Source organism: Haloplanus sp. GCM10025708 (assembly GCF_042663985.1).
Classification (GTDB): domain Archaea; phylum Halobacteriota; class Halobacteria; order Halobacteriales; family Haloferacaceae; genus Salinirarus; species Salinirarus marinus.
This window is the reverse complement of the sequence record NZ_JBHSZA010000011.1, coordinates 2,232,854-2,463,539: the sequence shown is the minus strand read 5'-3', so window position 1 is coordinate 2,463,539 and position 230,686 is coordinate 2,232,854. Positions and strand designations below refer to the sequence as shown.

Genomic DNA, 230,686 nt, shown 5'->3' with positions numbered 1-230,686 from the left:
GGGTGGGAAGATCCAGATTATATGAAAGAAGAGTATCTGGACCCCTACTTCGATGACGTTATCGAACGACACCTGGCCCAGAAAGGAGTGCTCGACATCGAGACTGACCATCAGTCTGACTTCGAAAAAGTACTCAGCAAGATGAACGAGCTGGAAAATCGAATTGATACTCTTGACCGAACCTTAGCAGCAGACACTATAGAGGTCGGATCTGAAGAGCTGGAGACGGAAGAAAGCGATGGGGACCACTCGTTGGAAGAGTTCCTCTGATTTCCTTTTCCTGAGTAACGTCACCGGGAATCTACTCCCAACAAAACCCCGACAGACTTGTCTCCGTAGATCAAACTCAGAATGACCGCACAGAAGTGGGAACAGAACGACCGGATCTTGTTACCAGGTTAGGAACTACTCAACACCGCGATCTGGCGTTAGAAACCGTGTGGGCGGAAGGTTTACCGCCGGTCCCGCAGGCCTCTAGAATGATGACTATACTGGAAGGAGCGACGCGCTGGGGCTCTGGCGAACCGACAACTGTTCAGGATGCTGCCGTCACCTGCTCAAACTGTGGCGAAACCGTCTTTGCGCAAACGGTCGGCGATGTGACGTGCGATGCCTGTGACGCCGCGTTCTATGCCACCGATCATCGTTCGGAAACGTGCTCAGCGGTAGAGTGTGCAGATTGCGGGGAAGTAATCTCGTTTATCCAAGAACATCGATGCACCATTGGCGAGTGGGACGCGTATCATTGCCACCACTGTACGAAAAACATCGCCATCGAAACCGACAACGGGCCACAGCCACCAGAGCAATTATTACAAACAGACTGGGTGTTGACTGGCCAGCTGCCGGATGATCCAGGAACAGATGTCACCGACGGGGTGTGGATGACGCGCCCCCGAACTGCACGAGAGGAATTTGCAACGAAAGTCCTGAATGCCGAAGCGAAGGCGAACGATTCCAGCTTTCACGCCTACGTCCCTGGGGAGACAAACGCACATTTGTGTTTCAATGGGGAATACTGTATCGGCTACATCACATGGAACTACGATAGCGACCAACCGGAACTCGGGCAGTTATACATCTTACCGGAGTTCCGTGGACAGGGTATCGGATCTGCATTCGTTGAAGCGTGGCTGGACGACATCGCCAATTCGGATGCACGGTTCAACGTCAATAATCCGAATGCCAATATGTTCCGGCTGCTACGAAGCATCGGCGCAATTGAGGTCACCGAGGAAGGAATGGAGTTCCATAGATGCGACATTACAGGCCACTGGTTTGATGTGCCTGATGAATGGAAAAATCTGCTCTGTTGAATCCGCAGAAGGCGGCGTGATTGCGTCGCTCTGAAGGCGGAAGCGAAGCGGAAGAGTCGAATGTGTCCAAACTCCTCTTCCGCTTCGTTAAGCAAGCCGCGTCGCTGGCTCAAAAGCGCTGTGCCGCCAGTCCAACGGCGGTGAGTGATCCGACTGGCCACGGATTTCCCGGCTGGAAGCATGTGATGCTCCACTTTTTGCGGGTTCACATGGACGCGACGTACCGCGAGATTGTGGATTGGGCGAGTGAGATGGATCGCGTTCGTGGTCTGTTACAGCTCGCTCGGACGGCATTTCCCGCACCCTCAACGCTGTACCGGTCGTTCGAGAGGGTGCCCATGTCGGTGTGGCGCGGCTTCCTTCGTGAGTCCGCGAACATCTGCGATCCGGGCTCGCACGGTGCCATCGATGCCACGTTCTTCGACCGCGAAACGGCATCGAGACACTACCAACACCGCTCGGATCGCCACATACGCACGCTCAAAACGACGGCGCTCGTTGATACAGACTCGTGTACCATCCTCGATATTCACTGCTCGGCACACTGGCCTCACGACACACAAACTGGCCGTCGAGTCGCCCTTCGCAACACCGGGAAAATAGAGAGTCTCGCCGGCGACAAAGGCTATGACGACCAATCTCTCCGGGACGCCCTCCGATCAAAGGGCGTCCGGCCCTTGCTGCGTCACCGGCTGTTTGCTGCGTACGATCATGCACACAACGCACGGTTGGACAGCGAGTTATACGGCCAACGCTGGATGGCCGAGACCGCCTTTTCGGCCATCAAGCGTCGGTTCGGTCCCGCTGTCCACCCTCGCGCGTGGTACCGCGAGTTCCGCGAGCTCGTGTTGACCGCCGCAGTCTACAACCTCGAACAAGCACTCAAACAGTGACCCCGACGCCGTCATCGGATTCAACAAAGCAGAAAAATCAGTCACCTAGTACAGACTGAACTATTGAACCCAAACCGTTGAAAGATCTCTATGGCACCCTCACCATCAGGCTGTCCAGTAGCAGAGAAAGTGGGTCATCATCAGGAACGCTCAGAGTTTAATACGAATGGATTAGCGGAAGTTAAAATAAGAATACATTAGGACATTCTGTCATATATTGCAACCGGCCGAATGACGTGTTTACGTGGTCACTCATAATATAGAGAAATGCAAAAACTGCCCGAAGAGGCCGACCCAAATCAGTTTTGTATTCTCCTATATTATCGAATTATAAACAACAATAGGGGCGCTATCTCCCAAATTATTCATTTTTCTCTCTTGTAGACAACACGGGATTAATCAAATAACCAATATATATTCGAAGAAGGGTTTTGTATAGTTTATTGGTCTAATGATAGGCCACCAGCAGATAGATTGAGTGCTGATTATCTATTCCGAATCGTCCAAAGCGCTACGGATTGCGCTGGATGGACGGCCGGTCAATTCCACAGTCGACCGGTGAAATAGTCATTCGTAAAGGGTGGGAGACACCGTTCAGTTCACACCAGTCATATGAACTTTGGAGTTTATTTATGGACTCCAAAGTTAAGGTGGTCGAGACGCATAACAGTATATAAAGAGGTGCTACCAGAATGAGTGAATCTGCAAACTCCAAAGTTCGGGCCAAAGTCTGGATGACACCAGACCAAGTCGAGACACTCCGCTCGGCATCCTATCGGACTGGAGCAGAATATCTACAGCAACGGAACGAGGCCATCATCGCGTTTATGTACGATACTGGGCTGCGGGTCGGGGAACTCGTTCAAGTCGACGTGAGCCTGCTACGGAACGGAAATAAGGAGCTCTATCTTCCTACGGAGATTCAGAAAGACTACCCGAACGAGAACTCGCCCCCACCAGTAACACTCACCCTCTCAAACGATACCACGAGACTCCTTTCAGCTTACCTCAATACCCGGTGGAAGGATTCACCGGGTCTCTTCCCGTCCCGTTCTGCGGATCGGATCTCCGAACAAGGCGTGCGGAATATGCTACACAAGGTTGCTGACGAGGCCGGTGTCCAACCCTACAAGGTCGATGGTAGTCGGGGCGACGCCAGTGACGTAACCCCACACGCTCTGCGACACAGCGTGGCATATCGAATGATGAACGACGAAAAGGGGAACACGCTCTATGATGTTCGGAACCGACTGCGCCACGGAAGCATTCAAACGACTGAGCGAATCTACGACCACCTACTGAAAGTCTGATTCACCTACGAAATCAACGTAGACATATGTGTACAGACGGGGAATACCAGGTTCGAGAAAACACCGGAAAGACATCGCATCCATCGATTGACGCAGTCATCGACCTCGCGGTCGAACGAGCTGCTGATCCACGGCCCCGCAACCATCCAGACGCTCATTTCGACCAGTACATCTCCAACGCCATCACCCAATTCGGAGAGGACGACGTGGCGAGCTGTATCCGGCATACCCTCGTCGACGGCTACACGCACCGCATGGCCGGGACGGCCGCCTTCGGTGAGGATGACTACGTCTGGGGGATCAACGTCGGTGTCGCCGCAATCGCCTATCTCAGAGAACTCCACCAAGAGAAAGGGTCATCTGACAATTCATAACGTCATTCGGTGAACGCATCTCGCTTGCCCGTATCAACAAAGCCTGAATCACTCTGCTCGACATACCCGTAGGCTTCGAGTTGATCCAACTGCTCGACGACGTGATCCAGATCGAGGCCACGTTCCTCTGCAATCGCCTCAACGGACATCGGCTCGTCTTCACTCAACACGAGTCTGACTTCTAACTCATCCATATACTGCGCGTAGTACTCATCAATGACCTCTTCAAGCGGTGTTTGAACCTCGTACTGGTCGTATAATTCATCCAGCGATTCACGGATATGGGTCGTAAATTGCTTCCCATTCAGCAACTCGATCTGTGCTGCGGTTTCATGCTCGATGGCGTCGAAGTCGAGATTCGTTTGTACCAGTGTATTCATGTCATCGATGTCGTCAGGGCGCTTTGCGACTGCTTTGAATAGGAAGATGTCTTCCAGCGCCGTTAACCGGACGGACAACTGCCCAGATGAGAGATGGTCCTCGCTCCGGTGTTGCATCCCATCGCTGAAGATGAGTTTGTTGGCAACCTGCCGATTGAACACATCTATCCGACACCCATCGTCGTTCTCGACACACAACCTCGCCCCCAACTGCTGGTACGTTTCGTCAAGGTCTGAGACTTCCTCGTATCCCTGGTTATCTAATGCGGCGAGTAATCGGTCGAACTCCACCTCGGTCGTGACGACCAAGTCGATGTCCTTGGTCGTGTCCTTCAGTCCTCGGAACGCCATCGCCCCGCCACCGATGAGAAAGGCTGTAACCTCGGTGTTCAGAGCCGCTCCAAGTTCCTGCAGTTCGGCCTCGATATACGCGGCATCGAACTGGGGGCGAGGCGTCATACAGATATGTCGTAATCAGCCGCGTTCGATTTGAACGTGTCCCATTCAGGAAGCTTCTCCCCAGCCACATCACCGCTGGTTTCGAGGTACGTACAGAGCGCCTGAACGGTTTCAGTGAGGTTGAGGTCGGATTCTCGATCGTACCGGGCTGCAGTCTCCGTGAGTGCCTCTGCACCAATCTCACTGGCTGTGATCAGTAATAGACAGTATGATCTGTACCGTGCGCCATCATCAATGAGGAGCAAGTGACAGACAAGGTCTTCCGGAGTGAGTTCGGTTCGATCCTCGGAGCGGAAATAGTACTGCTCTTCCCGCGTTAACAGCGGGATTCCGTATTGTTCGAGTGCATCCGGACCAGTCCGATGAAAGAGTGACGCAGTCACGTCCGTCCGGCAACTGAACAGGTACTCATCAACATCCATCCAGATGAGACGGACACCAGTAGCGTGGTCGCGTGCTTCCTGTCGATGCATATGGCGTACCAGCGACCGTGCAAACGCAGCCAATCCCTGGAACTGACTCGTCAGTGCAAATCGGCTATCGCGTTTCGTGACAATACCGACGTTTCGTAACTGTTTGAGTCGCCGGTAGACCGTTGCACGACTCACATCAGTCCAATCCGTGAGTTCCGCAGCCGTTCGTTCAGTATCCAAATGGTACAGGAGTTGGATGGTCGACCCAGCAATCAGGCCAGCGAAATCGACGTGCGGGAATTCACGTGCGAGGTCTGCAAACCGTTCAGCCGGTTCAGCGTTCGACAACGAAACGCGGTATCGACCGTGTTGCTGCTCTCTGGTAATCAGCCCGAGCTCGGCAAGGGTCGAGACCACGCGAGACGTGTGACTCGGATCCCACTCAAGCGCATCAGCTAACTCCCGCTGTACCACGCCATCCACTCCCTCGGTACTGAGGTATGAGAGGACGGTGAGTTCCGGTTCAGAGATCATCTTGTCTCAAATCACGAAACCTATATATAAATATCTTGCTTGTTTTGAGATACGGTCTATCCAGCGATGTCGTGAACCCAGCTAAAGCAGAAATAATTCAGCGTTCCATAGATATATATCGCCAGAGCAAGTAGCTACAGCAACGGACCCCCACACATGGATCTCACAGACATCCCCGGTGATGCATACGACGGCGAGGAGTCACCGCCTGATCTCGACGCATTAGAATCGCCTGACTCGCTTCTCAAAGGTGGATCAATCCGAGAGCGGCTCCTCGACGTTGTCATCGGACTGCGGACGCCGACGAAGGTCTCGACGATCGCCGATCGTGCCGATTGTGACACCGAGACAGCCCGGGACTACCTGAGTGGTTCGACGAGATGGGGATGGTACAGCGACACGACGGTCGTCCAGTCCGGTACGAACGCAACGACGCGTACTTCCAGTGGCGACGCATCGACCGGATCCGCGAGGAATACTCCGAGCAGGAGATCGTTGACGCCCTCGACGACACGCTCACCCAGATCGAAGACTACAGAGCGCAGTTCGATGCAACGCACCCGGACGATGTGTCCCTCGTCGACGCCACCCAGGAGCAGAATCTATCCACCGAAGCAGCTTGGGAAGCGCTCTCCGAGTGGGAGACACTCGAACAGCGAGCCGCGCTCCTCGACGAAGCACGCGGAAACAATCCAGTCGCCGGTAGCAAGCCCGGTCCAGTCGATGCCTGAGGACACGGCAGACCCACCCAGTCGCGGCCCCATCGATGCAGAAATCCTCGATCGGATTGCTGCCCACCTCGCCCGTAGTGATCGGTTCGACGACATCCAGACACGACCGGAATACGCGCCGAACGCAGTCGTCGCTGACTACGATCTCGGATACTTTCCAGGCGGCGTCACCCGTGCGTATCTACGAATCCGCTGGTTCGAGACCGACGACTTCAGCATCCATTATTCGGAGCAATACCAGACCGGTAACGAGTGGGAGTGCCGATGGGATCGGCACCCCAATGACCATAACACCCGCGAGCACTTCCATCAACCCCCAGATGCGTCGACACCCGGAGAGGATGCCGACTATCCCGACGACTGGCGAGATATACTCGCAACCGTTCTTACCGATCTCGATGACCGAATCAAAGCCTTCTGGGACGAGTGACGATCCGACGGGGGAAACGCCTACAGCGCATCAAGCACTCGGCGCTATTGACCCGTCTGCTTCTGGAAGACGCGTATAGCCAGGGTTCTCAAGCATCGATACATACGCCTGGTCAATATCCCGGCCAGACAGGTGTACATATCGTCCTGGGACTCGGGAGCCTGGAACCCATCCGAACCACGCGCACATCTGCGCTTCAGTGAGGTAATTCGCCAGGTACGTCGCTCGGCTATGTCTGAAGTGATGCGGATTCACCGGTTTCTGAATCCCGGCTTGTTCGCTGCACGATCTAAAATCCGCAAACGAATGTACTGGTAACTGATTGTCTCATCTGGAGACCCTTGCTTCGTGTCGATTTTACACCAGAGTGGCGCGTCAGGGCGTTGGTTCGGGTGTGCTGTTAGCCATGACTCAAGATACGATTCAGATTCGAGGAGCAAGAGTCGGCGCGACCCGGTTTTCCCCGAGACAACCATCTGTTTTCCGAGTCCCGTCTGTTCGATATGCCCAACTTCAGGTCGATGAGTTCTCCGATCCGCGCTCCGGTTTCCCATAAGACGGCTACAAATGCACGATCACGGTCGTTATGACACGCTTCCAATAGGGCTTGAACATCTGCTGGAGTGAGCAGACTCTGGGGCAAAATCCGTTTTTGTTCTACGGGGCCCCGTCGAATCCACTTCGTCTCCTCAGGGTCTTCTCCATCATTCAACCACTTCCAGAACTGCTTGATCGCTTGCTTGTAATCAACGACAGTAGAGGAAGACGTTCCACGTGTGTACAACCACGCGACTAAATCAACGATCGCCTCTTTGTCCAGATCCACGAACCGTGTTTGCCCCACGTGATCTGTGATGATCTTGAAATGGGCAAGCACCTTCTGCTGTTGCGCCGAACTAATATCTGCAAGAACCATATCCCGGTGATACTCGGCTATGAGCTGCTTATTTTCGGGGTGGATGTGGGTGGCCGACTCGATATACGCTAATGTTCGATTCACCGCTGCCTCATAATCCATCGTAGGCATACCGCTCGTGAAGGTATCTATGGAGATAACGCGCGCGGTGAATACCTTTCTCGTGTTCGACAGTTCAGGGCGCTACAATCGAATTCTTCCCCAGATATAGGCGAAACTGATTCTCAACGTCGACCTACAGCGATAACCGTCTCAAAGAGGGAGCAATCCGTCATTGTAGGAGTATCAGCTGAACAATCCTCGGACGCGGCCAATCACCCCGCCACTACTCTCTGACTCACTTGTTTCCGCTCCTGTTCCTTCACTCACCCGTCCATCCAATTCAGCGCCAGCTGGCGGCTCTCCCAACCAGTCGAGGAACTCGGCAGGTGATTTGATCAGCAGATCGCGTCCACGGCGTTCAACACGCGCAACGGTGGGCGGATCCCGCGCATACGTGTAGGTATCCGTCGACATCTCTTCAGGGAACGATACACGAAGCCGATCGCCTTGGTCTTCCGTCGTAATATCCTCTCGCTTGAGCAGATCGAACCAGCGGTCACGACCCGCATCATGCTCTTGTTCGGCGGGGCGTCGTGGGAACCACTCCGGTACGTCACGACCAGCATACTCGTAGAACTCCAGCATCACGGCACGTGCCGTCCGTAACGCATCGTCATCATTCGAAAGCGTCAGCTCTCGGGTCAGCATTTCGTGGGTGAACCAGAGGAACAGCGGATTATCCTGCTCGATCAGCCGGTTGACCTCGGCCTCACCCTTGTAGCTCGTGTCGAAATTCACGTTGAAATGCAAAATCTTCGAGCGATTTCGGAACCACTCATCCGGCCGTTTGTCGTTACTAATGAATGCGAACAGCGGGAAGCTCGCTTCCGGCGTCCAGTTCCCCCAGTAGTTTCGGAACGTATCCAACCGGTTCACGGTATCTTTCGTGATGTCGTCGACGACGACAGGGAACGCAGTATTCGCAGACCGCATTCCCCGTACTTTCCGCTTCCCGACCTCGTCGGCATCAACCGGATTCACGACTCGCCCCCGCTAATCATCGACAGCACGAACTGTGCGAATGTTCCTTTCCCGGCGTCCGACTCACCGTAGATGTAGAGGTTCGGAAGCGCCTTGTCAAGGTCAATCCCGTACTGATCGTAGAATGCTGCATCACGGTTCGCAAACGGTGCCCAAAACATCCACAGCAACGCCTCGGTCATGTGCGCTTTCACGGCGTCTTCATCGTTGCAATTCCCGTACTTGTCGACCGTCTCAAAATACCCCTCTAAATCGGACAGGGCGGTATCAACGACATCTGGATCGTCAGGCAGCGGCTGTCCTACCCGGTAGACCCGCCCATCAGTATGGAAGCTCAGTGCACGCCCGAATTCAACCGGAGCATTATCACCTGTTTGTGCACGCTGGACACGCATTGTCGGCACCTCATAGACATCGCGCTTGTACTGCTGGACCGCCTGTGGCGTCGTCGTCAGTGAATCACCGGAGAGAGACGCGTCGTAATCAGTCATTCGAGACAACGCCTCAATCGCATCCTCGCTATGCCCCAGCAATGAGAGGTTGATTCGCGTCTCACTCTCGTCACCCGGATCTAAATCCTCTGCTGATCCCTCACTCTCACCGTCATCTGACTCGTGTTGCTGCTCGTCGACTTTCTCTTCAGCACCCTCACTCAGCTCCGTCTCATCGCCCAGTACCAGATCGACTTCATCCACCTCTGACTCAATCCGCTCATCAAGCCGTCCGTGAAGCTCGCCTACTTCATCACGGGTCTTCACCTTCCCCTCAGTGTACAGCGAGACCACCTCTGCCCGGTCATCAGATGTCCGTTCCAACCGCTCCGTAAGATCATCGAGAAACGGGCCGTCGTTATTGTAGGACCGGTGCTCTTCATAGAAATCGACGAGCTCGCCCCACAGCGATGTGTCCGTCGCCGTTTCGAATACGACCCCGGTATTCGCCTGCCGCGTCCACGCGTTACTCGACAAGTTCGGGGACCCAACGATCGCCGTCGCTGGCCGCACCGTCTCTGTCTCCGCAGCATCCTCTGACTCGTCTATATCAGTTCCACCGCCACTTGCAGTCGAGTCCGAATCGGTCCACTCGAAAGTTTGCTGGGATGCATCAGTCTCGTCACTCCCGTCCGAGTCGTCACTTTCAGCGCTGTATTCGATCAGGTAGAGTTTGCTGTGTACTTCTTTCGTCTCGCAAAGATAGATCACTAACTTATCGTCTCGTTTGAGCTGTTCAAGCCGATCTGCAAGTTCTGGTTTATCGATGAGTCGCTCCCGATAATCCGCAACGTCACCCGCGACTACTTCCAATTGTTCAAGCGACTCAACGCGGTCAAACAGTTCAAGGATGAACTCCGGTGAATCACAGTACGTGACGACACGCATCCGGACAGCGTCCTCAAAGTACGTTTCGAACCGCCCGTAGCTCCTGAAGAGTTCAACGTGTCCCGTTGTCTTAGACCTGCCGCCCAGCGGGAGATCAAACTGCTCCGCCATAATGTTCGTTACCACTTACACAACTTGGTCTGATAACCGTTCACCTCAGAGTGGAACAAATGATCGGAGCCAAAACACTCTCAATCCAGGAAGCCGGGTTCCGTGAACTACTCGGTATCCGCCTCTACCTGTACGAAGACGACTGGCGAAGGCATCGTTCCGCTCGATATTTCAGAGTCTCGCGGGCATAGTACGCGCCATCCCGCTCGCTTTCCGCAACTCGCTCAAACAATTGCCGCGAAATCTGCTTCGTGACGATCTCACCATCCTTAACCATCCAAGCGAACGGTTCGTTCGGATCAAGGCCCCACCGTCGGAGTATCTCCCCGTCGACCCGCAACGATTGGACAAGCTCGTCACCATACTCACTGGCTTTCTCTCGGCTCAAAACCAAGGTATCGAGAACCCCATCATCGTGCGGCTTCGGCGTCGCCCACTCAACGGTCCATTCCGAGTCAAGGTCGTTCATCACTTTATCAGACATCTGATCTACAAAACGAGCGGGCCACAGTACATATAACCCGATTGCTCTCCTCACGGCTCGTATGCCAGCAACACAAACAATCGACGTGTTTGACGGGTTAGAATTTTATGTCGAACCCGCCGAAGCACCGGACCCGGTCTACTATACGAGCGACAAACCCGAATTCGACGTACACATCCGGAACAAGGACGCAAAATACGATTTCAGTGAAGAAAGCGCGTTCACATGGACAATTGAAACGAACCCGATGCAAGTAGTGCATACCAACGAAGTCGAGTTCGGCCCCTTGGACCGTGGAGAGGAAACGACGGTTACTGTCGGTGGGAAAGTTCTAGCGTACGAAGGCCACGGGGTTTTCGGTATTGCTACCGGTGGGGCGTCAGGAAAGAGTGGTTCCGACCGCCGAGAATTAAAATCCGGACGTGCAAAATCAGCTGACCCAGCGTACAGTTTCCACGTGTGGGACAATTCGCATTACGACGCGTCGATCCGGCAGCCGAAGCGGCTGCAGTTAGCTATGTTCGGCACTTCGGTGCTGCTAATCTTATTCGCGGTTGTTCAGGTGCTACTAGCCATAGGGATCGTGGGGTAGACGCCGGTTGGAACGCGACGGTCAGCGTCGTTCGAATTTCCCGAGTTCGAGATCCACGTGCTGATGTACTCCGTACGGATCGATGAATTCCATTTTCCTGGTGTCGATGAACCGACTTACTTCGCCGTGCCAGGTCCCCAGTGAGCGACATCAATCCCGAGCTCTGATTCGAGCACTACTCCCCCGACGAAGTTCACTGTCCCTGCGACGAGCAACGCGAGCCACCAATCCGTTGGTGCCGCGAGGATAACGACCGCGACCGGGAGCGACGCGTACATCGTGAACGCCGGTACACGGTACAGCTTCCCGATCTCAGCATTTACAAGATACGCAAGCATCCCGTACACTCCAAGAATCAATCCGAGGTCACCGTACCAAACGAGGAATCTTGGTGCTGTCTCTAAGCCCAGAAACGACATATTCAACGCGAGAACGTTCGTGAATGTCGTTACTCTGGACACGTAGTATTTCTCGACCACGATCCCAACGAACAGCAAGGCGAATATCGGAAGATTAGCCCCGAACACCCTAGTAAGCGCGTCAATCAGCATATTTGCTGATCTCTCTCATAGATGCATTATTGTTGGGCAGTGATGATAGAGTGAGATTGGCAGCTCACGCCGATGTTGGCTGTGCTGGATATATCCTTGTATTTCCCACGCCACCTCTATCCGTTCGTGGGGCTTTCAACAGAGCCGAATATAGCTCACTAATAGACGCGGGTTGAGGATCAAGACGCTCTACATCAAATAGTAATCCCACATAGAGACGGGTGTCCGGTTCTACAGAACGAAGTCTAACCGAAGTCGCCTCGTGTCAGGGAAACTGATTACTGTCGTCCCAGTATACCTCGTCCCGATGCCCCAGATATTCGAGTTCCATTGTACGAACCCGGACTGTGAGTTCGAGATGCCGTCCGGCTGGGGATACTATATGTACGCAATCGCTGACGACGGCGAACGCATCCATTGTCCACACCCTGGAGAGATGGGACGAGCGCGAGACGTGATCGGCGAGGACGCGTCCCAGGAAGAGATCGACCGTCGCACCGGGTTCAATACCTACTGCTTCTGTATCCACTGCGAAGCGCAGGTGGATTTAGATCTCGACCGGGATGAGAAGGCGTGTCCGGAGTGTCGATCAAACGCGGTCAAGACCATCGATGAACTTGTTGACGAACAATGCCCCGTCTGCGGGGAAGGGACATTCGTCGCTGAGGATACCGGTGCAATAGCGTAGTTGCGCCAGTAGGATATTATAAACGAGTGCCCGTTTCCATATGAAGTTTAACTGGATAGCGAAACGGAGAGTTCTCTATGGAAAGTGAATCGAACACCCGGGTATTTCGGCGCAGGATATGAGAATACAGAAGGGCCGATAGCAGAGTCACATTCGGGCAGCCAGACTCACAGCACGCCTGTATCATACATATCCCGGGAATATCAGGCGTATTCACTAAGTGAGTGATTGTGGCGCGTTTGTGGACGGCCTCGTACCAACAGCTCATATTCCCCCATCGGCACTGGCAGTGCCCCCGTCCCAGATAGCTGAGAGAGTTTCACGGCGGTGAGCGGTTCTTGGGCCAGTGCGTACCCTGTTGCCATACTCACCGGTGCGACAGCGACGATCGCCTCGTCAGGCGTTGCCTCAATCAGTTCTTCAGCATTCGCATTACGGACAACTGCATCGGTCGGGAGTGAAGAGACGGGAAACAGATCGGATGCCTCGTCGTATGGAATACTATCATATACGAGGTATGGATGCTTGTTACGCATCTATACAGTCCTATTAATTTTTGAAAGTAATAAATCTAACGTCGGTATTACAGCACTCCCCTCACACGACAAACCATGACCAACGGTTGCACCGCGGACAATATTGCTACCGCAAACCCAGAAATATGCCCGGCTGACGACGTTCCGACGGCAGCAGACTGGCTTTCAGAACGCGACTACGACTCGGCACCGGTGTTCGAGGATGGCCGCCCAATTGGCTACGTGACACGAGACGCCGCAGAGACAGCCTCGCCAGACACGTCACTCGCAGAGATTACAGAACCGCTCACAGTCGATGTCCTCATCGCCAGCGACTCCCCACTCGACACAGTTCTCGAAGCACTCTATGACCGCCCGTTCTACTATCTCGCGGACCGAAACCAAGTCACGGGTATACTCACCCGTGCAGACCTCAACACCGAGCCAGTCTACCAACACCTCTACACCAAACTCTCACAACTTGAACAAGCCTTCCGAAAGACAATCCAGAAACACGTGCCAGATTGGCGCGAAACCACGCCGCTTCACCCAGACATATTGGACGCCATCGACGAACGCCTCGCTGATGCGAAAGACGCCGGCGTCGCACTTGACCCGATTCACTACGCCCAATTCTCAACACTCGTGACTATCATCGGAAACAGCGACGCTGCATCACAAGCACTCGACTTCGATGCCGGGCATCAAGCAAGCAGCCAACTCGACCCAATCACGGATCTCCGGAACGATGTCGCCCATTCAACACCGGTCATACAGAACACAGACCGCGGCCTCACAGAATCCGGGCGAACAATAACCCATCTCCTCGACCAGTACCAACTTATTGAGGAACTACTTGCCACCCACAACGAATGACACGGCGAGAGTCATACGCGGCCCGCGTCGGAGACTACGTCGACGAGAAACCATTTGTTCGATGGCTTCGCCTGGCTCTAAGAAGAGGCGGCCCCTGCGTACGACTGTGCGAAATAATTGTTCGACCGGCAAATCTGTGAGTGAAAGAATGGTCCTGAAAGACATCCCAACCGTTGATGAACTGGTCGAAACGACTGGCCAGTCCAAAGAGCAGCTTCTCAAGGATCGTGAGGCTGCGGCGAAGATGTCGGGCGACTCTGCCGACGAGTAGCGGTATCCCTGATAGGCGAAGTTGGTTCTACGAACACGATCGGTTACTAGAATCAATGAGAGAATTCGAAAGCATCGGAGAAATGCTCGCGGCAGAGGATGGAACTGTTTACATTAGTGGTAATAGTCTAAGTGAGACGGCCTGTGTTAATGTTAAGTATAATTTATTTCTCACTGCGGGGGACTTCGCAGACGAAATAGAATATCGAAAGCGGAAGCAGTCCACCGTGGATTATCCCCTTTCCCCAAGGGTATTTAAGTCACGATCCGATAGTTACTATTGTTTCAGAGCTCCCTTTGGCGATGGAAGCCCGCGGTAACCCTGCGTAGCTAATAGACTACCACTTGTAGGTAGTCGTGAGACTGTCTGGATACGCACACGTTTCAGTACACCCACAGGGCACCCCTCGCACGTTGCTAACAAGACAACAACCCAACAGCTATGACGCTAACAACAACCATCGAAACAAACGGCACAGAAATCGAAGTCGACCTTGATGAACTCGATAAATATGGCTACTACTACCTTGATGAGGCTCGAAACCTCATCATTAGAGCGATCGTGTATACTCACGGCACGAAAGACAGCCGCTGGGTAGAAACATCAGAGATTGGGACAGACTACACGATCAGTGAAGTTGAGGTTGATATTGACGAACTCAAGAGATTCGTCAACGCAGAACTCAACCTCACGCTCACAGACGAAGAAGCTGAGCACATCGCTACATACTACCAAGAACAAGGCCACGAAGTAGTCAGCCACTGGATGGATGATTTTAGCGGAGACCGAATCCTATCCAAAGCCGATTACAAGATCATCTCTACAGATGTGGAAGAACCACTTCTCGGCTGGGAGTTTGAATTCGAAGACCTAATCACCCGTATCGCCGCAATAACAGAACTTCCTGATCGAGAAATACAGGGGAAACTCTTCAACGCTGCCCGAAGCGCATCACCTGGAGACTTCGAGTACAGCGCTAAAGTCGAACTCACCGGAACACCACTCTAACCGGAATTCGCACTCCCAGTGGAACCTGTTTCAGCGAACTCAAGATTGGATTCAAATCCCAGGGTGATAGAAACAGCGTTGAAAACAGGAATTTGACCGCGTATCGTCCGTTCTTAGACGACTACAGCTCTGCGTTGATCCGCTGTAGCGCCGCAATAGCTGTCTGTAACTGCTCGCGGACCATTACGTTTCCCTCGTCCGGTGTCGACTCATCCCTATCTTCTTGATCGCCCTGAACGGACTCTCCAGTCCTGTAGGGTCAGACGGAGTACTGTCTCCGACACCGTGGCCAACGGAATCCAGCCGTTGTTGCTCATCGGAACTACTCGAATTTACGTCTGCCTCGTCGGCTGTCTCACTCGTGGTGTCACCACCTGGATGCTGCCCACCGCGACCACCGCGGCGAAACGCATCCAGGGGGAAATCATACGCACACGCTCGCTTCTCTTTGTGGAAAGTCGTCCGCCAGAAATGTCAAGCACGTCCATAACCGTCTGCCGGTTACAACCGCGTTCTAAGGCTTGCCGGACCTGCTCGTCTTCAACCCGCTGAATCAACGCTTGCGGATCCGACGGGATGTGACCACGCGCAGAATGCTCGATTTGGCCTGTCAAGCCCCACGCACCCGTCTGGACATCCTGATCAACGATCTGCCGGTCACGCGTCTCGACCTGGTTGTCAAGCCCCATCAGGACTGCAAGGCGTTCACGGACCGTCGTTGGCGACAACTCCGCCGTTAACGAGTCCGCGATCTTACCAGTCTGCGCTGGCCCCTCGTCAGCCAAGTACCGTAAGATCTCGATGTCCTGCGGAAGCAGCACACTGAGATCGGCTTCTGTGAGTGTTACTGGAGCGTCTGCACGCGTCGATTGCTGGTGAATCCAACTGTGGCAGGACCGGCACAGCGTCGTCAGATTCTCCAAGTCGTTTTCAGCGACTCCGACGGGGTCACGCTCGATATGGTGAACGTGTAACGTCGCCAGACCACCTCGCTCTGGACCTTCTCGCCCGCAGACTTGACACCGATGACTGTCTCGTGCCAACACGTCAGAGCGTGTCTCGGGAGTTACCGATGCGTTCTCGCGGTTCTGCTCATAGTCGTGGCTCGCCGCTGAGTCAGACGTACGCGTCTCCGCGCCGTCTGGCTCACTCGTCGTCGTTTGTTCGTTCGATTCGTTGCTGAACTCGTGGTGTCCGTCAGCTCGTGTCATCAGTTTCTGTTAGCTTCGGTCGCTTGCTCGATTGGTTCGCGCGGTTCCGGCCAGCATATGGATGATCGCTTCAATCAGATCGACCGCTTCCATCGCTCCCCGTCAGACTCGGTGTTGCACAGTTACGCGAGCATCACCTCTGCACCGTCGGTGACAGTGACTTCACCGAGAACTCTGATTTCGAGCAATACCACTGAGCAAGCCGTCCGAGATCACGGGTCCGCAACACATCCGCAACGTTATGAGACACAGGTCAGCGAACCGTCCCTCATTGAACGCTGTGACTGCTTCACCACTCTCGACGAACGGATCCACGTCGCTGTACCGGCCATCACACAGCACGTCATAGACGCCTGCTAAGTCACTCTGATCATCAGATACGACATCACCGTCACCACCATCACAGGATGTGACGGTCGTATTGAATCGCCGCGTTAAGACCGGCAGAAGATCCGCGTACGGGAGCTCACGGAACGGCCACTCAATCTCCAACCGTGCCAAGCGCGTCCGAAGGAACGGGAGATCGAACCCGCCCTTCCATCGTTCTCCGTTGAACGCCACCAGCAACACGTCATCATCCTGGAGCCGGTCCGCAGTGAACGATCCCACTGCTTCAAACAGCGCTCGCTCCGTCGGATGCGTCGTTACCTGCACGTGTACAGGCACGCGATCACTAACACGTCTCTCCACACCGTCGGCATCCCGACTACCAGTCTGGACGAACACGCGGACGCCCATCGGCACCGCGAATCCGATTACAGTAACCTCGTCGTCGACACCGAACCCAGTCGTCTCAATATCGAACGCGACCAGTTCCAGCACCACTACGCTTCACCCCCTGAGACATCTGCCTTCTCAACGTCGTGTATCAGCTCGGCACGATCCGGGATGCGATCATCGCTCGCCGGGCGGACTCGAAGCTCACCGAATCCGAACCGCGAATGCGTTCCAACCCGGGATACCCCGTTCTTCGCCGTCTTAACCGGGTCCGATCCGTCGTACCCGACAATCTGTCCGTGGTCAATCGTCGCTAGGTCATACACGTCTCCATCGTCGACGAGCCGTTCCGTCCGTCGCCGTAGCCCGGATCCTCTCGCTTCACTCACCTCACCCTCATTGTTACGGTCACAGTCAGCCGCACTCGACGGCGCAGCTGGGCGGGACACATCCCACCACCACGGCACCGACTGATCATCAGCACCGGGGTAGTCGGTCGCTATGACGAACGGCGACACCAACTCAATGGAGTGCTCATCAGCTGCTGCGATCCGGTCGTAGTCCAACGCCTCAAGATCGATCAGTTGTGAATCGACGATCGACAACTGACCGAACCCGTAGTTCCGCGCGCCGCCGACCTGCAGGCCATCCAGCGTCTCGTCTGCGACGGGAAGCACCGACTTCGAGTGCGAACCAGTCGTAGACAGGTAACACTGGACGAACCACCGAACCGATCGTTTCGAAGTCTGCATCTCTGGCGGGCGACCAAACCACGCGACCGAATCGAACGCAAGCCGCCCACCGTGCGACTGGACAGGATGGGCGTTATGCGCGTCTCGTGGCCACGACGACTTTAGCCAACGCTGCGCCGAATCCCGCAGCAGGAACAGATCATCATACGCCTCGACCGGCGGTAGCGACAATCCAACCTTCCCTAACGATTCCTGAGAGTACCACGATGGCGGCGTCCCGTACGCCTTCGGCAGGAACACACCGTTGCTGACACACAGCCCTCGCCGCATCGACTCATCGACACGCTGTGCTAGTGCCTGATAGAGCGCGTTCCCTGTCACGAAGTACGGGTGCCCCAGATACCCCGTCTCCAGCTCGAACAGTACCTGCTGAATTCGTGTCACGCTGACTCACCCCCTGCGTTTCCACTCCAGATCCCGAGTAATCTCCGAGACTGAAGCGCCACGGACTGCGGTCCAGACACACCCTGTTTCCAGTGCCACGAGCCGTACAGCGCCGCTACCGGCGCAATACAGGGGTCAACGGGGACACCTATCGTCCGCCAATCTCGAAGCGGCACCGCATCTCGCAGCAGTGATGCCGCCCCTCTGTCTCGACAACTACACACCCCGTTTCCAGTGTCTTCACAGGAACACCTACACCACGAGGCACACACCCCATTTCCAGTGCCCCGGGCAGGAGACCCGTCTATACCGTCGTATTCCGGCATCGACACAACCCTGCGACGAAGAGATTCGAAGCGTCTCATCGTCACGGCCACCCCCGATTTACATCGGCAGCACCAGCATCAGGCATACCACGCCACGCAACGAACTCCTCAATGTACTGCAACGCCGTCGGCCACGACCGCAGCCGGCGAAGCTGCGAATCCAACACCATCAACGCCCGCGACCCGTCAGTGTCGAACGGTTGGTCCGACAGGCGTGACCAGCCATCCGCAAACGACCGCGCCGGCTCCGGCCCGAGCCTCGCCGCCGGCCGATCACCCGGATCACTCGTCACAGCCAGCGTCACCAGCGGTGACCATAGAACGGTTCGATGCGGCGACACCACACCACTCTCTAATGCCGCTTCGACACCGGCATCAGCGGCCGTTGCCTCACCCGGTCGCACCGTCAAGAACAACTCGTCGAAACTGTGTCCTGCACGGTACTCCGACAACAACGCCGCTGCCAGCAGCACGTGGTACTTCAACGACGTGTACGGATAGTACACTGACTCGTTGAACGCCGCTGCCACATCGCTCGTCAACCACGTCGCGTGCAGTCGAGACGCATCATCAGATACCACCAACGACCGGAACCCGCCATCCGCTGCCGCCTCAATCCGGCCAGGTTCAGTCGCGGACTCGCCCGTCAGCAACGACAACCGGTACGGTGACGAGTGGTTCGCCACCGTCTGTTCCGGCTCACCTGACGGTCGGCTCAGTAACGCCGCATCACCATCCGCACCCCGCGGGACAGCCTCATTCACCGGCACACCGTGATACTCGTCAGCACCCGAACCGTGCCGCCGATTCCGGAGTTTGTGGACATCGTGGCGATACACCGCCACCATCGGATCAGCAACCGTCTTACCGACTGCATCAGCATCCACAAAGTCACGAGCATCACTCATCAGAGATCACCTCGCTCTCCCTCGACGACACTGTCCTGACGATCGATCGCCGCACTCAGCTCGCCGTCAGCATCGCTCACACGCGCCTGCAACGCTCGCGTGAACTCTTCACGGCACGTCTTCCGCCACTCATCGTCTTTCTCCTGCATCGCCTTCGTGGCGTTCTGCGCCCGATTGTACACGCGACGGATCTCTCGCTTGGTGTACAGCGGATTCACCACACCCACATCAGCAATCCCCGCACCGAAATTCCGCGCACCACCGAGCTGGAACTCAAACGTATCACTCTTCGAATTGAGCAACGAAACCGCTTCAGCAACAACCCGACGAACTCGGGCTTCAGTGTCCGTAGCGTCAACAACCACGTTCCCTCGACGTTCCCGACCACGTCCCGAGTCGCGTGCCGCAACGGCTGCCCACCGTCCTCATCGTTCCGCGACCGAACCTGCGTGTGCAGTTGCCGGTAATGCGCCTCGGCCTCACCACGGAGAACATCGACCTGGGAGCGAACCGGCGAGAACCGAATCGGCCGACGCAACAACTCGCCCGGTTTGTCACCGAATCCACCGAACAACTCGTAGACAACACAGCCAGCGTCGGTATCGCCTGTCTCAACGCAGGCTCCTTTCTCGTGGTACCCCTGGCTCAGGTCACGATCATACACGTCCGCACGCATATAATCCGCATTCGGCTCACCCGGATGGCACGCCGACATCCCAGCAATCTGCAACACGCGTTCACACCCGTGCCGTAACCAGCCCGACAACGTGAACGGGGAGATCTGCCCGCGAATCTGATTCATCGCATCATCCGCCTCGTACCGATCCGCAGAAGCGTGATGCCGATCAGTCACGACGCCGTCACCCGGCGCAAGCAAATCCACCCCAAGGTCAAGGTACAGATCCGGGAACGTCGACTCATCGACAGGTGGAAGCTCGAACTCACCGTCAAGGTGCCACACCGAGAATGACGGGGACTCCGATCCCCCGTCATTGCGAACCACCACTGTCACACCACGACGACGGCTGCTCACGGCCAGATGACTCCGTCACCACACCCGAATGAGTCACATCAACACGGGCATCCTCACCATCGGCACCCGAGTCCGGATCAGCATCATCCAGCGTGTATGCCTCAGCGTGTTCCGCGGACTGAAGACAACCAATTCAGGTTCCAGTAAAACCAGCCACGCCGACTGCGTCGCCGCGTCTGACACCGTACCGACCCGCCCTTGGACAACCAGCTCCCGGAGCGATCGATCCCACGAGCGATTATACTCATCTCCATGCCCCCGACAAAACACATCCTCAATCTTAAATTTCGGATCAGACTTCGATCGAAAAGCGGACACAGTAATGCGTCCGCCTTCCCAAATTCGAGAGTCACAGACTTGACAGATAACGGCCCCTTCCGCCAAATCTGACAGTTTCAGTTTGTTTATGTCTTCAATAAGCTCGCTGTCGATACTTTCTTGATTTGGTGGTGTTGATTTCGTCATGGGTTCGAGATTGGTTATTCTGAACCCAGCCTGGGTGCTACCACACCCGGGCGTTTCCTGATTAACGCCCGATGGCTGAGCTTCCATCCAATAGTCATACCGCTAATGGCATAAGCCTTTGGACGTTCGACTAATGGATGCCGTCCCAGCACTCATTAGTGAACCGGGGTCAATATCGGAGATATGGGCGATCGGAAGCGTGACGAAAACAGTGGTCGGTTTAGCGAGGAGTATCCTCGGGATGATTTTCTCCGGGTCCTTGAGGAACTCGGTGCAGTCGGGACGACCGACGTTGCTGAACACGTGGGGTGCGACCGAAGAACTGCTTATCTGAAGCTCCAAAGTCTCGAAGAGGAAGGCGATGTCGAGAGTCGAAAGGTCGGAAACGCTCTGCTGTGGGAATTAGTGGACGAATCTTAGGGAGTATGAATCACTCTAGTTCAATCGCCTTACTAGCCGCATCAAGGGGATTAGTGTAGAACACGAGTTGGAGCTGGTCGAGGAGTTCGTCGGGGATTTTCGGCAAGTCTTCTTTGTTCTTCGCTGGAAGGAGCACCGTTTTGGCTCCAGAATCCGCAGACAGCTGGAGTTTATCGATCAACGAACTCACGGAGACTAATTCGCCCATCAAACTCATCGATCCCAGTACAACCGTTTGTGGCCGAACTGGCCGGTCAAGAATTCCCGAAACAATACCTACGAGTAGCCCGACGCTCGTTTCACCACCCTCATTTGCATCAGAGGGGTTGAGAACCTGGACATTGATGTCGTATTCATCTAGGGTCTCTTCACGACTGAGTTCCCGCATATTCGCCTGGAGATAGTCACAGGCGGTTTCGAACGACTCTTTCATCCGCTTTCCGGGCGTGCCCGAAATGTTCGTCTTGCCCGACCCGGGGAGTGTCTGAGTCTCGATTCGGAAGGGTGCGTGGCGTCCTTCGCTCTCACCTATTGTGTAGACCGTTCCTGCCTGCTGTGTTCCTGGGGGAATGAGTGACTCGTCTGCTTCTTCGGGTACTGAGACATAGATCTCCTCTTTCGTCTCCAGGTCAAGGTAGGAGAATTCGACGGCGCGATATTCCATACCGCCAATCCGCTTCAATTGCTCCTTGACTCGACGACGACCTTCCATAGCGAATTCGAGATACTCTCGGAGCTCTTCTTTCGTGTAGTGGCCATGTGGGTGAAGTAGCTTGAGTAGACCAGAGACTGTCTTTCGTACTGCCTTTTCGTCTCGTTGGTTCAGATGGTCACCAAACGCGAACTCCTCGTTAATCGCGTCACCGTACGACTCCTTGCGAAGTTCGCGGACGAATTCAGCGAAGTAGTCGACGATGAATCCAAACTGGTCGCCAAAGAACTCGGACCGCATCTTCGGGACTTCCCACCCTGGAAGGTAGTAGTGGAATCGGTCGATGAGCGCGAGATCCTGCATATCCTCGGGGAACGGTTCAAAGAGGTGTGAACTCTTGAGAACGCCTTCAACGTCGAGGTCAATGTTTCCGACGTAGACCATCGAGGCTTGGGCGGTGAGCTCTTCAGTCCCACGAGAGAAGCTTCCGGACTCCATGTAGTCTTTGAGCATCTGGACGGCTTCCGAATCGCTGAACTGGAGTCCCCCGACCTCGTCGAATGCAACGACATCCCAGCGACCGACGAGGCCGATTCGTCCTGTATTCAGGTTCAAGAAGAGCTTTGCTACGGTGGTTTTACCGCCGGAGATGAGGATCGAGTGGGGACTGATTTCACGGTAGAGATAGCTCTTTCCCGTCCCACGTGGCCCCAATTCGACGTAGTTGTAATTCGACTCGACGAGCGGGATACATCGAGCTAAGAAGAGGAGTTTCTCGCGGTCGCTAAACGAAGAGGGGTCGTAGCCGACGGTCTGAAGGAGAAGGTCCATCCATTCATCGCGCGTGAAATCGTTACGTCGATCTTTCAGTTGGTCAAGGTCAAGATTCGATACCTGTATGGGTTTGAACGAGTCGATGCCGAAGAGGCTCTTTGGACTGTTCGCATTATCAGGGAGATATTCCAAGTCGATGATAGCCCAGACGCCACCACCGAGGAGCTTTGGATGCTTGCTGACGAGATGTTCGTTGATCTCGACATCGCTCAAACCGAGGTTGACAAACGAACCGATGTAGGCGTCCTGTTGTTCATCGAGCCTGACGGTGACCTTGTCAATGACGCGATAGCGTCCCCGCTCTCGAACCTCGCTCTTGACGAATTCGGCCTCGTCAGGACGAACGTAGTGCTTTGACAGAATCTCTTTGACCTTTTCGAGGCCCTCTTCCAGAGATTCCTCGTCATCAGTCGCACAGTACTGTCCAATCAGATATTCGAGAACGTAGGTAGGGACGTTTACCCCGGATTTGATGTCCTGAACAAGGTCTTTCCGGACGACGCGCCCGGAGAAGACATCCAGGGCTTTCCGATCTACGTCCTCAGTCGTCATTATATAACGGCAATGTTGCCGGGGGCATATTGGTGTCGGTCATCAGGAGTGAGAACTCAAGATAGTGAATGAATCCTGCTCGGATTCGACTACGACAGCCCGTTGTTGTAGCCGAGATCACTCACACGTCAAATCCCATATCGTCATCTCCGAATAGTAAATCTAGGCTCACAGTCTGTCTCGTGATCGTCTCTCTGGTGTCAGTATCGACGACTTCGAATTGGACCGTATCTTCACCCGAGATGGCTCCCTGCTTGAGCCGAACACGGGTGCTATTGTCGCCAGGGAGATCTCCATTGTAACAGGATCTGCGACCGGCTCATCATTGATGGTTGCACGAACCTCTAATGTTGGTGCAGGGTCGAAGGCGACTTGCCCACTCTTAGCCTCAATCTCCACGGTGAGTATAGAGTTTGTAATCGGATCGGGGATCGAGACATCGTAGCTGATCGACGCGCTCTCTTCGATTTCGCCCGTGGTCACAGTGAGACACGGGACTAGGAGTTCTTGAAGCGAAATCCCACCGTGGAAGTAGCGCATATTCCCACCTCGTGACTTGAAGCACGCGACACTACGGGGAAATAGCAACTTGATCTCGGGGCCATCAATGCCGAGTTTCGACAGTGCCTCGTGATCGATCTCGACGAACTCATCAGTATCGACGAGTGGCGTTTCACGGTCGGCAGCAGCGAACCGGCGTTTGACGACCGGAGCAAGGTCAGGAGCCTCGACTTTGTGATCGTCATTCAGCCGGTCCGTATACAGGAACCCGTGATCGCTGGTGATCACGAAGCGAGTATAGCCGGCCTGTTTGAGACGCTGGACAGTCCGTTCGACATCGTCGACGTGAGACGCAACCTGGCTGAATGCAGCATCGTCGTCAAGACTCTCGCCGAGTTTGTCTATCGTGCCGGAGTAGACGACACGCGGAACGGGGTCGGACTCGGTCAGCTCTTCCAGCGAAATGTCGCCAACCTCGTCCATATCGACGACCTCGAAGCCCGCAGCACTGAGTCGTTCAACACGGTCCGCTTTTCCAGCCATTTGCTCACCGCCGCTGGTGACGACGAGTTCGTCGTCGTCGAGTGAAAGTCCGAGTTCACCCAGTAGGTGTGCAGCCATCCCAACCTCGGTGATCGACGGAAGTGCAGCACTCACTGCGGAGAGATCCTGTTCGAAGTCGGTTCTTCGTCCAAGATTTTCGCGGATGGCTTCAGCAAGTTCGTAGCGGAGCCCGTCACAGATAATGATCGCCGTTCCGTTTTCGACCTCAGCGAATTCCTCGTAGAACGAGGTCTGTGGCGTTCCGAGTGTCGGATCGTCGCTCAAAATCTCTGCCAGAGGCCGGTTGACACCCTGAAGGAAGGCCATGTAGTGATTAGTGACCTGACGTTTCACCGTGGCTTCCTTTGGGTACGGGAATGTGGCCTGCTGGGTCGCGTTGATGTAGCGTCGATAGGCTGCATCAACCTGCCACCAGCCGTCATCGGTCGTGTACTGTCCCGCAAGCTCTCTCGAACCCATCGCTTTCGCGTCGTCGACATCGACGGTACCGATCTGACGAAGCGTCTCAACCGCCAAAGCAGGCACCGACCAATCAACGAGATCCTCGTTGCTCCAGAAGCTGTCCCGGCGTTTCGTGACTGTCCGATTGAGTTCCGCCGCGATCTCCGGAAGATCAGCATACGTTCCCTCAGCAAGTCGATCCATCACGAGCCGAATCAGGCCAGTGTCGATACCTTTGAACGCAGTAGCGTTCCATCGGGTTTGATCGGATTCGATCACGGCCTCTGTGAGGTCGTAGTCGGCTTCGATCTCCCGTGAATATCGAGTGAAATCGGCAGGAGTGTACTGTTGCCAGTCGTCGCAAAACTCCGCCGCAGCTTGAGCATCGTCTGCAGCGAGGTTGTCGTACTGTGCCGTCGGCGCACGACTCGTCACCTCTCCGAAGAGGAGTTGGGTCGCCAGTTCCTTTGGGTCCAGTCCGGCATTAATGCCGTACTCCTCGCGGAGCTGTGCATCCCAGGCATCAGCCATCGCGTTATCTTCGATGTCTTCGCGGTAGTCCTCGGGGTCAGAAAGATAGTCACGAACCCACTCGTCGATTGCTGGGCCTACAGTCTCGAAGAGCACACAAAAGAACGCCAGACGCTGGTATTCGCGGTTCTGTCCCCAGTCCTCGTACGCGTCCGGAATCTCTTCGTCGTGTTCGACGAGGAACTGCGTCACCGGAGTGTCGTCGATGTCCTGGCCGACGCGGTACTGTCGGCCGAGCGCGTGAACATCGCGGAACCACTCGGCGTCGTTCCGGGACTCAGGGATGTAGAACAGCCAGTTCTGCTCGTAGTTCGGATCCTCATCACGGAGTCGGCGCTTCAGTTCGAAGTAACTGCCATCGTAGCGAGCGAGTGTGACATCATCGAGATCAGCTTCGACCTCGTTGAGGACACCCTTGTATTTCTCCTGAGCGTCGTACCACACCCAGACTGGGTGGCGATCGAACTTCTGCCGGAGTTCCGTGATAATGCTATCCGCGAGATCTCCCATTGTATTCTCCTTTCAATTGGGGGCTGTTTGGTGTTTCGGGGATGGTTTGACGGTTATGATCGACTTGGTAGAACCTCAGACTGGGCTATGTGGTGTCCGTTCTTATCTTCTGAATGAATTCGTTCACAGAGTTGTATTCTTCCCTAAGATGCTCCATTCGGCTTTCCGTTACCCGAATGAACCTGACCGGATAGTAGTTGCCATAATCGAGTAGGTCAGCCAATTTATGGCCAGAGATCGATACTGAAACTGGGTTTTCTAATACCAGTAGGAAGTCCCAATCCCGGTCGCCGTTACCTTTCACATTTAATAGATCAGTGCGAATTGCATCACCGAGGGGCGGGTTATGTTCTTTTTCAGCTACTTTCGCAGCATACTCATATTGGTCCGAATCGGTATAGAATAAAATCCAGTCTCCCCTATGTACGTTCTGCCACGAGGATTCAAAAGACGACGTGAGCCCCCATATGCTGGCATAGTCTCCCCAGTTGCTGTCTGAGTAATTGGAATAGGTTGCTCGTTCTATGCCATTGAGGACCGTTCTGTGAAAGATTTCAAACGCGTCATCCCTTCTGGATGCTGGGGCCAAGAATAATTCCGTCATTACTTTGTTATTTTTATTTAGGCTTGTCGTCCGTTTATCTTGTGTAGCTGGATTTCAGCTTGGGCAGTCCAGTTTCGAGAACTTCGTACTGATCCCATTTCTTGATGTTCTCCCAAATGCCATCTTCCACATCGACGGTAACGCCATCGTCAATCATCTCGTCGATGATATTGCGGAATTCTCTGATGTCATCAAGCTCATTTTGGACATCTTCCTTTCTTTTCAGAAGCTCTTTATCCGGATTCTCACCGCTAGTTTGAGCGTTAAGTGTTTCGAGCTCGTTTTCGAGTACGTCAATCCGTGGATCGAGATACTGGCCACGGAGCTTCGCAAGGGTGTTCGCGTCTATATCGTGGTAATAGATGAAGCAACTAAATCCGCCATTGGGACTTTCGAGTTGCCAGTAGATAGGGCTCCGCTCACCTCGCGGTTTGTACTCATCGACATGATGATACCGGAAGAAATTCTCTCGAAGCCAATTAACGGGGTGATCTCCCAAAGCGGATTCAAGTGTGCGTTCTGCCTGCGCTGAATCCTGAAATAGTTCGTTGAGAGCCTTCGAGAACAGGTTTGTGACTGAGGTAGTCGAGTGGTCAAAAGCGAGTATCTCATCATCGAGTGTAGGAATATCGGTGCCAGATTCCCAACGGCCAAACAACGACCCCACGATTAGTGAAACCACTCGACCTGCGGCCCTTGATTGCTCATCGTCAGTATAGAGGTCGTAGTCGTATCGAAGTTGAGCCACAGTTAACGGGGAGAGCTCAGTTGCTTCTGCTGCTTCGCGGAGCGTTACATCGTCCAATGATCGGAGAGTCTCGATTGCTGAATCAAGCTTTTTGTCTTCCAGGTCAACTACTTCCAGATACTGGTTCAAGAACTCTGGATACTCAACGTGAACATTACGGTCCACAGGGTATTCAGACGTGTTCTTTGGGAGATTGGCGTACATCTGCTCTTGCGTCCCAGAGGAGATCTCATATTCATCGAAGAGGAGAGTGTCAGAAATCCCATGGACAGTAAGGATGCGAGCCTTGCTAACCTCTTCAGCATACTGTAGATCGGTTGAACTCGATTCAAGCAGCGTTATGAGTTCCTCACCGTCGAAGTCTGCGCTAGTCTCTGTCAATTGAGAGAGCTCTTCTCGCTCTTGGATGCCAGTAGAAACCAGCTCCTCTATGTCTGACTGATAGTCGTAATCCGTTTTCACCGGGAATCGCTTTGCGTCGCCTACCTCGAAGCTCAAGCCAGGATTGAGTCCGTTCCCAATGAACCTGTGCAGAGTCGAATTGAGATTTGCTAAGAGAAGTTTATCTGAGAGTTCATCTGAGAAGACTGCGTGGGACTTGTGCGAGAAGATAGAATCTGCTGGTTGTTTGCGCCCGACGAAATGATTCCCGAATGCTCTGAAGGTGACACCTTCCTCAAAATAGAAGTCTTCGTTTCGAAGGTTCGCTCCCGCATCACGCAGATCTTTCCCTGAGTCTCCCCAGTCTACGTAGTCTTCAGCGTAATCGTAGTACTCGGAGTCTGTTCCACTCTTCTGGAACCGCTTGTATCGATCACCAATCTCTTCTATTGGCACCTCCCACCACTTCCGAACGAATTGATCATCGTCGCCGGTAGAGAGCCCTTGTTTCACTTCGCCAATATCATCGACACTTGGATATTCAGAAAACAAACTCAGCGTCTCTTCGCCGAACCAATACAGGAATGGCCGCCTACCAATATCATCGATTCTGCTTTGAGAGAAGACATACACGTCGTTATGTTCCTCTCCAGAGCGAAGGGATTCAGCGATCTCCCGCAAGCCTGCAATTTTACGCTCGTAGTTCTTGTAGTGCTCTTGCTCATGTGTCATCCTATAGAACCGAGACGACTCTCCTTCTGAGGGAACTGATCCTCTAAGCACGAAGGGAATGGTGTATGCGTCTTTCTGTTGTTCGAAACCGTATCTGGAAAGGTGAGCAGCCTCTATGAAGTAACTCTCATTTAGAAGCTTCTTTCGCAGTCCACGGAAGTAGTAGAGGAACATAAAATTCTCTGGAGTAACCATACTAACGTGGCCATCCTCGGACGAGAAGGAAAGACAGCGCTCGATGAAAGCACCATAGACATCATATTTCCCCACGTAATGATCTCTGATGTAGTCCTTGAGCGTCTCGCCCATCTTTTTACTCTGTAGATACGGCGGATTGCTGACGACCGTATCGTATTCTCCCATCAGAACATCGAGTAGTTCTACTGTTTTCCCAACCTCGGCAGCAAACATCTCCTCAATTGGGTCATTATGTTCGAGCGCTTCACTAGCGAGGTTCTGTACGCTCTGCATTAGCCGGGACTTGATTTCGTCCCAAGACTCTTCCTCACCGCCTGCAACGAATGTCGATTGAGAGGTCAGCCCACCACCGCTCGTGAATTGTGCTTGGCCGGTTGCCTCGAATTCTTCTCGGTATTCGTCGAGAACCTCATCAATGCGGTCTTCGACCTGAACCAAACTGCCTAACTCACGGATGTCACCGAAGCTATTCCAGATCTGCTCTAAGATTTCCCTCTCCAATTCCGACCCCGAGCGTTCAAGTATCTCTTTTTTCCGTTCGCCGTTAATTAACACTGCATCTGCTGAAACGATGTTCAACTGTGGAATCTCGACATCCGGCGATTGATCTTTTGCCTTTAGATAGAGGGATAGGGCAGCGATTTGCGCAGCTCCCGAATCAATATCGACACCATAGAGATTGTTCCGGAGAATCTCACGTGGGATGTACTTCTCCGCGATTTCACTCTCTTCTAGATACATCTGGTAGAGAACGTCGAAAGCATAGAACAGCATATGACCACTTCCGCAAGCCGGGTCAAGTACGGTGATCTCTTTGACCGATTTCGTCTCGCGGTCAGTCAGCGAGTCTTCAAGCGGAGCAAGATAGAAGCACTTGTCCTCATCGTTAATACTAGTTCTCTCGCCTTGCATTTCGAGCCACAGCCGTCCAAGCGAATTGTCGACCATCCACTCAACGATATAGCGCGGTGTGAACAGCTGGGTCTTCGTGGCGATGTCTGTTCCTGCAATCTTGTAGTTCTCTTCATCGACACGCTCGTCGATCTCCTCGCGTTCTTCTTCTCCGAAGTATTGGTAGACCCAACCTAAAGCCTCGTCACTCTCCCAAGCCTCGTTTTCGATGGCATCCAGTTTGTCGAGAACTTCTTCACGCACCTGTGGATCGAGGTCGATGACGGTGTGTTCGGATTCCTCGAAAATCATCCGAATCTCTGCGCCGATTTCTTGGTACGCAAGTTCGAGTGCGGTACCGAAGCCATCGTCAGGTGCGTTGGTTAGCTCGCCTGCGATTTCGGCGACCGTGTGGTGTATGTACGACCGGTTGCCGTACTCCGGTCGCTCGGTGATGGTTTCCTCAATGATACCGCGAACCTCGATGGTTTTCAGCGCAACAAATCGATTGAGGTAGGTCTTCGTCGCTTCCCGGACGTAGTTGGTGATTGACCGCTTTAGGTCGCCTTCGGTGGATTCGAGTTCGCGTTCGATTGCTGCATTCAGTGTTCGTCGAGTTTCGATCTCTTCAACGGAGAGGTGTGTCAGGTTCTCCAGCGGGAGTCTCTTGTCTTCGTAGATGCCGTATTTTTCGAGTTGGCGGCGAAGTTCGTCTTCAAGTGCGTGGCGTGTACTGAGGATCGTGCTTCGGATTGTTGATCGTTGATCCGACGAGAGACCGGGTTGACCGTGGGTTGTGGACATGGATATTAGAGGATGGCACGCCGCTGTGAAACGGATGGGGTGACGGCGTGCGGTGTCGTGATTCCCACCCGCGGTGACATACCACGGAAAAGCAGTCGGCGTCTCTTATAATTGTGGGAGTGCCGATTTCAGAGGTTCCAACTGGGATCCAAATCAGTCTGAAAATCTCGAATACCGGTGTATGAGCTATCGGAAGCGGATCTCTACGTCGTCATCCTGATCGAGTAGTTCCTCGACTTCTGCCCGGAGCTCGGAGATTGGTTGGTCGATGTCGTCCGGATCAGTGACGACGATAGATCCGAAGATGGAGTCGATGTCTACACTCTCTCGAACCGTGCCGTCTTCTTCATCGTCTTCTAAGTCGTCGATCTGGGTTTTCGCAGCGTCCTCGTACGCATCGACGGTTTGGATATGCTCAATGAGTCGTGGGAGTGACGGCGTCGGGTTGATGTGCTCTTCATCGGTAATGTCCAGGTCTACTGTTCCTTCTCCCTGCCGTTCCGTCAGATCGGATAGAGCGGCGTTGAGATCGGTTTCTTCGATGTCGGACCCAGCATATGCCCGGACAGTTTCGATGGACTCTGTGTATGTCTCGTGGCGTTTCTCGTACAGGGATTCGTACGTGGTCGTGAAGGCTTCGGCGGCAGTTCGGTAGTCAGTCTTGACATTGTTCCACTGGCTGATGACACCTTCCGTGTCTAACGTATCAGCAACACGTCGAGCAGCTTCACGCGCTTCGTCGCTGATGTCGACGAGCCCAGCGTGGTCATCGGCCTCGTCGACGAGAGACTCCCACTCAGTCGTGATGAATCGCTGGATAGTTTCGTAGGTCTCCAGCCGGTTCTGGCCGCCGGTCTCACCGCAGAATTCGGCCACATCCTTCGCGGTTTTCGTGAGGTCTTCGAGTTCGTCTTCGAAATCGACGAACTGTTTGATGCGCTTGGCCGACGTGGGCTGTTGCAGCAGGTTGTTTAATCGTGTCTGGAATTGCTCTATGTCGTCTGCCAGCGGGAAGTCGACCCGCTGGAGTTGCGAGAGGAGTGTGCTCGTGGTTGAAACCCACTCGTTGGCTGCCTCTCTAATTCCTTCGTCGACGGCCTGGTCGGTCGATTTGACCTTCCGGTCGAAGAGCCGGTCAAGGAGCTGCTTCGCATCAGTTCGCGTTTCGACATCGACGGTCTCCCGCTCGTCGAACGACGTGGACTTGAACTTCGTGACCTGCGTGAACAGCTCCTGTGCTCCGTCCTCAGAATATGTCTCGTACGTTCGCTCCTTGTGCGTCGGAATGACGGATCCGTTTCTAAAGAGCACGGCAGCGGCGAGGCGAACGACTTCCCGGCTCCACCCGTACGGCGGTTCGGCAAAGTGGTCGATCAGATCGCTTCCAGAGCGGGACTCTCCGGCCTTCTCGCGTCGCTGGATTTCATCTTCGACTTCGGAAGCGATGCGGGCCTCTGCGATGAGATCGCCGTCCTGGACGACGCCGAGGTCCGAGAACACGGATGGGTTCGACGAGCCTTGGAGATCACCGAATATCTTCTCAATGTGGCGGTCTTTGACGGTCGCTGATCCGTGTTTGAAGCTGGAGAAGACTTTCGGGATGGCGTTGTTCGTCTTCCGCGACACGAGCGAGCTAAGTGAAGTGCTTGTCGTGTCGAATTCCTCGGTGTCTCCGTTGTAGATGAGTGTGCCGCGCTGGAAGCTCCGTTTGAACTCGCGTTCGACCTCGTTCCGGAGACGTTGGAGATCTTCCTGTTTCTGCCCGAGGGCTTCCTGTTCCTCTTGGCTGAGTTCGTTCCCTCGTTTTGACTTGACGACGGTGTTGATCTGGTAGATCGATTTCAGCTTCTCGTAGATGCTGTGTTGCTTCTCGTCGTCGGCAATCCAGTACAGCGTATCGTCTTCACTGAAACTCTGTGTCTTCAGCCCATCCGGGTCGAGATCTTCGTACCGCTGGTGGATCGGTGAATAGGTTTTGAGATCGACGTGTCCGTTCGACGTGATGGTTTCTCCGTCGATGCTCAGATTCAGCTGGAACGTTTTCCCTTGGTAGTTGACGCGTGATGTTTCGTCGAGGATGTCGTTCAGGAAGCGTTTCGAGGAGCGACGGATGTCGCCGGGGCCGACCTCGATGCTTTTGATTTCGTTTTCGAGTTCGCGCTCGGTCTCCCGAAGGAACCGGTATCCCTCTTCGCTTCGCCCGACGAGCCCGGCTTCGACGAGTGCATCGAGCGTGTCGTGTACGTCGCTTTCTAACTGCTTCGTGGGGCCGAGCTCCGTCTGGAGAGAGGTTGCAATGTTGTCGGCGGTGTTCGGGATCCAGGGGAGTTGTTGGAGTAGATAGAGTGACTTGAGAACGCGGCTGGCGATTTCTGGATCGGCGTTCTTTGGTGTGGCTTCCCGGATGGATTTGACATCGTTGCTCGGGATGTCGTTGCTGATCTCGTCGAAGATCATATCGAGCGTGACGAGTGCCCCGAGCTCGTCGTCGTAGAGATGGGCCTCGTCTTTCAGCACACTCTGTGTGACATCGATGAGCGTTCGCTCGCTGCCCGCGAGTTGGTCATCCGAGCCTTTACCCAGCGCTTTGAACATTTCCGGGAGTATGTCGAGCTGGTACGGAAGGAACGGGTAGCAATCGATGAAGTTCTCTCTCGTGATCGGTTTTAGACTCTGACCGGAATCGAGCTTGTACCTGGCGGAAAGGATGCCTTCGTGCTGATCGTACAAACTCCCGATGGCTTCCCTGGCGTCGCCTTTCTTGCTGAGAACACGGTCACGGACGACCTTGTCGAGGTTTTCGGACGTGAGGTCGAACCGGTGCGGGAATCGATCGATGACTTTCGATTCTTCGGCCTCTTTTTCGAGCACACCGGGGATGAGCTGCTGGAGCTGTTCTTGGGATGTGACTCCGAGGTACACCTTCCCCTTGCCTTTCTGGCCGAACTCCTCGACGATACTCTGGAGTTCTAAGAGGAGCTGTCCGTCATCCCCGATGAACTGGGAGATTTCGTCGATGAAGACGAAGTATCGGGAGTTGTTCCCCGTTTCGCGTTCCTGCTGTTCGACGTACTCGACGATGTCTTCCGCGAGAGTCGAAGCGTTGATCAGAACGTTGTTCTGAACGTCATCGATCGCACGGGCTGCGTCGTCTTCGTCGTCAAACTCATCCGTCGCCTCTACCAGCGCGGTCTCCATATCCGACCGCACAAACATCGCATCCTTCCGAGCCTCTGTCCAGTCTTTCCCGGTGTTTGACTCGATGGTAGCGACGAAGTCATCGTACACGCCTCGTGATTCGAGTTCCTGTTCCATCTGGGCGACCCAGGGCATAGAAGCGTACCCGCGGGACGTGTTGAATTCACGGTGAATGATCTCGGTGATGGATTCGCTTCCAGATGCATCGGCCTTCGCGCCGATCTGGAACATCAACACCTCGGAATCGAATTTGTTCGTGACCGATGAGACGGCTCCGTCGAGCATCTCGTTGCCCTCGATCCGATCGCGGAACATCTCCGCGGCATAGGTATCCCCGAACTCCCGGTTTTCCAGGACGTGACCGAGGATCTTCATGAAGTGGCTTTTGCCGGATCCGAAGAACCCGGAAACCCACATCCCAACGTCCTCTGTTTGGGCGTGTTCCGTGTCGATGACGGCCTCAGGGCGTCCGAGAAGTGCCGTTCGAGTTGCGGTGTGAGGATGTACTCTTCGAGTTCTTTCTTGACGACGCTCGGGTCATCGTTATCGACTTTGACGACCCGGTCGATCTTCCGATTAATCGGCCGGTAGAAGATCTCGTTGATTTGGTAGGTAGAAGTAGTGTCACTCATGTCCGATCACCTTCGCGCGGTAATATGTTCCCTCAGATTCATCGAGGAATCTTAAACTCTTGTCATCAACGGTCGCCGGATAGCAAAACACGATCGGGGTCTCATCCGGTGTGTTCGTCTCCAACTGCCCCATCAGAGTCGAGGCACTGCGAACGGGTACAGGATACCCATTCGATACACGATAACGGTGTCTGCGTCTTCAGCCTGCGTGGCAATAGCCGATGCCAGTTGTCCCATTTCGCCGTCGTCGAGTAGTGAGGATTTCAATCCGCTGAGCAGCTGTTCACGATCTCGCCGTTCAAGGTCGATTACGTTGTCGAGGATGCCTCGCTCTTCAAGCACGCTGAAGACGAGGTCACGCATATCGATTGCGGCAACCGTTTGGTCGTGGTACTCCAGCTTCTCGATGAGACTCCGAATTTCCTCATCGACTTCGATTTCATCGGCGGGGTCGTACGTGAACACGATGAATGGAACTCCCGCTCGCTTTCCGACGTCCTCTCTATCCTCTCGAACGAGCCGTTCGACTTCTTCGAGTCGTGTCTGAAAGTCAGAAAGCATCGATCAACTTGTCTACCGTCTCGTATTTCATTCTCAATCGTTCTGTCGATCCGCGTTTCTCATAGTTAATGTACTGTGGCGAAATATCGCGGATTCGGCGCTGGACTTCGGATTCATCCATCAAGAATAGTTTCCAGTCATCGTGTTCGATCACGTCCGATGCGGATGCAGCCTCGTCGTCGAAGAGACGATACACGACGTACGCGATCGTTTCGTCAGGAATGTAGGTGACTGCGAATTCCTTTCGCTGTCTACCTTCTAACAGGCCAAAGTTTCTGAGTGAAGTGAGATACTTCGTTGCTGCCTCATTGATCGTCGAGTCGGACCGGTCACGAAGGTCAGCATAGTCGTCCTTGATGGATTTGATGAACGTGACGATGTCTTCGGCCTGGATAGAGAGAGTGCCGCGCTGGAACTCGGGATAGAGGAATTCGATCGTGATGAGGCGGATGAATGGGTCTTGGGCGAACTCGTAGTAGAGACACCATTCGGCTACATCACTCCGAACGTCAGCTGAAAGTACCCGCATTAGCGGGGTCTCGGTGTAGTCTTCTTTACTCGGGATGTGTCTACGGGTTACTTCGCGGAGAATGTTCGTTCGGTACTCGTCGGTGTTTTTGTTCAGGATGTTGTCTTCGACTACCATCCGCTCCAGTTCATCGTACGATTCACAGTCGGTGTATGCCTGTAGGATTCGCTTGGTCTCGTCGATGTAGGTGCTGTGATGGGCGATTTTTGGGTCAAGACTCGTGGCTTGATCGTCGTTGTCTTCGTCTTCAGGTTCCAGGTGCTCGTTGCTCATAGGGACTCCTCACGCGCTTTCCGATTTAAGTTCCGAGTTGAGTGGGTAATACGGGACGTGTAGCCGTTCCGTATTTTGGCCGTAGCCACGCAGTAGAGTGGCCAGCAGTCGCCATTTCTCTGCCTCAATCTCGGACTGGTCGTATCCCTCTTCGCTGATGCGATAAGAACCACTTCCTGGATCCTGGAGTGAGATGGAAGAGACGGAGATATTCGATGCCATCTGTTCAATAATCGGGTCCGCCCAACCGGTCTCTAGAGACTGGACAGAGAGACCCTCAAGGTCAGTCAATAACGGCTCATCGGAAGCTTTGAGGTCTTCGATGGCAGCTCCGAGTTGTGCTTCGAGCTTTGGACCGAACGAAAACAGCGAGATAGAATCCGCAGGGAGCACATCCGATTCTGCTTTCCGACCGACCTTCATTGCAAGGTTGATCTGAGACTGCAGCCGGGTTTTAGGAGTCACTTCTTCCAGTCTTGCTCGGCCAGTTTCTGAGAGGACGCGTGAGTCCCACCATCCTCGATTATTCGATTCACCAACGCGTTCGATCAATAACCGGGACCCGATAAGATCTAGAAAGAAGTCATCTTCCAGTTCCGCCTCGCGGAGATTCTGCCGTGTTGAGGTAAACACCTCGACGAGATCGTGTGAGGTCATATGTACATCCTCAAGTCGGGATGGCTTAGAACCAGCGCCTCAACTCTTGGAGCACGTAGTAGTATCAGACTCGGTACGGAACAAATATCACCGCACGGCAGGGAGTTGTCGAGTACGATGGGTGCTGAGAACGAGTTGGTGGAGTTGTATGACGGTCTTTCGGTTCTCTATAGCTCGCTGCCTGAGGAGACGGAGTTGGAGTGGAAGCGAGCGGTGAAATCAGTCTTGTACGATGGAGAGCTGTTGGCTGAAGAAGCATCGTGTTATGGGGAACAGCAGAATAAGCGGAACCATAAGAAGCGGAAAGAGTACGTCCGCCGATATGGTGACGGGTCACGGATTACGGAATTTTCAGCCATCACGGTGGCGGAGCCACGGCCACAAGATCGACAGTATGTTCCGTCCGGTGCGGTGATCCCGGTTGCACCGGAGTCTGGAGAGGTGCTCCCGGTACACGTCTCGACGAACGAAGTCGATCGAGCGATTTCATTATTGGCGGAGTTTCCGGCTGAGCCGGCGGCAGATCGGCCAGGTGATGGCGTTGACGTGCTATTAGACCCGGATCGGGTTCGTCGTGCTCGAAAGAATGCGGGGAAAGGAATTGAAGATGACAAGGTAACGGTGCTGTTTGTGAGTGATACGCACCTTGGGTATGAGAATCGGGCGGTGACGGGACGCGGCAAGACGGTGTCGTGGATCAGTGAGGTGTCGAGTACCGAGGCGTTCACACGAATCGTAACGATTGCGATTGAGCAGGATGTTGATGCGGTTATTCATACGGGCGATATTGTCGATCACGAGGTTGACCAGGAAACTCTCGACAGCGCTGCGGCGAGGTTGGAGCTATTATCCAAGGTAGGGATCCCGGTCTACTGTATCATTGGCTCGCACGACCGAGATTCATATGCACCGCAACACACGAATTCGGTGAATGGGATCGCGTGGTTACAACAGCAGATTAGAAAGGGTACTCTCGTGGAACTCTCGACGAGTCCGACGCCGGTTGCTGGCGGGCCGCTTGACGCGTATGGGATTCCAGCTGGAAATACGGGGATCGACGACGTTGCGAAGTTCAAGCCTCTCGGATGGGAGCCATTCGATATGCAGTTCGGGTCGTCGTCACCCGGGCCGAACGTACTCTGTCTCCATGACGGCGTCACACCGTACCGAGATCGATCGACTGCTGATATTGATCTGGATCAGTTGCTCACCCGGTCCGGAGTCTCGTTCGATTGTGTAATGATCGGGGATGAGCATCGACCGAAAGACGATGACTTCGATAACGGGTATTCATTCAAAACGAGAGACGGAACACCGGTACTCTACACCGGACCAGCTATACGGATTAGTGAGCCATACCGTGATCACGAATCATTCGTGACAAAACTGACGTTCGCTGCTGATGGTGTCAGTACGACTCAACACTCAGTATGAGTGTGTAACCGTCCCTCACAGCGATGCTGTTCTAGTCAGAGGCTTCAACGAACTGTGCGACCGTGAGAATGAGACGCACCATCACACATATATGACACCGTCCAAGACTATTCGTAGTGCGACGATTTGGGGATCCTGAGTACTGGTCATTTACCGCATACCGCGATGAGTTCCTTGCAGACCGCCCCACTATTGAGCAGCTGGCGATACTTGATGAAGAAATTGTCAATAAGGCGCTTCTGTCACGGTACCAAGGCCCGATCGGCCCGAACGAGTGGTCCTTTCTTGGGGGTACTATGGTGAACTCTTCGGGAACTTCGTATCTGAGCGTGTTGCAGGGCTTATCGATACGACACCGATTGAAACCCGGGAAGATCAGTTCCACGCGTTCAGGAAGGCGATCATCAGTTTGAATCAGCAGTTGTCGTCAGGTGGGTCTCCGGACGGCACGACGATTTCACGTCCAGCGGAACGCGTGCTCCTAAAACGGCTACGACAGGAGCGGTACGATCCGTCTGATCTGGACGTGTCTCATATTAGTCGTGGCAGCGGGCTGTATTTGCTTGAGTTGTTCGCAACGGCAGCCCAGCAGTCAGTGACGACCGAGACGGACCTGCTCGAAACGTTGCTGGCTCAGACTACTGCGTTCAAGGAGCTTGACAAAGCGGACGCCCGTGCGTTACTGACCCGACCTGTGCTGATGGTGTCTCTCTGGGAGAATCAGCGGGAAGGGCTTGACCACTGGCTTGCGAGCGACGGCGAGGGCATCCTTGAGATGGCGACGGCGACGGGGAAGACGGTTGCTGGCATCGCAGCGATCGCTAACCTGTGCGGTGACGTGCCGGAGAACCCTGAGCAGACCCCGCAGACTGACGATGCGGAGATTATGATCGTCGCGCATTCGAACGCGATCCTCAGTCAGTGGGAGCGAGAAATCCGAGACAGGCTTGGATTGACGACTCGGGCAGGCAGCGGTAGCGGACGCCCGGACAGGTTGTCGTTTTCGACGGCGACAGTGGAGTTTTACACCGCTCAGTCGCTGCTCCCGCGCTACGACCGTGATTTGGCCGATCAATACGATCTCGTGATTTATGATGAGGTACATCACTATTCGAATCTTGACGGTGGGTACGGCGAGGCGATACGCCGGCCGAATTACGACCGTGCGATGGGGTTATCGGCGACGATCGGGGAGCAAACAGACCCGAAGCGGGACCGGCTTGAAGAGATCCTCGCGCCAGTGGTCTATACGTATGATCTGCAGGACGCTCAACGTGATGGAGTGATCCCGGATTTCGAGTGGACTGTTCATCCGATTGGGTTGGATCCGTATGAGCGCGAGGAGTGGGAACAGGCGACTGAGTCCATCACGAATCAGTTCCGAGCACTCAAACACGACGACACGACAACGAAACTGCTCCGCCAGCTGAGTGTGCCGTTCACCCAGCTTGAGGACCTCGGTGATTTCATCCGCGCACACCGGGCGGCAGAACTCGAACTCAACGACGTGCCGGACTCATGGGGGCAGCTCCAAGCGGCGATTCAGAGTCGCAACTGGATCCGGCACCGGTCACAGCCGAAAATAGAAGGTGCAGTAACGCTGGCTCGTGAGTACCTCACCGGCGTCGATGACGGAGTCAAGTTGGTGATGTTCGCTATGGACATCGAAACCGCAGAGCAACTTGGTGAGGAGTTGGCCGACGCGACAGAGAACGTGTTCGTGGTACACAGCAAAATCGCCGCCTCTAGTAACAAGAAGGACCGGATGGTTAATCGCCGGATCGAGCAGTTCTCAGCGGCTGATCACGGTGTCCTCATCGCGCCAAAACTTCTCGACGAAGGGATTGACGTTCCGGATGCAGAAGTCGGGATTAACGTCTCGGGAACCAAGACGAAACTGCAACTCGTTCAGCGGATGGGTCGAGTACTCCGCCGCCACGGCGATCAGGAGCCACACTTCCATCACTTCGTCGCTGTGCCCGAAGGCGACGATCACCTCGCAGGGTTAGACGACAAGCAGTACGTCCAGCAGCGGCACTGGGTGCGTGAACTCGGTGAAAAGATCGGGCAACAGCCGACGATCGACGAGGCGAACGTCGACGAGGCGTTGCTCGCTCGTGCTGAGGCCCGCGGAAACGAACTGTGGGCGCAGGATCTACTTGATGATCTTGAAATCGAAACCGTTCAAGGGTCGGTTCGGATGGATGAGATCGTCGAGGGGCTAACGTCATCAGCGGTGCAAACACTACTCGATACCGTTGATTTCGACCACGATACTGTCGTTGAATCTGACTGGGAAACAGCAATGACACTACTCCGCACGAATGAGTCCCTCACACCAAAGGCACTGCAACGGACATGGTGGCTGTTCCCGGTCTACCGTAACCGACCGGACGAACTCCAAGAACTGCTCCGTAAGGTAGCTCAATACCGTACTGCGTCTGATGCAGCTGACGACTCCAGTACACCAACAGAAACGACGAGCGAGACGAGCACGCACCGGGGCAGCGAAACGTCCCAGGAAGGCTCAGAGAACACAGACGAGACAGAGGAGCCGTCAAGCAGAGGTGATACCCAGACATCTGACTCGCCAGCGCCGGATAAAAAGAGGACTTCCGTCGAGGCCAATAAACAGGATGCTGATGATTCTGGAGAGCAATCCGATGACGGAAGTGTCGTTAGTCGAATCAAGCGTCTTTTTTCGTAGTTACAACGAATAGAAGTGCCCTAGAACTATTCGAAAGGAGCCTACTCACACCGGCAAACATGGGTCACCCATCAGAACGCGCTTGCCTATCGGTCGTCAGGAGTAGGGGTGAAAGCACTGAACTGACGGCCGGATATTGCGGTCGGTTCTAAGCGGTAGTAGTCCATTGTGAATTCATCTGGGGTCGTTTCGGTGTAAACATTCAGAGTTGGAATAGAAGCATTTTCTGCGATTGCTGTGTCGGCCTTGGTTTCGTCCTCTCCAGGGACAGGTTCAATCGAACCCTGAACAAGGACGCTTCTTGTAGGGTTTTCGTCGTAGACCGTCAACGTCGCTGTCTCTGTCGTTTCGAGGAATCTCATCTTCTTGCTATTAGCGGTATAGACAAACTGAAAATACACTTTCTCACCGTCGTAGCCGAACGATTCTGGAATCGAATACGCTTCTGTACCGTCAGTAAGTGCGAGTACACCAACTCCAGACTCGTAAAGTAGTGTGTTAATCTCTTCCTGCGATAATTTATCAGTCATACTAACACGTAGTCGTCATCTAACGGAATATGTTTTGCTTATAGCTTGAACTGCGAGTGGTAGCTCATCTCAATTAGCAGAGAGAAGGTCAGATCGGTCTCTGTCAGAGTACTTGACCAACAGTTATTGATAGCTAGAGAATGTCTTTTATGAGAATGATAGACCCACTTCTTCTCGGTCATCTCATCATTTTCGCGCTGTCTGCGATTGCCTGTGTGGCTGCGATTCCTCAAGCACGGAAGATCCAGCATCCGGGGACACGGGAAGGGTTCGTTGTTTTCCTCGGTTCAGTCGCCCTGTGGTCTGGGGGATACATCGGCTACCTCATCGCACCGACACGGTCGGGAAAAGTTGCGTTCTATATTCTTGGGTTTGTGTTCGCATTCGTCGCTGTCGCGGCCTGGCTCTACTTTTGTGCTGCCTATACTGGCCGCCCACCGCGACACGCCCCGTTCCGGAATCTTATCCTCGGGACGTTCCTCTTTTTCATCGCGCTCAAAGTCACGAATCCACTCCACAATCTCTATTTTACGACCGAATGGGTCACTGAGCCGTTTCCACATCTCGTTATTCACCATGAACTGCTCTACTGGATCGTCTTAGGACTGTCATATGCCGCCATCACTGTCGGATTTTTCGTCCTTATGGAGCGATTCTATCATACTGGCAGTGACAGCCGTCCGCTCGTCGTGCTCGTTGGACTTTCAGGGCTCCCAGCTGGTGCAACGATCATTGGCGGCCAGATTGACTGGCTGCTCCCATTAATGTATGAGCCGCCTGGCGTCGCGCTCTTCGCCGTCGGAACGCTGTTTTTCTATAGACAGCGGTTTGAGGGGATCCGCCTCACTGGCGAATCAGACGAACCGGCGATCTTCCTCGATCAGGATACCTGTGTCCGGGATTACAACCAAGCAGCCCGTAGACTCTTTCCGGGGCTTGAGGAATCGTTTGGCAAACCTCTAACTGCTGTGAATACAGCACTTGCGGATCATCTCACGAAGCAAGACGTGCTGGCGATTACGCAGAATGACGAGACACGATATTATGATGTGTCAAGCACGCCGTTCTTAGCTGGTGAGGTGACGACGGGCCAGTTGGTGACAGTTACCGACGTGACCGAACGTGAGTCGTATCGGAAACGGCTTGAAGAGAAAACCGAACAGCTTGAAGCCTTGAATCGCGTGGTTCGGCATGACATCCGGAACGATATGGCGGTGATTCTGGGCTGGGCCGAAATCCTGGAAGACCATATCGATGAAGATGGAGAAGAAGCCTTAGAGCGAGTCTTACAGAAGTCCCGGCACGTGATTCAGTTCACTGAGGTTGCTCGTGACTTCGTTGAGTCACTCTCAGAGGATGCGGATGCTGAATTGGAACCAATCAAACTACAGCCGCTTCTGGATGCGGAACTCGCCGCAGTACGTGATTCGTTCCCGGATGCTCACTTTCAGGTATCGGGTGAACTCTGCGACGTATCAGTACTGGCAAACGAGATGCTCTCCTCGGTCTTCCGGAATATCCTCGAAAATGCGGTTCGACACAACGACAAAGAGACTCCTGAAGTCACGATTAGTTGCGAAGAGGATTCAGACACAGTTCGTGTTCGGATTGCAGATAATGGGCCTGGTATCCCCGATAACCAGAAAGACCAGATCTTCGGGAAGGGAGAAAAGGATTAGACAGCCCCGGATCTGGGATTGGTCTGTATCTCGTTCATCTCTTAACCAATCAATTCGGTGGTGAGGTGTGGGTCGAAGACAAAGATCCCAATGGTTCGGTCTTCGTCGTCGAGCTACCGATCCATACACCGTTGAATAAGAGATGATTATTTGCAGGGTCTCCACCAGACACGTCCGGATCCGACTTTCTTAGTGCGGAGTTCACCTATGGATTCGAGGTCTTGTAAATAATTCCGAGCGGTATTGCGGTGTATATCGGTCTGAAGTTGTTTTGCGATTTGCGGAGCGGTGAATGGTTCGCACTTGTCGGAGTTGTCTTCGAAGATTGCTAATACGTCGTCTGTTGATGTGCTTGGAGTCCTTCCCGGCATAATGTCGCCTTGCACAATACAGAGAATGGCAACTCGCACTCCGGAGATCTGTATGTGCGCATCGACAAAAATTAGATTCAGGTCCCAAGGAGCCGGATATCGGGTTTTATGGCAAACGAACACATATCTACGGGCAGATGCGTAACGATGAGTGAATACGGAACTCCTACGGAACCGTCACCAAGTACGAAAGTCGTTGAGGCCGTCGCTGATGAATTGGATGTCGACCCGACTGAACTGGAGACTCCGCTTGCAGAAGCGATTGATACGGATGCGTTAGATAATCTCTTCAAAGGCCCGGGAGACTCTGTTGTGATTAGCTTCACTTACTATGGTTACCGAGTCGCCGTCGACGAAGATGGCAACGTTACTCTGACTGAAGACAGCTAACAGCAGAGGATGTCATAGAACGATTCCCAAGGTGTTGTTTACACCCGTAATTAGGAGAGTTAGTCGTTAGAAAGAACCTGTATATTTAGCGGCGGCCCCCATAGATCGTTAGCCTTCCCTCATCAGGTGACGGAGATTCTGCTGAGTGTTCATATCCTCGTTGAATTCAAAGTCGGTTGCTTCGGAGATTCTCCGCATCGCATTTCTCGTATGTCCTACACAGATTTCGAGTTCTGCGATTGAACGAGTGTCTTCGCTTGCTTGTTTCTTGAATACGCGGCCGCTGTCATCCTCGAACTGGATTACAAGGTAGTGGCCGCCTTTATCGTCGCTAAATTCTTTGAACGAGTCTAACTTCTCCACAAAATCGTTCGCGTCACTTGGCATACCAGAGCCATATCTACTCTAACAACTTAGTGAATGTCATACAAAGACTCGCATACCGCTATTGGACTACGGATGAATCGATAGTTTCAGAGGCTGGACTGAGCGATTCTTATTTAATGTGGGAAGTCTTCTGTGACCCTCTCAACAGCTTAATCTAACTCTGAGGGGGAACGATAGGCCATTCGTTGCGGTGGGGTCGCGTCGGCGTCGTCGGTGAGCAACCAGAACTCATTCTCGGGTGCAGTTGCAGTATACATCGCTGCGAGGGCATCAAGTACGTCATCGACCTCGATCCCGGCAGCATCGTCGATATTGTCTTTGACTGCAGTGAGTGTCGCGCCAACGAGTACTGCTGCGTTGTCAACGACCGTGTCGAGGGCTTCGATACGTTCAGCGGCACCGTGGGCAGTCGTCTTGCTATACTGCGGTGGTGATCTGGAGAACACGGTGAAGCACAGTTCTGGGTGAACTTCGTAGAGTTTGTCCGTGGTATCCTGTGCACAGTCGTCGATGAAGTTGTTCACTTCGAGGATCTGGTTGCGGATGGCGTAGGCAGGTGGTTGGACGCCGACACCGTCTGTTTCTTCGGTTTGCGTAGCGGCACGACTTTTCTGGTTTACTTCCTCAGGAGTGTCAGCTTCGAGGGCTTCACGAACGGGGACACGAAAGACGGTTGAAGTACGGTCAAGATGCGATCGGCAATCCTTGTCGACGGCACGTTCGTTCGGGCCGGTTGGTAACCCGATCGGGATGTCGATACAAAGACGGTCAATATCGTGTCCATCATCGTAGTCTTCCCACACGTCTTTGATTGAGTCGTACGTCTCTGGATGTGGTGCAGCAGAGTTGGGTCGGTGTTCGAGGCAAAGCCAGTGGTCACCGGCCCAGTCGACCCCGAGCGAGGCGCTCATAAGTTGTACTATTACACAGTATTCGTATCAATCTGTCCGGCGATCATCCTATCCCCACAAGACATATAAATGAGCTTCCGTTTTTCACGAATGTAAGCACACCACCGGACACCTAACCCCAACTAATCTCAGGATGCAGAATCCCCGCATCCATAGTAATTTTCGGGAGCAGTCCGGATCCCACCCCCACCCCTGAGTACGGCTGCCGCTTCCAAGCGGAGTCAATACCAGCGGACGGGCAATCATACGCGTCCGAACAGCAGAAGGGCCGATACTCATACAGACCGGCAGATGAACAATCGAGAATCACAACAACAAACTATGACAACAGAAGAACACAATTCAACGACCGGGACTACGACTGATGCGCATCGATCGAGTGACGATAGTGATCTTGCTCGGAAGATGTCAGAAATAAGGTATGAAATAAACGGTCGCGCTGCGGCCGCCGATGCTAAGCAAGAAGAAGAGCTTTACCGAATATTTTATCATCGCCTTACCAAAACCGAACGACATCTTGAGGCGATGCGAGTCGCCCAGGACCCGCAGTCCGAATTCTCGTTCGAACAGATACTCGATGAACTTGATGAGGAACTCGTGCCAGCCGGTAATGGTGCGACGTTAGAAACCTCTGACGAGTCGTAAAGGGGAACCATCCGTGTAGCGACTAGAGCTAACTGGTTCGACGAGATGTGATTGTTGGGAGACTCTCCTGATATGAGATGTTTCAATACCCATTATATCTCGACCTCAGTCGACTTACGGCTTGATTGTAGGGCTATCAGGAAATGAATCAGCAGCGAACGAACGGAACAAATCAACATCGTCGGTGAGTAACTCGCTCCCGTTCAGGTGAATGAGCTCGTCAGCAGTACCGGCTGTTGAATACCCGTTCGTGATGAGGAGACTAGTGACCGGTAGATCTGGATTGTCAATGAGGTAGTCGTCGTGGTACGCAAACCGTCGGTAGGTAGCCAACTCCTCTAGTCCCTGCCGGAATGTTTGAGCTGCGGATGAGTACTTGACTTCGCCGAGAAGCACGGCGACGAGGTCGTCGTCTGGGGAACTCGTGTCGTAGATTTCGATAACGATGTCGGGGCGACCTCGATACAGAACAGGATCTTGATCGCTCCCAGTCAACCCGCGAAGTGCGTTGGTATAGTCGACGAGCGCGTCTTGGTAGCGTTTGAACGTCGGGTGGGCGGGTACAACGTCTGGGTCAAGGGTTTCGTGGAAGTCGATCGCGCCGTTCTGGTCGTGGAAAATATCGATGCGTCGGTCATCGGTTTCGAGTTGTGCCAAGGCGGTACTTTCACCGGCGATTGGATGAAGTCGTACACCGGGAGTTTCGTCGTTGAGATACCGGAGAATCCGGAAGATGCAGAAGAGTTCGAAGAGCGTTGGCGTGGATGCTGGAATGATGAGCGTCTCGGTCAGGAGCTTGGTGATGTCCGGATCGAATCGATTCGATTGTAATCGTTGGTACCGGTCGAGGAGTTCGTAGGCTTCCGTGTACAGGTCGAGGCGGGAGCGGCGGGCGGCCGTGAGGTCTTGGTCGGTGACGGAGATTTGCTGTCCGGGAGCGATACGGTTCAGGTGGACGTTCTGCTTGTAGAGCCGGTCAAAGTGGTCGATCTGGTCGTCGGTCCAATATTGGCGACGCCAGTCATACTCGACACCGCGGAGATCGGTCGTGACGGTACGATGAACCTGCCAGAGTAGACGTTTCAGAACACGGTTTTCAGCGATGTCGTACTCGGTATAGGGCGTATCGCAGACGAATCGGCTCTTATCGGCGTAGCCGCTGTCTGACCACGTCCGTAACGTCCCACTCCAATTGATAGAACCACGAACCTCACCTTGGGTGTCGACGTGTTCGCGTTGATTTTCGGTTTTGATCCGGCGGACTCGTTCTGGGAGCTTGCTAATGAAGTTGTGAACATCCTCACTCAGACAGAAATGGATGCGTTTGATTCGATCCCAGTCGTCAATGTCGAGGCCTTCGTAATCGAGTGACCGCGTGAGCACCCGCGGGTTGATCGCACCGCTCCGAAGATACGTGGCCAGTTCTTCAGTTGTGGCGTCGACGAGCGCGTCGGCAGTCAGGCTACGCGTCATCGTCGAAATTGATACCGAAGAAGTCAGCAGCTTTCTCCTTCAGTCGTTCTCCATCCAAGTCGAGATTGATGTCGCCATTTTCGGTGGGTACGTCGGTGTCTGTGAGCGAGCGAATCAGTTGTTTTTGATCCTCAGGTCGCATCCCTTCGAGCTGCGGGTACACGAGCGAGACAACGGCTGATGAGAGCGCTTCACTCTGGGTCCCGCCGGCGTGCTCAAAGGAGTCAAGGTACCGAATGATGTCGTAGACGATGGACGGTCCGATGACGCGGTGTTTGTTGATGCGCTGCCACAGCACAGTAATTACTGGGTACGACGCCTCAAGCACGGGGCGCAGTCCGGGGTTGTCAGCGAGCCATGCGGTCGAGTAATTATCGTCGGCATCTGGATCCAAGAGTGACGTGCGGACTGCGCCGTCGTCAGTGGTGAGTGGCGGGACACCGACGTGGATGAAATTGAAGCGGCGCATAAACGCGTAGGACATCTCATACAGCGAGGTTTTGTCATACGTGTTCATCGTAGCGATGAGACGCCACGACGGCGTCACGGGAAACGCATCCGGGTTCGCAATGATCTCAGCAAGCTCACCATCACTGGCGTGGTCACTCACAGAAAGCAGTTCGACGGTGCGCTCGCGTTCATACGGAAGTTCCGTGGAGTCACCGGAGAGAACGGAGAACAGTTGACCGAATGCTTTGTCGATGTCAGACCGGTTGATTTCGTCGATAATGAGCCACTCATTAACGATTCGGTCCTGCCGGAAGCATTTCAAGAACAGGCGAGGCTCAAACAACAGTTCCTGACCACCATCATTCGTGGACGGGACGTATCCACCGATCGTGTCGAAGGCGGTCCATTCTGAGGTGGCTGTCGTGAATCGGTACCCATCGACTTGCTCGTGGGCCGTTGCTCCGTCAGAAACCGCCTTGGCGAGTTTGGTTTTCCCGGTTCCTGGCGGCCCGGTGAAGATGATGTGTTTGCCAGAACGAAGCGACGCTTCGATTTCGCGTTGCAGTCGAGCGTCGTCTTCGAAGTAGAGCGTCTCTGGAATCTGCGCGTCGATCTGCGGTGGGGAGAGTTTCTGTTCGAACCTGTCCAATGCCTCTTGACTAACGCCATCTACTGCAGGCTCTTCCAGTGCGAGGATTGTCTCGTACTCATCTTTCGTCAGTGGGAACAAGCTACCCTGAGCCCCATTCGTAATCGGGGTCGCATCTTCGAGTTCCGGAATCGCATTCAAATCGCCCCACGTGATGCTCTCAATACGCCGATCAAACTGGATTCGAACACCAACATCAGATGTCGTCTCTTGGTCACTATCGGTGGTTTCCGGTTGTTCATCTGTCGTTGTGCCCCCTTGATGATCTCGCTCTGGCGGGATTACCTCGCTTACCGTACCTTCGGCCACGATTGCTTTGACCGGGGTAGACTCGTAGAACAGGACACGGTCACCGGGAGCAGCTGATCTGAATGCGTCGAACAGCCGTTTCTTGTTCCCCTTCTCGTTGTAGGCGTTATAGAAGATCTCGCTCCCGTCAGCAATATCGTCGACGGACCAGATAGAGGGATTGGCTGTCGCCCAAAAGTAGTTCGTCGCCTCGGATGGTGATGCTACCAAGTTGGACGTGTTGATACCCGCTGTCTCAAGCAGGTATCGGCCCGCTTCGGGCGTGAGGTGGCAAAGATACGCTTGAATAACATTCCCGTTCTTGTCGAGTGGATACCGCTCTTGCTCTTGTCGTACTTCGGAGTTCTGTAGTTCCTCTCGGAGTTCCACTAGTGGGAGCGGTTCGTCAAGACGGGTTGTATCGACATCGACGCGATAATACTCGCCGCCTTCCATCTCGGTGAGTCGTGCTTCGGTCGTGACGACGGAGCACGCACGAACTGCCTGGTTAGTGTAGTGGAAGATGATGTCGCCTGTTTCGAGGACCGTCAGATCGCGTTGCCACTTCTTATCTTGTGAGCGGAGAAATTCATCATTGAATTCGACCTCGCGGTTCTGGTTCACCCAGTAAAACGAAACATCGTCAATATCGAGGTCATCAACTGACTGTTCAGCTTCCGATTCACCCTCTAGCTCGGCTTCGTCTCCCTCTAGCTCGGCTTCGTCTAGTTCGGCAAGATCCTGCTGTTCGATCCAATTGAAGAAGCTATCTAAGTGACGGAAATCCTCATTGAATGGGTAGGAATCCCGCACCGTTCGGAATTTGTTTGCGTCTTCGATATACTGACGCAACTGTCTGGACATCCCGTAGCCGAAATATTTCTCCATACCAGTGCGAGACCGATCGTTACTGATCGGATATTTTGTTGGATGAACAAAATACAGAATAGGGGAAATGATACCGGCTTGAACTCCACCAATATCCAATGCGGCGAACTCTTCGACTGCCTCGTCGATTGTTTCTCTATCATCGGATTCGATCACCGTTTTGAGAAATTCGTAGGTCTCCTCTTCGTAGCCTTCTATCGGCACCGAGTACGTCCCCTTTCCGACGATTCCTGTCCCTTGTTCAATGCAGTCGTTGATTTCTGTCTTCGAGGCTGAGTCAATCGCAAGATCGTCGATCCGTTCTTTCTTCATTTCCAGACTCAGCGCATTGTCGTTCTGACACAGGTTGTACACCGTTCGCATCGCATACTCATCGATCGATCCGGTGTCAACGATCGCACGGACAAGTGTCTGTACGGCCTCGGATGTGTTCCTGACGTGTGCTTTGTCTTGTTCCCAGTCTTTGTTGGAGACGTACTCCTGTACGAGAGCGTCAATATCAAGCGACGAGTCAGCCTCGCTCATTACTCGCCTACTGACACGAGGGAGTCATAAATGCGTGCCTGTGAATCCACGATGCTATAGTAGCTGGCCCCGCCTAATGGAGATGATGGCGAGGTTCGCTGAGGGGGATCGTGTCCGAGTTGACATTCCTGATGAGACGGATCCAGAGCACAGCAGGTTCCACGGCGACCACGGAGAGGTTGTGAAGGTTCTCACCGACGATGCGGGGGTAGTGACTACGGACGAACGGGATTCACAGCTTTACCGTGTTGCCCTCGAAACCGATGAGACGGTTGACTTCCGCTGGCGGGATTTACGGCCACCGATAGACGACACATCGGAATCAGAAAACTGAGCGAGGTTACACCTTGATCACCAATCGTCAATCTGGACTAAGTGCGTATCTAAATTAGAACCCGTCAACAACATTAGTCACCCGCAAATACGCGTCATTTTGCCAAAAGTTTATGAGCCAGTCTTCTCTTGATTCGGTATGTCAGATATTACCACTGTTGAGGATGAATACGAGTATCCTGGGTGGTTAGTGTTTAACGGATTCTTCAAAACGACTGTTCATGGGGACGACGGCATGTCGCCACAGAAAATCGTAGACGCATTTGATGAGTACACGGAAGGAACCCCTAATGAACCAGACGAAGGGTTCAAACAAATTGACACCCCCGAGAAGCTCCAAATGATGACGGAGTTGAGTGAAAAGACGGAGAAATTCGCCCGGGGTCTCTATGCACTAGAGTACGTTGACGAGGACTGGGTAGAGACGTGGGGATACGATGAGAACGCTAACGAACAGATGTATTTCCACCCCAATCACGACAAGATCCGCATCTATTGGGATTACGTAAACGGCGTAATGATGTTCAAGGGACAAAAACGGTTGCTTGAACAAAAGCAGACTGACCTTTTGGGTGCGCTTTCTGGGGATATGAAGATGGACTCGGTTTCATTCGACTTTGATTTCTTTTTATGGATTCTCTACAAGCAGTACGCAGGCGAACCCCTGTCCTCTGATCTTCGTGTCCGGAAAATAAAACGCGCGTCAACCGTAGCCGATGTCGAAGGTTCTAGCGATAATATGGGTGTTGGACAGGTGAAAGACTCGCAGAACGTACTGCGGTCTGTACTGTTAATAGCACCCATTCTTTCAGGTAAACAGATTGACGGTATACAAGGGGATTTCATACTTGATGAGCATCAAGTAACAGCACTAATCGAGTTTGGTGGGAAGGTCCACGTCAAAGTTAGTGACAACCCGTTAAGTACTTTGAGCGACCTGCGGCGAATGGGTGTTTCTCTTCGGTTCCTCTCCGAACTGATTAATCTGTTCGACGACTGGGAACACCTCGATCCCGAAGATCGTTATCCACCACCGTCATTCTTCGATGCAATGGCGGATAACGCTGAAGAGGAAGGCTGGCCCCCTCGATTCGACGCAGAGGATGTGAAAGCCCGTTATGAACGTAAGCGCCAAGGGGTTATGGACGAAAGTACAAAATCAGTGCCCGCCGAAGACGTGTCATAACGAAAGGATACAGAAGCGAAATTCACGACATTATGTCCACAAGCAGGCTCGGTCGATCAGAGGGACTTGAAAAATACTGGTCCGAGCACCTTGGTGACCGGCCTGAGACTGATGTGGCTATCAAGTCTATCGACCGTGAACACGTGGAATCCTTTCCCGAAGTTGCGGACTATCCCTTCGATGGGCAAATAAAACTGACCGGGACCTTCGCGTTCGAGATCCCAAGCCGGAACAACGGTTCATTCACACAAACAGGGGAATACGAATACCGGACCGCATCAGAACTATTCCTTGTAGAGACCCCCACGGATCTAGTTGACGCAGAGGATGTGTTTACAGACCTGAATCAGCAACTTGCGTCCACTGCCGAGATACAGCGCGCATTGTCGCTCCCACGTGATTCCTTCTGGCGATTTATCGAAGAGGCAGATACTATTGAAACATTGATTCTCCGCGGCCGAGGGGGAACGTATGATGCAGCCAAACTTCTCTCTGTTCTCCAATACGATGATCCAGTCGAAACCTTACGTACGAATCCAGAGTTCAGTGACCTTCGATCCATAGAGGACATAGAAGACATCATTTCAGCTGTCGATACTCCGTCAGAGGTCGACGGCATACAGGACCTCAATATCGACATCTACAGCACTATTATCGATGAGGTGAAGGGAACGTACTGGTTCTGTGACCGAGCCGCAGATGTCTGGTACAAACGGGGAGTACTGCAGTTGGATGCCGAAGATGTTGACGCCCGTGAGTACGTGATTCAGCTTTTTGAGCGTGACGTGATCCACGGCGGAGTGTAGGGAGTATCGATGGCAACGGTGGCTAGGTGTTTGAACGAGATTCTGAATCCTCAAACTATTGAGGTTCTGGAAGTTATTTTTATCTACCTAATACTGGTCGGTGCCGCTGTCGGCATTCTCTTAATCGTCGAACCTATCTCAAATTTCAAGGAGTTAAGATACGAATTAACGGAGTTCGTACACTATTACAAGAATACTGCTTGGTGGTGGCTGACAACATTTCTAATTTCCGTTATCTCACTAACAATTGGCGCTGGTCAAAGTGTATTTGTAGATCTCACACTCCTTAGCCTGTTTACAGCGCCTGCGATCGCCTACTATCATCAAAACTCCCCGTTCTCAATCAAAGTCGAATACCGCGCTCGTACATCAAACGGAAGGACAGCGATAGGTGAAGAAATCGAAAACATCGCCACATTAGATAACGACCAGTATATTTAGAGTTTCCTATTACAACTGGCTCCAATATCGATGAGTTCGAGATCGATCTTGCGGTTCCGGACGGCGTCGAGGTATGGAACTATTCTGCAATAACGGGAGTGGATCTATCTGACAATAAAACGAGTATCGAAGGGCATGCACCGGCAGGACGAGATTCGTTCGTGTTCGAACTTATTCTTAAGAAGACTGCTGGGGTCAAACAGGGGGCGAATCTAGTGGTTCTGTCTGATTCAAGTAGCGGCAGAGAGTTAGTGTCCGTTCGGTTAATGCCGTAGTTGGTAGTGTGAATTCTGACCGGGGACTACACTGGTCTGATAACATTTCCCGGAACAACAGGTTGTTCTGGTTGAATAGAATGTAGATGATGAGATACAGTTCAAATTGGAGCCGAACCACCGATTGCGGAGCTACAGAACCCTGACTTGTGAAAAACACCTCTCCTTGGGAGTCAGAGATCGATTGATTCGTCGCTATCCTGAACGTAGATGACTAATCCGTCGTGGCCATAGCCTTGGTTCCGGAAGCTATTGACTAATTCAGGGAGTCCGTCAAGCTCCCTGGTCAGGTCCACAGCTTGTCGTCCGGATTGAACACCTAACAGCCGCCACGAGCCCTGATACAGGGTTTGCTCTGTATCGTCGGTCTCAGATGAGTGCAAGACTTTGCGATAGACCCGGAGCTGGTTTTGGGTCAAATGTACCTTGTAAGGACCTTCATCGCCCAAGCTCTTGATTTCGTATCGAACGGGCTCGATCTCGCCACCGGTGCGTTCCAGCCCGAGCATATCGTACCCTGCACCATCCCACACGCTTGAGATGTGGAGACCGGATTCGAGGGCTTCATCGCTACCTGTTTCGTGCCATTCTCGAAGGCCGCGTTCCAGATTTTCTGCAGTCCGGCCCGAGGATGGAATCACCGATAGAAGGCTCTCCAGAGCCTCATCAAACTCTCCTCGTGCCTTCGCATCTTCGAGAAGTTCTACAGTCTGCTTGGTAATCCACGATGCGGCCGCTCGCTCGGCATCGTCACCAACTGCTTTCGTATTCTTCCATTCAGATTCGAGGTCTTCGATCTCTACGATTCCGTTTTCAGTTTCGTTCGGATCACCTTCGGACAACCTTGGTCGACCCCAGCCGAGATCCTCTGTGGTTGCCACGTTCTCGACGGGTTCGTACCGCGGTGAGAACTCAATTAGCCGATCTTCGAGTTCTTCGTAAGCTGGTATCGCCGCTTCAGGGAGTGATCCGCCGAATGGATTCCCTCGTAGCCATTCGATGACGGCCCGTGTGGGGTCGAAGGCGACTCGTCGAGACGCATCTTCAGTGATGTATTCCTGCAAGCGAGCTTCGAGTTCATCGTCAGAGAACGCTACCTCGATGTGCTCCTCTATGAGGTGCTCCAAGAACGGAATAAGTTGTTCCCACTTCGTGAACCACGCGTCCCATTTCGCTCGGTGTGTCTGTTCACAGGAGAACTGTGGCCGGAACGGCTCCTGAGCGTCTGTCAAGTCTATCGATCGTAACGCAGCATTCACATCAGCAGCGGTAAAGGACCATGAAACCGCGGTCACATCCACATCATCAGGGTCGACATGAGAGAGTCGGTTCCACGAGTCACGAACCCGAATATCGAGTTCAGATAGCGCCGTCCGCACCCGGCGACGTAGCTCCTCGTGTTCTTCATCATCGAGTTGGCGGAGATGTCGCTCGTAGGCATCAACCAAGGAGATTGCGTCGCGTTTCTCCAAGAGTCGTTCGACACGGCTGACATCATCTGACTCGTAGCCGCTGAGGGCCTGACCGAAGAGTGGGCCGACGCCAGTAGCGGAATCCTCAAGCAGCAGTTTAGCTAACGGCTCACCGAATTCATCAAGCGGTGGTGAACCTGTGGTTCCGTCTGGCGTATCAAAGATAATCGTCGGTGGGTCCGGTTGCAGATAGAGCGCGTGATTGTGAGTGTTCTTGTACCGCGTTGCAGTCAGTGACTCTTCCCCGCCGAGAGTTGCTTGGAATTCGATCCATGCGTTCTCAACGTAGCGAATCGTGCTGCTTCGCCATCGATCAGCCGCCGTCGCCGGGTCAATATCAACTTGGTTTGTCGTACTGGCGAGGGCAAGCAGATGTGCGATGATTGGTCGAAGTTGCTCTTCGAGGTTCTGAACGACTTCCACTTCTTCGCTGCCCCGGTGGGCTGGGTACACCTGACGTGAAATATCAATCTCGCGTGCGGCCAGTGGCTCATATCCTCGAAGAGTCTCAGTCCCGATCGTCGCTGCAGCCAGCGGCACCGCTGGGAAGAACCGGCGCATTTGATCTCGGGTGGTGTTTGTCGTTGGAATCCACACATCTTCGTCCGGTTCATACCACACTAATCCTCGTTCAGCGAGCGCTCGTGGTTCGTCGACGGGTCGATACCCGAGGATGGGGATCTCTCGGTCGTCCGCTTCAGGATCGTGTTCCCGACTGATCGTGTTGAGAAGACGGTCAAATAACCGAGTCAAGGCCTGCCGTGCACGTGGATTCTCTTCGATCTCGTCTAACCGATCCGCTGTTAGTGAATGTACCTGAGTCAGTAGTCTGAAAGCTGGTTCTGCAGCGTCTCGTCCGAGACTATCCATATCGGTCCCGCTGACCGAATCAAGGGCGATCAACAACTCCTGTGAGAGTGGAGCTTCCTTCGACACACTCCAGAGTACGGACGGGAACTGGCGCTGTTGTCGGGAGACAAGCGTGAGCTCTGCCGGTGCAATCCGATCTGGTGGGTCTTCAACGAGGAGCGGTGGTTCTGCTTCCCCTTCAGCGTCACCGACTGGGAACCAGGCTTGATTCCGAAGTGCCGGAAGGATCTCGATTGGCCGTCGCCCTTGCTTTTCTTCGTCTAATTCGTTCCGTTCAGCTTCAATGATGTCTGCAAGCCACGAGTCCCAAGCTGCATCAAGCGATGGTAGCCACGCAGCCGGATCAACCGAGTCTGAAGTCGCAGGTTCTGTTCCGAGACGGAGTGGGTTCCACTCCGTCCCTGCTGCAACTAACACCGGGGGTGCGTCGCGGGGCGCAACCGTTCCGTCCTCACCCCCTTCGACTAACGTGAGTCGAACCCCATCGTCTGGATCGGGCGGTTCCGGCGTTACTCCAATGAACGCGAGGAATGAATCCAGATCCGCATTTTCGGGGAGTGAGGGGAGTTTTTCGACGGCAACCCGATCTCGTGTGAGTTGACGTGCTGGTTCCCACTGTCCATCTAGTGTCGGGAGAAACAGTGTTGCGATCGCACGACCGGCGGACCGCGCATTATCGCTATAGACATCGTCTCTAATTGCGCGCCAACCAGGACCGTATTTCTCCGTTTCTGCTGGGGGAGCAGCACTACCCTGCGAGCTTAGTGCGAAGAGATCCATCGCAAACTGAATCAGTTCAGATTGTAGTCGGTCAGCCCGATCTACGTCGCTATCTAGGGCTTATACTCCCAACTGGAGAGATCGTTTGGGAGTTGCCGAAGCTCACCGAGGACATCCCAGCGGTTGAACTGATTCGCTCCGAGAGGGTGCGGCGGCTCACGATCGAAGCCAGACGCGAACTCATACGAAGTCACGGCACGCCCTGACTCGCGGAGCGCAAGCGGGAGATCCAATTGCGTCGTCTCCGATCGGCGGATAAAAAGACGATGCGTATGTCGTTCAGTCTGTATCTGTCCACCTGCTGTTCCTCGCTGAGGAAGCTGAACAGCAGCGGTTCTACCTGACTGGTCTTCATCCCTTGTTGCAGTGATGGGTGCAACCCGGGTCTCAATATCCCGGATTGCATCACACATTGCAGTGGCACGTCGTCGCCATGTATCCGAATTTCGACGGGATTTACACGTCCGATTAATCCAGTTCCCAGCTGCTTCCCAGAACTCGTCGTACGTCGAGAGCGGCCACTGATCCTGCTGCTCGAAAAACGCATCAGCGAGTTCAGCCCACTTGCGATAGCGATCCGGATCCTTGACGCCAGCATCCGAAAACAGAAGATCTTCCAGGTGGTCAACGACGATATTAGCGGCTGATGAGTTCGTTGACCCTGGATCTAGCAACTGCCAAAGGTCGTCTCGGGGTGTTTCATTCGATACCGTCTCTGGGACTGTCCTGACCTCGTCGGGATTAATCCACTCGTATTCGAGATCTTCATCAGAGATACCGAGGTGGTCAAAGAGTGCGTGGAGATGTAGCTCTGCAGCCGCTCTAAGCAGGGCTCGATTGTAACGACCGATCGTCTCATCATTAAGATGAATCGCTGTTCTGTCCGTTCGTAAGTGGAAGTCACCTTGTAAATCGATACCAAACGGGCTTTTAATTCGCGTGGGGAGATACCCATACAGTCCTGGTTTCAATTCGTCAGAGCGGGTTTTTGACCGAGGCCAGGCGATGGCTGCCCCAGGGGTGGAAACGTCGTGCTCAGCCTCGTCGGCAAGTGGTTGTAATTCGGATGATTCCCAGAATACGAGCGATCGTTTCGCATCCTCTGGCGTCGCTGATGGCCAGGTGGATTTCTGAAATTGCTCCCCCATACATCAAACGAGACATCTAGGTTTTGACGGTCCTCGAATAGTCCGATGAAATTGAGATGTCGTTGCTGGAATGTCTCAACGGAGTCGCGCAGTTCATCCTCTTTTCCGGGGTCAATTGGAACGACTACAACCGTACTAAAATCTGAAGCGTCGTCAAGAGTTGGTGGTGCTGGTGCACGTAACGGAAGTGGAAAATGGAAGCTGCCCGTTGCTCACCTTCACCTAATGGACACGTGGTCGAGTCAAGAAACTCAGAGTGACCCTTCTGTACTTCTCGATAGTCGAGCCGTTGCTGCCAGGTGTCTTGATCCAGTGGCAGGTGCATCTCCATTCCCCACCATTCGGGAGATTCAGAAAATCGACTCCATACGCGCGCGAAATCGTTTAGCCAGAATACAGACCGGAAACCGACCCCTTTGTTCCCGACGCTCTCCTCAGGGCGCTTATTCGATACGTGTAGCGTACAGAGTGCGTTGAAATCCGGTCGACGCTCCTCTCCGAACTTCCGGTGAGTCGAATAGTCATACTCCGGATCAACTCGGATCGGCACACCATCGTTAGCAACAACAAGCGCCTGTTCAGCGGAACCCCAGTCAACGTCCCGGATTTCGACCGCGACCTTTGATTCAGCCCGGTCAAGTGCGTTTTGCAACAGTTCGAAAAGAACACGAGCCGTGTACTGCCGACGAATCGATTCTTCGGTCTGCAGGTCCCTATATGCATCATCGCCACTCATCGCAGCCGCGTTCTCGTAATGCCGCTGGAAGACCGCTCGAAGATCGTCCGGTTCAGGGACAAACCCAGGCACTTGGTGAGTAGCGTGCTGTTCACTCATCTGTCATAGCACCTTTACGGGCGAGAGGAGACTGACTGCCATAACAACTAACTTCGAGGGTGACAGTATGAAAGTTCGTCTGATTGTTATACTGTGACAGGTCAGACCATCGTAAACGGCGAATCGTATAGATATACAAGGTAAATAGCTGAATATGCGCCTCAAGTAGTTTAATGAAACCAGCCGTTCAACGGCCGGTTATGGTAGAAAAACGCGCGATGCTTTTTATCGACGCTCAGAACCTAATAAACGGGGCGAAGCTATGGGGAAGATGGATTAAATTATGATGTAGACAAATTGGTTGAGGAGTTGACCGGGGAGTATGATCTAATACGGGGTTACTGGTTCGACTCTCACAAACCCGGTGAAAGGGATAGCAAACAAGGATTTTACACCTTCCTTCAAACAAACGGATTTCGTGTTGAGTCTGTCAGATTAAGTGGCTCAGAAGGGAGTTATAAAGAAAAGGAAGCAGACATCCGGTTAGCAACAGAGCTGATTGCTCGCGGATTTAATGACTCGTACGATGTGGCCATCGTCATTACGGGTGACAAAGATTTCCTCAGAGCAGTGAGATATGTTCAAGATCAAGGGAAAGTTGTGAAAATAGCTGCTTTTGAACACACGATGTCTGGAGATTTGCGAAGAACCGCCGATGAATATATCTGCCTTGACGATATTTCGAGCGAAATCGAGCAGTGATGTATCTATTAGGAATTAATTTGGCAGGTGACCAGGTTGAAACCTGCAGAATGGGGCTTATGCCCGCCACCTGCGAGAATTGCTTTACAAGACATCGTACAGCGTCGGGGGTAAAAGCCTTTTTGGATAACGTCTGGACCGATGTTCACGGGAATAAGGTCCCGTTTGAAGCCGATAGCCGTTTCTAGGATTGGATCGATGAGTTTGAATTTCGAACACAGATACGCTCAGGGAGAAAGGCCACTACAGACAATAGCTGTGGCATATTCTGGGCACCACAATTTGTATGAAGAGATCGAATATGACAGCTAACTCATCTCCGCGAGAGTTTGACGGCACTCTGGTTTCCACGCCGTTCGGAGCTGAAAACGTCCGACAAACGACACAGGATGAATACAAGAAACTCCTCGACAAATACGACTCCGAAGACGTACTCGTTCTCACAGGTGCGCCGACGAGTACAGACTCGTTCCGTGATACGTTGGACGAGGTGCTTCCTGGTGCGGCGACCCCGTACGTGACATCGCCTGTCGTGCACGCGACGGATGTCCTTAATCAGACGGACGATCGTGTGATTCTTTCGGACGCGTTGCGGCGTGAACTCCTACATCGATTCCTCGCCGGTTACGAATGGGAGACAGAATACCTACGGCGGGCGTCGAACCAATCCTCGTTCATCGAAGACGTAGATCGAGTGATGGGAACGATTTCGTGGCAGGATATTTCTCCCAGTGAGACGCCAGAACTCCGGGAAATTACCACGGCACTTGAAGGGTTCCACAATTGGCTTGCTGAACACGATCACATAGAGCGGGGGCAACTCATATCGGAAGCTCTCGCTGTCCTCACGGGCGAGGACTACGACGACATCGTCGATATTGACGCGGTGCTAGCAGTCGAATTTGAGGAATTCTTTCCGCTTGACCGGGCGTATCTCGACGCGCTCACGGCAGACTGTGAGCTTGTTTGTATCGCCGAGGATGACGCAAGTGTCCGCAGAACGTGGGTGGAGACAGGTCCAGTCACGGACTATGTCACGTTCAGTGAATCTCAGCGCGCGTCCGGTGTCCAGCCATCAACTCGCCCGGCCGCCACGGCTGCGTACTTCGCGGAAGAAACTGTCGTGAACGACCCGGATGCCGGATCAGTCTCCGTGCTCGCTGCGGATTCCGGTGGCGACCAACTTGCTGCGATTGCGAACGAGATTGAAGAGCTCGTCGAGCAAGAGGGCTGGAACTACGCCGACATCGCGGTCGCTACCAAACAAAGCGGGAGTACCGTTACAGACACCATCGAATCGTTCGAACGTAGTGGAATCCCAACAGAGTCGGCTACTACTACTGGATTTGGCGACGATCCCGCGATTAGGGAGCTGCTTGCTGTTACTCGCCACTTGGCCGCTGACGAGGACGATGACGTACCTGATCACGGACCAGCACTCGATACGGATCGCTTAGCTCGTGTTGGCGAGATGGATCAGTTGGAAGACGCGGTACGGTGGTGGGCAACTGATTCCGGGCTGAAAGAACGAATCGCGGAGCAGGCGACACCACTCGATGCGCGGTCACAGTTCGGAAACGTTCGCCGTGCGTTTCGAATGGCTGCGTTCCTGGATGATACTGCGTTTCTCGATGCGACGTGGGAGTCCTTCGAAGAAATGTTGGAACGGGCCCACGAGTACGCGTCCCAACAGAATCAGACCAGCGCAACTGACCTCGATGGCGGTGTCAGAGTCGATCACTTGCAAGCGATCAAGAACACCTCGTTCAAGGCGGTGTTCCTGATTAATCTCACAGACAGCGAGTACCCCGGTGAGCCTTTCCTCACACGGCTGTTTCCACACGAACGCGTTGCGTCGATGCCGGACTATCCAGGCGTAACGGATCTCAGCGACACGGGTGTTAACCAAACTTTCCCGACGGACTCGACAGCGTCAAGCCGGCCGTTCGTACGGTATCACGCGGAGCACGCACGGCGACGCTTGGCAATCGGTGCTGGAGCGGCAACAGAGCGCTTGTACTGTTGTCTTTACGAATACGAGGATACCGCTCTCGAAGAGCGTGCGCAGGCGTCGCGGTTCCTGACCGCGGCGTATGCAGATCTGCCGTGGGTGACGGACGATGCTGATCCGCAGATCACGAGCGAGCAAGCAGCTGAAGAGTTCCTGCTTTCACGGGTGGATAACGCACTCGCGGATGTTCGTCGCGCGAACAGCCAGGACGTGACGATTTCACTTGATGAGGTTGAAGCGGAGCTCGGTGAGATTCAAGACCTGCTCGACAAGAGCGGAACCCGAGGCGAAGAGCTTCGGAAAGCGCTACGGGCGCGCGTCGAGTTCGCTAATGGAGAGGTGCGGCGATGAGCGACGATTCGCTTTCCCCGTCTCGCTTGGCGACGTATGCAGCGTGTCCGCGACAATACGAGTACAGCTACCCGCAGGACATCAACACGCCAGTTCGAACTGAGCTTTATCTCAACCAGGGAAAGATCTACCACGAAACTATCGAGGCCGTGTGTGATGCGACCGAGCGTGATGATGACCCCGAGATGATTCACGCCCGGGCAATGCGTATCTTCGACGAGAAGTGGGACGAACACAGTAACCCGGACGATTACGAATCAGTTGCGCATTGCGAGTACCAGCGAGTCGAGAACCAGGCTGCTATCGATGCGTTCTTCGAGCCGGATGGTGGCGATGGGATAGACCACGCACGTCGCTCAGTCGCAACGGAGTGCTGGGTTGAGTGTGAACGCGATGGGAGAGGGCTTCACGGGAAGGCTGATAACGTCATTCGAACCGATGATGGTCTCCACATCATCGATTACAAGCGAAATACACGGGGGTGATCTCCTCAGGAACAGCAGAGTATTTGGCTGACCATCTTGACGGCGACGCACACGAACCGAAGCGTGTTCGGAACGCCTTCCAGACGGCGACGTACATTGAGGGCGTGAAGAACGAACCGTTCTACGAGGACGGGATGGAAGTGCGGTTCAGTTTCTACGGGCTACTCAACAGAACATCCTTCGAGAGCACCGCCTCAGGATACAGCGTGTCCGTGCGGGGGTATCCGCGCGAAACAACCGAAATCTACGAGGAACACTACGACACGATCTGGGCACTCATCCGGGCTGCACACGACGGCATCACGAGCGAGACGTACGACCCGGAACCGTTCGCCATCATCAGCGAGGAAGCGTGCCCGGATTGCGAGTACCGGGAAATGTGTCCTGACCGGCTCGCCACAGAGGTGAAACGATGAGCGGCGACGAGACCGAGTACCCGTCGTGGTTCCCGGTCCCGGAAGACGAGTTGTCTCCGGAACCACAGCAGGGAGAGATCATTGACGCAGATGAGTATCCGATACGGGTGCTTGCCGGGGCAGGGACGGGAAAGACGTTCACGATGGTTCGGAAGATCGAGCATCTCATCGACGAAGAGGATGTGTCGCCGGACCGGATTCTTGCGTTGACATTCACCAATAACGCGGCAGATTCGATGCGGGAGAAGCTCAACGCGAAGCTCGGCACAGCAGGGTACGACATCGACGCGTACACGTATCACTCGATCTGTAACGAGATTCTCTCCGATTACGCATACACTGCAGGGCTTGACCCGGACTTTGACATCGCTACCGACCCCGAAAAGTACGCCATCGTCCTGGATGTCCTCGACGAGATCGAGTACCGATCTGTCAAGCCTAATGTGTACGGTGGCGACGGATATGCATCGGGCGCTGCCTCGAAACTTCTCAACTTCATCGGATCGATGAAGCGCAGCGGCATCACGCCCGAGGACATCGACGCGTTCCTCGGCCCGGCCGACCGCGTATACGATCTTGCTGACCTACCAGACCGAATCGAGAACATCGCCAGTGACCACCTTGGTGGTCGCTCTGTCTCAAGCGTCTTGGGTGGGATTCCAGAGACACGTGAAGAACTCGTTGAGGAACGGGATGCGTTAGGGACGGCCGGCATCGAAGCCAGCACACGCGACTTCCTTGATCGTCTTATTGAGCTCTGCGACGCGCTTGAAGACGCGTTCGAAGCATATGAGGCGGGTGAACGAGACCTTCCAGATAACGCGTACAAACTGCCGAAATACCTACTCGGTGGATACAGTAGCGCACCGAAAGGCATCCCGAACGATCTTGATCTTGAACTCACAGACCATCTCGACTCGTTTGTCTCAGATTGCCTTACGGCCCGTGACCTGGCTGCAGGCTATGCCGCGTACGAGCGTGAGCTCGACGAGCGAAACCTCATCGACTTCGATGGGTTAGTCGTAAAGACTGCGGAGTTAATGGACTCGCCAGTCGGTGACGAGATTGCCGCCCGGTGGGACTACGTGTTCTGCGACGAGTTCCAAGACACGGATCGCCTTCAGTTCGATCTCGTCACGTCACTGGTCACTGACGACAACCTGTTCGTCGTCGGTGACGACGATCAAGCGATATACGAATGGCGGGGCGCACACGTCGCCAACATCACAGAGGAACTTGACAACGCGTTTGCGGCACTCACAGACAAACCCCTGAGGAGAACTTTCGCTCACGACAGCCGATCCTCGATTTGGCGAATGAAGCCATCACGAAGCTGGACCACCGTGAACAGCATAAGACGCTCACTCGTGTCGACGAACCGGAGTACGACGGTGACACTGTCGCTACCGTTGAGTTACCCGACGAAGACGACGACAGGGATGGAGCACCCCAGCTTCGAACCGTCGTCCAGAATCTGTTGACTGGCGCGGCAGATAATCTCGACAAGGCATACGGTCCAGGAGACATTGCACTCCTTGTTCGGAAAAACGACCACGCTACCCCCGTTATAGAAGAGTTCGAAGACGCTGGGATTCCATACCAGGTCGCCGGTGATCTTGCCACAGAATCAATTGGCGTCGGCACGGTGACGGCCTACCTCAAGGCTCTCGCTCGACCCGAAGACGAGGTGAGCTGGAATCGCGTCCTGCTGATGCGGTACCGACTCTGCGATGCGGATCTCCGCACACTCAACGAGGGCGACACGCCACTCGTCGACGCTCTCCGTGAAACCCCGCCCGGTGAGTTTGAGGAGCCAGACCGCGTTGCAGAAGCCCGCGAGCACGTCAACAAGCTCCTCGACATCAAAGAATCTGCATCCCTAAGCCACCTGTACCGTGAACTGAAGAGCTGTACGAATATCGAATGGTACCTCAGCGAGCAGGAACGACGCGACCTCTCACAACTCGACGATGTCATCGAACAGTACGGCGACAGCGCCGTCCAACCCCCACTCACACCTGAGTTTATCGAGTCGCTCGAACACTATGACTCGCTGTTCGATGAGAGTGGATCCACGCCGACAAGCCAGCCAGACATTGCCGATGATGCGGTCAACGTGATGACCATCCACAAGAGCAAAGGACTCGATTTCCCAGTCGTTCTCATCCCGCAGGTCACCGCCGATGAGTGGGCTCCGAGTTCACGCGCGTACGATGCTCTCGAAACAGGGCTATCGGACGGCCCGACTACAGTGTTTGCTGAAGATTACGTCGCACGCGATGCCCGAGAAACCAGGCGCGTGTTCCACGTCGGAATCACACGCGCTGAAGATATTCTCGTTTTGCAAGGTGGCGACGAAGCAGGTGATGATGCTGGCGACGACACCCATCCGATTCCGAGCGTGGTTGACGAGATATTGCCACCACGGATCCCGTGGCAACCACAACGTGGGCAGCTTCCCATCTGGAGTGATGCACGGGAATGCTTACCAGATGGGTCAGCGGACTGGACCGACACGCTCGCGCAGGAGACCGTCGGTGAGGTCGGCGGGACCATTGTCCACGACGGTGACACGCTCGCAGTAGAGACCGCACGCAGCCGGGTGCTGGAACTCGCAACAGCATCGCTCAACAGTTACCTTACAACAGAGGGAGAACACTCACGGCTTCAGATCGAGTCACTGGCCGGGCCATCTACCCCGTCTCCGTCACTGACTCACAGCTATACATCCTTGGCAGCCTATGAGGAATGTCCACGCAGTCACTACCTCGACTACGTCGTCAACGCATTCCAGGACTATCGAGAATCGACGAGTAGTAGCGGGGGTGGTGTGTCCCAGCGCGCGATCGGATTGCTCTTCCACGACACGGCGGAGCAGGCAGCCAACAAGGAAATACAACGCCGTGAGGAGTGGTATGAAATCTGCGAACGGCTCGCCAGTCAACGTCGAGACGAAGATGCCCTTCCAGTTGCGAAAGAGTGTATTGACCGGTACTTCGAGTTAGATCTCTCCGAGTACGAGGTCGTCGATGCAGAGCAAGAGTTCGAACTCAGTATCGACGGGCACGAACTCACCGGGTTTATCGATGCAGTCTATCGGACGCCGGATGACGAGCTGATCGTCATCGATTACAAGGCCACCGAACGCCACCGAGACCTCCAGGATGACAAGCAGCTCCCCATCTATTTATTAGCCTGTCGAGATCTCTATGAAGAACCAATCAGACGCGCTGGATACGCGTATGTGGGGGGATCGGACCGAAAGTCGAGTCACGAGCGTTCAGTGAGGACGAGCTGGAAGGTGTCGAAGACGACGTGGTAGAAGCAATGAATCAGATCACAGAGTTTTCGTTCACCAAGTATATCGCTGATGACCACTGCCAATGGTGTCAGCATAATCAGCTTCCCTGTGCTTCGGACTCGTTCACTGTCGGCCCTGGATTCGAAGAGTAAGATTCGAATCACCGCACTACCGCCCTTTAGAACGACGAACTCCTGCTTAACCTCGACTAACGGTAGAGTATAGCTGAGGGTTGATTAGTGAGGACTGCCAAAATCCACCTATGGCTAAACGGTTCGTGCGCGCTCGTCCGGGGAATCGTCTGGCAGAACTCCGCAAACGGCTCGACAGTGGCGAGATTCAAGCAATGAATCCGTTCGGTCGCGCGATGACGCGCGCGCTGGAGAAAGCTCGATTCGACCCAGAGACGGGGGAAGCCGTCTGGATTGAAGAGGACTACTGCTCTCCCCGCTTGCAATGGAACGCGCGGAAGTACTCGACGACTACTTTGAGGAGATCACCGTCGTCGAGGAAGACGTAGACGAGACCGTCGGCTGGCAGCGGATCGATAATCTGCCCGGGCTCTGGGAGCAGGTACTCGACGAAGCCTAGCTAAACACCCCGCTCCGACAAAGCCCCGGGTTTAGTGCCCGTTGACGATTGTCCTGATGTTACCGATGAAGTTTATCAGATACTATAGAGGTACTGGTGAAAAATCCAGATCGCCCAAGGGATAGTCGTCTTGGGCTTTAGGGTTTAGTGTTAGAGCCAAGGGCCGGATTTGAACCGGCGGTGGGCGGCTCTGCAGGCCGCTGCGTTAGGCCGAACTCTGCCACCTTGGCGCGCCCGACACAGCGGTGTCCGGCGCTTAAGCCTAGCGGTCCGGGTGTGGGTCGAGTGTTGCCACTGTGTGTGTGTTGAGTGTGGGTCGACGAGCGGTCCGCTCGTCGAAAGAGAGTATGAGTGGTGAGGCGGCGAATCAGTGTTCCCAGAGGGTCGCCCACTCCAGTACTTGCTGATACGCTGGCACGCTTAACTTCCGTGTTCGGGATGGGTACGGGTGTGGCCGTGCCGCTCTGGCCGCCTCTATGCCGATCCGTGGAATCGAACCACGATGCGCCAGTATCGGTCTGTCTGTGTGTGTGTTCGTGCAATCCAGTTTACGCCTGGACCCGACTCGAACGAGTCGGATCAGTACAATGCGTATGACTGTGGCTTGGCCTGTTAGTGCTCGCGGGCTGAACGTCTCGTTGCCTTGACGCGTACACCCCGAGTCTATCGAACTCGTCTTCTACGAGTGGCCTCGGTGGTCCCTCTTTTCCAGGTGGGTTTCGAGCTTAGATGCGTTCAGCTCTTACCCCGTGGTGCGTGGCTGCCCGGCAACTGCCTTCTCAGACAACCGGTACACCAGTGGCACCCATCCGTAGTTCCTCTCGTACTATACGGACGTTCCTGTCAGGAACCGTAACACCCCCAATAGATAGCAGCCGACCTGTCTCACGACGGTCTAAACCCAGCTCACGACCTCCTTTAATAGGCGAACAACCTCACCCTTGCCTGCTTCTGCACAGGCAGGATGGAGGGAACCGACATCGAGGTAGCAAGCCACCGGGTCGATATGTGCTCTTGCCGGTGACGACTCTGTTATCCCTAAGGTAGCTTTTCTGTCATCTACGCGGCCCATTGAGGACCGTCGTAGGTTCGCTAGACCACGCTTTCGCGTCAGCGACACTCGTTGGGAATGTCACTGTCAGGCCATCTTTTGCTCTTGCGCTCTTCCTCGAGTTCCCGACTCGAGTGAGATGACCATAGGGCGCGCTCGATATCTTTTCGAGCGCGTACCGCCCCAGTCAAACTGCCCGGCTACCGGTGTCCTCCTCCCGGAGTGAGGGTCGCAGTCACTGACGGGTAGTGTTTCATGTGTGTCTGGGCGACGCGCTGGCGCGCGCACCTCTGTAACGACTCCTACCTACTCTGCACATCAGCGACCACGTCCCAGCGACAGCCTGCAGTAAAGCTCTATAGGGTCTTCGCTTCCCCTTGGGGGTCTCCAGACTCCGCACTGGAACGTACAGTTCACCGGGCCCAGCGTTGGGACAGTGGCGCTCTCGTTGATCCATTCATGCAAGCCGCTACTGAAGCGGCAAGGTACTACGCTACCTTAAGAGGGTCATAGTTACCCCCGCCGTTGACGGGTCCTTCGTCCGCTTGTACGCGGTGTTCAGATACCCGCACTGGGCAGGATTCAGTGACCGTACGAGTCCTTGCGGATTTGCGGTCACCTATGTTGTTACTAGACAGTCGGAGCGCCCGAGTCACTGCGACCTGCCCCATTCCGGGGCAGGCATCCCTTATTGCGAACGTACGGGACTAACTTGCCGAATTCCCTAACGCCGGTTGCTCCCGACGGGCCTTGGCTTTCGCTGCCTGAGCACCTGTGTCGGATCTCGGTACGAATATCATACTCGTCTTTTCACGGGCTCCGGGTACCATCGAGTTTCCCTGTCCCGAGTTTCACACGCTTCCTGCCGTTACGGCTTCCACGCGTTTCCTCGGTTCGACCGGGCGAAGGCCCGGCTCGATGTTTCCTGAAGCGTCGACTTTCAACGTATGATAGCACTGGAATATTAACCAGTTTCCCGTTCGACCTACTCGACTGACGGTAGGCCTTAGGATCGGCTAACCCTCGGCTGATTGGCAGTGCCGAGGAACCCTTGCTCTTGAGGCCGTCGGGGTTCACACCCGACTTTCGCTGCTACTATGACCAGGATTTTCGTTACCGGTCGGTCCATACGAACTCTCGTCCGTACTTCCACCCGACCGGAATGCCAGCCTACGGAATCACTCTTTGACGAGTGTCGTCAGGTCTCGGAAGTGGACTTGAGCCCCGATCATTTTCGGCGCCCCGAACCTCGGCCGGTAAGCTGTTACGCTTTTCTTAGAGGGTAGCTGCTTCTAAGCTCACCTCCCGGCTGTCTGGGGCTCGGGACCACCTTCGATCGCACTTAGTCCACATTTTGGGTCCTTAACCTCACTCTGGGTTGTCTCCCTCACGGTACACAGGCTTACCCCGCATACCGGACTCCCTGCTTCCACGGCGTCCGTAGGTTCGGAGTTCGACAGGATGGCCGACTCCTCTCGGAGGCGGGTCATCCAATCGGTAGCTCTACCCCACGGACTACCTCTGCAGAGGTCATGCTTCGACATGTTTCGGCTGGAACCAGCTGTTGCCGGGTTCGATGGGCCTTTCACCCCTACGCATAGGTCACGGGAGGGTATTGTAGGACACCATCCCTAACAGGCCTCCACGTGGCTTTCGCCACGCTTCACCTTGCCCACGCGTAGATCACCCGGTTTCGGGTCGTACTCGGTTGGCTCCCCGCCCTTGAAGACGGCGGCCCTGGTCTGTGAAGACTGCGGCCATGTCGGTTTCCCTGTGCCTCCCCCGATTCGCGGGTTAGACTTGCCAAACAAGTACACTCCCTGGTTCGTTTTTCAAAACGTACGACGGAACACCGGCTTCCCACGATTCCTACTGGGCGATCGCTCGCCGGTCGTTTCTCGTGGGACCTTGTATGCCCCGTCGCTCTATCGCCAACTGATTTCAAGCCCTATTGCACTGCCCTTCTCGGGGTGCTTTTCAGCGTTCGCTCACGCTACTTGTTCGCTATCGGTCTCGAGGAGTATTTAGTCTTAGCAGTCGATGCCTGCTGTGTTCACGAGGAATATCCGGTCCTCGCTACTCTGGTACTGACGCACACTCTACTGGGTCTCGGTACGGGGCTGTCACCCTGTGTCGCGCTCCGTTTCAGGAGACTTCGCGAGACTGGTCGAGTGATGAGTGTCAGTCCGAACACCACATTGCCCGAAGGCTTCGGTTTGGACTGTGTCGCGTTCACTCGCCGTTACTGACGACATCGCTGTTGCGTTCTGTTCCTGCTCTTACTGAGATGTTTCAATTCAGAGCGTTCCCCATTGCGCGAAGCAATTGCGGTGGGGATTCCCATTCGGAGATCCTCAGTTCTTTCCCTCCATGCGGGTCCCTGAGGCTTATCGCAGCTTGGCACGTCCGTCGTCGGCTCTCGAGCCGAGCTATTCACCAGCTGGCAAAGTAGCCAGTTGTTGTTGGATTGCGTTGCACTGACCCGGTTCGACTATAAGTCGGTGACTCTTGCGAGTCGGGTCCAGTGGACGCCTGGATTGCACGTACACACAGTTTCATCACGCACGCCGGGTGGTAAGCGGTCGTGCGTTCGACCCTTCCCACTCGCGGTTGCCCGGAGTGGTGCATCGGTTAGTGCCATCACATCGTCGCGCCGTCGTGCACTTAAGGCGTGCGGTTCGGGCGGTCGGTGGGATGGGCTTGCATGGACCCGCTGGGATTTGAACCCAGGGCTTCCTCCTTGCAAAGGAGGTGCTCTGCCGCTGAGCTACGGGCCCACCCCTTGGATGGGGGGCGAGAGTGTGAGCCTTGATAGTTCTTGGGTGCTCGGGCGTGTCCGGGTGGGTCGGGTGGACCTTTATGAGTGGTGTGGGCCTCCCTGGTGGGAGGTCCCGGTCTGTAGGAGGTGATCCAGCCGCAGATTCCCCTACGGCTACCTTGTTACGACTTAAGCCCCCTTGCGGAGCCCAGATTCGACCTGCTGAGCAGGCCTCATCCGGACCCCACTCGGGTGCTTTGACGGGCGGTGTGTGCAAGGAGCAGGGACGTATTCACCGCGCTTTGTTGAAACGCGATTACTACCGAATCCAGCTTCATGAGGGCGGGTTTCAGCCCTCAATCCGAACTACGATCGAGTTTACGAGATTACCGTCCTCTTTCGAGGTAGGAACCCATTGTCTCGACCATTGTAGCCCGCGTGTAGCCCAGCACATTCGGGGCATACTGACCTACCGTTGCCCGTTCCTTCCTCCGTGTTGGCCACGGCAGTCCTCCTAATGTACCCAACCACGCGAACGTGTTGCTGGCAATTAGGGGTGCGGGTCTCGCTCGTTGCCTGACTTAACAGGACGCCTCACGGTACGAGCTGACGGCGGCCATGCACCTCCTCTCAGTGGGTCTGCTAAGCTCATCACACTGAGCTTCATTCCCACTGTCGGTGCTGGTGAGATGTCCGGCGTTGAGTCCAATTAAACCGCAGGCTCCTCCGGTTGTAGTGCTCCCCCGCCAATTCCTTTAAGTTTCATCCTTGCGGACGTACTTCCCAGGCGGTCTGCTTAGCGGCTTCCCTACGGCACAACACCCACTCGTAGTGGGAGTCACACCTAGCAGACATCGTTTACGGCTCGGACTACCCGGGTATCTAATCCGGTTCGAGACCCGAGCTTTCGTCCCTCACCGTCGGATCCGTCTTCTCGAGGTGCTTTCGCCATCGGCGGTCCGTCCAGGATTACGGGATTTCACTCCTACCCTGGACGTACCCTCGAGTCTTCCGGTCCCAAGCCAGGCAGTTTCCGCCGGACGCCCACCAGTTGGGCTGGTGGATTTCCCGACGGACTTGCGTGGCCGGCTACGGACGCTTTAGGCCCAATAATATCGGTCATCACTCGTGCTGCCGGTATTACCGCGGCGGCTGGCACCGGTCTTGCCCAGCACTTATTCCTGTACCACCTTACGGTACAGAAAAGCGAGGACTGTATGCCCTCGCACTTGGGGTCCCCTTATCGCACTTGCGTGCAGTGTAAAGGTTTCGCGCCTGCTGCGCCCGTAGGGCCTGGATTCTTGTCTCAGAATCCATCTCCGGGCTCTTGCTCTCACAACCCGTACCGATTATCGGCACGGTGGGCCGTTACCCCACCGTCTACCTAATCGGCCGCAGCCACATCCTACGGCGCCGGAGCGTTTGGTGTACTCGGCGTTCCAGCGTGAGTACGGTGTGGAGTATTAGCCTCAGTTTCCCGAGGTTATCCTCCTCCGTAGGGTAGTTTGGCCACGTGTTACGGAGCTATTTGCTGCGAGGCTGAACTCGCACAACAGCATGGCTAAATCGGACCCCAATAGCAATGACCTCCGGCAGGATCAACCGGAGTGTCCCCTCCAAAGGAGGGGGTATGGCGGGATGCTCTGTGAAGAGCACCTCCATCAATCTAAGGTCCAGAGTTCGACGCCACCGGGACACACCCGAGTGACACCGAACTATCAAGGCTCACATCAGATTCCCTCTGTACGGCGGACCGCAGGGGTGGAATCCTCACGTTTTCGTTCGGATTTCAACCAACGCGAGGGACGAGTATAAACCCGTTGATTCCCTCGGACTGGCGTCCGAACCCGCGAGACGGAATCGCCCCGCCTCGCCCGCTTCTTCGCATCCATACCGAACGCCCTGTTACACTTAAGGGCGTCGAATGCGACTCGTCGCCGGCAGTCGATTACCGACGACGCGAACGTGTTCTTCGGTCCGTCCCGCTCGTCGATCGAGACGGGCGGACGAGATTACCGCCGAGACGGGGTAACCTCCGTCGCCGGTCGCCCGGCGACCTGCGTACTTCATCGTGAGGGGAGTACCCCACATAAGCGCGTCGAAGAGACCCCGCTTCGTCAGTCGATTTCATGGGCGAGCGTCCCGTGGGCCGAGCACCCGTACAGCGGGGGACACGAGCGAGAGCCGGCGACGGGCGCGCCTACGCACGTGAGAAATGTCGCGCGGTAGGAGGCCGGTCGGTCATCCCCCGCTTGTACGGACGGTTCGACCGGGTGATAGCCGCGCGTGAGAAACTACGTCGTGCGACGCAAAGGACTATCGATCGGCGTCACTCGCACCGGGCGAGAGACGCCTCAACGGCGAGTCGACTGGCACACGTCGGTGTCCTCGCCTCCGACGAGGACGGCAGCAGCTATCCACGGGATGGACCCGTGCGTGGAACGCTCACTCCTCCAGGTGTTCGATGCCTTTCTTCGAGACGTTCCCTTTGGTGATTTCGCTACCCATCCAGTCCGGTTTGTCCGACGGGGCTTCCGTCTCCCACGCCCACGCGTCGAAGATGTGTACCTTGTCGGTGCCTTTCTCTCGCAGGCGGATCTCGGTCGCGTCGTCTTTCGCCTCCTCTTCCGAGCTGGCGGGGTCCAGTCGGCGGGCCGCTTTCAGTGCCGCCTGTCGCGGCATACTTCCAGAGAAGACGCTCGACTCCGTCCCGTCCTCTTTGCGCAGTACGAAATTCCGCTTACCGTCCTCGCGTACCATGATTTCTACCCTCCATGGCAACCGAACACATGCCACGACATAAATATATCGGCGGAGTGAACCCTCGAACCGAAAAGATGTTCGTATCTGGGCCCACGGTCGCGGCGACTGGGACGCCACGCCGACCGGGAAATTTCGCACGCTCACGGCGTCGGACGGGGAGACAACACTTATGTATGTCCTGTGGCGAAAACCCCTGACAACCCCGATGGTCCGGAAAAAGAAGCTCAGCCCAAGCGGTGCAAAAGACGAAAACGGGGAGTACCACAACGTTCACGTGAACCTCCACGAGGACGAACTCGCCGTCGCGGGCATGGATATCGGCGACGAAGTGTTCGTCCGCGTTCGCGACGGGAAGATCATCATCCAGAAGGCCGATCCGGACGACGTGGAACACGACTTCTAACGACGACATGACCGAACCGCCTCTCGACGCGGAGCGAGGGCGACCGGGCGTCGGGGGAATCTACGACCTCGTCAAACCGGCCCTGTTCGCGCTCCCGCCGGAGACCGCCCACGGACTCGTCCATCGCGCCCTCGACAGCGTCCAGCACACGCCGATCGAAGCCGCCGTCCGCCGGCGCTATCGCGTCCAGGACGACCGACTCGCCGTCGACGCGTTCGGGTGCTCCTTCGAGAACCCCGTCGGCGTCGCCGCGGGGTTCGACAAGAACGCCGAGATTCCGTCGATGCTGACGGCGCTCGGCTTCGGCCACGTCGAGGTCGGCGGCGTCACCGCGGAACGCCAACCGGGAAACCCCCGTCCCCGCCTCTTTCGCCTCCGCGAGGACGAAGCGCTGGTGAACCGAATGGGGTTCAACAACGAGGGAGCCGACCGGATCGGTGCTCGACTCGACGCCCGACCCCTGCCCGACGCCCCCGTCGGCGTCAACATCGGCAAGTCGAAGTCGACGCCGCTCTCGGAGGCGGCCGACGACTACTGTTACACCTACGATCGAGTCGCCGACGCCGGCGACTACTTCGTCGTCAACGTCTCCAGTCCGAACACGCCCGGCCTTCGCGAACTCCAGAACCGCGAGTCGCTGGAGACCATCCTCGGCGCGCTCGGAGACGCCGGCGCATCCCCACTGCTGGTGAAGCTCTCGCCCGACCTCGCCGAGTCGGCCATCGAAGACGCACTCGCCGTCGTCGACGACTTGGACTTGGACGGCGTCATCGCCACCAACACCTCCGTCGGCCGCCCCGAGAGCCTCGAAAGCCCGAACCGGGTCGAACGCGGCGGTCTCTCGGGAAAACCCATCGAGGGGACGGCGACGAACGCGATTCGATTCATCGCCGAGCGCACCGACGTCCCCGTCGTCGGCGTCGGCGGCATCTCGGACGCCGAAGGCGCGTACAGAAAGATTCGCGCGGGCGCACACGTCGTCCAACTCTACACCGGCCTCGTCTACGAGGGCCCCGCCCTCGCGCGCGACATCAATCGCGGGCTGCTCGAACTGCTCGACCGGGACGGCTTTTCCTCCGTCGAGGACGCGGTCGGCGCGGACCTCTAATTCCGGACGATGACGACCGTGTCGTCGGCTTCGACCATCACTCCCTCGCCCGCGTAACGCCGCTCCTCCTCGATTTCGAACATCTCAGCGTCGAGTTCGACGCCCGCGACGTGGAGTTCGCCGTCGACGACGTCGTACTCGCCGTCCTCGATAGCGGCCTCGATGTCGGAGACCTGACTCCCGTATTCGGGGCCGACGACGGAGTAATCGAGGTCGACGCCGGTGACGACTGATTCGACTGGCGGTTCCTCCGAACTCGTTTCGAGCGTCTCGACGTGCATCACGCGCCGGACGTCGTCCTCGAATCCCTCGACGTCGCCGTAGACCAGCACCGTATCGAGGTCCGCGTTCAGCGGCAGTTGGTGGTCGGTCTTGTACTTGCGGAGCGCGCCGACGACGGCCATCGCCGTCTCGCCCGCCTCCAGGTCGGCTTCGAGGCCGAGCGGTTCGGGCCAGTCGGTCCGGTGGACGCTCCCGCCCTCGTACATGTCGTTCCACAGTTCCTCGGTGATGTGCGCGAGGTAGGGCGCGAACAGTTTGACGAACCGCCGGTGGGCGGTCTGGAGCGCGTACGCCGCCGACGGGTCGTCCTCGTCGCGGAGGCGCTGTTTGGCGATTTCGAGGTAGTCGTCACAGAAGGTGTGCCAGAAGAAACTCCGGAGGTCGTCCCGGGCCTTCGAGAACGCGCGGTTCTCGAACTGCTCGGTGACGTACTCGACGTGGGCGTCGAGTTCGGCCAGCAGCCAGCGGTCGATCTCGCGCAGTTCGGGGCGTTCCAGGCGCTCCTCGGGCGTGAGCGAGTCGACGAGTTTCGAGGCGTTCCAGAGCTTCCGCATCAGGCGTTCGCCGGCGCGCAGGCCCGTCACTTTGTACGGCAGGTCGTCGCCGACGGCGCTCCCGGCCGCCCAGTAGCGCGCGGCGTCGACGGGGAACTGGTCGAGCACCTCGTCGGGCGAAACGACGTTCCCCTTGGATTTGGACATCTTCTCGCGGTTCTCGTCGAGCACCATCCCGTTTATCATCACCTGGTCGAACGGCACCTCGCCGGTGTGTTCGTAACATTTGACGACGGTGTGAAAGAGCCAGAAGGAGATGATGTCGTGGCCCTGCGGGCGCAGGTCCATCGGGTAGAGCTCTTCGCGGCCGACGACCATCTCCTCGGCCTCCGGGTCCCAGTCCCAGTCGGTGTTGACGAGCGGGGTCAGAGAGGAGGTGGCCCACGTGTCGAAGACGTCGTCCTCGGGGACGAACTCGTCGTGCCCGCAGTCGGGGCAGGAATCGACCGGCGGGTCGTCCGAGAGGGGGTCGACCGGGAGTTGCTCCCGGTCGGCGACGAGTTCGGTGTCACAGCCGTCGCAGTACCAGACGGGGAACGGAATGCCCGAAGAGCGCTGACGCGAGATAGACCAGCCCCACTGGAGCCCCTCGATCCAGTTTTTGTACCGCGTGAACATCTTCTCGGGATACCAGTCCATCTCTCGGCCGGCCCGGAGATACTCCTCTTTCTTGTCGAGCAGTTTGATGTACCACTGCTCGGTGACGAGGAATTCGATGCCGGTGCCACAGCGTTCGTGGACCTGTACGACGTGTGAGATTTCCCAGCGGTCAAGCAAGTAGCCCCCGTCGTCCAGGTCCTCGACGATGGCCTCGCGGGCCTCCTCCGCCGACAGGCCCTCGTACTCGCCGGCCACCTCGGTCATCGTCCCGGACTCGTCGATGGCGAGCCGGAGGTCCAGGCCGTGGGCCTGGTACCACTCGATGTCGGTCTGGTCGCCGAAGGTACAGCACATGACGATGCCCGACCCCGTCTCCATGTCGACGCGTTCGTCCTCGATGATGGGCACCCGCTGACCGAACAGCGGGATTTCGGCCTCTTCGCCGACGAGGTGCCGGTTCGCGTCGTCGTCGGGGTGGACGAAGACGGCGACACACGCCGGCAGGAGTTCCGGGCGCGTCGTCGAGATGGTGAACGTCTCGTCGCCGTCGACGACGGCGAATTCGATGTCGTGGAAATGCGACCCGCGTTCGTCGTCCTCGGTTTCGACCTGCGAGATGGCGGTCTGACACTCCGGACACCAGATGGTCGGAGCGCGCTTGCGGTACTCCCGGCCCTGTTCGTAGAGGTCGATGAAAGAGAGTTGGGAGATGCGCTGGACTCGCGGCGCGATGGTCCGGTAGGTCTGGTCCCAGTCGATGGAGATGCCCAGGTTCTGCATCTTCTCCGTGAAGTCGGCCTCGTACTCCTGGCAGACGTCGCGACACATCTCCTGGAACTCGTGGCGTTCGTACTCCTGGTGGCGAACGCCGAGTTCCGACTCGGTCAGGCGCTCCGAGGCGATACCGTTGTCGTCGTAGCCGAAGGGGAAGAAGACGTCTTTCCCGCGCATCCGATTGAACCGGGCGACGAAATCCTGGAGCGTGAAGCCGTAGACGTGACCCCAGTGGAGACTCCCGGACACCGTCGGCGGCGGCGAGTCGATGGCGAAGACGGTGTTCGGGTCTACGGCTCCACCCTCGTAGTCGTAGGTGTCGTCCGCGACCCACCTGTCCTGCCACTTCTGCTCGACGGTTTCCGGGTCGTATTCTCCGCTGGGCATTCTCGAACGATTCTACCGCTTGGTTCGCTGTTAAATGACTCGATTCCACCTTTTTGCGGGGGCTCGCTTTGCTCGCCCCCGCAAAAATCTGGACCAAAAAACCGCAGAGATGGCGGCGAAACTCCACCGACGAACCGAAATCTGCGTCGACGGCGAACGGAAACGGCGACGAACCTCCAACGCCAAACCAAATCTGTGTCGATAGCGAACGGCGACGGCGAAACTTCGTCAGTCGATCGAACTGGGAGTCGTGGCGGACGGGGGCGAAGATTCGGCGTCGCGAACCGCCTCGGTCCGTCTATTTCAGCGCGTCCAGCCGGAGTTCGAACGCCGCGACGGGCAGTTCGAGGTCGTGTTCGACCAGCACCTCGGGGTGGAGTTCACCGACGACGCCGACGGCGTCGCCGTCGACGACGACCTCGGCGACGCGGCCGCCGATGAACGCCGGGTGGTCGGTCCGCGGCGTCCGCAGGTCGGCGTCGAAGTCGGCACAGAGGGCGGCCAGGCGCGCCTTGGCATCCTCGTAGGTGGCGTCGTGGCGCGCGAGGACGGCCGCGACGGTCCGGTGTTCGGCGACGCGGGTGTTCTCGTCGTCGTCGCGTTCGGCCGCGAGGCCGATCTCCGCGAGGTCCTGCGGGTACGCCCGGTGGGTGTTGTTCTCAAGCACCATCATGAGCGAGGGGAGCGCCCACGTCCGCAGCATGGTGTAGTCCTCGCTGTAGGGTTCGGTGATAGTCACCGGGTCGCCGCCGCCCACCGCGTCCGTTCCGGGTTCGACTCGCATCCGGTCGTAGTTCTCTTCCTCGCTAATCATGTGGAAGTTCAGCAGGTCCTCGAAGCCGAGCCCCACCAGCGACCGCCTGGCGGCGTCTTCGAGTTTCGAGCGGTCGTGTCGGCCGCCGACCGTCGCCACGTCCGGATACCGGGGGTCGAGTTCGTTGAAGCCGTAGGCCCGCCCCACGTCGTCGACGAGGTCGTAGGGATGGAGGACGTCGACGCGATACGGCGGAATCGACACCTCGTAGGCGGGGGCGTCGTCGACGGCTTCGCCGTCTTTCCGAGGCGTCTCCGACGCCTCACTCTCGGCGTCGAGCCCCGAGCGCTCGAACAGGTCGACGGCCGTCTCCGGATCGAGGTCGACGCCGAGCATCCGCTCGATCTGCGCGTGGTCGACGGTCTTCTCCTCGACGTCGAAGTCGGGGCGCGAGAGCGTTCCGTCGGGGTAGTCGACGTCGACCCGCTCGATCGTCGCGCCGCGCGCGTCGAGGGCGTAGCAGACGATGTTACACATCCGGTCGATGGTCCACTGGTCGGTGCCGGTGAGTTCGACGAACAGTTCCCGAGAGCCCGTCGACACCTCCGTTCGGCGACCGTTGATGACCGGCGGGAACGAGAACAGGCCGATCTCGTCGTAGATGGCGGGGTAGCGGTCGTACTCCTCGACGAGGGAGGCGTAGGTGCGCCCGGTCGGGTGGTCCTCCAGAACGTCCGCGGGCGTCATCTCGGCGTCGGCGTCGAGGGGACGAACCGGTCGCCGTCGGGGGCGACGCCGCGGTACGTGATAGTGGGGCCGCCCTCTCCGCCCGGCACCTCGCCTTTCAGCATCGTGAGGTCGTGGATACCGATCGCGCCCTTCGCCCGCTTGCGACCCATCGTCGCGTGGAGTTTCTCCTGCAGCTGGATGAGCGAATCGAGGGCGTCGTCGTCCAGGTCGACGCCGCGGACGACCGCGCCCGTGACGTAGGGGCGTTCGTCCGGCACCGATTCGTCGACTGCGATGGTCCAGCCGGCGTCGTTCGTGTCGGGGACGTACACCCCTCGGTCGTCGCCGTACTGGTAGCGAAGCGACCGGGCGACGCCCTCGACGGAGAGGCGGTCGAGTCGGTCGGGGCCGAACTCCAGTTGCATCTCTCCCGCTTCGGTCTCGCCTTCGTATTCGAGACCGAGGGCGAACAGGTCCTCCTTCAGCTCGTCGTCGTCTTTCTCCTCGTGGCCGGTGAGTCGGCGCAGTTCGTCGGGATCGACGTCGACGACGGGCATCAGTGGAGCACCTCCGTTTCCCGCAGGAGTTCGAGGTCACACAACGTCCCGTGGACGTCGCGGATGTCCTCGAAGCCGTAGATGAGCATCAGCAGTCGTTCGAGGGCGAGTCCCCACGCCATCACGTCGCAGTCGACGCCGAGGGGGCGAAGCACCTCCTCGCGGAACATCCCGCTGTTGCCGATTTCGATGAGTTCGCCCGTCTCGGGGTGGTGGCCGAACAGTTCGAACGACGGCTCCGTGTAGGGGTTGTAGTGGGGTTTGAACTGCAGGTCGGTGATGCCGAACTGGTTGTAGAACTCCTCGAAGGTGCCCATCAGGTCACGCACCGAGAGGTCCTCGGCCATCACCCAGCCCTCGATCTGGAAGAACTCCAGTAGATGCGTCGGGTCGAGGGTGTCGTTGCGGTACACCTTCTCGACGCTGAAAAAGCGCTGTGGCGGATCGAGCTCTCCCTGTGCGAACCCGGAGAGATAGCGCATCGACAGCGAGGTGGTGTGGCCCCGCAGGTCGATTTCGCGGGCCACTTCCTCGGTCCACGGCGAGCGGTAGCCGTCGCCGTCCGCGCCGACGCCGTTGCGGTGGGCGTCCGCGACGCGTTCGAGGAGTTCGTCGGGGATGTCCTCCATCGGCGGCACGTCGAGGGCGAACTGGTCCCAGTGGGTCCGCGCGGGTGGTCCTGGGGCATGAACAGGCAGTCGTTGATCCAGAACTCCGCGTCGGCGTGTGGACCCTCCATCTCCTCGAAGCCCATGCCGACGAGGACGTCCTTGACCCTGTCCGCCGTCTGCCGGAGGATATGCGTCCGACCGCCCCGGATCTCGGGGGCGTCGGCCTCGACGTTGTACTCGGTGAACTCGACGTCGCGCCACTCGCCCGACGTGAGCAGCTCGGGCGTGAGGCGGTCGACCGTCTCGGCGACTTCGACGCCCTCCATCAGCGCCGTCACGCCGGCGTCGGTGAGCGTCACCGACCGGACCGTGTGTTCGTCGCGGACGACCAGCCCACGGCTCTCGAGTCGGTCGAGCGTGGCCGGCTCTACGTCGACGTCGTCGCCCGCCGCGATCGCCTCGAGCGCGCGGGCCTCCGCGTCCGCCTCGGGGTCGGCGTCCGCGTCGGCGACCACCTCGCCGTCGTCGATGGAGCCGTACCCCTTGCGAGCGAAGTTCGAGAGGGCGATGTCCACCCGTGGCCCCTCCAGCCCCGACGCGCCGACGACCTGTCCCATCGGGACGGCCGCCTCGTCGGCCCCGAGTTCGACGGCGGCGTCGTAGAGTCGCAGTTCGGGCAGCGCGTCGTCGGCGTACAGTTCGCCCTCCTCCGTGAGTTCGACCGTCTCCTCGACCCGCTCTTCGACGGCCAGCAAGCCGTCGTCGCGCAGGTCGAAGACCGCACCCGTCACCGTCTCCGGTTCGAGGTCCGTCACCTCCGCGAGTCTTTCGATCGTCTGTTCCTCCGTCGCGCTCGCGGCGTTCAACACCGCGACCTGTGATTCCGGGAGTTGCATTCTGGTTGTGTCGTCAACCGATTGCCGGTCAGTTAGCAGTTCCGAAGGCTCACGGACGCACTCGACGGGGTCGATTTCGTCCGCCCGCCGCGGGCGGAGTCCGCCGACCTCAGCGGGCGAAGAAAAAACCGAATCCCGGCGCGGAGAGCAGTCGAGCGCACGGCGCGTTGACGGCGGGTTCGGTCGCCATGTGGGAGAGGTGACCACACCGGAGCAAAAACGTTGCGAACGTCGGCGGTCGGGAGCGTCCGAACGGCCGTCAGTGTTCGTCGCCCGGGACGCCCCGGCGCTCGGAGTCGAGGTCGATATCGAGCGACTCCAGCAGTTCGTTCGCCTCCTCGCGTTTCTCCTGGTGGTCTTCGAGGAACTCCCGCATCAACTCCGCGGCCTGTTCCTTACAGCCGCCACAGAGGCGTTCCCCGCCGACGCACTCCTCGTACACTTCCCGGGCGAACGCGTCGTCGTCGCCGGAGAGGAGGTACGCGTACAGTTCGTAGACGGGACACTCGTCAGCCTCGCCGCCGAGTTCGCGCTGGAGTTCGGCCGTCTCGCGGCCGCCCGTCGTCGCCGACTTGACCTTGTCGTAGCCGTCCTCGGGGTCGTCCAGCAGCGAGATGTGGGAGGCTGGGACCGACGACGACATCTTGCCGCCGGTGAGGCCGGTCATGAACCGGTGGTAGAGAGACGACGGCGGGACGAAGCCGAAGCCGCCGTGGTCGACCTCGATCTCGCGCGCGAGTTCCTCCGCGCGCTCTACGTCCATCTCGAAGGCGTCGGCGTGTTCCTCGTAGCGGCGTTTCTCGCCGTCGATGGCCGCCACGAGCGCGTCGAACGCCTCGTCGGTGGCGTTGCGGTCGAGGAATCGGACGCGCGGGCGGAGGGGTTCCTTCCCGGCGGCGCGGAGCTTCTCGACGGCCCGATCACGGTCCGCGTCGGGTGCCATCTCGGCTTCGAGCCAGTCGGCCGCGTCCACACAGCGGACCGTCTCCCCGTCGTCGTCGAGCGCGGCGTAGGCGGCGGCGAGATGTTCGCGCTCGGCGTCGTCGGCTTCGAAACTCGCGTACGCCTCGGTCACCTTGAAGTAGCGCATCCGCGTCGCCACGTCGCGGGCGAGGCGCATGTGCGGGTCCTGGTCCGGTCCGACCGGAACGACCGTCGGTTTGGGCTCGTCCAACTGCGGATAGAGGATGTCGGCCATCTGGGTGACGACCGACTGCATGTGCGACACCGAGGTTTCGCCGTCGAAGCCGTAGATGGCCTGCAGCTCGGCGAACCGGGCCTTGCTCCCGAGTTCGAACGCCAGATCCTGCACCTCACGGTTGGTCGACTGCCGGTAGAGTTCGCCGTCTTCGGGGTCGAAGCCGAGGGCGACGAGGCTCAGCAGGTAGTCGCGGGCGTGTTCGTCGATCTCGTCCCACGAGAGGCCGCGCGCGCTGTGGGCCTCCAGGTCGGCGATGAGCGAGTAGGCGTCCGCGCCCTGCTCCTGATGCCAGATGATCTCGTCGAAGACGAGTTTGTGGCCGATATGCGGGTCGCCGGTCGGCATGAACCCCGAGAGGACGGCGAAGTCCTCGCCCTCGCGCATGGCGCGGGCGACGGGGCGGTAGTCGCGATGGCCGAAGATGACCCCCGGCGCATCAGGTAATGCGGGTCGGGCACCGCCTCGAGGAGCTCGTCGAACTCCTCGATGCCGAACTCGGCGAAGAGGTTTCGGTAGTCCTCGACGGTCGAGGACCCCCACGGGTCGAGTGCGACGTCGTCTGCTCCGGGCGCTGTCCCTCCGTCGGCGGCGACGGGGCGGTCGTCGTCCCGTGGGCGGATGTCTCGTGTCATGGTGTCAGACGGGAGACCGAGAGCCAGTCTATCCCCTCGTTCACGTCGGTCAGCGCAAAAACCATTCGTTTCCGAACCCCGCCGGCGAGGCGGACGTCGAGCGAGAGGTCGCGCGGCAAAAACTCGTGGTCGGGGCTGACGACCCGCACCAGGTCGTCCGAGTGGCCCATCTCGTCGACGCTCTCGAACGCGTCGTACGTCCGGAAGTCGGCCCCGAACTTGAAGCCGCTCTTGGGGACACAGCCGGCCGCCCGGAGCGACGCGTAGGCGCGCAGTCGCCGGTCGAAGCGCGCCCCTTCGACGTCGCGTCCGCAGGCCACCACCTCGGCCGCGGAAGTCGACAGGGCGTCCCGCTGGGCGAGATGCGCGGCCTCGACCAGCGACAGCTGGAGCGGACCGCCGTCAGCGTCCCGCCCCGCCAGTCGCTGACCGTAGAACCCCTCGCGATAGAGGCTCTCGGGGGCGTCCCAGACGAACACTCGGTCTTCGAGCAGCGTCGCGTCGAGGCCGGACGGCGGGTCGTAGGCGGCTGTCCCGCCCATCTCCGGGCGCGACGTCTCCAGATAGGTGAGTTCGCCGTCCTCGTCGACGATGGCCAACACCAGATCGCCGAGGGCAGCGGCCGCTACCGTCTTGCGTTCGCTGATGGCGCGAACGCGATACGCCGCGACGCCGTCCTCGGGGCCTTTGCCGCGCGGGTAAACCACAAAATCCGCTCCCTCGGGGTCGTCGACCCAGCCCGAACGCGCGGGCGAGAGGTAGAACCCGCGCTCCCGGAGGTCCTTGTAGACGACGAACGCGAGGGCGACGCCCGTCTCCTCGACGAACGCGCGGAAGTCGAGTTCCCGCCCGCCGGCTTCCCCGGGCGTCTCCGACGCCTCGCGCTCGACGGCGTCGAGGTCGCCCCGAAAGAGGAGGTGGGCGGCCTCGACGGGCGCGAGTTCGATGGCGTTGCCGTCGAGCGGTCGGCCGTAGCCCCGCGCGTCGTAGAACCGCTGGCGGGCGTTGCCGCCGACGCGGACGACCTCGCCCCGGAGGGTTCCGTTCATGGGCTAGTCGCGGGGTGGCGGAGATATAGGGCCTGTGGTCACTCCGCCCACCGGTCGCAGGTGCCGTCGAGACACCGTCGTCCCGTCGCCGTCTCGAAGACGGGGAGGCCGCAGTCGCAGTCGCCGACGGCGACGCCCGCCGGAAGAGTGACGGCCGTCTCGCAGTCGGGATAGGCGTCACAACCGAGGAGCAGGCGACCCCGGCGGCGGATGACCCGGAGGTCGGAGCCACAGTCGGGACAGGCCCACTCGCGGTCGAACCGTTCCGTCACCGCGTCGTCGAGTGGGTCGCACGCCCGATCGATACACACCTCGAAGACGTCGCCGCGTTCGACGCGCATCGTCGGGAGGCCACACTGCGGACACGTCTCGTCCAGTACGGACGCCCCGCTCACGAGCGGATACTCGTCGTCCGATTCCAGATCGACGACGGATCCTCGGGTCCGGACGAGCGTCCCGCCGGTTTCGGGGTGGCGACCGACGGGGACGCCCGCCTCGGAGACGGGGTAGGTCGCCCGGCCGGCCAGCGAGTGCGAGACGACGCGGAGCGTTCGCTCGGTCGTGCGGGCGGTCAGGCCGAAGCCGGCGTCGTCGGCCTCGACCGTCAGCGAATCGGGGCGGGTGAGCCACGCCACCGGCTGGTAGCCGTCGGCGTCGTGGACGAGGACGGTTCGGTCGGGTTTGACGAGGACGACGACGTGGCCCCGCTGGATGCGGTCCTCGAAGGTAGTCGTACACTCACCGGCGAACACGCGCATCGCGTCGGACATGGGGCGGAATGGTCCCATCACCGGCTATCAACCCTCGGCCTCGGCCGACGTCGCTCCCGCGGCGCATGGGAGCCGAGGCGGTCCCGTTCGACGCGGACGGTGTCGTCGACGCCGAGAAACGGTGTTGCGGAGAGGGGACGGGGTCAGTCGACGCGAACGACCCGCGACGCCGTCGCCGGCAACAGCGGCAGGTCGGGAAACGTCACCTCGACGCGGTAGTCGAGTTCGTCGTCGGTGGCTCCGAAGACGCCGACCGGAACGGTCGTGCGGTCGGCGAGATAGGTCGTCTTCTCGTGCATCTCGACGCCGTTGACGGTGACGCGGACGCCGACGCGCGCGCCGCCGCCGCGGTTGTGGACCGTCACCTCGCGCATCGCGTTGTCGCCGCGGGCGATCGAGTCGGGGAACGACCCCCAGTCGACGTCGATCGCGGGCAGTTCGCCGGCGCTCTCGACGACGCGCTCGGCGACGCCGGCCGAGAGACCCGCCGCCGTCAACCCCTCTACGCCCGCGTCCACGACGTCGCGCGGGCGAGTGAGCCCGCCCGTAGCGAGGTTGCTCGCGCGGCCCGCGCCGACGCCGTCGACGGCGGTCAGGCCGACTGCGTCCCGCGAGACGCCGTGTTCGACGCGCGCCTCGATCCGGCGCGCGAGGTTCGCGGCCCGAGGGCCGGCGAACTCGCCCAGAAACTCCCGGAGGGCGGCGAGCATTCGGAGGGCGTTCTGCCGGATGACCCAGGCGTCGCTCCTGAGGTCCGCCGGCGTCGCGCTGGCCATGCTGGATTCGAGGATGGCCAGCACCTTCCGCTGGCCGTCTTCGAGGTCCGTCTCGCGCGAGAGGACGGAGTCGACGGCGTCGGCCTCCGACTGCCGAGCGGAGACGTCGTCGAACTCCGCAGCGCCGGCCACCGTCTCCAGCACCGCGTCGACGGTGACGGTCTCCCGGTCGGCGAGGTCGCGGAACCGCCGCGCGGTCTCCAGTCGGAGGTAGTACTTCGAGGCGAGGCGGCCGAGCGGCGTCGCCTCGACGTCGAGGTCGTCGGTGGCGACGAACCCCCGGTCGACCAGCGATTCGAGCGTCTCGCGCAGGCGAGCCCGGAGGTCGCCGGCGTAGGCGTCGGGGGCCGACTGCGCTCGGACGTAGTAGAAAGTCGTCTGGAGCCACGAGAGGGCGTCGTCGAGGTCCGCGATCGTCCCCATGGCGATCTCGGCGTTGAGATGCGAGTCGAGGTCCGCGTCCAGGCGCGATTCGATCTCCTTGCCCTCGCGGAGGAGTCGCCGGTAGCGGTCGGCGTCCGAGCGGTCACAGACGACCCAGCCGTACCCCACGTCGTCGTAGCCGGGCCGGCCCGCGCGCCCGAGCATCTGGAGGATGTCGAGCGGGCTCATGTCGACGTCGCCCTCCAGCGGGTCGTGATATTTGGTGTCGCGGATGACCACGCACCTGGCGGGGAGGTTGACGCCCCACGCGAGCGTGGAGGTCGAAAAGAGGAGCTGGATCTTCCCCTCGCGGAACCACCGCTCGATGCGGTCTCTGTCCCCTCGTCCGAGGCCGGCGTGGTGGAAGGCGACGCCGTCGAGGACGCCCTTCCGGAGTTCGTCGTTGCCGAGTTCCTTCGCCTCGGTGTGGAAGTCGTAGTCGCCGCGCGCACCCATCGGCACGTCGCGTTCGGCGAGTTCGTCGCGCGCCTTGGCGGCCGCGCGGACGGCGTCCTGTCGCGAGGAGACGAACACGAGCGCCTGGCCCTCGTCGCGGACGTGCGGTTCGGCCAGGTCCAGGGCGCGATAGAGGCGGCGGTACTTGTCGGCGAAGGAGTTCTCGCCGTGGCTGTACGTCTTCACGCCGGCGTGCAGGTCGACCGGGCGGTAGTCGTCGCCGAACTCGAAGGTACACGCCGGCGGGGCGTCCAGCCAATCGGCCACGTCCTCGACGTTCTGCATCGTCGCCGAGAGGGCGACGAAGCGGGGGTCACAGAGGCGTCGCAGTCGGGAGACCGTCACTTCGAGGACGCCACCGCGACGGTCCGAGTCGAGGAGATGCACCTCGTCGACGATACAGCAGTCGACGTCGGTGACGAACGAGTACCGGGACGAGTCGTGTTTCCGGGTGGCCGAATCGGCCTTCTCGGGCGTCATCACGAGGATGTCGGCGTGGCGAGCGCGGCGCGGGTTCAGGTCGCGTTCGCCGGTGACGACGTAGACGGAGTAGCCGAGTTCCTCGAAGCGCTCCCACTCGCTCTCTTTCTCGTTGGTCAGCGCGCGCATCGGGGCGATAAAGAGGGCCGTCCCGCCGTCGCGGAGGGTTCGGCAGATGGCGAGTTCCGCGAGGGCGGTCTTCCCGCTGGCGGTCGGCGCTGAGGCGACGACGTTGCCGTCGCGTTCGAGCAGCGCGGGGAGGGCCTCGCGTTGCATCGCGTTGAACTCCTCGAAGCCGAACGCCTCGGCGAAGTCGGGGATAGCCTCGGTTACCTTCACGTCGACACCACCCCGCGTGCGCGGCGGGACGCGAGGGAAGTGACAGGCGAGAACGGGACGAGCGACATGGACGAAGAGGGGGACGCCGACGGCAAAGGCGTTTCCGTCGCGGCACCGCGGCCGGCGGCGCTCCCCGCCCGCGGTGGCACCCTCCACGGCGACGCGGCGCTCAGTCCCCGGGGACGGCCGCCGATTGCGAGAACAAGCCGGCGCGGACGGCGTAGCGGTAGTAGACGCCGAGTCCGACGGCGGCGAGGACGTTCGAGCCGGTGACGGCCCAGAAGATGGCCGCCATACCGAACCCGAGGCCGGGCGAGAGGGTGACGCCGAGGAGAGACACCGAGAACGCCGTCGGCAGCGAGAGCGCCGCTGCCGGCAGTCGCACGCCCCAGTACTTCAGCAGGTCGACGACGAAACTCGTCCGGGTGCGTCGCGCGCCGTCGAAGCCGGCGACGAGGAGGTCCGCGGCCCCGATGGCCGGATAGCCGTACGCGAGTATCGTGAGGTAGGCGACGGTGAGCGCGCGCCCGGTTCCGGAGAGGCCCGGGACGAACAGGTGCGCCAGCGTCTCCGGCACGGCCCACTGGACGACGCCGAGGAGCGCGAGCGCGCCGACGGCGAGGGCGACGCCGACGCGAGTCGCGTGGCCGGCGCGGGACCGGTTGCCGGCCCCGAGGTTCTGTCCGACCACGCTCTGGGTCGCCTGCTGGAGGCCGACCGACGGGAGGACGGCGACGCTGGCGACGCGCGACCCGACGGTGTAGGCCGTCAGCCCCGCCGCCCCGCCGGTGACGGCGACGACGCCGACGACGAGCACCCGGACGGTCTGGCGGACGACCTGGCGACCGGTGACCGGCAGCCCCACGGCGAGGAGTTCGCGGAGTTCGGCGGCGGAGAGCGACGGCGACGACGGCAGCAGCGACGGCCGCCCGCGGCCGACCGAGAGCCAGACGGCGAGACAGAAGCCGGCGACGTAGCCGGCGACCGTCGCCAGCGCGGCCCCGCGGACGCCCATCCCCGGTACGGGGCCGACGCCGAAGATGAACACCGGGTCGAGCGCGACGTTCGTGAGGACGGTCGCGACGTTGACGTACAGCGAGGCGCGGGAGTCGCCCCAGCCGACGAAGCCGCCTTCGAGCGCGTCGCTCATCCCAGCGACGGGCAGACCCAAGACGACCGTCGCGAGATACGTCGCCGCCAGCGGCGTCACCGCGGGATCGCCGACGAGCGAGACGAGTCGCTCGGCACCGACCGTGACCGTCCCCCGACGACGACGCCGCCGGCGCAGGCGAGCAAGAGGCCGTGAAACACCAGCCGTCGTGCGCCGGCTTCGTCGTCGGCACCGACCCGCCGGGAGACGAGGAGCTGCGTCCCGACGAACGGCGTGACGAGGACGGCGAACGCCAGCGCCACCACGGGGACGGAGAGGCCGACGGCGGCGACGGCGTCCTCGCCGAGGCGACCGACCCAGACGGTGTCGACGATCTGCTGGACGACGCGGACGACGTTCTGGGCGACGAGGGGCACCGCGAGGACGAGCAGTGTCCGCGGCACCGAGCCAGTGACGGCGTCGCGCCCGCCGCTCGTCATCGTGGCAGTGGTATGCGAACTCGTCGCATATTCGTATCGGTCCGGGCCGGATGCGGCGTCGACCCCACACGTTTTTGCCCGGTGGACCGAACGGGCGTGTATGAGCAGCAGGCGGAAGCCCGACTGGCTGAAGATGCGGCCGCCGTCGGGTCAGCGGTTCACGGACATCAAATCCTCGCTCCGGGACCGTAACCTCCACACCGTGTGCGAGGAGGCCAACTGTCCCAACATGGGCGAGTGCTGGAGCGGCCGCGACGGCCCCGGGACGGCGACGTTCATGCTGATGGGCGACCGGTGCTCGCGGGGCTGTAACTTCTGTGACGTCCAGACGGGGGATGGAGCCGCTCGACCCCGACGAACCCGCCAACGTGGCGGCGGCGGTCGCCGAAATCGGCCTCGACTACGTCGTCCTCACGTCCGTCGACCGGGACGACCTCCCCGACCAGGGCGCGGGACATTTCGCCGAGACCATCCGCGAGATCAAGGCCCGCCACCCCGGCGTTCTGGTCGAAGTCCTCATCCCCGACTTCCAGGGCGAAGAGCGCCTCGTCCGGAAGATCATCGACGCCGAACCGGACGTCATCGCCCACAACGTCGAGACGGTCGAGCGCCTCCAGTGGCCCGTTCGCGACCGCCGTGCCGGCTACGAGCAGTCGCTCTCGGTCCTCGAACAGGTCGCCGACGAATCGGACATCTACACCAAGACCAGCCTCATGCTCGGTGTCGGCGAGTACGACCACGAGATCTACCAGACGCTCTCGGACCTCCGTGAAGCGGGGATCGACGTCGTCACCCTCGGTCAGTATCTCCAGCCCTCGCGCTCGCATCTCGACGTCTTCGACTACGTCCACCCCGACGCCTTCGAGACGTGGCGGCGGGTGGCGGAGGAGGAATTCGGCTTTCTCTACTGCGCCAGCGGCCCGATGGTCCGGTCGTCGTACCGCGCCGGCGAGCTGTTCGTCGACGCCGTGTTGCGCGAGGACAAGAGCGTCGAGGACGCCCGGCGTGAGGCGCGAGCGTCGGACTGAGCGCACCGGTGACGTCGAACGCCGCGGGCGCTCGGAGACGCTCGGACGTCGACGCCGGCGTTACAACTCGCCTTTCGTGCTCGGCGTTCCCGACCGACGGTCGTCGATTCTCGTGGCGTCGTCGAGCGTCCGCGCCAGCGCCTTGAACAGCGCCTCCACCTCGTGGTGGGCGTTCTCCCCCGGACCTCGGCGTGGAGCGTCAGGCCGGCGTTCACCGCCAGCGTGCGGGCGAAGTGGCGAGCCATCGCGCTGGTGAACTCCCCGACCCGTTCCTGCGAGAACTCGCCGTCGAAGCGAAACAGGGGCGGCCGCTCACGTCGACGACGACGCTCGCGACGGCCTCGTCCAGCGGGACCGACCGGTCGGCGAAGCGGACGATGCCGCGCTTGTCGCCGAGGGCGTCGGCGAACGCCTCGCCGACGACGATGGCCACGTCCTCGACGGTGTGGTGGTCGTCGACGGCGAGGTCGCCGTCGCACTCGACGGTGAGGTCGAACAGACCGTGTTTCGCGAACGCGGTGAGCATGTGGTCGAAAAAGCCGATGCCCGTCTCGGCGCGGACGTCCCCCTCGCCGTCCACGTCGAGCGTGCAGTCGATGGCCGTCTCGGCGGTCTCCCGCGAGACGGCGGCAGTCCGGTCCATGATCGCATCTCGCCCGCCGAACGTATGACCGTTGCGCCCTACACCCGCATCGCGGCTTCGAGGGAGAACCGGCCCTCGTAGAGCGCGGTGCCGACGACGACGGCCGCCGCGCCCGCCTCCTTCAGCGCCCGCACGTCGTCGAGGGTGGCGACGCCGCCGCTGGCGACGACGGGGATGGAGACGGCCTCCACGACGCGGCGGACCCGGTCGGTCTGGACGCCTTCGAGTCGCCCCTCGACGTCGACGTCGGTGAAGAGGATCGCGCCGGCACCGAGGTCCTCGTACCGGCCGGCGGCCGCGGCGGGGTCGAGACCGGTGCCTTCGGTCCACCCCGAGACGACCACCTCGCCGCCTTTGGCGTCGAGGCTGACCATCACGGATCCCGGACGTTCGTCGCTGATCGCGGCGACGATTTCGGGGGTCTCGACGGCGGCCGTCCCGAGGATGACGCGGTCGACGCCCCGTTCGAGGAGCGACGTGGCGTCCTCGGCGGTGCGGATGCCGCCGCCGAGTTGAATCTCCACGTCGACGGCGTCGACGATGGTGTCGACGGCGGCGACGTTCGCGCGTTCGCCCTCGAACGCGCCGTCCAGGTCGACGAGGTGGAGGGTCTCCGCGCCGGCGTCGACCCACCGCCGAGCCGCCTCGACCGGATCGCCGTAGCGTTTCTCCGTGCCGCGCTCACCCTGTACGAGCTGGACGACTTCGCCGTCCTGCATGTCGACGGCGGGGACGACTTCGAACGACGGAAAGTGGCGCATGGCGGGGGTCGGGCGGGCGGTGGCCTAAGACTGTCGACTGTGCGCCGTGATCCGCTGGCTCCGGAACGGCTTTGGGGCCGGCCTCCCGACCACCTCCCGATGCAACTGTTCGGGTCGAGCGGAGCGCGGGGCGTCGTCGGGGAGACGTTCACTCCCGAGTTCGCCACGCAGGTCGCACAGGCGGCCGGGACCGTCTGGGACGCCGACCGGGTCGTCGTCGCGCGGGACACGCGCACCAGCGGCGACCTGTTCGCGAACGCCGTCGCGAGCGGCCTGGCGAGCGTCGGTTCCGACGTCGACCGAATCGGCGTCGTCCCGACGCCGGGGTCGCCTACTACTGCGAGCGCGAGGGGCTGCCGGCGGTCCACGTCACGGCGTCGCACAACCCGCCGGCGTACAACGGGATCAAACTCGTCTCCGACGAGGGCGTGGAGTTGACCGTCGGCGAGTACGAACGCGTCGAGCAGCGCGTTCTCGCCGAGGAGTTCGAACTCGCACCGTGGGACGGCGTCGGCGACGCCCGTCGCGTCGAGGAGTGAACCGCGACTACGCGGCCGACGCGCTCGCGGCCGTCGACCGCGAGGCGATCGCCGACGCCGACCTGCGCGTGGCCGTCGACCCGGGCCACGGCGCGGGCGCGCTCGTCAGCCCCGACTTCTTCCGCGAACTCGGCTGCGAGGTGGTGACCGTCAACGCCAACCCGGACGGTCACTTCCCGGGGCGCGACCCCGAACCCGTCCCGGAGAACCTGGGCGACCTCTGCCGACTCGTCCGCGCCGCCGACGCCGACGTGGGCATCGCCCACGACGGCGACGCCGACCGGGCCATCTTCGTCGACGAGCGCGGCGACGTCGTCGACGGCGAGACGTCGCTGGCGGCGCTGGCGGCGGCGGCGCTCGACCCCGGTGACGCCACCGTCGCCGCGGCGAACGTCTCCCAGCGCCTCGTCGACGTCGTCGACGAGGCGGGCGCGTCGCTCGAACTGACGCCCGTGGGGTCGATGAACATCATCACTCGCATCCGCGAACTCCGCCACGAGGGCGTCGACGTCCCCATCGCCGGCGAGGGCAACGGCGGCGTCTTCTTCCCCGACTACCGACTCGGGCGGGACGGCGCGTACGTCGGCGCGAAGTTCCTCGAACTCCTCGCGGACCAGGGCGCGCCCGTGAGCGACGTGGTCGCGCCGTACGCCGCCTACGAGACGGTCAGAGAGAGCCTGTCGTACGACGACGAGGCGGAGCTGGACGCGATGCTCGGGGCCGCGGAACAGTTCGCCCGCGAGGCCGACGCAGAGCTCGACACGACCGACGGCTTCCGCCTCGACTACGGCGACGCCTGGGTGCTCGTCCGGCCGAGCGGGACGGAACCGAAAGTCCGCGTCTACGCCGAAGCGCGCGAGCGCTCGCGCGCCGACTCGCTCGCGACGGCCGTCGTCGACGCCGTCGCGGCGGCGCGCGACGCCGCTCAGAACGCGTAGTCGGCCAGCGCCGCTTCGAGGGCGTCCCGCTCCGCCCGCGCCGCGTCGAGGTCCTCGGCGACCTCGCCGCTGGCGAGTCGCTCGCGTTCCGCCTCGTCGAGTTCGGCCGTCGCCTGCGCGGCCTCGCGGAGGCGCTCGTAGTCGGTCTCGTCGGGCAGGTCGCGGACGGTCCGCGCCTTCGCCACGACCGAATCGGGGGCGAACCGGGCGACGACGGAGACGAGTTCCCCGGCGCGGTAGCGCAGCGACGACGACTCCGGCGGCGGCCACGACACCGTCAGCGGGTCGGCGTCGAGGCGTTCGAGATACGTCCGGTGGACGGCGACGCGGGTTTTGAGCGCGCCGGCGTCCTCGACGTAGTGGTCGAGTTTCGACGTCGAGTAGTCGGCGTACTCCAGGAGCGTCGTGATCGACTCCTCGCCCGCCGGCCGCGTCTCGACGTACTCCCGGAGTTCGGTCGGGGGCTGGCGGAATTCGACGAGCGGATACGACTCCGTGGCGGCGACGAAGTCGAACACCTCGCGCGCGCTGGCGTCCGAGCGGAAGTCGTCGAACGCGTCGCGAACCGCGTCGTTGTACGCCTCGATGGGGTCGCGCAGGCGGGAGACGGGCGCGTCGAGGTCGGCGTCGCCGAGTCGCTGGAGCCGCTCCAGTTCGGCGACCCGCGCGTCGAGTTCGTGCACCCGGCGTTCGACGTCGCGTTCGGCCTCCCGGTATCGCTCTCGCGCCTCCGTGCGGTCTTCGAGCAGCGCCACGAGGTCCGCCGCCGGTTCGAGCAGGTCGCGCGCGTGGTCGAAGTCGTCCTCGCTCAGTCGGCGCTGGTCGAGGTGGTCGTTGGCGCGTTCGAACGCCTCGCGGGCCGGCAGGTCCGAATCGAGGCTTTCGGTGAGGTCGACGAACTTCTCCTGAAACTCGACGTAGGCGGCGAAGTCGCCGGTGCCGGTGGCGCGGCCCTCGTAGCGTTCGAGGAGGTTCATCGCCTGTCGGTACGCGGATTCGACCTCGCGGAGGACGTCCTCGCCGTGTTCGTCGACGGCGTCCTCGGCGCGTTCGCGTTCGGCGTACGCGTCCGCGAGGTCGGTCACGAGGTCGGTCATCCGTCGTCGTAAACCTCGTCGGGGTCGAAGACGCGCTCGCCGACGGTCTCTCCTCGACGGTGCGGTAGAAACACGAGCGGTGTCCGGTGTGACACGCCCCGCCCTCCTGGTCGACCAGATAGAGGAGCGTGTCGGCGTCGCAGTCGACCCGGATCTCCCGGACGTGCTGGACGTGGCCGCTGGTCGCGCCTTTCTCCCAGAGTTCGTCCCGGCTCCGGGAGTAGTAGTGCGCCCGCCCCGTCTCGCGGGTCCGGTCGAGCGCGTCCGGAGAGACGTACGCGAGCATCAACACCTCGCCGGAGTCGGCGTCCTGGGCGATGGCGGGCACGAGGCCGTCCTCGCCGAACGCCACGTCGACGGTCATAGGCGAATCCACGCCCCTCCGCCCGATAGGTTTTGTGTTGCTACGCCACGCCCGCCGCCCGAAGGAGAGCGAAGAAGACGTCGCCGTAGGTCAACGCGACGAGGAGGCCGCCGAACATCGGCACGAGAAACGGGATGCCGGGCGAGAGCCACACCGCGTCGCGCGAGGCGACGAGTTCGAGTCCCTCGCGGAGTTTCTCGGGGGTCGTCCCGTAGGCCGATCCCTCGATTTCGTCGAGGAACCGCTCGGCCCCCACGGGTCGTCGTAGCCGCTTGGGTCGTCGACAGCGCCGTCGTTGGGGGCGTCGACAGCGCGACCCGCCTCGGGGACTGCTCCGCCGTCGACCGCGGACTCGCCGACCGGCGGTCCGTCGTCGACCGCGCCGTCGCCGGGGGCGTGCGTCTCGCCGATGCCGGCCGGGTCGCGGTGGGCGTCGGGGTGGGCCCGCAGGTCGGCGAGCGTGGTCCCCCGCCAGCGGAGATACATCCGCAGGGCGTCGACGTCGAGGCCGTGGCGGGTGAACCCCGCCCGCGTCTCGAACAGGCGGCCGTGCTCGGTGGCGAGCGACGGCACGTCGACGCGCCGGCCGACGAACATGACGGGCGAGAACTCGCGGCCGAGAGCGTTGCGCACGCCGAGGACGAGCGGATACGCCAGGCCGACGAGGACCGTGTTCGTGAGGACGGTCATCGAGAAGACGCCGAGGGTCGTCGGCACGAGCGGAACGGCGTCCCAGGGCAGATAGTAGACGGGGTAGGCGGGGAAGACGACGGCCAGCACCATCAACGCCTTGGCGTCGGCCCCGCCGAATCCGCCGATTCGCCAGAGGAGATACCCGAAGGGGACGAGAAAGCCGAGACTGAGGCCGACCCGGAGCAGAAACAGTCGGTCGTCGACGCCGGACAGCGGCAGGCGGGTCAGCAGGTCCCACGCGAGAGCGACGACGCCGACGGCGACGAGCGGATACCACACCCCGTTCGGGACGCGGCGGGTGCGGACGTCGCGCCACGCCGCCCATCCGAACGCGGGGACGACGAGGAGGCGTAGCAGATCGGGCGTCGTGCCGAGCATACCGGGAGAGCGGACGGCAGGGAATTAGGGGTTCCGGAACGAGCGCCGTCGCAGGACGTCCGGGAAAAATACGAGGTTCGGAAGCGGCGGCTCAGATGACGCGGTTCTGCAGGTAGTCGAGGTGCTTCGCGTTGTAGACGATCCTCACTTCGTCGGTGCTGGGTGACCCGATGCAGGTGAGACGGACGTTTTTATCCTCGACCTCCTCGTCGGAGAGGATCTGCTGCATGTCCATCTCGATTTCGCCCTCTCTGACGATGGCGGCGCAGTTCGCACAGGCACCCGCACGGCAGGAGAACGGCCAGTCGTAGCCCTGTGCCTCGGCGGCCTCGAGGATGTATTCGCCCTGGTTCACTTCGAGCGTGCCGTAATCTTCGTCGCCGAGGTCGGCGTCGGCCGCCTTCTCGAAGAGGTCGGCGTCGTCCATATCCCAGCCGTGATCGTCCAACACTTCGTAATTGAGGTATTCTACCGTGGGCATCAAGACGTGGGTTGCTCGGCCACCCCATTAGACTTTGCTGTTCGAAACCGCTTACATCGGGGGTGTCCGGGTCCGAAACGTAATCATTTCCGTCATATCGGGGTCGAGACGAACAGGAGGTAGGAGGCGATGGCCGAGAGCGACGGCGTCAGCAGCCAGAAAAACACCACGCGACCGGTCGTCGACGGGTCGAACAGGTCGCGAGCGTCGAGCGGCGTCTCCTCCTGTCCGACCGGGGAGACGCCGTCGGACTCCGGTTCGGCCGCCAGGACGTCCACCGACACCGCCGGGCTCTCGCCGCGAACCGCGTCGCCGAGGGTGACAGTCCGGGTGGCTCGTCCCCACCCCAGGCCGACGATGCACATCGTCGCGCTGACGGCGAGACTCGCGGGGATGCCGAGGTGAGAGAGCAGCGTGATGAGGCTCGCGCTCACGACTTCGACGATGAGCGCCGCCAGCAGGGGAGGTCCGTGAGGTCGTTGCCGACGGTGTCGAGCGTCCGGCGAGCGATGGTGAACGCGCCGAGGCCGATGGCGGCCCCCGCGACGAGGACGCCCTGCCCGGGGTCGATCGCGCCGTTTCCGACCAGCGGAGCCACCGCGTTCGCGGTGTTCGACGCTCCCGCCGAGAACGCCATGTAACACGCGATGGCACCCACGAGAACCGTACTCCCGAGTTCGCGCCGGGTCGTCCCCGGGCCGAGCCGAGGGGCCGGGAGGGGACCGGTACGATCGAGGCAAACGAGGGGGCCCTCGCTCTGTTCGATGACGACTCGCGCGGCGAGATACGGATAGACGTACCGGCCGACGACCGCACAGACCCAGAACGCGAGGACGGGCGCGACGACCCACCACGAGATGATCTCGAGCATCACCGCTTCGTTCAGCGTTCCGGTGGCGACGCCGAGACCGGCGATGGCCCCGACGGCCGTCATCGACGTGGAGGCAGGCACGCCGAACGTGTTGGAGACCAGCAGCGCGATGCCGACGAAAAAGAGGACGGCAACGCTCGCCTCGATGGAGAACTGCGACCGGGGGACGATGTCGCCGCCCATCGTCTGGATGACGTTTCGGCCGACGGTCCAGCCGCCGAGGAGGGCGAAGGCGGTCATCAGCGACGCGGCGGCGAACTTGCCGACGACGCGACTGCCGACGGCGGGGCCGAACGCGACGCCTGTAGACGAGCCGCCGATGTTGAAGCCGACGAAGACGGCGACGCCGAGGCCGACGAGTAGCAGGAGTTCGACCACGATACTGGCTCCTCGTCGGAGGCCTTAGTTCGTACCGATCCGCGTCATCGGTTCAGCGTGTGGATCGCCTCGCCCATCGCGTTCTCGGCCGCCTCCATCACGGCCTCCGCCAGCGTCGGGTGCGTGTGGATCGTGGACGCGACGTCCGAGAGCGTCGCCCCCATCTCGATCGCCAGCGCGAGTTCGGCGACGAGTTCGGACGCCTCGGGGCCGACGATCTGTCCGCCGAGGACGAAGCCGGACTCCTCGTCGGCGACGACGCGGACGAAGCCGTCGGTGTGGCCGGTGGTCAGCGCCCGGCCGGAGGCGTTGAACGGCATCTGCCCGACGGCGGGCGTGAACCCCTCCTCCTCGGCCTCCGCCTGCGTTAGCCCGACGGTCGCGATCTCGGGATCGGTGAAGACGGCCGCCGGGATGGCCTGGTGGTCCAGAGCGGCGGGTTCGCCCGCAGCGACCTCCGCGGCGACGATTCCCTCCGCCGACGCCTTGTGTGCGAGCATCGGCTCGCCCGCCACGTCGCCGACGGCGTGAATGTGGTCTCGCTCCGTCCGGGTCCGGTCGTCCGTCTCCAGAAAGCCGTCCTCGTTCGGTTCGAGGCCGGCGTTTTCGAGATCCAGGGTGTCCGTGACCGGGCGGCGGCCGACGGCGACCAGCACCGCGTCGGCGGCGTAGGAGGACTCCTCGCCGTCCTCGGTTTCGGTGGTGACGACGATGCCGCCGTCGGCGCTGTCGCGCCACCCGCTGGCCCCTTCGCCGAAGTTGAAGCCGACGCCGAGGTTCTCGGCCTTCGTGCGCACCACGCGGGCGACGTCGTCTTCGTAGCCCGGGAGGACGTCCGAGAGCATCTCGACGACGGTGACGTCGGTGCCGAGTTTGGCGAAGACGGTGGAGAGTTCCATCCCGATGTAGCCCGCGCCGACGACGACGAGGCGGTCCGGGACGGTGTCCAGATCGAGGGCGTCGGCCGAACTCAACACGGGATCGTCGGCGAAGTCGAAGCCCGGCAACTGGATCGGACGACTCCCCGTCGAGACGATGCAGCGTTCGAACTCGACGGTCTCCGAGCCCTGGCCCTCGCCGCCGTGTTCGACGCGGACGGTGTTCTCGCCGGTGAAGCGGGCCGTCCCCTCGACGAGGTCGACGCCGTTGGCCTTGCAGAGTTTCTCGACGCCCCCGGTGAGTCGGTCGACGACGCCGTCTTTCCAGTCGCGCATTGCGGCCATGTCGACGGCGGGATCGGCGTGAATGCCCATCTCCTCGGCGGTGGCCGCCTCGTGGGCGACGTCGGTGGCGGTGATGTACGCCTTCGAGGGGATACAGCCCCGATTGAGGCAGACGCCGCCGTAGGCGTCGCGTTCGACGAGCGTCGTGTCCAGTCCCCTCTGTGCCGCCCGGATGGCGGCGACGTAGCCCCCGGCCCCGCGCCGATGACCAGTACCTCCGTGCCTGTCGTGACGTCTCCGACGACCATGATACTGTACGTCGGGACGCGAGACGATATAAAAACTGGCAGGAACGACCGGGAAAGACGGCTCCGGACCGCGCCACCGCGGACGGCCGCAGGGTCGACGCCGGCGGACCAGTCGTCCAGCGCGTGCCACGAGAGACGCGGATTCCGGGCGGCCGTCACCTGGTCGATCCGCCGAGCAGTCGTCCGGTTCGGCGCGCTCGCGAGGGCGTCTTCGTCCTCGCTCGCGACGGCGTTGAACGCGGCCGCCAGATCGTCGAGTCGGGATTTAGTCTCCGTCTCCGTCGGTTCGGTCATCAGCGCCTCGTCGACGATCTCGGGCCACTTCGTCGTCGGCGGGTGGACGCCGTAGTCGAGCATCCGCTTGGCCACGTCGGCGGCGTCGGCGTCCGCGCTGGCGACGAACTCGTGGTGGAACGGACCGTACGGCACCTCGTACTCGATCTGCGAGGCGACGTAGTTGGCGTTCAGGACGGCCATCTCGCTGACGTTCTCTAACCCCTCGTCGCCGTGGCGCAGGATGTACGCGTAGGCCTTCACAAGCACCAGCCAGTTGCCGAGGAACTCGTGGACCCGGCCGATGTTCCGGTCGGGGGCGTAGCGCTCGTAGGTGCCGTCCGCACGCTCTCGGATCTGCGGGTTCGGCAGGAACTCCGCCAGCTCCGAGACGACGCCGATGGGGCCCTGTCCCGGGCCGCCGCCGCCGTGTGGCGTCGCGAACGTCTTGTGGAGGTTGAAGTGCATGATGTCGAACCCCATGTCGCCCGGACGGGCCTTCCCGAGCAGGGAGTTGAGGTTCGCGCCGTCGTAGTAGAGGAGGCCGCCCGCGTCGTGGACGACGTCGGCGATGTCGGTGATGTCGCGTTCGAACAGGCCGAGCGTGTTCGGGTTCGTCAGCATCAACAGCGCCGTCTCGTCGCTCACGGCGGCCTCCAGCGCCTCCAACTCAACGCGGCCGTCGTCGTCGGAGGGGAGTTCGACCACGTCGTAGCCCGCCATCGCCGCGCTCGCGAAGTTCGTCCCGTGGGCCGTGTCGGGGACGATGACCTCGCTCCGGTCGTCGTCGTTGGCCTCGTGGTAGGCGCGGGCGACGAGGATGCCCGTGAACTCGCCGGCCGCGCCCGCGGGCGGCTGGAGCGTCACCGCGTCCATCCCGCCGATGCTGGCGAGGGCGTCCTGCAGTTCGGAGAGCAGTTCGAGGACCCCTGCTGGTCGGCGTCGGCCCGGAGCGGGTGGATCTGCGCGCCGGGGTGTGCCGCCACGTCCTCCGTGAACTTGGGGTTGTACTTCATCGTACACGACCCCAGCGGGAAGGGGCCGGACTCGATGCCGTAGTTCATCTGCGAGAGGCGGGTGTAGTGGCGAGCCACCTCCGGTTCGGGGAGGGCGGGGAGTTCGAGTTCGTCGCGCGTCAGATCGTCCGGAAGCGACGACGACACCGCGACGGTCGTGTCGTCTTTCTCACTCAACAGCGGTTCGTACGTGCCGTCGTCGTGCCAGCGCGCCTGCTCGTACGGCGCGGGAGCCGACTCGTCCGCGCGCTCGTCGCTCATCGGCTCCCTCCGTAGGCCGCCACGGCGTCCACGAGGTCGTCGATCCGGTCGCGGTTCGTGTCGGTCACACAGACGGCGAGATACTCGTCGCCGCCGTCAGCGACCGTTCGGAGCGCGAAGCCCTCCTCGCGGAGGTGATCGGCCACGTCCGCCGCGGGAGCGTCGGTGGCGACGAGCGCCTCGCGGAAGTGGTGGCCGTCGTAGACGGGAGCCGACACCCCGTCAGCTCGTCCAGGCGAGCACAGAGGTCGGCCACGCCCGTCACGCACTCCTCGGCGAGGTCGACCAATCCGTCGGGACCGAGCCACGCGGCGTGGATCGCCGTCCGGAGGGCGACCCACGCCTGGTTCGTGCAGATGTTCGAGGTGGCGCGCTCGCGGCGGATGTGTTGCTCGCGCGTCTGGAGCGTCAGCGTGTACGCCCGGTTGCCGGCGGCGTCCTCGCTCGCGCCGACGAGTCGACCGGGCACCTGCCGGAGGAACTCCTCGCGGCAGGCGAAGATGCCCAGTCCCATGCCGTAGCTGGTCGGCATCCCGAGGACGCTCGCGTCGCCGACGACCACGTCGGCACCGTAGGCGGCGGGCGCTTCCAGCAGCGAGAGGGCGACGACGTCCGAACCGACGCAGAACAGCGCGTCGTTGTCGTGGGCGACGTCGGCGACGGCGTCGAGGTCGGGTTCGAGCAGGCCGCGAGCGTTCGGCGTCGCGGCGTAGACCAGCAGCGTGTCGTCGTCGACCGCCGCACGGAGCCCCTCGACGTCGACGGTGCCGCCCGAGGTGGGGTAGGTGTCGACGGCGATGCCGGGGCCGTCGGTGTAGTTCTCGAGCACCGATCGGATGCGATCGGGGAGGCTGTCGGGGACGAGGACGGTGTTGCCGCTCGTCTCGCGGACGCGGCTCGAAAGCAGTGCGGCCTCGCCGAGCGCCGTCGCGCGGTCGTACATCGAGGCGTTGGCGATCCCGAGCCCGCTGAGTTCGACGACGAACGACTGGAACTCGAACAGCGCCTGCAGGAACCCCTGGGCGATTTCGGGCTGGTACTGGGTGTAGCTGGTGAGAAACTCCGAGCGAAGCGAGAGGTGGTCGACGACGGAGGGGACGTAGTGGTCGTAGTGGCCGCCGCCGAGAAACTCCACGAGGTCGGTCGAGCCGTCGAGGACGCCCTCGACGGCCGCACGCGCCTCGCGTTCGGAGTGGGCGTCGATGCCGTAGTCGCCGTCGAAGCGCACCTCGTCGGGGATGTCGAACAGGTCGTCCGGGTCGGCGACGCCGACGGCGGACAGCATCGCGTCGAGGTCCTCGGGAGGGTGGGTCGCGTACGGCATCACCGCCCTCCCGTCGATCCGTCTCCGCACATCATTCGGTCTGTGCCTCGTAGGCGTCGGCGTCGAGGAGGCCGTCGAGTTCGTCCGCGTCGACGTCGGTCAGTTCGAGCATCCACCCCTCGCCGTAGGGGTCGTCGTTGACCAGTTCCGGCGCGTCGAACAGGGCTTCGTTGACGGCCGCGACCGTCCCCGAGACGGGTGCGTAGATGTCGGACACCGCCTTGATGCTCTCGACGACGCCGAACTCGTCGCCCGCCGCGAGTTCCTCGCCCTCGTCGGGCAGTTCGACGAAGACGATGTCGCCCAGTTCGTCCTGTGCGAAGTCGGTGATGCCGACGCGGTAGCCGTCGTCGGTTTCGGCGACCCACTCGTGCGATTCGGTGTATCGAAACTCGTCCGGGACTTCGAATGTCATGGTTTGTGTCGTGGTGCGTCGTTCCCCACGTTCGCCGTCGCGCGCCGAACGTGGGGGCACACCGGATCCAGTCGTCTCATAGGACCGGACCTATATTGGCCCGGCGATTGCGGCGCGCTATTCGAGCAGGAGTCGCTCGGGCGTCGACAGCGACGACTTCAGGTGGTTCGTGAACTCAGCCGCCACCGCGCCGTCGACGACGCGGTGGTCGATCGCGAGCGACAGCGGCAGGGTGTGGCGCGCAACGACGTCGTCGTCGACGACCGTCGGCCGTTTCTCGATGGCTCCCATCGCGAGAATCCCCACCTCGGGGTGGTTGACGATGGGCGAGGCGTACTCGCCGCCGACGACGCCGACGTTCGTGACCGTGAACGTCCCGCCCTGCATCTCCTCGCGGCCGATGGTCCGCTCGCGCGTCCGCTCGACCTTGTCGTTCAACTCCGCGGCGATTTCGACGAGGCCCTTCTCGTCGACGTCGCGGACGACGGGCACCATCAGGCCCGCGTCCGTCGCCGTCGCCACGCCGACGTTGTACTCGTCGTGCAGGACGATCTCCTCGGCGTCCTCGTCGAGCGAGGCGTTCATGTACGGATGCTCGCGCAGCGCCGACGCGACGGCCTTCAGCACGAACGGCATGTAGGTGAGTTTCACGCCGCGGTTCGCCGCGATGGGGCGGAGGCGCTCGCGGAGGCGCACGAGGTCCGTCACGTCCACGCCGTCGTAGTGGACGGCGTGGGGAATCTCCGCCTTCGAGCGCTGCATGTGCTCGCCGATGGAGCGACGCACGCCGCGGTACGGGACGCGATCGCCGGGCACGGGGCCGGACTCGCCCCCGGTCGCTTCGACCGTCTCTTCGGGAGCGAGCGTCTCGGCGGGCGCTTCGGCCGCCCTCGCCTCGGACACCGAACCCACCTCGGCCTCCACCTCCGTCGCCGTCTCCGCCGCGGCACGCTGGCTCTCGGCGTAGTCGTGGACCATCGCCGCGGTGACGAACGGTTCCCCCTCGCGGGTCTTCTCGGTCGGCACGTCGTCGATGTCGACGTCGAGTTCCTCCGCGACGCGGCGCGTCGCCGGCGTGGCGAGCGTCCGCTCGCGGCCCGCCGCCCGCGACGACGCGCGTTCCTCCGCGACGCGTTCGACGGCCCGTGCCGTTCGGTCGCCCGCCTCCCGCCGCGAGACGGTCGGTTCGTCGGGTTCGCGTCGCGAGACGGTCGGTTCGTCGGGTTCGCGTCGCGAGACGGCCGGCGTCCCGCTTCCGAACGTCACCGACCGGGGTTCGGGCGACTCGGCCGTCCGGCGCTCCGTCCCCGCTTCGGCGGCGGCCCGCACGTCGGCGTCGGTGACGCGGCCGCCCGGTCCCGACCCCGCGACCGACTGCAGGTCGACGTCGAGCTCGCGGGCGAGACGGCGCGTGCTCGGCGGCGCGAAGACGCGCTCGCCGGGCGTGGTCGTCTCCGCTTCGGTCGCCTCCGCCTCGGTCGCCTCCGATTCCGTCGCTTCCGCCTCGGTCGCTTCTTCCGCTTCGGATTCCCCGGCCGCTTCCGGCTCTTCCGCTTCCTCCGCCACCTCGAAGGTGATGATGACGTCGCCGACCGGGACCATCTCGCCTTCCTCGGCGCGGAGTTCCTTCACGGTGCCGTCGTAGGAGGAGGATCTCCACGAGCGCCTTGTCCGTCTCCACCTCGGCGACGGGCTGGTCTTCCGAAACCGCGTCGCCGGGTTCGACCAACCACTGGACGAGTTCGCCTTCGGCGACCCCTTCGCCGACGTCCGGGAGTTTGAACTCTCGTATCGTCATGGTCAGTACTCCACCACGTTGCGGATACCGTCTTCGATGCGGGCAACCGACGGGAGGTAGTAGTCCTCCAGCGCGTAGAGGGGGTACGGCGTGTCGAAGCCCGTGATGCGCTCGACGGGCGCTTCCTGGTAGAGGAGCGCCTCCTCCTGAACGATGGCCGTCAGTTCGCCGGCGAGGCCGCCCGTCTTGGGCGCTTCGTGGACGACTGCCGCCCGGCCGGTCTTCCGGAACGACTCGACGACGGCGTCGCGGTCCAGCGGCGAGAGCGTCCGCAGATCGACCACCTCGCAGTCGACGCCCTCCGCGGCGAGGTTCTCGGCCGCCTCCATCGTCACGCGGGTCATCGCTCCCCACGTGAACACGGAGACGTCGCCCCCTCGCGTCGGACCGCCGCCTCGCCGAGCGGGACGGTGTACTCCTCGTCGGGCACCTCCTCGCGGAACGCCCGGTAGATGAGTTTGGGTTCGAGGAAGACGACCGGGTCCGGGTCGCGGACGGCCGAGATGAGCAGGCCCTTCGTGTCGTAGGGCGTACTCGGGATGACCACCTTCAGGCCGGGTTCGTGGACGAAGAAGGCCTCCTTCGATTCGGAGTGGTGTTCCGGCGCGCGGATGCCGCCGCCGTAGGGCGCGCGCACGACCATCGGACAGGTGAACCGGCCGCGACTGCGAGTCCGGAGCCGGGCGGCGTGGCTGATTATCTGGTCGAACGCCGGGTAGATGAAGCCCATGAACTGGATTTCGGGCACCGGGCGCAGGCCGTAGGCGGCCATGCCGATGGAGGTGCCGACGATGCCCGCCTCCGCGAGGGGCGTGTCGACGACCCTGTCGCCGCCGAACTCGTCGTAGAGGCCCTCGGTCGCGCGGAAGACGCCGCCGTTCTTGCCGACGTCCTCTCCGAGGACGATCACGTCCTCGTCGTTTTGCATTTCGGTGTGGAGTCCGTCCCGTACTGCCTGCACGAGCGTGAGGTTCTGTGCGCTCATTCTTTCAGGAATCTCTCGTCGCCGTAGCGGTCACGGAGTCGTTCGAGGTCTTCGAGTTGCTCCCGGAGGCGGTCGGGCAGGTCGGCGAACACCTGCGAGAACATCTCCTCGGGATGCGGTCGGCGCTCGCCCTCGGCCGTGTCGACGGCCGCCGACACCTCCTCCTCTATCGACGCTTGGATGGCGTCGACTCTCTCGTCGTCGAGTCGCCCCGTCTCGCGGAGATACGTCTCCAGTCGCGGGATGGGGTCTTTCCCCCGCCACTCCTCGACTTCCTCCTGGGACCGGTAGACGCTGGGGTCGTCCGCTGTCGTGTGTGCGCCGAAGCGGTACTGCACCGCCTCGACGAGCGTCGGCCGCGACTCGTCGGCGTCGGGGTCCCTGGCTTTCGCCACCGCTTCGCGGGTCACCCGATACACCGCGAGCGGGTCCATGCCGTCCACCTGTACGCCGTCGAAGCCGTACGCCTCCGCCTTCTGTGCTATCGTCTCGGACGCCGTCTGGCGCTCCCGCGGCACCGAGATGGCCCACTGGTTGTTGTTACAGAAGAAGACGGTCGGCGTGTCGAAGACGCCCGCGAAGTTCAACCCCTCGTGGAAGTCGCCCTCGCTCGTCGCGCCGTCGCCGAAGTAACAGAGGAAGGCGTGCCGGTCGCCGCGGAGGGTGGCCGCCCACGCCGCGCCCGTCGCGTGGGGGATCTGCGTGGCGATGGGGACGGCGATGGTGAAGACGTTCGCCTCGTCGGGCATCCGGTTGCCCGACTCGTGTCCCATCCAGTAGAGCAGCGTCCGTTCGAGCGGGACGCCGTGGACGTGCGTCGCGGCGTGTTCGCGATAGCTCGGGAAGAGCCAGTCCGCCTCGTCGAGGGCGAAGGCGCTCCCGACCTGCGCCGCCTCCTGGCCGGACATCGGGGGATAGGTACCCATCCGCCCCTGCCGCTGGAGGCTCACCGCCCGGGCGTCGAAGTGGCGCGCGAGCTTCATCTCGCGGTAGATCGCGACGAGTTCGTCGTCGCTCAGCGACGGCGGATCGCCGACTAGCTCACCCGCCTCGTCGAGGACCTGAATCTGCTCTCGCGGGCCCCGGTCCAGAACGCTCACAGTCGACCCCTCCTGTCCATGACGTGAACGTCACCCGCCGGGGTATTAGGATTTGCCGCGAAATCGAGCACCCACCACCTCACTGCATCCCGCTCTCACCCTCTGATTCGCCATAACTGTAACTTTCCAATCATAATGTTTAATAATTATTATACCCAATTCTCGTGGGGTGTCTCCCATGCCAGCGGAATCGGATTCGACAGCGAGCGATGAATCGGCGGACGAACCACCCGACGTGAATCGGCGACCACTCCTGAAGGCCCTCGGTGTCGGTGCGGCGCTGGCGTTCGGCAGTCGGAGGGTACGGGCCGAACACTCGCCGTCGCACCCGGCGGAAATCGATCCGAACTACGGATACGCGACACCCGACGCGGGGACGATTTCGAGCCTCCCGGGCGACCTCCAACCGAACTACACCGTCGAATTGCACGTCCGACAGGGCGTGCCGTACGAACCCGGTCCGCCGAAGGAGACGGAACACGGACCACTCTTTCACTTCGACCCAGCGGGACTGGCACTCGACGTAGGGGACGTGGTCGAGTTCCGCTACACGACGCCGGACCACACGATCACAGCCTACCACAACGCGCACGGCTTCCAGCACCGAGTGCCACCGAACGTGCCACCCTTCTCGTCGCCAGTCGTCAACGCCGGCGGAGCGTGGCTCTACGAATTCACCGAACCAGGACTGTACGACGTGTACTGCGGCCCACACCACATCCTCGGGATGGTGATGCGACTCGTCGTCGGCGACCCCGAGAACTGGGCTGGCGGCGTCCCCGACTACGAAGACACGTTCGAGGGATCCGCAGGACCGCCACCGATTCTGGCACCGTTCGGCAAGGAGTTCCTGGAGGACGAACTCAACACGTTCAGTGAACCTCACGAGAACAAGAACCCGGAGTGGGTATGGTTGACGCCACAGGAAGTCCTCGACGCGGACGCTCTCGATCCGGAGAACGTCTGGGCGAACGAGAGCGTCTCCATCGACGGCGTGTTGGCCGACATCGACCGTATCCAGACGACGTAGGTGGAGGGTAATCCGTACGGCGTCGGAGCGGTCCGTTCTCCAGGGTTCACGGCGGCGGCATCGGTCCACGACTCTCGGACCCGCAGGATTATGGCCCGCCACCGACTAAGCGAACTAACGAATGTTCGACGAGATCATGGGCAAATTCGAGGGGAGCCCGAGCCAACAGGAGGTGATTCGTCTCCTCCTCGAACGCGGCTTCTCCGTCAACGACGAGGGACGGGTCGTCTCCGGCGGCATCGAGATCCCGAACACGGGCATCGCACGCGAGATCGGCGTCGACCGCCGCGTCGTCGATTCGACGACGGACGCTATCCTGGAGGACCCCGAACTGCGGCGCATCTTCCAGAACATCTCCTCGATCCCGAGCCTGATGGATCTCGCGCCCGTCCTCGATCTGGCGGTCCTGACCGTCTGGGTCGAAGACGAGACGGAACCCGGCATCGTCGCCGACGTGACGTCGGCCATCGCGGACCGAGACATCTCCATTCGACAGATAATCAGCGAGGACCCCGAGTTCACGGACGATCCCAAATGCTACGTCGTCACGGACGGACCGCTCCCCGGGGAGTTGCTGGTGACGATTCGCGAACTGCCGTACGTGCGGAAAGTCGAGTTCTGATGGCCGAGCCCGTCCGTACCGTCGCCGGCCCCGGCGAGGCCCGATTCGAGGTGAACGGGTCGACGTTCGTGGGCCTCGCCGGGGCCGCCCGCACCGTCGCCGAGGCGGAGGCGTTCGTCGAGGAAGTGAACGCGGAGTATCCCGACGCGCGCCACGTCGTCCCCGCCTACCGCGTCCCGGCGGACGAGGGGCGATCCGGGGCGGACGAGGCGATGCTCCGCGAGTGGTGTAGCGACGACGGCGAACCCTCGGGGTCGTCGGGCAAGCCCGCGCTGAACGTCCTCGTCCAGCAGGAGATCCGGAACGTCGTCGTCGCCGTCGTCCGCTACAAGAGCGGGCCGAACCTCGGCGTCGGCGGCCTCGCGCGCGCTTACTCGCGGGCCGTGAAGGAAGCCGTCGAGGACGCGGGCGTCGTCGAGAAACTCCCCGCGAACGGTTCGCGGCCGCCGTCGAATACGGCGACTCCGGTACCGTCCGCGCCGTCTTAGAGAGCGAGGACGTCGAGTTCGACGCCGACTACGCCGAGGACGTCCGCTTCGAAATCCGGGTGCCGGTCGACGAGGCGTCCGCCCTCCGCGACCGGCTGCAAAGCGCCACCAGCGGACGCGTCGACCTCTCCTGAAACCTCCCGAACGCTATAGAGATCCCCCGAGGGCGGGATTCAGTGGAGATTATTCGCCGGCGATTCGGCTACAGTCTGTCGGATTTCGACTCGAAGAAGGGGGTTCGACTCCTCGTCACGTACGACGAGGGGAACACCCACCGGTCGTCGTACGCCGTGGGCGTCGCCCTCCGACAGCGACGCTCGCCACCGGTGGCGACGTTCGACCGCGTGCTCGGCGACACGCCCATTGGAGTCCGACCCGTACCGTCGCTCGTGACTGAATCCGACTGTACCTACTGCGGGTGCGACGTGACGGCGCACTCCCCGTCGTCGTCGAGGAAGGGTGGGGCGACCGCGACCGCGCGGGGCAGTTCTGTAACTACGGCTGTCTCGCGGCCCACGTCGAGCGCGAGGGGTTGGCGACGGGAACGAGTTGTCGGGTCGATTTGTGACGACGCCGTCGGAGTGCATCGCGCGATCGTAGCGCGCAAGCCGGTCGGCGACGCGGTCGTGGCGGCGTTTCCGGCCCGTCGACCGACGGACGGGAGCGCCGGTCACTTGGTCCGGAACGCCCGGTCGCCGGCGTCGCCGAGGCCGGGAACGATGTAGCCGTTCCCGTCGAGTTCGTCGTCGATGGCGACAGTGAGGAGATCGGCGTCGGGAAACCGATCGGCGACGTGCAGGAGTCCGGCGGGGGCGGAAACCGCCGAGAGGACGAAGAGGTTCTCCGGGGCGGGCTGGTCGTCGAGAACGTACTCCAGCACCGCACACATCGTGCTTCCGGTGGCGAGCATCGGATCGGCGACGATGACGGTGTCATCCTCCGAGATGTCGGGCAGTTTCACGTAGTCGATGGTGATGGGGAACTCGCCGGCCTCGTTCATGCCAGCCTCCTCGTCGCGGCCGGCGCTGATGACGCCCTGTTTGGCGCGCGGGAACGCCTTCAGGAGTCCCTCGACGAACGGCGTCGCCGCCCGGAGGACGTTGATGATGACCACGTCGTCGAGGCCTCTGACGCGTTCGCCCGTCGTCTCCGCCAGCGGCGTCTCGATGGAGACGTACTCGGTGTCCATCGCGCCGTCGATGATCTCGTAGCCACAGATGCGGCCGAGTTTCACCAGACCCTTGCGGAACGCCACCTGTTCCGTCTCGACGTCGCGGATCTTCGAGAGCGTGTCTTTCGCGAGCGCGTGCGTGATGAGGTACGCGTCGTCGCGGTCCTCGATCGTCATACCCGAAATCGGGGCGTGAACCGACATAAACCCGGCCATCGGCGGCAGCGATGTCCGGTGACGACCACCCACACGCCTATGGTGGTCGCTCGAGACAGCGTCTCCTATGCCGTTCCACCCGGGCCGCGTCGAGACGATCACCGTCGACTCCTACGGCACCCTCGTCGATCCGAGCGCGTCCGAGGACGCCGTCGCCGAACACACCGACGACCCGGCAGCCGTCCTCGCGGCGTGGCGGTCGAACTACCTGTCGTACGTGATGATCGCCAACGACGTCGACGACTACCGCCCGTTCGACGAACTCATCGAAGCGGGGTTAGAGCAGGCGCTCGAAGCCCACGGCGTCACGACGACGCGGGCCGAGCGCGCGGAGATACTCGCGACGTTCGACGAACTCGACCCGTTCGACGACGTCGCGGACGGACTCGCTCGTCTGGCAGACGCCTACGACGTGTACGTCCTCTCGATGGGCACCCCGGAGATGCTCGATACGCTGCTCGCACACGCGGATCTCGACGGCGTCGTCGAGGACGCGATTAGCGTCCACGAGATTCGGACGTTCAAACCCGAGGCCGCGGTGTATCGCCACGGTGCCGCTCGGACCGGGACGCCGATCGAGAACGTCGCACACGTCGCCGGTCCCGCGTTCGACGTCCGCGGCGCGATGCACGCCGGAATGCAGGGCGTCTGGATAGACCGCACGGGCGATCCGTGGGAACCGTGGTTCCCCGACCCGGATTACGCGATATCGACGTTTCACGAACTCGCGGACGCGCTCGACGCCTGACTCCCCGACGTCGGCGAGGTGCGTGAGGAGGACCAGCACCGCGACGAAGCCGAGACACCGGACCGCGACGGTGGCGAAAGTCGACGCCGGCGCGGCGTTCGTGACCAGCGACACGCGCGGGTCGTCCTCGGCCGCCGTACCGGCGCGTCGGCGTCGACTTATTGGCAGTCAGCCGGATCAGCGGCGGTCACGGTTCGTAGGCGTGGACGTCGTCGTCCGCCGGCGGGGCACCGACGGCGACGACTTCCACCGCCGCGTCGGCGTCTTCGGGGTTGTACGCTCGCTGTGGGCTCCCGGGGTCGACGACGAAGAGGCTCCCCTCGTCGACGACGTACGTCTCCTCGGGCGTCTCGACGCTGAGGGTCCCGGAGACGACGTAGAAGGCCTCCTCCTGTTCGTCGTGGTAGTGATACGCCAGCGGCAGTTGCTCGCCGGGGTCGGCGCGGAAGAGGTTGATAGCCATCCGCGAGAGCCCCGCCGGATCCGAGAGCCGGCGACATTCGCAGGGCCGATCGGTTTCGGGGGCGACTTCGTCCGTATCGACGACGCGGTATCCCATACGTGTGCACACTCCACTCGGCGGTAAAAGCTCACGGATCGCCACGACAAGGTTTAACCGCGTGGTAGACATATCTGCGAACCGAGAACTATGGACAGCGAGCGAACCGAGGCCCGCGGTCGACGCGCGACGAGATCCGCCGTCGACGTCGCGGCGGCCGACGGGAACGCCGCGGGGCGCGACCCGTTCGGCGACGCCCGCGTCGGCGTCGGCGACGACCGATTGCGGCCGGCGTCGCCGGCGTGGCGCGCCGGCGTCCGGCGCACGCTCGACGAGGTGGCGACGCGTCTCACCGGCGGTCGATGACGCCGAAAGACAGTTTATTCCGAATCACCGAGTAAACAACAGATGGAAGAGAGCGTATCCGGGTTCAAAATCCGGGGATCGTGGGGTGACGTCGTCGAACACGGCGAGCGCGTCACCCGCGCGCTCCGCGACGCCGGCGTCGACGGCGAGGCCTTCGAGGAGTGGGACGAGTGGCGGCCCAAATCCCACGAACGCCTCGGCGAGGACGTCAGCGAGAAGACGGCCAAACAGGCGAGCGTCGGCGAGGGCGAAGGCGAGAAAGCCGGGAAGGAACCGGACGAGGACCTTCGCACGGCCGGCGAGAAACTGAGCGAGTCCTACGAGAAAGTGGAGGCGGGCGACAGCACCGGCGCGGTCGAACACTGGCAGGACTCGATCAACTACGTCGCCCGCGCGGCGGACTCGGCGGGCCGACGGGCGCTCCGCGCGCTCGAGGGGACCGTCTACGAGAAGGTGATGACACAGCTCGCGCCGTACTACTTCGACAACGAACTGGTGAGCGCGAACGTCCAGAAGACGGCCCGCGGCGGCGACGAGGAGGAGTTCATCTTCGAGGTGAACGTCAACGACGACGAACTCAAATCGGAGGTGAGCGCCCGCCTCGCCGAATACGCGGACAGGGTCGACCGCTGGCACGTCGACACGGAAAAGCAGACCGAGAGCGTCGAAGCCGCGGAGGGCGTCGAGGCCCCCGGAAAGAAGACGAGTCGAAATCGACGACAACGTGAAGGGGACGCCGACCCTCAGGCACGGAAGATGACCGACCCGTTGCGCGTGGCGGCCGGCGAACTCACGGTCGACGAGATTCTGGACGCGCTGAACGACGGCCGGCGCGTGGTCGTCCGCACGGAGATGCTCGGCGGCGAACACGAGGTGACCCTCCGCCACGACGGCACCACCTACTACTGCGATACGCCGACGACGCTCCACAAACACGACGAGGAGTCGGCGATGCGGACCTGTATCGAACGCATGGGCTACGCGAAAACGGCGTGACGGTCGCCGCAAAAGCGGGATTTAACCCCGTTCGAGGGAATGCCGTCGTATGTCCGACGCACCCGACGTCGAGGGACTGGTGAGCGTGGAGGATCCGAGCTTCCAGCACGTCCTCTCCTGTGTGTTCGGCATCCAGAACCACGAGAGTCGGACGTATCTCGTCTTGCTCGACAACCCGGGCAGCACCGTCGCGGAACTCGCAGACCGGCTGGACCGCGACCGGAGCAACGTCAACCGCTCGTTGACGACGCTGCTGGAGAAGGGCCTCGCCGAACGGGAGCGCCGACTGCTCGACCCGGGAGGATACGTCTACCAGTACACGGCGACGCCGCTGCCCGAGGCCAAAGAACGGATGCACGAGACGCTCGACGAGTGGGTCGAACGAGTCCACGAACGCATCGACGAGTTCGGAGACGAATAGGGGAGACCGGCCGCCTTTTTACCCGTGGGCCCGATGTTCGGGCCAATGAGTCTGGAGTTGACGGCCCCCGCGCCGGAGGAGCCAGCCGTCGCCGACGACGGGGTCTGGCTGGAGTGCATCGAGTGTGGCGAGACGTTCGCCCCCTTCTCGGAGATCCGCTACACCTGCGACGACTGCGACGGGTTGCTGGAGGTGCGGTACGACGACCTGCCGACGTTCGACGACTTCTCCGGGTCGGGCGTCTGGCGCTACGACGCCGCCCTCCCTTTCGAGGAAGGCGTCACGCTCCCCGAGGGAAACACCCCGCTCCACCGCGTCCCGCGACTCGAAGACGAGGTGGGCGTCGACGCCCTCCGAATCAAACACGAGGGGATGAATCCGACGGGGAGTTTCAAAGACCGGGGGATGACCGTCGGCGTCCGCGTGGCACAGGAACTCGGCGTCGACCGCCTCGCCTGCGCCTCGACGGGCAACACCAGCGCCGCCCTCGCCGCCTACGGCGCTCGCGCGGGGATGGAGACGCTCGTCCTCCTGCCGGCGGGGAAAGTGGCGGCCGGCAAAATCGCGCAGGCGTCGCTCCACGGCGCGCGCATCCTCGAAGTCGACGGCAACTTCGACGCCTGTCTCGACATCGTCCAGAACCTCGCCGGTCGGGGCGAAGTCTATCTGCTCAATTCGCTCAACCCCTTCCGTCTGGAGGGCCAGAAGACCATCGGCCTCGAAATCCTGGAGGCGTTCCACGCCGACTACGGGGCCTATCCGGACCGCATCGTCCTCCCCGTCGGCAACGCGGGCAACACCGCGGCGCTGTACAAGTGCTTTCGCGAACTCGTCCAGAGCGGCGCGCTGGACCCCGCGGACGTGCCGAAACTCACGGGCGTCCAGGCGGAGGGGGCGGCCCCGTTCGTCGAGGCGATCGAGAGCGACGCCGACGAGGTGCGCCGCTGGGAGGACGTCGAAACCATCGCCACGGCCATCCGCATCGGCAACCCCGTCAACGCGCCGAAGGCGCTCCCGGGCGTCCGCGAGACGGGCGGGACGGCCGTCAGCGTCACCGACGAGGCGATCACGGACGCCCAGCGCACGCTGGCGGGCGAGGGCGTCGGCGTCGAACCGGCCTCCGCGGCCTCCGTCGCGGGGCTTCGAAAACTCCGCGACCGGGGCGTCGTCGGCGATGACGAGCAGGTGGTCTGCCTGACGACCGGGCACCTGTTGAAAGACCCCGACGCGGCCTACGAGGCGGGGCGGGAACCCGAACCCGTCCCCGACGACACCGACGCGGTGTTGGCCCACCTCGCGGAGTGACGGCCCGGGTAATCCGGCGTCTGACGCGAGTCTGACTGGGCTTTTGCGTCCGTGGGACATGCTCTCACACATGGCCCCGAGCGGCCTCCCGACCGGAACCGTCAGCAGCGACCGCGAGCGCGTAGAGACGTTCCCGAAAGACGACGCCAGCGTCGACGACCTCGAACACGAGAACGCCGTCCTGCGGGCCGCCCTCGAGAAGGAACGCCAGGAGCGACAGGAACTCATCGACCACTACGAACGGCTGCTCGAACAGGAACGGACCGGGGCGACGGAGTCGACTCCGGCCGACGAACGGCCGGACGAACGAGCCGACGACGCGGGGCTCCTGTCCCGCCTCACCGACGCCCTCGGTCGGTGAGTCACTCCCCGTTGAGGGTGATCTGTCGGACCGAGATGATGCGGTCGTCCGCGAGCAGCGTCTCAAGGACATCCTCGGGCACTTCCTCGTCGAGGTTGTACACCGTCAGCGCCTCGCCGCCGATGGTCTCGCGGGCGTTGAACATCCCCGCGATGTTGACGTCGTTGTCGCCGAGGACGGTGCCGATGAAGCCGATGACGCCCGGCTTGTCGTAGTTGCGGGCGACGAGCATCTTCCCGCCGGGGATGGCGTCGACACGGTAGCCGTCGATGCGGACGATGCGGGGGTCGTCGCCCGCGAAGAGCGTCCCGCAGACGGTCAGTTCCTCGCCGCCGCCGCGGACGGTCACCGAGACGAGGCTCTGGAAGTCCTCGGCCTGTATCGTCTTGGACTCGGTGACCTCGATGCCGCGGTCCTCCGCGATCTGGGGGGCGTTGACGGCGTTCACCTGCCACTCCAGCGGCTCGAAGACGCCTTTCAGCGCGCTCGCGGTGACCAGGTCGACGTCCTCGTCGGCGATGTCGCCCTCGTAGCTGACTTCGACGCCCGAGATGCGGCCGTCGAACACCTGCGCGGCCACCTTGCCGGCCGTCTCCGCGATCTCGATGTACGGGCGGATGCGCGGGAAGGCGCTCTCGTCGACGGAGGGCGCGTTCAGCGCGTTCACCACGGGTTCGTCCGCGAAGGCGGCGATGATCTGGTCGGCGATGCTCGTCGCGACGTTCTCCTGTGCCGCCTCGGTGGACGCGCCGAGGTGAGGCGTGACGACGACGTCCTCGACGGCCAGCAGGGGGTTGTCGGGCGAGACGGGTTCCTCCGCGAAGACGTCGATGGCCGCGCCGTCCAGGGTGCCGTCCTCGACGGCGGCGGCGAGGGCGTCCTCGTCGACGACGCCGCCCCGGGCGCAGTTGACGAGGTAGCCGCCGCCCATCAGTTCGAGTTCGTCGGTCGAGACGAGGTCCTCCGTCTCCGGCGTCAGCGGCGTGTGGACGGTGAGGAAGTCGGCCCGGTCGAGACACGTCTCGAACTCGACGAGTTGGGCACCGAGTCGCTCGGCGCGATCCTCGCCGATGTAGGGGTCGTAGGCGACGAGGTCCATCCCGAGGGCGTCGAGTCGCTTGGCGACTTCCTGCCCGACGCGCCCGAGGCCGACGATGCCCAGCGTCTTGCCGTTGAGTTCCGTCCCGAGGTAGTCGCCTTTCGCCCACTCGCCGCCCTTCAGACGGGCGTGGGCCTGCGGGATAGAGCGCGCAGCGGCGAACGCCATCGCGACGGTGTGTTCGGCGGCGGCGCGGACGTTCCCCTCCGGCGCGTTGGCGACGATGACGCCGTGGTCGGTGGCGGCGTCGATGTCGATGTTGTCGACGCCGATGCCGGCGCGGCCGACCATGACCAGGTCGGGTGCCGCCTCGAACACCTCGCGGGTCACCTCGGTGCCGGAGCGGACCACCAGCGCGTTGGCGTCCGCGACGGCTTCGAGCAGTGCGTCGCCCTCGACGTCGTAGGCGAGTTCGACCTCGTGACCCGACTCCACGAGCCGGTCGACACCGGCGTCGTCGATGGGGTCAGTGATGAGGACTTTCATGTTCGTATCGACCTGTGGGGCGTGGTTAAGGGTTTCCAAACCGCCCACGTCCGCGAGCGATTCAGTAGGTTTCAAACGGTCAGGCGGCGAGGGAGAGATATGAGACTCGTCGCGTTCGACTTCGACGGCACGCTTTCGGATTCGGAGATGACGGTGTTGCTGGGCGAACAGATGGGCGTCGCAGATCGGATGGCCGACATCACCGAACGGGCCATGAACGACGAACTCAGCTACGCCGAGAGTCTGCGCGAGCGGGCGTCGCTCCTCGACGGCCTCGAACGGGAGCGAGCGGAAGCGGCGTTCGGGCAGGTGCGCCTGCGCGAGGGGGCGGCCGAACTCGTCGACCGCCTCAACGAACACGGCCACCACACCGCCATCCTCACCGGCGGGTTCGAACGCGGCGTCGAACGCGCCCTCGAACGCGAGGGCGTCCAGGTCGACACCATCGTCGCCAACCGCCTGCCGATGAAGGGCGGCCGCCTCACCGGCGGCGTCGAGGGGCCCCTCGTCGAGGGGACGAAAGACGAAGCGCTGGAATCGCTGGCGGCGGATCTCGACGTCCCGATGGACCGGACGCTCGCCGTCGGCGACGGCGCGAACGACCTGCCGATGCTCGAAGTCGCCGGCCTCTCCATCGGCTTCCTCCCGAAAGACGCCGTCAGGCCCGCCTGTGACGTCGTCGTCTCCTCGATGTACCGCCTCGGTCGCGTCCTCGAAGAGCGACGCATCCTCGACGCCGAGTGAGTGGCCGGGGGCGCGGCGTCCCGCTCGAACCTCCTTCGTTTCGTGTCGAGATCCGACTGAACGACGGCGCACGCCCGCGACGTCGGGCGGAACGGGAAGGCGAGAGTCGACGTGTCGCCGGCGCTTACGTCGCCGCGTCGATGGCCTGGTCCAGGTCGGCGACGATGTCGTCGACGTCCTCGAGGCCGACCGAGAGACGCACCATGTCGGGCGTGACGCCGGCGGCGGCCTGTTCCTCGTCGGTGAGCTGCTGGTGGGTGGTCGAGGCGGGGTGGATGACCAGCGTCTTGGCGTCGCCGACGTTGGCGAGCAGGGAGGCGAGTTCGACGTTGTTGACGGTGCCCTTGGCCGCCTCGTAGCCGGCTTCGAGGCCGAACGTGATCATGCCGCCGTAGCCGCCCTCGAGGTATTTCGAGGCTTCCTCGTGGGTCTCGTGGGATTCGAGGCCGGGGTAGTTGACCCACGACACCTCGGGGTGGTCGTCGAGGTGTTCGGCGACGGCCATGGCGTTCTCGCAGTGGCGCTCCATCCGCATCGGGAACGACTCCAGTTTCTGGAGGGTGACCCAGGCGTCGAACGGCGACTGGGACCCGCCGAGGTCGCGCAGGCCGCGGGCGATGGCGGCGTAGGTGAACGCGGCGGGGCCGAACCGCTCGGAGAAGTTGACGCCGTGGTAGGCGGGGTTCGACTGCGCGATCTCGGGGTAGTCCTCGGCGTACTCGTCCCAGGGGAACTCCCCGCCGTCGACGACGACGCCGCCGATGGTCGACCCCGAGCCGTGGAGCCACTTGGTCGTGGAGTTCCAGACGAGGTCCGCGCCGTGTTCGAGGGGGCGACAGAGGTACGGCGTCGCGAAGGTGTTGTCCACGAGGAGGGGGACGCCGTTGTCGTGTGCGATGTCGGCGATGCGTTCGATGTCGGGCGTCACGAGCGCCGGATTGCCGATGGTTTCGAGGTGGACGTAGGCGGTGTCGTCGTCGATGGCCGCCTCGTAGGCGTCGTAATCGAGCGTGTCGACGAAGCGCGTCTCGATGCCCCGGCGCTCGACCGTGTGGGTCAGATACGTGTAGGTCCCGCCGTAGAGCGCGGAGGCGGAGACGATGTTGTCGCCGGCCTCCGCGAGGAGGAACGTCGTCAGATCGAACGACGCCATCCCGGAGGCGGTGCAGGCCGCTCCGACGCCGCCCTCGAGCGCCGCGAGGCGTTCCTGGAGCGTCCCGACGGTGGGGTTCATCAGGCGCGAGTAGATGTGGCCCTCTTTCTCCAGGGCGAACTGCTTGGCCGCGTCCTCGGCGTCGTCGAACACGTAGGACGTGGTCTGGTAGATCGGCGGCGCGCGCGCACCGGTCGACGGGTCGGGCTCCTGTCCAGCGTGAAGGCTTCGGGTGTAAAACCCGGGTTCGTCTTCGGACATGCCTGGGGGTTCTCCCCGAGGAGCCTAAAGGCGACGGACGTCAGCAGGTCCTGCCGGTGTCTACGACCCGGTGTTTCTATGAGGACGCCGCCCCTACGCGGTCGTATGCGTCTCCCGCCGTCGGCCGTCCTCCCGCAGTTTCTCGTCGTCGCCAGCCTGGTCCTCGGCGTTCGCCTCCTGCTGACCGACGACTCGCTGACCGCGGCTGCGACGGTAGCCGCGGGCGCGGGCGTCGGGTGGCTGCTCGTCGCGTTCGCGGCGGCGACGCTCCTCTAACCGGAGAACAGCGAGTTGTGGACGGGCGCGAAGTCGCCCTCGTCCGTTTCCTCGCTCGCGGTGTCGTGGACGGCGCGCCCGCGGACGCCCTCCGAGAGGAAGTCCCGGAGCGGCGGGCCGACCTTCTCGGGTTCGACGAGGAATGCGTCGTGGCCGTGGTCGGAGTCGACGACGTGGTGAGCGACGGGGGCGTTGGCCTCGCGGAACGCCGACGCGAGCGACTCGGACTGCTCGACGGTGAAATGCCAGTCGCCGGTGAACGACATGACGAGCGCCTCGCCCTCGAACGCGCCGAGGGCGTCGGCGTCGGACTCGTAGCCCTCGCTCAGGTCGTAGTCGTCCATGGCGCGGGTGAGATAGAGATAGGAGTTGGCGTCGAACCGCTCGACGAACTTCTCGGCCTGGTAGTCGAGGTAGGACTCGACGTCGCGGTAGGGGAAGAAGTTGGCCGCGCGGTCCGCGGGGAACGAGCGGGCGGCGTCGCGACCGGCGGCGCGTCGGCCGAATCGATCCTCCATCGAATCCTTCGAGAGATACATCACGTGGCCGATCTGCCGGGCGAGAGCGAGGCCGTCTTTCGGATGCTCGTCGCCGTAGTAGTCGCCGCCCTGCCAGCCGCAGTCCGTGGTGATGGCGCGGCGGGCGATGGCGTCGAGGGCGAGACACTGCGGGTCGAGGCGGGCGGCGGCGGCGATGGGGGCGATTCGGAGGACGTCGTCGGGGTAGCGCACCGCCCAGCCGAGGACGTTCATGCCGCCGACGCTGCCGCCGACGACGGCGTGCAAGCGACCGACGCCGAGGGCGTCGAGCAGTCGCCGCTGGGCGCGGGTCCAGTCGCCGACGGTGACGGGGGAAGTCGGTCCCCCACGGTTCGTCCCCGTCGGGACGTTCCGCCGGCGGGCCGGACGACCCGTAACACGAACCGGGGACGTTCGCGCAGACGACGTAGTACTCGGTGGTGTCGACGGCCTTCCCCGGGCCGACGATGTCGCCCCACCAGGCGCGGGCCTGTCCGGAGGTGCCGGGTGCGCCCTGGCTGGCGACGTTCTGACTGCCCGTCAGCGCGTGACAGACGAGGACGGCGTTGTCGCCGTCGAAGTCGCCGTAGGCCTCGTAAGCTATCTGCAGGTCGTCGATGGACTCGCCACACTCGAACTCGAACTCGCCGAGGTGGCGCGTCCCGCGGTCCACGGACGTCATGTGAGTCCCCGTTCGAGGTCGGCGATGATGTCGGTTGCGTCTTCGAGGCCGACCGAGAGGCGGACCATGTCCGGCGAGACGCCCGCCGCGCGCTGTTCGTCCGCGGTCAACTGCGAGTGTGTGGTCGAGGCGGGGTGGATGATCAGCGTCTTGGCGTCGCCGATGTTGGCGAGGAAACTGGCGAGTTCGACCGTCTCGCACAGCCGTTTGGCGGCGTCGTACCCTCGGCGAGGCCGAACGTGACCATGCCGCCGTAACCGTCGAGATACTCGCAGCGTTGTCGTGAGTCGGGTGGTCCGCGAACCCGGGGTAGGTCACCCAGTCGACGGCGGGGTGGTCGCGGAGATGTTCCGCGACGATCCGGGCGTTCTCGCAGTGGCGATCCATCCGGAGCGGCAGCGTCTCCAGGCCCTGCAGGGTGACCCACGCGTCGAACGGCGACTGGGCGCTGCCGAGACTGCGAAGCGAGCGGTACCGGGCCGCGGCCGCGAACGCCCGATCGCCGAAGCGGTCGGAGAAGTCCACGTCGTAGGCGGGGTTCTCGCCCGCGAGTTCGTCGTAGTCGGCGTCGGGGTGGTCCCACGGGAACGTCCCGCCGTCGACGAGGACGCCGCCGACAGTCGTCCCGGAGCCGTGAATCCACTTCGTCGTCGACTCCCAGACGACGTCCGCGCCGTGTTCGACGGGGCGACACAGGTAGGGCGACGCGAAGGTGTTGTCGACGAGGAGAGGGACGGCGTGTTCGTGGGCGATGTCGGCGAGTCGCTGGAAGTCGGGCGTCACGAGCGACGGGTTCGCCAGCGTCTCGACGTGGACGAAGGCGGTGTCGTCGTCGACGGCCTCGGCGTAGGCGTCGTAGTCGAGCGTGTCGACCGTTCGGAAGTCGAGGCCGCGACGAGCGCCCATCTTCGAGAAGTAGGTGCTGGTGCCGCCGTACATGTCGGCGGACGCGACGACGTTCTCGCCGGCTTTCGCGAGGACGCTCGTCGCGGCGTCGAGGGAGGCGAGTCCGGAGGCCGTCGCCACGGCACCGGACCCTCCCGAGAGCGACGCGAGGCGGTCTTCCAGCATCCGAACCGTCGGGTTGGAAAAGCGGGAGTAGATGTTGTCCTCGACGTCGAGGGAGAACCGTTCGGCGGCGTCCTCGGCGTCCTCGAACACGTAGGACGTGGTCTGGTAGATCGGCGGCGCGCGCGCACCCGTCGCCGGGTCGGGAGACTGTCCGGCGTGGAGACTGCGGGTGTGAAAGCCGTCGGTCATGTATACTACGCATATTTCTCTAGAAACTTATAACCGTCAGTTACGGCAAACCCTGCGGGTGATCGGCGGAAAAACGCGGTGTCGATGAGGGGCGCGACGACACCGCAGGAGGCGTAGGCGACACAGCGAGATGAGAGCGTCCCGGTTGGGTACGCCGCGCTCACACCCGTCCGGAGCGGAGTCCCCGGCGGCACCCGCGTGCCGGTCGCCGGTCGCGGCGCAGTATCAAAAGGACCATGCCGTCTCGCAGTCCGCTAGTCCGTACGCAGGTGGTTCGAGTGACCAAGAAACGCGAATACACGGGCGATTATCCCGACAAGACGCTGTACATTCCGGGGCCGACCGAAGTGCGCGAGGACGTCGTCGAGGCGATGTGCGAACCGATGTTCGGTCACCGCATGGACCGGATGACGGACCTCTACACGACCGTCGTCGAGGACACGAAGGAGTTTCTCGGCACCGACAACGACCTCATAATCCTCACCGGGTCGGGGACCGAGTTCATGGAGAGTTCCATCCTCAACCTCGTCGACGAGAACGTCCTCGTGACGACCTGCGGGAGCTTCAGCGAGCGACAGGCCAACGTCGCCGAACGCCTCGGCAAGGACGTCGACACGCTCGAATACGAGTGGGGGCGAGCGGTCAAACCCGAGGACGTGCGCGCCCGCCTCGAGGGAGCGACACGGAGTACGACGCCGTCACCTGCGTGATGAACGAGAGTTCGACCGGCGTCCGCAACCCGATCGAGGAGATCGGCGACGTCGTCGTCGACTACCCGGACACTTACTTCGTCGTCGACGCCGTCTCCGCCCTCGGCGGCGACTACGTCGACATCGACGCCCACGGCATCGACGTCATCTTCACGTCGGTCCAGAAGGCGTTCGCCATGCCGCCCGGCCTCGCCGTCTGCGTCGTCAGCGACGACGCCTACGAGCGCGAAGTCGAGAAAGACTCCGCGTCGTGGTACGGCGGCTTCCAGCGCTCGCTCGACTACTACGACCGGAAGGGCCAGACCCACTCGACGCCGGCGATCCCCGTCATGCTGGCCTACCGCACGCAGATGAAACATATGCTGGAAGAGGGCCACGAGGCGCGCGATCAGCGCCACCGCGAGATGGCCGAGTACACCCGCGAGTGGGCCCGCGACCACTTCGGGGTGTTCCCCGAGGCGGGCTACGAGTCTCAGACGGTGAGCTGCATCGAGAACACCCGCGGCATCGACGTCGCCGGGACGATCGACAGGGTTTCAGAGGAATACGACATGGTGTTCTCGAACGGCTACGGGTCGGCGCTCGGCGGGAAGACGTTCCGCATCGGCCACATGGGCGAACACGACGTCGAGAGCATCCGGGCGCTGACCGACGCCATCGAAGACGTCGCCGGCCTGTAGACCGCCGCTACAGGTCTCGCGTCCGGAACCGCAGGAGACCGAGCAGGGGCGGCGTGAGGATCCAGACGACGAGCATCAGCGCGGCCGAGACCTGGAAGTTCGCGTTGCCGCCGCTGAACAGCGAACCCTGCATCAGCCCGCTCGCGACGATTTTGAACGACCCCGAGGGGTTGACGAGGCGGAGCATCCGCAACACCTCGGTGCCGGCGAGGGGAGCCACCCGGGACCTCCGCCCATGCCGAGGTAGAACCGGAGAGGGAACTGCACCGCGCCCCAGAGCGGAACGAACAGGAAGTAGACGGCGATGGCACCGGCGATGGCGAGGCGTTGCGAGGCCGCCGCCGCCGAGAAGCCGACGGCGATGCTGACGAACGCGACGGCGAGGACGGCCGTCAGAGCGGTGTATCCGAGGTACGCGGGCGCGTCGAAGGTGACCGCCGGGATGGCGGCGAAGACGGCGGCCGGCAGGAGAAAGCCCACGAAGATGGGGACGGAGATGGCCCCGGCGCGGCCGACGACCTTCCCGAACACCACGTCGGCGCGGGAGTGGGGCAGCGACAGCAGGAGTTTCAGCGAGCCGGACTCGCGCTCCCCGACGACGGCGTTGTAGGCGACGACGAGGGCGATGAGCGGGACGAGCGTCGTCACGAGAGCGTCGCGGATGAGCAGCGAGTTGAGCACGTCGTTCGAGGAGATGGTCTGTCCCGGCGCGGGGCGCACGAGATAGGCCGCGCCGGCGACGAGCAACACGAACAGGCCCGAGAGCGCGAGCAGCCACCGCGAGCGGATGGCGTCCTCGAAGTCCTTGCGGGCGACGGCGTCCCAGCTCATGCCGACACCTCCTCGGTGTAGGAGAGAAAGAGGTCCTCCAGCGACGTCTCCTCGGTCTGGAAGTCGCTGACGGTGACGCCGGCGTCTTCGAGCGCGCCGATGACGGCCGTCTTGGCGTCGGCGTCACACGAGACGGTGACGGTGTCGCCGTCGGCCGTCGCGGCGGCGACGCCCGAGAGCGACCGGACGGCGTCGAGGGCGTCGTCGCCGACGCCCCCTCGACGGTGACGACGAGCGTCTCCTCGCTGCCGACGGCGTCGCGCAGGCCCTCGATGCTGTCCTCGGCGACGAGTTCGCCGTCGCGCAGGATGCCGACGCGGTCACAGACCGCCTCGACCTGCCCGAGGACGTGACTGGAGAAGAAGACGGTCGCCCCCGCTCCGCTTCCGCGCGGACGATGTCTCGCATCTCCTTGGCCCCGCCGGGGTCGAGACCCGACGAGGGTTCGTCGAGGACGAGCAGGTCGGGGTCGCCCACGAGCGCCATCCCGAGGGCGAGGCGCTGGCGCATCCCCTTGGAGTAGCCGCCGGCGCGCCGGTCGGCGTCGCCTTCGAGGCCGACCCGTTCGAGGACGGCGTCGGGGTCCGTCTCCTCGAAGACGCCTTTCGATCGCATGGCGAACTCGACGTGTTTGCGCCCGGAGAGGCGGTGGTAGACGTCGTACCCCTCCGGGAGCACGCCCGTTCGATCGCGGACGGCGACGCTCTCGTCCTGGGCGTCCATCCCGAGGACGCGAACCGACCCGTGGGTCGGGCGGACGAAGTCGAGGAGCATGTTGATCGTCGTAGATTTCCCCGCGCCGTTCGGTCCGAGGAAGCCGAACACAGCGCCTTCGGGGACCGTGAGGTCGAGGTTCCGGACGGCGGTCACGTCGCCGAACCGCTTTGTCACCCCGTCGAGGTCGATTGCGGCCATAGGGGTTCGTTGTACCAGTCCCGGTTAAAGGGTTTAGGTGTCGGAACGACGGTCGTGTGCAGCGGCGTGCGAGACGCGGGGCTCACGATCGACAACGGCGCTCGTTTATTTTTCTCAGCGATCCCTGAATCAGCTGCTCGTCGTGTGTAAAATACGTGTTTGAGGAATCGTCACTCACTTTCACGACGCAGACCAGCACTGGATATGCACCGACGTGACGTCCTCGAAGCCGGGGCGGGCGTACTCGGGTTCGTCGGCCTGAGCGGTTGCACGGGCGGCCAATCGGCGGGGTCGAACGGCGGAACCGAGCCCGGATCGACGCCGACGGAAACAGCGGATTCGGCGACCTCAACCGCAGAGACGACGGCGACGCCGACCGAAACGCCCGTACCGTTCCCAGAGACGTGCGAGCCACTGCCCGACGTCGATGGGTTGCCCACGCCACCGTCGGAGCTGACGGAAGACGCTGCCGGGGCGTTCGTGGAGGAGTTCGAGAGCGTGTACGCCGTCGCGACCAACGACGAGTACGGGGGCGTCGAGTCGCTCCGGGTTCACTCCGTCGAGACGGTGGGCGAGCGATACGTCGTCCGTCTCACGTTCGACGCGGTTCCGGCGACGCCGACCGCCGATGCGGACGGGACGACGCCGACGCCGCTCCCCACCGATGCGTACACGCACCGGGCGGTGTATCGGCTGACCGAAGAGCGGATGTTCCGTGAGTTGCGCAGCCACATCGACGACAGCCTCCTCTCCCGAACGTGCTGGAAACTGGAGAGTGGGTAGGCGTACGCTCTGACGGGCCCGGGCGGGACGCAGTTCGGTCGGCGGCGATTCCGGCATCCTCCCGCAGAGCCCGAACGGCGTCGTCGCCGGACGGCGTCACACCGCGTCGTCGGGGTCGTGTTGCTCGGCCATCCGGGTCGCCTCTTTCGCGTAGCGGTTCTGCAGGTCGGGGTCGTCGATCGAGTCCAGCGTGTCGGCGTCGACGTCGATGGCGGCGGTCACGGCCGCCCCGCGCTGCTGGAGGGCGGCCGGGGCGCGGGCACGACGGCGGACGCGTTCGCCGTCGGGAGTGGCGTAGACGAGTTCGATGAGGCCCTTGTCGTTGTAGTCGCGTTCGACCAACCACAGTCGCTCGGTCATAGAGGCAGTGCGGGCGCGGGAGCGTTTCATCCTGTCGGCTGTGGGTCGGGAGTCCGCGTCGAGTGGCGGGCGAACGCGTCAACCTCAAGCCCGCCGGGTCGCTAGGCGGAGGCGATGGACGCGAACGAGGTGCGCGACCACGCCGCCGACCTGCCGCGAGAGCCCGGCGTCTACCAGTTCCACCGGGGCGACGCCGTCCTCTACGTCGGGAAAGCAGTCGACCTCCGGAGTCGAGTGCGGTCGTACGCCGATCCGCGGAGCGACCGCATCCGGCGCATGGTCGACCGCGCCGAGCGGGTCGAGTTCGCCGTCACGGAGACGGAGACGCAGGCGCTGTTGCTGGAGGCGAACCTCATCAAGCGCCACCAGCCCCGGTACAACGTCCGCCTGAAAGACGACAAGTCCTACCCGCTCGTGCAGTTGACCGACCACGCCGCCCCCCGCATCGAGGTGACGCGCGACCCGGCGGAGGGGGCCACCGTCTTCGGGCCGTTCACGGACAAGAGCCGCGTCGACACGGTCGTCAAGGCCATCCGCGAGACGTACGGCCTGCGCGGCTGTTCGGAGCACAAGTACCGCAACCGGGAGCGCCCCTGCCTCGATTACGAGATGGGCCTCTGTAGCGCGCCCTGCACGGGCGAAATCGACGCGGAAGCCTACCGCGAGGACGTCGACGCCGCCGTCCGCTTCTTCGAGGGGAGACGGGGGCGCTCGCGGACCCGCTTCGCCGCGAGATGGAGGCGGCCGCCGAGTCGGAGTCGTTCGAACGCGCCGCGAACCTCCGGGACCGGCTCGACGCCGTCCGGTCGTTCCACGGCGAGGGGGCGAAGCCGTCGCCGCCCGGACCGACGAACGGGCGGTGGACGTCCTCGGCGCGGCCGTCGAGGGCGACGACGCGACGGTGGCCCGGTTGCACAGCGAACGCGGACAGCTCGTCGATCGGTCGCGACACCGACTCGACGCGCCCGCGGGCGAGGACCGGGTGTCGGCCCTGCTCTCCGCGTTCGTCCCGCAGTACTACGCCGAACGCGAACTGCCGGACGCGCTCCTCCTCTCCGAACGCCCGGACGACCCGGACGTTCGCGCGTGGCTCGAAGCCGAGGGCGTCGCCGTCCGCGTCCCCGGGGCGGGCCGAGAGGCGAAACTGGTCGAACTCGCGCTGAAAAACGCCCGGCGCGGGAGCGGCCGCGACGACGAACTCGGCGCACTCGCGGACGCGCTGGGCCTCGACGGCGTCGAGCGCATCGAGGGCTTCGACGTGAGCCACGCGCAGGGGACGGCGGTGGTCGGAAGCGACGTCTGTTTCGTCGACGGGAGCGCGGACAAGTCGGCCTACCGGCGGAAGAAACTCCCCGATCGGAACGACGACTACGCGAACATGCGCGCGCTCGTGGAGTGGCGCGCGGCACGCGCGATCGAGGGGCGCGACGACAGGCCGGATCCGGACCTGCTGCTGATCGACGGCGGCGAGGGCCAACTGGCGGCGGCGCGGGACGCCCTCGACGAGGCTGGGTGGGACGTTCCCGCGGTCGCGCTGGCGAAAGAGCGCGAACTCGTGTTGACGGGCGAGCGGAGCCACGACTGGCCGTCGGACGCGCCGCAGCTGCACGTCCTCCAGCGGGTTCGCGACGAGGCCCACCGCTTCGCCGTCCAGTACCACCAGACGCTCCGCGACGACGTGTCGACGGCGCTCGACGACGTGCCCGGCGTCGGGCCGGAGACGCGAAAGCGACTCCTCCGGCGGTTCGGGAGCGTCGAGAACGTCCGGGACGCCTCCGTCGACGACCTGCGGGACGTCCCCGGGGTCGGGCCGGAGACGGCCGAAACGCTGAAACGGCGGTTGTGAGGGCGGCTAGGCGATTTCGTCGTACTGCTCGGAGAGCTTCTCCGCCGCCTCGTCCATCAGGTCGGCCTCGTAGTCGGTGAGGTCCCACTCGACGACGTCCTCGACGCCGTCGGAGCCGAGTTTGACGGGGACGCCGAAGGCGGTGTTCTCGTAGCCGAACTCGCCGTCGAGGACGAGACTGCCGGGGAGGACTTCACCCGTGTCGCGGATGACGGCCTCGACCATGTGGGCGACGCCCGTCGCCGGACCCCACTCGGTCGCGCCCTTGCGTTCGATGACGTCCATGGCGCTCTCCTGGAGGTTGCCGAGGATCTCCTCTTTCTCGTCGTCGGTGAACTCGGGGTCCGCGCCGTCGACGCGGACCTTCGAGAAGACCGGCACCTGCGCGTCGCCGTGTTCGCCGAGGATGGTCGCTTCCACGTTCCGGACGGGTACGTCGAAGCGTTCGGAGAGGACGTATCGGAAGCGCGCGGAGTCGAGGCGGCCGCCGAAGCCGATGACTTGCTGCCGGTCGCGGTCGCCCGCCTCGTAGAGGTGGCGGTTCAACAGGTCCACGGGGTTGGAGGTCGTGATGGAGACGAAGTCGTCGTTGTACTCGGCCAGCGAGGAGCCGATGTCCTCCATGATGGGCGCGTTGTCGCCCGCGAGGTCGATGCGCGTCTGGCCGGGTTTGCGCGGGATGCCGGCCGTGATGACGACGACGTCCGATCCCTCGGTCGCCTCGTAGCCGCCCTGTCGGACGACCGTGTTCGAGTCGTAGGCGACGCCGTGGTTCACGTCCGCGGCCTGCCCGACCGTCTCGTCTTCCATGTCGGGGATGTCGACGAAGACGAGTTCGTCCGCGATATCGCGGAGTGCTATGTTATACCCTGCCGCAGCGCCGACCGTACCGGCGGCACCGATGACACTGACTTTCGTCATATCACGTATCTGTGGCCCTGGATTCCGATTAAACGCTTCGGAACACGCCGGAGCCGGCCGGATTCGACGAAAGAGGCGTTCGACAGTCGTCGATCACCGGGCCGCGGAAGCCGTCCCGTGGGGTTTTTCGCCCCGAACGGCGTGCGTGTACGTATGAGCGGCTTCGACAAGGAGGCCGAGCGCGAGCGACTCCGAGAGAAATACGAGAAAGACCAGGAGAAGCGCGAAGCCACCCAGCGGATGAGCGAACTGCTGTTACAGGGCGCGACGATGACCAACCGCCACTGCGACCAGTGTGGCGATCCGATCTTCCGCTACGAGGGCCAGGAGTTCTGTCCCACCTGCCAGACGACGACGGGAGGCGAAGGCGAGGAGTCCGCCGCGGAGGCGACCCAGACCGCGCAAGCCCCCGAGACGCAAGCGAACGGCCAGGCGGTCGAGGCGGAGACACCGACCGGAGGAGAGCGCCCCGAGCCGACCGCGACGGAGAGTGCCCACGCCGGCGGCGAACCCGCCACCGAGTCCGAACCGGAACGGCCCCGTCGGGGCGAACCGACCCCCGAGCCGACGCGACCGCCGACGCCGCAACGGGCGTCCAGCGAGGGCGAGGCGTCGGTCGAACGCGCCCGCGCGTCGCTCGTCCGGACGCTCACGCGCTTCGCGGAGGCGGCCGAGACGGCCGACGACCCGCGCCGGGCGAAGGAACTGCTCGGGGCCGCGCGCGAGGCGGCCGAGACGCTCGACGCCGTCGATCGATAAAAGCGAAGAGGGAAGGCCGCACGTATGGACGTTCTCGTTCCCGTCGACGGCACCGAGTCGAGCCACAGGGCGCTGTCGTTCGCCATCGACTTCGCCGACCGGTTCGACGCGTCGCTCCACGTCGTCCACGTCAGCGACGCCGAGACGGACGCGACGGATCAGATACTCGACGCGGCCCGCGACCGTCTCGGCGACGCGGGCGTCGACGACACGCCCGAACTGATACTCGACGAGCGGATCGGCGTGCGGACGGCCGCCCACGTCGGCGAGCGGATCGTCGACCTCGTCGAGGAACGCGGCTACGACCACGTCGTGATGGGCCACAGCGAGGGCGGAGACGTCGGGCGCGCCATCGTCGGGAGCGCGGCCGAGAAGGTGGTTCGAAGCGAGTCCGCGCCCGTGACGATCGTCCCCAGTAGTCGCTGCCGACGACGTCGCGGATGCGCTCGGCAGTCACCTCGCCGACGCCGGACGCCTCCAGCAGATCTTCCTCCGAGGCGGTCATCACCGCCTCGACGCTCCCGAACCGTTCGAGCAGCGCGCGGGCGGTGACGGGACCGACGTCGGCGATAGACGAGACGACGTACTCCTGCTGTTCGGCCAGCGTCTTCGCGCTCTTCTCGCCGTGGACGCTGACCGATCGGTCCCGGGTCGTCTGTTCGCGCCCGGCGACGACGGCCAGCAGGTCCGTCGTGTCGCCCTCGTCTTCCGTCCGAAGGACGCTCACGCCGAAATCGACGGTGAGAGACGCCATCGCACCGCGTATCGCGTCCGGGTGGACGTTCCGCTCGCCGTAGAGGTCCGTCCCCTCCACGACGACGACCGGCCGGGCGTAATGCCGCGAGAGGTCGCCCACCTGATCGAACAGGGAGCGATCGCCCCCGGTGAGCGTGTCCAGGAAGTCCGAGACGGTCTTTCGCTCGACGGCGACGCGGTCCGAGAGGACGTAATCGCCCACCGACAGCGTCTCCAGACGCGTCTCGACGCCGTCGCGTTTCGACAGGTCGCGGGCGATGGTCGAGTCGAGTTCGCGCTGGTCGACGACGATTTCGAGCGCGTCGAGTTCGCCTTCGGCGGTGGCGACGACGGCGTCGTCGCCGGGGTCGGCGGCCGCTCCGTCACGCTCGGCCGCGGCCGTGCCGTCGGCGTCCGCCGAATCGTCCGCGTCCGGCGTTCCGAAGTCGGTCAGCCCGGGTTGGGCCGGCCCGGCTCCGTCGGAGGCGGCCCGCGGCGACCCGTCGGCGTCGTTCGGGGTGTCGTCACCGTCGCTCGCTCCGTCGTACGCGCCGAGTTGCTGCTGGTCGTCGTCGAGTTCGGACGCCATCTCGTCGGCGACGCCTTTCAGCGCCCGGAGTTCGTCCTCCATCTCCTGTTCGCGGCGGCGAGAGATCCAGAAGTAGGCCTCGTCGCGGGTGTCCTCGGCCATGAGGACGACGACCCTCCCTTCGTCCTGCCTGCCGGTCCGCCCCTTGCGCTGGATGGAGCGGATGGCCGTCGGCACGGGTTCGTAGAAGAGGACGAGATCGACTTCGGGGACGTCCAACCCCTCCTCGGCGACGGAGGTGGAGACGAGGACTTCGAACTCGCCCGCGCGGAAGTCGTCGAGGACCTCCTGCTGTTGCTTCTGGGTCATGCCGTCGGAGCCTTCCCTATCTCCCTGCCCGACGAACCGCCGGACGTCGAAACTCTCCGAGAGGAAGTCGGTCAGCGCCTCGGCGGTGTCCCGCGACTCCGTGAAGACGATGACGCGACTCCCCCTGGATGCCGAGCGTCTGTGCGAGGAGGATGCGCGTCCGCGAGAACTTCGGGTGGAGGGCGTCGAAGCTTTCGGCCTTGCGCATCGCCTCCCTGACCTTGGGTTCGGAGACGAGACGCTGACTCGCCTTCGACGCGCCCGAGGAACGGGCGGCGTTGCGCTGGCGTTCGAAATATCGTCGCAGGGATTCGACGCTCTGGGTCTCGGCGTAGGTGACGGCCGTCCGGAGTTTACGCACCTCCGCGAGGACTGACATCGCGGTGTATCCCTCCGACTGGTCGTTGTCCATCAGGTCCCGGATCTGGCCCTGCATCCGGTTGATCTCCTTCTCGGACATGTCGGGGGACGTCTTCGAGGTGACGCCGATCTCCTTCAGTTTCTCCAGGCGGTCGGAGATGACGTCGTTGAGGGCGTCGCGGATGTCGAGGATCTCGTCGGGGAGCTGGATCTCCTCCCACTCGACGTCGGTGTCGTGGGTGTAGTCGTCGACGTCGGCGTCCTCCTCGGTCATCACCTCCACCTCCTCGATGCCGAGGTTCTCACAGACGTTCAGGATGGCCTCCTCGTCGCCGCCGGGGGAGGCGCTCATGCCCGTGACGAGGGGATCGGCGGCGTCGGCGTGATAGCGTTCGGCGATGTAGACGTAGGCGTAGTCGCCGGTGGCGCGGTGGCATTCGTCGAAGGTGAGGTGGGTCACCTCGCGCAGGGAGACCCGACTCCCGATGAGGTCGTTTTCCACGACCTGTGGCGTCGCGATGACGATGCGGGCGTCGTCCCAGAGGTCGGCACGGTCGTCGGGGCGGACGTCGCCGGTGAAGACGACGATTTCGTCGTCCGGAATCGTGAGGGCGTCGCGGTAGAAGTCGGCGTGTTGCTGGACCAGCGGTTTCGTCGGCGCGAGAAAGAGCGCCTTGCCCCCGTCTCGTGGAGGCGGTCGGCGGTCACGAGGAGGCTCACCGTCGTCTTGCCGAGACCCGTCGGGAGACAGACCAGCGTGTGCGCCTCTCGCGCCGTGTCCGCGAGACGGGTCTGATACAGTCGACGCTCGATGAACTCCTCGGTCAACAGCGGATGTTCGACGTACGCGACGTCCTCGGAGGCCGCCATTGGCCGGAGTTGGTCGCCATCGCGGTTAAGGCTTGGCGAAGCGAGGTGGAAGTAGTCCCGACGGGCGCTGGCGACGGCGGTCGGCGATCGGCCGCCACACGAGCGGTCACGAAGCGCCGACTCAGACGATCTGCTCGCCGTCATCGTAGACGCGGATGGCGTCGACGGGACACGACCGCGCGGCGAACTCGGCGTCCATCTCCTCGCCTTCGGGGACTTCGAGGACGAACAGGTCCGCTTCGCTCTCCTTCGCTCCGGCGAGGTCGGCTTTCCCCGCGTCCGGGTCCTTCTCGAACTTGGCCCACTCCTCGACGCACTGGAACATCCCGATACAGGTGTCGCGGTCGAACTCGACTCGCATGGTCGTGGTTGGGGCGTGTGACACATATCCTTGTGGGCGACGGGCCCGACCCGACAGTTTAAACGCCGGGACCCGCCAAGACCCTGCAATGACCCCCGCGGACATCCCGGGTTTGCCGCCCGGCGTTCCCGAGTTCCTCCGCGAGGAGGGGATCGAGGAACTCTACCCGCCACAGGCCGAAGCGGTCGAGAGCGGCGTCGCCGACGGCGAGAGCGTCGTCGCCAGCGTCCCCACGGCCAGCGGCAAGACCCTCGTCGCCGAACTCGCCATGCTGTCGAGCGTCCAGCGTGACGGGAAGGCGCTCTACATCGTCCCCCTGCGCGCCCTCGCCAGCGAGAAGAAGGCCGAGTTCGAGCGCTGGGAAGCGTTCGGCGTCGACGTCGGCGTCTCCACCGGCAACTACGACTCCGACGGCGAGTGGCTGTCGTCCTGTGACATCGTCGTCGCGACGAGCGAGAAGGTGGACTCACTGGTGCGAAACGGCGCTCCGTGGGTCGACGAGTTGACCTGCGTCGTCGCCGACGAAGTCCACCTCGTCGACGACAGACACCGCGGCCCGACGCTGGAGGTGACGCTGGCGAAACTCCGGCGCGTCAACCCCGGCCTGCAGGTGGTGGCGCTGTCGGCGACGGTGGGCAACGCCGGCGAGATCGCCGACTGGCTCGACGCCGCCCTCGTCGACTCCGACTGGCGGCCCATCTCCTCCGGATGGGCGTCCACTACGGCGACGCCATCTCGTTCGACGACGGGAGCCAACGGGAGGTACCGGTCGGCCGGAACGAGCGCCAGACGCCGGCGCTCGTCGCCGACACGCTGGACGAGGGCGGATCGACGCTCGTCTTCGTCAACTCCCGGCGCAACGCCGAGGCCGCGGCTACCCGCCTCGGCGACGTGACGGCCGACTATCTCACGCCCGACGAGCGCTCGGAGCTATCGGACCTCGCCGAGGAGATACGCGACGTCTCCGACACCGAGACGAGCGACGACCTCGCGGCGGCGGTGGCGAAGGGCGCGGCCTTCCACCACGCCGGCCTCGCCGCGAAACACCGGAGTCTCGTCGAGGACGCCTTCCGCGAGAGGTTGTTGAAAGTCATCTGCGCGACGCCGACGCTGGCGGCGGGCGTCAATACGCCGAGTCGGCGGGTCATCGTCCGCGACTGGCGGCGGTACGACGGCGAGTTCGGCGGCATGAAACCGCTGGACGCCCTCGAGATTCACCAGATGTGCGGTCGCGCCGGGCGGCCCGGCCTCGATCCGTACGGCGAGGCGGTCCTGTTGGCCAGCGACCACGAGACCCGCGAGGAACTGTTCGACCGGTACGTCTGGGCGGATCCGGAACCCGTGCAGTCGAAACTGGCGGCCGAACCCGCCCTGCGGACACACCTGCTGGCGACCGTCGCCTCGGGGTTCGCCCGGTCGCGCGAGGGACTGCTGGAGTTCCTCGACCAGACGCTCTACGCGACCCAGACCGACGACCGGAGCCACCTCGAATCGGTGACCGACACCGTGCTGGACTACCTCGAAGCCAACGACTTCGTCGAACGCGACGGCGACGGCATCGAGGCCACGGGCCTCGGCCACACCGTCTCCCGCCTCTATCTCGACCCGATGAGCGCCGCCGAGATCGTCGACGGCCTCCGCGACGCCGACGACCCGTCGCCGCTCGGCCTCTACCACCTGGTCGCCCGGACGCCCGACATGTACGAACTCTATCTCAAGTCGGGCGACCGGGAGACGTACACCGAACTCTGTTACGAACGCGAGAGCGAACTGCTCGGCCCGACCCCTCGGAGTTCGAGGACGTCCGCTTCGAGGACTGGCTGGCGTCGCTGAAGACGGCGAAACTGCTGGAGGACTGGGCGAGCGAAATCGACGAGGACCGCATCACCGAACGCTACGGCGTCGGTCCGGGCGACGTGCGCGGGAAAGTCGACACCGCGGAGTGGTTGCTGTCGGCGGCCGAGCGACTCGCGGGCGAACTCGACCTCGGGTCGGTCGTAAGCGTCAGGGAGGCGAAAAAGCGCGTCGAGTACGGCGTTCGCGAGGAACTCATCGACCTCGCGGGCGTCCGCGGCGTCGGGCGAAAGCGCGCCCGTCGCCTCTTCGAGGCGGGCATCGAGACGCGGGCGGATCTCCGGGAGGCGGACAAATCGACCGTGCTCGCGGCGCTGCGCGGCCGACGGAAGACGGCCGAAAACGTCCTCGAAAACGCGGGGCGACAGGACCCCTCGATGGACGACGTCGAAGCGGACGCCGAGGCGACGCCCGATCCGACGTTCGCGCCCGCCAGCGAGGCGTCGAGCGACCAGGCCAGCCTGGGTGATTTCGAGTGAGACTGGTCGAGGGCGTCGCCGAGATAGACGACCTGGACGCGTTCCTCTCGCGACTCGACGAGGTGGCCGAGTCGTTCGGCGTCACGATCCAGGCGTTCGACGCCCGCTACCTCGTCGGCCGGGAACATCTCGAACGCGCGGTCGAACTCGCGGACCGCGCCATCGCCCGCGACGAGAACGTCGCCCGCGACCGAGGGGTGGAGATTCTCCTCTACGCCGCCGGCCGCCGGCAGATCGACGACGCGCTCGGACTCGGCGTCGGCGAGGGGCGCGTGCCGACGGTGATTCTCGTCGCCGGCGGCGAGGAGGCCGACGAAAACGCCGCCGCCGACGCGCTCGACGTCGTCGACCCAGCACCGACGCTCGGCGAGTACGATCCGGCCCGCGTCCGGGACTTCTTCGACGTGAGCGACGCCGAGATAGCGGCGACGGACGGCGACCTCCCGGCGATCGTCCGCGAGCGGGTCGCCCTCCTCGACGTGGAGAAGTGACCGGGCGTCGCGGCGTCAGCCCTCGCCGGCGAGAAACTCCCGAAGCTCCGACCCGCACTCCCGACAGAGAATGACGTGGAGTTCGCCCTCCGCGTCGAGGACGTCGACGGCGGAGTAGACGTGCCCCGGATCGACGTCGTCGCCACACCGAACGCAGGGGTGGGTCCGGACGACCATATCGGACGTTCCACGGTCCGGGAGATAACTCTGGCCCCGATCACTCGCCGGTCGAGGGCTCCCGGTCGCTCGTCGGTGCGGCGGGGGCCGCCCCCGACGGCGGGACGGAGATACCCGCCGACAGGAGGACGAGGATGCTCCCGAAAACGAGGAGGCCGGCGGCGACGAACGCCAGCCGATAGCCGAACGTGTGGGCGAGCAAGCCGCCGGTGATGCCGCCGATACCGCCCCCGAGTCCCGACAGCGCCGCGTAGAGGCCGAGCGCCTCGCCGCGGACGTCGGCCGGTGCGATGCGCGAGACGAGGCCGGCGGCGGTGACGGCGACGACGGCCCACGTCAGGCCGACGAGGGCGAAGACGACGCCGATGCCGACGGCGCGGAGCGCGGGCGACGCGAGGAGGCCGACGAGGCCGACGAGGGGGAACAGAACGACCCGGGTGCTCAGCGCGCCGAGTTGCAGGCGCTGCGGGCTGATTCGAGCCGTGATCCGACCGACGGGGACGAAGGCGACGGCGCTCGCCAGACTGGAGACGATGAAGAACGCGAAGATGGTCGCGGAGGGGTAGTCGAGCGACGTGAGATACGCCGGCGCGGGGCCGAAGAAGACGGAGAACGCGACGCTGAAGACGAACGCGGTCAGGAGGTACCGGCGGAGCGCGGGCGGATAGCGGGTGCGGAAGCGACGCATCCCGAGAGACCGTATCGAGAAGATGGCCCGCGACGGCGCGTACGGCACGAGTTTCACGTACCGGCCGCTCCCGAGGATCGTGCGAGCGAGGACTCGCGTCGACCGGGCGACGCGGGCCGGGGACGTCGTCGCCTCGGGTGGGAGCCAGTAGAACGCCAGCGGCACCGCCGCCAGCGAGGCGACGGCACAGAGGAGAAAGAAGGTGCGCTGGGCGAAGAGCGCGCCGTATCGGATCGAGACGGCACCGATCCACACCGACCCGACGACCAGACCGCCGACCCAGCCGTAGCGCTGGTAGGCGTTCAGCAGACCGATGCGCGTCTCCCACTCCCGTTCGGGGACGCGCTCGATCATGAACAGCGTGACGACGGGCGTCGCGGCGGCGACGACGAACCAGAGCACGCCGTTCGCCACCAACACCGACCCGAGGTCGGAGAGAAACGGAAACGCGGCGAGGACGAGTCCCGTACCGACGAGCGTCACCATGACGAACGTGCGGCGCTGGCCGGTCCGGTCGGCGAGTCGCCCCCAGATGAGCGCCCCGGGACGCCCGCGAGTCCCGCCGTCGCTTCGAGCGCGCTCGCGACGAACGGATCGGCACCCAGTTCGATGGCGTAGAGCGGGACGAGGAGCGACGCGGCACCGATGGCGGCGTAGCCGAGCGCCCACGCGTAGAGCCACCGATCGGAGCGGTGCTCGCTCGCCGCCGCGACGGCCGACCCTGGATCGAACACGGTCGAAACAGCGCAGGCCGAGGATATATCTTCTGGGCCCGACCGGTGTCAGCCGTCGACGAGGGTCACGCCCTGACCTCGAAGCGCGCACCGCCGTCCGCGGACTCCGTGAGGTCGACGGTCCAGCCGTGTCGCTCGGCGACCGCGGACACGATAGTCAGCCCGAGACCCGTGCTGCCGCCCTCGCTTCGCGTGGTAAAGCCCGACTCGAACACCGACTCCCGGACGTCCTCGGGGACGCCCGGGCCGTCGTCCTCGACGAAAAAGCCGGGGGCGTCGTCGAGCGGACCGACCCGAACGGTGACGTCGACCTCGTACTCGACGGTGTCGGCCGGAGCCGCCGCGTTCTGACCGCGCGTCGCACCGCGTTCGTCGGGGGCGTCCCGACTGCTCGTCGAACCGTGTTCGACGGCGTTCCGGAAGAGGTTCTCGAAGAGGTTGCCGAGGAGACTCCGGTCGGCCTCGAACGCGACCGATCCGGTGACCTCGAGGGCCGCGCCGCGCGTCTCGACGTGCTCCCACGCGCGTTCGGCGGCGTCGCGGAGCGTCACGACTTCGAGCGCTTCGGGTTCGGATTCCCGCGCGAGGATCAGCGCGTCCGAGATGATGTCGTTCATCCGGGTAAGCGCGGTGCGGATGTGCTCCATCTCCGCCCCGTCGACCCGGTTGGAGAGCGCATCGAGGTAGCCCTGCGCGACGGTCAGCGGGTTGCGGAGGTCGTGCGAGAGGACGCTCGCGACGGTCCGTAACCGCTCGTTCCGGCGCTCGACCGCGAGTTCGCTCTCCTTGCGGTCGGTCACGTCGAGATGGCTCACCTGTACGTAGCGCTCCCCGCCGACCGCGTAGGTGGCCGCGTACATCAGGAACCAGCGCCGCTGCGTCGGCGAATGGCAGGGGTACTCGAACGAGAACGACTCCTCGTCGCCGGCGAGGAGGTCCCGGAGGCCCGCGGCGATTTCGCGGGCGTCCTCGTCGCCGGCGTCGGCAGCGGCGTCGCACACGTCGAGGTAGTTCTCGCCCAGCGTGCTCGGGTCGCCGACGAGGTCGTTCTCGCGGGCGAACTCCCGCCACTGGAGGTTCGTGTAGACGATGGTCCCTGAGGCGTCGAGGACCGCGAACTCGAACGGGAGCGTCTCTACTGCTCCTCCAGAACGCCGTCGACAGACTGCATATGTACACGTGACGGCGGATGCATTTATATTGGCTGGGCGCGGTCGACGCGCGACCTCTCACTCGGCGTTCACGATCGTCGTCTCGTCCGCCGTCGCGTGGTGGACGGCGACGGCGTGTCGCGTGTGTCGGGCGTGCGTCTCGGCCCACCGGTGGACGGCCTCCTCGGAGAGGCGCTCGACGCCGTCCGGACAGTGTTCGCAGGTGGCGCGCCACGTCTCGACGTCGTCGGGGAAATGCCCCGTGTGACGTTTGTGGTCGAGCGCGAACTGCGTCACCGCCTGGTTGCCGACGAGCAACTCGTCGAGTTCGTAGCCGAGCGACCACTCGCGGCCGCAGCGGCGACAGGAGACGGTCGGCGCGTCGTCTACGCCGTCCGGCGGGGACTCGTCGTGTTCGGACACAGTCCCAGTTGTGGTCTGAGCCATTTCAACGTGGGCGTTCGAGCACGCGAATCAGTTTCGATAATTAGCCCGGAGCATCTTTAAGTGATCCTGCGAATGGACTCCGTGTACGTGTCTCACGGGACGACCATCGCAGTGATGGCGCTCGTGGCCGCGACGGTGGCGATGCCCTCGCCGGGTCGGGAATCGCCGTCGCGGACGCGAGTGGACCGACCATCACGCTCCGGGCAGACGGGTCGACGATCACCGACGGTAACTCGATTCGCGTGGCGTCGAATCCCGAACTCGAGGTATCGGCTACGGCCGAAACCGACATCGGCGTCGTCTCCGTTCGAATCGACGGGAGGACGGTCGAGACGTTCGACCCGAACGGGAACCGGGGCGACTACACGGTCACCCCGGAGTTGTCGAGCGGCGATCACACGCTGACGGTCGTCGCTCACGCGGAGACGACCAGCACGGTCCAGGCCACCATAACCAAGGACGCGATCGGGCCCGAAGTCCGGTTCACGTCGCCGTTCCTCCGGAACCGGGACGCCGCGAAGCCGGACCGGATCGTCCTCTCGAACGCGAGCGTCACGCTCGCCGGGCGCGTCTTCGACCAGTCGAACGTCTCGTCGATCCGCATCGAGCGGTCGTACAGTTTCGGTGCCGAAACGGTCCACGACGTGTACGATCTGAAACCCGGCGAATCGTTCGAGCAATCCATCTTCCTCGGCTACGGGACGAACGTCGTCACCGTCACGACCCGCGACGAACTCGGTAACGTCGAGACGTACGAGGTCGAACTCGTCGCGCGCGACAACCGCGCACCGAACGTCACCGTCACCGACGTCGAGTGGCTCTCGGCGTCGAGCATCCGCGTCACCGGCTACGCCGAGGACGACGTCCAACTGAAGTCCGTCACCGTCGGCAAGACCAGCGTCACGGATCGGCGAGTCCTGCTGGCGACGGAGGACCGAGAACCGGATCGGTCCGGTCGGCGCGCCGAGTTCACCGGCGTCGTGAGCACGCCGCGGGAGGCGCTACTGATCACGGCGACCGACCACTCGGGGAAAACCACCACCCAGGGCGTCCGGCTCTCCTCTTTCGCCGTCCCCGAGGTCCATCTCGACGAATCCGCGACCGCGCGGACCGACGACGGCGTGTACGTCGAAGGCGTCGTCCTCAGGGGAGCGGTCAGCGACGTGACCGTCGAAACCGTCTCGAAGGAGACAGGAAGAATCGTCGACGTCGCCGTCCCGTACCACGGTCGCCCGACGGAGACGCGAATCCCGTTCGAGACGCGCCTCGAACCCGCCGACGGCCCGACGACGGTCCGCGTTCGCGTCCTCGACGCGACGGGGACCGAACACATCCTGAGACGGACCGTCGTGCCGGAGTCGACCGCGACGGCCACGGCGACAGCGACGGCGGAGCCGGCGGCGACGGACCGCCCGAGCGACGCCGATTCCACCGCAACGCCGTCCGACGACGCGGCGTCCGTCGAGAGCACCGCCCCGGCCGACGACGGCGGGATTCGGCTGGAAATCCCCGTCGTCGGCGTCGGCGTGACGATCCCCGGGCCGAGCGCCCTCGGGTTCACGCTCGGCGTGCCGTTGACGGGGATGAGCGTCAACGTGCCGGGCGTCGGCGTCCTCGGCGGCATAGCGCTGGTCCTCGGCGGGACGCTCGTCGGTCGGTTCAGGTAAACGGCGTTACTCCGTCGCGGAAGCTACGCCGAGCGATGACGGACCCACGCGCGACTGTCGTCTGCGCGGAGTGCGCCCTCGAAGAGACGTTCGCGACCCTCGGAGCGGCCCGAACCGCGATCGAGATCCACCGCACGGAGACGGGCCACGACGCGGCGTGGGAACTCGGTCGGCTCGCGTCGGGCGTCGAACGCGCCGGCGACGACGCCGGCGTCTGCGGCCGGGAGGCGTGTGCGAATCCGGACTCGCCGCTCGCCAGCCGCGAGTGACGGCCCGGCCCGGAGAAGAACGCCCCGTTTCGCGACGAAGGCGGTGAGAGACCGTCCCGCTACGTCGGTTCGGGCGGCGCTGAGGAATCGACCGCCGGAGGAAGTAGTCCCACCAGGATTCGAACCTGGGTCGTTGCCCCCAGAAGGCAACAGGATTGGCCACTACCCCATGGGACTCCACTTCGTTCGTCCCATGCGCATCGCAATCCGTCCGGATTGCTCAACCCCATGGAACTCCACTCCGTTCTACCTCGCCGCCCCATGTAAGCGTTGCGCGTTCGACCGGGCGTGTGACACCGGTCCACACCCTCGTTCGTGCATATATCGTCACGTATATGTGGACGAGTTATGCAGTACCGTGTATGTACGTCGGCCGATTCATCGTCGTCGGCCCCGGCATCGGGGCCTACCGCGTCTCCTCGCGGTCGTTTCCGAACCGACACGTCACCGACCGCGACGGCACGCTGACCGTCGCCCCCACCGCGGACGCCCCCGAGACGGACAACCCCTACATCTCGTACAACTGCGTCCGCGAGAGCGACGGCCGCGCCGTCGTCGGCAACGGGTCGCAGGTCGACCCCATCGCGGAGAAACTCGACCTGGGCTACCCGCCGCGCGACGCCCTCGCCACCGCCCTCCTGTCGCTGGATTACGAGAAAGACGACTACGACACGCCGCGCATCGCGGGCGTCGTCGAGGCGGAAACGGCCACCGTCGGCATCGTCCGCGAGGACGCCCTCCTCGTCGAACGGGTCGGCGAGCCGACGCTGGTCGCCACCTACGAGGAGAACCGGCCGCGGGCCGTCGACTTCGGGGCGACGAACGCCGCGGCGGCCGCCCGCGAGGTCTACGACCTGGACTACGAACACGCCGTCTGTGCGGCGGGCGTCGAAGTCGACGACGGGGTCGCCACGGCCGTCGTCAACGGCGACGGAGACTAACGTCCCGAGTCCCTACGCCGCCCCATGCAGGTCGGCGTCGTCTCCGATATCCACGGCAATCGCATCGCGCTCGAAGCGGTCCTCGACGACATGCCGCCCGTGGACCGACTGGTCTGTGCCGGCGACGTCGTCGGCTACAACCCGTGGCCGGCGGCGTGCGTCGCGGCGGTCCGCGACCGCGAGATACCGACCGTGATGGGCAACCACGACCGGGCCGTCGCCAGCGACACCGGCTTCCGGTTCAACTCGATGGCGAGCGCGGGCGTCGAGTTCACGCGTCGACGCCTCGCTGACGACGCCCTCGCGTGGCTCGCGGACCTCCCCGCCGAGCGCACCGCCGTGGACGGCCGGGTGAAACTCGTCCACGGCCACCCCGACGATCCGGACCGCTACACCTATCCCGACGAGTTCTCGCCGCGGATGCTGGACGGCGAGGACGTCCTCGTGACCGGTCACACCCACGTGCAGGGCCACCGCGTCTTCGACGAGGGGATCGTGATGAATCCGGGGAGCGTCGGCCAACCGCGCGACGGCGACCCGCGAGCGGCCTACGCGGTGGTCGATCTGGATTCGCGCTCGGTCGACGAACGCCGCGTCGACTACGACGTCGACGCGGTGGTCGACGCGATCGAGACGGCGGGGCTACCGGAGCGAATCGGAACCCGGCTGTACGAAGGTCGCTAAAACTCCTGGTCCTGGACGATTTCGAGCGTCTCTTCCCTGTCGTCCCAAGCGACGATGATGGCGACGGAGGTGGCGCTCGTGATGATGTCGTGGATGTTGATGCCCGCCTCCGAGATCGGCTGGACGATGTCGAGGATGATGCCGGGGCGGTTCGGGAGTTCGCCGCCGGTGACGCGGATGATGGCGAACTCGTCTTCGACGGTGACCGACGAGAGCGTGTCGTCGTCGATGACCTTCTCGTGGAGGACGAACTCGGCTTCCTCGGCGACGTCCTCGTTGACGTAGAACGTGACCGAGTCCATGCCGCTGGCGACGGCGTCGATGTTGATGTCGGCCCCCGAAGCGCCTGCGCGAGTTCGGCGAGGATGCCCGGCCGGTTGCGGAGCGCCCGCCCCGCGACGGTGAGGCAGGCGAGGCGCTCCTCCTGCATGTCGATGAGGTTCTCGAACTCGCCTTCGATGAGCGTCCCGCCGGCGAGCAGGTCGCCGTGCTGGTAATGGACGACCCGAACGGTGAGGTCCTGGTCCTTGTAGGAGAGCGCGCTCGGGGCGACGACTTCGGCCCCGCGAAACGAGAGATTTCGGAGTTCGTCGACGGTGATGCGGGCGACGTTTCGAGCGCCTTCGACGACGCGCGGATCGCCCGTCATGACGCCCTCGACGTCGGTGACGATGACGACCTCGTCGGCGTCCATGAACTTCCCGAGCATCACGGCCGTCGTGTCGGAGCCGCCCCGACCGAGCGTCGTCACCTTGCCGTCGATGGTCTGGGCGAGAAAGCCGGTGATGACGGGGACGACGTCGTCGAGTTCCGACGCGAGTTGGTCGGCGCGCGCCATCGTCGACTCAACGTCGACTTCGCCGTATTCGTCGGTGATGATCGGCCAGTCCTCGCTGCCGGGTTCGACGAACTTGGCGTCGACGCCTCGGGCCGAGAGCGCGGCCTTCAGCATCCGGACGCTGATGCGTTCGCCCATACTCACGATCTCAGCCCGGTCGGAGTCCTCGGCCGAGAACGTGATCTCGTCGAGGAGGTCGTCGGTCGTGCTACCCATCGCGCTGACGACGACGGCGATCTCGTGGCCCTCGGTGACCGCCTTGGCGACGGTGTCGGCGGCACGCTCGATCCGGTCACCGCTCCCGAGCGAGGTGCCCCCGAACTTCGCGACTACGCGCATCCGGGGTCCTCCTGTTGCGTACAGTACTCAAACATGGAAAGGGATAGCGAGATGGACGCTAATAACTGTGTTCACTTGGGTCGAAAGCCCGCGTCTCGGGGCGGATATTTAACTCGCGCGGGACGAAAGAGCCGACATGGAGGTACGCGACGCCGTCGAATCCGACGCCGAGGACCTCGCATCCATCGCGGACATCCCGGCGGACGTGCTCCGGAATCTCATCCACGACCGGACGGTCAGAGTCGCCATCCGCGAGGGCACCGACGCCGGCCCCCACGCCGACGCCGAATCGGCCGAGACGGATCACCTCGGATTCGTCAGTTACGACGTAAAAGACACCACGGTCCACGTCACACAGCTCGCCGGATCGCGAGACGCCTGTGAGCGACTGCTGGCCGAACCGGTACGGTTCGCCGCGAGCGAGGGGATGTCCGTCGAGTTCCTCGTTCCCGAAACGAACGACCGCATCCAGAACGCCGCCGAGGCCGCCGGCTTCGAACGACGCGGGATGGGACCGCGGTTCGACGGCGAGGCGACGGTGCGGTACGGCTGTGACCCGCGGTAGGCCGGGCGGGACTCAGACGAACTTCCGCACGGTCAGCTCCAGCGTATCCAGGTCGAGAATCGGGGCGAATCCGGCGTCGGGGTCGATGTTGACGCTCTTCTGGAACGCGGTCTGTGCCTGCCAGCACCCGCTGTTGACCGCGAGGACGTTGTGGTACTTCCCCAGCCGAGTTTGTGGACGTGGCCGGTGTGGAAGACGTCGGGGACGTCGTCGATGACGAGGTAATCTTTCTCCTCCGGCGCGAGCCGCATGTGTCCGCCGTACTGCGGGGCGACGTGGCGTTTCTTGAGGAGTTGATACATCGCCTTGTGCGGGTCGCCGTAGCTGGCTTTCTCCTCGGGGAGTTCGGCGATGACCTCGTCGAGCGAGACGCCGTGGTACATCAACACGGAGACGCCCTCGACGGTCACGGTGGAGGGGTTGCCGGTGATGCGGGCGTCGTGGGCGGACATGATCGATCGGAGTTCCTCGTCGAACCCCGGTTGGGGCTCGGCCAACCGGACCGCGTCGTGGTTGCCCGGAATCATCACGATTTCGAGGTCGCCGGGCACCTCCTTGAGGTACTCGCTGAACGCCTCGTACTGGTCGTAGATGTCGACGACGTCGAGCTCCTCGTCCTGGTCGGGGTAGACGCCGACGCCCTCGACCATGTCGCCGGCGATGAGGAGGTATTCGACGTGTTCGGCCTCGCGCGTGTGTAGCCAGTCGGTGAAGCGATGCCAGGCGTCGGCCATGAACTCCTGACTGCCGACGTGGACGTCCGAGATGAGGGCCGCCTGGACGTGGCGGTCCGCCGTCGTGGGGCGATAGGTACGGGGGACGTCCGGGAAGTGAAGCGAGTCCACGAACAGGATGCCCGCGTCGTCCGCGAGCGTGCCCTCGACGGCGACGCACTCGTCCAGCAGGAGTTCGTCGACCTGGTCGGCGATGTCCCGGTCTTTGGTGACGAGACAAGGGAAGACGCCGGTCGTGTCCTCCAGTTCGACGATCCAGTGACCGTTGGCCGACGACCGGACGTCGTTCACGAGGCCGACCATCGAGGCGTCGCTGCCGCCGGTCATCTCCTGGATCGCCGTGGCGGGTCGGTGATTGACGCGCCCGCGGAGGCGCTTCGAGAGGCGCTCGTACCGGTCGCGGAAGACGGTCACGAACTGCTCGTACTCCCCGTCCCGGTGCTCCGCCCGGTGACGTCGCCTTCGATCTCGATGGACCGGCGCTCGGCGGTCGACGACCGCTCCCACGACCCCTCCGTTTCAGGTGGAACACCCCCGCTTCGTCGGGGGACGTATCGGGAGGTGTTCCAGTCGAAACGGAGGGGTCTCGCGTCGATGGCTGCTCGGCGTGAGCGTCGCGTTCGTCGGCCCCGTGGTGGGTCGTACCGTCGTTTCCCGTGGGACCCGACTCGGGAGGGGAGTCGGCGGTCGCGGACGAGTCGGCGGTCGCGGACGAATCCGGCGTCACAGCGGGGGTCGACGACGGGCCGGCGGCCGGCGACGTCGGCGAGTCCGCCGCGAGCGAATCTGCCTCGAGGACGGTCCTGACGTCCTCGGCGGTGAGGCGCAGTGCGTCGTCGGGAGCGTCCTCGACGGCGCGTCCGAGGGCCGTCGCCGGGTCGGCGGCCGACGCGATGAGCGTCACCGCCTCGCGTTCGGCGTTGTATCCGCGGCGGGCGAGTTCGCGGACGATGCGCGACGGCGTCTCGAGAGGCACAGAGAGGAATAGACGGGGCGGGAAAAAAGCGTGCCGAAAGCTCCGATATCCCGAACCCAGAAGCTTCAACTCCGGGGACGAAGAAAGGATGGCAATGAGTTCCGACGACGGTCGGCGGCCGCCGGAGCAGCCGTCGGGCGAGTCGAGCGCCGATCTGCTGGGTCGACTGCGGACGGCCGAGCGAGGGCCGTTGATGGTCGTCCGCGAGTTCGTGGTGAGCGTGACCGCCGTCGCCTTCGTCGGCCTCCTCCTGTTTTCCATCAGTGGCATCTGGCCGCCGATGGTCGCCGTCGAGAGCGGGAGCATGGAGCCACACATGCACCGTGGCGACCTCGTGTTCGTCACCGAACCGGGGCGGTTCGCCCCCGACGCCGCCCACGGCGACACCGGCGTCGTCACCCACCGGAACGGCGAACGCGTCGGCTACCGTAAATTCGGCGGCTACGGCTCCGTCGTCGTCTACGACACCCCCGGATCGAACGGCGCGCCGATCATCCATCGCGCCCGTTTCTGGGTCGAGAAGGGGAGAACTGGTACGGCAAGGCCGACGAGTCGTATCTCGGTGCCGAGAGCTGTTCGGAGCTACCGAACTGTCCGGCCCCGAACGCCGGGTTCATCACGAAAGGCGACAACAACCCGAGCTACGACCAGGTCAACGGCATCGCCGCCGACCCGATTCGACCGGAGTGGATTACGGGCGTCGCCCGCGTCAGAATTCCATATCTCGGCTGGATCCGACTGGCGTTCGCCGGCGTCACGACGGACGCGCCGATGTGGGCGGGCGTCTCCGTCGACCGGGCGAGCCTCGTGGCGGTCGACCGCTCGCCGGCCGCGACGTGAAATCGGAACCGTCGCCAGGCGATCAGTTGTCGAACCGGGCCTGCACGAACGGCTGTGCCTCCTCGATGTCGCCGAGACGGGAGTCAGAGAGGAGGACGGCCTCCGTCTCGTCGATGGGCACCGAGAGGCTCATCTCCTTGGTTCGGCCGTAGCGGCCCTTCGAGACGACGACGGCGTTGACGATGCCGAGCATGTCGAGTTCGGAGATGAGGTCGGTGACGCGTCGCTGGGTGAGGACGTCGGCGTCGATCTCCTCACAGAGGCGCTTGTAGATGTTGAACACCTCGCCGGTGTTGATGTTGTGGACGCCGTTTTTCTCGAGGAGGATGATGGCAAAGAGGACGATCTTCGACTGCGTGGGGAGCGTCCGTACTACTTCGACCACGCGGTCGAGTTCGATCTTGTCCTGTGCCTGGCGGACGTGGCGTTCCTCGACGGTGTCGGCCTGGCCGCGTTCGGCGAGTTCGCCCGCGGTGCGCAGGAGGTCGAGAGCGCGGCGGGCGTCGCCGTGTTCCTGGGCGGCGAAGGCCGCACACAGCGGGATGACGTCGTCGGTGAGCGCGCCCCCTTGAACGCGACGTCGGCGCGGTGCTGGAGGATGTCGCGCAACTGGTTGGCGTCGTACGGCGGGAAGACGATCTCCTCCTCGCCGAGCGAGGATTTCACCCGCGGGTCGAGGAAGTCGGTGAACTTCAGGTCGTTCGAGATACCCATGATGGAGATACGCGAGTTCGAGAGTTCGGAGTTCATCCGCGAGAGGTTGTAGAGCGTGTCGTCGCCGGACTTCTCGACGAGTTTGTCGATCTCGTCCAGCATGATGACGACGACGCGTTCGTGGTAGTCGACTGCCTCGAAAAAGGAGTTGTAGACGCGGTCGGTCGGCCATCCGGTCATCGGTACCGCCTCCATCTCCTCGCGGTCTGACTCCAGGGTCTCGATCCGATCCTCGACGTCGCCGACGGCGTCGAAGTCGGTCTCGTCGAGGCGGGACCGGTCGTCCCGGGCCGACTCGCACAACTCGCGGAGCTGATCCAGCCGGTCGCCGATGACCGCTTCGTTTTTCTCGACGAACTTGTTGGCGAGCTGGGCGAGGACGCGATACTGCGTGTCGGTCACTTCGCAGTTGATGTACTCGACTTCACAGGGGACGTCGTACTTCTGAGAGGTGGATTCGAGTTCCTGACTGACGAACTTCGCGCTCGCCGTCTTGCCCGTCCCCGTCTTCCCGTAGATGAGGATGTTCGAGGGGGTGTCGCCGCGCAGCGCGGAGACGAGGATGGTCGCCATCTGGTTTATCTGCTCGGTGCGGTGCGGGAGTTCGTGGGGAGTGTACGACGGCCGGAGGACCTCCTTGTTCTCGAAGATCGGCTCGCCCGACAACAGGTCGTCGAAGAGCCCGCGGCTCTCGTCTTCCTCGTCGAGGACGTCGATGTCGACGTTCCGCGAGATGTCGGTCGTCCGATCACGCCCCTCGTTTCCGTTAACGCCGCTCGCGCCGCTCGCGAGCGAGCCGATTCCAATGTCGTCCTCCGATTGTGTGTCGTCTTTGTCCATCTGAGCACCCCCTCGTTTCAGGTGGAGGACGCGGCCGTACCCCCGGTGAAACCGGCGTTACCCGGATGACCGTTCCTTCGACGGGGGCGGCCGCGTCCAGATGATGCAGGCGAAACAGAGGCGGAGTTGGTAGAAAAAGGTTGCCCTCCGGTCGCCGGCGTCGGTGGCGTCTCCCGATTCCACGGTCGGCGGGTCTGACCGCCCAGGAAGGTGACAGTCGGACACCTCTCGGACGCCGAACTGACTCCCGGAACACGCGTCGACAGAGACACCCGACGGGTCGTGTCTTCTGTACGGAATCCAACACCTCGCCCCCCACCCCTTCGTTTCGGGTGGAACGGGTGAACAGGGGTAGGGGGTCAGCGGCTGGCTAGAGAGGCGAACCTTTATGACCCCAGATGTCAAAATGGACCTGTACTGCAGGGATAGCTGTTTTAATCATCTCTTCGTATCTACTAGAAAAGGGTCGCTAGCGAAGTCGGCTCGGCGCGGCGTCGGGTGGAGGGGGCGTTCCACTCGAAACGGAGGGGTGGGGGGCCGACGGGCGGACACGACACGGACTCGCCTCTTCGACGGCAATTCCCTATCGGCGACAGTCCGTTCGACGCCGTCGTTCCGATCCCCGCCGGTCTCGTTCCCTGACAATCCGCCGGCTCGTCAGTTGCTCTCGTTCTCCGGACGCGCCTGCTACGCACCAGACGTGTCTTCTACGAGATAGATGTCTGACGCAAACTTAAGTGATCGCAAAAACGTTCTTCGCGCATACGCCCTCCGCGAACGCGAAATCGGGAGGTGCGGGAGGACAGGATGGGACTGCTCACAAACCTCAAAGATAGCATCACTCGCGTCACAGATCGGTTGTTCTCGGAGAGCGACCCGAAACGCATCGGCATCTACGGGCCGCCGAACGCGGGTAAGACGACGCTCGCGAATCGCATCGCTCGGGACTGGACCGGCGACGCCATCGGTCCCGAGAGTCACATTCCCCACGAGACGCGTCGCGCCCGCCGCAAGGAGAACGTCGAGATCGAGCGCAACGGCCAGTCGGTAACCATCGACATCGTCGACACGCCGGGCGTGACGACGAAGGTCGACTACAAGGAGTTTCTCGATCACGACCTGGAGAAAGAGGACGCGGTCCGTCGCTCGCGCGAGGCCACCGAGGGCGTCGCCGAGGCGATGCACTGGCTTCGCGAGGACGTCGACGGCGTCATCTACGTCCTCGACAGCACCAAGGATCCGTTCACGCAGGTGAACACGATGCTCATCGGCATCATCGAGAGCCAGGATCTGCCGGTGCTCATCTTCGCCAACAAGACCGACCTGGACGAGTCGAACGTCGGCCGCATCGAGAACGCCTTCCCCCAACACGAGACGGTGCCGCTCTCGGCGCTGGAAGGCGACAACATGGACGAAGTGTACGACAAGGTCGCGGAGTACTTCGGGTGATGACGATGCCCGAAGCAACCCCAACCGACGTCGACGGCGTTCAGATCGACCTCATCAGCGGGGCGCGCATGGAGAACCTCGCCAGCATGGAGAAGATCCGCCTCATCCTCGACGGCGTCCGCGAGGGGAACATCGTCATCTTGGAGGAAGGACTCACGCCCGACGAGGAGTCGAAACTCATCGAGGTGACGATGACCGAGATCAGCCCCGACGAGTTCAACGGCATCGAAATCGAGACGTATCCACGCTCGCAGACGGCCGACCGTAGCTTCCTCGACCGCCTGATGGGTCGCGAGTCGACGAAGAAACTCACCGTCATCGGTCCGGCGAACCAGATCGAGACGCTCCACAAAGACGAGAACCTCATCAGCGCGCTCGTCTCCCGAAAATAGATGCCCCACCAGTGCACGAACTGCGGGCGGACGTTCCCCGACGGCTCCAAGGAGATGCTCTCGGGATGTCCCGACTGCGGTGGGAACAAGTTCCAGTTCCACCCCGGTTCGGTGTCGGACGACGCCCAAGCGGCCGAGACGGATGCGTCCTCCACGTCTGCCGCGGATCTCGACCCCGACGCCGCGCCCGACCCTGAACCCGACGCCGCGACCGACGGGCTCGCCTCGAAGGCGAACGCCTCGGTCCGCGACTGGGTCCGCGGACGAACCGCCGACGCGCCGGACGACTCGTCCGCTCCGTCCGCCTCCCCTCGCCCACCCTCCCCTCCCGACGTCGACGACACCGAGGACACCGCGCAGGCGGACGCGCGACGCGACGTCGTCACGCCCGACGAACTCGCCGAGGCTGCGGACGCCGTTCCGTCCGACGAAGCAGCCACGGATCCCGCGGACGACGCCCCCGACCTCGCCGACCTCCGTGCGGAGCTCAACGAGCAGTTCGAATCCATCCGCATCGTCGACCGCGGCCAGTACGAACTGAACCTGATGGAACTCTACGACCGCGAGGAGTACATCATCTCGCTCCAGGAAGACGGCCGCTACGTCATCGAAGTCTCGGAACCGTGGCGCGACGACTGACCGCCCCTTTCGACGACTGACCGCCCGCTCCCGTCGGAACCCCTCCGTTTCCGTTCTATGACCCCGTTCGACGCCGCTGACCGTCCGCCCGTCCCGTTTCGACTCCACCGGAAACCGTCCCCTTCGGGACGGCTCCGAGGCCCGGCGACCGAGACTGAAGGGTTTAAGCGCCGTCGCACAGAGTGTCGAATCATGAGTCGAGCCACCAAGATCGTCGTCGGTACGGTGGGTGCATCGTCAGTCCTCGCGATCCTCCTCGTGGCAGCGACCCTCCTCGGGTAATGTTCTCCCGGCGGACGCTCCCGGACGATCTCGCGGACGTGCGAGCGGCCCACGCTCCCGACTGTCTCGTCCTCGACGTCGACACCGACTTCGAGACGCTCCCGCCGGCCGCCGCCGAAGATCTGGGTCTCCTCGTCGAGTCGCTCGACCCGGCGACGTACCCCGCCGAGTGGGTCCCCGAGGACGCCCCGCGTCTCCTCCACCGGTACGCGGGATCGGATTTCACCATCGGTCTCCCGAGCGACGGCACCGTGACGTGGACGCGCCAGACGGCCCCACCGATCGTTCTCGTGAAAGCGCGGGCCAGCGGGACGCCCGACGCGTTCCTGGATTTCCTGCTCGCCGAGGCGTTCGTCCAGCTCGGACAGGATGTCCCGGAGTCGTTTCTCCCCTTCTTCGACGGCCGCTACCCCGACCTCGACGAGCGCGTCCCCCTCGGCCCGGCCGGCGTCTTCCAGACCGCCGCCGCGCTGTACGAAGGGTGGGTCGGCCTGGGAACGCGTCCGGTCTTCGCCGACTGGGACGACGACTACCCGCGACTTCACGACGCGTGGGCCGACGCGGGCGAACGGCTGACTGACCGCGTCGAAAGCCTCCCTCGCGCCGTCGCCCGCGGCGAGACGTCGTTCGCGGACGCGACGGAACTCGCCTGCTCGGCCATCAAACACCGCCTCGACCTGCCGTCGCCGTTCGCGGCGCTCGACACGGCGGCGTACCGCGATCACGGCGCACCCTACGCCGTCAAGTGGGCCGAGAAAACCTTCGCGCAACTCGAGTAGCGCGTTCGGACCCGCAACTCCCGCTCACGCTCCTGCTCTCGCTCGCGCCCCCGTTCTCATTCTCGCTCGCGTCCCCGTTCTCGCTCTCGCTCACGCCCGACCGGCGAAGTCGACGTCGACGTTCCCGTCCACGTCGAGGTCGATGACGCCGTCGAACAGTTTCCGGAACCGCTGGAGCGTCTCCTCGTCGTGGACCTCCTTCGAGAGGTGGAACAGCCCCACGGCGTCGAACTCCGCCAGGAGATCGAGCAGGGCCTCCGTCGCGTCGTGGACCCGGTCCTCGTCCGCGTAGTACGCCATCTCGGTGAGGGAGTCGACGCTGATGCGCCGTTTGCCGTCGTGGGTCTCCAGAAACGCCCGGGTCTTGGTGAGGATGCCGTCCAGGTCGTCCGGCGCGGCGACGTAGTGGACGCGGTCGGACGGCCGTCGGGAGTAGCCCCGGTCGACCGAGAGGGTGTCGAGGATGTCGGCGCGTGACTCGTCGACGTCGTAATGTTCGAGCTTTTGCTCGACCTCTCGGGCCGTGGTCCGCGTCGAGATGACGAGGAAGTGGTCGGTGTCGACTTTCAGGAAATCCGTGTCGATGCGGTCGGTCTCGCCGATGCTCGGGTGCAAGAGGAGGAGTCCCGTCCCTCCGGGTATCGTCTCGGGCTCCTCGTCGATGGCGAGAGTGTACTCCATACGCGAATCACCGGTCGTACGGACTTAAGACTGCGGGTGGGCCCGGTCGTCCGTCACGAGCGTGGTTCGTCGGAGGGCTCCCGGACGTCGCCGTGCAAACGGTTTTGGTGCTGCCGCGGGTGGAAAAACCGTGACGCGTCGCCATCACGTCCTCGGTGGGGTGCTCGTCCTGCTGGCCGTCGCCACCGCGGTGGTGCTGGCCGACGTCCTCGGGACGGTGTTTTTCGCCGTCACCGTCGCGTATCTGCTCTCGCCGCTCCGGACGCGTCTGCGGGCCCGCGGTCTCTCCCCGTGGGTCGCCAGTGCCGTGGCCACGGCGACGGCGTTCGTCGCGCTCCTCGCCGTCGCTGCTCCGCTGATCGTCGTCCTCGCGGTTCGGCTCGACGCGCTCCTCGCGTTCATCACCGATCTGCCCGAGACGATCGCGTTCGACGCCTTCGGCTTCACCTACGTCGCGACCGTCTCGGACGTCCTCGCGACCACGCGGGCGACGCTCCGCGTCCTCGCGCGGTCGTTCGCACAGCAGGTCCCCGTACTGGCGCTGAAACTCGCCGTCTTCGTGATGGCCGTCTTCGCCCTCCTACACCGGCGACGGGAGGCGCGACGGGCCGTCCTCGCGACCGTCCCGTCGGGCTATCACGACGTCCTGTGGGCCTACGACCGACGCGCCCAGTCGACGCTCTTTGCCATCTACGTCCTGCAGGCGGCGACGGCGCTCGGCACGTTCGTCGTCGCCTTGCCCGTCTTCGCCGGCTTCGGGTACGCGACGCCCGTCGCGCTGGCGACGGTGGCCGCCGTCCTCCAGTTTCTCCCCATCGTCGGCCCGAGCATCCTCCTCCTCGGAATCGCGCTCTATCACCTCTCCGTCGGCGAGTCGTCGATGGCCGTCCTGATTCTCGTCGTCGGCGGCGTCGTCGTCGCGTGGCTTCCGGACGTCCTCGTCCGGCCGCGACTGGCCCGCGAGACGACGGGACTCCCCGGGAGCCTCTACTTCGTCGGCTTCGTCGGCGGCCTCCTCACCTTCGGGACCATCGGCATCGTCGCCGGCCCGCTCGTCATCGCTCTCGGTGCCGAGACGGCCGACCTCCTCGCCGACGAACTCCACGACGTGCCCGTGCGCGAGGACTGACTACTCGGCGCTCTCCAGCGGCCCGCCCCGCTCTTTCCACTCCGTCAGGCTCCCTCGTAGAATTCGACGTCGTCGTAGTCCAGATACCGGAGGACGATGAAGGTGTGGCTGATGCGCCGGGCGGTGTTACAGTAGAGGACGATCCGTCGGTCGGGCGTAATCCCCCGCCTGCGCAGGATGGATTCGAGTTCGTCGCGGGGTTTCAGCCCTCGGCTCGCCTCGTCGACGAGTTCGCGCCAGTCGAGCTGGACCGCGCCGGGGAGGTGTCCCTCCTCGAACTCCCAGGGTTCACGGGTGTCGACGACGACGGCGTCGGTGTCGAGGGCGTCGCGGACCGTCTCGTAGTCCACGAGCGGCGACGCCGACGCCGCCATTCGGGACGCCTCGTAGGCCGTCTCCTCGACGGTCGGCGTCTCGCGACTCGTCTCGTACTCGCGACTCCAGGCGCTGAAGTCGCCGTCGAGGAGATGCAACTTCTCGGGCGGGTGGCCGTACAGCAGCGCCGTCACGAGAAAGCGCGCGGCGAAGACGCCGTGTTCGTCGTCGTAGGCCACGAGGTCGTCGTCGGGAGCGACGCCCGCCGTCGACAGCAGGTCGTTCCAGACGTCCGGATCAGGGAGCATTCCTCGCTCGCGCCATCCTCGTCGTCGCGCTCGGCCGCGTGCGCTTCGCTCCGAAATCGATCGAAGGGGACGTTGACGGCCCCGGGAACGTGTCCGATGCCGTCGTACTCCCACTCGTCCCGGACGTCCACGACGCGGACCGCGTCGAGGCGGGATTCGACCCACGTCGCCGGGACGACCGCGTGTTCGTTCATGTCCCGGCGTACGTCGCCGCCCGGTTTAATTGCCACCCCATCCGCGCCGTTCGGACTGCGGCGTTCGATCGTGTCACCGATATCGGCAAATACTACCTCAGATCCGCCCCCGACCCCCGCCCACGACACCCCGGATTTCTCGGCTCGACAGGTAGTGGTAAATGTTGCCTCCACGTCGGAGGATGGGTCGTTCATGCCGTCACTGGGGGAGTTATGGACCCCGAGTGCGAAGGGGTGAGTGCTATGTCAAAGTACGCGAAGGACGTTCTCGTCTCGGCGGACTGGGTCGAGGACAACCTCGATTCGTTCCAGAGCGACGACCCGGACTATCGACTCGTCGAAGTCGACGTCGACACCGAGGCCTACGACGAGGGCCACGCCCCCGGTGCCATCGGCTTCAACTGGGAGACGGACCTGCAAGACCAGACCACGCGCGACATCCTCTCGAAGGACGACTTCGAGGCGCTGATGGGGAGTCACGGCATCACCGAGGACTCCACCGTCGTCCTGTACGGTGACAACTCCAACTGGTTTGCGGCCTACACCTACTGGCAGTTCAAATACTACGGCCACGACGACGTCCGCCTGATGGACGGCGGCCGCGACTACTGGCTCGACAACGACTACCCGCTCTCCGAGGACGTGCCGAGCTTCCCGGTCGTCGACTACGAGGCGTCCGGGCCTCGCGAGAGCATCCGCGCCTACCGCGAAGACGTCGAACACGCCATCGACCGCGGTCTGCCCCTCGTGGACGTTCGCTCGCCCGAGGAGTTCCGTGGCGATATCCTCGCACCCCCGGGACTTCAGGAGACCGCCCAGCGCGGCGGCCACATCCCCGGTGCGAAGAACATCTCGTGGGCCGCGGTCACCAACGACGACGGGACGTTCAAGAGCCGCGAGGAGATCGAGCAGCTCTACGCCGAGGAAGGCATCGACGGTGAGGGGACGACCGTCGCCTACTGCCGCATCGGTGAGCGATCCTCCGTCGCCTGGTTCGCGCTCCACGAACTCCTCGGCTACGAGGACACCATCAACTACGACGGATCGTGGACCGAGTGGGGCAACCTCGTCGGCGCGCCCGTCGAGACGGGCGACGCGGACGAGTAACCGCCCGGTCGACGCCGTCGCGGTCGATCCAGCGCCGCCTCGACGCCACGACCGCCGACCGGCCGCCCCCGCGTGACGGGAATCGTCCCCGGCCGCTTTTTGGCGATGCTTACAAACGCCGGGCGGCCGTAGCCGTCCTCATGGACGGAACGACGTTCGCCGAACGGTTGCGGGACGACATGGAAACCGAACTCTCGCGACTCGGCTCCTCGAAGTGGCTCTACGCGCTGACGGACGGCGAGATGGTCGGCCCCGCCGTTCGGGCCGCGGCCGACGACAGCGCCGAGACGACGGCGCGCCTTTTCGCCGACTGGGCCGAGAGCGAGGACGACGCCGACGCGGCCGCGCTCTTCGAGGACGCCGCCGCCGACAGCGAAGACCATCGCGACGCCATCGACTCCGACGAGGGGCTGCCGGACGCCCACCGCCCGACGTACGAGGTGCTCTCGGGACAGGACGACACCGTTTCCCGCGTCGCCGGCCTCCTCGGCCAGTCGCTGGTCGAGAGCCAGACCGTCTCCCAGATGGTCGGCTTCTTCGTCGGCGACGCGGACCCCTCCTCGGCCGAGACGTTTCGCTCCATCCGGGCGGACGTCGACGACCACTACGACCGCGCCGTCGCCCTCCTCGACGACGTCTGCGAGACCGACGACGACTGGGACCGCGCCGAAACCATCGCGCGAACCGTCGTCGAAGCGGCCTACGACCACTACGTCGAGACGCTCGAATCCATGGGCGTCGAGCCCAAGAACGTCTGTTAGCCCGTCGAGTCGATCCCTTTCGTCCGCATCTGCTGTGTGAACCGTCTTTCGGACACGTCAGCACTTCCAGTCGAAACGAAGGGGTCGACGCCGCCGTTCAGACTCCCTCGACGGTCTCGCGGTAGTTCTTGACGGCTTCGATCGCCGCCTCCACTCGCTCCGCCGCCTCCCCTTCGAGTTCCTCGCGCAGTTCGTTCAGGGCGTTCGTGTGCCGTGCGAGTCGGCCGTGGTCTGGCCCCGAGTCCCGCGTCGCGAGCGCCGCGAGCTGGTTCGACTGGTCGGTGAGTCGCCGCGCCGCGTCGCCGTCCGCCAGTTCGCTCGCTCGTTCCAGGGCCTCGCTCGCCGTTCGGAGTTGTTCCCGTGCCATACTGTCACGTTTCGTGACGGGCGACAAAACGGTTTGGCCTCCCGTTCGTCTCGACGGGAGGCGACGCGCGTCCCATCGGATCCGACGAACGGGGTGCGTCGACGCCGTGGAGGCGCGGGCGGCCCGCCGCTTTCCAAGCGAATCCGTCAAGTGCCTGAGCGTCCAACTGCTCCTACTGTGAGTGACGCGAATTCGGGGCCGCTCTCGCCGGACCGTCCCGACGCCGAACGCCCGTTCCGGGTCGACGCGCCGTTCGACCCGGCGGGCGACCAACCGGACGCCATCCGCGAGCTGGTCGCGGGCTACGAATCGGGGATGGACGAACAGACGCTCCTGGGCGTGACCGGCTCGGGCAAGACCAACACCGTCTCGTGGGTGATCGAGGAGATACAGCAACCCACGCTGGTCATCGCCCACAACAAGACGCTGGCCGCCCAGTTGTACGAGGAGTTCCGGAGCCTCTTCCCGGACAACGCCGTCGAATACTTCGTCTCCTACTACGACTACTACCAGCCCGAGGCGTACGTCGAGCAGACCGACACCTTCATCGACAAGGACGCCTCCATCAACGACGAGATCGACCGCCTGCGCCACTCGGCGACCCGATCGCTGCTCACCCGCGACGACGTCATCGTCGTCGCCTCCGTCTCGGCCATCTACGGCCTCGGCGATCCGCGAAACTACGTCGACATGTCGCTCCGGTTGGAGACCGGCGACCGGATCGATCGCGACGAACTGCTCGCTCGCCTCGTCGACCTGAACTACGAGCGCAACGACGTCGACTTCACCCAGGGGACGTTCCGCGTGCGCGGCGACACCGTCGAGGTGTTCCCGATGTACGGCCGCTACGCCGTCCGCATCGAGTTCTGGGGCGACGAAATCGACCGGATGATGAAACTCGACGTCGTGGAGGGCGAGGTCAAATCGCAAGAGCCCGCCGTCCTCGTCCACCCGGCGGAACACTACTCCATCCCCGAGGATCGACTGGAGCGCGCGATCGGCGAAATCGAGGACCTGATGGAAGAGCGGGTCAGCTACTTCGAACGACAGGGCGACCTCGTCGCTGCTCAGCGGATCGAGGAGCGCACCACCTTCGACCTGGAGATGCTCCGCGAGACGGGCTACTGTTTGGGGATCGAGAACTACTCCGTTCACCTCTCGGATCGCGACTCCGGCGACGCGCCCTACACCTTGCTGGATTACTTCCCCGACGACTTCCTCACCGTCGTCGACGAGTCCCACCAGTCCCTGCCCCAGATCCGCGGGCAGTTCGCGGGCGACAAATCGCGCAAGGACTCGCTCGTCGAGAACGGCTTTCGCCTCCCCACCGCCTACGACAACCGCCCGCTCACGTTCGAGGAGTTCGAGGAGAAGACGGACCAGTTGCTCTACGTGAGCGCAACGCCGGGCGACTACGAACGCGAACACTCCGAGCAGGTGGTCGAACAGATCGTCCGGCCGACGCATCTCGTCGACCCCGCCATCGAGGTGGCCGACGCCACGGGCCAGGTCGACGACCTGCTGGATCGCATCGACGAGCGAACCGACCGCGGGTCGTCGGAGACGACCACCGAAGGCGGCAAGGCCGCCGGAGAGCGCGTCCTCGTCACCACGCTCACCAAACGCATGGCCGAGGACCTCACCGAGTATCTGGAGGAAGCGGGCGTCGCCGTCGAGTACATGCACGACGAGACGGACACCCTCGAACGCCACGAACTCGTGCGCGGCCTCCGCCTCGGCGACTTCGACGTCCTCGTCGGCATCAACCTGCTTCGCGAGGGGCTGGACATCCCCGAGGTGTCGCTGGTGGCCATCCTCGACGCCGACCAGGAGGGGTTCCTGCGCTCGACGACGACGCTCGTCCAGACGATGGGGCGGGCGGCCCGCAACGTCAACGGCGAGGTGGTCCTCTACGCCGACGAGACGTCCGACGCTATGGAAGACGCTATCGCGGAGACGCGCCGCCGTCGTCGCATCCAGCGCGAGTTCAACGAGGAACACGGCCACGAACCGAAGAGCATAGAGAAGGCGGTCGGCGAGACGAACCTCCCGGGGAGCAAGACGGACGCGTCGGGCGTCGACGGCGACGCCCCCGAGACGGCCGAGGAGGCCCGCGCGCGGATCGCGGCGCTCGAAGACCGGATGCACGAGGCCGCCGACAACCTCGAATTCGAACTCGCCGCCGACATCCGCGACCGGATCCGGGACCTCCGACAGGAGTTCGACGCCGACGACGGCGTCGAACCCGAACTCGACCCCGACTTCTGAGGGGTCCGCGACACCGCGCCCGTCGATCGGCCACTACCCTTTTGCTCGAACCGCCCGCAACGAACGGATATGGCCCGCGCCGAACTCGACGTGGACGACCTGCTGAAAGTCGTCCTCGTCCTGATCCTCGTCTGGCTCGTCCTCGAAATCCTCGGCGAGGTGCTCGACGTCGTCCGGGGCGTCTTCAGTCTCTTGCCGTCGGTCATCGGCGTCGCCCTCGTCGTCCTCATCGTCCTCTGGCTCCTCGACCGAATATGAACAACCGAACGCTGATACGTCGCCGCCGCCGACGTCGGGCGTGTACAGTCTGAACGTCCCCGTTCCCGGCGAGGTGTCCCAGTGGACGACGGCCCACTACCCGGAACTGTCGGCGTTCGACCGCGTCCGGGAGCGACACTCGCTCACGCTCAAACGCTTCGAGTCGATGGAGCGCGCCCGCCTGCGCGAACGCCTCACGCACGTCCTCTCGCCAGCGCCCGCCTTCGAAGTGCAAGTCACGGGCATCGACTTCTTCGAGCGCCCCGTCCGCGGACCGGGGCCGGTCGTCTACTTCGCCGTCGAGAGCCCCGGCCTCCTTCGCCTGCACGACCGACTCGTCGAGGCGTTCGGGGCCGTCGAGGACCTCGAAGGCGACGACTACACCCCCACGTCACCCTCGCCCGCGGCGGGCGCGTCGCCGACGCCGAACGCCTCGCCGCGATGGACGTCGAGCCGATCACGTGGACCGCCTCGAGGCTCGACCTCTGGAACTCCGACTACCGAGAGTCGGTGGCACGCATCCCGCTTCCGCGGCCGTAGCGCCCTTCACCGCGCCACGGTATGCATCTCGACGGCGTCGTCCGGATGCGTCGTCAGCGTCCCGCGCTGGTCGAACGGTTTCTCGCGGGCGTATTCGAGCCGGGAGCGACGGATGGCGCGGGCGCGGACGATCCAGCAGGGCGAACTGCCGACCGACGCGGCTCCGGTTCACGGCTGTGGCGGCGGGCCGTCGTAGGCGTCGTGGTCGGTGTAGAAGTTGAGCATCGCGAACTTCAGTTTCTCCGGCGCGACGTCGACGAGTTCGTCGCGTTCCTCCGGCGGGAACGTCCCGCGAACGCCGTATTTCCCCATGTCGCGGCTGGCACGGGTGTAGCGCTTGTCGAGGAGGACGCGCACCCCGAAGTCGTCGGGCGAACGGATGACTCGACCGAGCGCCTGGCGGGTCTTGCGGACGGTCGGGATTTCGACGGCGTAGCGCCACCCCGCGTCGGATGCGTGGTCGGCGTATGCCCGGTCGTACGCCGCCTGGACCGCCTCCATCCGCTCCGAGAGGCGGGGATACGGAACGCCCACGACGACGACGGTCCGGGCGTCGTCGCCGTCGAAGCTCACGCCTTCCGCGAGCGTCCCCCAGAGCGACGTGAAGAGCGCGGCGTCGTCGTCGTCGACGAACCGCTGGCGGAGGTCCTCGGTGGGCGTGCCCGCCTCGTCGAGGTAGTCGACGTCGAGTCGGTCCGCGTACCGCGTCGCCTCGCCGTAGGAGGGGAAGAACGCGAGCGTGTTTCCCGGCGTGAACTCGATCACGTCTTCGAGAGCGCTCGCGACCCGCGTCTGCGTCTCCGGGTCGTCGCGCTCGGTCTTGAACAGGGCGGCACCTCGACGGCGAACGTGCGTCGGTTCTCCGCGGGGTATTCGAGGCCGTACGCCAGCGAGATGGGGTCGTCGAGGCCGAGGACGTCCTCGGTCACGTCGAACGGGCGGAGCGTCGCGCTCATCAGGACGCTGGCGTACACCTCCGAGAACAGGTCCTCGGTCACCCGACGGGGGATGCTCGTGTACAGTTCGGCCCGGCCGTACACCTCGTCGGTGCCGGCGTCGCGTCGGACCGACACCATCGGATGTCGGCCGAGTTCCGCCCCGCCGTCCATCCACTCGGCGAGAAAGCCCGCCGCCTGTCGGGTCTGACACTCCCGGCGGGTCGTCGTCTCGCCGCGCTTGAACGCGTCCTCGTACGCCGAATCGAGCGTCTCCCCCAACTGGAGCGCGAGGTCGACTTCGGTGTCGATGCCCGGTCCCTCGTAGGCGTCGAGGAACGCGAGCGTCAGGTCGTCCCGACGGTCCTCGTTGGCGACCGAGAGGTCGTGCCAGACCTCGCCGACCTGTTCGCGTTCGCCGAAGCCGAGGGCGTCGTCGTAGGTTTCGCGGAGCGCCTCCCGGAACGCCGAGACGACGTTCCGCGCGCTCTCGACCCGCGAATCGTCGACGTCCTCCAGTTCCGTGAGCGCGCCGTCGAGGGTGCGCTCCGAGAGGGTCCGGTTGGCGTGGTCGCGGGCCGCGCTCTCGACGTTGTGCGCCTCGTCGAAGACGGTGACGACCTCCGAGGGGTCGCGGTCCAGCCACCGGAAGAAATGCTCGCGGATGGTCGGGTCGAGCAGATGGTGATAGTTACAGACGACCAGATCGACGCCGTCGATGCCCTCTTTCAGCAGCTCGTAGCCACAGAACCCCCGCCGATCGGCGTAGGCGTATATCTCCTCGGGCGTCCGCACGTCCGCAAAGAGCCACTGGTAGAACTCGTCGGTGTCCTCGACGAGGTTGGCGCGGTAGTACTCACAGACGTTCGCCTCGCGCAGTTCGTCGAGCTCCTCGGACAGCGAGTCGAGTTCCTCGGTCACCGCCGACCGGGCCGCGGCGGCGTCGTCGCTCCCTTCGCGCATGTCGTCGAGCAGCGCCTCGCTCCGGTCTGTGAGTTCGTCGTACTCCTGTTCTTTCTCGACGAGTTGGCGCGTCGTCTCCCGGAGGCTCTGGCATTCCTCGTAGCCGACGTCGACGTGACACATCGACCCCTTGCCCTTGAAGACGACGCCTCGGATTGGTTCCACGCCGTTGATGGCGCGGGCGTCCTCGACGAACTGGCGCATCTGCTGGTGGACGTTCGTCGTGATGACCACCGTCTTGTCGCGTTCGCGGGCGAACTCCAGCGCGGGGACCAGCGCGGAGAGCGTCTTCCCCGTCCCCGGCGCGCCCTCCAGGAGGACGTCCTGTCCGCGGGCGAGGCCGTTGGCGATGCGGTCCATCGCCTCGCGCTGATTCGGATACGGCTCCTCGTAGGGAAAGAATCGGAGATAGCCGTTCGTCTCTGCCACTACGTTGGGTTCGTCGTCCTCGGCATAAAAGCCTCGGATGGTCGTACTTCACTCTCGTGGCCGTCTCCAGACCGTACGCCTCAAGGCGTCCTCTCTCTAATCTCTCTCCGATGCGAACGCTCGTACCAGTCGCAGTCGCCGCCCTGATACTCCTCGCCGGATGTGGCGGGGGTGCGGGCCCCTCGACGGCCACGCCCGCACCGACCACCGAGACGCCGACACCGACGCCGACGCCGTCGCCCCCGTCACCGGCCGACGTCGCGGGCGTCAACGAGACGGGTGCCAACGTCAGCACGCTCCTCGCCGGCCACCGAGACGCCCTCACCGGTCGGAGTCTGACGCTCGAATACACCGTCGTCAGCAACGACACCCGGACGACCCTGACGGAACACGTCGCCGTCGGCGGCCAGCCCCTCCTCGTTCGCTCGGAGACGGGTGACCGGACCCAGACGACCTACGTCGCAAACGGGACGACCTACGTCCGGTCGACGCAGGGCGGGGAGTCGACGTACAACCGCGCGAACCGGACCAGCGGTCTCACCCACCCGTCGTCGTACTCCGGAGCGAGCGACCTCGGCCAGTTCATGGGCGCGCTCGACTACGAACCGAACGGGACCGTCGTCGAGAACGGCACGGGAATGCTCGTCCTCGAAGCGACCGACGGTGCGTTCAACGAGACGGCGATGGCCGAACAGAACGTCACCGTCGACACCTTCCGCTCGACCGCCTACGTCGACAGAAACGGCGTCATCCGGAAGTTCGTCTACCACGTCGAGGGAACGAGAAACGGCGCGTCCTACTCGTACACCAGCCGAGTCCGCATCTACGACGTCGGGTCGACCGAAGTGCCCCGTCCCGACTGGCTGGACGAGGTCTGAGAACGACGGTTAGTCGAGCAGCTCGACCAGCAGGCCGTTCTGGGCGTGCAGGCGGTTCTCGGCCTGCCGCCAGACGATCGCCCGGTCGCTCTCTAACACGTCGTCGGTGATCTCCTCGCCGCGGTGGGCGGGGAGACAGTGCATCACCTTCGCGTCGGTGTCCGAGAGCAGATCCGCGTTCACCTGATACCCCTCGAAGGCGGCCAGTTTCTCCTCGCGCTGCTCTTCCTGTCCCATGCTCACCCAGACGTCGGTGTAGACGACGTCGACGCCGGCGACGGCCTCGTCGGGGTCGTCGACGAGCGTCGGCCCCGATCCGATGTCGGCCGCCCGGTCGAGGACGCCCTCGTCGATGCCGTAGCCGTCGGGCGTCGAGACGCGCAGGTCGACGCCCGCCAGCGCACAGCCGAGGACGAACGACTGGGCGACGTTGTTGCCGTCGCCGACCCACGCCACCGTCACGTCGTCGAAGCCGCCGAACGTCTCGTCGATGGTCAACAGGTCCGCGAGCGTCTGGCACGGGTGTGCGTCGTCCGTGAGGCCGTTGACCACCGGCACGTCGGTGTAGTCGGCGAACTCGACGACGTTCTCGTGGTCGAACAGCCGGGCCATGACGCCGTCGACGTAGCCCGAGAGCGAACGGGCGGTGTCCTTGATCGGTTCGCCGCGGCCGAGATGGATGTCGTCCGGGCCGAGGAAGATGGCGTGGCCGCCGAGCTGCGTCATCCCCGTCTCGAAGGAGGTTCGGGTGCGCGTGCTCGGTTTCTCGAAGACCATTCCGAGCGTCTGTCGGTCGAGACTCGCGTCGTCGTCGCCGGCTTTCAGCGCCGCCGCTCGGTCGAGCACCGTCCGCAGGTCCTCGGCCGTCAGATCGTCCACGTCGAGGAGGTCGGACGTGCCGACGGTCATTCGTCTCCTCCCGTCAGGCGCTCGCAGACGTCGACGAGGACGTCGACGGCGTCGTCGTACTCCGTGAGCGAGAGGTGTTCGTTGGGCGCGTGATCCAGGTCGGAGTCGCCGGGGCCGTAGGTGACCATCGGACAGTCCCAGTCCGAGGCGAAGATGTTCATGTCGCTGGTGCCTGTCTTGCGGAGGAGCCGGGGTCGCCGCCGGCGTTGCGGATGGCGGCGCGGAACGCCCGTGCGACGTTCGTCCGGGGGCTCTGCATCACCGGCGGCACCGAGTCGTACCAGTGGACGGTGCCGCCGTTGAGCTGGCCGTCGGCCATCTCGCGCACGTCGCCGACGGTGTACTCCGGCGGGATGCGGAACTGCACGTCCATCGTCACCTCGACCGACAGGCCGTCGTCGGTGGTGCCGCCCTGGAAGGAGACGGGCTTGCAGGTCACCCGCTCGAAGACGGGGAGATACTCGTCGGGGTCGAACTCGGATTCGACGCGGTTCCACCAGTCCATCCCGTCCTGGATGGCGTTGTTCTCGGGGCGGGAGGTGTGACCGGATTCGCTCGTGGCGACGTAGGTGCCGGCCAGTAGGCCGCGATAGCCCAGCGTGATGCCGTTCCAGCCGCTGGGCTCGCCGTTGACGACGACGCCGGGTTCCGCCCGACCGGAGTCGACGACGTGGCGCGCGCCGCGGGAGTCGACTTCCTCGCCGACGACGCCGATGAAACTCACGCCCGTCTCGACGGCCGCCACGGCCATCGCGGCGAGCGGCCCGGTGGCGTCGACGCTCCCGCGTCCCCAGAGGAGTCTGTCGTCGTCGGTCTCTTCGATCTCAACCGGGATGTCGCCGGGGACGGTGTCGATGTGGGAGGTGAGCAACACCGAGTCGTCGGCCGGTGCGCGGACGTTGCCGACGTCGTCGATCCAGGCCTCCCGGTCGTGGTCTTCGAAGAAGTCCACGAGGCGCTCTGCGGCCTCGCCTTCCTCGCCGCTGGGCGACGGAATCGAGACGAGGTCGACCAGGAGGCGCTGTGCGTCGCTCAGGTCGGTCCGGTGCTCCGAGACCGTCATTCGAGCACCTCCGTGAACCCCTCGACGAAGCGGTCGGCGTGGTCCTCCTCGACGACGAGCGGCGGGAGCAGGCGCACGACGGTCCGCCCCGCCGGGAGCGCGAGAATCCCCTGTTCGAGCGCCAGATCGCGCAGGATGCGGTTCGCGCCGCGTTTCACCTCGATGCCGACCATCAGGCCCTCGCCGCGAACCTCGCGGACGGGCAGGTCGTGGTCTTCGACGGCCGCCTCCAGCGAGTCGACGAGGTAGTCGCCCACCTCGGCGGCGTGTGCCGGGAGGTCCTCCTCGACGACGACGTCTAACGTCGCGTTGGCGGCCGCGCAGACGACGGGGCCACCGCTGAACGTCGACCCGTGCTCGGGGTCGGCGTCGGCGATCCAGTCGGCGACCATCGTCGCGCCGAGCGGGAGGCCGCTGGCGATGCCTTTCGCCGTCGTGACGATGTCGGGGACGACGCCCGCCCGCTCGCAGGCCCAGAGCGCCCCCGTCCGACCGACGCCGGTCTGGATCTCGTCGAAGACGAGCGCCGCGTCGGCGTCGTCGGTCAGGTCGCGGGCCGCCTGTAGGTAGTCGGCACCGGCGGGGTGGATGCCGCCCTCGCCCTGGACGGGTTCGAGGAAGACGGCGGCCGTCTCGTCGTCGACGGCCTCGGCGAGTTCGTCCGCGTCGCCGTAGGAGACGAACTCCACGTCGCCCGCCAGCGGTTCGAACGGCTTCTTGTACTTGTCCTTCCACGTCATCGCCAGCGCGCCCAGCGTCCGACCGTGGAACGCCCGGCGCGTGGCGACGATCTTCGAGTCGCCCGTCGCCGCCCGCGCGAACTTCATCGCCGCCTCGTTGGCCTCGGTCCCCGAGTTACAGAGCCAGACGTTCGAGAGGTCGCCCGGGGCCAGCGTCGCCAGTTTCTCGTAGAGCTCGGTGCGGACGTCCACGGGGTAGGACGCCTGCACGTACATGAGTTCGGCGGCCTGTTCCTGCACCGCGGAGACGACGCGCGGATGGCAGTGGCCGACCGAGGCCACGGCGTAACTCGCGCCGAAGTCGAGATACTCGGTGCCGTCGTCGGCGTAGAGGGTCGCCCCCTCGCCGCGTTCGATGGCGATGGGCTTCTCCGAGAAGACGAATCCGCTCATACGTCTCCTCCAGTGCGCTCGCAGTGATGTGCGTACCGCTTCCGTCCAGCGCCGCGGTGACGGGGGCGTCGGCGTTGGCGTCGGCGACGACGACGTCGGTCGCCCCGCCTTCGATGGCCTCCGTCGCGGCCATGACCTTCTTGGTCATGAACCCCTCGGCGGCGTCCTCGAGGGCTTCGAACTCCTCGGGCGTCGTCACCTCGTCGATGAGCGTCTCCGGGTCGTCCGGATCGGCGTAGACGCCGGCGACGTCGGTCAACACGACCAGCGTCGCGTCGAGCGCGCCCGCGACGGCCGCCGCCGCCCGGTCGGCGTCCGCGTTGACGGGCACGCCGTCGTCGGCGAGCATCGGCGGCCCGGTGACGGGCGTGTAGCCGTCGGCGAGCAGGGTCCCCAGCAGGTCGGCGTTGACGTCCGTGATCTTCCCGGAGTGGTCGCCGCGCTTGATCTTCTTCTTGCCGTCCTCGATCACGCGGACGGCCGACTTCCGGGGCCGGTGAGCAGGCCGCCGTCGACGCCCGAGAGGCCGAGGGCGTCGACGCCCGCCTCGCGGAACGCGGCGACGAGTTCAGTGTTCACCTTGCCCGCCATCGCCATCGTGAACGCCTCCATCGTCTCCTCGTCGGTGAACCGGCCGACGACGCCGCCCGGCGTCTCGACGTAGGTGGGGTCGATGCCGAGGCGGTCGAGCAGGTCGTCGACCGCGGTGGACCCGCCGTGGACGACGGTGACCGCTTCCCCTTCGTCGACGAGTGCGGCGATGTCGGCGACGGCTCCCGTCGGGTCGACGGCCTTCGCGCCGCCGATTTTCACGACGACCGTCATGGTGCCCCCACGGGGTGCAGGCCCTGGAACTCCAAGCCTGCGGTCTCCTCGATGCCCAGTGCGACGTTGGCGGCGTGGACGGCCTGTCCGGCCGACCCCTTCATCATGTTGTCGATGGCCGAGAAGACGACCAGCCGACGGTTCTTCGGGTCGATTTCGAAGCCGACTTCGCCGTAGTTGGTGCCGGCGACGGCCTTCGGTTCGGGGTAGCGGTAGACGCCGCCACCGCCGGCGACGGTGCGCATGAACGGTTCGTCGCCGTAGCTGTCGCGGTAGGCCCCCACATGTCCTTTTTCTCGACCGGCGAGTCGGGGAAGACGTGGCAGGTGGCCGAGGCACCGCGGACCATGTCCACGGCGTGGACGGTAAAGGAGACCGAGAGGCCGAGGAACTGCTCGATTTCGGCCTCGTGGCGGTGGCTGGTCGGCGCGTACGGGCGGACGATGCCCGAGCGCTCGGGATGCGAGGAGGCCGCGCCGCCGCCCGCGCCGCCCTCCGAGGAGCCGACTTTCACGTCGACGACGACCTGTTCGTCGCCGGCGAGCACGCCGGCGTCGAAGAGGGGTTTGAGACCCAGCAGCGTCGCCGTCGCGTTGCATCCGCCGGAGGCGACGAGGTCGGCTCCGGGGAGGTTCTCGCGGTTGAGTTCGGGGAGGGCGTATTCGGATTTCTCCAGGTACTCGGGGCAGGCGTGGCCGTCGTACCACTCGTCGTACTGTTCCTCGGTGTCGAGGCGGAAGTCCGCGCTCAGGTCGACGACGGTGTCGGCGGCGTCGGAGAAGTCGTCGATGCGCTCCATCGAGACGCCGTGGGGCGTCGCCGCGAAGAGGGCGTCGACGGATTCCAGATCCTCCGGCGAGGAGAAGCGCAGGTCCATCCCCGGAGGTTCGGGTGCTGGTGGCCGACGGTCTTGCGTTCGTAACTTCGGCTCGTCGCCTGTACCACCTCGAACTCGGGGTGACCGTCGAGGAGCCGGAGCAGTTCGCCGCCGGTGAAGCCGCTGCCGCCGACGACGCTCGCGGTGTAGGTCACGTCTGTGCCTCCATCGTCCGGTCGGCCTTCTCTTCGAGCCAGTCGACGATGGCCGCGGGCACGTCGAAGTCGACACAGGAGTCCAGCGCCTTGAACTCGACGGTGTGGTTCACCTCGTGGACGGTGTAGCCGTCGCCCGTCTCCATCAGGTCGACGCCCAGCAAGCCGCCGCCGACGGCGGTAGAGGCGCGGGAGACGAGGTCGGCCACCTCGTCGTCGACCTCGAACTGGTTCACCTCGCCGCCCTTCGCGGCGTTGGTGAGCCAGTGGTCCGAACTGCGAGTCATCGCCGCGACGGGTTCGCCGTCGGTGGCGACGACGCGGATGTCGCGGCCGGGTTTCTCGACGAACTCCTGGATGTAGAACACCTTGTGTTCGTAGTGGCCGAGCGTCGCCTTGTGTTCGAGGATGGCCTCCGCGGCGCTCCGGCTGTCGACTTTCGCCATCAGCCGCCCCCACGACCCGACGACGGGTTTCAGCACGCAGGGGTAGCCAAAGTCCTCGATGGCCTCCAGCGCGCTGTCGGTGGTGAAGGCGACGGTGGTGTTCGGCGTCGGCACGTCCACCTCCTGCAGCGCGAGGCTGTTTTTGACCTTGTCCGAACAGAGCTCGGCCGTTTCGGCGCTGTTGACGACCGGGACGCCGTAGGCGTCCAGAAAGCGCGTCACGTAGAGGCTCCGGCTGGTCGCCAGACAGCGGTCGATCGCAACGTCCACGTCGTCGAGGGCCGCCGGCGGCTCGCTGATGTTGAACTGCTCTTTCCGGACGTCTATCTTGGTCACTTCGTGCCCGCGCTCTCGCAGTTCGGAGAGGAGGAGCTTCTCGTCCCTCCGTATCCGGGAGTAAAGCAGCCCAACGTGCAACTTTACTCTCCCCAGTCTTCTTCGAGCTCGGGCGCTTCCGCCAGTTCCACGGGTTCGACGGAGACGACCTCCAGTTCCGCGCCGCTGACGGGGCTGTCCACGATCTCGCCGACTTCGACGTCCGCCGGCACTTCGATGTCCTCGCCTGTCACGGGATCCGTTGCCACGGTGCTGTCTTGAGTTTCTGCCATCGTATCACTGACTCCGTGTCGGAAGACCTTAAACCCATCGAACCTATTTACTAATTGAGATGAACAAGGTTGCCTCTAGCTCCGTATTAGAGGGATTTCAACCGAATCGTGAGAATCCAATATCAGATTCCATATGTTATTCGTCCCCGAACGGGGACGGCGGTAGCGGTCGGTCACACATACGCGCTCACCTCCGTGCGAAGATCGGAATCTGCCGCGTCGAGCGCCTCTCGGCGCGCGTCGAGCGCCGCCTGGTCCGCCTCGTAACGGTCCCACGCCGCGCCGAGGGCGTCGGCGACGACGTCGGGGGCTGGCCCCCGGTCGAGTCGCGACTCGCGACGCTCTCGGCGGGATCGAGGGCCGCCGTGAGCGCCTCGCGGTCCACGTACGCGAACAGCGACTCGCCGAGGACCGCCTCCGCGGCGGCGTCGAGGGCGTCCACGTCGGCCCCCGATTCGGCCGCCGTCGCCACCACCTCGTGGGCGGTGCGAAACGGGACGCCCGACGCGGCCAGCAGGTCGGCGACGCCCGTCGCCGTCGAGAAGCCCTCGCTCGCCGCGTCGGCCAGCGCTTCTTCGTCCCACGTCGCCGTCGCCACCGCGCCGCCGGCGACGTCCGTCGCCTCGCTCACGGCGTCGACCGTCTCCCAGGCGTGGGGCGTCGCCCGCTGGAGGTCGCGGTTGTACGCCCGCGGCAGCCCCTTCAGCGTCGTCAGCAGCCCCGTCAGGCCGCCGATCGCGTCGCCCGCCGTCGCCCGCACGAGCTCCAGCGTGTCCGGGTTTTTCTTCTGGGGCATGATCGAGGAGGTCGAGGAGTAGTCGTCCGAGAGGTCGACTTCGCCCCGGTTGGCGAAGACGATCAGGTCCTCCGCCAGCCCCGAGAGCGTCGTCGCCAGCGCGCCCAGCGCCGACAGCGACTCCACGAGGAAGTCCCGCGTCGAGACGGCGTCCATCGAATTTTCGAGAACGCCGTCGAAGCCGAGCAGTTCGGCCGTACGCTCCCGGTCCACGTCGAAGGTGGTGCCCGCGAACGCCGCCGCGCCGAGGGGCGAGCGGTTCACCCGGTCGTAGGCGTCGAGTAGCCGCGCCGTGTCGCGGGAAACGGCCTGCTCGTACGAGCAGAGGTAGTGGGCGACGGTGGTGGGCTGGGCCGGCTGGAGGTGGGTGTAGCCCGGCATCACCGTCTCCGTGTGCGCCTCGGCCGTCGTCGCCAGCGCGTCGCGGAGCGCCAGCGTCGCCTCGACGGCCGCGAGCAGGTCCTCGCGGAGGCGATACCTGATACAGGTCGCCACCTCGTCGTTGCGGGAGCGGGCGGTGTGCATCTTGCCGCCCTCGGGGCCGACCCGCGAGATGACGGCCGCTTCGATGGCCTCGTGGACGTCCTCGCCGTCGGGGAGGGCGTCGTGGCCGTCCGCCTCGATTGCGTCGAGGGCGTCGAGGATGGCCCCCGCCTCGTCCGCGTCCAGAATCCCCTGTTCGGCGAGCATCACCACGTGTGCGCGGTCGACCGCGAGGTCGGCGGCGAAGATGCGCTCGTCGGCCGCGAGGCTGGAGAGGAACCCGCGCGCGGGGCCGCCGCTGAAGCGGTCACCGCGGACGACGTCGCCGGTGGGTTCCTCGCTCATGAGTCACTCCTCGCCTTTCGCGTTCCGGAGGACGCGGTTGGCCAGGCGCTCCTGGAAGCCGTGGTATTTGGCGACGCCGGTGGCGTCTTCCTGCGTGATGTCGCCGACGGCTTCGGTGTTGAAGGAGGCGAACGCCTCGTCGTAGACGGCGTACTCGCTGTCGCGGCCGACGGGACGGGCCTGTCCGCCTTCGAAGCGGATGGTGACCGTCCCTGTGACGCGTTCCTGCGTCTCGTCGATGAAGCCGTTCAGCGCGCTCATCAGCGGCGCGTCCACCAGGCCTTCGTAGCCCTTCTGGGACCACTCGTCGTCGACGAGCGTCTTGAAGTCGCGCTCCTCTTTCGTCAGCACGAGGCTCTCCAGCGTCTCGTGGGCGTTGAGCAGCGTCGTCGCCGCCGGATGTTCGTAGTTTTCGCGCACTTTCAGGCCGAGCATCCGGTCTTCCATCATGTCCGTGCGACCGACGCCGTACTGGCCGGCCACCTCGTTGAGATGGGCGATGAGCGAGACGGCGTCCATCTCCTCGCCGTCGACGGCGACGGGGTAGCCGTCCTCGAAGGCGATCTCCACTTCCTGCGTTTCGCCCGTCGGGGCCTGCGTCCACTCGTAGATCTCCTCGCTCGGGACGTAGCCGGGCCGTTCCAGATCCCCGCCCTCGATGGAGCGACTCCAGAGGTTCGTGTCGATAGACCAGACGCCCTCCTTTCCGCCCTCGACGGGCAGGTCCTTCTCGGCGGCGTACTCCATCTCCCACTCGCGGGTCAGCCCGAGTTCGCGCACGGGCGCGACGACGTCCATCTCGGAGGCGCGCCAGACCGCCTCGAAGCGGAGCTGGTCGTTCCCCTTCCCGGTACAGCCGTGGGCGAGCGCCTGACAGCCGTGTTCCTCGGCGACTTCCAGAATGGCCTCGGCGATGACCGGACGCGCCAGCGCCGTCCCGAGCGGGTAGCCCTGGTAGGTGGCGTTGGCGCGCACGGATTCGAGACACTGCGCGGCGAACTCCTCTCGGGCGTCCACGACGTAATGTTCGAGGTCGAGCGCGTCGGCCGTCTCCTCGGCTTCCGCGAATTCGGCTTCGGGCTGGCCGACGTCGACGGTGACGCCGACCACCTCGTCGTAGCCGTACTCCTCTTCGAGGAGCGGGACGCATACTGTCGTGTCGAGTCCGCCGGAGAACGCGAGTGCCACGCGTGTCATTACCCGAAACAGCGGGGCTCACCCTATTAAATTCGTTGATTTCTATGCCGAAAGAAAAGCGCGGAGATGCCTATAGGCACGGCAGTAGTGGTCGGAACCGGAACGGAAACGTCGATGGAGTGTGGATAATGTCGGCCCTAACGGGCCGGTCGTCGCGGTCGCGGGACTCGGGCGGGGGAAAGCAGGGACGTCGTGCGAGTCCGCGCCATAGTACGTCTGAATACACGTCCGTTCGTACTTATCCCTTGCGTTCTCTTCGCACCGGTGGGCGTTCCCGGGGTCGGCTACCCGAGCAACCGAAGCGCCACCCAGATCCCGAGCGCCGCCGCCGGCGGAATCGTGAGGTTGTCGTCGACGACGTACCCCCACACGACGGGGGTGAGGCCGTCCGCGAGCGTCGCCGCGAGCGCCCCGGCCGACGCCGCGGCGACGGCCGTGGTCGTGACGGCGTCCGTCCGCGACAGGACGACGGGGAGCGCGAGGGCGAGACACGCGGCGAACATCGCCACGATGACGCCCGCGCGTTTGGCGCGCCCCGCCTCGTTCGACCCGAGGACGCCGCTGATCGGGTCGCCGATGGCGAGCATCAACATCCCCGGGACTGCGGCGTACGGCGGAGCGAGAAGCGCTACCCCGGTCATGCTGCCCATGTACAGCGCGTAGCCCGCGACGTTCTCCCGCTCGTAGTCGCGGATGAGTTCGTCGTAGATGCGCCAGTCGAGTCCGACGAGCAGTCGCACCGCCTCCAGGCCGCCCGCGACGACGCTCCCGACGGCGAAGAGATAGCCGAGCGTCCGCCACGAGATGGCTCCGAGGAGATAGAGCACCGGCAACGCCGCCCCACTCGCGTGGACGAGCCGGCGTTTCAGTTCGCTCGCCGGAGACGTCACGACTTCGAGACGTCGGTCTGGACGGATTCGTACTCGTCGAGGAGCGTCTCGAAGGACTCCTCGCCGGCGTGAATCGCCTCGATCCGGGTCGCGAGGTCGGACACCGGAAGCCGGACCTGCGCCGTGGTGTCGCGTTCGCGCACCGTCACCGTCTCGGGCCCCCGCCCTCGATTCCCTCGTGGTCGACGGTGACGCAGAAGGGCGTCCCGACCTCGTCCTGGCGGCGGTAACGACGGCCGATGTTCCCCGACTCGTCGTAGGTCACCGACAGGCCCGCGGTCCGCAGGTCGTCGACGACGCGGTTCGCCAGCGACTCGAGTTCCTCGTCCGAGAGGAGGGGAACACCGCCACGTCCGTCGGCGCGATGCCGGGTTCGAAGTCGAGATACGTCCGTTCCTCCTCGTCGACGACGTCCTCGCTGTAGGCGTGGGCGACCAGCGTGTACACCGTCCGGTCGACGCCGAAGGAGGGTTCGACGACGTGGGGCGTGATGTGCTCGCCCGTCTCCGTCTGTTCCTCGACGCGGAAGTTCGCCGCGTCGGCGTCGACGGCGTACTCCTCGCCGTCGACCTCGACGGTGACCGTCTCGCCCTCGAAGGCGTCGGGGTTCCGCTCGGCCAGCGACCGGAGGGCGTCGGCCACGTCGCCGGCGACGCCGCCGAACTCCGGACCGAGGACGCTCATGTCCGGGTCGACGACGGCGCGTTCGACCGTCTTGGGTTCGTCGTACTGCTCGAAGACGGTGAACTCGTCGTCGCCGTACTCGCCGTGTTTCGAGAGGTCGTAGTCGCCGCGGTAGGCGAAGCCGGCGATCTCGATCCAGTCGCCGGCGGCCGGGTCGGCGGCCAGTTCGGCGGCGTCGTGCGCGCCGCCGATCTCGGATTCGGCGTCCCAGCAGTCCGCGGCGTAATGGGCGCGCTCGCCCGACAGATGCTGGCGGAACCGAAAGCGGTCCGTATCGACGCCGATGCGTTCGTACCACTTCTTGGCGACGCCGAGGTAGTAGGCCACCCAGTCGTTGGCGATGACGTTCTCCGCGACCGCCTCGCCGATGGTCGTGCGGACGTAGTCGCCGTCTTCGTCCTCCTGTTCGGTCGCCGGGTAGAGGCGAACCGCCACGTCCGCGACCTTCGAGAGATCGGGTTCGTCGCGTTCGGGGTTGACGAACTGCTCAGCTCGGCTTGCGTGAACTCGCGGGTGCGGACGATCCCCTTGCGGGGGCTGATCTCGTTGCGGTAGGCCCGCCCGATCTGCGTGACGCCGAACGGGAGTTTGTTCCGAGCGTACTCCTTGAGGCGGGGAACTCGACGAAGATACCCTGGGCCGTCTCCGGGCGGAGGTAGCCGGGCTGCCCGCTCCCCGGACCGATGCTCGTCGCGAACATGAGGTTGAAATCCTCGACGTCCCGGCCGGCCAGCGGTGCGCCGCAGGTCGGACAGGCGATGCCGTGGTCGCGAACGAGCATCTCGATCTCCGACGCGGGGAGGCTCTCGGCCTCCTCGATGCTCGTCTCGCCCTCGACGAGATGGTCGGCGCGGTGGCTCTCGCCGCATTCGCCGCACTCGACCAGCATGTCGTCGAAGCCTTCGAGGTGGCCCGACGCCTCGAAGACGGCCTCGGGCATGATGGTCGGGGCTTCGATCTCCTCGTTGCCCTCCTTGACGGTGAAGCGATCGCGCCACGCGGCCTCGACGTTGCTCTTGAGGGTCGCCCCCTGCGGACCGAAGGTGTAGAAGCCGGCGACGCCGCCGTACGCGCCGTTCGCACCGAAGAAAAAGCCCCGGCGCTTGGCGAGTTCGGTGATTGCCTCGGCGTCGCTCATAACGCCTCCAGCAGATTGACGTCGCGGACGATGCCGACGAGGGACCCGCCGTTGACCAGCGGTACCTGTTCGACGTCGTTCGAGATCAACTGCTGGGCCACCTCTTTCGCGGTACGTCGCCGGGAGACGGACACCAGTTCGGCGGACATGAACTGCTCGACCGGTTCGCGCGGGATCTCCACGTTCCGCGTCGGGAGATAGCGATTCCCGACGGCCTTGATGCCCTCCCACATCCAGTCGTCGTCCTCGTTGGCGAGCGACTCGCCGGTGTCGTCCTCGCCTTCGACGACGCGGGCGACGTCGATGATGTCGACCTCGGTGACGATGCCGCACATGTCGCCGTCGTCGTCGAGGACGACGGCGTAGGGGACGTTCGCGTAGTAGAGTTCGCGCTCTGCGACCGGCAGCGGCGTCTCCGCGTACGTGGTGTTCACGTCGCGCGCCGCGAGCGCGCCGACCTGCGTCTCGCCGTCGATGTCGCCGCGGGCGATGGCCCGGACGACGTCGGTGACGGTGACGATGCCTTCGAGTTCGCCGTCGACGACGGGGATCCGACGGGACTCCTCGCGCACCATCAGCCGGGCGACGTCTTCGATGGGCGTGTCCGCAGTCGTCGTCGGCACGTCGCGCATCAGGATGGCGAGCTGGTCCTGGTCCGGATTCTCGATGAGGTCGTCGCGGGAGATGAGACCGCGATACTCCTCGCCGGCGTCGGTCTGTTTCACCACGGGCACCGAAGAGAAGCTCCGCTCTTGGAGATACTTCAGGACGTCGTCCCGGGTACCCGGGAGTTCGACCGTCACGACGTCGGGACGAGGGGTCATCGCGTCCGCTACCTTCATACGTCCCCGTTCCGCCCCGCAACCTCTTGTAGTCTGCGAACCGCCCCGTCTCCCTGCCCGCCGTCCGCGGTCGCCCCGCGTCGGGTCGGCGGCGAGCGTCCGACGCCGGGCGGTCGTCGCGCCGACTGTCGTTCCGACGTGTTTATATGTGGTTGTTACTATGTAGCATACATGGCGGTGGACGCCACGCCGACGGTCGATGCGCAGGATACCGAGGTCATGGCCTCGGTGGATAGTTCCGAACTCGTCCTCGCGGACGTGACACGAGACGACGCGTGGATCACCGTGTCCCTCGACGCGGCGACGCCCCTTCGAGCGTGGCGCTGACGGCGTCTCCCGACCCACGGTGACCGCGATACCGTGGGTTTATTGGCGCAAACTCCCCAGACGCGGGTATGCAGCGTGACTCGCCCGGGAACGTCCTCTTCGTGGTGATGGACACGGTCCGGAAGGACCACCTCACGCCCTACGGCTACGACCGACCGACGACGCCCGGCCTCGACGCCTTCGCCGAGGAGGCGACGGTGTTCGAGGAGGCCGTGGCACCCGCTCCGTGGACGCTCCCCGTCCACGCGTCGCTCTTTACGGGGCTCTACCCGAGCCAACACGGGGCCGATCAGGAGAACCCCTACCTCGACGGCGCGACGACGCTCGCCCAGACGCTCTCGGCCGCCGGCTACGACACCGCGTGTTACTCCTCGAACGCCTGGATCACGCCCTACACGCATCTCACCGACGGCTTCGACGCCCAGGACAACTTCTTCGAGGTGATGCCCGGCGACTTCCTCTCGGGACCGCTCGCACGGGCGTGGCGGACGCTCAACGACAACGAGTCGCTCCGCGCCGTCGCCGACAAACTCGTCAGCCTCGGCAACACCGCCCACGAGTATCTCGCCGGCGGCGAGGGTGCCGACTCAAAGACGCCCGCCGTCGTCGACCGCACCAAGGCGTTCATCGACGACTCCGAGGAGTTTTTCGCGTTCGTCAACCTGATGGACGCCCATCTCCTTACCACCCGCCCGACGAGTTCGCCGCGGAGTTCGCCCCCGGCGTCGACTCGACGGCCGTCTGCCAGAACTCGAAGGCGTACAATTCGGGCGCGCGCGACATCGACGATGACGAGTGGGACGCGATTCGGAGCCTCTACGACGCCGAAATCGCCCACATCGACGCCCAGCTCACCCGCCTGTTCGACTGGCTGAAAGAGACCGACCGCTGGGACGACACGACCGTCGTCGTCTGTGCCGACCACGGCGAACTCCACGGCGAACACGGCCTCTACGGCCACGAGTTCTGCCTCTTCGACCCCCTCGTGAACGTCCCGCTGATGGTCAAACACCCCGCCCTCGACGCCGACCGGCGCGGCGACACCGTCGAACTCCTCGACTGCTATCACACCGTCCTCGACGCCCTCGACGTGGCTGGCGGCGTCCCCGACGCGCCCGACGAGACGGCCGTCCCCCTCGATCGCACGCGGTCGCTCCTCTCGGACGACTACCGGGCCTTCGCCGACGTCGCCGACCCCGACCCCGGCCAGGCAGCGGGCGAGTCCGGCGAGTACGCCTTCGTCGAGTACTCCCGGCCCGTGGTCGAACTCAAACAACTGGAGGAGAAGGCGAACGCCGCGGGAATCTCGCTCGACGAGGAGTCGCGTTTCTACTCGCGGATGCGCGCCGCCCGCCGTCCCGACGCGAAGTACGTCCGCGTCGACCGCGTCCCCGACGAGGCCTACCGCCTCGACGCCGACCCCGACGAGACGACGAACCTCGCGGGCGGCGACGACGACGCCGTCGCCGCCACCGAGCGCGCTCTCGCCGCGTTCGAACGCGACGTCGGCGGCGCGTGGACCGGCGTCGACGACGCCGACGTGACCGACGACGCCGTCGCCGAGATGGACGCGGAGGCCCAGGAACGGCTGCGCGACCTCGGCTACCTCGAATAGCGCTCGCTCCCGTCGCGGCGAGTTCAGTCCTCGATGGCGTAGTAGATGTCCTCGGTGGGTGCCCCGCAGTCGGGACAGGCGTCGGGGAGGTCCTCGATGTCGCCCATCGCGCCACACTCGTTGCACCGCCACATCAGCACCCCCTCGCCGTACTCGTGGCCCGCGCGTTCGTGTTCGATAGAGAGCGCTTCGACGCCTCCCCGGGTCGAGACGACGAAGCCGTCGTCGGTGATCCCGCGGACCGATCCCAGTTCCTCGCCGTCGCCGTCGTACACTCGCGTCCCGATGGGTACCGTGGGGTTCTCGTCGGCCATACGCAGGGTTTCGTCGGCGCAGTCCTTAAGCGTGGGACCCTCCCTTTACGCGGACGGACCGCTCGCGCTCCGGCGCGAGACGGGCGTCAGGAATCGAACGTCTTCGTCTCGTCGACGAGCACGGTGTCGGTCGAACTGGTCGTTAGTATCGCCCGTATCGCGTCCCCGTCCTGTACCGGAGTCGGTCCGGGCGAGGTGAGGTTGTACACTCGGTGGTCGCCGGGGTCGAACCGGCCGTCGGCGAGACCCTCGAAGCGTCCGGATCGAGCGTCGGTGACAGCGAGGCACCGTTCCGGGTGACCCGCACGACCAGCGACGAACTGTCTACTGCGTCGCCGCCTTGGTGTGTGAACGTCGCTTGCGGCCCGCTGGTGTTCGAGAGCGTCACTTCGACGTCTGCGAACGTCTCGTCTTCGGAGCCGATCGTACTGAGGTAGAACGCACCAGCTACACTCACCCCAATCACGACTATGCCCACGATCAGAACGTTTCCAACGACCTCCGACTGCGCTCGGTCATCCCCGCCCACGCATACACCTGACCGAACAGTTGACTGGTGGACAGTTTATTTCCTTTGGCTTCTCGGGCAGTCCCCGAGTCACCGCGAGAGCGTCCGCCCCGCTGCCCCGAGCGACTCCGAATCGGGCGTCGCGTCGACACCGAACGCGAAGCGATCCGGTGAACGCTCATTAAACTTTTATCCTCCCTCTCCGGAGTACGATCCGAGTCAAATGGCTTTTCGCGCCGACGACCGAGGTCAAGCGATCCAGGTCGGCGCTGTCTTGCTTCTCGCAATTCTCATCCTTTCGCTGTCATTGGCACAGGTAGAGGTCGTCCCACAGGCGAACGAAGAAATCGAGTTCCGGCACAGTCTGGACGTCCAGAACGACGTCGTAAACCTCCGGAGCGCCGTCCTTCAGAGCGGCACGAGCAGCGACGTCCGCCCAACCACGATCAGCATGGGAACCACCTACCCGAATCGCATCGTCCTCGTCAACCCACCACCGCCCGGCGGGCGACTGACCAACGGCACCGACCAGCGATTCGAGATCGCTAACGCACGGGCGATAAACAACGAAACCGGCGACTACGTAAACGACGAGTACGGCTTCCGGACGAAAACCATCTCGTACCGGCCCGAGTACAACTACTACCAGTCCGCTCCGACCACCTCCGTCGAGTCCGGCGTCGTCGTCAACCGATTCGACGACGGTGACGCCGTCCCGATCAGTTCCCAGGTGCTCGTCCGCGGCAACGACATCTACTTCGTCGCGGTCACCGGGAACGTCTCCCGGGCGCAGGTCCGCGACTTCGCCGTTGACCCACGGTCTCTCAGCACCTCGACGCGGCCGACGACGATCACGAACCAACGAGGGGAGGATCTCACACTCACGGTCCCGACCTCCCTGACAGCCACCCAGTGGGACTCGCTTCTCGACGAGCAGAGCGCGGTCCAGCAGGTCACTGCTGCCGGGGGTAACAAAGTTAATATAACACTAAACGGAGGGGAAAATTACAGGCTACGCACGGCCAAAGTAGCGGTCGGGACCGGGGGAACCATGCCCCGGCCGGCGTATCTGACACGGATCGGCCCGTACAACGTCACGCCGGTTCCGAACGAAGAACTCGTCGTGGAGCTTCGCGACGGATACAGCAACCCGATCCCCCCTCCACGCTCGGAACGGAGCCTTCGGTCCGACTCAAGGACGGCAACTCGAACCTCCTGGCCGACAACGAAACCGAGATCGGCTCCGACGGTCGCGCTCGGTTCACGTACATGGGCAACGGCTCGACGTACACCGGAGAGACACTCGTGTTCGGTGTGACGGGGCGGGACGGACGGGAGTGGAACGTGTCCTACAATCTCACGGATCGGCTGGGACTCGGTGGCCCAGTTGCGTGTGCGTTCGGAACTAATAGAAACCCGTCCGCTCTGCAGTTCAACAACTTGGGGAACTTCAGAGTGATTACTGGATCGGATAAGTGGGAGGTTCAAGTCCAGGTGCAGGACCAGGACGGCGACAACGATTTATCCGAACTGCAGATCAGGATCACGGACGAGAACGACGTCGTCCGGGCTACGCGGACGGATCAGATCTCCGGTCAGCAGTACGACCCCGGCACAATCACGATAAACCCGGATGACGCGTCGTACGACGTCACCTCTCAGACCTATACGCTCACTGCGACGGTGTGTGACGTCGATGGAAACAGCCTCACGCAGGACACGCAGACCTGAACTCCGGGCCTTCGTTCGAACCCCGGCGCATCGCTTCAGCGGACGCACCGAACCAGTGGCAACACCACCCCGGCGACGTATCGCGAGAAGCGCATTCGACCGTGGGTGTCACATGAACTCTCCGAGGGTAGCGGGCCTGTTCTTGTCGTTCTCGAAGACGCTCTTCAGGCTCTTTTCGAGCACTTCGAGGCGCTGTTTCGTGTAGTCGCGACAGCCGAACTCCTCGGCGACGCGGATGGCCGTGTCCATATACTTGTTCACCGACCCCTGATGGACGGTGAGGTTGACTCGGCCGCCACACTCCCGACACTCGCCGGTCAGCGGCATCCGGCGATACTTCTCGCCGCAGTCGAGACACCGCGTCTCCTGCCTGGAGAACGCCCGGAGGTTGCCGATGAGGTCCGGCAGGAAGTGGTATTCGATGACGCGTTCGGCCACGTCCGTCTCGTCGACCGCGCGGAGTTTCCGGGCCAGTTCTAACTGGGCGTCCATCTTCTCCATCATCGACCCCAGCGTCTTGTACGCCGAGAGGTCCGGTCCGAGGGCGATGTCGGTCGTGTCGTGGGTGTGGTCGAAGCCGTGGTACTGCGTCTCCGTGCCGAGGCTCTCCTCGGCGATTTCGACGTCGACGTCCTCCGGGTCGGCCATCTCGCGAGTCGCCTCGTAGAACTCCAGCGGATACTGCCGGACGACGTCCATGTTGTGCGCCTCGTCGTCGATCTCCGCGGGGTCGATGCGCGAGGACATGACGAGGGGGCGTCCATCCGCCCGCCCCGTTTGTCGGGGAGGTACTCCTTCGAGAAGTTGAGCAGGCCGTCCATCAGGAGCATCACGCAGTCCTCGTCGCCGTCGCAATTGCGTCTTTTCGCCGCGTGAAAGTACGGATGCGCGTAGCCGACGGCCGCCGACGTGAAGCCGACGACTCGTCCCACCACCGCCGCCGACGTGTGGGGAGCCATCCCGAAGACGAGTTCGCCCACCAGGTCGTCGCGGTCCTCGACCTCGTAGAACGGCGGCAGGTCGTAGAACTGCTGTAGCAGGTCGTCGACGAAGTCGGCCGTCTGGAGGAGGTGTTCGGCCGCGCCGTCCGAGAGGACGACGTCCTGCACTTTCAGTTCGATCAGTTGGTCGTCGAACTGGAGTGGGTCGCCCTCTACGTCCGTCTCGTAGCCGAGTTCGCGGAAGTGGTCGGCCGTCACGTCGAGTTCCTCCGGTCTGACCGCCGTCACCGGCAGGTCGGTCATGTCGTAGCGAACGGTGCCGTCTTTGAACGCGCTGACGTCGTGTTTCGCGCGGAGGATCCCCTTCTCGACGGGTTCGGGCGTCTTGTTCGCCGACGAGAGCCCCTTGACGCCTTTCAGAATGGGGAACGACGCCTCGCGTTCGCCGACGGCGTCGAGGGCGTCGTGGAACGTCTCGCCGACGTCGACCGTCTGGTAGGCCGGGCTGGTCACGTCGCGGTCACAGCGCTCGCAGTGGACGCGGCCGGACTCGTCGGGATCGATCACGGTGCCACAGGAGTCACACTCGTAGTGGGGTTCGGTGTGCGTCCCGCAGTCGGGACATCGGGTTCGGTAGGTGTCGGTCGCACAGTCGGGACAGCGGCGCTGACCGACCTCGACCTCGACGACCCCGCGGCCGTGGTCGCCGCGGTGGCGCGCCGCCTCGCCGACGTCGCGCTGGCTCCCGCCCGCTTCGCCGATGGGAAAGAGCGTGTGGACGGCGGGCGAGAGGTCGCGGCTCTCGGATTTCTCCGGTCGGCCCATCCGGTTGCCGATGCGCGTCGGGGCCCGCTCTCGCACCTCGAAGGGGGCCACCTCGTCGGCGGCCTTCACGGCGTTGTCGCCGTCGTCCCACTCGCGGGCCGCCGTCGAGAGGGTGTCCCACTCGCGTTCGAGCGTGACGTCGCCGCCGTTTTTCGCCCGCGGCGTCTCCGACGCCTCGCCCTCGATCGCGACGCCGAGCGACCGGACCAGCGGCCGCCAATCGGGGACGCGGAGCGTCTCGTCGGTCTGGGTGTGGGGGACGAGGAGACGTTCGAGGACGCGCCGCGTCGTCTCCGTTCGCTCGACGACGAGGACGGCGGCGTCGGCGTCCATCGCGACGCCGCCGTCGCTCTCCGCCCGCGGCGTCTCCGACGCCTCGCCCTCGACGGCGACGACGCCGCTCTCCGTCACCGCGTCGGCGAGCGCCTCGAAGTCGTCGACCGAGACGTCGTGCCAGAGATAGGTGTATTTCGGGTGGAGCGGGGCGTCGTACTCCGTCGCCCACGACAGCGCCTTCGTCGCCGTCGGGTCGTCGAGGTCGACGTGGGGGTTGTCGCGGAGCGGCCGGACGTCGCAGTCGGTGGCCTCGAACTCCTGGATCCACCACTCGACGGTGTAGGAGGCGGGCGAGAGCGGGTGGTTGTTCTCGACGAACTCGCCGTAGTTGACCAGATACTCCCCGAGGTCCAGTATCTTCTCGACGCCGTTTCGCACCGCCAGCGCCTCCGCCGGGTCGTCGATGCGCCGGACGTCGCCGTTGGCGAGGCGGACCGTCGGCCCGTCGATGCTGTCGACGGGGACGACGCCCGCCGCCTTCCCCGGGCGTTCGGTCTTTATCTGCGTTCCGGCGGCGAGGAAGTCGTCGACGAGATGCATCGTCGCGGGGTGGACGCCCGCGGTGGCGAAGCCGTGGTTTCGGGCGCGGCCGTAGCGGAGGCGGAAGCCCCCGACTCGCTGGGGTGGCCAAAGACCGGCCGCCCCGCGATGAGGTCTCTGAGGTACTTCGTCGTGGGATCGACCCGCGGCGGGCCCGCTTTCTCCTCGCCCGGTTCGACGTCCTCGTCGGCCTCCCCGTCCGCGTCGTCGCTCTCGACTTCCGCGTTCTCTTCGCTGTCGTCCTCGCCGATGGTGCCGTCGATGAGGTCCTGCAGCCACGGCCAGTCCACTTCGTCGAGGTCACGGGTGTAGCGCTGGATTTTGGGTGCCTTCAGGGCGATACCCTCGGCGAGGACGAGACACATCCCGCCGCGGGCGTTGTTCGTGTCGACGCGTTCGAGGTCGCGAAAGCCCGACACCTCCTCGTCGCCCGTCGCCTCGCCGTCGAGCATGATCGGTATATGCTCGGCGATGAACCTCGACTCCTTGTCCTTCGGTGAGTACTGCAAGCCCGTCTCCTTGTCGTAGAGGGTAATTTCCTCGGCGTAGCGCTCGATTTCGTCCGAGCGGGCCTCGTACTCGGAGAGACCGACCAGCGCCCGGGTGTAGTCGGCGACGAGGACCGACAGCGCCTGCGCCGTCCCGCCGGCGGAGCGAATCGGCCCGGCGTAGTAGACGTTGACGAACTCGGTGCCGTCGTCGTTCTCCAGCACCTCGACCCGGTCGATGCCTTCGATGGGCGCGGCCACGACGCCCTCGGTGAGGAGGGCGACGGCGGTCCGGACCGCGCCCTCGACTTTGCCGGCTTTGCTGTCGTAGTCGCCGACGTCTCCCTCGGCGAAGTCCTTCGCCAGTTCGAGCGCCGCCTCTTCGCGGCTCATCTCCCCTTCGAGTTCGCGCACCCGCTCGGCGACGCCGTCGATGCCGAGGATGTTCTCGACCCGGTCGGCCATGTCCTGTGCGACCGGAATCTCGACCTCCGGTTTCGGGTCCACGCCCTGTGCTTTCGCCGCTTCGGCGAGTTCGAACGCCTCGTCGAGGCGGACCTCCATCCGCTCGAAATACCGCTCGTCGTCGGGCGTCACAGCGGGAGGTCCAAACCGGTAACGTCGTCGTACGTTCGTTCGAGCGGTTCCTCGAAGGCCCGGAGGTAGAGTTCGCCGGCGAAGACGGTGCCGGCGTCCAAGTGCCCCGCGAGCGCCTGGCCACTCGCCCGCGAGCAGACGACGTGCGTGTGGGCGAAGGGGTCGCCGTCGAGCAGGGAGACGTTGCCGACGCAGGCGGCCACCTCCACGGGTTCGTCGAATCGAACCGACCGATGCTCCTGGTCGGCCTGGTCGTAATACCACACCTCGGCGTCCTGTAGCGAGCCGAGACCGGTGAACCACGCCGACTCGACGTCCTTCCGTGCGGCGAACTCTTCGAGTTCCTCCCGCCAGTCCGCGCCGTACTCCGGACGGACGAGATACTCCGCACTCACGGAGAGTTCCCGGACGTTCATGGAGTGGCCAAGGAGCGAGTTCGACTAAAGTGTAGGTGTTTGGCGTGGCACCGTCGCCTCCGGCGTGCACCGTCGCCTCCGGCGTGCACCGTCGCTCACGGCGTACGCGCCGAGCGCCGTTGGCAGTGAAAAACGGAGAGCGTTAGAAGGGTGCCTGCGGGCCTTCGTCGCTGCCGCCGTCGTCCGTCGTCTCGCCGGGGAACGAGGGCTCCATGCCGCCACCGCCGCTGCCGCCGCCGTCCATGCCGGTGTTGGCGTGGACCTTCGTGATCTCGGGAATCTCCTTGACCATGCGGCTCTTGATGGCCTGGATGGTCATCGGGGAGATGCCACAGCCCGAACAGGCACCTCCGAGCTGAATCGTCACCTCGCCCGACTCGCGGTCGAGGCCCTGAATGGCCGCGCTCCCGCCGTGCATCTGAATCTGCGGGAAGTTCCGCCGCAGGAAGTTCGTGATGCGCTCGCGGAGGTCGTCGTCGGAATCCTGAGCGTCGGTACTCATACTCCGGAGTTGGTCGCCGACCGTCTTAGGCCTTTGGCTCTGCCGCGGTTTCCGGTCGAGCCGCGGCGCTTCCGGGACGGGTCGCCCACGGGCGCGATGACGGGCGAACTCCTCGGAAACCTGTAGCTATATCCGGCGGCAACGCCTCGGTTCGAGCAATGGCGACGTACGAGGCGTTCGACCCGAACGTGGAAGTTCACGGACAGACGATTCTCACCGTGGTCGACGACGCCCTCGCCCGATTCTCCGCGGCCCATCGGGAGCGGGCCCGCGAGGCGCTGGCGGCGAACGGCATCGAGGATCCGTCCCCCGACGAGTGGTATCCCCAGCAGGCCTGGCTGAACACCGTCGAAGCCATCGCCGACGAACTGGAGCCACACATCCTCGATCGACTGGGCGAACAGCTACCGGACGCGGCGGACTGGCCGTCCGGTCTCGCCGGCGTCGAGGAGGGACTGCGCGCGGTCGACCGCGCCTACGAGCGAAACCACCGCGGCGGCGACATCGGCTCCTACCGGTTCGAGCGCATCGACGACCGGGCCGGCGAAGTCGTCTGTGAGAACCCCTATCCCTGCGTCTTCGATCGCGGCCTCGTGCGTGCCGCCGCGCGGCGATACGCGCCCGTCGAGTCGTTCGTCTTCGTCGAGGAACGCGGCGACACCTGCCGCCGCGAGGGCGACGACGCCTGTACGTACACGGTCTTCTGGTAGCCGCCGACCGGGCCGTTCTGGTCGGCCTCGTACTGGTCGATCGCCTCGATCAACTCCTCGGTCGAGTGGTCGACCGCCAGTTCGAGCAGCGTCTCCAACTGGTCGTACTGCGCGTCGAGCGCCCGGATTCGATCGGCGTCGTCGCGGGCGGCCTCCCCGTCGACGTCGTCGAGTCGGTCGAGCGCGCGGTCGAGGGTCCGGCGCGTCGTCTGCATCTCGCGGTGGGCGTACTGCCGGAGGACGTCGCCGACGATGAACCAGAAGTCCGTCTCGGGTTCGAACCGGACGCGACGGCCGCCGCCGCCGGAGGAGCGTCGCCGGACCATGCCGATTCTCGTGAGCTTGCGCGTCACGTTGCTGATGGTCGACTTCGCGTACCCCGTCTCCTCGACGAGCTCCGGGATCGACAGCGGCTCCGACGAGAAGTAGAGCACGCCGTACACCCGGCCGGCGCTGCGGCTCAGCCCGTACACCTCCGCAGAGCGCGCCAGCGACTCGATGACCTCCTCGCGCACCGCCGAACGTTCGTCCTCAGTCATGCGTTGCTCGAACGTCGGCCGGCGTCTTCGCAGCGACAGGCATTCGTGATACGACCGTAGATTCCGTAAGTATTAAATCGTTTGGTCCGATCGTTCGGAACGAGCCGAACAAGTCGAACGGAACGGCTCCGCACAGAGAAACCATGTCCAGTCCGCTCCCGCATCGGCCCTCCATCGACCACACGCCCGCTTCGCTGTCCGTCGTCGACCTGCGCGACGACGAGTCGACGGCCCTCCTCGAATCGCTCTCGTGTGAGACGGCCCGCTCCATCCTCGCTGCCCTCGAGGCCGGTCCCGCGACGGCGTCCGATCTCACTGATCGGGTAGACACCACGCTCCAGAACGCCCGGTACCACCTCGAAAATCTCCGCGAGGCCGGCGTCGTCGCCGACGTCGGCACCTGGTACTCCTCGAAAGGGCGGGAGATGAACGTCTACGCCCTCACGAGCGAACGCATCGAACTCCGAATCGGCACCGACGACTCGCGCCGGACGCTCGCCGTCCGGGACGCTCCGCCGGCGGAAAATTAGTTCAGCCCGAACACGCGCCGGAGCTCGGCGCGGATCTCCTCGCGGTAGCGTTCGAGCGTCGCCTCCAGTTTCTCGTCGTCGACGACGACCGCCGTGAGCCGTTCTTTCGGGTTTTCGGGGAGGTCGATGCGGAACTCGCCGTCCTCGTACATCGGTTCGGACTCGTTCAGGATCTGTTGGTCGATGGCGTGGACGAGTTCGGAGTCGAACGCGTCGTTCATCGTCTCGAAGGCGTTCTTGTACGCGCGCTGGAGTTCCGGGAAGTAGTGGACGTACTTGTCCTCGAACTTCTCGGGGTCGAAGTCGGCCATAGTTCCAATGAGACGGTCGAAGCCAAAAGTCGGCCGGTCCCGTCGTCCCGCCCGCGCGGAGGGGACGGCGGACCCCACCGACGCTCACTCCACGTCGGCGTTCTCCAGTCCCTCGACCGTCGTCTCGAGCGCGTCGGTGGGGTTCTGTGCCACCGCCGACCCGAGGGCACCGATGCCGCCAACCCTGCCGCCGTCTATCCACGAGACGCTGCCGTCGGCTTCGAGGAAGCCGAACCGACCGTTCTCGTCGTCTATCACGAGCACGCCGGCGAAAAACTGGTTCTCGGCCTCCGCGAGGGCGACTTCGAAGCCCTGGTCTCGCAACTGCTCGCCGTATCGCTCCATCCGTTCCGTTAACTGTTCTCTGTCCTCGTTCGTGAGTCGGTCGAAGTAGTTGTCCAGTGACGAACTTTCGTCGGTCATTGCTCTTCCTCCGTCGCTTCGGTCGCTTCGTTTCCGGTCGATGCTGGCGTCGTTCCTCCGCTCTCGTCGTCGCTCTCGCCACCGCCCTCGTCGCGCCGCTCCAGCGCTCTGAGCCGCTCGTTCGCCTCTTCGAGCCACGTCGCGGTCCGTTCCGGTGAGACGCTGACGCGCTCCGTACTCGTGATTTCGGCGAGTTCGTCGGGCGACCGCTCGACCAGTTGCGACAGTTCTTCGATGCCGTTCTCTCGCAGGCGACTGCCGAACGTGGGGCCGATGCCGTCGACGAGTTCGACGGGTAACTCGCCCTCGTAGTCGGCCAGCACTGCGGCGAGTCCACGCCCCTGTTCTATCCACTGCTTCGTGCGTTCGGGGGAGATTTCGCCCTCCTCATCGCTTGCCAGTTCGGCGAGTTCTTCGGGCGAGCGTTCGACCAGCGCCGAAAGGCTCTCGACGCCGCGTTCCCTGAGACGGGCGACGTACTCGTCGTCGATTCCCTCGACGACGTCGATGAGGCCGACGTCCGCGTGACCCGGCTCGCTCGTCTCGTCGCCTCCTCGGGCCTCGTCGCCTTCGGTCTCTCCACTGCCTCGCGCTCCGCTCTCCCCGGGAGCGCCCCGGGCGGGAGTATTTCTTCGGCGTCGAGCGTCTCCAAATCTCCTCTTTCGAGCACCTCGAACAACTCGACCGTGAAGACGAACGTCGAGGCCTTCTCGGGCGGCGATTCGGTCACGTACGCCGTCCACCCGTCTTCGGTCTCTTCCATCCGGATGCCGACTTCGAGGGTGACTTCGACGTCGGTCGCGTGATAGACCGGGAGGGAGACGTCTCGGGGGACCCTCTCGGATTGCAGTAGCTCCGCGAGGCGCATCTGCCCGTGCTGGAGCGCCTTCATCTCGGCCTCCGAGAACGAGTCGTACAGCGACGTGAGAAAGTCCGTGAGTTCGGGCATCTCACTCCTCCGTCTCTCGTCGCCGCTCTTCCAGTTTCTTCGTCCGCTTCTCGTCGACGTTCTCGAACATGGCTCCGCTCACCGCCCGTTCGAGGGTCTCCATTCCCGACGACTCGTTTTCGAGGCTGGCGACCATCCGGATGTCGAGGTCGAACGACGACTGTGTCTTCCCGCGGAACGTCGACGACTGACTCGCCGGTGCGACGTTGAGTCGGAGCGGCGTCGCGAGACGCGTCGGCGAAGAGGACTGCTCCGGCTTCTCGACCTGCTTTATCTTCGCCGTGAACTGCTCTTCGATTTCGCTGACGACGAGGTTCGGCAGCGACAGGAACATTAGCAACGGAATCCGTAACTCCTTGGCGACGGTCCGTTCCTCTCCCGTCTCCGGGTCTATCTCGGTGGTCGTGTATCCGAACGACACTCTCACGAGTTCCCCGTTCTCGTCGAAGCCGGCGTTCTGGAGGAGGTCTACCTTCTCCGTCTGCGCCTGAATGCTGGCGTCGATAGCCGCCACCAGCGGCCCCGAAAAGAGGTGGGAAAGCGGGAGGTCTTCGAGGTCTTCTATAGCTGACACGGGCTCTCACACCAGTTCGTTATGGACCCCCGCCGCCACCGCCGCCACCGCCGTTCGCCGGGGTTTCGGTGATGGTCTCTTCGAGTACCTTGAACAGGGTGTCGACTCCTTTCGGTGGGCCGACGCCTTCCGCCACGACGTGGACGTTCTGGTCGTACGTGCGTTCGATTTTCTGTGATTGGCTCTTCTGGCGCTGATAGCTGGCACTCACGCGCCACTTGACGTTGCCGGTGAACCAGCCCTGCTTCCCTTTCACCTCGCTCTCGACGTTGAACTTGCTCGACGTCGCGTACTTCTCCACCGAGTTGAGGCGGACGTGGAAGTCGATGGTGACGTTGCTGACTTCGAAGTACGGAACGTTGACCAGCAGGAGGAACGGAACCTGAAGGCTGAACTCCTTTTCCGTCGTCTGTCCCGAACTCTCGTCCATCACCTGCTTCTTGTAGTGGAACTCGACGTAGACGGGTTTCTCCCCCGACGACATCGAGTTGTCCTTCTGGAAGCCGACGTCCTGAATGAACTTCGCTGCCGTCTCCGACGCCTGCGCGTTCGCCTCGACCGCCGCGTTCAACGGACCGCCGATTATCTGGGAATACGGGATGCTTCCTAGTTCACCGGGAAAATTCGGGTTCTGAGGGGGCATGCTATCCCGAGAAAAGGTTAGAAATACTACCTCTTAAAGTTCCGCATCTCAATAGTTAGAAAATAAACAATCGCCTCACGGCGAGCGTTCTCACCCGGTCAAATCGGCAGTTCTCCCGCCTCGCGGACGGCTTCAGCCCAGCTGCTCGCCGACGAGTCGGTCCGCCTCCGCGACGAACGCCGCCCGCTCCCCGGCGGGGATGGTCGCCCCCGCGGCGACGTCGTGGCCCCCGCCGTCGCCGCCGACGGCGCGCGACGCCTCGCGCATGACGGCAGAGAGGTCCAGCCCCTTCCGGACGAGGACGTGCGTCCCTCGTGACGACACCTTCACCTCGTCGTCGCCCTTGGCCGCGAACGCGACGATGGGTCGGTCGCGCTGGACGCCCTCCGCGCCGTAGGCCATCCCCGCGACGATACCGACGATCGTCTCCCGGATGTTCGTCCCCGCGTCGAACCACTGGAGGTTCTCCTCGACGGTGACGCCCTCCGACTTCACGTACTTGAGGCCCTCAGAGAGGTTCTTGCGGTGGTTCCGCAGGAGCGCCCGCGCCCGTTCGAGCGCCTCGCCCCGATCGCCGAGACAGACCGCGAGGCCGACGTCCGCGCGCTCGTAGCGCGCCGTCGCGTTCAGGAGCGTGGAGAATTCGCTCACGTCGCGCAGTTCCGTTCCTTCCTCCTCGTTCAGGAGGGTGTAGGTCGTCCCCACGAGGTCGTTCACCCTGTCGGCGGGGACGCCGCTGGCGACTGCCCGACGCAGGAGGCCGCTGGCGACGGTCCGGCGTTCGTCCTCCCCGAGGTCGACCCACCGCCGCCACTCGCCATCCTCGCGGCACTCGACGTCTACCTCCGACAGAAAGGAGATGGCCCCCGCCTCGTCGTTCGTGATGCCCGGGATGCGCACGTCGCTCGCGTACTCCAGCAACTTCGGCAGGGGCCGGGTCTGTTTGCCGTAGAACGTGAGGTCTTTCATCTCGCCGACGACGCCCGCCTCGACGCCCTCCGCGACGATCCGGGCGTTCGCGCCGTGGAGGCCGCCGGGGCCGCCCTGCATGTCGCCGACCGCACCGACGACGGCGAGGGCGGCCAGGTCGCGGTTGTCGCCGTCGCCCTCCAGCGCCCGGGCGAGGGCGTAACTCGCGCCCGCGCCCGAGAGTTCCGACGCGCCGTCGACGCCGAACAGCAGCGGATTGAGGTGGTAGTCGGTCTCCGCGTCCGCCGGCTGGTGGTGATCCGCGATTACGGGCGTGAACGCGCCCTGGCTCTCGTACTCGGCGACGACGTCGAGCTGGCCGCTCCCGAAGTCGGTGAACAGCACCGTCTCGTGGTCGGTTGCCGCGACGTTCGCGATCTCCGCCTCGTCGAGCTGTTTCGAGAACACCACGTCGAAGGGAACGTCCGCGCGTTCGAGCGCCGACGCGGCGACGGCGGCGCTGGCGAGGCCGTCGGCGTCGATGTGGGAGACCAGAAGGACGGAGTCCGCCGCCCGAAGCCGGTCGGCACACGACGCCGCACGCTCGGCGAGTTCGGGGACCGGTCCGTCCGTCGCGCGCTCCGCGTCGGCGTCCATCGTGCGTGAGTCGTTCGTCATCGGGGATAAGTCCTGCCGCGGTGGCTCGGCGCGGCGCGTTCGACGGTCGCGGTCGCCAGCGCCTCGAACGTCGCGTCGGCGGGGACCACGTCGACGTCGATGCCGTGCGATTCGGCCGTCTCGCGCGTCGGCTCTCCGATCGCACCGACGACGGCGTCGGCGAGCGCGTCGAGCGCCGCCTCGCGGACGCCCGCTCCGCGGCCGCCTCGAGGAAGTGCTCGACCGTGAGCGACGAGGTGAAGCAGACGGCGTCCACCTCGCCCTCGGCGACGAGTTCGGCCGACTCCCCGCTCCCTCGGGTCGGGCGAGGCGGTAGAGCACCGTCTCGTGGACGTCCGCGCCCGCCGCGCGCAGGCCGTCGAGCAACACGTCGCTCCCGTGGTCGCTCCGGGCGACTTCCACCCGCGCGCCCGACACCTCGTCTTCGAGCGCCGCGACCAGGCCGGCCGACGTGTACTCCTCGGGGAGCAGGTCGACTTCGTAGCCGGCGGCCCGGAGGGTGGCGGCCGTCCTCGGGCCGATGGCGACGACGGTGGCCCCGCCGGGGCCCCAGCCCGCGTCGGCGACGAGTTCCGCGCCGGTCTTGCTCGTGAAGACGACGTAGTCGCCGCCCTCGGGGACCGCGCCCGTCGGATCGACGGCGAGCATCGGATCGGGGACGGCCGTCGCCCCGAGCGAGTCGAGCAGTTCGACGGCGTCGGCGAGTCGCTCGTCGGCCGGGCGGAACACCGCCACCGTGAGCCGCGCCGCCCGGCGCGTCTCCTCGTCCGGGATCGTCATTCGCCGGCGTCCTCGCGGGCGCGTTCGACGAGGTCGGCCGCGCCCCGCTCGCGCAGGTCGCGGGCGAACGCGACGGCGGCGTTCGCGTGGTCGTCGACGGGCAGGTCCGCCGACCGGTCGATCCGTTCGCTCCCGTCGGTCGAGAGCACCTGCGCCTCGACGTGGACGTTCTCGCCGCGGAGGACGGCGTGGACGCCGATCGGCGCGATACAGCCCCCGTTGAGTTCGGCCAGCACCGTCCGCTCGACGGTCGTCTCGACCCGCGTTCGGGGGTGGTCGAGCACCTCGTGGAGGCTCGCTTCGGCGTCCGTCCCGCGCCGGGCCGTCACCGCGATGGCTCCCTGTCCCGGCGCGGGCACGAACTCCCCTTTCGGGAGGCGGTCGCTCTCCACCTGGTCGAGGAGGCCGCTCCGTCGAACCCCCGCCTCCGCGAGGACGACGGCGTCGTACTCCGTCTCGACCTCGCGGCCGAGCGCCTGCCGTTCGAGTTCCGTCAGCTCGTCGAACCACTCCTCGGGCGTGCGCTCGTGCGTCTCCACCCGCTCCCCTTCCTCGGCGTCGAGGCGGCGCTCGTGTTCCCGCTGGAGCCCCGGCGCGAGCAGTTTCTCCAGTCGCGTGTCCACGTTCCCCCGGAGCGGCTGGACGTCGAGGTCGGACCGCTTCGAGAGGAGCTGGGCCTGTCGCCGGAGCGAGGACGTCCCCACCGTCGCGCCGTCGGGGAGTTCGTCGAGGCCCATCCCGTTCGGCGTCACCAGCAGGTCGCCCGCCGGCGCGCGTTCGGGGACGCCCGCGACGACCAGCTCCTCGGGCATCTCCGTCGGCATGTCCTTCAGCGAGTGGACGGCCCCGTCCACGTCGCCGTCGAGGACGCGTTCGTCGAGCGCCCGGACGAACGCGCCGGTCTTGCCGAGACGGTGGATGAGCTCGTCTCGAACCTCGTCGCCCCGCGTCGCTACCTGGACCAGTTCGACGTCGTAGCGACGCTCCGCGAGTGCTTCACGGACGCTCTCGGCCTGTCTGAGGGCGAGATCGGACCCCCGCGTGGCCAGCCGTATCGTCCCGTGTGTGCTCATGTCCCCACGTCCGGGGCCGAGGGTGAAAAGCCCGCCCTTTCGACGGGGACGCCCCCGGCGTCACGGCACACCGACAGCGCCGTGTCGCCGATAGAGGTAGTAGAGCGCGAGCGGGACGCTCACGACGAACGCCGTCAGGAGGACGCCCGCGAGAGCGACGAGGGCGTAGAGCGTCGCGTCGGGGTCCCAGTCGACGTCGGCCGCCGACACCGCCTCCGCGTCGACGTAGATGGCCAGCGGAAAGAGCACGGAGAGGGCGACGCCGGCCAGAGCGAACAGGCCGGCGAGGACGAACAAGAGGACTGTGGCTCCGCCCTCGCCGACGAAGAGACCGAGGACCACGGAGCCGACGAAGACGACGCCGAAGCCCATCGAGAGGACGAAGAAGACGGGGACGGCGGCGATCCAGTACCACCACTGCGAGTCGACGGTGGCGTCGGGGCGGTCGGCGTTTCGCGCGGCCGTCTCGCCGCCGGCGTCGCTGTCGGTCGAGACGGCCGCCTCGTCGCTCGAATCGTCGGGAGGGCGCGACATAGACGACGGGACGGCCGGCCGCGTGTTAAAGTGCCTCCTTGTACGCTTCCAGGGTCTGCTCGACGTCCTCGTCGGTGTGTGCGTATGAGACGAACTGCGACTCGAACTGGTTGGCGGTGAGGAAGACTCCCTGCTCTTTCATCTCCTGCCAGAAGACGCGCTCCCAGCGGTCGCTCTCGGCGCGACCCACGTCCGCGCCCGTCTTCGGACAGTAGTCGTGGCGCGAACACGACTCGCGCTGGGTACACCCCGACTCGCAGGGGCCGTCGACCTGCGACGGGCCGCGACGGGTGAAGATCGTCTTGAACATGCTGGCCGTGCCGACGACGGTGTACGACGGCGCGCGGTCCTCCAGCAGGTCCGCGATGCCGCTCCGGAGTCGCTCGCCGAGGCGGTCGACGTGGTCGTAGACGTCGTTCTCGGCGGCGTACTTCAGGTACTCGTGGCCGGCGGCCATCGTCACCGGGTGGCCGGAGAAGGTGCCCGACTGGAAGACGTCGCCGGCGGGGGTAAAGGACTCCAGGATCTCGGCTTTGCCGCCGATCGCACCGACGGGGAAGCCGCCGCCGACGATCTTCCCGAACGTGGTCACGTCGGGCGTGACACCGAACTCGCCCTGTGCGCACTGGAGGCCGCCGACTCGAAAGCCCGTGATGACCTCGTCGAAAATCAGGAGCGACCCGTAGTCGTCACAGAGGTCGCGGAGCGTCTCGTGGTAGCCGTCGACCGGCATCACGATGCCCTTGTTCGCGAGGATGGGTTCGGTCAGCACCGCCGCGATCTCCTCGCCGCGCTCCTCGAACACCTCGCGGACGGCTTCCTCGTCGTTGAACGGGACGGGGATGGTGTGGTCGGCGAACGACTGGGGGACGCCGGCGGTGGATGGTCGGGGGTCGTCGGGGCCGCCCGCGACCAGCGTCGACTCCTGTGCACCGTGGTAGCCGCCCTGCATGACGACGATTTTGTCGCGACCGGTGTAGCCGCGGGCGAGGCGGACGGCCGACACCGTCGCCTCCGTCCCCGAGTTGACGAACCGCACCATCTCGACGCTCGGGACGTGTCGGGCGACGAACTCCGCGAGTTCGACCTCGACTTCGGCCGGCGCGCCGTACATCGGGCCGTCGCTGGAGTGCGACTGGACGGCCGCCTGCACCGGGTCGGGGACGTCGTGGCCGTAGAGCAACGGCCCGTAGCCCATCACGTAGTCGAGATAGCGGTTGCCGTCGACGTCGACGACGTGTGCGCCGTCGCCGTGTTGGACGAAAAACGGATACGGCCACGTCGCCCGCACCGAGGAGTTGACGCCGCCGGGGAGCACCGACAGCGCCCGATCGTACAGTTCCCGTGAGCGGTCGTGGTTCATACTCTCGGGTTCGACCCGCCGGCGAAAAGAAGGTACCGAGTCGCGGGTCCTGAACGGGCCTCAGACGGCGGCGGTGCCCTCCTTGCCCGTGCGCACCTGCGTCGCGCCCTCGACGGGGAGGACGAAGATCTTGCCGTCGCCGGGTTCGCCGGTGTTGGCCGCGTCGCGGATGGCCGCGACGACGTCCTCGGCGGGCACGTCGGCGACGACGCACTCGATTTTCACCTTCTGGTGGAGGTCGACGGTGTACTCCTCGCCGCGCCACTGTCCGGTCTTGGCCGGCTGGCTGCCCCGGCCGCTCACGTTCGTCACCGTCAGCGACGGCGCACCGACTTCGGCGAGAGCCTGTTTGACCTTACCGAGGCGGTCCGGTCGGACGACAGCCATGACGAGTTTGATGCCGCTGTCGCCCGGCGAACCGCCGTCGGTGCGGAGACCGGAGCCGTCGGCGACGACCTCGGGTTCGCCGAACTCGGGGTAGGTGTCGACGCCGTGCTCGCTGATGTCGAGGCCCGCGCGCTCGTGTTCCTCCGTGACGCGGGCCTGGCCGAGCGCCTTGATGACACCGAAGACGAGCGCCGTCGTCGCGACGGTCCACGCCGCGATGACGGCGACGCCGGCGATCTGGCCGACGAAGCTCACGCCGTAGCCGGGAATGGCGAAGACGGGGAACAGCACCGCGCCGAGCACCCCGGCGGAGCCGTGAACCGGGAAGACCGCACAGACGTCGTCGATTTTGAGGCGCTTCTCGACGAACTCGAAGACGACCGGCAGCTGCGCGCCGGCGAGCAGGCCGATGACCATCGCACCGACCCAGGTGATGGCGTTGGTGTTGCTGGTGATGCCGACGAGGCCGGCGAGCATGCCGTTGGCGACGTACAGCGTGTCGACTTTCTTGGTCTTGACGAGGGCGGCCGTGGCCGCGCCGATCGCGCCCATCGCCATGCCGAGCGTCGTCGTCAACGCGACTCGCCCGACGGTCCGTTCGAAGGCCGCGAGGGTGAGCGAGCCGTCCTGTGCGGCGAACACCGACGCGGCGGTGCCGACGTTGAAGCCGTACCAGCCGAAACAGAGGATGAGCGTCCCGAGGACGGCGAACGTCAGCGAGTGACCGGGGATGATGTTCACCGAGCCATCCGCGTTGTAGCGGTCCATCCGCGGGCCGAGGATCCACGCGGCCGTGAGGCCGGCGATGCCGCCCATGCCGTGGACGATCATACCGCCCGCGAAGTCCTGGAAGCCGGGGCCGATGTCGTTCAGGAAGCCGCCCGCCCACGTGAAGCCGACGACGACGGGGTAGATGACGGCGGCCAGCAGGACGGTGTAGGCGACGTACGCGCGGAGTTTGGCGCGCCCGGCGACGGCACCGGAGACGATGGTCGCCGCCGTCATGGCGAACACCGCGCCGAAGAGCCAGCCGACCCACGCGTCGGATCCGCCGTTGACGTAGGCGAACGGGTCGGCCGCGCCGCCGACGAAGTTCGAAATCCCCGAGCCGATCAGGAAGAACACCACGACGCCGACGCTCCAGGTCAGCATGTTCTTGGTCAACTGGTTGGCGACGTTCTTCGAGCGTACCTGCCCCGCCTCCAGCATCGCGAAGCCGGCGTGCATGAAGAAGATGAGGAACGTAACCGTCAGCACCCAGACGTGGTTCACGCCGGAGGCGACGGTCGCCGGGTCGACCTGCAGGGGGACTACCATCCGAACACCTCCGGCGTACGTCCGTTCTCACGTGGACATTCATGCACCGATTCGACGTTTTTGACCGCGTTCGTTCTGTGAATCACGGTTGTGGGTCAGCAGAGGGAACAATATAATGGTTGGTGTTAAAAAACGCGGAATTATATCCGATACGTTAGACGAACGTGTTTTTTACTAACAAATAATAAGTGTATAAGGGCGTAAATCGCGGAATATCTGGGCGTTTGTCGTCTGCAAATCCGACGATCGTAGTGTAGGGTTACTGTCAGGACCCCGGTCGAGCGTCGCGCGCTACAGCCGGTCGGCCAGGTCTTCGGCGAAGTACGTCACCACGAGGTCGGCACCGGCGCGCTTCAGCGATAGGAGGGATTCGTAGGCCGTCTCTTCGAGGTTTAGCCACCCCTGCTCGGCGGCGGCGTGGACCATCGCGTACTCGCCGCTGACGTTGTAGGCGGCCACGGGCCGGTCGAAGTTCTCGCGAACCGCGCGCACGACGTCGAGATAGGGGAGGCCGGGTTTGACCATCAGCACGTCCGCGCCCTGTTCGACGTCGAGTCGGACCTCCCGCAACGCCTCCCTGGCGTTCGCGGGGTCCATCTGGTAGTGGCGGCGGTCGCCGAACGCGGGCGCGCCGTCGGCGGCGTCGCGGAACGGGCCGTAGAAGGCGCTCTCGTATTTCGCCGCGTAGCTCATGATTGGCACGTCGGCGAAGCCCGCCTCGTCGAGGCCGGCGCGGATGGCCCCGACCATCCCGTCGGTCATGCTGCTCGGGGCGACCATCTCCGCGCCCGCCTCCGCGTGGGAGGCCGCCGTCTTCGCCAGTAGATCGAGCGTGGCGTCGTTGTCGACGGTCAGGTTCGGCTCTTCGCGCGCGCCCGGTTCGAGGACGCCGCAGTGGCCGTGGTCGGTGTACTCGCAGAGACAGACGTCCGTGATGACGTAGGCGTCCGTCTCGGCTTCGATGGCGCGGGTCGCCCGCTGGACGACGCCGTCTTCCGCCCAGGCCCGCGATCCGCGTTCGTCTTTCGACTCGGGGATGCCAAAGAGGATGACCGCCTCCACGCCCGTCGCTACGATCTCCTCAACGCGCGCCACCGCCTCGTCGACCGGGACGCGTTCGTGGCCGGGCATCGACTCGATGGGCACTCGCTCGTCCGCCGTCGCGTCCACGAACACGGGGGCGACGAGGTCCGACGCGTCGAGGGTCGTCTCGCTGACGAGCGGTCGAATGCGGTCCCGCCGAAGCCGTCGGGGCCGGTCGGAGAGGTCCATGGACACACCTCGGGCAGCGGCACCCAAAACCGCATCGTTCCCGACGGGTTCCGGGCCGGGCGCGGGCGTAAGCGCTATACTCGCGGCCGTCTCACTCCCGCCCGTGTCCGTCCCGCTCCAGGTCGCCCAGTTCCCGGCCGAACTCCGGGCGGTGCTCCACTCCGAGTTCGCCCTGCTGGCGCTGTTCGCCGTGTTCGTCCTCGAGGGGCGATGCTCCTCTATTTCGTCCCGAGCGAACTCGTCGTCCCGGGGTCGCTCGTCCTCCTCGGCGGGGACCGGGCCGTCGTCGTCGTCGGCGTCGCCGTCCTCGGGGCGACGCTGGGCCAGTACGCCCTCTTTCTCGTCGCCAAACGCGGCGGCCGGGAGCGCCTCCGACGCGCGCGGTGGTTCCGACTCGGCGAGTCCCGTCTCGACCGGTTCGACGCCTGGTTCGACCGCTGGGGTCCCCTCGTCGTCCCCGTCAGCAACACGCTGCTTTTCACGCGGGGGATGCTGACGGTGCCGGCGGGGTTCTCGGGGATGGACGACCGACGGTTCCTCCTGCTGTCGGCCGCCGGCACCCTCTCCTTCGAGTCGATTCTCGCGGCGCTCTATCTCGGCTTCGACGTCGTCGTCTGAGAAGAGTCACTCGGTGCGGTCGATGTCGATCTGCTCCCGGATCGCGGCGAGTTCGTCGGACTCCGCGAGTTCCTCGATGCGTTCGCGAAAGTGCCGATCACAGAGGCCGACCTTTATCCGGTCTTTCTCGGCGGCGTAGGCGGCCTCCCGGTCGCAGTAGTGGCACTTCATAGTCTGCGTTGTCGCCCCACTCGGTTTAAGCCTGCGCTTTCGGCAGTTCCGACAGGACGGCGTCGTACGCCGACTTGGCGAGTCCCGCCCGTCCCAGCGTCCGGTCGTGGGCGTCGCTCCCGCCCGTCGCCACGAGGCCGTGTCGCTCGATGGCCCGGTCTATCGGCGACGGATCGACCGGCCGCCCGTAGGGGTAGTACCGTTCGACGGCGTCGAGGGCCGCCGTCAGATCGAGGGCCGCCTCGGGGTCGTCGTACCGGAGGGTGTGCCAGCGACACGAGCGAACACGCCGAGTCGAGCAGCGAGACGCCGCGCTCGAACGAGGGGATCTCGCGCGCGACGTAGCACGGCCCATCGTCGCCGATGAGGTGGTCGAACGCCGCCTGATAGCCGTAGTCGGCGTCGCTCTCGTCGACGGCGCGGGCGACGTGCGGTCGGCCGACGCCGGCGTGGACGTCGAGCGCGAGGTCGACGCCCAGTCGCTCCTCGACGCAGGCGACGATGCGCCGGGCGCGTTCGACGCGGTTTCGCTGGAGGCGTTCGATCTCCGCGTCGAGTTCGTCGGTTCGCTCGACGCCGTAGCCGAGCAGATCGATCCGTTCCGTTCCGGTGTCGACCCGGAGTTCGATGCCCCGAATCACCGTCACCCCGTCGCGCGTCGTCACGGGCGCGTCGAGTCCGGGATGCACCCGATCGTGGTCGGTGACGGCGACGCCCGAGAGCCCCGCCGCCCGGGCCGCCGCGGGGATCTCGCCGAGGCGCAACTGCCCGTCCGACGCCGTCGTGTGGACGTGCAAGTCGGCGACGACGGCCGCGTCGCTATCCATGTCCGACACACGTCGACGCCCCGAAAAGTGGTTGTGATTCACTCTCCATTAAGGACGATTAAAGACTCTCTACTGACTAAGGTCCTTCATGGAAAACAATTATAATTGTTCCACACCTTCGATCGAGTGATGAGACTCAACGGCACGGGCGACCTGATAGACGAGTTCGAGTATCCCACCACGAGCGAAGACTTCGTCGCAGCCCACGGGGACCACGTCATCGAGCTACAGCGCGGCAGCGAGACGCTCGGCGACGTGGTCTCGCGAGTCGGACCGGAAGAGTACGACTGCGCGGCCGACCTGAAAGACGCGGTCCGCTCGGGGGTTTCCCACAAGGCCATCGGGCGGCGCTTCTACAGCGACCGCGACCCGACCGCACTCGGCGAGTCGGGCCCGACGCAGCTCTCCTTCTAAAGTCCGAGGTCGAGCGGCACCGACCCCTTCGCGTACCCCTCGACGCTCCCGTCGGGACGCGTTCGGAACACGACGGCCGGCTGGTGACGGACGTCGGGTCGTTCGTCACGCACGGCCCGCCAGTCGTCGTCGGGGAACGACGAGCAGTCGATGAAGAGGACGACGCCGCCGCCGTGGGCCTGTAGCTGGCCACTGGTTTTCGTCTCGGCGGTGTCGCGGACGGCCGCGACCGGCGTGTTCGCCGTCCGTCGGTTCGGTGGGAGCGGCCGGGTCACTTCGACGAGCGGGTTCCCGTCCTCGCCCCGCTTTGCGCGGAAGTCGATGGAGTGGCCCGTCGTCACTTCGATCTCGGGGACGACGCCGTAGCCGGCGTCGACGAGGAACTTCGCGGCGTTGAACTCGCCCATGGCCGCGGTCATCCGGGTCCAGCCGAGTTGCTGGGAGGTGCCGAGTTTCCCCGCCATCGTCTCGCGGTAGTCGTCCAGGACGCCCGTCGAGAGGAACGACTCGTAGAACGCGAGCGCCTCGTCGGCCGTCGCGTCCGGGAAGCCGGCGGCGTGATTCCGGAAGAACTCCCGGGTCGTGTGTCGGCCGTCCTTCGAGAGGAAGACGGGCAGGAAAAACCACGAGAGATGCGGGTACGGCTCCAGCCACGGCGACTCCTCGTGCAACTCGGCCAGGAGTTCGCGTTCGGTCCACCGGGCGAGGTCGTCGGGCACCTCCTCGAAGCCGTACTTGTCCGTCTGCCAGAGCGTCGACGGCGTCTCCGTGTTGCCGAGCCAGTAGGCTCCCTCGCCGTTCCAGCAGAACAGCGCGACGTCGCCGTTGTCCATCTCGAATCGTCGGGCGTCGTATCCGTCCGGCGGTTTGAACCAGGGACGGCCGCTCTCCGCGCCGAGGTTCGCGTCCAGCGGTGCGAACACGTCGGAGCGGACCCGGCCGTCGGTCCATCGACCGGGGGCGTATCTGAACCGTAACGGGCGTGCCACGGTCGTACTATGCCCTCCCCCTTTACGCCTTCCGTGCCGTCCGCCGGTCGTGTCTGCGAATTTATGACTTTCCGATACATATATTATGGGTAGCGTTCCAAGTGATGGTATACCATGTCAATGGGTGCCTATGACGAGGAAGAGCACGAACGCCGTGCACAGAAGACGGGAACAGTCGACGCGGAGTTCGACGACGACAGATCCCAGTTCCGCGGGAAGATGGAGTTCGAATCGGGCGAGTCGGCCGAGCAGCTCCTCGATCAGTTCCACGAGATAAACGGGGAGTAGCGCCATCCCTTCTCCGACGTCCGCCGTCGACGCCGGAGCGGCGGCGTCACCACCCTTCGGTTTCGGGTGCGCCGAGCGACGCCTCGACGTCCGCCCACCCGGCCGACGGGTCGACACGCGTCCCCGAGTCGCCCGCGCGCTCGGTCCAGAACTCGATGGCTTCGCTCACCCACGATGCGCCGTCGACAGCGCGCTCGCGGGCCCGCGCCGCTCGCGCCTCGTTCACCGCGACGGTGCCCGGACTCGACCCGGCGGCGACGCCGACGAACTCGGCCCGGTCGGCGGCCGTCGGCGTCCCCCGTGCAACGCGTTCCACGACCCCCGTCAGTCGACCGGGGTCGGGGTGGAGAAACAGGCGCGACCCGAGCGCCTGTGGCCCGAACAGCGGTGGCGGGAGGTCGGCCGGCACGTCGTCGTCGAGCAGGCGGACGCCGCCGACGGCCGACTCGACGCGCTCACACTCCGTCTCCTGGTTTAGTTCGAGGTTCCGCCCGGGATACGTCGCACACGCGTCCGGGTACCGGTCGCCGCCGTGGATGCGACAGCGGAGCGTCTCCGGATCGAGAAAGACGCAGGCGTCGAGCCACGTCCGGTCGAGGCCGAACGGGGCGACGGGCTTCCGGACTGACCGCAGACCGACGACGAACGCGGGTCGTCCGTTCACGCCCGCGACGTCGACGCCGTCGACGGTGACGGCCTCCGCGGGCGACGCCGCCGCCCACAGCCGCGGCGTCAGCGCGTCGCCGAGGCCGGCGTCGAGGAAGGTACGCACCTCGTCGCGGCCGAGCGGGACGAGGTTGTAGGCGTCGTCGAGCGGCGGGCGCGGTCCACGGCGCTCGTGGTCGGCGGGCGACGGCGACACCGGTCGCCAGTCGAGACAGCAACCGGCACAGCCCTCACAGCGCATCTCCATGCCGTGGTCTACGGTACCGTGGCACAAAGAACTGTGTCCCTTCGGCCGCTGGGAATCGGACTATGCACCCGTTAGTTCCGCGTAGTCGATGCTTTCGGGTTTCGCAAACGGCGCTTACCTATAGGGCCGGAGTCCCAACGTGGATCTACCCGACCCGAGTCGGGACTCCCATGACCGACGACGCAACGACCAGGCGGCGACTCGTCGCCGCACTCGCCGCGCTCTGTGCCGCGCTCTTCGGAGCGGGGTTCGGCACGTCACGGACGTTCGACCCGGCGGCGACCGACGGGGACGGCAGATTCGACCTGTCGGTCGATTTCGACGTGGACCGGACGACCCCGCCCCGTTCGACGCCGACCGACGAGTCCGCCGACGGGCCGTCGACCCGTTCGAACGACGTCTCGCCCCCGTCCGACGACCGCCCCGCGACCGAGCGGCCGACGGGCGAGCGCCGGACGGCCGACGGCGACCGGGACGGTCCGGCTTCGACGACGGCCGACGACCCGTCGCTGGTCGCGGCGACGCAGCCGCTGACGCTGTCGAATCTCCACCCCGGCGACGAGGGCACCGTGACCGCCACGCTCTCGCTGTCGGGCGCGCCGGCGCGCCTCTGGTTCCGCGGCGACGTCTCGGGGTTCGACGACGAGTCCCTCACCGAACCCGAACTGCGCGCCGGCGACGACGACCTGACCGGCGAACTCCAGCCGTACGTCGACGTCCGCCTCTCGTACGACGACGGTGGGACCGCCGTCACGGTGTACGACGGTCCCATCACGGGGCTCCCGTCGACGTGGACGGCGCTCGACGACTCCTGTTTCGTTCCGGAGTCGCACGCGCTCAGCCTGCGCTGGTCGCTCGACGCCGACGCGCCGAACACGATCCAGACGGACGCGCTGACGTTCTCGTTCGGCGTCGCCGCCAGTTCGTGCGAGCCCTGAGCCTCCCGACCGCACGGCCTATACGCCTCCCCTCCTTGCATCGACGATGACCACTGACCCGTGCGACGGGTGCGGCCGCGAGGTCACGATCGCCGGCGGCATCGCCAACCTCTGGTCGTTCGACGTCGAGACGACGGGTGGCGTCACCCTCGAACTCGCGGACGGCACCGAGCACTTCCTCTGTTTCGACTGCATCGAACGCCTCCCCGACGACCGGGACGTGACCGCCGCGGACGTTGCGGCGCTCTCGGAATGATTTAGGGCCGGCGACGCGGAGGTAGCGTCGTGAACCCGGACCGAATTCTGGAGTCGTTCCCCGCGCCCAGTTTCCGGGGCAATCAGCGCGACGCCCTCGGGGACATCCGCGACGCCTTCGCCGCCGGCAACGACGTCGTCCTCGTCCGCGCACCCACCGGGAGCGGGAAGTCCCTCCTCGCGCGCGCCGTCGCCGGCGCGGCCCGCACCGTCGACGAGGCGACGCCCGCACAGGCCACCGGCGCGTACTACACGACGCCGCAGGTGTCCCAGCTCGACGACGTGGCCGCCGACGAACTGCTCGACGACCTCAGCGTCATCCGGGGAAGTCGAACTACACCTGCATCCTGCCGGGCGAGGAGGACACGCCCGTGAACCGCGCACCTTGTGCCCGCGAACGCGGCTACGACTGCACGGTCCAGCACCGCTGTCCGTACTTCTCGGACCGCGCCATCGCCTCCAGTCGATCGATCGCCGCCACGACGCTCGCGTACTTCATGCAGACGGCGGGATCGGAGGTGTTCCGCAAGCGCGACGTCGTCGTCGTCGACGAGGCCCACGGCCTCTCGGAGTGGGCCGAGATGTACGCCACCATCGACCTGACTCCCCGAACGGTCCCGGTCTGGGACGACGTGGGCGTCCCGAACGTCGCCGACGCCGACGACCCGGTCGACCGGACGGCGCGGTTCGCCGAGGCGCTCGCGGGCGTCTGCTCGCGCGCGAAAGACGACCTGCTGGCGGAATCCGAACTCACGCCCGAAGAGGCCGCCCGCCGCGACCGGTTGCAGGAGCTGATTTCGGATCTCGAGTGGTTCGTCGAGGACTACCGCGACGCGACGAGTCCGACGACGTGGGTCGTCGACCAGCCCGACGGCGAGGGAGGAGCGATCACCGTCAAGCCGCTCGATCCCGAGCGCTATCTCCACCACACCGTCTGGGACCGAGGCAACAAGTTCGCCCTCCTCTCGGCGACGATCCTCGACAAGGAGGCCTTCTGTCGGCAGGTGGGTCTCGCCCCCGGGAACGTCGCCCTTGTCGACGTCGACCACACGTTCCCGCTCGAAAACCGCCCGCTCTACGACGTCACGCAGGGGAAGATGACCTACGAACACCGGGACGAGACGATCCCGAACGTGGCGCGCCTCCTCGTCCGCCTCCTCGCTCACCATCCCGACGAGAAGGGCATCGTCCACTGTCACTCCTACTCCATCCAGTCCCGCCTGCGAAAGCGCCTCGCGGAGTTCGGCGTCGCCTCGCGCGTCCGTGCCCACGACCGGGAGAACCGCGACGCCGAACTGGAGTCGTGGAAGGCGACCGACGCGCCCGAACTGTTCCTCTCGGTCAAGATGGAGGAGGCCCTCGATCTGAACGGCGACCTCGCGCGCTGGCAGGTGCTCTGCAAGGCCCCCTATCTCAACACGAACGACTCTCGGGTGGCGCGCCGCCTCGAAGAGGGCCAGTGGGCGTGGTATCACCGCACCGCCCTCCGGACAGTCATCCAGGCCTGCGGCCGGGTCGTCCGCGCTCCCGACGACTACGGCGCGACCTACCTCGCCGACTCGAGCCTGCTGGACCTGTTCGACCGGACGCGGGCGGACATGCCCGACTGGTTCGCCGCACAGGTCGACCGGACGACCCGCCCCGACCTCCCCGAATTCGATCCGGAGGCGGCGCTCGCGGGCGTCGACGCGACGCCCGGAACACGTCGACCCCGGCGTTCGAACCGCCGCTCCTCGACCGACGCCTCGGGGGCGACGTCCTCGTCGGACTCCTCCGACCACCCTCTCCGACGTCTGGGGGAGTGACCGTCCTGTCGAACTTCCACTCTCCGGCGGAAATCACCGGCGACTATTACATGATTGTTCATACTGTGTACGAATAGTACTCTGTCTCCCGTATAATTTGAAATAAGATACTCTATCCACGGACGAGTGTCCGAGGTTGGGATAGATTCTCACGATAGCTTTACATACCGGCTATCTGTACGTGTGCGTATACGGCGATGCACGCACACGCCCTCACAACCGCGCTGACGCTGTACCGCAGTGGGACCTACACGCTGGATCAGGCCGCACAGTGTGCGGGCCTCTCGGTCGCGGAGCTGGAATCGGTACTCCGTCGGCGTGGCATCGAGCGGACCGACGAATCTCGTCCGACGCAGGAACGCGGCCAGTCGGCGCGCGCCGACTGAGCGGGGTAGCTCACTCGGCGTCGGCCACGGCGTCCTCGGGGAGGACGTGGAGGCCGGCCCGGCTCTTGATCACCGGCACCGCGTCGGCGTCGACGTCGACGTAGTCCGGCCGGGGGACCGTCTTCGCTTCGTACGTCTCGGGGTCGAGAAGTTGGACCGCGTGTTCGTCCTCGACGGTGACGACTGTCGTCTCGACGGCGTCCTCGACGCTCCCGAGTTCGCGAGCGTCGGGCGTGCCGTCGTCCTCGAACGCCGACTCGTACTCCGCGCCCGTCGTCAGTCGCGTTCCCTTCAAATTCCCGCTGACGGACCGGACGAGCACCGGGCCGTCGCCGTCGTCCGGGTCGATGACGTGGCCGGGGGTGAACCGCGGCAGTCGGACCGCGAACGTGACGCGGTACACCTCGTTGCCGTCGCTGTCCTCCGTGACGAGGGTCGGGTAGCTCTCGACGCTCCCCCGAGTTCGCGCGTGATGCGCGTCGCGACGTCCTTGCCGAGCTGGTTCGTCGAGAGTTTGACGTCGACGCCGTCGTCGACGTCGTCCGTCTCCGTGATGAACGCCTCGCGGTCGCCGTCGGCCTCGCGGTCGGCGACGTACGTCTCCGCGATCTCCCTGGCGCGGCGGCGTTCGGCGGGCGTCGGGGTTCGATCCTCGGCGCGGACCTGGACGACGCTGGCGTAGTAGCCGCCGGCGATGCGGCCACACCGGGTGCAGGTCTGGCGCGCGATCAGCACCGGGACGGTGGCTCGCTCCTCAACGAACGTCTCGCGGACGACGCCCGAGAAGTGACAGTGCATCCGGATGGTGTTCTGGTCGACCTGTTCGGGATCGACGGCCCACGACACGTCCCGGGCGTCGACGTGGACGCCGAGGGCCTCGCTCACTTCGTCGACGGCGACGTCGGTGTAGTCGCGCGCGCCGACGTCCACCCAGCGGTTGCCGCGGTGGACCGCGCCACACCCCGAACAGACCCGGACCTCGATGCGGTCGGGCGCGTCGACGAGGTCGAAGTCCTCGAAGTAACACGCGTCACAGAGGGACTCGTCGTGGTCGCGGGGCGCGCCCGGCAGCGGTCGGTCCCGTTCGGGGACCGGGTCGCCACACCGCGGGCAGAACTCCCGGGAGTCGCCCGTCTCGCGGCTATTACTCATTGGCGACCGTACGCGTCTCGGCGATTTAAGCCCCGCGCACTCGTCGTCGGGCGACAGCGTTTATGTCGCCCCCGATTACCTCCGTGTATGGAGTGGAAATCGGACTGGGGACTGCGGGGACGGATGTTCCTCACGATGTTCCTGCTGTTCGCCCTGTACATCGTCTTCGTCGCCGTCCTCTCGCGGTTCATGGGTCTGTTCGGCATCGTCCTCGTCATGGGGGCGTTCTCGTTCGCACAGCTTTTCTTCAGCGACCGGCTCGCGCTCTACAGCATGGGCGCGCGACGCGTCGACGAGGACGAGTATCCGCGCCTCCACGCGACGGTGGGCCGCCTCTCACAGCAGGCCGACCTGCCGAAACCGGACGTCGCCGTCGCGGACTCGCGAGTGCCGAACGCCTTCGCCACCGGCCGATCACAGAAGAACTCGACGGTCTGTGTGACCGACGGCCTCCTGGGGACCCTCGACGACGACGAACTCGAAGGGGTGCTGGCTCACGAACTCGCACACGTCAAAAACCGCGACGTGATGGTGATGACCATCGCCTCGTTCCTCTCGACGATCGCGTTCGTGATCGTCCGCTGGGGCTGGCTCTTCGGCGGCGGCCGCAACCGACAGGGCGGTGGCGGCGTCGTCGTCGCCATCGCGGTCTCGTTGCTCGTGTGGATCGTCTCCTTCCTGCTCATCCGCGCGCTCTCGCGCTACCGCGAGTACGCCGCCGACCGGGGCGGGGCGGCCATCACCGGCAAACCATCCGCGCTGGCGTCGGCACTGCTGAAGATCTCGGGCCGGATGGAGAACGTCCCCGACCGCGACCTCCGCGAGCAGTCGGAGATGAACGCCTTCTTCATCATCCCCATCAAGAGCGGGTTCGTCGGCAAACTGTTCAGCACGCACCCTCGACCGAGAAGCGCGTCGAGCGACTCCGCGAACTCGAACACGAGATGGAGACCGCCTGACGCGCGTCTCGCCCGCGGGGGCCGCCCGTCGGGAGCGAGAACTACAACAGGCCCGGACGCGTACGGGGTGGTAATGGGACTGCTTGACTCGCTGAAGTCGGCACTGGGCGTCCGCGCAGAAGTGGACGCGGCCCGCGACGCCGACCCGGAGGACCTCTTCGGTATGAGCACGGCCTACGTCACGATGGGGGCGGATCTCGATTTCCACCCGCTCGGGACGGCGGCGCTCTGTTTCTCGGAGGTCGACAGCACGGACTTCGCCGACGCCGTCGACGAGGTCGAAACCATCCTCCGGGCGGGCGAGGAGGAGACGGGCACGCGCTTTCGCCGCCACGTCGACGACCACGGCTACCACTGGGTGATCCTGGACGACGACGACCCCGAGGACCTCGTGACGAGCGTCCACTTCGCCGCCGACACCTTCGTCGAACAGGGGTACGGCTCTCGCCTCCTCGCGGCCGTCTTCGGCTTCGAACGCGACGACGCTCGCGCGTACTGGGTCTACTCCTTCCGGCGCGGCGCGTACTACCCGTTCGTCCCGACGACGGGCCACGAACGCGACTCCCGACTGGAGTTCAAACTCGAAACCGTCCTCGACGGGGAACTCGAACTCGAATCCAACGAGTCCTACTGGTATCCGCTGTGGCCCGACGACGAGGGCGGCCACCCGTGGGGCTGAGCGGGTCGACTCGCGCCCGCCGCTCGCGACTCCACTCCTGAACCTTCGCATTTCCTCTCGTTTCGTCCGCTCCCTGTCGCCCGATTTCACTTCCACCTTGCTGTTAACGAACGTTTATGTGGTGGCCCGCACAAAGCGAATTCATGGCAGACGATGACCTCGAGAACCTCCCGGGCGTCGGTCCGGCGACGGCCGACAAACTCGTAGAAGCGGGCTTCGAGAGCTACCAGAGCATCGCCGTAGCGAGCCCCGCCGAACTCTCGAACACCGCCGACATCGGTGAGAGCACCGCGGGCGACATCATCCGCGCGGCCCGCGAGGCGGCGAACATCGGCGGCTTCGAGACGGGGTCGGCGGTGCTCGAACGCCGCGAACAGATCGGCAAACTGACCTGGGGCGTCCCCGAAGTCGACGAACTGCTGGGCGGCGGCGTCGAGACGCAGTCCATCACCGAGGTGTACGGCGAGTTCGGGGCCGGCAAATCACAGGTCACCCACCAGCTATCGGTGATGGTCCAACTCCCGCAAGAGTACGGCGGCCTCCGCGGGAGCGCCATCTTCGTGGACAGCGAGGACACGTTCCGCCCGGAACGCATCGACGATATGGTGCGTGGCCTCGACGACGAAACTATCCAGGCCACGATGGACGACCGGGAAATCGAGGGCTCGCCCGGCGACGAGGAGGCGATGGAGGCGCTCGTCGACGACATCCTCGACAAGATCCACGTCGCCAAGGCGTTCAACTCCAACCACCAGATCCTCCTCGCACAGAAGGCGAAGGAACTCGCCTCCGAACACGAGGATACGGAGTGGCCCGTCCGACTGCTGTCGGTCGACTCGCTCACCGCCCACTTCCGCGCCGAATACGTCGGCCGTGGCGAACTCGCCGACCGCCAGCAGAAACTCAACAAACATCTCCACGACCTGATGCGCGTCGGTGACCTCTACAACGCCGCCGTCCTCGTGACGAATCAGGTCGCCTCCAACCCCGACTCCTACTTCGGCGACCCGACCCAACCCATCGGCGGCAACATCCTCGGCCACACCTCGACGTTCCGGATGTACATCCGCAAATCCAAGGGCGACAAGCGCATCGTCCGCCTCGTGGACGCGCCGAACCTCGCGGACGGAGAGGCCGTCATGCGCGTCCAGGATGGCGGCCTCAAACCCGAATAATCGCGGAAAACTACTCTTCGGTTTTCGTCGTTTCGACGTCGAGTTCGCCCTCGTAGATCTTCGCGCCGTCCTGGACGACCTTCTCGGCGAGAACGGCGCATTTGATGCGCATCGGACTGATGTCGACGCCGAGCATGTCGACGACGTCGTCCCTGTCCATCGCCTCCAGTTCCGCGAGCGTCGTGCCCTGGAGTTTCGAGGTGAGCATGCTGGCGCTGGCCTGGCTGATGGCACAGCCGTCGCCGGAGAAGACGACCCGTTCGATCGTTTCGCCGTCGTCGGCGAGGGCGACGTCCATCTTGATGGTGTCGCCACAGGAGGGTTCTCGCCGACGTGCGAGAACGTCGGGTCGTCGAGTTCCCCGTAGTTCCGGGGATTCTTGTAGTGGTCGAGAATCTGCTGTCGATACATATCGGAGCCGATGCCCATAATTAAATCGAGGTACGGGACTTTCGCGTAAAAGGATTCCGGGCAACGCCTTCGTAGAGCCATCTCTCGGCTCTTTCGGACGGTTTCGGGCGCTGTAACCGGAACGCAGTGGCTACGCGCGTAGCGTTCGAAAAAGGTCCTCAATTCACCCCGACTCTATGCCGCGATGGCGTCCGAGTCGTACGCTTCGAGGAGTTCCTGGTAGCGGTTCCGGATGGTGACTTCGCTGATGTCGGCCACCTCGCTGACCTCGTGTTGCGTGATCTTCTCGTTGGTGAGCAGAGGTGCGGCGTAGACGGCGGCGGCGGCGAGGCCGACCGGGTTTTTCCCGCTGTGGACGCCCTGCTCTTTGGCCGTCTCGAGGAGTTCGCGGGCGAGGCGTTCGGCCTCGTCCGAGATGTCGAGCTCTGAGGCGAACCGGGTCACGTAGCTCGTCGGGTCTGCGGGCGCGATCCCGAGGTCGAGTTCGCGGACGATGTAACGGTAGGTCCGCTTGAACTCCTCCTCGTCGACGCGGCTGACCCGCGTGATCTCGTCGATGGTGCGCGGGAAGCCGACCTGTCGCGCCGCGGCGTAGAGCGAGCTGGTGGCGACGCCCTCGATCGACCGGCCGGGCAGGAGGTCGTCCTCCAGCGCGCGGCGGTAGATGACGCTCGCGGTCTCGCGGACGCTCTTGGGGAGTCCGAGCGCGCTCGACATCCGTTCGAGTTCACCCAGCGCCTGCCGGAGGTTGCGCTCCTTGTGGTTGCTCGTCTGGAAGCGCCGGTTCCAGGTGCGGAGGCGCTGCATCTTCTCGCGCTGACTGGCCGACAGGAGTTGCCGTAGGCGTCCTTGTTCTTCCAGTCGATGGTCGTCGAGAGGCCCTTGTCGTGCATCATCTTCGTCGTCGGCGATCCGACGCGGGCCTTCTGATCGCGTTCGCTCGCGTCGAACGCGCGCCACTCGGGGCCGTGGTCGATGCCGTCCGCCTCGACGACGAGGCCACAGTCGCTACAGGTCGTCTCCCCGTGTTCCTCGTCGGCGACGAGGTTGCCGCCACACTCGGGACACGTCTGTTCGCGCTCCGCCGTGTGGTCGTGTTCGCCGGTCTGTTCTTTCGGTTGCTCGTCCGCGCTCGTCGGACGTACGTCCGTCTCGGGGGTGTAGGTTCGTGCTTCTGTCATGATGAATTCGGGGACCGCGTGGCGGGGACCGTCCGCCTCCTTCCTAACTATCAGTAAGGCCGCTATCTTTATAAAGTTTTCGAAAAATGGGTTTATAGATGATATAAGTTTCGGTTATAAGCAGCTATTCGAACGACGAAATCGGGTTGGGAATAGTTATCACAGATAAAGGTTCTCATCATCTGTCGGCGGCGGTGTTTACGAGCTGATTGCGGTGAAAGAGCCGTGGTCACCTCGAACGCCCGGACGCGTTGCCCCGAGACGGGGCTTTCGAGATGCTGTGAACGCCGGAGGATTACTCACGGGCCGCTCTCGACACGACCCCGTCGACGGGCCGGTCGTTCACGAACGGGGACGAAGCGCCGAGGGGCCCGTCAGGCGAACAGCTGTCGGGCGGCGTCGACGGCGTCGACGAGGGCGTCGATCTCCTCGACGGTGTTGTAGATGTAGAACGAGGCACGCGCCGAGGCGGCGATGCCGAGTTTGTCGTGGAGCGGTTGGGTGCAGTGGTCGCCGGCGCGGACGGCGACGCCGCGTTCGTTGAGGATGCTCGAGAGGTCGTGTGCGTGGACGCCGTCGAGGTTGAACGCGACCAGTCCGCCCCGGTCGTCGCCCGGCGGACCGTAGACGGTCACGTCGTCGAACGCCGTCAGTTGGTCGTAGGCGTATTCGGCCAGCAGGTCCTCGTGCGCGCGGACGTTCTCCATCCCGACGTCGTCGAGGTAGTCGACGGCGGTGGCGAGGGCGATGCCCTGTTCGATTGGCGGCGTCCCTGCCTCGAACTTCCAGGGAGGTCCTCCCACGTCGACTCCTCGTAGGTGACGCGGCGGATCATCTCGCCGCCGTAGAGGAACGGGTCCATCTCCGCTAACAGGTGTTCTTTCCCGTAGAGGACGCCGATGCCCGTCGGCCCGCACATCTTGTGACCCGAGAAGGCCAGGAAGTCGGCGTCGAGGTCCGTCACGTCGACGGGTCGCGTCGGGACCGACTGCGCGCCGTCGACGAAGATGCGCGCGCCGTGGTCGTGGGCCAGGTCGGCGAGCCGTCTCACGGGGTTGATCGCGCCCAGCGTGTTCGAGACGTGGACGACGCTCACCATCTCGGTCGTGTCGTCTATCAGGTCGGCCGCGTGGTCCATGTCGAGCGTGCCGTCGTCGTCGACGCGGGCGTATCGGACTTCAGCGCCCGTCTTCTTGGCGATCTGCTGCCACGTCACCAGCGACGCGTGGTGTTCCATCTCGGTCAACACGACGGAGTCGCCCGGCCCGAGGGCGTCGAGGCCCCACGCGTAGGCGACGAGGTTGACGCTCGCCGTCGTGTTTGCGGTGAACAGTATCTCCTCGCGGCCGTCGGCCCCGATGAACTCCGCCACTCTGTCGTGGGCCTCCTCGTAGGCGACGGAGGCCTCCTGACTCAACTGGTGGATGCCGCGGTGGACGTTCGAGTTGTAGCCGCGGTAGTAGTCCGCGATGGCCTCGACGACCGGTTCGGGCGTGTGACTCGTCGCCGCGTTGTCGAGATAGACCAGCGGCGCGTCGTCTGTCGGCCCTTCGCCGGGTGTCGTTGCGTCCCCGCCGATCTTTCGGTCGAGGATCGGGAAGTCCTCGCGGATGGCTTCGACGTCGATCGGATACGGTTCCTGCGTTCCCATTAGGCGCGCCTAAGAACCGGAGGGATAACACCTCTTCGGTGTCGGGAACGGCGGACAACCGCTTTCGGTTACGTTACCGCAACCAGAGCAACTGCGCGTGGCGCGTCTCGCCGAGGTCGAGGACGCGGTTCTCGTCGACGATGCCCGCCTCGATGGCGACGTCGACGGCCCGGTCGCCGACGAGGTTGGCGACCGACGCCCGCATCAGGCTGTCGACGACTTCTTCCTCCCCGGCGGCGTCGCCGCCGTAGAACTCCTCGGTGACGGTCAGCGACACCTCGCCCCGTTCGTAGGTCTCGCCGAGGCAGTCCTCGTCGCAGACCGACACCAACAGCCCCTCCGGCGTCTCGCGCTCACACAGCAGCATTCAGTACTCCTCGACCATCTGCGCTTCGGCTTCCTCCCTGAGTTCGTCGGCCTGTTCCTGTACCCGTTCGGCCTCTTCGTCCTGCCCGAGTTCCTCCAGCGCCATCGCCTTCTCCTCCAGGACCGCCGCGTTCCGCATCCCGAGGCGGATGGCGTTGTCGAAGCAGTTCACGGCGTCCTCGTGGAGGCCGCGCTCCGTGAGGAAGAAGCCGCGATTGTACCACGCCTGCGCGAAGCGCGGATCTACCTCGACGGCGCGTTCGGAGTGGTCGAGGGCCTCCTCGGTGCGGCCGAAATTCCAGAGCGCGTACGCGAGGTTCGTGTGCGCCGTGGCGGCGTGTTCGGAATCCTCGTCGATGCGGAGGGCTTCCTGGTAGGCACCGATGGCCTCGTCGTACTCCTCGAGTTCGGCGTGTGCCGCCCCTTGTTCACCCACGCCTCCTGTGCCTCGAGGCTGTCCTCGTCGGCGAACTGCGCCGCGCGGGCGAACGTCTCCGTCGCTTCCTCGAAGCGGTTGATCCGCATGTACGACAGCCCCACGTCGACGAGGCTCTCGACGTCGACTTGGTCTTCGGCGACGTTGCGATCGTCGAGCAGATCCGCGAGGACGCGCGAGTCGACGGGATCGACCTTCGTCGGATCGACTTTCAACTCCGGCGGGTCGAGCGAGAACTCCTCGTACTCCTCGTCGAACCCCTGTCCCTCGGAGAACTGGTGGGGTCGCTCGTCTTCCATACGGTCGCTTTGGCGTCCGTTCCGGTTAAGGCCTACGTCCTCGTATTTCACTCGTTCCGCGCGTCACGAACTCCCTCGCTGGCTGCTTTCCGGACGAGCGCCGTCCCGCCACTCAGTGCGAGAAAGATTCCGACCGCCGTGAGAACGCCCCACGGGGCGATTCTACGGGTGAAAAGCCGATACGACACGTCACCGCGGTAGAACAGTTCGACGCTCGACGCCCACACCTCGACGCTCACGCTCGCGACCAGCACGCCGACCACGACGAGCAGATAGCGGGCGAGAAAGCCCGCATCGACCGTCTCCCGGACCGTTTCCAGCGTCGTGAGCATCGTCTCCCGGTGTATTCGGAAGCGGGAACGTATCTGTCTGTCGCTCCGCTGGCTGCTCACGAAACCGCCTAATCTAAGGAGACGGCTCCCAAGCCGGAGGTAGTGCCGCGATTCGACTACCCGTGTCCGGGCTGTCGCTCCACGAACAGCCTCCACGACGCCGACTGCGACTTCGAGGGGACGCCGTGGCCGGCCGTCGAGAAGGCCTACGTCGACGTCGTGGCGGTCCTCTCGGGCGGCGTCAGCGACGTCGACACCGTTCGCGAGGCGGTCCACGGCGAGTGGGACGCCCTCCGGCAGGCCGCGCTCTCACGCCTCCGCCGGGACGGCCGGGTGGACGAATCCAACGGTCGCCTCCGACTGCTCCCGGCCGAGGAGTACCGCGAGGTGGTGTCCGTGCCGACGAGCGAGCCCATGCGGACGCTCTACCGGAAGGGGAGCGTCCCCGGCTGTCACGACAACGCCGTCTTCGCCATGATCGCGTGGTACGAGATGGTCGGCCTCTCGTGGCCCGAGACGAAGGCGAACGTCGTCGAGTGGTTGCGCGAGAGCGGCGCGTGGGACCGGGGCGGCTTCGAGGAGCCGTCGCCCGAAGCGCTGGTCGAGCAGAAGCGCCACGTCTACGAGGCGGGGTACGGCTGGAAGGAGAAAGCCAACGCCGCCAAACGAGTCATCGACCGCCACCTGCAGGGCCAGCGGACGCCAGTTCCCGTCTCGCCGGCGCTCGGTCGCTCCCGTTCGTCGCGGGCGCGGTGCCGGTAGTAGTGTGTACGGTTAGAAACGCGGAGCGCGCCAGCCGCTCTGGATGCGCGGCGCGAGCATGAACGTCACGTTCCCCATGCCTTCCGCGAACTCGTAGTGGAGTTTGACGGGGAACTCCTCGCCGAGTTCGACCGTCACCTCGGCGTCGCCGGGGATGGCCTTGTTCATGTCTTTGAGGTAGTCCAGCGAGAACAGCGAGTCGGCCGGCCCCGCCTGCAGGTCGATGAGGTCCTCGCGACCGACTTCCAGGTCGACGTCGTCGGTGTCGCCCTCGGCTTCGATGTGGAACGTCTCGCTCGCCTCGTCGACGCGCAGTCGGATGTGGTCAGACACCATGTCAGCGGCCGTGATGCCGCGGTCGAGTTGGTTCCCCTCGACGACGATTTCGGCGGGCAGGTCGAGGTCGGGAATGTCCGGTTCCTGTCGGATGGAGTCTGGGTCGATGAGCGCGAGCGTGTAGGAGAGACCGTCGATGCGAATGTGGAGTTTCCGGGTCTCCTCGTCCAGTTCGAGGTGGACCAGATCGCCCGAGTTGGCCATGCCGGCGATGTCCTCGAGCCGAGCGAGGTTGACGCCGATGACGCCTCCGTCGGCTTCGTAGGATTCGAACGCCGCGACGTCGAGCGCGAGGTCGACCATCCCGACGTTCGCCGGATCGACCGCCCGGATGGCGAGACCGTCCTCGTTGAGCCGAATCTTACATTCGTCGACCAGCACGCTCACGGCGTCCAGCGCGTCCCGGAGCGTCGACGCGCTCACGATGGCCTTGAACATATGAGGCGTGGTACGTACGGGGTGTTAAAAATACCCCCGTTTCCAGTTGTTGTTCATCGTGCGCGTAGGCGCGTCGAGAACCAACCGAACGCGGCGGGATTCGACGCCCCGACGTGGTGGCTGACGCCTCGAGCACGCCCGTGGCCGATGTCGGCGTACGTCCCCGCTCCCCCGTTCTCGCATCGCTCCCGTCTCCCGGTCTCTCGGACGCCCTTGGTATACCAACCCCGCCTGCTTTGTGTTTCGGAGGGCAATCGTGTTACGCTCTAGAAATGAACGTGATCGCTGGGCTCCGAGTTCCGTCTCACGAATTCGAGCTCGGGCGGGTGTTACGGCTGGACGAGGGGACGACGGTTCGTCTCGAGTCGGGGGTGACCGGCGACGGCGTGCTGACGCTGCCGTTCTGGATTTCTGCGGACGTCACGGAGGGGTTCGTCGACCGGGTGCGGGCACACGACTCGGTGGCGGACCTGAACCGCCTCCACAGGGTCGACGGCTGTCTCCTCTACTCGTTGACGTGGGACATCGCCGCCGACGCCTTCGTCGAGGGCCTCGTCGCCAACGGCGTGGAGGTGTTGACCGCCGTCGGTCGCTCGGAGGCGTGGGAGTTCGACCTCAGGTTTCCGGGTCGGGACGCGCTGGCCGACTTCCGGACGTACTGCGACGACCGTGACGTCTCCGTGGTCGTCGAACGGATGTACAACCCGACGAAACCCGGCACGGGACCGTGGTTCGGGCTGACCGACCGGCAGCGACGGACGCTCCAGCTCGCCGTTCGCCGTGGATACTACGACATCCCTTGCCGATGTACGACCGTCGAACTGGCCGAGGCGCTCGGCATCTCCGATCAGGCGGTCACCGAACGGCTCCGCCGGGGCATCGTGGCGTTCGTCACGAACGCGCTCCTCGCACCCGAATCGGACGACGAAGCGCCCCTTGATTGACCATGCAGTAGGCTCTTGCTGGACCCGTTCGTCAACGAGACGGATGCCTTCGAAGGTAGTAACGGGGACCGGAATCCGGGGATGGGCGAAACGGGCGCGTCGACGCCGACGGCCGACTCACGGCCGGACGACGACGTCGCCCGTCTGGTCGACGGTGACGGCACACCCGTCCAGCGTGAACTGCACCGTGCCACCGTCCCGGGGTGTCCCGTCGATCTTCGACTCAAACAGCGCGTTCAGCGCGTCCGGGTCGACGACGTCGTTCAGGGGGAGACGTCCAGCGGATCGACGTCCCGTGCGGCGGCGACGGCACGGACGACGGCCGTACCGACGTCGCCGTCGCCGTCGCGCCCTACCCGATAGGTGTTCGTCTCCGACTCGTAGCGGACGTCCGCTTGCGATGCATGACTCATTGACAATCCAGGTTATCGTCTCATATCCGTCCGCACACTTATATTTGGCGGCAATAACGTTAGGTATTCGGCGATACAGCCGCTCTGGTGGGCGATTCGCCGCGTCCGACGCGTCGGTCGTCGCCGTGGCTGGCGCGAACGAAGACCGTTTGGGGTTCGCCCACTATCGCCCGTATCCAGATGACGCGCAAGGACCACTACTACAACTACTCGGCCCGTTCTGTTTTGCCTACTAACTTGGCCTCGGAAAACCAGTTCCGGTAGCTATCGAACGTATGCGTTGAGGCGACGATGGCCAACGCTCCGCAAAAACCGGGATTCTCGATAGATACAGATGACCCGCGAGTCGCTAAGTAGAGGACGTTCCCGAGTACGAGGTGATGGCTCAAGAGAAAGACTGAGCGGTGAGCCCAGTGAGGAAGGAAGCTGGCCTCCTATTGAGGCACGATTTCAATCACCTCGCCGTTGCTCACCCGCGTACAACGCTCCGGCGCACGTCAACTGAAATATTCCGTTGCTTCGTAATCTGGAGAAAATTCGGTGAGATCGTCCTACAACGCCCGCTCGTCAGCCGGCTCGGCAAGTTGAATTTGTTTATGCTTGTATCCGAGCCCAATCCAGATGCCCAGAAGCGCACAGATTGCTACCCAACGACCGGAATGAGAACTCCGTTTCTATATCGCGTGGTATGTAGACGCACCACAAGGATAAACACCTGCGTCCGAGAATCTTTGACTACGTCTCGTCTATGAACCAAGGAGGACAGGACGCGTTCGTCGAACTCGAACTCTCGCTCGACGACACCGCGTATCCAGCCGTCCGTATCTCTCGAGAACTTGACTGTGAACTCGATCTTCTGAACGCCGCCCGTACCGACGAAGATCGAACGGCTGCGTTCTTCCACGTCAGACAGACGACGGCCGAGCCAGCAATCACAGAAGGACAAGCATCGCGCTACGGGGACGAAGCAACCGTCATCGAGCAGTACGACGACGAATATATCCTCAAACTCATCCTCCGACGGAGCATCTTCGAAACACTCGCCCGCAATCAGATCCCACTCCAGTCACTCGCCGTTACAGATGGAACTGCACGATTTGCCGTCACCGTCCCACCCGACCGCTCACCAGAACAAATCGTCACCATACTGGAAACCAGATATCCTGCGATTACGCTTGAGAGCAAGCGAACTCGGAAAATCGCTGCACCATTTATCACGCAGACGGCGTTCCAAGCCGTCGTTGACGAACAACTTACCAGTCGACAACTGGACGCGTTGCACCTCGCGTACGAGTTTGGGTACTTCGAGCGTCCACAACAGGCCACCCAGTCCGAACTCGCCGAGAAAATGGACATCTCCTCGTCCACGTTCGGACAACACCTCCACGCCGCGCTCCGGAAACTGCTTGCTGCACTCTTCACCGAGGGTTTCACCCACGACCTCCCGGCCGAACCAAACGAGTAGTCTGTTGTGAGTTGACCTGCCGCGTTAGGCTGTTACACACCGTTATCTCGGGGTATTACGGCTTTCCCTTATCGTTCGCATAGTTGTCGTTAATGAACCAGCCGTCTGGAATGGGTAGTACAACTCCCGACATCGAGTTTGCGACCTCTCTTGACGCCACGCCGATTCGAGTGCTTCACGTTGACGACGAGCCGGACTTAGCGGAACTGGTATCCACGTTTTTAGAACGCGAGAACCCGGACTTCGAAGTGTTGACCGAAACCGATGCCACGGCAGCTCTCACCCGCCTTTCAGATGACAAGGAGTCGATTGACTGCGTCATCAGCGACTACGAGATGCCCGGAATGGACGGCATCGAGTTCCTTGAAACCGTCCGTGAGGACTATCCCGAACTTCCGTTTCTCCTCTACACCGGCAAGGGAAGCGAGGAAGTCGCCAGCGACGCGATCTCCGCCGGCGTTACCGATTACATGCAAAAGGAGAGTGGCACCGACCAATACACGGTGTTAGCGAACCGCATCGTCAATGCCGTCGACCAGTATCGCGTTCAGCAAGAGGCAGTGCTGATCCGTCGCCGACTCGAAGAACTCGCCGAGAGTTCGACGGACTGCCTCTGGATGTTCGACCGTGAGTGGGAGGAGTTGCTGTTCATCTCCGGCTACGAGGCGGTCTGGAAACGACCGACGCAGGCAATTAAAGACGACCCACGAGATTTCCTGACCAGCGTTCACCCTGAAGATCGCGACTTCGTCAAAACGGAGATGAAGCGGATCTCGAACGGTGAATCCCGTGATATCGAATACCGTATCCTGCGGGGCGACGGCGAAACGGGCTGGGTCTGGGTGAAAGGGGAACCAGTCTTCGACGATGGAGAGGTAGTTCGAGTCGTCGGCTTCACCCGGGACATCACGGCTCGCAAGCGACGCGAGAGAGAACTTGAACGACACGACCGTATCATCCAGAACCTGCCGGTCGGTGTGTACCGCACGACACCCGACGGCGAAATAGTAGATGCAAACGAACGATTTGTCTCCATGTTCGGTGCAGAGTCGTTCGAACAACTCCGTAACGTCCGGTCGAGAAACCTCTATAGTGAGCCAACAGACCGAGAGACCCTCATTGAGCGTATCGAACGCGAAGGTGCGCTCGACGAATACCCGGTGGATTTTGAAACACTCGATGGGGAACCATTCCGAGGCGAACTCTCCTTACGGCTCGTGAACGAGGACGGCGAGGAGTATCTCGATGGGATAATTCAGGCTATCTGAGAACCGGATTTACGGCTGGACTCCTGTGTCCCACAGACACTCGAAAACGCAACCTTCACAGCTGAGTCGCTATTGGAGGGGTTTGGGGGTATTTGACAAGGGTTATCTGTCCTCTCTATTTGAGAGACCCACTTGCTGATCTCAAACGGATGGTCACCAAACTGAACCTCGCTGTACTGACTCAGCGTGATTTTCGTTATTGTCGGATGTGAGGCGGACACGACTCCCACCGCCCAGTTCGTCGTATCCTTTGGCACCATAAGCGATGCTGCCCGATACGTCCCAACCGTTATTGGCTGTCTCAATCACGCTGTACATAATGAGCGGGCCTCCAGATACCATTCGGATTCTCCACGTTGACGACGAACCTGACTTCGCTGATCTGACCGCTACCTTCCTTGAACGGGAAGCCGATCGGTTCACTGTCGAAACAGCCACCAGTGCCAGTGCCGGAATCGGGGAAATCGAACAGAGCCAATTCGACTGTGTGGTCTCGGATTATGATATGCCCGGCCAGAACGGGATTGCATTCCTCAAATCCGTCCGGGAACAATATCCTGACCTGCCGTTCATCCTCTTCACTGGGAAAGGTTCAGAGGAGGTTGCCAGCGATGCCATCTCCGCCGGCGTGACTGACTACCTCCAGAAGGAAGGCGGTACCGACCAGTATGCGGTACTCGCGAACCGTATCACGAACGCTGTCGAACACCAGCGGGCACAGCAACGCGTCGAACGAAGCGAGCAACGGTTGCGCGAGATCATCGATACCCTTCCCCACCCTCTCTACGTGGTTGACGAGGAAGGGAACTACCTGCTGGCGAATGAAGCACTCGCGACCTTCCATGACACGACCGTTGAGGATATTGAAGGATCGAATATCGCTGAGGTTCTTGACACGTCCGCTGCTGAGCAATTCCGCCGACATCTGGACGAAGTACTCGAAGCTGAGACGACAACGCGTGTTTCCGAGGTCGAAATTGCCGCTCCAGACGGTGAGACGCATATCTTCGAACCGCGATTACAACCGTATGAATTCGGCGACGTCGACAATCACGCCGTCCTCGGTATCGCAGCAGATATCACCGAGCGCAAGACACACGAACGGATACTTGAGCGCACGCGCGAGCGGATGCAACTCGCGCTCGAACATACGAACTCGGTGATTTTCGAAATCGACTGCGACACGGATGAAGTCGTTCGACACGGGGCCTATAACGAGTTTTTCGATCTGTCGGCAGACGAGGTACCGACGTGGGAAGACCATCTCACGCAGGCGGTACACCCAAACGACCGCGACCGATTCCAGCAATTCTACCAACAACTGGTTGACGGCAAGAGAGATGGTGGCCAATTAGAGTACCGGACTACACCCGAGATGGGTGATGTTCGCTGGGTTCGGGATACCGTCTCTGTCCAGAATGAATCCAGTGGTGGGTCACGTCACGCGATCGGTATCGCCCGTGAGATCACCGAGTACAAAGAGCGCGAGCAAGAACTCCAGCGGAAAGAACGCCGCTATCAAGCGATCTTCGACGACCCGAATATCCTCGTCGGGCTGATCGACACGGACGGGACGGTTCTCGAAATCAACGAGACGGCGATGAACTACGTCGACGCCACACGGGAGGAAGTGACGGACAAACCGTTGTGGGAGACGCCGTGGTTCACTCACTCGGAGAGTCTTCAAGAAGACGTGAGGGGGTGGATCGAACGGGCGGCAGACGGCGAATACGTTGAGTTTGAAACCGATCTTGTCCAACCCGGCGGTGAGCAATATACGGTCGAGGGGGTCTTCAGACCCGTTCGAGATGAGGGGGACGATGTCGTCTCGCTCATCATCTCAGACCGCGAGATTACAGAGCAAAAGGAGTACGAGCGGGAACTCGAACAAACGAACGCGCTCCTGTCGACGTTGTTCGATACACTTCCGGTTGGCGTGCTCGCCGAAGACGAGGAGCGCAACGTCGTCGCCGTCAACGAGCAGATGTTCGAGCTGTTCGATCTGCCGAGTGCCCCCGACGAGATTCGCGGCACGGACTGTGCCCAACTTGCGGAAGATGTCAGTGATATGTTTGCCGACTCCGAGGCGTTCGTTGACCGGATTGACGACCTGATCGCTGGGCAGGAACCGGTGTATAACGAAGAACTGGAACTTGCTGACGGGAAGACGTATGCGCGGAGCTACCACCCGATCGAACTTTCGGAGGATGACGGGCATCTGTGGGTCTATCGTGATATCACTGCGAGAAAGACGCGTGAGACACGCCTTGCAACCCTCAACGAAACAACCCCGGAGTTGATGGCTGCGGAGACGCGGACAGACGTCGCCGAGATTGGGGTTGAGGCCGCTGCCGACGTGCTGGGGTTGGAGGCGAGTGCGATTCATCTGTACGATGGGCAGGACGGACTCGTTCCGGTCGCGCAAACCGACGCTGGATACGATCTCATCGGAGAGCCACCGACGTTCACGGGCGAGGGAGCATCGCGTGGCGCGTCTACGAACAGTGCGAAGCCCTCGCCATCGAGGATGTCCACGACAATCCGGATATCTACAATCCGGACTCTCCAATTCGGAGTGAACTCATCCTCCCACTCGGTGAGGCGGGGATTTTGATTACCAGCTCACTGACGGCGGCAACCTTCGACGACGAGGATCGCGTCCTTGGGGAGATTTTGGCCAGCAACATTACAGCGGCACTCGAACAGGTCGAGCGGACTGCAGAGATACGCGCTCGCGAGGCGGAACTGGCACGTCAGAACGAACGACTCGAGGAGTTCGCCAGCGTCGTCTCCCACGATCTGCGGAATCCACTGCAGGTGGCCGAGGGACGACTGGAACTCCTGAAAGAAGACTGTGAAACCGAACAGGTAGCTCCCATCGAGCGGGCGCTCGACCGGATGGATGCACTGATTGAAGACATTCTGACGTTAGCTCGCGAGGGCGACAGAGTGAGCGAGCTGGAAGATGTTGATCTCCGGGATGTCTGCGAGGCGTGCTGGCAACACGTCGAAACGGCCGAGGCAACACTCGAGATCGCGACCGACAAGACGATCCGAGCCGACCGAAGCCGTCTCCAGCAACTGATAGAGAACCTCGTTCGTAATGCTGTCGAACACGGGGGTGATGATGTCACAGTGACGGTGGGAGACCTCGACAACGGGTTCTACGTTGCAGATGACGGCCCGGGGATTTCAGCGGACGAGCGCGAGTCGGTGTTCGATGCAGGATACTCGACTGCAGATGACGGGACGGGCTTCGGCCTGAGCATCGTCAAGCAGGTCGCTGACGCCCACGGGTGGAACATCTCGATCACAGAAAGCGAGGTCGGTGGGACACGTTTCGAGATCACTGGAACCGAACACGCCTGATTGCGGACTATTATTACGCCGAGCCAGCTACGTCGTTCTCGTTGAGAAATTCCGGGTGAGCGGCGGGGAACAACGTGTTCGTGAGAGATGATCAACTATCCGCTGTTGTACTCACCAAGTCGGTCTCGAACCGCCGATTCGAGATCGCGATCATCTTCGACGGCCGTGATGAGTGCCCGGAGGAGACGATTGTACACACTGGGCGTTCTATCATCGCGACGTGACCGGTTCGTTCTACTGGCAGAACACGCTGTCGGGGAGTCGACGTACAGTCTCGCGTGCCATATCGACCGGAACAATCCCGTCGGCAGGGCCGTGGATGACCAGCGTGGGGACGTCGACTCGCTCGATATCGGGGCGTCCGTCGTAGCCCCAGAAAGCCTCGGTCACGGTCGTCCACGCCGAGCGGCGGCGCGGCAAGGGGTTCGATTGCAGGAAGTCCTCGACGACGGCTTCGTCTGTTCTCTCGTGAAAGCCGACGCTGTAGGCCAGCTGACGGATGAACGCGTCGTTCGCAGGCAGGTGATACAGTCGCAGCGCAAGGAACAGCCGTAACAGCGGTTTCTCCCACGCCGGCGTGAGATCGTGATCTTCCCCTGCGTGGAGCACGAGACCAGCCGTCGGATGGCGTCTGTTCTCCTCGATCAGTCTCGTCGATGCGGTGGATGACGCCGACCGATGTTTCGAACACAGCATCGACGTCCGCCGTGATCAGGACGACCGGCTGGAACTCGGCCCGTGTCCGGGGCGTTGGTATCTCACCCGCGTCGATGTTGTCGATGTCGCGGAAGGCCTCGCGCACGGGAGCATCGACAAGGAGATACTGTGTGATGCCGCCAATATGTACAAAATGAACCGGATACGGCGAGTGGTGACCACGGACAACAACCACATGTACTCCAACCGAGAGCGAATAAATACGATACTCGGATTGGCCATCGTCTTCATCAAGACCGAGTTTATCGAGACAACGCCTCTATCGTCGTCTGACACAGAGTGAGTCTACTTCAGATCAATTCATTTGCCCGGAGGAAAGCGAAGGACGCACCCAATCGTTGGCGGTTTCATCGCCATCAGTTTCGATATAGACCCGGTTGTTCCCTGTTTCTGCGCCAATGATGTCTTCAATAATATCTGTGCGTCGCTCGCGTTCAGTCCGATGTACCTTTCCGGGTTGACGGCGTCCAATAGTGTATGAACGCGAATTCACCAGCAGTTCCCGCGCGGAACATATCATGGAGTTTGGTGAGGTACGTATGACAGACCGGGATAAGTACTACAACAAGGCCAAACAGGAGGAGTACCGCTCCCGTTCGGCCTACAAGCTCAAGCAACTCGACGAGACGGCGGGGCTGTTCTCGTCCGGCGACACCGTCGTCGACCTCGGGGCCGCTCCCGGCGGGTGGCTGCAGGTCGCGGCCGAAGCGGTCGGCGAGGGCGGCACCGTCGTCGGCGTCGACCTCCAGCGGATTCGCTCGCTCGACTCCCCCGCCGTCGAGACGATCCGCGGGGACATGACCGACGAGGAGACGAACTCGCGGCTCCGAACGGCGATCGGCGGCGACGCGGACGTCGTCGTCTCCGACATGGCGCCGAACATGACCGGCGAGTACTCGCTCGACCACGCCCGCTCGGTCCACCTCGCCCGACAGGCGTTCGGCGTCGCGACGGACCTGCTGGACGCCGGCGGCGACTTCGTCGCGAAAGTGTTCGACGGCCCCGACCTCGACGCCCTGCGCGACGACGTCGACGAGGAGTTCCAGTACGTCCGCGAGGTCCGGCCCGACGCCTCCCGGCAGGAGTCCTCGGAGCTCTATCTCGTCGCCAAGGGACGGACGACCGCGCCGGTCGCCGTCGGCGACGAGGTGGAGGTGGACGTCGTCGACGTCGGGAGCGAGGGCGACGGCGTCGCCAAAGTCGAGGAGTTCACCCTCTTCGTCCCCGGAACCGAGGAGGGGAGACGGTCCGCGTGCGCGTCACCGACGTCAAACCCCGGTTCGGCTTCGCCGAAATCGTCGACTGACGGCGAGTTCGACTCTGATCCGGACCGGGCGGCTCACCGCCCGGCCAGCGGCGTTCAATCCGCGGGCACCACGGCGGGTGCGTGCCCCGGGAGCGGAGGATCCCGACGACGGCGTAGACGAAGGGCGTGTCGGCGAGCGCGATGAGGAGTTTCAGGAGATACTGACCGACGACGAGGGAGACGACGACGCTCGCCGGCGTCGGCGATCCGATGCCGAGATACTGCGGGGCGACGACGAACGCGACGGAGACGAAGATGACGGTGTCGATGGCCTGACTCGTCGCCGTCGATCCGACGTTCCGGAGCCAGAGATAGGAGCCGTCGGTCAGTTCGCGGAGGCGGTGAAAGACGACTACGTCCCAGTTCTGACTGACGACGTAGGCGAACAGGCTCCCGAGGATGATGTTCGTCCCGGGCGCGAGCGCCGTCCGGAACGTCGCGGCGAACTCGGGGTTCACCGCCGGTGCGAGGATGGTCGTCCAGAGGAGCGCCAGCACGACGAAGTTCATCGTGAAGGCGACGTTGACGACGATCTGTGCCGCCCGCCGCCCGTAAAGCTCCGCGTAGCAGTCCGAGGCGAAGAAGGTGAGCGCGTACGCCAGCGCCGCTCCGGGGAGGACGATGCTGTTCCCGACCGTCGGAAGCGCCGCCGGCAGGGAGACGGTAATCAGTTTCGCGGCGGTCAACTGCGCGGTGACCAGCCCCGTCACGAACAGGCCGATAAGCGCCACCTGTCCCACCGGGGCCGGCGTGTAGCGCTCACTCATCGTCGAGCCGTCCGTGTCTGTCGTCGATCTCGTCCAGCAGATCCAGCGTCTTGCGGATCGACGTCCGGATGGCGTCGCTCCGGGTCACGAACTTCCCGTCGTCGCCGACGTGTTCGTCGAGGTCCGCGAGCAGTTCGTCGGGGATTTCGACGCTTATCTTGGCCATATCTCCGTATTCGTGGGGGAATACTTGTGTATTAGGCTTTCGCGCTCCGCCAGGCGGTGAGGTCGCGCCGGCCGCCGAGCGTGAGGACGAACAACACCCCGAGACCGACGCCGTAGGCGGCCATCAGGGGGATGGTGACGAGGAACATCGTGAACACGTCGGCCGGCGTGAAGATCGCGGCGAACGCGAGGATGCCGACGGTCACCTCGCGCCAGCGCCCCCGCATGGTCCGGTAGGAGACGCTGGCCGTGTTGAGCAGCACCATCAGCACCACGACGTCGGTCAGGAGGCCGATGCCGGCGGTCGTGAAGAAGATGAGCCAGAAGAAGTTGGAGATGCGGTAGGCGATTATCATGTCGGCCTGCACGGCGTCGGCGACGAGATAGGAGATGACGTGTGGCGCGACGTAGGCGTAGCCGACGGCGAAGCCCCCGAGCAGGCCGGCGACGAGCGCGCCCGTCCAGCCGAAGATGATGCGGCGACGGCCCCGGACGAAGCCGCGTTCGCGCAGCGCCGGCCACGCGTAGTAGGCCACCATCGGGAGGGTGACGAGGACGGCCACGAGCGTCGAGAACTTCACCTCGAAGATGAGCGCCTCCATCGGGTGGAGGGCGACGACGGTGATGCTCTCGGGGGTGACCTGGCTCGGCAACTGCGAGAGGAACTGCTCGAAGACGCGGCCGATACCGCCGGTGTAGAGCCAGCCGAACGTCCCCGCGAGGACGAGGCCGAAGACGGCGACGATGCGGAACGCGCGCGAGGTGAGCGAGTCCAGGACGAACGTGACGTCGGTGTAGTAGCCGCCGAGGTCGTCTTCGTCGGCCTCGCCGTCCGTCATCCCCTCGAGGAACGTCCCGGTCGCGCGCGAGGTACGGTCGGCGACGTCTTCGGTCGCGGACTGCTCGGCCGCCGCCTCGACGTCGTCGAACCGGTCGAGGATCGCCTGGGCCTTCTCGGGCTGGTCGTCGTCCATGGCCGCGCGGGCCTCCGCCAGCGCTTCCTCCTCGCTCATCGCGGCGAACGCCTCGGGCGGTGCGGCCCGCACGCCGGCCTCGTCGAGCGTCGAGAAGTCGATGGCCGTCGGTTCGCCGACCTCGCTGGAGCCGGCGATGGCGTCGAGTTCGACGTAGACGAAGTAGAGCAGCGCGAGTACGGCGACGAGGACGGCGGCGACGCCGCCGTAGATGGCCGCCGCCGTCTCGTGTGCGACGCCGAGGGTCGACCCGGCGGCGAGGACGCGGTAGTCGCTGCCGATGGCCGCCAGCAGGTCGTTGGCCGCGGCGACCCCGCCGCGGGCGTAGAAGGCGTAGACGGCGAGGAAGCCGACGGCGGCGACGCCGAGGACGAGGTTCCAGCGCTTTCTCGCCGTGGCCGTCACGTCGATGCGCTCGCTCCCGCGCCGGGTCGTGACGACGATCTTCGTCAGATAGAGGCTGAAGCCGTAGAGCGTCAGCATCGGGATCGCCCACATGATCTGCGTGAACGGATCCGGCGGCGTGAACATCGCCCCGAAGGCGAACACGCCGACCACGGCGTGTCGCCACTTGTCGCGGAACGTCTCGTAGGGGACGATTTCGGCGTACGCGAGGCCGCTCATTGCGAGGGGCAACTGCGCTGCGAGGCCGAAGGAGAGCGTCAACAGGAAGATGAACTGCGCCCAGAGGACGATGGAGTAGGTCGGCGTAAAGCCGGCCGAGAGGGCGTTGTTGGCGAGGAAGGCGAACATGAACGGGAAGAAGACGCCGTAGCCGTAGGCGACGCCGGTGACGAACAGGACGGTCGCGAGGAGGCCGATGACGGCGAGTTTCCACCGCGCGACCGGCGAGGAGGGCCAGAGGCCGCGTTCCCGGAGCGCATCCCGGGAGAAGTAGAGAAAGACCGGCAGACCGAGGATGATGCCGACGATCATCCCGATTTTCGCCTGCAGGAGGATGACGTCGAACGGCGTCTGGGCGATGATCTCGTAGCTGTTCCGGGCGACCTCGTCCATCTTCGCCTCGGTGACCCCTTTGAGGAAATCCCAGACGTAGAGCCGGAGCGCGTAGAACGTTCCGATGAAGCCGATGAGGAAGACGACGAAGACCTTCTGGAGGTCCTTCTGCGCGGCCCGGAGCATCGCGCCGGCCGTCTCCCGGCCCGCGTCGAGCGTCTGACGGGCGTCCTCATCGAGGGCGCTGACATATCCCAGTGAAGCCGCGTGGCAATCATCAATCTTTTCTTCGGCCCGTGGGCGCGAACGAATGGAAAAAGGCCTATAATTGCCGGGGGAAAGGACGGGTGAATGGCTGAGGACTCGGATCCGAGCACGCCGTCCGGGCGTGACGATTCTCCCGCCGACCCGGACGACGAGAGGCCGAGTGACGAGTCCACGGCGTCGACTGCCGACGCCGAACGCGACGGCGACTCGTCCGACGGGGGGACGTCCGCTTCCGACGGGGACGCGGAGTCGCCGACCGACGCCTCCGCTCCCGACGAGGGGGAAGCAGACGACGCCGACGCGCCCGCCGCGGAACGAGACGAGGAGTCGTTGCTCGCCGCGGACGACGCGGCCGACGCCGAGTCGTTCGGTGCCGAGACCGACGCCGACGAACCGGCCCCCGATCCGGCCGAGGACGGCGGGACGGCCGTCGACATCCCGACGTTCGGCGACGGCTTCGAGGAGTCGCCCGACGTCGAACCCGTCGGCTGGGACGACGGCGTCGACAGCGAGGGGCCGCCGGAGGACCAGGAGATGCCCCTCGCCGCACACATCGAGGAGATGATTCGCCGCCTCGGCGTCGTCTTCCTCTTCGGTGGCGTCGCCCTCCTGATCGCCTACCCGACGGCCGGCGACATCATCAACTTCCTCTGGAACACCCATATCCCGGGCGCTGAGGCCGTCACCGGCCGCCGCCCCCGAATCTACGGCCCGCTCGAGTTCATCCTCACGAAGATCAAGGTGGCCGCCCTCGCCGGCTTCATCGTCGGCCTGCCCGTTTTCGTCTACGAGACGTATCTGTTCATGCGCCCCGGGCTGTATCCGCGCGAGCGCCGCTACTACCTCGCCGCCGTCCCCACTGCCTCGTTCTCGCGCTCGTCGGCGTCGCCTTCGCCCACTTCGTCGTCCTCCCCGCCATCTTCGCGTACTTCACCTCCTACACCGTCGGAACGGCCGTCGTCGCGTTCGGTCTCAAGGAGACGTTCAGCCTCATCCTCGTCCTGATGGGCTATATGGCGCTCGTCTTCCAGATCCCGCTTTTCATCATGCTCGCCATCATGATGAACCTCGTCTCCCGTCAGTGGATGGAGGAGAAGCGCCTGCTGTTCTGGGGGCGTTCCTCGGTCTGGCCTTCTTCATCAGCCCCGACCCGACGGGGATGGCCCCTATCATCGTCGGCGCGACGATGATCTCCCTCTTCGAGGGGACGCTTGCCCTCCTCCGCTGGACCGGGAACTGACCGGCGGGGCCGAAGGCTCATACTCGTCGCTCTCCAACCGCCGGTCGATGCCGACGGTTTTGCTCGCACGGCACGGGGAGACGACGTGGAACCGCGAGGGACGGCTCCAGGGGTGGGCTCCGACGCCGCTGACCGACCGCGGCCACGACCAGGCGAAGTCGCTCGCGGCGGCGGTCGACGACGCGTACGACCTCGATCGGGTGTACGCGTCGGACCTCCGGCGCGCCCGCGAGACCGCCGCGTACGTCGCGGAACGGGGACACGACGTCACCGCCGAGCGGTCGTGGCGCGAACGCGACATCGGGCGCTACCAGGGCCTCTACAAGGAGGAGTTCTACGAGACGCAGCCCGAATACTCGCTGGAACGGACGGGACGGGACGCCTTCGACGCCCGCCCGGAGAGCGGCGAGAGCCTCCGCGACGTCCGCGAACGGGTCCGCTCGGATTGGGCGGACCTCCGCGCCTCGCTCGGCGACGACGAGACGGCGCTGGTCGTCGCCCACGGCGGCCCGCTCCAGTTGCTCGTCGGCGACGTCGCCGGACGAGACCCCGTCTCGTCGGTGCTGGAGGGGACCCAGGAGAACTGCGCGCTGAACCGACTCGAAGTCGAGGACGGCGAGTCGAGGGTCGTCGCGGAGAACGAGACGGCGTTCCTCTGGTTGTCGCCGACGGGGTACTCCCGGGAGAACGCGTCGTCGACTGCGTCGCCCTCGCTGGTGGCCTCGTCCTCGGGGCTGACGCTCCCGGTCCGGTAGCCGTGCAAGTCGAGGGTGACGTGGTCGAAGCCGACGTCGGAGAGGTGTTCGCGCGCCGCCTGCGCGAAGTCGGTGTCGAGCGCCGCGGCCAGTTCGTCGGGCGAGATCTCGATGCGCGCAAGGCCGTCGTGGTCGCGCACGCGGAACTGCGAGAAGCCCCACTGGCGCAGGAGGCGCTCGGCCTTCTCGACGCGGGAGAGGCGTTCCTCGGTCACCTCCAGCCCCGTCGGGATGCGCGAGGAGAGACACGCCATCGACGGCTTGTCGGCGACCGAGAGGTCGTACCGGTCGGCGATCTCGCGCACCTCGTCTTTCGCGACGCCGTGGGCCAGCAGCGGCGAGAACACTTCGAGTTCCTCGACGGCGCGGAGGCCGGGCCGGTGGCCCTCGCCCGGGTCCGAGGCGTTGGTGCCGTCGCAGACGGTTCCGTAGCCGAGTTCCTGCGCCAGGTCGTACATCTTCCCGAGGCGCATGGTCCGGCAGTGGTAACACCGCTGGTCGTCGTTGGCGACGAAGTCGGGGTTGTCGAGCTCCGAGAACTCGACGAGTTCGTGTCTGACGCCGATCTCTTCGGCGACCCGTTTGGCGTCCGTTAGCTCTTCGGCCGGGAGCGTCTCGCTTCTGGCCGTGCAGGCGACGGCGTCGTCGCCGAGGGCCTCGTGGGCGAGGGCGGCGACGACGCTCGAATCCACGCCGCCGGAGAAGGCGATCACCACGCCGTCGCGGTCGGCGAGGTCGGCCCGGACGCCAGCGAGTTTCTCGTCGAGGGTCATTGGTGGGGGTATCCGCCCGAGCGGCAAAAGCCCGTTGCGTTCGCGGGGCGCGGTCACTCCCGCGACCGCGCCACCACAGACTCGCCGGCCCAGACGCGGTCGCCCTCCTCGACGCGCACGTCGTCCATCGAGTACGTCGCCGGCAACAGCACGTCGGCGCGACTCCCGAACGAGATGTGGCCGATCCGCTCGCTGCGGTCGACCGATTCGCCGGCCGCGACGGACGGGTGGATGCGCCGCGCGAACCACCCCGCGATGAGCGACACCTCCGTCCCGTCGAGGGCGACGTCGACGCGTTCGTTCCTGTCGGACTCCTTCGAGAACGCCGGGCGGTGTGCGCCGGGCCGGTGGGTCACCGAGTCGACGGTCCCCGCCACCGGAGCGCGGTTCACGTGGACGTCGGTGACGTTCATGAACACGCCGACGCGGACGCGCCCGTCCTCCTCGCGGACGACGGAGACGCGGCCGTCGGCGGGGAGACGACCCCCGCGCGGGCGGCGTCCGTTCGGGGTCGCGGAAGAAGGCGAGGACGGCGAGCGAGAGGAGGAGACAGACGAACCCCACCGGCGGCGCGACGACGAGGGCGGGGACGGCGACGAGAAGGGGAGCGAAGGCGTATCGCCGGGCACCGGGGGCGAGTCGGATCACGCGTCCGCGCGGGTGCCCCACTCGGTCAGCAGGTGGGTGAGGTGGAGTCGGTCGTCGGTGCCGGTGGCGACGTCGAGGTCGATTTCGCCCGCGAGGCGGTGAAGCCGCGCGAGTTCGTCGCCGTCGTAGCGCTTGCGGGCGACCCGGAGGAGGTCGCGGAGGAGTTCCTGGCCGTCGTAGCCCTCGTCGTCGAGCAGCGTGCCGACGGCCGTTCGCGCGTCGGTCACGTCGCCGGCGTCGGCCGCCGCGAGGACGGATTCGACGTCGTCGTCGTGGCCGATGTCCCGGAGCGCCCCGTGGGCCGCCTCCATCGTGAGTTCGTCGTGGTCGGTGGCGACGGTCTGGGCGCTCAACAGCGCCGTCCGGACGTCGCCGTCGGCGTAGCCCGCGACGAACTCCAGTCCGTCCTCGTCGTAGGCGACGCCCTCGGCGTCGAGGACGCTCCGCAGGACGGCTTTCGTCTCGTCGGTGGTCGGCGCGCGCATCGGGACGGGGAAACACCGCGAGCGGATGGCCGGGATGAGCTTCGACGGCTGGCGGGTGGTGAGGACGAACTGCGTCGTGCGGTGGTGTTTCTCCATCACGCGGCGCAGCGCCTGCTGGAAGTCCTCGCGGATGGCCTCGGCGTTGTCGAGGACGACGGTCTTGTACTCGCCGGAGACGGGCGCGTAGCTCGCCGACTCCTTGAGGACGTGGTTTATCATGTCGCGTTTGGCCATGCGACTCCGTCCGGTGAGAAACGACTCGAAGCGGGGGTCCTGGCGGATCTCTTTTTCGTCCGGCCGAAGAAGTCGGCGACGTTGACCTCGACGAGGTCGTTCTCGGGGTCCTCGTGCGTTTCGCGAGCGAGCGCGCGGACCGCCGCCGTCTTGCCGACGCCCGGCGGTCCCTGCACGACGAGGTTCATCGGTTCGTCGACCGCCCGTCGGAGGCGGTCACGGACCTCCGGCTGGGGCAGGTCGTCGATCGTCGGCGCGTGGGTCTCTATCCAGAGCGGTGCCTCGACGTCCATCGGCCGTTGCTACGGGGTCGCCGCGTATGAATCCACCCGTTCGCGGCGCTGTCGTGGCTCCGCCCTCGTGGCCGTCGGGCGCGTGACGCCGATTAGGCCCGTACTCCGTGTCGGGCGGCGGCGTGACTGTCCGTATGCTCGACGAGCGGTATCGTCGACTCCACGAGTTCATCATCGGGCAGGCGGGTGACGCGTATCGAGCGGCCCTTCATTACGACGAGGACGGGGTGGACACGCTGTTCATCCGCGAGGAGCGGGCGACGAGCGGGCTCGAAGAGGCGATTCCCGACGTCTACGACCGGGCTCAGGAAACCCGAGCGTTGCTTCGAGAGGAGAAACACCCGCCGCTCGGACCGTGGCTGGCGACGACCGAGATTCACGGGGCGGGCGTCCTCTTGCATTTCCCCGAGGCCCCCGACGAAGGAGTCATCGTCTCGCTCGACCGCGAGGCCGCTCGGCGATTGTCCGGGTTCGTCGACCACTGCGCGACGATTCTCCGGACCGCGCCACCGGAGGAGCACCGCCCCGTCTCCGTCGACTGAGCGGCCGCGGAGTCGCCACACCGACACGGGTTTATCGCTCCCGCGACACAGCCTCCCGTATGTCTATGCGCGTGACTTTCCTCGGCACCAGTGGGGCCGTCCCGACGACCCAGCGTGCGCCGAGCGCCGTCCTCGTCCACCGCGACGGGGAGCGGTATCTGTTCGACTGCGGCGAGGGGACACAGCGGCAGATGATGCGCTTCGGGACGGGCTTCGACGTCTCTCACATCTTCGTCACGCATCTCCACGGCGACCACGTCCTCGGGATCCCCGGTCTGATCCAGAGCTGGGACTTCAACGACCGGACGGCTCCGCTGTCGATCCACGTCCCACCCGGGTCGCGCGCGGACGTCGAGGCCCTCGTCAACGCGGCCGGCTACCGCCCCGGCTATCCGGTCCGTATCCACGAGGTGCCCCCGGCGAGGTGGCACTCGACGCCGACGAGTTCGAGATACGCACGTTCCGCACCGAACACCGGACCCGGTCGACGGGGTACGCGCTGGTCGAGGCGGACCGCCCCGGTCGATTCGATCGCGGGAAAGCCGAGGAACTCGGCG

At 63.4% G+C, this 230,686-nt stretch carries 164 protein-coding genes, 3 tRNA genes, 3 rRNA genes and 67 pseudogenes (2 of these 237 cut by a window edge); 98 read left to right on the top strand and 139 right to left on the bottom strand.

The window, feature by feature from the left end:
- The 5 genes from ACFQJD_RS16870 to ACFQJD_RS16850 all read left to right on the top strand — a co-directional run.
- Window positions 1-270, top strand: partial view of a site-specific integrase gene (locus ACFQJD_RS16870; protein WP_080509722.1) — the final stretch only. The gene continues 519 nt to the left of window position 1, outside the view; only the last 270 of its 789 coding nucleotides appear in the window; the start codon falls outside the window, past its left edge; its stop codon occupies window positions 268-270.
- 212 nt (window positions 271-482) lie between these two features.
- Complete coding sequence (locus ACFQJD_RS16865; RefSeq protein ID WP_379799758.1) at window positions 483-1,316, top strand: GNAT family N-acetyltransferase; 834 nt, start codon at window positions 483-485, stop codon at window positions 1,314-1,316.
- Window positions 1,317-1,378: 62 nt separating this feature from the next.
- Window positions 1,379-2,209 carry an IS5 family transposase gene (locus ACFQJD_RS16860; protein WP_379799756.1) on the top strand — a complete coding sequence of 277 codons (831 nt, stop codon included), beginning with the start codon at window positions 1,379-1,381 and terminating at the stop codon, window positions 2,207-2,209.
- Window positions 2,210-2,901: 692 nt separating this feature from the next.
- On the top strand, window positions 2,902-3,519 hold the full coding sequence (locus ACFQJD_RS16855) for a tyrosine-type recombinase/integrase (protein WP_122105609.1): 618 nt from the start codon (window positions 2,902-2,904) through the stop codon (window positions 3,517-3,519).
- Between the two features lie 26 nt (window positions 3,520-3,545).
- On the top strand, window positions 3,546-3,893 hold the full coding sequence (locus tag ACFQJD_RS16850) for a hypothetical protein (RefSeq protein ID WP_122105608.1): 348 nt from the start codon (window positions 3,546-3,548) through the stop codon (window positions 3,891-3,893).
- 2 nt (window positions 3,894-3,895) lie between these two features.
- On the opposite strand, the gene ACFQJD_RS16845 is transcribed toward ACFQJD_RS16850, so the two are convergent.
- A complete protein-coding gene (locus ACFQJD_RS16845) occupies window positions 3,896-4,732 on the bottom strand; it encodes a DUF6036 family nucleotidyltransferase (RefSeq protein WP_122105607.1) in 837 nt (278 codons plus the stop codon).
- Complete coding sequence (locus tag ACFQJD_RS16840; protein ID WP_122105606.1) at window positions 4,729-5,679, bottom strand: helix-turn-helix transcriptional regulator; 951 nt, start codon at window positions 5,677-5,679, stop codon at window positions 4,729-4,731. Before ACFQJD_RS16840 ends, ACFQJD_RS16845 begins: the two co-directional genes overlap by 4 nt.
- Before the next feature lie 156 nt (window positions 5,680-5,835).
- Between ACFQJD_RS16840 and ACFQJD_RS16835 the strand changes: the two are divergent.
- A pseudogene (locus ACFQJD_RS16835) lies at window positions 5,836-6,410 on the top strand (hypothetical protein).
- Window positions 6,403-6,840 (top strand): hypothetical protein, encoded by a 438-nt coding sequence (locus ACFQJD_RS16830; RefSeq protein WP_004594159.1) that lies wholly within the window; start codon window positions 6,403-6,405, stop codon window positions 6,838-6,840. The pseudogene ACFQJD_RS16835 and the gene ACFQJD_RS16830 overlap by 8 nt, the downstream one beginning before the upstream one ends.
- A gap of 400 nt (window positions 6,841-7,240) precedes the next feature.
- Here the strand turns inward: ACFQJD_RS16830 and ACFQJD_RS16825 are convergent, their stop codons facing one another.
- The 4 genes from ACFQJD_RS16825 to ACFQJD_RS16810 all read right to left on the bottom strand — a co-directional run bounded on the left by ACFQJD_RS16825 (window position 7,241) and on the right by ACFQJD_RS16810 (window position 10,798).
- Window positions 7,241-7,867: a tyrosine-type recombinase/integrase gene (locus tag ACFQJD_RS16825; protein ID WP_379799754.1), complete on the bottom strand. Its 627-nt coding sequence runs from the start codon at window positions 7,865-7,867 to the stop codon at window positions 7,241-7,243.
- Window positions 7,868-8,041: 174 nt separating this feature from the next.
- Entirely contained in the window at window positions 8,042-8,839 is a 798-nt protein-coding gene (locus ACFQJD_RS16820; protein ID WP_379799752.1) for a hypothetical protein, read from the bottom strand.
- Entirely contained in the window at window positions 8,836-10,344 is a 1,509-nt protein-coding gene (locus ACFQJD_RS16815) for a hypothetical protein (protein WP_379799750.1), read from the bottom strand. The genes ACFQJD_RS16820 and ACFQJD_RS16815 overlap by 4 nt, the downstream gene beginning before the upstream one ends.
- Before the next feature lie 109 nt (window positions 10,345-10,453).
- Window positions 10,454-10,798, bottom strand: coding sequence for a hypothetical protein (locus ACFQJD_RS16810; protein WP_122105603.1), 345 nt, complete (start codon window positions 10,796-10,798; stop codon window positions 10,454-10,456).
- Between the two features lie 76 nt (window positions 10,799-10,874).
- Here ACFQJD_RS16810 and ACFQJD_RS16805 point away from each other — a divergent pair, with 76 nt between their 5' ends.
- Window positions 10,875-11,405: a hypothetical protein gene (locus ACFQJD_RS16805; RefSeq protein WP_122105602.1), complete on the top strand. Its 531-nt coding sequence runs from the start codon at window positions 10,875-10,877 to the stop codon at window positions 11,403-11,405.
- A 116-nt stretch (window positions 11,406-11,521) separates the two neighbouring features.
- Here the strand turns inward: ACFQJD_RS16805 and ACFQJD_RS16800 are convergent, their stop codons facing one another.
- A complete protein-coding gene (locus tag ACFQJD_RS16800; protein WP_379799748.1) occupies window positions 11,522-11,956 on the bottom strand; it encodes a hypothetical protein in 435 nt (144 codons plus the stop codon).
- A 262-nt stretch (window positions 11,957-12,218) separates the two neighbouring features.
- Here ACFQJD_RS16800 and ACFQJD_RS16795 point away from each other — a divergent pair, with 262 nt between their 5' ends.
- The 4 genes from ACFQJD_RS16795 to ACFQJD_RS16780 all read left to right on the top strand — a co-directional run bounded on the left by ACFQJD_RS16795 (window position 12,219) and on the right by ACFQJD_RS16780 (window position 15,314).
- Window positions 12,219-12,644 (top strand): hypothetical protein, encoded by a 426-nt coding sequence (locus ACFQJD_RS16795; RefSeq protein WP_238987657.1) that lies wholly within the window; start codon window positions 12,219-12,221, stop codon window positions 12,642-12,644.
- Window positions 12,645-13,255: 611 nt separating this feature from the next.
- Entirely contained in the window at window positions 13,256-14,035 is a 780-nt protein-coding gene (locus ACFQJD_RS16790; protein WP_379799746.1) for a CBS domain-containing protein, read from the top strand.
- Window positions 14,036-14,183: 148 nt separating this feature from the next.
- Entirely contained in the window at window positions 14,184-14,306 is a 123-nt protein-coding gene (locus ACFQJD_RS16785) for a hypothetical protein (RefSeq protein ID WP_255470481.1), read from the top strand.
- A gap of 441 nt (window positions 14,307-14,747) precedes the next feature.
- Window positions 14,748-15,314 (top strand): hypothetical protein, encoded by a 567-nt coding sequence (locus ACFQJD_RS16780; RefSeq protein WP_122105600.1) that lies wholly within the window; start codon window positions 14,748-14,750, stop codon window positions 15,312-15,314.
- Between the two features lie 332 nt (window positions 15,315-15,646).
- Here the strand turns inward: ACFQJD_RS16780 and ACFQJD_RS16775 are convergent, their stop codons facing one another.
- From ACFQJD_RS16775 to ACFQJD_RS16750, 6 genes and pseudogenes are all read right to left on the bottom strand, one after another.
- On the bottom strand, window positions 15,647-16,237 hold the full coding sequence (locus ACFQJD_RS16775; RefSeq protein ID WP_379800615.1) for a hypothetical protein: 591 nt from the start codon (window positions 16,235-16,237) through the stop codon (window positions 15,647-15,649).
- Between the two features lie 9 nt (window positions 16,238-16,246).
- Window positions 16,247-16,525, bottom strand: a pseudogene (locus ACFQJD_RS16770) (HNH endonuclease); the annotation flags it as partial.
- Window positions 16,526-16,658: 133 nt separating this feature from the next.
- A pseudogene (locus tag ACFQJD_RS16765) lies at window positions 16,659-17,350 on the bottom strand (hypothetical protein).
- Complete coding sequence (locus ACFQJD_RS16760) at window positions 17,350-17,919, bottom strand: hypothetical protein (RefSeq protein ID WP_379799744.1); 570 nt, start codon at window positions 17,917-17,919, stop codon at window positions 17,350-17,352. Before ACFQJD_RS16760 ends, ACFQJD_RS16765 begins: the two are co-directional and overlap by 1 nt.
- An 826-nt stretch (window positions 17,920-18,745) precedes the next feature.
- Window positions 18,746-19,612 carry a hypothetical protein gene (locus ACFQJD_RS16755; RefSeq protein WP_379799742.1) on the bottom strand — a complete coding sequence of 289 codons (867 nt, stop codon included), beginning with the start codon at window positions 19,610-19,612 and terminating at the stop codon, window positions 18,746-18,748.
- Window positions 19,612-20,513: pseudogene (locus tag ACFQJD_RS16750) on the bottom strand (hypothetical protein). Before ACFQJD_RS16750 ends, ACFQJD_RS16755 begins: the two are co-directional and overlap by 1 nt.
- On the opposite strand from ACFQJD_RS16750, the gene ACFQJD_RS16745 reads away from it, so the two are divergent.
- On the top strand, window positions 20,451-20,582 hold the full coding sequence (locus ACFQJD_RS16745; protein WP_379800613.1) for a hypothetical protein: 132 nt from the start codon (window positions 20,451-20,453) through the stop codon (window positions 20,580-20,582). The pseudogene ACFQJD_RS16750 and the gene ACFQJD_RS16745 overlap by 63 nt on opposite strands.
- A 711-nt stretch (window positions 20,583-21,293) precedes the next feature.
- Window positions 21,294-21,530 (top strand): helix-turn-helix domain-containing protein, encoded by a 237-nt coding sequence (locus ACFQJD_RS16740; RefSeq protein ID WP_004594176.1) that lies wholly within the window; start codon window positions 21,294-21,296, stop codon window positions 21,528-21,530.
- Window positions 21,531-21,540: 10 nt separating this feature from the next.
- On the opposite strand, the gene brxL is transcribed toward ACFQJD_RS16740, so the two are convergent.
- The 9 genes from brxL to ACFQJD_RS16695 form a co-directional block, all read right to left on the bottom strand.
- Window positions 21,541-23,568 (bottom strand): protease Lon-related BREX system protein BrxL, encoded by a 2,028-nt coding sequence (gene brxL / locus ACFQJD_RS16735; protein ID WP_122105594.1) that lies wholly within the window; start codon window positions 23,566-23,568, stop codon window positions 21,541-21,543.
- A 168-nt stretch (window positions 23,569-23,736) separates the two neighbouring features.
- Window positions 23,737-26,115 (bottom strand): PglZ domain-containing protein, encoded by a 2,379-nt coding sequence (locus ACFQJD_RS16730; protein WP_379799740.1) that lies wholly within the window; start codon window positions 26,113-26,115, stop codon window positions 23,737-23,739.
- 85 nt (window positions 26,116-26,200) lie between these two features.
- A complete protein-coding gene (locus tag ACFQJD_RS16725; protein WP_136516500.1) occupies window positions 26,201-26,719 on the bottom strand; it encodes a hypothetical protein in 519 nt (172 codons plus the stop codon).
- Window positions 26,720-26,753: 34 nt separating this feature from the next.
- Window positions 26,754-30,473 carry a BREX-1 system adenine-specific DNA-methyltransferase PglX gene (pglX, locus tag ACFQJD_RS16720; RefSeq protein WP_122105592.1) on the bottom strand — a complete coding sequence of 1,240 codons (3,720 nt, stop codon included), beginning with the start codon at window positions 30,471-30,473 and terminating at the stop codon, window positions 26,754-26,756.
- Between the two features lie 186 nt (window positions 30,474-30,659).
- Window positions 30,660-34,088, bottom strand: coding sequence for a BREX system P-loop protein BrxC (gene brxC, locus ACFQJD_RS16715; protein WP_379799738.1), 3,429 nt, complete (start codon window positions 34,086-34,088; stop codon window positions 30,660-30,662).
- The gene (locus tag ACFQJD_RS16710; protein ID WP_379799736.1) at window positions 34,043-34,303 is read right to left on the bottom strand and encodes a hypothetical protein; all 261 of its coding nucleotides are present in this window, start codon (window positions 34,301-34,303) and stop codon (window positions 34,043-34,045) included. Before ACFQJD_RS16710 ends, brxC begins: the two co-directional genes overlap by 46 nt.
- A 132-nt stretch (window positions 34,304-34,435) precedes the next feature.
- Complete coding sequence (locus ACFQJD_RS16705) at window positions 34,436-34,864, bottom strand: BREX protein BrxB domain-containing protein (RefSeq protein ID WP_379799734.1); 429 nt, start codon at window positions 34,862-34,864, stop codon at window positions 34,436-34,438.
- A complete protein-coding gene (locus tag ACFQJD_RS16700; protein ID WP_122105589.1) occupies window positions 34,854-35,666 on the bottom strand; it encodes a BrxA family protein in 813 nt (270 codons plus the stop codon). The genes ACFQJD_RS16705 and ACFQJD_RS16700 overlap by 11 nt, the downstream gene beginning before the upstream one ends.
- A gap of 9 nt (window positions 35,667-35,675) precedes the next feature.
- Window positions 35,676-36,323: a BrxE family protein gene (locus tag ACFQJD_RS16695; protein WP_122105588.1), complete on the bottom strand. Its 648-nt coding sequence runs from the start codon at window positions 36,321-36,323 to the stop codon at window positions 35,676-35,678.
- Between the two features lie 117 nt (window positions 36,324-36,440).
- Between ACFQJD_RS16695 and ACFQJD_RS16690 the strand changes: the two genes are divergently transcribed.
- Together ACFQJD_RS16690 and ACFQJD_RS16685 are read left to right on the top strand one after the other, a co-directional pair.
- The gene (locus tag ACFQJD_RS16690; protein WP_379799732.1) at window positions 36,441-37,757 is read left to right on the top strand and encodes a metallophosphoesterase family protein; all 1,317 of its coding nucleotides are present in this window, start codon (window positions 36,441-36,443) and stop codon (window positions 37,755-37,757) included.
- Between the two features lie 274 nt (window positions 37,758-38,031).
- Window positions 38,032-40,464, top strand: a complete 2,433-nt coding sequence (locus tag ACFQJD_RS16685) for a DEAD/DEAH box helicase (RefSeq protein ID WP_379799730.1) — start codon at window positions 38,032-38,034, stop codon at window positions 40,462-40,464.
- A gap of 86 nt (window positions 40,465-40,550) precedes the next feature.
- Here ACFQJD_RS16685 and ACFQJD_RS16680 read toward each other — a convergent pair whose 3' ends face one another.
- Complete coding sequence (locus ACFQJD_RS16680; RefSeq protein WP_122105585.1) at window positions 40,551-40,994, bottom strand: pyridoxamine 5'-phosphate oxidase family protein; 444 nt, start codon at window positions 40,992-40,994, stop codon at window positions 40,551-40,553.
- Between the two features lie 155 nt (window positions 40,995-41,149).
- Here ACFQJD_RS16680 and ACFQJD_RS16675 point away from each other — a divergent pair, with 155 nt between their 5' ends.
- From ACFQJD_RS16675 to ACFQJD_RS16665, 3 genes are all read left to right on the top strand, one after another.
- On the top strand, window positions 41,150-42,673 hold the full coding sequence (locus ACFQJD_RS16675; protein ID WP_379799728.1) for a histidine kinase N-terminal 7TM domain-containing protein: 1,524 nt from the start codon (window positions 41,150-41,152) through the stop codon (window positions 42,671-42,673).
- A 17-nt stretch (window positions 42,674-42,690) separates the two neighbouring features.
- Window positions 42,691-42,819, top strand: a complete 129-nt coding sequence (locus tag ACFQJD_RS16670; protein ID WP_379800579.1) for a hypothetical protein — start codon at window positions 42,691-42,693, stop codon at window positions 42,817-42,819.
- Between the two features lie 372 nt (window positions 42,820-43,191).
- Window positions 43,192-43,434, top strand: a complete 243-nt coding sequence (locus tag ACFQJD_RS16665) for a HalOD1 output domain-containing protein (RefSeq protein WP_122105583.1) — start codon at window positions 43,192-43,194, stop codon at window positions 43,432-43,434.
- 108 nt (window positions 43,435-43,542) lie between these two features.
- On the opposite strand, the gene ACFQJD_RS16660 is transcribed toward ACFQJD_RS16665, so the two are convergent.
- Window positions 43,543-43,821, bottom strand: a complete 279-nt coding sequence (locus ACFQJD_RS16660) for a hypothetical protein (RefSeq protein WP_122105582.1) — start codon at window positions 43,819-43,821, stop codon at window positions 43,543-43,545.
- 149 nt (window positions 43,822-43,970) lie between these two features.
- Window positions 43,971-44,732, bottom strand: coding sequence for a DUF429 domain-containing protein (locus ACFQJD_RS16655; protein ID WP_122105581.1), 762 nt, complete (start codon window positions 44,730-44,732; stop codon window positions 43,971-43,973).
- Window positions 44,733-45,023: 291 nt separating this feature from the next.
- Between ACFQJD_RS16655 and ACFQJD_RS16650 the strand changes: the two genes are divergently transcribed.
- Window positions 45,024-45,377: a hypothetical protein gene (locus ACFQJD_RS16650; protein WP_379799726.1), complete on the top strand. Its 354-nt coding sequence runs from the start codon at window positions 45,024-45,026 to the stop codon at window positions 45,375-45,377.
- A gap of 114 nt (window positions 45,378-45,491) precedes the next feature.
- On the opposite strand, the gene ACFQJD_RS16645 is transcribed toward ACFQJD_RS16650, so the two are convergent.
- Together ACFQJD_RS16645 and ACFQJD_RS16640 are read right to left on the bottom strand one after the other, a co-directional pair.
- On the bottom strand, window positions 45,492-46,850 hold the full coding sequence (locus ACFQJD_RS16645) for a hypothetical protein (protein ID WP_122105580.1): 1,359 nt from the start codon (window positions 46,848-46,850) through the stop codon (window positions 45,492-45,494).
- Complete coding sequence (locus ACFQJD_RS16640) at window positions 46,840-49,650, bottom strand: EVE domain-containing protein (protein WP_122105579.1); 2,811 nt, start codon at window positions 49,648-49,650, stop codon at window positions 46,840-46,842. The genes ACFQJD_RS16645 and ACFQJD_RS16640 overlap by 11 nt, the downstream gene beginning before the upstream one ends.
- A gap of 85 nt (window positions 49,651-49,735) precedes the next feature.
- On the opposite strand from ACFQJD_RS16640, the gene ACFQJD_RS16635 reads away from it, so the two are divergent.
- The 4 genes from ACFQJD_RS16635 (at window position 49,736) to ACFQJD_RS16620 (ending at window position 52,416) form a co-directional block, all read left to right on the top strand.
- The gene (locus ACFQJD_RS16635) at window positions 49,736-49,984 is read left to right on the top strand and encodes a hypothetical protein (RefSeq protein WP_122105737.1); all 249 of its coding nucleotides are present in this window, start codon (window positions 49,736-49,738) and stop codon (window positions 49,982-49,984) included.
- Window positions 49,985-50,122: 138 nt separating this feature from the next.
- Window positions 50,123-51,169, top strand: coding sequence for a hypothetical protein (locus ACFQJD_RS16630; RefSeq protein WP_122105578.1), 1,047 nt, complete (start codon window positions 50,123-50,125; stop codon window positions 51,167-51,169).
- A 32-nt stretch (window positions 51,170-51,201) separates the two neighbouring features.
- The gene (locus ACFQJD_RS16625; RefSeq protein WP_136516498.1) at window positions 51,202-51,975 is read left to right on the top strand and encodes a hypothetical protein; all 774 of its coding nucleotides are present in this window, start codon (window positions 51,202-51,204) and stop codon (window positions 51,973-51,975) included.
- Window positions 51,976-51,984: 9 nt separating this feature from the next.
- Window positions 51,985-52,416, top strand: coding sequence for a hypothetical protein (locus ACFQJD_RS16620; RefSeq protein WP_379799724.1), 432 nt, complete (start codon window positions 51,985-51,987; stop codon window positions 52,414-52,416).
- 448 nt (window positions 52,417-52,864) lie between these two features.
- Here the strand turns inward: ACFQJD_RS16620 and ACFQJD_RS16615 are convergent, their stop codons facing one another.
- The 3 genes from ACFQJD_RS16615 to ACFQJD_RS16605 all read right to left on the bottom strand — a co-directional run bounded on the left by ACFQJD_RS16615 (window position 52,865) and on the right by ACFQJD_RS16605 (window position 57,796).
- Complete coding sequence (locus ACFQJD_RS16615) at window positions 52,865-55,450, bottom strand: hypothetical protein (protein WP_379799722.1); 2,586 nt, start codon at window positions 55,448-55,450, stop codon at window positions 52,865-52,867.
- Window positions 55,451-55,866: 416 nt separating this feature from the next.
- Window positions 55,867-56,961, bottom strand: coding sequence for a hypothetical protein (locus ACFQJD_RS16610; protein ID WP_379799720.1), 1,095 nt, complete (start codon window positions 56,959-56,961; stop codon window positions 55,867-55,869).
- A 124-nt stretch (window positions 56,962-57,085) separates the two neighbouring features.
- On the bottom strand, window positions 57,086-57,796 hold the full coding sequence (locus ACFQJD_RS16605) for a sacsin N-terminal ATP-binding-like domain-containing protein (RefSeq protein WP_379799718.1): 711 nt from the start codon (window positions 57,794-57,796) through the stop codon (window positions 57,086-57,088).
- 288 nt (window positions 57,797-58,084) lie between these two features.
- Between ACFQJD_RS16605 and ACFQJD_RS16600 the strand changes: the two are divergent.
- The 5 genes and pseudogenes from ACFQJD_RS16600 to ACFQJD_RS16580 all read left to right on the top strand — a co-directional run.
- Window positions 58,085-58,498: pseudogene (locus ACFQJD_RS16600) on the top strand (NYN domain-containing protein); the annotation flags it as partial.
- Window positions 58,499-58,799: 301 nt separating this feature from the next.
- Entirely contained in the window at window positions 58,800-60,860 is a 2,061-nt protein-coding gene (locus ACFQJD_RS16595; protein WP_122105574.1) for a DNA helicase UvrD, read from the top strand.
- Window positions 60,857-61,761, top strand: a pseudogene (locus tag ACFQJD_RS16590) (PD-(D/E)XK nuclease family protein). The gene ACFQJD_RS16595 and the pseudogene ACFQJD_RS16590 overlap by 4 nt, the downstream one beginning before the upstream one ends.
- Window positions 61,758-65,214 (top strand): annotated as a pseudogene (locus ACFQJD_RS16585) (ATP-dependent helicase). Before ACFQJD_RS16590 ends, ACFQJD_RS16585 begins: the two co-directional pseudogenes overlap by 4 nt.
- Before the next feature lie 304 nt (window positions 65,215-65,518).
- A complete protein-coding gene (locus tag ACFQJD_RS16580; protein WP_379799716.1) occupies window positions 65,519-65,653 on the top strand; it encodes a hypothetical protein in 135 nt (44 codons plus the stop codon).
- A 154-nt stretch (window positions 65,654-65,807) separates the two neighbouring features.
- Here the strand turns inward: ACFQJD_RS16580 and ACFQJD_RS16575 are convergent.
- The 6 genes from ACFQJD_RS16575 to ACFQJD_RS16550 all read right to left on the bottom strand — a co-directional run bounded on the left by ACFQJD_RS16575 (window position 65,808) and on the right by ACFQJD_RS16550 (window position 72,222).
- A tRNA-Cys gene (locus ACFQJD_RS16575) sits at window positions 65,808-65,883 on the bottom strand.
- A gap of 124 nt (window positions 65,884-66,007) precedes the next feature.
- A 5S ribosomal RNA gene (gene rrf / locus ACFQJD_RS16570) occupies window positions 66,008-66,129 on the bottom strand.
- A gap of 116 nt (window positions 66,130-66,245) precedes the next feature.
- Window positions 66,246-69,165: ribosomal RNA gene (locus ACFQJD_RS16565) — 23S ribosomal RNA — on the bottom strand.
- A gap of 244 nt (window positions 69,166-69,409) precedes the next feature.
- A tRNA-Ala gene (locus ACFQJD_RS16560) sits at window positions 69,410-69,481 on the bottom strand.
- A 123-nt stretch (window positions 69,482-69,604) separates the two neighbouring features.
- Window positions 69,605-71,071: ribosomal RNA gene (locus ACFQJD_RS16555) — 16S ribosomal RNA — on the bottom strand.
- The 16S, 23S and 5S rRNA genes sit together here with 2 tRNA genes alongside, the layout of an rRNA operon.
- Window positions 71,072-71,907: 836 nt before the next feature.
- Window positions 71,908-72,222 (bottom strand): non-histone chromosomal MC1 family protein, encoded by a 315-nt coding sequence (locus ACFQJD_RS16550; RefSeq protein ID WP_379799714.1) that lies wholly within the window; start codon window positions 72,220-72,222, stop codon window positions 71,908-71,910.
- 208 nt (window positions 72,223-72,430) lie between these two features.
- On the opposite strand from ACFQJD_RS16550, the gene ACFQJD_RS16545 reads away from it, so the two are divergent.
- Window positions 72,431-72,628 (top strand): hypothetical protein, encoded by a 198-nt coding sequence (locus tag ACFQJD_RS16545; RefSeq protein ID WP_049937926.1) that lies wholly within the window; start codon window positions 72,431-72,433, stop codon window positions 72,626-72,628.
- 7 nt (window positions 72,629-72,635) lie between these two features.
- The gene (locus tag ACFQJD_RS16540) at window positions 72,636-73,736 is read left to right on the top strand and encodes a quinone-dependent dihydroorotate dehydrogenase (RefSeq protein ID WP_379799712.1); all 1,101 of its coding nucleotides are present in this window, start codon (window positions 72,636-72,638) and stop codon (window positions 73,734-73,736) included.
- Here ACFQJD_RS16540 and ACFQJD_RS16535 read toward each other — a convergent pair.
- The 9 genes and pseudogenes from ACFQJD_RS16535 to ACFQJD_RS16495 form a co-directional block, all read right to left on the bottom strand.
- Window positions 73,733-76,333 carry a valine--tRNA ligase gene (locus ACFQJD_RS16535; RefSeq protein ID WP_379799710.1) on the bottom strand — a complete coding sequence of 867 codons (2,601 nt, stop codon included), beginning with the start codon at window positions 76,331-76,333 and terminating at the stop codon, window positions 73,733-73,735. The genes ACFQJD_RS16540 and ACFQJD_RS16535 overlap by 4 nt on opposite strands.
- Window positions 76,334-76,631: 298 nt before the next feature.
- Window positions 76,632-78,373 (bottom strand): annotated as a pseudogene (gene pheT, locus ACFQJD_RS16530) (phenylalanine--tRNA ligase subunit beta).
- Window positions 78,373-79,880: pseudogene (locus tag ACFQJD_RS16525) on the bottom strand (phenylalanine--tRNA ligase subunit alpha). The pseudogenes pheT and ACFQJD_RS16525 overlap by 1 nt, the downstream one beginning before the upstream one ends.
- A 259-nt stretch (window positions 79,881-80,139) precedes the next feature.
- Window positions 80,140-81,713, bottom strand: a pseudogene (locus ACFQJD_RS16520) (tryptophan--tRNA ligase).
- Window positions 81,710-82,762 (bottom strand): tRNA-intron lyase, encoded by a 1,053-nt coding sequence (gene endA / locus ACFQJD_RS16515; protein ID WP_379799707.1) that lies wholly within the window; start codon window positions 82,760-82,762, stop codon window positions 81,710-81,712. Before endA ends, ACFQJD_RS16520 begins: the two are co-directional and overlap by 4 nt.
- Before the next feature lie 38 nt (window positions 82,763-82,800).
- Window positions 82,801-83,532 carry a topoisomerase DNA-binding C4 zinc finger domain-containing protein gene (locus tag ACFQJD_RS16510; RefSeq protein WP_379800577.1) on the bottom strand — a complete coding sequence of 244 codons (732 nt, stop codon included), beginning with the start codon at window positions 83,530-83,532 and terminating at the stop codon, window positions 82,801-82,803.
- Between the two features lie 143 nt (window positions 83,533-83,675).
- Entirely contained in the window at window positions 83,676-86,006 is a 2,331-nt protein-coding gene (locus ACFQJD_RS16505; protein ID WP_379800575.1) for a DEAD/DEAH box helicase, read from the bottom strand.
- A 169-nt stretch (window positions 86,007-86,175) separates the two neighbouring features.
- A complete protein-coding gene (locus tag ACFQJD_RS16500) occupies window positions 86,176-87,216 on the bottom strand; it encodes an MATE family efflux transporter (protein WP_379799704.1) in 1,041 nt (346 codons plus the stop codon).
- A complete protein-coding gene (locus tag ACFQJD_RS16495; protein ID WP_379799702.1) occupies window positions 87,213-87,596 on the bottom strand; it encodes an MATE family efflux transporter in 384 nt (127 codons plus the stop codon). Before ACFQJD_RS16495 ends, ACFQJD_RS16500 begins: the two co-directional genes overlap by 4 nt.
- A 100-nt stretch (window positions 87,597-87,696) precedes the next feature.
- Between ACFQJD_RS16495 and lipA the strand changes: the two are divergent.
- A pseudogene (lipA, locus tag ACFQJD_RS16490) lies at window positions 87,697-88,624 on the top strand (lipoyl synthase).
- Window positions 88,625-88,684: 60 nt separating this feature from the next.
- Here lipA and hisB read toward each other — a convergent pair.
- Window positions 88,685-89,270: pseudogene (gene hisB / locus ACFQJD_RS16485) on the bottom strand (imidazoleglycerol-phosphate dehydratase HisB).
- A gap of 35 nt (window positions 89,271-89,305) precedes the next feature.
- Window positions 89,306-90,028 carry a 1-(5-phosphoribosyl)-5-[(5-phosphoribosylamino)methylideneamino]imidazole-4-carboxamide isomerase gene (hisA, locus tag ACFQJD_RS16480; protein WP_379799700.1) on the bottom strand — a complete coding sequence of 241 codons (723 nt, stop codon included), beginning with the start codon at window positions 90,026-90,028 and terminating at the stop codon, window positions 89,306-89,308.
- A 99-nt stretch (window positions 90,029-90,127) separates the two neighbouring features.
- Between hisA and ACFQJD_RS16475 the strand changes: the two are divergent.
- Window positions 90,128-90,456: pseudogene (locus ACFQJD_RS16475) on the top strand (phosphoglucosamine mutase); the annotation flags it as partial.
- A gap of 107 nt (window positions 90,457-90,563) precedes the next feature.
- Complete coding sequence (locus ACFQJD_RS16470) at window positions 90,564-91,505, top strand: hypothetical protein (protein ID WP_379799698.1); 942 nt, start codon at window positions 90,564-90,566, stop codon at window positions 91,503-91,505.
- Here ACFQJD_RS16470 and ACFQJD_RS16465 read toward each other — a convergent pair.
- The 12 genes and pseudogenes from ACFQJD_RS16465 to pdhA all read right to left on the bottom strand — a co-directional run bounded on the left by ACFQJD_RS16465 (window position 91,493) and on the right by pdhA (window position 104,410).
- Entirely contained in the window at window positions 91,493-92,602 is a 1,110-nt protein-coding gene (locus ACFQJD_RS16465; protein WP_379799696.1) for a DUF7118 family protein, read from the bottom strand. The two genes, ACFQJD_RS16470 and ACFQJD_RS16465, sit on opposite strands and share 13 nt — an antisense overlap.
- Window positions 92,599-92,966: pseudogene (hisI, locus tag ACFQJD_RS16460) on the bottom strand (phosphoribosyl-AMP cyclohydrolase). Before hisI ends, ACFQJD_RS16465 begins: the two are co-directional and overlap by 4 nt.
- A 40-nt stretch (window positions 92,967-93,006) precedes the next feature.
- Window positions 93,007-94,037, bottom strand: a pseudogene (locus tag ACFQJD_RS16455) (prepilin peptidase).
- A 91-nt stretch (window positions 94,038-94,128) separates the two neighbouring features.
- The gene (fer, locus tag ACFQJD_RS16450; RefSeq protein ID WP_379799694.1) at window positions 94,129-94,518 is read right to left on the bottom strand and encodes a ferredoxin Fer; all 390 of its coding nucleotides are present in this window, start codon (window positions 94,516-94,518) and stop codon (window positions 94,129-94,131) included.
- Between the two features lie 92 nt (window positions 94,519-94,610).
- A pseudogene (locus ACFQJD_RS16445) lies at window positions 94,611-95,767 on the bottom strand (anion permease).
- Between the two features lie 44 nt (window positions 95,768-95,811).
- A pseudogene (lpdA, locus tag ACFQJD_RS16440) lies at window positions 95,812-97,238 on the bottom strand (dihydrolipoyl dehydrogenase).
- 111 nt (window positions 97,239-97,349) lie between these two features.
- A pseudogene (gene gcvPB, locus ACFQJD_RS16435) lies at window positions 97,350-98,788 on the bottom strand (aminomethyl-transferring glycine dehydrogenase subunit GcvPB); the annotation flags it as partial.
- A pseudogene (gene gcvPA, locus ACFQJD_RS16430) lies at window positions 98,785-100,112 on the bottom strand (aminomethyl-transferring glycine dehydrogenase subunit GcvPA). The pseudogenes gcvPA and gcvPB, both read right to left, overlap by 4 nt.
- 31 nt (window positions 100,113-100,143) lie before the next feature.
- Window positions 100,144-100,527, bottom strand: a complete 384-nt coding sequence (gcvH, locus tag ACFQJD_RS16425) for a glycine cleavage system protein GcvH (protein WP_379799692.1) — start codon at window positions 100,525-100,527, stop codon at window positions 100,144-100,146.
- Window positions 100,528-100,644: 117 nt separating this feature from the next.
- Window positions 100,645-102,325: pseudogene (locus ACFQJD_RS16420) on the bottom strand (dihydrolipoamide acetyltransferase family protein).
- Between the two features lie 2 nt (window positions 102,326-102,327).
- Window positions 102,328-103,310, bottom strand: a pseudogene (locus tag ACFQJD_RS16415) (alpha-ketoacid dehydrogenase subunit beta).
- The gene (gene pdhA / locus ACFQJD_RS16410) at window positions 103,307-104,410 is read right to left on the bottom strand and encodes a pyruvate dehydrogenase (acetyl-transferring) E1 component subunit alpha (protein ID WP_379799690.1); all 1,104 of its coding nucleotides are present in this window, start codon (window positions 104,408-104,410) and stop codon (window positions 103,307-103,309) included. Before pdhA ends, ACFQJD_RS16415 begins: the two are co-directional and overlap by 4 nt.
- Window positions 104,411-104,588: 178 nt before the next feature.
- Here pdhA and ACFQJD_RS16405 point away from each other — a divergent pair, with 178 nt between their 5' ends.
- The 3 genes and pseudogenes from ACFQJD_RS16405 (at window position 104,589) to ACFQJD_RS16395 (ending at window position 106,684) form a co-directional block, all read left to right on the top strand.
- Window positions 104,589-105,440 carry a cupredoxin domain-containing protein gene (locus tag ACFQJD_RS16405; RefSeq protein ID WP_379799688.1) on the top strand — a complete coding sequence of 284 codons (852 nt, stop codon included), beginning with the start codon at window positions 104,589-104,591 and terminating at the stop codon, window positions 105,438-105,440.
- Between the two features lie 121 nt (window positions 105,441-105,561).
- Window positions 105,562-106,062, top strand: coding sequence for an amino acid-binding protein (locus tag ACFQJD_RS16400; RefSeq protein ID WP_379799686.1), 501 nt, complete (start codon window positions 105,562-105,564; stop codon window positions 106,060-106,062).
- A pseudogene (locus ACFQJD_RS16395) lies at window positions 106,062-106,684 on the top strand (IMPACT family protein). The gene ACFQJD_RS16400 and the pseudogene ACFQJD_RS16395 overlap by 1 nt, the downstream one beginning before the upstream one ends.
- 68 nt (window positions 106,685-106,752) lie before the next feature.
- Here ACFQJD_RS16395 and ACFQJD_RS16390 read toward each other — a convergent pair.
- Entirely contained in the window at window positions 106,753-106,914 is a 162-nt protein-coding gene (locus ACFQJD_RS16390; RefSeq protein ID WP_379799684.1) for a hypothetical protein, read from the bottom strand.
- Window positions 106,915-106,968: 54 nt separating this feature from the next.
- Between ACFQJD_RS16390 and ACFQJD_RS16385 the strand changes: the two genes are divergently transcribed.
- Entirely contained in the window at window positions 106,969-107,118 is a 150-nt protein-coding gene (locus ACFQJD_RS16385) for a hypothetical protein (protein ID WP_379799682.1), read from the top strand.
- Between the two features lie 102 nt (window positions 107,119-107,220).
- Here ACFQJD_RS16385 and upp read toward each other — a convergent pair whose 3' ends face one another.
- A complete protein-coding gene (gene upp / locus ACFQJD_RS16380) occupies window positions 107,221-107,898 on the bottom strand; it encodes a uracil phosphoribosyltransferase (protein ID WP_379799680.1) in 678 nt (225 codons plus the stop codon).
- A gap of 106 nt (window positions 107,899-108,004) precedes the next feature.
- Here upp and ACFQJD_RS16375 point away from each other — a divergent pair, with 106 nt between their 5' ends.
- A complete protein-coding gene (locus ACFQJD_RS16375) occupies window positions 108,005-108,685 on the top strand; it encodes a haloacid dehalogenase type II (protein WP_379799678.1) in 681 nt (226 codons plus the stop codon).
- A gap of 187 nt (window positions 108,686-108,872) precedes the next feature.
- Here the strand turns inward: ACFQJD_RS16375 and ACFQJD_RS16370 are convergent, their stop codons facing one another.
- Complete coding sequence (locus tag ACFQJD_RS16370; protein ID WP_379799676.1) at window positions 108,873-109,244, bottom strand: cupin domain-containing protein; 372 nt, start codon at window positions 109,242-109,244, stop codon at window positions 108,873-108,875.
- Between the two features lie 90 nt (window positions 109,245-109,334).
- On the opposite strand from ACFQJD_RS16370, the gene ACFQJD_RS16365 reads away from it, so the two are divergent.
- The 6 genes and pseudogenes from ACFQJD_RS16365 to ACFQJD_RS16340 all read left to right on the top strand — a co-directional run bounded on the left by ACFQJD_RS16365 (window position 109,335) and on the right by ACFQJD_RS16340 (window position 112,633).
- Window positions 109,335-109,550, top strand: coding sequence for a hypothetical protein (locus ACFQJD_RS16365; RefSeq protein ID WP_379799674.1), 216 nt, complete (start codon window positions 109,335-109,337; stop codon window positions 109,548-109,550).
- A 42-nt stretch (window positions 109,551-109,592) separates the two neighbouring features.
- A pseudogene (locus tag ACFQJD_RS16360) lies at window positions 109,593-110,243 on the top strand (DUF5828 family protein); the annotation flags it as partial.
- Window positions 110,244-110,306: 63 nt separating this feature from the next.
- The gene (locus ACFQJD_RS16355; RefSeq protein ID WP_379800573.1) at window positions 110,307-110,546 is read left to right on the top strand and encodes a hypothetical protein; all 240 of its coding nucleotides are present in this window, start codon (window positions 110,307-110,309) and stop codon (window positions 110,544-110,546) included.
- Between the two features lie 49 nt (window positions 110,547-110,595).
- Window positions 110,596-110,967 (top strand): helix-turn-helix domain-containing protein, encoded by a 372-nt coding sequence (locus tag ACFQJD_RS16350; protein WP_379799672.1) that lies wholly within the window; start codon window positions 110,596-110,598, stop codon window positions 110,965-110,967.
- Window positions 110,968-111,012: 45 nt separating this feature from the next.
- Entirely contained in the window at window positions 111,013-112,272 is a 1,260-nt protein-coding gene (gene thrC / locus ACFQJD_RS16345; RefSeq protein WP_379799670.1) for a threonine synthase, read from the top strand.
- A gap of 70 nt (window positions 112,273-112,342) precedes the next feature.
- Window positions 112,343-112,633, top strand: coding sequence for a hypothetical protein (locus ACFQJD_RS16340; RefSeq protein WP_379799668.1), 291 nt, complete (start codon window positions 112,343-112,345; stop codon window positions 112,631-112,633).
- A 1-nt stretch (window position 112,634) separates the two neighbouring features.
- Here the strand turns inward: ACFQJD_RS16340 and serA are convergent, their stop codons facing one another.
- Window positions 112,635-114,218, bottom strand: coding sequence for a phosphoglycerate dehydrogenase (serA, locus tag ACFQJD_RS16335; protein ID WP_379799666.1), 1,584 nt, complete (start codon window positions 114,216-114,218; stop codon window positions 112,635-112,637).
- A gap of 99 nt (window positions 114,219-114,317) precedes the next feature.
- Between serA and serB the strand changes: the two genes are divergently transcribed.
- A complete protein-coding gene (serB, locus tag ACFQJD_RS16330) occupies window positions 114,318-114,962 on the top strand; it encodes a phosphoserine phosphatase SerB (RefSeq protein ID WP_379799664.1) in 645 nt (214 codons plus the stop codon).
- Window positions 114,963-115,086: 124 nt separating this feature from the next.
- Here serB and ACFQJD_RS16325 read toward each other — a convergent pair whose 3' ends face one another.
- Window positions 115,087-116,376, bottom strand: a complete 1,290-nt coding sequence (locus ACFQJD_RS16325) for an O-acetylhomoserine aminocarboxypropyltransferase/cysteine synthase family protein (protein ID WP_379799662.1) — start codon at window positions 116,374-116,376, stop codon at window positions 115,087-115,089.
- A 105-nt stretch (window positions 116,377-116,481) separates the two neighbouring features.
- Here ACFQJD_RS16325 and ACFQJD_RS16320 point away from each other — a divergent pair, with 105 nt between their 5' ends.
- Window positions 116,482-116,652: a hypothetical protein gene (locus tag ACFQJD_RS16320; RefSeq protein ID WP_379799660.1), complete on the top strand. Its 171-nt coding sequence runs from the start codon at window positions 116,482-116,484 to the stop codon at window positions 116,650-116,652.
- Here the strand turns inward: ACFQJD_RS16320 and metX are convergent.
- Together metX and ACFQJD_RS16310 are read right to left on the bottom strand one after the other, a co-directional pair.
- Window positions 116,649-117,852 (bottom strand): annotated as a pseudogene (gene metX / locus ACFQJD_RS16315) (homoserine O-acetyltransferase MetX). The gene ACFQJD_RS16320 and the pseudogene metX overlap by 4 nt on opposite strands.
- Window positions 117,849-119,112, bottom strand: a pseudogene (locus ACFQJD_RS16310) (O-acetylhomoserine aminocarboxypropyltransferase/cysteine synthase family protein). The pseudogenes metX and ACFQJD_RS16310 overlap by 4 nt, the downstream one beginning before the upstream one ends.
- Before the next feature lie 278 nt (window positions 119,113-119,390).
- Here ACFQJD_RS16310 and ACFQJD_RS16305 point away from each other — a divergent pair.
- Window positions 119,391-120,502 (top strand): annotated as a pseudogene (locus ACFQJD_RS16305) (pyridoxal-phosphate-dependent aminotransferase family protein).
- A 7-nt stretch (window positions 120,503-120,509) separates the two neighbouring features.
- On the opposite strand, the gene ACFQJD_RS16300 reads toward ACFQJD_RS16305, so the two are convergent.
- The 3 genes and pseudogenes from ACFQJD_RS16300 to ACFQJD_RS16290 all read right to left on the bottom strand — a co-directional run bounded on the left by ACFQJD_RS16300 (window position 120,510) and on the right by ACFQJD_RS16290 (window position 122,248).
- Complete coding sequence (locus ACFQJD_RS16300; protein ID WP_379799658.1) at window positions 120,510-120,635, bottom strand: hypothetical protein; 126 nt, start codon at window positions 120,633-120,635, stop codon at window positions 120,510-120,512.
- Entirely contained in the window at window positions 120,635-121,333 is a 699-nt protein-coding gene (locus ACFQJD_RS16295) for an ABC transporter permease (protein ID WP_379799656.1), read from the bottom strand. The genes ACFQJD_RS16300 and ACFQJD_RS16295 overlap by 1 nt, the downstream gene beginning before the upstream one ends.
- A pseudogene (locus ACFQJD_RS16290) lies at window positions 121,330-122,248 on the bottom strand (ATP-binding cassette domain-containing protein). Before ACFQJD_RS16290 ends, ACFQJD_RS16295 begins: the two are co-directional and overlap by 4 nt.
- A gap of 204 nt (window positions 122,249-122,452) precedes the next feature.
- On the opposite strand from ACFQJD_RS16290, the gene ACFQJD_RS16285 reads away from it, so the two are divergent.
- On the top strand, window positions 122,453-123,031 hold the full coding sequence (locus tag ACFQJD_RS16285; protein WP_379799654.1) for a hypothetical protein: 579 nt from the start codon (window positions 122,453-122,455) through the stop codon (window positions 123,029-123,031).
- 96 nt (window positions 123,032-123,127) lie between these two features.
- Here the strand turns inward: ACFQJD_RS16285 and ACFQJD_RS16280 are convergent, their stop codons facing one another.
- Window positions 123,128-123,391: a hypothetical protein gene (locus ACFQJD_RS16280; RefSeq protein ID WP_379799652.1), complete on the bottom strand. Its 264-nt coding sequence runs from the start codon at window positions 123,389-123,391 to the stop codon at window positions 123,128-123,130.
- Window positions 123,392-123,505: 114 nt separating this feature from the next.
- On the opposite strand from ACFQJD_RS16280, the pseudogene ACFQJD_RS16275 reads away from it, so the two are divergent.
- Window positions 123,506-125,237 (top strand): annotated as a pseudogene (locus ACFQJD_RS16275) (excinuclease ABC subunit C).
- Between the two features lie 6 nt (window positions 125,238-125,243).
- On the opposite strand, the gene mdh reads toward ACFQJD_RS16275, so the two are convergent.
- Window positions 125,244-126,158 carry a malate dehydrogenase gene (gene mdh / locus ACFQJD_RS16270; protein WP_379799650.1) on the bottom strand — a complete coding sequence of 305 codons (915 nt, stop codon included), beginning with the start codon at window positions 126,156-126,158 and terminating at the stop codon, window positions 125,244-125,246.
- 153 nt (window positions 126,159-126,311) lie between these two features.
- Here mdh and ACFQJD_RS16265 point away from each other — a divergent pair, with 153 nt between their 5' ends.
- Window positions 126,312-126,917 (top strand): Sjogren's syndrome/scleroderma autoantigen 1 family protein, encoded by a 606-nt coding sequence (locus ACFQJD_RS16265; RefSeq protein ID WP_379799648.1) that lies wholly within the window; start codon window positions 126,312-126,314, stop codon window positions 126,915-126,917.
- 24 nt (window positions 126,918-126,941) lie between these two features.
- Window positions 126,942-127,271, top strand: a pseudogene (locus tag ACFQJD_RS16260) (universal stress protein); the annotation flags it as partial.
- A gap of 61 nt (window positions 127,272-127,332) precedes the next feature.
- Here ACFQJD_RS16260 and ACFQJD_RS16255 read toward each other — a convergent pair.
- Together ACFQJD_RS16255 and ACFQJD_RS16250 are read right to left on the bottom strand one after the other, a co-directional pair.
- A pseudogene (locus ACFQJD_RS16255) lies at window positions 127,333-129,780 on the bottom strand (DEAD/DEAH box helicase); the annotation flags it as partial.
- A gap of 121 nt (window positions 129,781-129,901) precedes the next feature.
- On the bottom strand, window positions 129,902-130,141 hold the full coding sequence (locus tag ACFQJD_RS16250) for a ferredoxin (RefSeq protein WP_379799646.1): 240 nt from the start codon (window positions 130,139-130,141) through the stop codon (window positions 129,902-129,904).
- Between the two features lie 88 nt (window positions 130,142-130,229).
- Between ACFQJD_RS16250 and ACFQJD_RS16245 the strand changes: the two are divergent.
- Both ACFQJD_RS16245 and cgi121 read left to right on the top strand, forming a co-directional pair.
- Window positions 130,230-132,474 (top strand): annotated as a pseudogene (locus ACFQJD_RS16245) (ATP-dependent DNA helicase).
- A complete protein-coding gene (cgi121, locus tag ACFQJD_RS16240; protein WP_379799644.1) occupies window positions 132,471-132,965 on the top strand; it encodes a KEOPS complex subunit Cgi121 in 495 nt (164 codons plus the stop codon). Before ACFQJD_RS16245 ends, cgi121 begins: the two are co-directional and overlap by 4 nt.
- Before the next feature lie 15 nt (window positions 132,966-132,980).
- On the opposite strand, the gene ACFQJD_RS16235 is transcribed toward cgi121, so the two are convergent.
- The 5 genes from ACFQJD_RS16235 to ACFQJD_RS16215 form a co-directional block, all read right to left on the bottom strand.
- A complete protein-coding gene (locus ACFQJD_RS16235) occupies window positions 132,981-133,142 on the bottom strand; it encodes a hypothetical protein (protein WP_379799642.1) in 162 nt (53 codons plus the stop codon).
- Between the two features lie 40 nt (window positions 133,143-133,182).
- On the bottom strand, window positions 133,183-134,313 hold the full coding sequence (locus ACFQJD_RS16230; protein ID WP_379799640.1) for an MFS transporter: 1,131 nt from the start codon (window positions 134,311-134,313) through the stop codon (window positions 133,183-133,185).
- Window positions 134,310-134,564 carry a hypothetical protein gene (locus ACFQJD_RS16225; RefSeq protein ID WP_379799638.1) on the bottom strand — a complete coding sequence of 85 codons (255 nt, stop codon included), beginning with the start codon at window positions 134,562-134,564 and terminating at the stop codon, window positions 134,310-134,312. Before ACFQJD_RS16225 ends, ACFQJD_RS16230 begins: the two co-directional genes overlap by 4 nt.
- Before the next feature lie 65 nt (window positions 134,565-134,629).
- Window positions 134,630-135,655, bottom strand: coding sequence for a sensor histidine kinase (locus ACFQJD_RS16220; RefSeq protein ID WP_379800571.1), 1,026 nt, complete (start codon window positions 135,653-135,655; stop codon window positions 134,630-134,632).
- Between the two features lie 138 nt (window positions 135,656-135,793).
- Entirely contained in the window at window positions 135,794-136,138 is a 345-nt protein-coding gene (locus ACFQJD_RS16215; RefSeq protein ID WP_379799636.1) for a hypothetical protein, read from the bottom strand.
- A 266-nt stretch (window positions 136,139-136,404) separates the two neighbouring features.
- On the opposite strand from ACFQJD_RS16215, the gene ACFQJD_RS16210 reads away from it, so the two are divergent.
- Together ACFQJD_RS16210 and ACFQJD_RS16205 are read left to right on the top strand one after the other, a co-directional pair.
- Window positions 136,405-137,829 carry a hypothetical protein gene (locus ACFQJD_RS16210; RefSeq protein WP_379799634.1) on the top strand — a complete coding sequence of 475 codons (1,425 nt, stop codon included), beginning with the start codon at window positions 136,405-136,407 and terminating at the stop codon, window positions 137,827-137,829.
- 35 nt (window positions 137,830-137,864) lie between these two features.
- Window positions 137,865-138,098, top strand: a complete 234-nt coding sequence (locus ACFQJD_RS16205; RefSeq protein ID WP_379799632.1) for a DUF7542 family protein — start codon at window positions 137,865-137,867, stop codon at window positions 138,096-138,098.
- 104 nt (window positions 138,099-138,202) lie between these two features.
- On the opposite strand, the gene ACFQJD_RS16200 is transcribed toward ACFQJD_RS16205, so the two are convergent.
- A tRNA-Gln gene (locus tag ACFQJD_RS16200) sits at window positions 138,203-138,275 on the bottom strand.
- A 185-nt stretch (window positions 138,276-138,460) separates the two neighbouring features.
- On the opposite strand from ACFQJD_RS16200, the gene ACFQJD_RS16195 reads away from it, so the two are divergent.
- Together ACFQJD_RS16195 and ACFQJD_RS16190 are read left to right on the top strand one after the other, a co-directional pair.
- Window positions 138,461-139,039, top strand: coding sequence for an IMP cyclohydrolase (locus ACFQJD_RS16195; RefSeq protein WP_379799630.1), 579 nt, complete (start codon window positions 138,461-138,463; stop codon window positions 139,037-139,039).
- Window positions 139,040-139,063: 24 nt separating this feature from the next.
- Window positions 139,064-139,723 carry a metallophosphoesterase family protein gene (locus tag ACFQJD_RS16190; protein ID WP_379799629.1) on the top strand — a complete coding sequence of 220 codons (660 nt, stop codon included), beginning with the start codon at window positions 139,064-139,066 and terminating at the stop codon, window positions 139,721-139,723.
- Here ACFQJD_RS16190 and ACFQJD_RS16185 read toward each other — a convergent pair.
- Window positions 139,720-140,900: pseudogene (locus ACFQJD_RS16185) on the bottom strand (aspartate kinase). The gene ACFQJD_RS16190 and the pseudogene ACFQJD_RS16185 overlap by 4 nt on opposite strands.
- Window positions 140,901-141,036: 136 nt before the next feature.
- Here ACFQJD_RS16185 and ACFQJD_RS16180 point away from each other — a divergent pair.
- The gene (locus ACFQJD_RS16180) at window positions 141,037-141,465 is read left to right on the top strand and encodes a hypothetical protein (protein WP_379799627.1); all 429 of its coding nucleotides are present in this window, start codon (window positions 141,037-141,039) and stop codon (window positions 141,463-141,465) included.
- A 12-nt stretch (window positions 141,466-141,477) separates the two neighbouring features.
- On the opposite strand, the pseudogene ACFQJD_RS16175 reads toward ACFQJD_RS16180, so the two are convergent.
- Window positions 141,478-143,175: pseudogene (locus tag ACFQJD_RS16175) on the bottom strand (DNA-directed DNA polymerase II small subunit).
- A 154-nt stretch (window positions 143,176-143,329) separates the two neighbouring features.
- Between ACFQJD_RS16175 and ACFQJD_RS16170 the strand changes: the two are divergent.
- Window positions 143,330-144,015: pseudogene (locus ACFQJD_RS16170) on the top strand (S26 family signal peptidase).
- 22 nt (window positions 144,016-144,037) lie between these two features.
- Here the strand turns inward: ACFQJD_RS16170 and ACFQJD_RS16165 are convergent.
- Both ACFQJD_RS16165 and ACFQJD_RS16160 read right to left on the bottom strand, forming a co-directional pair.
- Window positions 144,038-145,569, bottom strand: a pseudogene (locus tag ACFQJD_RS16165) (Cdc6/Cdc18 family protein).
- Between the two features lie 57 nt (window positions 145,570-145,626).
- A complete protein-coding gene (locus ACFQJD_RS16160; protein ID WP_379799625.1) occupies window positions 145,627-145,752 on the bottom strand; it encodes a hypothetical protein in 126 nt (41 codons plus the stop codon).
- A 624-nt stretch (window positions 145,753-146,376) separates the two neighbouring features.
- Between ACFQJD_RS16160 and ACFQJD_RS16155 the strand changes: the two genes are divergently transcribed.
- From ACFQJD_RS16155 to ACFQJD_RS16140, 4 genes are all read left to right on the top strand, one after another.
- Complete coding sequence (locus ACFQJD_RS16155; RefSeq protein WP_379799623.1) at window positions 146,377-147,018, top strand: Era-like GTP-binding protein; 642 nt, start codon at window positions 146,377-146,379, stop codon at window positions 147,016-147,018.
- 5 nt (window positions 147,019-147,023) lie between these two features.
- Window positions 147,024-147,410, top strand: a complete 387-nt coding sequence (locus tag ACFQJD_RS16150; protein ID WP_379800569.1) for a DUF2073 domain-containing protein — start codon at window positions 147,024-147,026, stop codon at window positions 147,408-147,410.
- A complete protein-coding gene (locus ACFQJD_RS16145) occupies window positions 147,411-148,049 on the top strand; it encodes a Zn-ribbon domain-containing protein (protein WP_379799621.1) in 639 nt (212 codons plus the stop codon).
- Between the two features lie 281 nt (window positions 148,050-148,330).
- Window positions 148,331-149,110, top strand: coding sequence for a DUF7089 family protein (locus ACFQJD_RS16140; RefSeq protein WP_379799619.1), 780 nt, complete (start codon window positions 148,331-148,333; stop codon window positions 149,108-149,110).
- Between the two features lie 90 nt (window positions 149,111-149,200).
- Here the strand turns inward: ACFQJD_RS16140 and ACFQJD_RS16135 are convergent, their stop codons facing one another.
- Window positions 149,201-149,791 (bottom strand): DUF7090 family protein, encoded by a 591-nt coding sequence (locus ACFQJD_RS16135; RefSeq protein ID WP_379799617.1) that lies wholly within the window; start codon window positions 149,789-149,791, stop codon window positions 149,201-149,203.
- A 130-nt stretch (window positions 149,792-149,921) separates the two neighbouring features.
- On the opposite strand from ACFQJD_RS16135, the gene ACFQJD_RS16130 reads away from it, so the two are divergent.
- On the top strand, window positions 149,922-150,920 hold the full coding sequence (locus tag ACFQJD_RS16130; RefSeq protein ID WP_379799616.1) for an AI-2E family transporter: 999 nt from the start codon (window positions 149,922-149,924) through the stop codon (window positions 150,918-150,920).
- Here the strand turns inward: ACFQJD_RS16130 and ACFQJD_RS16125 are convergent.
- Window positions 150,921-151,737, bottom strand: a pseudogene (locus ACFQJD_RS16125) (sulfurtransferase).
- A 243-nt stretch (window positions 151,738-151,980) separates the two neighbouring features.
- Here ACFQJD_RS16125 and ACFQJD_RS16120 point away from each other — a divergent pair.
- Together ACFQJD_RS16120 and ACFQJD_RS16115 are read left to right on the top strand one after the other, a co-directional pair.
- Window positions 151,981-152,844 carry a sulfurtransferase gene (locus tag ACFQJD_RS16120; RefSeq protein ID WP_379799614.1) on the top strand — a complete coding sequence of 288 codons (864 nt, stop codon included), beginning with the start codon at window positions 151,981-151,983 and terminating at the stop codon, window positions 152,842-152,844.
- 140 nt (window positions 152,845-152,984) lie between these two features.
- Entirely contained in the window at window positions 152,985-153,605 is a 621-nt protein-coding gene (locus ACFQJD_RS16115; protein ID WP_379799612.1) for a transcription antitermination protein, read from the top strand.
- Window positions 153,606-153,702: 97 nt separating this feature from the next.
- On the opposite strand, the gene ACFQJD_RS16110 is transcribed toward ACFQJD_RS16115, so the two are convergent.
- Entirely contained in the window at window positions 153,703-153,972 is a 270-nt protein-coding gene (locus tag ACFQJD_RS16110) for a DUF7553 family protein (protein WP_379799610.1), read from the bottom strand.
- Window positions 153,973-154,149: 177 nt separating this feature from the next.
- Between ACFQJD_RS16110 and uvrB the strand changes: the two genes are divergently transcribed.
- The 3 genes and pseudogenes from uvrB to ACFQJD_RS16095 all read left to right on the top strand — a co-directional run bounded on the left by uvrB (window position 154,150) and on the right by ACFQJD_RS16095 (window position 157,038).
- Window positions 154,150-156,240: an excinuclease ABC subunit UvrB gene (gene uvrB, locus ACFQJD_RS16105; RefSeq protein ID WP_379799608.1), complete on the top strand. Its 2,091-nt coding sequence runs from the start codon at window positions 154,150-154,152 to the stop codon at window positions 156,238-156,240.
- Between the two features lie 69 nt (window positions 156,241-156,309).
- Entirely contained in the window at window positions 156,310-156,498 is a 189-nt protein-coding gene (locus ACFQJD_RS16100) for a DUF7554 family protein (RefSeq protein ID WP_379799605.1), read from the top strand.
- A gap of 40 nt (window positions 156,499-156,538) precedes the next feature.
- Window positions 156,539-157,038 (top strand): annotated as a pseudogene (locus ACFQJD_RS16095) (2'-5' RNA ligase family protein).
- Between the two features lie 168 nt (window positions 157,039-157,206).
- Here ACFQJD_RS16095 and ACFQJD_RS16090 read toward each other — a convergent pair.
- Window positions 157,207-159,296: pseudogene (locus tag ACFQJD_RS16090) on the bottom strand (ATP-dependent DNA helicase).
- A 179-nt stretch (window positions 159,297-159,475) separates the two neighbouring features.
- Here ACFQJD_RS16090 and ACFQJD_RS16085 point away from each other — a divergent pair.
- Window positions 159,476-160,243, top strand: coding sequence for a DUF7537 family lipoprotein (locus ACFQJD_RS16085; protein ID WP_379799603.1), 768 nt, complete (start codon window positions 159,476-159,478; stop codon window positions 160,241-160,243).
- A gap of 9 nt (window positions 160,244-160,252) precedes the next feature.
- Here the strand turns inward: ACFQJD_RS16085 and argF are convergent, their stop codons facing one another.
- The 12 genes and pseudogenes from argF to ACFQJD_RS16025 form a co-directional block, all read right to left on the bottom strand.
- Entirely contained in the window at window positions 160,253-161,152 is a 900-nt protein-coding gene (argF, locus tag ACFQJD_RS16080; RefSeq protein WP_379799601.1) for an ornithine carbamoyltransferase, read from the bottom strand.
- Window positions 161,149-162,215, bottom strand: a pseudogene (locus tag ACFQJD_RS16075) ([LysW]-lysine hydrolase). The gene argF and the pseudogene ACFQJD_RS16075 overlap by 4 nt, the downstream one beginning before the upstream one ends.
- Window positions 162,212-163,348: an aspartate aminotransferase family protein gene (locus ACFQJD_RS16070; protein WP_379799599.1), complete on the bottom strand. Its 1,137-nt coding sequence runs from the start codon at window positions 163,346-163,348 to the stop codon at window positions 162,212-162,214. Before ACFQJD_RS16070 ends, ACFQJD_RS16075 begins: the two are co-directional and overlap by 4 nt.
- Window positions 163,349-163,352: 4 nt before the next feature.
- Window positions 163,353-164,173, bottom strand: a pseudogene (locus ACFQJD_RS16065) (acetylglutamate/acetylaminoadipate kinase); the annotation flags it as partial.
- A pseudogene (gene argC, locus ACFQJD_RS16060) lies at window positions 164,170-165,205 on the bottom strand (N-acetyl-gamma-glutamyl-phosphate reductase). The pseudogenes argC and ACFQJD_RS16065, both read right to left, overlap by 4 nt.
- Entirely contained in the window at window positions 165,202-166,068 is an 867-nt protein-coding gene (lysX, locus tag ACFQJD_RS16055; protein WP_379799596.1) for a lysine biosynthesis protein LysX, read from the bottom strand. Before lysX ends, argC begins: the two are co-directional and overlap by 4 nt.
- A gap of 2 nt (window positions 166,069-166,070) precedes the next feature.
- On the bottom strand, window positions 166,071-166,259 hold the full coding sequence (gene lysW, locus ACFQJD_RS16050) for a lysine biosynthesis protein LysW (protein WP_379799594.1): 189 nt from the start codon (window positions 166,257-166,259) through the stop codon (window positions 166,071-166,073).
- 173 nt (window positions 166,260-166,432) lie between these two features.
- Window positions 166,433-167,883 (bottom strand): annotated as a pseudogene (gene argH / locus ACFQJD_RS16045) (argininosuccinate lyase).
- A 3-nt stretch (window positions 167,884-167,886) separates the two neighbouring features.
- Window positions 167,887-169,080 carry an argininosuccinate synthase gene (locus ACFQJD_RS16040; RefSeq protein ID WP_379799592.1) on the bottom strand — a complete coding sequence of 398 codons (1,194 nt, stop codon included), beginning with the start codon at window positions 169,078-169,080 and terminating at the stop codon, window positions 167,887-167,889.
- Window positions 169,081-169,364: 284 nt separating this feature from the next.
- A complete protein-coding gene (locus ACFQJD_RS16035; protein ID WP_379799590.1) occupies window positions 169,365-169,970 on the bottom strand; it encodes a dolichol kinase in 606 nt (201 codons plus the stop codon).
- A pseudogene (gene glyS / locus ACFQJD_RS16030) lies at window positions 169,967-171,792 on the bottom strand (glycine--tRNA ligase). The gene ACFQJD_RS16035 and the pseudogene glyS overlap by 4 nt, the downstream one beginning before the upstream one ends.
- A complete protein-coding gene (locus tag ACFQJD_RS16025) occupies window positions 171,789-172,634 on the bottom strand; it encodes a CBS domain-containing protein (protein WP_379799588.1) in 846 nt (281 codons plus the stop codon). The pseudogene glyS and the gene ACFQJD_RS16025 overlap by 4 nt, the downstream one beginning before the upstream one ends.
- Window positions 172,635-172,805: 171 nt before the next feature.
- Here ACFQJD_RS16025 and ACFQJD_RS16020 point away from each other — a divergent pair, with 171 nt between their 5' ends.
- Window positions 172,806-172,961: a DUF7556 family protein gene (locus tag ACFQJD_RS16020; protein WP_379799586.1), complete on the top strand. Its 156-nt coding sequence runs from the start codon at window positions 172,806-172,808 to the stop codon at window positions 172,959-172,961.
- Window positions 172,962-173,029: 68 nt separating this feature from the next.
- Window positions 173,030-174,576 (top strand): annotated as a pseudogene (locus ACFQJD_RS16015) (sulfatase).
- 23 nt (window positions 174,577-174,599) lie between these two features.
- Here ACFQJD_RS16015 and ACFQJD_RS16010 read toward each other — a convergent pair.
- The gene (locus ACFQJD_RS16010) at window positions 174,600-174,890 is read right to left on the bottom strand and encodes a DUF7130 family rubredoxin-like protein (RefSeq protein ID WP_379799584.1); all 291 of its coding nucleotides are present in this window, start codon (window positions 174,888-174,890) and stop codon (window positions 174,600-174,602) included.
- 142 nt (window positions 174,891-175,032) lie between these two features.
- Window positions 175,033-175,419: a type IV pilin gene (locus tag ACFQJD_RS16005; protein ID WP_379799582.1), complete on the bottom strand. Its 387-nt coding sequence runs from the start codon at window positions 175,417-175,419 to the stop codon at window positions 175,033-175,035.
- Between the two features lie 202 nt (window positions 175,420-175,621).
- Here ACFQJD_RS16005 and ACFQJD_RS16000 point away from each other — a divergent pair, with 202 nt between their 5' ends.
- Entirely contained in the window at window positions 175,622-176,716 is a 1,095-nt protein-coding gene (locus ACFQJD_RS16000; protein ID WP_379799580.1) for a hypothetical protein, read from the top strand.
- Window positions 176,717-176,892: 176 nt separating this feature from the next.
- Window positions 176,893-177,129: a hypothetical protein gene (locus tag ACFQJD_RS15995; RefSeq protein WP_379799577.1), complete on the top strand. Its 237-nt coding sequence runs from the start codon at window positions 176,893-176,895 to the stop codon at window positions 177,127-177,129.
- 108 nt (window positions 177,130-177,237) lie between these two features.
- Here ACFQJD_RS15995 and ACFQJD_RS15990 read toward each other — a convergent pair.
- From ACFQJD_RS15990 to ACFQJD_RS15980, 3 genes and pseudogenes are all read right to left on the bottom strand, one after another.
- Window positions 177,238-180,856, bottom strand: a pseudogene (locus tag ACFQJD_RS15990) (DNA polymerase II large subunit).
- Complete coding sequence (locus ACFQJD_RS15985; protein ID WP_379799575.1) at window positions 180,853-181,272, bottom strand: PPC domain-containing DNA-binding protein; 420 nt, start codon at window positions 181,270-181,272, stop codon at window positions 180,853-180,855. The pseudogene ACFQJD_RS15990 and the gene ACFQJD_RS15985 overlap by 4 nt, the downstream one beginning before the upstream one ends.
- Window positions 181,273-181,414: 142 nt before the next feature.
- Window positions 181,415-181,774, bottom strand: a complete 360-nt coding sequence (locus ACFQJD_RS15980; protein ID WP_379799573.1) for a NifU family protein — start codon at window positions 181,772-181,774, stop codon at window positions 181,415-181,417.
- A 158-nt stretch (window positions 181,775-181,932) separates the two neighbouring features.
- On the opposite strand from ACFQJD_RS15980, the gene ACFQJD_RS15975 reads away from it, so the two are divergent.
- Entirely contained in the window at window positions 181,933-182,484 is a 552-nt protein-coding gene (locus ACFQJD_RS15975) for a hypothetical protein (RefSeq protein WP_379799571.1), read from the top strand.
- A gap of 299 nt (window positions 182,485-182,783) precedes the next feature.
- On the opposite strand, the pseudogene ACFQJD_RS15970 reads toward ACFQJD_RS15975, so the two are convergent.
- Window positions 182,784-183,023, bottom strand: a pseudogene (locus tag ACFQJD_RS15970) (GbsR/MarR family transcriptional regulator); the annotation flags it as partial.
- Between the two features lie 143 nt (window positions 183,024-183,166).
- Between ACFQJD_RS15970 and ACFQJD_RS15965 the strand changes: the two are divergent.
- Window positions 183,167-183,553: an ArsR/SmtB family transcription factor gene (locus ACFQJD_RS15965; protein ID WP_379799569.1), complete on the top strand. Its 387-nt coding sequence runs from the start codon at window positions 183,167-183,169 to the stop codon at window positions 183,551-183,553.
- Here ACFQJD_RS15965 and ACFQJD_RS15960 read toward each other — a convergent pair.
- The 13 genes and pseudogenes from ACFQJD_RS15960 to hemB all read right to left on the bottom strand — a co-directional run bounded on the left by ACFQJD_RS15960 (window position 183,550) and on the right by hemB (window position 194,766).
- On the bottom strand, window positions 183,550-183,864 hold the full coding sequence (locus ACFQJD_RS15960; RefSeq protein WP_379799567.1) for a DUF5783 family protein: 315 nt from the start codon (window positions 183,862-183,864) through the stop codon (window positions 183,550-183,552). The genes ACFQJD_RS15965 and ACFQJD_RS15960 overlap by 4 nt on opposite strands.
- An 84-nt stretch (window positions 183,865-183,948) precedes the next feature.
- A complete protein-coding gene (locus tag ACFQJD_RS15955; RefSeq protein WP_379799565.1) occupies window positions 183,949-184,287 on the bottom strand; it encodes a hypothetical protein in 339 nt (112 codons plus the stop codon).
- Window positions 184,284-184,610 carry a hypothetical protein gene (locus tag ACFQJD_RS15950; protein ID WP_379800567.1) on the bottom strand — a complete coding sequence of 109 codons (327 nt, stop codon included), beginning with the start codon at window positions 184,608-184,610 and terminating at the stop codon, window positions 184,284-184,286. The genes ACFQJD_RS15955 and ACFQJD_RS15950 overlap by 4 nt, the downstream gene beginning before the upstream one ends.
- 81 nt (window positions 184,611-184,691) lie before the next feature.
- A pseudogene (locus ACFQJD_RS15945) lies at window positions 184,692-185,030 on the bottom strand (hypothetical protein); the annotation flags it as partial.
- Between the two features lie 207 nt (window positions 185,031-185,237).
- Window positions 185,238-185,810, bottom strand: a complete 573-nt coding sequence (locus tag ACFQJD_RS15940) for a DUF2589 domain-containing protein (protein ID WP_379799563.1) — start codon at window positions 185,808-185,810, stop codon at window positions 185,238-185,240.
- Window positions 185,811-185,829: 19 nt separating this feature from the next.
- Entirely contained in the window at window positions 185,830-186,453 is a 624-nt protein-coding gene (locus ACFQJD_RS15935; protein WP_379799561.1) for a DUF2589 domain-containing protein, read from the bottom strand.
- 132 nt (window positions 186,454-186,585) lie between these two features.
- The gene (locus tag ACFQJD_RS15930; protein ID WP_379799559.1) at window positions 186,586-188,019 is read right to left on the bottom strand and encodes a DHH family phosphoesterase; all 1,434 of its coding nucleotides are present in this window, start codon (window positions 188,017-188,019) and stop codon (window positions 186,586-186,588) included.
- A 17-nt stretch (window positions 188,020-188,036) separates the two neighbouring features.
- Window positions 188,037-188,820 (bottom strand): annotated as a pseudogene (locus ACFQJD_RS15925) (uroporphyrinogen-III synthase).
- Window positions 188,817-189,893, bottom strand: coding sequence for a hydroxymethylbilane synthase (gene hemC / locus ACFQJD_RS15920; RefSeq protein ID WP_379799557.1), 1,077 nt, complete (start codon window positions 189,891-189,893; stop codon window positions 188,817-188,819). The pseudogene ACFQJD_RS15925 and the gene hemC overlap by 4 nt, the downstream one beginning before the upstream one ends.
- Before the next feature lie 60 nt (window positions 189,894-189,953).
- Window positions 189,954-190,427, bottom strand: a complete 474-nt coding sequence (locus ACFQJD_RS15915) for a hypothetical protein (RefSeq protein WP_379799555.1) — start codon at window positions 190,425-190,427, stop codon at window positions 189,954-189,956.
- A 25-nt stretch (window positions 190,428-190,452) separates the two neighbouring features.
- Window positions 190,453-191,790, bottom strand: a complete 1,338-nt coding sequence (gene hemL, locus ACFQJD_RS15910) for a glutamate-1-semialdehyde 2,1-aminomutase (RefSeq protein ID WP_379799553.1) — start codon at window positions 191,788-191,790, stop codon at window positions 190,453-190,455.
- A gap of 60 nt (window positions 191,791-191,850) precedes the next feature.
- Complete coding sequence (locus tag ACFQJD_RS15905) at window positions 191,851-193,494, bottom strand: ammonium transporter (RefSeq protein WP_379799551.1); 1,644 nt, start codon at window positions 193,492-193,494, stop codon at window positions 191,851-191,853.
- Between the two features lie 291 nt (window positions 193,495-193,785).
- Window positions 193,786-194,766, bottom strand: coding sequence for a porphobilinogen synthase (hemB, locus tag ACFQJD_RS15900; RefSeq protein WP_379799550.1), 981 nt, complete (start codon window positions 194,764-194,766; stop codon window positions 193,786-193,788).
- Between the two features lie 103 nt (window positions 194,767-194,869).
- Between hemB and ACFQJD_RS15895 the strand changes: the two are divergent.
- Window positions 194,870-195,384: pseudogene (locus ACFQJD_RS15895) on the top strand (DedA family protein).
- Window positions 195,385-195,390: 6 nt separating this feature from the next.
- Here the strand turns inward: ACFQJD_RS15895 and ACFQJD_RS15890 are convergent.
- Complete coding sequence (locus tag ACFQJD_RS15890; protein ID WP_379799548.1) at window positions 195,391-195,555, bottom strand: DUF6757 family protein; 165 nt, start codon at window positions 195,553-195,555, stop codon at window positions 195,391-195,393.
- A gap of 25 nt (window positions 195,556-195,580) precedes the next feature.
- Window positions 195,581-196,382 (bottom strand): annotated as a pseudogene (locus tag ACFQJD_RS15885) (PHP domain-containing protein).
- A 129-nt stretch (window positions 196,383-196,511) separates the two neighbouring features.
- Here ACFQJD_RS15885 and ACFQJD_RS15880 point away from each other — a divergent pair.
- Complete coding sequence (locus ACFQJD_RS15880) at window positions 196,512-196,796, top strand: DUF5789 family protein (RefSeq protein ID WP_379799546.1); 285 nt, start codon at window positions 196,512-196,514, stop codon at window positions 196,794-196,796.
- Here the strand turns inward: ACFQJD_RS15880 and ACFQJD_RS15875 are convergent.
- Entirely contained in the window at window positions 196,793-197,785 is a 993-nt protein-coding gene (locus tag ACFQJD_RS15875; RefSeq protein WP_379799544.1) for a DUF5784 family protein, read from the bottom strand. The genes ACFQJD_RS15880 and ACFQJD_RS15875 overlap by 4 nt on opposite strands.
- A 114-nt stretch (window positions 197,786-197,899) precedes the next feature.
- On the opposite strand from ACFQJD_RS15875, the gene ACFQJD_RS15870 reads away from it, so the two are divergent.
- Window positions 197,900-198,073 carry a DUF5786 family protein gene (locus ACFQJD_RS15870; RefSeq protein WP_379799542.1) on the top strand — a complete coding sequence of 58 codons (174 nt, stop codon included), beginning with the start codon at window positions 197,900-197,902 and terminating at the stop codon, window positions 198,071-198,073.
- A 46-nt stretch (window positions 198,074-198,119) separates the two neighbouring features.
- Here ACFQJD_RS15870 and ACFQJD_RS15865 read toward each other — a convergent pair whose 3' ends face one another.
- On the bottom strand, window positions 198,120-198,986 hold the full coding sequence (locus ACFQJD_RS15865) for a YkgJ family cysteine cluster protein (protein ID WP_379799540.1): 867 nt from the start codon (window positions 198,984-198,986) through the stop codon (window positions 198,120-198,122).
- A 170-nt stretch (window positions 198,987-199,156) separates the two neighbouring features.
- On the opposite strand from ACFQJD_RS15865, the gene ACFQJD_RS15860 reads away from it, so the two are divergent.
- From ACFQJD_RS15860 to ACFQJD_RS15845, 4 genes and pseudogenes are all read left to right on the top strand, one after another.
- Window positions 199,157-199,924 (top strand): hypothetical protein, encoded by a 768-nt coding sequence (locus ACFQJD_RS15860; protein WP_379799538.1) that lies wholly within the window; start codon window positions 199,157-199,159, stop codon window positions 199,922-199,924.
- 46 nt (window positions 199,925-199,970) lie between these two features.
- Window positions 199,971-200,180 carry a DUF7561 family protein gene (locus ACFQJD_RS15855; protein WP_379799536.1) on the top strand — a complete coding sequence of 70 codons (210 nt, stop codon included), beginning with the start codon at window positions 199,971-199,973 and terminating at the stop codon, window positions 200,178-200,180.
- A 29-nt stretch (window positions 200,181-200,209) separates the two neighbouring features.
- Window positions 200,210-202,090 (top strand): annotated as a pseudogene (locus ACFQJD_RS15850) (helicase C-terminal domain-containing protein).
- Between the two features lie 91 nt (window positions 202,091-202,181).
- Window positions 202,182-202,370 carry a DUF7317 family protein gene (locus ACFQJD_RS15845; protein WP_379799534.1) on the top strand — a complete coding sequence of 63 codons (189 nt, stop codon included), beginning with the start codon at window positions 202,182-202,184 and terminating at the stop codon, window positions 202,368-202,370.
- Between the two features lie 10 nt (window positions 202,371-202,380).
- On the opposite strand, the pseudogene ACFQJD_RS15840 reads toward ACFQJD_RS15845, so the two are convergent.
- Window positions 202,381-203,522 (bottom strand): annotated as a pseudogene (locus ACFQJD_RS15840) (60S ribosomal export protein NMD3).
- An 87-nt stretch (window positions 203,523-203,609) separates the two neighbouring features.
- Here ACFQJD_RS15840 and htpX point away from each other — a divergent pair.
- The 3 genes and pseudogenes from htpX (at window position 203,610) to radA (ending at window position 206,335) form a co-directional block, all read left to right on the top strand.
- Window positions 203,610-204,481: pseudogene (gene htpX, locus ACFQJD_RS15835) on the top strand (zinc metalloprotease HtpX).
- 73 nt (window positions 204,482-204,554) lie between these two features.
- The gene (gene pspAB, locus ACFQJD_RS15830; RefSeq protein WP_379799531.1) at window positions 204,555-205,160 is read left to right on the top strand and encodes a PspA-associated protein PspAB; all 606 of its coding nucleotides are present in this window, start codon (window positions 204,555-204,557) and stop codon (window positions 205,158-205,160) included.
- Between the two features lie 143 nt (window positions 205,161-205,303).
- Window positions 205,304-206,335, top strand: coding sequence for a DNA repair and recombination protein RadA (radA, locus tag ACFQJD_RS15825; RefSeq protein WP_379799529.1), 1,032 nt, complete (start codon window positions 205,304-205,306; stop codon window positions 206,333-206,335).
- 10 nt (window positions 206,336-206,345) lie between these two features.
- Here radA and ACFQJD_RS15820 read toward each other — a convergent pair.
- The 6 genes and pseudogenes from ACFQJD_RS15820 to ACFQJD_RS15795 form a co-directional block, all read right to left on the bottom strand.
- Window positions 206,346-206,764: pseudogene (locus ACFQJD_RS15820) on the bottom strand (iron-sulfur cluster assembly scaffold protein).
- A gap of 156 nt (window positions 206,765-206,920) precedes the next feature.
- Window positions 206,921-207,927 (bottom strand): annotated as a pseudogene (locus tag ACFQJD_RS15815) (transcription initiation factor IIB).
- Window positions 207,928-208,301: 374 nt separating this feature from the next.
- Window positions 208,302-209,578 (bottom strand): annotated as a pseudogene (gene sufS, locus ACFQJD_RS15810) (bifunctional cysteine desulfurase/selenocysteine lyase SufS).
- Between the two features lie 73 nt (window positions 209,579-209,651).
- Window positions 209,652-209,945 carry a DUF424 domain-containing protein gene (locus ACFQJD_RS15805; protein WP_379799526.1) on the bottom strand — a complete coding sequence of 98 codons (294 nt, stop codon included), beginning with the start codon at window positions 209,943-209,945 and terminating at the stop codon, window positions 209,652-209,654.
- Window positions 209,946-210,679, bottom strand: a pseudogene (locus tag ACFQJD_RS15800) (tetratricopeptide repeat protein).
- A 47-nt stretch (window positions 210,680-210,726) separates the two neighbouring features.
- Entirely contained in the window at window positions 210,727-211,011 is a 285-nt protein-coding gene (locus ACFQJD_RS15795) for a hypothetical protein (RefSeq protein ID WP_379799524.1), read from the bottom strand.
- 102 nt (window positions 211,012-211,113) lie between these two features.
- Here ACFQJD_RS15795 and ACFQJD_RS15790 point away from each other — a divergent pair.
- Window positions 211,114-211,695: pseudogene (locus ACFQJD_RS15790) on the top strand (hypothetical protein); the annotation flags it as partial.
- 90 nt (window positions 211,696-211,785) lie between these two features.
- On the opposite strand, the gene ACFQJD_RS15785 reads toward ACFQJD_RS15790, so the two are convergent.
- Complete coding sequence (locus tag ACFQJD_RS15785) at window positions 211,786-212,547, bottom strand: DNA polymerase sliding clamp (RefSeq protein ID WP_379799522.1); 762 nt, start codon at window positions 212,545-212,547, stop codon at window positions 211,786-211,788.
- 326 nt (window positions 212,548-212,873) lie between these two features.
- On the opposite strand from ACFQJD_RS15785, the gene ACFQJD_RS15780 reads away from it, so the two are divergent.
- Complete coding sequence (locus ACFQJD_RS15780) at window positions 212,874-213,491, top strand: helix-turn-helix domain-containing protein (RefSeq protein WP_379799520.1); 618 nt, start codon at window positions 212,874-212,876, stop codon at window positions 213,489-213,491.
- 117 nt (window positions 213,492-213,608) lie between these two features.
- Here ACFQJD_RS15780 and ACFQJD_RS15775 read toward each other — a convergent pair whose 3' ends face one another.
- Complete coding sequence (locus tag ACFQJD_RS15775; protein WP_379800565.1) at window positions 213,609-213,707, bottom strand: HalOD1 output domain-containing protein; 99 nt, start codon at window positions 213,705-213,707, stop codon at window positions 213,609-213,611.
- A gap of 945 nt (window positions 213,708-214,652) precedes the next feature.
- Between ACFQJD_RS15775 and ACFQJD_RS15770 the strand changes: the two genes are divergently transcribed.
- The 4 genes and pseudogenes from ACFQJD_RS15770 (at window position 214,653) to ACFQJD_RS15755 (ending at window position 220,006) form a co-directional block, all read left to right on the top strand.
- Window positions 214,653-215,369, top strand: coding sequence for a bacterio-opsin activator domain-containing protein (locus ACFQJD_RS15770; RefSeq protein WP_379799517.1), 717 nt, complete (start codon window positions 214,653-214,655; stop codon window positions 215,367-215,369).
- Window positions 215,370-215,479: 110 nt separating this feature from the next.
- Window positions 215,480-216,637 (top strand): response regulator, encoded by a 1,158-nt coding sequence (locus tag ACFQJD_RS15765; protein ID WP_379799515.1) that lies wholly within the window; start codon window positions 215,480-215,482, stop codon window positions 216,635-216,637.
- Between the two features lie 265 nt (window positions 216,638-216,902).
- Window positions 216,903-218,876: pseudogene (locus ACFQJD_RS15760) on the top strand (PAS domain S-box protein); the annotation flags it as partial.
- A gap of 197 nt (window positions 218,877-219,073) precedes the next feature.
- Window positions 219,074-220,006 (top strand): sensor histidine kinase, encoded by a 933-nt coding sequence (locus tag ACFQJD_RS15755; protein ID WP_379800563.1) that lies wholly within the window; start codon window positions 219,074-219,076, stop codon window positions 220,004-220,006.
- A 234-nt stretch (window positions 220,007-220,240) separates the two neighbouring features.
- On the opposite strand, the gene ACFQJD_RS15750 is transcribed toward ACFQJD_RS15755, so the two are convergent.
- The gene (locus tag ACFQJD_RS15750; protein ID WP_379800611.1) at window positions 220,241-220,615 is read right to left on the bottom strand and encodes an alpha/beta fold hydrolase; all 375 of its coding nucleotides are present in this window, start codon (window positions 220,613-220,615) and stop codon (window positions 220,241-220,243) included.
- 31 nt (window positions 220,616-220,646) lie between these two features.
- Window positions 220,647-220,820: pseudogene (locus ACFQJD_RS15745) on the bottom strand (restriction endonuclease); the annotation flags it as partial.
- Between the two features lie 442 nt (window positions 220,821-221,262).
- Between ACFQJD_RS15745 and ACFQJD_RS15740 the strand changes: the two are divergent.
- Window positions 221,263-222,029: pseudogene (locus tag ACFQJD_RS15740) on the top strand (SAM-dependent methyltransferase).
- 92 nt (window positions 222,030-222,121) lie between these two features.
- On the opposite strand, the pseudogene ACFQJD_RS15735 reads toward ACFQJD_RS15740, so the two are convergent.
- The 3 genes and pseudogenes from ACFQJD_RS15735 to tatC all read right to left on the bottom strand — a co-directional run.
- Window positions 222,122-222,796: pseudogene (locus ACFQJD_RS15735) on the bottom strand (queuosine precursor transporter); the annotation flags it as partial.
- Complete coding sequence (locus ACFQJD_RS15730) at window positions 222,789-222,962, bottom strand: ribbon-helix-helix domain-containing protein (RefSeq protein ID WP_379799513.1); 174 nt, start codon at window positions 222,960-222,962, stop codon at window positions 222,789-222,791. The pseudogene ACFQJD_RS15735 and the gene ACFQJD_RS15730, both read right to left, overlap by 8 nt.
- A 31-nt stretch (window positions 222,963-222,993) precedes the next feature.
- On the bottom strand, window positions 222,994-225,078 hold the full coding sequence (gene tatC / locus ACFQJD_RS15725; RefSeq protein WP_379799511.1) for a twin-arginine translocase subunit TatC: 2,085 nt from the start codon (window positions 225,076-225,078) through the stop codon (window positions 222,994-222,996).
- Between the two features lie 165 nt (window positions 225,079-225,243).
- On the opposite strand from tatC, the pseudogene ACFQJD_RS15720 reads away from it, so the two are divergent.
- Together ACFQJD_RS15720 and ACFQJD_RS15715 are read left to right on the top strand one after the other, a co-directional pair.
- Window positions 225,244-226,399 (top strand): annotated as a pseudogene (locus tag ACFQJD_RS15720) (twin-arginine translocase subunit TatC).
- 47 nt (window positions 226,400-226,446) lie between these two features.
- Window positions 226,447-227,154, top strand: a complete 708-nt coding sequence (locus tag ACFQJD_RS15715) for a histidine phosphatase family protein (protein WP_379799509.1) — start codon at window positions 226,447-226,449, stop codon at window positions 227,152-227,154.
- On the opposite strand, the pseudogene larE reads toward ACFQJD_RS15715, so the two are convergent.
- The 3 pseudogenes from larE to ACFQJD_RS15700 form a co-directional block, all read right to left on the bottom strand.
- Window positions 227,067-227,927 (bottom strand): annotated as a pseudogene (gene larE / locus ACFQJD_RS15710) (ATP-dependent sacrificial sulfur transferase LarE); the annotation flags it as partial. The gene ACFQJD_RS15715 and the pseudogene larE overlap by 88 nt on opposite strands.
- Before the next feature lie 53 nt (window positions 227,928-227,980).
- Window positions 227,981-228,572, bottom strand: a pseudogene (locus ACFQJD_RS15705) (protein sorting system archaetidylserine decarboxylase).
- A pseudogene (locus ACFQJD_RS15700) lies at window positions 228,572-229,587 on the bottom strand (AAA family ATPase). The pseudogenes ACFQJD_RS15705 and ACFQJD_RS15700 overlap by 1 nt, the downstream one beginning before the upstream one ends.
- A gap of 134 nt (window positions 229,588-229,721) precedes the next feature.
- Here ACFQJD_RS15700 and ACFQJD_RS15695 point away from each other — a divergent pair.
- Both ACFQJD_RS15695 and rnz read left to right on the top strand, forming a co-directional pair.
- A complete protein-coding gene (locus tag ACFQJD_RS15695) occupies window positions 229,722-230,129 on the top strand; it encodes a hypothetical protein (RefSeq protein ID WP_379799507.1) in 408 nt (135 codons plus the stop codon).
- A gap of 59 nt (window positions 230,130-230,188) precedes the next feature.
- Window positions 230,189-230,686: pseudogene (rnz, locus tag ACFQJD_RS15690) on the top strand (ribonuclease Z); it runs 425 nt beyond the window's last position.

Excerpts from the sequence above, each read along its gene's own strand:
- ACFQJD_RS15870 (WP_379799542.1), top strand. The coding sequence starts at position 197,900 with ATGTCAATGGGTGCCTATGACGAGGAAGAGCACGAACGCCGTGCACAG.
- ACFQJD_RS15730 (WP_379799513.1), bottom strand. The coding sequence starts at position 222,962 with ATGGCCAAGATAAGCGTCGAAATCCCCGACGAACTGCTCGCGGACCTC.
- ACFQJD_RS16025 (WP_379799588.1), bottom strand. The coding sequence starts at position 172,634 with ATGAAGGTAGCGGACGCGATGACCCCTCGTCCCGACGTCGTGACGGTC.
- pspAB (WP_379799531.1), top strand. The coding sequence starts at position 204,555 with ATGGGACTGCTTGACTCGCTGAAGTCGGCACTGGGCGTCCGCGCAGAA.
- ACFQJD_RS16195 (WP_379799630.1), top strand. The coding sequence starts at position 138,461 with ATGTACGTCGGCCGATTCATCGTCGTCGGCCCCGGCATCGGGGCCTAC.
- ACFQJD_RS16495 (WP_379799702.1), bottom strand. The coding sequence starts at position 87,596 with ATGACGAGCGGCGGGCGCGACGCCGTCACTGGCTCGGTGCCGCGGACA.
- ACFQJD_RS15765 (WP_379799515.1), top strand. The coding sequence starts at position 215,480 with ATGGGTAGTACAACTCCCGACATCGAGTTTGCGACCTCTCTTGACGCC.
- ACFQJD_RS16620 (WP_379799724.1), top strand. The coding sequence starts at position 51,985 with ATGGCAACGGTGGCTAGGTGTTTGAACGAGATTCTGAATCCTCAAACT.
- ACFQJD_RS16755 (WP_379799742.1), bottom strand. The coding sequence starts at position 19,612 with ATGAGTGATGCTCGTGACTTTGTGGATGCTGATGCAGTCGGTAAGACG.
- ACFQJD_RS16745 (WP_379800613.1), top strand. The coding sequence starts at position 20,451 with ATGCCGATCAGTCACGACGCCGTCACCCGGCGCAAGCAAATCCACCCC.
- ACFQJD_RS16285 (WP_379799654.1), top strand. The coding sequence starts at position 122,453 with ATGCACCGACGTGACGTCCTCGAAGCCGGGGCGGGCGTACTCGGGTTC.
- thrC (WP_379799670.1), top strand. The coding sequence starts at position 111,013 with ATGAGTCTGGAGTTGACGGCCCCCGCGCCGGAGGAGCCAGCCGTCGCC.
- ACFQJD_RS15935 (WP_379799561.1), bottom strand. The coding sequence starts at position 186,453 with ATGCCCCCTCAGAACCCGAATTTTCCCGGTGAACTAGGAAGCATCCCG.
- ACFQJD_RS16100 (WP_379799605.1), top strand. The coding sequence starts at position 156,310 with ATGGCCCGCGCCGAACTCGACGTGGACGACCTGCTGAAAGTCGTCCTC.
- ACFQJD_RS16155 (WP_379799623.1), top strand. The coding sequence starts at position 146,377 with ATGGGACTGCTCACAAACCTCAAAGATAGCATCACTCGCGTCACAGAT.
- ACFQJD_RS16205 (WP_379799632.1), top strand. The coding sequence starts at position 137,865 with ATGACGGACCCACGCGCGACTGTCGTCTGCGCGGAGTGCGCCCTCGAA.
- ACFQJD_RS16110 (WP_379799610.1), bottom strand. The coding sequence starts at position 153,972 with ATGGCACGGGAACAACTCCGAACGGCGAGCGAGGCCCTGGAACGAGCG.
- ACFQJD_RS15985 (WP_379799575.1), bottom strand. The coding sequence starts at position 181,272 with ATGAACGTCCGGGAACTCTCCGTGAGTGCGGAGTATCTCGTCCGTCCG.
- ACFQJD_RS16365 (WP_379799674.1), top strand. The coding sequence starts at position 109,335 with ATGGACAGCGAGCGAACCGAGGCCCGCGGTCGACGCGCGACGAGATCC.
- ACFQJD_RS16605 (WP_379799718.1), bottom strand. The coding sequence starts at position 57,796 with ATGAGTGAACAGCACGCTACTCACCAAGTGCCTGGGTTTGTCCCTGAA.
- fer (WP_379799694.1), bottom strand. The coding sequence starts at position 94,518 with ATGCCCACGGTAGAATACCTCAATTACGAAGTGTTGGACGATCACGGC.
- ACFQJD_RS16630 (WP_122105578.1), top strand. The coding sequence starts at position 50,123 with ATGTCAGATATTACCACTGTTGAGGATGAATACGAGTATCCTGGGTGG.
- ACFQJD_RS16700 (WP_122105589.1), bottom strand. The coding sequence starts at position 35,666 with ATGAGCAACGAGCACCTGGAACCTGAAGACGAAGACAACGACGATCAA.
- ACFQJD_RS16625 (WP_136516498.1), top strand. The coding sequence starts at position 51,202 with ATGTCCACAAGCAGGCTCGGTCGATCAGAGGGACTTGAAAAATACTGG.
- ACFQJD_RS16660 (WP_122105582.1), bottom strand. The coding sequence starts at position 43,821 with ATGCCAAGTGACGCGAACGATTTTGTGGAGAAGTTAGACTCGTTCAAA.
- ACFQJD_RS16300 (WP_379799658.1), bottom strand. The coding sequence starts at position 120,635 with ATGCAGGGTTCGCTGTTCAGCGGCGGCAACGCGAACTTCCAGGTCTCG.
- ACFQJD_RS16710 (WP_379799736.1), bottom strand. The coding sequence starts at position 34,303 with ATGAGTGACACTACTTCTACCTACCAAATCAACGAGATCTTCTACCGG.
- serB (WP_379799664.1), top strand. The coding sequence starts at position 114,318 with ATGAGACTCGTCGCGTTCGACTTCGACGGCACGCTTTCGGATTCGGAG.
- ACFQJD_RS15770 (WP_379799517.1), top strand. The coding sequence starts at position 214,653 with ATGAACCAAGGAGGACAGGACGCGTTCGTCGAACTCGAACTCTCGCTC.
- ACFQJD_RS16350 (WP_379799672.1), top strand. The coding sequence starts at position 110,596 with ATGTCCGACGCACCCGACGTCGAGGGACTGGTGAGCGTGGAGGATCCG.
- ACFQJD_RS16550 (WP_379799714.1), bottom strand. The coding sequence starts at position 72,222 with ATGGTACGCGAGGACGGTAAGCGGAATTTCGTACTGCGCAAAGAGGAC.
- ACFQJD_RS16805 (WP_122105602.1), top strand. The coding sequence starts at position 10,875 with ATGCCAGCAACACAAACAATCGACGTGTTTGACGGGTTAGAATTTTAT.
- ACFQJD_RS16085 (WP_379799603.1), top strand. The coding sequence starts at position 159,476 with ATGCGAACGCTCGTACCAGTCGCAGTCGCCGCCCTGATACTCCTCGCC.
- ACFQJD_RS15785 (WP_379799522.1), bottom strand. The coding sequence starts at position 212,547 with ATGTTCAAGGCCATCGTGAGCGCGTCGACGCTCCGGGACGCGCTGGAC.
- ACFQJD_RS16295 (WP_379799656.1), bottom strand. The coding sequence starts at position 121,333 with ATGAGCTGGGACGCCGTCGCCCGCAAGGACTTCGAGGACGCCATCCGC.
- ACFQJD_RS16855 (WP_122105609.1), top strand. The coding sequence starts at position 2,902 with ATGAGTGAATCTGCAAACTCCAAAGTTCGGGCCAAAGTCTGGATGACA.
- ACFQJD_RS16000 (WP_379799580.1), top strand. The coding sequence starts at position 175,622 with ATGGCTTTTCGCGCCGACGACCGAGGTCAAGCGATCCAGGTCGGCGCT.
- ACFQJD_RS15905 (WP_379799551.1), bottom strand. The coding sequence starts at position 193,494 with ATGGTAGTCCCCCTGCAGGTCGACCCGGCGACCGTCGCCTCCGGCGTG.
- ACFQJD_RS16375 (WP_379799678.1), top strand. The coding sequence starts at position 108,005 with ATGCCGTTCCACCCGGGCCGCGTCGAGACGATCACCGTCGACTCCTAC.
- ACFQJD_RS16665 (WP_122105583.1), top strand. The coding sequence starts at position 43,192 with ATGAGTGAATACGGAACTCCTACGGAACCGTCACCAAGTACGAAAGTC.
- ACFQJD_RS16730 (WP_379799740.1), bottom strand. The coding sequence starts at position 26,115 with ATGGGAGATCTCGCGGATAGCATTATCACGGAACTCCGGCAGAAGTTC.
- ACFQJD_RS15915 (WP_379799555.1), bottom strand. The coding sequence starts at position 190,427 with ATGTCGCGCCCTCCCGACGATTCGAGCGACGAGGCGGCCGTCTCGACC.
- ACFQJD_RS16655 (WP_122105581.1), bottom strand. The coding sequence starts at position 44,732 with ATGAGCGCCTCGCTCGGGGTCGACTGGGCCGGTGACCACTGGCTTTGC.
- ACFQJD_RS16865 (WP_379799758.1), top strand. The coding sequence starts at position 483 with ATGACTATACTGGAAGGAGCGACGCGCTGGGGCTCTGGCGAACCGACA.
- ACFQJD_RS15855 (WP_379799536.1), top strand. The coding sequence starts at position 199,971 with ATGACCACTGACCCGTGCGACGGGTGCGGCCGCGAGGTCACGATCGCC.
- tatC (WP_379799511.1), bottom strand. The coding sequence starts at position 225,078 with ATGCTCCGGGCCGCGCAGAAGGACCTCCAGAAGGTCTTCGTCGTCTTC.
- ACFQJD_RS16340 (WP_379799668.1), top strand. The coding sequence starts at position 112,343 with ATGGCCCCGAGCGGCCTCCCGACCGGAACCGTCAGCAGCGACCGCGAG.
- ACFQJD_RS16535 (WP_379799710.1), bottom strand. The coding sequence starts at position 76,333 with ATGCCCAGCGGAGAATACGACCCGGAAACCGTCGAGCAGAAGTGGCAG.
- ACFQJD_RS16280 (WP_379799652.1), bottom strand. The coding sequence starts at position 123,391 with ATGACCGAGCGACTGTGGTTGGTCGAACGCGACTACAACGACAAGGGC.
- ACFQJD_RS15865 (WP_379799540.1), bottom strand. The coding sequence starts at position 198,986 with ATGGAGATGCGCTGTGAGGGCTGTGCCGGTTGCTGTCTCGACTGGCGA.
- argF (WP_379799601.1), bottom strand. The coding sequence starts at position 161,152 with ATGACCGTCGGCACGTCCGACCTCCTCGACGTGGACGATCTGACGGCC.
- ACFQJD_RS16725 (WP_136516500.1), bottom strand. The coding sequence starts at position 26,719 with ATGACGGAATTATTCTTGGCCCCAGCATCCAGAAGGGATGACGCGTTT.
- gcvH (WP_379799692.1), bottom strand. The coding sequence starts at position 100,527 with ATGACATTCGAAGTCCCGGACGAGTTTCGATACACCGAATCGCACGAG.
- ACFQJD_RS16705 (WP_379799734.1), bottom strand. The coding sequence starts at position 34,864 with ATGCTTTCTGACTTTCAGACACGACTCGAAGAAGTCGAACGGCTCGTT.
- ACFQJD_RS16370 (WP_379799676.1), bottom strand. The coding sequence starts at position 109,244 with ATGGGATACCGCGTCGTCGATACGGACGAAGTCGCCCCCGAAACCGAT.
- ACFQJD_RS16320 (WP_379799660.1), top strand. The coding sequence starts at position 116,482 with ATGCGTCTCCCGCCGTCGGCCGTCCTCCCGCAGTTTCTCGTCGTCGCC.
- ACFQJD_RS16680 (WP_122105585.1), bottom strand. The coding sequence starts at position 40,994 with ATGACTGATAAATTATCGCAGGAAGAGATTAACACACTACTTTACGAG.
- ACFQJD_RS16810 (WP_122105603.1), bottom strand. The coding sequence starts at position 10,798 with ATGAACGACCTTGACTCGGAATGGACCGTTGAGTGGGCGACGCCGAAG.
- ACFQJD_RS15980 (WP_379799573.1), bottom strand. The coding sequence starts at position 181,774 with ATGAGTACCGACGCTCAGGATTCCGACGACGACCTCCGCGAGCGCATC.
- ACFQJD_RS15965 (WP_379799569.1), top strand. The coding sequence starts at position 183,167 with ATGTCCAGTCCGCTCCCGCATCGGCCCTCCATCGACCACACGCCCGCT.
- ACFQJD_RS16070 (WP_379799599.1), bottom strand. The coding sequence starts at position 163,348 with ATGAGCGGATTCGTCTTCTCGGAGAAGCCCATCGCCATCGAACGCGGC.
- ACFQJD_RS16785 (WP_255470481.1), top strand. The coding sequence starts at position 14,184 with ATGGTCCTGAAAGACATCCCAACCGTTGATGAACTGGTCGAAACGACT.
- ACFQJD_RS16640 (WP_122105579.1), bottom strand. The coding sequence starts at position 49,650 with ATGAGCGAGGCTGACTCGTCGCTTGATATTGACGCTCTCGTACAGGAG.
- ACFQJD_RS16850 (WP_122105608.1), top strand. The coding sequence starts at position 3,546 with ATGTGTACAGACGGGGAATACCAGGTTCGAGAAAACACCGGAAAGACA.
- ACFQJD_RS16135 (WP_379799617.1), bottom strand. The coding sequence starts at position 149,791 with ATGGAGTACACTCTCGCCATCGACGAGGAGCCCGAGACGATACCCGGA.
- ACFQJD_RS15805 (WP_379799526.1), bottom strand. The coding sequence starts at position 209,945 with ATGCTGCTGTGTGAGCGCGAGACGCCGGAGGGGCTGTTGGTGTCGGTC.
- ACFQJD_RS15880 (WP_379799546.1), top strand. The coding sequence starts at position 196,512 with ATGAGACTCAACGGCACGGGCGACCTGATAGACGAGTTCGAGTATCCC.
- radA (WP_379799529.1), top strand. The coding sequence starts at position 205,304 with ATGGCAGACGATGACCTCGAGAACCTCCCGGGCGTCGGTCCGGCGACG.
- ACFQJD_RS15860 (WP_379799538.1), top strand. The coding sequence starts at position 199,157 with ATGACCGACGACGCAACGACCAGGCGGCGACTCGTCGCCGCACTCGCC.
- ACFQJD_RS16325 (WP_379799662.1), bottom strand. The coding sequence starts at position 116,376 with ATGTCCGAAGACGAACCCGGGTTTTACACCCGAAGCCTTCACGCTGGA.
- ACFQJD_RS15930 (WP_379799559.1), bottom strand. The coding sequence starts at position 188,019 with ATGGACGCCGACGCGGAGCGCGCGACGGACGGACCGGTCCCCGAACTC.
- ACFQJD_RS15715 (WP_379799509.1), top strand. The coding sequence starts at position 226,447 with ATGCCGACGGTTTTGCTCGCACGGCACGGGGAGACGACGTGGAACCGC.
- ACFQJD_RS16800 (WP_379799748.1), bottom strand. The coding sequence starts at position 11,956 with ATGCTGATTGACGCGCTTACTAGGGTGTTCGGGGCTAATCTTCCGATA.
- ACFQJD_RS16545 (WP_049937926.1), top strand. The coding sequence starts at position 72,431 with ATGGTCCGGAAAAAGAAGCTCAGCCCAAGCGGTGCAAAAGACGAAAAC.
- ACFQJD_RS16830 (WP_004594159.1), top strand. The coding sequence starts at position 6,403 with ATGCCTGAGGACACGGCAGACCCACCCAGTCGCGGCCCCATCGATGCA.
- ACFQJD_RS16840 (WP_122105606.1), bottom strand. The coding sequence starts at position 5,679 with ATGATCTCTGAACCGGAACTCACCGTCCTCTCATACCTCAGTACCGAG.
- hemC (WP_379799557.1), bottom strand. The coding sequence starts at position 189,893 with ATGAGCACACACGGGACGATACGGCTGGCCACGCGGGGGTCCGATCTC.
- ACFQJD_RS16610 (WP_379799720.1), bottom strand. The coding sequence starts at position 56,961 with ATGGGGGAGCAATTTCAGAAATCCACCTGGCCATCAGCGACGCCAGAG.
- ACFQJD_RS16540 (WP_379799712.1), top strand. The coding sequence starts at position 72,636 with ATGACCGAACCGCCTCTCGACGCGGAGCGAGGGCGACCGGGCGTCGGG.
- ACFQJD_RS16020 (WP_379799586.1), top strand. The coding sequence starts at position 172,806 with ATGGCGGTGGACGCCACGCCGACGGTCGATGCGCAGGATACCGAGGTC.
- ACFQJD_RS15960 (WP_379799567.1), bottom strand. The coding sequence starts at position 183,864 with ATGGCCGACTTCGACCCCGAGAAGTTCGAGGACAAGTACGTCCACTAC.
- ACFQJD_RS15795 (WP_379799524.1), bottom strand. The coding sequence starts at position 211,011 with ATGCTCACGACGCTGGAAACGGTCCGGGAGACGGTCGATGCGGGCTTT.
- serA (WP_379799666.1), bottom strand. The coding sequence starts at position 114,218 with ATGAAAGTCCTCATCACTGACCCCATCGACGACGCCGGTGTCGACCGG.
- upp (WP_379799680.1), bottom strand. The coding sequence starts at position 107,898 with ATGACGATCGAGGACCGCGACGACGCGTACCTCATCACGCACGCGCTC.
- ACFQJD_RS16145 (WP_379799621.1), top strand. The coding sequence starts at position 147,411 with ATGCCCCACCAGTGCACGAACTGCGGGCGGACGTTCCCCGACGGCTCC.
- ACFQJD_RS16845 (WP_122105607.1), bottom strand. The coding sequence starts at position 4,732 with ATGACGCCTCGCCCCCAGTTCGATGCCGCGTATATCGAGGCCGAACTG.
- ACFQJD_RS16235 (WP_379799642.1), bottom strand. The coding sequence starts at position 133,142 with ATGGTCGTCCGGACCCACCCCTGCGTTCGGTGTGGCGACGACGTCGAT.
- ACFQJD_RS16400 (WP_379799686.1), top strand. The coding sequence starts at position 105,562 with ATGTTCGACGAGATCATGGGCAAATTCGAGGGGAGCCCGAGCCAACAG.
- ACFQJD_RS15975 (WP_379799571.1), top strand. The coding sequence starts at position 181,933 with ATGGCGACGTACGAGGCGTTCGACCCGAACGTGGAAGTTCACGGACAG.
- ACFQJD_RS16140 (WP_379799619.1), top strand. The coding sequence starts at position 148,331 with ATGTTCTCCCGGCGGACGCTCCCGGACGATCTCGCGGACGTGCGAGCG.
- ACFQJD_RS16465 (WP_379799696.1), bottom strand. The coding sequence starts at position 92,602 with ATGACCGACCTCGTGACCGACCTCGCGGACGCGTACGCCGAACGCGAA.
- brxL (WP_122105594.1), bottom strand. The coding sequence starts at position 23,568 with ATGACGACTGAGGACGTAGATCGGAAAGCCCTGGATGTCTTCTCCGGG.
- ACFQJD_RS15890 (WP_379799548.1), bottom strand. The coding sequence starts at position 195,555 with ATGAAGTGCCACTACTGCGACCGGGAGGCCGCCTACGCCGCCGAGAAA.
- ACFQJD_RS16115 (WP_379799612.1), top strand. The coding sequence starts at position 152,985 with ATGGACGGAACGACGTTCGCCGAACGGTTGCGGGACGACATGGAAACC.
- ACFQJD_RS16120 (WP_379799614.1), top strand. The coding sequence starts at position 151,981 with ATGTCAAAGTACGCGAAGGACGTTCTCGTCTCGGCGGACTGGGTCGAG.
- ACFQJD_RS16150 (WP_379800569.1), top strand. The coding sequence starts at position 147,024 with ATGCCCGAAGCAACCCCAACCGACGTCGACGGCGTTCAGATCGACCTC.
- ACFQJD_RS16595 (WP_122105574.1), top strand. The coding sequence starts at position 58,800 with ATGACAGCTAACTCATCTCCGCGAGAGTTTGACGGCACTCTGGTTTCC.
- ACFQJD_RS16650 (WP_379799726.1), top strand. The coding sequence starts at position 45,024 with ATGAACAATCGAGAATCACAACAACAAACTATGACAACAGAAGAACAC.
- ACFQJD_RS16635 (WP_122105737.1), top strand. The coding sequence starts at position 49,736 with ATGGCGAGGTTCGCTGAGGGGGATCGTGTCCGAGTTGACATTCCTGAT.
- ACFQJD_RS16790 (WP_379799746.1), top strand. The coding sequence starts at position 13,256 with ATGACCAACGGTTGCACCGCGGACAATATTGCTACCGCAAACCCAGAA.
- ACFQJD_RS16825 (WP_379799754.1), bottom strand. The coding sequence starts at position 7,867 with ATGCCTACGATGGATTATGAGGCAGCGGTGAATCGAACATTAGCGTAT.
- hisA (WP_379799700.1), bottom strand. The coding sequence starts at position 90,028 with ATGCGCCACTTTCCGTCGTTCGAAGTCGTCCCCGCCGTCGACATGCAG.
- ACFQJD_RS16740 (WP_004594176.1), top strand. The coding sequence starts at position 21,294 with ATGGGCGATCGGAAGCGTGACGAAAACAGTGGTCGGTTTAGCGAGGAG.
- ACFQJD_RS16190 (WP_379799629.1), top strand. The coding sequence starts at position 139,064 with ATGCAGGTCGGCGTCGTCTCCGATATCCACGGCAATCGCATCGCGCTC.
- ACFQJD_RS15695 (WP_379799507.1), top strand. The coding sequence starts at position 229,722 with ATGCTCGACGAGCGGTATCGTCGACTCCACGAGTTCATCATCGGGCAG.
- ACFQJD_RS16180 (WP_379799627.1), top strand. The coding sequence starts at position 141,037 with ATGGAGGTACGCGACGCCGTCGAATCCGACGCCGAGGACCTCGCATCC.
- hemB (WP_379799550.1), bottom strand. The coding sequence starts at position 194,766 with ATGGACCTCTCCGACCGGCCCCGACGGCTTCGGCGGGACCGCATTCGA.
- ACFQJD_RS15955 (WP_379799565.1), bottom strand. The coding sequence starts at position 184,287 with ATGACCGACGAAAGTTCGTCACTGGACAACTACTTCGACCGACTCACG.
- ACFQJD_RS16405 (WP_379799688.1), top strand. The coding sequence starts at position 104,589 with ATGCCAGCGGAATCGGATTCGACAGCGAGCGATGAATCGGCGGACGAA.
- lysW (WP_379799594.1), bottom strand. The coding sequence starts at position 166,259 with ATGGCAGAAACTCAAGACAGCACCGTGGCAACGGATCCCGTGACAGGC.
- ACFQJD_RS16250 (WP_379799646.1), bottom strand. The coding sequence starts at position 130,141 with ATGCGAGTCGAGTTCGACCGCGACACCTGTATCGGGATGTTCCAGTGC.
- ACFQJD_RS16695 (WP_122105588.1), bottom strand. The coding sequence starts at position 36,323 with ATGACCTCACACGATCTCGTCGAGGTGTTTACCTCAACACGGCAGAAT.
- ACFQJD_RS16580 (WP_379799716.1), top strand. The coding sequence starts at position 65,519 with ATGGAACGCGCGGAAGTACTCGACGACTACTTTGAGGAGATCACCGTC.
- mdh (WP_379799650.1), bottom strand. The coding sequence starts at position 126,158 with ATGACGAAAGTCAGTGTCATCGGTGCCGCCGGTACGGTCGGCGCTGCG.
- ACFQJD_RS16690 (WP_379799732.1), top strand. The coding sequence starts at position 36,441 with ATGGGTGCTGAGAACGAGTTGGTGGAGTTGTATGACGGTCTTTCGGTT.
- ACFQJD_RS16390 (WP_379799684.1), bottom strand. The coding sequence starts at position 106,914 with ATGGGCGTGTCGCCGAGCACGCGGTCGAACGTCGCCACCGGTGGCGAG.
- ACFQJD_RS16510 (WP_379800577.1), bottom strand. The coding sequence starts at position 83,532 with ATGTCCGACGCGATGCGCGTGTTCGCCGGTGAGTGTACGACTACCTTC.
- ACFQJD_RS16010 (WP_379799584.1), bottom strand. The coding sequence starts at position 174,890 with ATGGCCGACGAGAACCCCACGGTACCCATCGGGACGCGAGTGTACGAC.
- hemL (WP_379799553.1), bottom strand. The coding sequence starts at position 191,790 with ATGAACCACGACCGCTCACGGGAACTGTACGATCGGGCGCTGTCGGTG.
- pglX (WP_122105592.1), bottom strand. The coding sequence starts at position 30,473 with ATGTCCACAACCCACGGTCAACCCGGTCTCTCGTCGGATCAACGATCA.
- ACFQJD_RS16355 (WP_379800573.1), top strand. The coding sequence starts at position 110,307 with ATGACCGACCCGTTGCGCGTGGCGGCCGGCGAACTCACGGTCGACGAG.
- ACFQJD_RS16780 (WP_122105600.1), top strand. The coding sequence starts at position 14,748 with ATGACGCTAACAACAACCATCGAAACAAACGGCACAGAAATCGAAGTC.
- ACFQJD_RS16675 (WP_379799728.1), top strand. The coding sequence starts at position 41,150 with ATGATAGACCCACTTCTTCTCGGTCATCTCATCATTTTCGCGCTGTCT.
- ACFQJD_RS16265 (WP_379799648.1), top strand. The coding sequence starts at position 126,312 with ATGAGCGGCTTCGACAAGGAGGCCGAGCGCGAGCGACTCCGAGAGAAA.
- brxC (WP_379799738.1), bottom strand. The coding sequence starts at position 34,088 with ATGTGGGTTTCCGGGTTCTTCGGATCCGGCAAAAGCCACTTCATGAAG.
- endA (WP_379799707.1), bottom strand. The coding sequence starts at position 82,762 with ATGAACGGAACCCTCCGGGGCGAGGTCGTCCGCGTCGGCGGCAACGCC.
- ACFQJD_RS15845 (WP_379799534.1), top strand. The coding sequence starts at position 202,182 with ATGCACGCACACGCCCTCACAACCGCGCTGACGCTGTACCGCAGTGGG.
- ACFQJD_RS16645 (WP_122105580.1), bottom strand. The coding sequence starts at position 46,850 with ATGACGCGTAGCCTGACTGCCGACGCGCTCGTCGACGCCACAACTGAA.
- ACFQJD_RS16040 (WP_379799592.1), bottom strand. The coding sequence starts at position 169,080 with ATGACACGCGTGGCACTCGCGTTCTCCGGCGGACTCGACACGACAGTA.